Annotated in this window: 241 protein-coding genes, 9 tRNA genes, 6 rRNA genes and 1 riboswitch (2 of these 257 running past the window's edge); of the genes, 129 read left to right on the top strand and 127 right to left on the bottom strand. The window is 39.3% G+C overall.

The features are described 5' to 3' along the window. Positions 1-828 carry the 3' portion of an envelope stress sensor histidine kinase CpxA gene (gene cpxA / locus DV428_RS03355; protein WP_114908680.1) on the top strand. Its footprint begins 579 nt before the window's first position, so only the last 828 of its 1,407 coding nucleotides appear in the window; its start codon lies beyond the left edge, outside the window; the stop codon is at positions 826-828. A 39-nt stretch (positions 829-867) separates the two neighbouring features. Here the strand turns inward: cpxA and epmA are convergent, their stop codons facing one another. Then, positions 868-1,839, bottom strand: a complete 972-nt coding sequence (gene epmA / locus DV428_RS03350; protein WP_114908679.1) for an elongation factor P--(R)-beta-lysine ligase — start codon at positions 1,837-1,839, stop codon at positions 868-870. Between the two features lie 215 nt (positions 1,840-2,054). Here epmA and frdA point away from each other — a divergent pair, with 215 nt between their 5' ends. From frdA to frdD, 4 genes are read left to right on the top strand one after another with little or no spacing between them, the layout of a single operon-like run. Continuing rightward, on the top strand, positions 2,055-3,854 hold the full coding sequence (gene frdA, locus DV428_RS03345; protein WP_046939079.1) for a fumarate reductase (quinol) flavoprotein subunit: 1,800 nt from the start codon (positions 2,055-2,057) through the stop codon (positions 3,852-3,854). Further along, entirely contained in the window at positions 3,847-4,617 is a 771-nt protein-coding gene (locus DV428_RS03340) for a succinate dehydrogenase/fumarate reductase iron-sulfur subunit (RefSeq protein ID WP_005639269.1), read from the top strand. The genes frdA and DV428_RS03340 overlap by 8 nt, the downstream gene beginning before the upstream one ends. A gap of 10 nt (positions 4,618-4,627) precedes the next feature. Continuing rightward, positions 4,628-5,038 carry a fumarate reductase subunit FrdC gene (frdC, locus tag DV428_RS03335; protein ID WP_005631314.1) on the top strand — a complete coding sequence of 137 codons (411 nt, stop codon included), beginning with the start codon at positions 4,628-4,630 and terminating at the stop codon, positions 5,036-5,038. Between the two features lie 12 nt (positions 5,039-5,050). Next, the gene (gene frdD, locus DV428_RS03330) at positions 5,051-5,395 is read left to right on the top strand and encodes a fumarate reductase subunit FrdD (protein ID WP_005631316.1); all 345 of its coding nucleotides are present in this window, start codon (positions 5,051-5,053) and stop codon (positions 5,393-5,395) included. Between the two features lie 106 nt (positions 5,396-5,501). Here frdD and mtgA read toward each other — a convergent pair whose 3' ends face one another. From mtgA to DV428_RS03275, 11 genes are all read right to left on the bottom strand, one after another. Next, entirely contained in the window at positions 5,502-6,242 is a 741-nt protein-coding gene (gene mtgA / locus DV428_RS03325) for a monofunctional biosynthetic peptidoglycan transglycosylase (RefSeq protein ID WP_114908678.1), read from the bottom strand. After that, a complete protein-coding gene (gene trpR, locus DV428_RS03320; protein WP_114908677.1) occupies positions 6,229-6,534 on the bottom strand; it encodes a trp operon repressor in 306 nt (101 codons plus the stop codon). Before trpR ends, mtgA begins: the two co-directional genes overlap by 14 nt. 37 nt (positions 6,535-6,571) lie before the next feature. Further along, positions 6,572-8,353, bottom strand: a complete 1,782-nt coding sequence (locus DV428_RS03315; RefSeq protein WP_114908676.1) for a transglycosylase SLT domain-containing protein — start codon at positions 8,351-8,353, stop codon at positions 6,572-6,574. A gap of 15 nt (positions 8,354-8,368) precedes the next feature. After that, entirely contained in the window at positions 8,369-8,665 is a 297-nt protein-coding gene (locus tag DV428_RS03310; protein ID WP_114908675.1) for a YciI family protein, read from the bottom strand. A gap of 12 nt (positions 8,666-8,677) precedes the next feature. Continuing rightward, positions 8,678-9,157 (bottom strand): acyl-CoA thioester hydrolase YciA, encoded by a 480-nt coding sequence (yciA, locus tag DV428_RS03305; RefSeq protein WP_114908674.1) that lies wholly within the window; start codon positions 9,155-9,157, stop codon positions 8,678-8,680. Then, positions 9,157-9,714, bottom strand: coding sequence for a septation protein A (locus DV428_RS03300; protein ID WP_005636812.1), 558 nt, complete (start codon positions 9,712-9,714; stop codon positions 9,157-9,159). Before DV428_RS03300 ends, yciA begins: the two co-directional genes overlap by 1 nt. A gap of 5 nt (positions 9,715-9,719) precedes the next feature. After that, the gene (locus DV428_RS03295; RefSeq protein WP_114908673.1) at positions 9,720-10,454 is read right to left on the bottom strand and encodes a hypothetical protein; all 735 of its coding nucleotides are present in this window, start codon (positions 10,452-10,454) and stop codon (positions 9,720-9,722) included. Between the two features lie 160 nt (positions 10,455-10,614). Further along, positions 10,615-11,625, bottom strand: coding sequence for a galactose/methyl galactoside ABC transporter permease MglC (gene mglC / locus DV428_RS03290; RefSeq protein ID WP_053465209.1), 1,011 nt, complete (start codon positions 11,623-11,625; stop codon positions 10,615-10,617). A gap of 16 nt (positions 11,626-11,641) precedes the next feature. Beyond that, positions 11,642-13,162, bottom strand: a complete 1,521-nt coding sequence (gene mglA / locus DV428_RS03285) for a galactose/methyl galactoside ABC transporter ATP-binding protein MglA (protein ID WP_114908672.1) — start codon at positions 13,160-13,162, stop codon at positions 11,642-11,644. Between the two features lie 65 nt (positions 13,163-13,227). After that, a complete protein-coding gene (gene mglB, locus DV428_RS03280) occupies positions 13,228-14,223 on the bottom strand; it encodes a galactose/glucose ABC transporter substrate-binding protein MglB (protein WP_005628316.1) in 996 nt (331 codons plus the stop codon). A 186-nt stretch (positions 14,224-14,409) separates the two neighbouring features. Continuing rightward, positions 14,410-15,408: a substrate-binding domain-containing protein gene (locus tag DV428_RS03275; RefSeq protein WP_114908671.1), complete on the bottom strand. Its 999-nt coding sequence runs from the start codon at positions 15,406-15,408 to the stop codon at positions 14,410-14,412. A 211-nt stretch (positions 15,409-15,619) separates the two neighbouring features. Between DV428_RS03275 and galT the strand changes: the two genes are divergently transcribed. From galT to pnuC, 16 genes are all read left to right on the top strand, one after another. Further along, the gene (gene galT, locus DV428_RS03270; protein ID WP_114908670.1) at positions 15,620-16,663 is read left to right on the top strand and encodes a galactose-1-phosphate uridylyltransferase; all 1,044 of its coding nucleotides are present in this window, start codon (positions 15,620-15,622) and stop codon (positions 16,661-16,663) included. Positions 16,664-16,806: 143 nt separating this feature from the next. Further along, positions 16,807-17,961 carry a galactokinase gene (gene galK / locus DV428_RS03265; protein WP_114908669.1) on the top strand — a complete coding sequence of 385 codons (1,155 nt, stop codon included), beginning with the start codon at positions 16,807-16,809 and terminating at the stop codon, positions 17,959-17,961. Between the two features lie 9 nt (positions 17,962-17,970). Continuing rightward, positions 17,971-18,993: a galactose-1-epimerase gene (gene galM / locus DV428_RS03260; RefSeq protein ID WP_114908668.1), complete on the top strand. Its 1,023-nt coding sequence runs from the start codon at positions 17,971-17,973 to the stop codon at positions 18,991-18,993. 127 nt (positions 18,994-19,120) lie between these two features. Further along, positions 19,121-20,020: a CNNM family magnesium/cobalt transport protein CorC gene (gene corC, locus DV428_RS03255; protein ID WP_114908667.1), complete on the top strand. Its 900-nt coding sequence runs from the start codon at positions 19,121-19,123 to the stop codon at positions 20,018-20,020. 122 nt (positions 20,021-20,142) lie between these two features. Beyond that, positions 20,143-21,681, top strand: a complete 1,539-nt coding sequence (lnt, locus tag DV428_RS03250) for an apolipoprotein N-acyltransferase (protein ID WP_114908666.1) — start codon at positions 20,143-20,145, stop codon at positions 21,679-21,681. A gap of 39 nt (positions 21,682-21,720) precedes the next feature. After that, positions 21,721-22,515: a phospholipid ABC transporter ATP-binding protein MlaF gene (gene mlaF, locus DV428_RS03245; protein ID WP_114908665.1), complete on the top strand. Its 795-nt coding sequence runs from the start codon at positions 21,721-21,723 to the stop codon at positions 22,513-22,515. Then, the gene (gene mlaE, locus DV428_RS03240) at positions 22,512-23,297 is read left to right on the top strand and encodes a lipid asymmetry maintenance ABC transporter permease subunit MlaE (RefSeq protein WP_005628334.1); all 786 of its coding nucleotides are present in this window, start codon (positions 22,512-22,514) and stop codon (positions 23,295-23,297) included. Before mlaF ends, mlaE begins: the two co-directional genes overlap by 4 nt. Positions 23,298-23,306: 9 nt before the next feature. After that, positions 23,307-23,813 carry an outer membrane lipid asymmetry maintenance protein MlaD gene (gene mlaD / locus DV428_RS03235; RefSeq protein ID WP_005636837.1) on the top strand — a complete coding sequence of 169 codons (507 nt, stop codon included), beginning with the start codon at positions 23,307-23,309 and terminating at the stop codon, positions 23,811-23,813. 28 nt (positions 23,814-23,841) lie between these two features. Further along, positions 23,842-24,486 carry a phospholipid-binding protein MlaC gene (gene mlaC / locus DV428_RS03230; RefSeq protein ID WP_192882116.1) on the top strand — a complete coding sequence of 215 codons (645 nt, stop codon included), beginning with the start codon at positions 23,842-23,844 and terminating at the stop codon, positions 24,484-24,486. Between the two features lie 9 nt (positions 24,487-24,495). Beyond that, positions 24,496-24,822, top strand: a complete 327-nt coding sequence (locus DV428_RS03225; protein WP_032826558.1) for an STAS domain-containing protein — start codon at positions 24,496-24,498, stop codon at positions 24,820-24,822. An 11-nt stretch (positions 24,823-24,833) separates the two neighbouring features. Further along, positions 24,834-25,091 (top strand): BolA family protein, encoded by a 258-nt coding sequence (locus DV428_RS03220; RefSeq protein ID WP_005628347.1) that lies wholly within the window; start codon positions 24,834-24,836, stop codon positions 25,089-25,091. A gap of 10 nt (positions 25,092-25,101) precedes the next feature. Next, positions 25,102-26,376 carry a UDP-N-acetylglucosamine 1-carboxyvinyltransferase gene (murA, locus tag DV428_RS03215; RefSeq protein ID WP_114908663.1) on the top strand — a complete coding sequence of 425 codons (1,275 nt, stop codon included), beginning with the start codon at positions 25,102-25,104 and terminating at the stop codon, positions 26,374-26,376. Positions 26,377-26,678: 302 nt separating this feature from the next. Then, complete coding sequence (locus tag DV428_RS03210) at positions 26,679-27,452, top strand: amino acid ABC transporter substrate-binding protein (RefSeq protein ID WP_114908662.1); 774 nt, start codon at positions 26,679-26,681, stop codon at positions 27,450-27,452. Then, the gene (locus DV428_RS03205) at positions 27,436-28,152 is read left to right on the top strand and encodes an amino acid ABC transporter permease (RefSeq protein WP_046953354.1); all 717 of its coding nucleotides are present in this window, start codon (positions 27,436-27,438) and stop codon (positions 28,150-28,152) included. Before DV428_RS03210 ends, DV428_RS03205 begins: the two co-directional genes overlap by 17 nt. Before the next feature lie 9 nt (positions 28,153-28,161). Beyond that, entirely contained in the window at positions 28,162-28,929 is a 768-nt protein-coding gene (locus DV428_RS03200; RefSeq protein ID WP_114908661.1) for an amino acid ABC transporter ATP-binding protein, read from the top strand. A gap of 165 nt (positions 28,930-29,094) precedes the next feature. Continuing rightward, positions 29,095-29,772: a nicotinamide riboside transporter PnuC gene (pnuC, locus tag DV428_RS03195; protein ID WP_114908660.1), complete on the top strand. Its 678-nt coding sequence runs from the start codon at positions 29,095-29,097 to the stop codon at positions 29,770-29,772. A 166-nt stretch (positions 29,773-29,938) separates the two neighbouring features. Here the strand turns inward: pnuC and pssA are convergent, their stop codons facing one another. Then, a complete protein-coding gene (gene pssA, locus DV428_RS03190; RefSeq protein ID WP_114908659.1) occupies positions 29,939-31,306 on the bottom strand; it encodes a CDP-diacylglycerol--serine O-phosphatidyltransferase in 1,368 nt (455 codons plus the stop codon). Positions 31,307-31,452: 146 nt separating this feature from the next. Here pssA and DV428_RS03185 point away from each other — a divergent pair, with 146 nt between their 5' ends. Next, on the top strand, positions 31,453-32,508 hold the full coding sequence (locus tag DV428_RS03185; RefSeq protein ID WP_114908658.1) for a tRNA/rRNA methyltransferase: 1,056 nt from the start codon (positions 31,453-31,455) through the stop codon (positions 32,506-32,508). 108 nt (positions 32,509-32,616) lie between these two features. Further along, positions 32,617-35,715, top strand: a complete 3,099-nt coding sequence (locus DV428_RS03180; RefSeq protein WP_114908657.1) for a YadA-like family protein — start codon at positions 32,617-32,619, stop codon at positions 35,713-35,715. A gap of 42 nt (positions 35,716-35,757) precedes the next feature. Here the strand turns inward: DV428_RS03180 and DV428_RS03175 are convergent, their stop codons facing one another. Next, on the bottom strand, positions 35,758-36,456 hold the full coding sequence (locus DV428_RS03175; protein WP_162790766.1) for a tRNA1(Val) (adenine(37)-N6)-methyltransferase: 699 nt from the start codon (positions 36,454-36,456) through the stop codon (positions 35,758-35,760). An 80-nt stretch (positions 36,457-36,536) separates the two neighbouring features. On the opposite strand from DV428_RS03175, the gene srmB reads away from it, so the two are divergent. Beyond that, entirely contained in the window at positions 36,537-37,862 is a 1,326-nt protein-coding gene (srmB, locus tag DV428_RS03170; protein ID WP_114908655.1) for an ATP-dependent RNA helicase SrmB, read from the top strand. A gap of 118 nt (positions 37,863-37,980) precedes the next feature. Here the strand turns inward: srmB and rdgC are convergent, their stop codons facing one another. Further along, the gene (gene rdgC / locus DV428_RS03165) at positions 37,981-38,889 is read right to left on the bottom strand and encodes a recombination-associated protein RdgC (RefSeq protein WP_114908654.1); all 909 of its coding nucleotides are present in this window, start codon (positions 38,887-38,889) and stop codon (positions 37,981-37,983) included. Positions 38,890-38,954: 65 nt separating this feature from the next. On the opposite strand from rdgC, the gene proC reads away from it, so the two are divergent. From proC to DV428_RS03105, 12 genes are all read left to right on the top strand, one after another. Beyond that, positions 38,955-39,770, top strand: a complete 816-nt coding sequence (proC, locus tag DV428_RS03160) for a pyrroline-5-carboxylate reductase (protein ID WP_114908653.1) — start codon at positions 38,955-38,957, stop codon at positions 39,768-39,770. Continuing rightward, the gene (locus DV428_RS03155) at positions 39,770-40,936 is read left to right on the top strand and encodes a 3-phenylpropionate MFS transporter (protein ID WP_114908652.1); all 1,167 of its coding nucleotides are present in this window, start codon (positions 39,770-39,772) and stop codon (positions 40,934-40,936) included. The genes proC and DV428_RS03155 overlap by 1 nt, the downstream gene beginning before the upstream one ends. A gap of 30 nt (positions 40,937-40,966) precedes the next feature. After that, positions 40,967-41,860, top strand: coding sequence for a site-specific tyrosine recombinase XerD (xerD, locus tag DV428_RS03150; protein ID WP_114908651.1), 894 nt, complete (start codon positions 40,967-40,969; stop codon positions 41,858-41,860). 184 nt (positions 41,861-42,044) lie between these two features. Next, positions 42,045-43,682: a glutamine hydrolyzing CTP synthase gene (gene pyrG, locus DV428_RS03145; RefSeq protein ID WP_114908650.1), complete on the top strand. Its 1,638-nt coding sequence runs from the start codon at positions 42,045-42,047 to the stop codon at positions 43,680-43,682. 190 nt (positions 43,683-43,872) lie between these two features. After that, positions 43,873-45,183, top strand: coding sequence for a phosphopyruvate hydratase (gene eno, locus DV428_RS03140; protein ID WP_114908649.1), 1,311 nt, complete (start codon positions 43,873-43,875; stop codon positions 45,181-45,183). A gap of 83 nt (positions 45,184-45,266) precedes the next feature. Continuing rightward, positions 45,267-45,686 carry a DUF2251 domain-containing protein gene (locus tag DV428_RS03135; protein WP_005636440.1) on the top strand — a complete coding sequence of 140 codons (420 nt, stop codon included), beginning with the start codon at positions 45,267-45,269 and terminating at the stop codon, positions 45,684-45,686. A 12-nt stretch (positions 45,687-45,698) separates the two neighbouring features. Then, positions 45,699-46,280, top strand: a complete 582-nt coding sequence (locus DV428_RS03130; RefSeq protein WP_053465237.1) for a DUF1190 domain-containing protein — start codon at positions 45,699-45,701, stop codon at positions 46,278-46,280. After that, on the top strand, positions 46,281-47,462 hold the full coding sequence (locus DV428_RS03125; RefSeq protein WP_114908648.1) for a glutathionylspermidine synthase family protein: 1,182 nt from the start codon (positions 46,281-46,283) through the stop codon (positions 47,460-47,462). It abuts the gene before it with no gap. Positions 47,463-47,748: 286 nt separating this feature from the next. Next, positions 47,749-48,603, top strand: a complete 855-nt coding sequence (gene focA, locus DV428_RS03120; RefSeq protein WP_053465239.1) for a formate transporter FocA — start codon at positions 47,749-47,751, stop codon at positions 48,601-48,603. A 37-nt stretch (positions 48,604-48,640) separates the two neighbouring features. Further along, positions 48,641-50,953: a formate C-acetyltransferase gene (gene pflB, locus DV428_RS03115; RefSeq protein WP_162790765.1), complete on the top strand. Its 2,313-nt coding sequence runs from the start codon at positions 48,641-48,643 to the stop codon at positions 50,951-50,953. Between the two features lie 130 nt (positions 50,954-51,083). Next, positions 51,084-51,824, top strand: coding sequence for a pyruvate formate lyase 1-activating protein (pflA, locus tag DV428_RS03110; RefSeq protein WP_005647113.1), 741 nt, complete (start codon positions 51,084-51,086; stop codon positions 51,822-51,824). A 31-nt stretch (positions 51,825-51,855) separates the two neighbouring features. Beyond that, on the top strand, positions 51,856-52,338 hold the full coding sequence (locus tag DV428_RS03105) for a surface-adhesin E family protein (protein ID WP_114908646.1): 483 nt from the start codon (positions 51,856-51,858) through the stop codon (positions 52,336-52,338). Between the two features lie 47 nt (positions 52,339-52,385). Here DV428_RS03105 and dsbB read toward each other — a convergent pair whose 3' ends face one another. Together dsbB and nhaB are read right to left on the bottom strand one after the other, a co-directional pair. Next, positions 52,386-52,919, bottom strand: a complete 534-nt coding sequence (gene dsbB, locus DV428_RS03100; RefSeq protein ID WP_114908645.1) for a disulfide bond formation protein DsbB — start codon at positions 52,917-52,919, stop codon at positions 52,386-52,388. Positions 52,920-52,928: 9 nt separating this feature from the next. Beyond that, a complete protein-coding gene (gene nhaB, locus DV428_RS03095; RefSeq protein ID WP_114908644.1) occupies positions 52,929-54,473 on the bottom strand; it encodes a Na(+)/H(+) antiporter NhaB in 1,545 nt (514 codons plus the stop codon). 124 nt (positions 54,474-54,597) lie between these two features. Here nhaB and fadR point away from each other — a divergent pair, with 124 nt between their 5' ends. From fadR to ruvX, 4 genes are all read left to right on the top strand, one after another. Then, positions 54,598-55,323, top strand: coding sequence for a fatty acid metabolism transcriptional regulator FadR (gene fadR, locus DV428_RS03090; RefSeq protein WP_114908643.1), 726 nt, complete (start codon positions 54,598-54,600; stop codon positions 55,321-55,323). 61 nt (positions 55,324-55,384) lie between these two features. Further along, complete coding sequence (rsmE, locus tag DV428_RS03085) at positions 55,385-56,122, top strand: 16S rRNA (uracil(1498)-N(3))-methyltransferase (protein WP_114908642.1); 738 nt, start codon at positions 55,385-55,387, stop codon at positions 56,120-56,122. Next, positions 56,119-56,679: a YqgE/AlgH family protein gene (locus tag DV428_RS03080; RefSeq protein ID WP_005627726.1), complete on the top strand. Its 561-nt coding sequence runs from the start codon at positions 56,119-56,121 to the stop codon at positions 56,677-56,679. Before rsmE ends, DV428_RS03080 begins: the two co-directional genes overlap by 4 nt. Continuing rightward, the gene (ruvX, locus tag DV428_RS03075; protein ID WP_114908641.1) at positions 56,679-57,104 is read left to right on the top strand and encodes a Holliday junction resolvase RuvX; all 426 of its coding nucleotides are present in this window, start codon (positions 56,679-56,681) and stop codon (positions 57,102-57,104) included. The genes DV428_RS03080 and ruvX overlap by 1 nt, the downstream gene beginning before the upstream one ends. Positions 57,105-57,244: 140 nt before the next feature. Here ruvX and trhP read toward each other — a convergent pair whose 3' ends face one another. Further along, positions 57,245-58,624 (bottom strand): prephenate-dependent tRNA uridine(34) hydroxylase TrhP, encoded by a 1,380-nt coding sequence (gene trhP / locus DV428_RS03070; protein WP_114908640.1) that lies wholly within the window; start codon positions 58,622-58,624, stop codon positions 57,245-57,247. 141 nt (positions 58,625-58,765) lie between these two features. On the opposite strand from trhP, the gene DV428_RS03065 reads away from it, so the two are divergent. Beyond that, a complete protein-coding gene (locus DV428_RS03065) occupies positions 58,766-59,140 on the top strand; it encodes a transposase (RefSeq protein ID WP_114908639.1) in 375 nt (124 codons plus the stop codon). Next, positions 59,125-59,943: an IS3 family transposase gene (locus DV428_RS03060; RefSeq protein WP_338141953.1), complete on the top strand. Its 819-nt coding sequence runs from the start codon at positions 59,125-59,127 to the stop codon at positions 59,941-59,943. The genes DV428_RS03065 and DV428_RS03060 overlap by 16 nt, the downstream gene beginning before the upstream one ends. A 57-nt stretch (positions 59,944-60,000) precedes the next feature. On the opposite strand, the gene DV428_RS03055 is transcribed toward DV428_RS03060, so the two are convergent. Both DV428_RS03055 and efp read right to left on the bottom strand, forming a co-directional pair. Continuing rightward, complete coding sequence (locus DV428_RS03055) at positions 60,001-60,774, bottom strand: opacity family porin (RefSeq protein ID WP_114908637.1); 774 nt, start codon at positions 60,772-60,774, stop codon at positions 60,001-60,003. A 298-nt stretch (positions 60,775-61,072) separates the two neighbouring features. Continuing rightward, on the bottom strand, positions 61,073-61,639 hold the full coding sequence (efp, locus tag DV428_RS03050) for an elongation factor P (protein WP_005544066.1): 567 nt from the start codon (positions 61,637-61,639) through the stop codon (positions 61,073-61,075). A 37-nt stretch (positions 61,640-61,676) separates the two neighbouring features. Here efp and epmB point away from each other — a divergent pair, with 37 nt between their 5' ends. The 4 genes from epmB to recO all read left to right on the top strand — a co-directional run bounded on the left by epmB (position 61,677) and on the right by recO (position 65,297). Next, positions 61,677-62,693, top strand: a complete 1,017-nt coding sequence (gene epmB / locus DV428_RS03045) for an EF-P beta-lysylation protein EpmB (RefSeq protein ID WP_114908636.1) — start codon at positions 61,677-61,679, stop codon at positions 62,691-62,693. A gap of 98 nt (positions 62,694-62,791) precedes the next feature. Beyond that, a complete protein-coding gene (gene oapA, locus DV428_RS03040; protein ID WP_114908635.1) occupies positions 62,792-64,132 on the top strand; it encodes an opacity-associated protein OapA in 1,341 nt (446 codons plus the stop codon). A 47-nt stretch (positions 64,133-64,179) separates the two neighbouring features. Then, positions 64,180-64,584 (top strand): Opacity-associated protein OapB, encoded by a 405-nt coding sequence (locus DV428_RS03035; protein ID WP_114908634.1) that lies wholly within the window; start codon positions 64,180-64,182, stop codon positions 64,582-64,584. Positions 64,585-64,586: 2 nt separating this feature from the next. Beyond that, positions 64,587-65,297, top strand: coding sequence for a DNA repair protein RecO (gene recO / locus DV428_RS03030; protein ID WP_114908633.1), 711 nt, complete (start codon positions 64,587-64,589; stop codon positions 65,295-65,297). Between the two features lie 54 nt (positions 65,298-65,351). Here recO and DV428_RS03025 read toward each other — a convergent pair whose 3' ends face one another. Together DV428_RS03025 and DV428_RS03020 are read right to left on the bottom strand one after the other, a co-directional pair. Beyond that, positions 65,352-65,645 (bottom strand): hypothetical protein, encoded by a 294-nt coding sequence (locus DV428_RS03025; protein WP_114908632.1) that lies wholly within the window; start codon positions 65,643-65,645, stop codon positions 65,352-65,354. Positions 65,646-65,649: 4 nt separating this feature from the next. After that, positions 65,650-66,015: a hypothetical protein gene (locus tag DV428_RS03020; protein WP_239990458.1), complete on the bottom strand. Its 366-nt coding sequence runs from the start codon at positions 66,013-66,015 to the stop codon at positions 65,650-65,652. Positions 66,016-66,345: 330 nt separating this feature from the next. On the opposite strand from DV428_RS03020, the gene rlmD reads away from it, so the two are divergent. Next, a complete protein-coding gene (rlmD, locus tag DV428_RS03015) occupies positions 66,346-67,659 on the top strand; it encodes a 23S rRNA (uracil(1939)-C(5))-methyltransferase RlmD (RefSeq protein WP_114908631.1) in 1,314 nt (437 codons plus the stop codon). Between the two features lie 441 nt (positions 67,660-68,100). Here rlmD and DV428_RS03010 read toward each other — a convergent pair whose 3' ends face one another. The 4 genes from DV428_RS03010 to serB form a co-directional block, all read right to left on the bottom strand. After that, positions 68,101-68,646 carry a YggT family protein gene (locus DV428_RS03010; RefSeq protein ID WP_032825064.1) on the bottom strand — a complete coding sequence of 182 codons (546 nt, stop codon included), beginning with the start codon at positions 68,644-68,646 and terminating at the stop codon, positions 68,101-68,103. Continuing rightward, a complete protein-coding gene (gene corA / locus DV428_RS03005; protein ID WP_114908630.1) occupies positions 68,646-69,593 on the bottom strand; it encodes a magnesium/cobalt transporter CorA in 948 nt (315 codons plus the stop codon). The genes DV428_RS03010 and corA overlap by 1 nt, the downstream gene beginning before the upstream one ends. A 295-nt stretch (positions 69,594-69,888) precedes the next feature. Continuing rightward, positions 69,889-70,380 carry a YajQ family cyclic di-GMP-binding protein gene (locus tag DV428_RS03000; protein ID WP_005629625.1) on the bottom strand — a complete coding sequence of 164 codons (492 nt, stop codon included), beginning with the start codon at positions 70,378-70,380 and terminating at the stop codon, positions 69,889-69,891. A 17-nt stretch (positions 70,381-70,397) separates the two neighbouring features. Further along, a complete protein-coding gene (gene serB / locus DV428_RS02995) occupies positions 70,398-71,342 on the bottom strand; it encodes a phosphoserine phosphatase (protein ID WP_114908629.1) in 945 nt (314 codons plus the stop codon). Positions 71,343-71,398: 56 nt separating this feature from the next. Here serB and DV428_RS02990 point away from each other — a divergent pair, with 56 nt between their 5' ends. From DV428_RS02990 to DV428_RS02970, 5 genes are all read left to right on the top strand, one after another. Next, positions 71,399-72,037 (top strand): YtjB family periplasmic protein, encoded by a 639-nt coding sequence (locus DV428_RS02990; protein WP_114909569.1) that lies wholly within the window; start codon positions 71,399-71,401, stop codon positions 72,035-72,037. A gap of 111 nt (positions 72,038-72,148) precedes the next feature. After that, on the top strand, positions 72,149-74,146 hold the full coding sequence (gene tkt / locus DV428_RS02985; protein ID WP_114908628.1) for a transketolase: 1,998 nt from the start codon (positions 72,149-72,151) through the stop codon (positions 74,144-74,146). Between the two features lie 62 nt (positions 74,147-74,208). Next, complete coding sequence (locus DV428_RS02980) at positions 74,209-74,877, top strand: CsgG/HfaB family protein (protein ID WP_046939142.1); 669 nt, start codon at positions 74,209-74,211, stop codon at positions 74,875-74,877. Positions 74,878-74,887: 10 nt separating this feature from the next. Beyond that, positions 74,888-75,298 (top strand): DUF4810 domain-containing protein, encoded by a 411-nt coding sequence (locus tag DV428_RS02975; RefSeq protein ID WP_065245643.1) that lies wholly within the window; start codon positions 74,888-74,890, stop codon positions 75,296-75,298. Beyond that, complete coding sequence (locus tag DV428_RS02970) at positions 75,295-75,972, top strand: DUF799 domain-containing protein (protein WP_114908627.1); 678 nt, start codon at positions 75,295-75,297, stop codon at positions 75,970-75,972. The genes DV428_RS02975 and DV428_RS02970 overlap by 4 nt, the downstream gene beginning before the upstream one ends. A gap of 53 nt (positions 75,973-76,025) precedes the next feature. On the opposite strand, the gene bioB is transcribed toward DV428_RS02970, so the two are convergent. The 5 genes from bioB to DV428_RS02945 form a co-directional block, all read right to left on the bottom strand. After that, positions 76,026-77,030, bottom strand: a complete 1,005-nt coding sequence (bioB, locus tag DV428_RS02965; protein WP_114908626.1) for a biotin synthase BioB — start codon at positions 77,028-77,030, stop codon at positions 76,026-76,028. Between the two features lie 118 nt (positions 77,031-77,148). Continuing rightward, positions 77,149-77,796, bottom strand: coding sequence for a thiamine ABC transporter ATP-binding protein (gene thiQ, locus DV428_RS02960; protein ID WP_114908625.1), 648 nt, complete (start codon positions 77,794-77,796; stop codon positions 77,149-77,151). Then, positions 77,780-79,396 carry a thiamine/thiamine pyrophosphate ABC transporter permease gene (thiP, locus tag DV428_RS02955; protein ID WP_114908624.1) on the bottom strand — a complete coding sequence of 539 codons (1,617 nt, stop codon included), beginning with the start codon at positions 79,394-79,396 and terminating at the stop codon, positions 77,780-77,782. The genes thiQ and thiP overlap by 17 nt, the downstream gene beginning before the upstream one ends. A gap of 4 nt (positions 79,397-79,400) precedes the next feature. Then, entirely contained in the window at positions 79,401-80,399 is a 999-nt protein-coding gene (gene thiB / locus DV428_RS02950) for a thiamine ABC transporter substrate binding subunit (RefSeq protein WP_114908623.1), read from the bottom strand. Positions 80,400-80,451: 52 nt separating this feature from the next. Further along, a riboswitch (TPP riboswitch) is annotated at positions 80,452-80,539 on the bottom strand. 38 nt (positions 80,540-80,577) lie between these two features. Next, the gene (locus DV428_RS02945; protein ID WP_239993710.1) at positions 80,578-80,748 is read right to left on the bottom strand and encodes an EAL domain-containing protein; all 171 of its coding nucleotides are present in this window, start codon (positions 80,746-80,748) and stop codon (positions 80,578-80,580) included. A 182-nt stretch (positions 80,749-80,930) separates the two neighbouring features. Between DV428_RS02945 and copM the strand changes: the two genes are divergently transcribed. Further along, positions 80,931-81,308 carry a CopM family metallochaperone gene (copM, locus tag DV428_RS02940; RefSeq protein ID WP_114908621.1) on the top strand — a complete coding sequence of 126 codons (378 nt, stop codon included), beginning with the start codon at positions 80,931-80,933 and terminating at the stop codon, positions 81,306-81,308. Positions 81,309-81,336: 28 nt separating this feature from the next. Here copM and DV428_RS02935 read toward each other — a convergent pair whose 3' ends face one another. From DV428_RS02935 to murJ, 7 genes are all read right to left on the bottom strand, one after another. After that, on the bottom strand, positions 81,337-81,684 hold the full coding sequence (locus DV428_RS02935; protein ID WP_065250343.1) for a ComEA family DNA-binding protein: 348 nt from the start codon (positions 81,682-81,684) through the stop codon (positions 81,337-81,339). 170 nt (positions 81,685-81,854) lie between these two features. Continuing rightward, entirely contained in the window at positions 81,855-82,799 is a 945-nt protein-coding gene (gene ispH / locus DV428_RS02930) for a 4-hydroxy-3-methylbut-2-enyl diphosphate reductase (protein ID WP_005634483.1), read from the bottom strand. Next, positions 82,796-83,311: a signal peptidase II gene (gene lspA, locus DV428_RS02925; protein WP_114908620.1), complete on the bottom strand. Its 516-nt coding sequence runs from the start codon at positions 83,309-83,311 to the stop codon at positions 82,796-82,798. The genes ispH and lspA overlap by 4 nt, the downstream gene beginning before the upstream one ends. A gap of 69 nt (positions 83,312-83,380) precedes the next feature. Continuing rightward, positions 83,381-84,940: a phosphoethanolamine transferase gene (locus DV428_RS02920; RefSeq protein ID WP_114908619.1), complete on the bottom strand. Its 1,560-nt coding sequence runs from the start codon at positions 84,938-84,940 to the stop codon at positions 83,381-83,383. Between the two features lie 76 nt (positions 84,941-85,016). Continuing rightward, on the bottom strand, positions 85,017-87,842 hold the full coding sequence (gene ileS / locus DV428_RS02915) for an isoleucine--tRNA ligase (protein WP_114908618.1): 2,826 nt from the start codon (positions 87,840-87,842) through the stop codon (positions 85,017-85,019). Positions 87,843-87,870: 28 nt separating this feature from the next. Beyond that, positions 87,871-88,797: a bifunctional riboflavin kinase/FAD synthetase gene (ribF, locus tag DV428_RS02910; protein WP_162790764.1), complete on the bottom strand. Its 927-nt coding sequence runs from the start codon at positions 88,795-88,797 to the stop codon at positions 87,871-87,873. A gap of 46 nt (positions 88,798-88,843) precedes the next feature. Beyond that, a complete protein-coding gene (murJ, locus tag DV428_RS02905) occupies positions 88,844-90,418 on the bottom strand; it encodes a murein biosynthesis integral membrane protein MurJ (RefSeq protein WP_114908616.1) in 1,575 nt (524 codons plus the stop codon). 266 nt (positions 90,419-90,684) lie between these two features. On the opposite strand from murJ, the gene rpsT reads away from it, so the two are divergent. Continuing rightward, complete coding sequence (rpsT, locus tag DV428_RS02895; RefSeq protein ID WP_005548279.1) at positions 90,685-90,948, top strand: 30S ribosomal protein S20; 264 nt, start codon at positions 90,685-90,687, stop codon at positions 90,946-90,948. A gap of 71 nt (positions 90,949-91,019) precedes the next feature. Here the strand turns inward: rpsT and DV428_RS02890 are convergent, their stop codons facing one another. Continuing rightward, on the bottom strand, positions 91,020-91,586 hold the full coding sequence (locus tag DV428_RS02890; protein ID WP_114892411.1) for a DUF5358 domain-containing protein: 567 nt from the start codon (positions 91,584-91,586) through the stop codon (positions 91,020-91,022). Positions 91,587-91,731: 145 nt separating this feature from the next. On the opposite strand from DV428_RS02890, the gene menB reads away from it, so the two are divergent. From menB to fis, 13 genes are all read left to right on the top strand, one after another. Then, positions 91,732-92,589, top strand: a complete 858-nt coding sequence (menB, locus tag DV428_RS02880) for a 1,4-dihydroxy-2-naphthoyl-CoA synthase (RefSeq protein WP_114908615.1) — start codon at positions 91,732-91,734, stop codon at positions 92,587-92,589. Positions 92,590-92,657: 68 nt separating this feature from the next. Beyond that, complete coding sequence (gene menC / locus DV428_RS02875) at positions 92,658-93,647, top strand: o-succinylbenzoate synthase (protein WP_162790763.1); 990 nt, start codon at positions 92,658-92,660, stop codon at positions 93,645-93,647. 56 nt (positions 93,648-93,703) lie between these two features. Continuing rightward, the gene (gene aroQ / locus DV428_RS02870) at positions 93,704-94,153 is read left to right on the top strand and encodes a type II 3-dehydroquinate dehydratase (protein ID WP_011272319.1); all 450 of its coding nucleotides are present in this window, start codon (positions 93,704-93,706) and stop codon (positions 94,151-94,153) included. A 156-nt stretch (positions 94,154-94,309) separates the two neighbouring features. After that, the gene (accB, locus tag DV428_RS02865; RefSeq protein WP_114908613.1) at positions 94,310-94,777 is read left to right on the top strand and encodes an acetyl-CoA carboxylase biotin carboxyl carrier protein; all 468 of its coding nucleotides are present in this window, start codon (positions 94,310-94,312) and stop codon (positions 94,775-94,777) included. A gap of 176 nt (positions 94,778-94,953) precedes the next feature. Next, the gene (gene accC, locus DV428_RS02860; protein ID WP_114908612.1) at positions 94,954-96,300 is read left to right on the top strand and encodes an acetyl-CoA carboxylase biotin carboxylase subunit; all 1,347 of its coding nucleotides are present in this window, start codon (positions 94,954-94,956) and stop codon (positions 96,298-96,300) included. A 157-nt stretch (positions 96,301-96,457) separates the two neighbouring features. Further along, positions 96,458-97,279, top strand: coding sequence for a Slam-dependent surface lipoprotein (locus tag DV428_RS02855; protein ID WP_114908611.1), 822 nt, complete (start codon positions 96,458-96,460; stop codon positions 97,277-97,279). 64 nt (positions 97,280-97,343) lie between these two features. Next, positions 97,344-98,789 carry a surface lipoprotein assembly modifier gene (locus DV428_RS02850; RefSeq protein WP_114908610.1) on the top strand — a complete coding sequence of 482 codons (1,446 nt, stop codon included), beginning with the start codon at positions 97,344-97,346 and terminating at the stop codon, positions 98,787-98,789. A gap of 109 nt (positions 98,790-98,898) precedes the next feature. Next, positions 98,899-99,156 (top strand): YhdT family protein, encoded by a 258-nt coding sequence (locus DV428_RS02845; protein ID WP_005634512.1) that lies wholly within the window; start codon positions 98,899-98,901, stop codon positions 99,154-99,156. Beyond that, positions 99,153-100,607 (top strand): sodium/pantothenate symporter, encoded by a 1,455-nt coding sequence (gene panF, locus DV428_RS02840; RefSeq protein ID WP_114908609.1) that lies wholly within the window; start codon positions 99,153-99,155, stop codon positions 100,605-100,607. Before DV428_RS02845 ends, panF begins: the two co-directional genes overlap by 4 nt. A gap of 119 nt (positions 100,608-100,726) precedes the next feature. Further along, positions 100,727-101,599, top strand: a complete 873-nt coding sequence (locus tag DV428_RS02835) for a DMT family transporter (RefSeq protein WP_114908608.1) — start codon at positions 100,727-100,729, stop codon at positions 101,597-101,599. 34 nt (positions 101,600-101,633) lie between these two features. After that, positions 101,634-102,521, top strand: coding sequence for a 50S ribosomal protein L11 methyltransferase (gene prmA / locus DV428_RS02830; protein ID WP_114908607.1), 888 nt, complete (start codon positions 101,634-101,636; stop codon positions 102,519-102,521). A gap of 146 nt (positions 102,522-102,667) precedes the next feature. Continuing rightward, entirely contained in the window at positions 102,668-103,648 is a 981-nt protein-coding gene (gene dusB, locus DV428_RS02825; protein ID WP_114908606.1) for a tRNA dihydrouridine synthase DusB, read from the top strand. Continuing rightward, positions 103,642-103,941: a DNA-binding transcriptional regulator Fis gene (gene fis, locus DV428_RS02820; protein WP_114908605.1), complete on the top strand. Its 300-nt coding sequence runs from the start codon at positions 103,642-103,644 to the stop codon at positions 103,939-103,941. Before dusB ends, fis begins: the two co-directional genes overlap by 7 nt. Before the next feature lie 119 nt (positions 103,942-104,060). Here fis and glmS read toward each other — a convergent pair whose 3' ends face one another. The 12 genes from glmS to DV428_RS02760 all read right to left on the bottom strand — a co-directional run bounded on the left by glmS (position 104,061) and on the right by DV428_RS02760 (position 113,695). Beyond that, positions 104,061-105,893: a glutamine--fructose-6-phosphate transaminase (isomerizing) gene (gene glmS, locus DV428_RS02815; RefSeq protein ID WP_114908604.1), complete on the bottom strand. Its 1,833-nt coding sequence runs from the start codon at positions 105,891-105,893 to the stop codon at positions 104,061-104,063. Positions 105,894-105,948: 55 nt separating this feature from the next. Further along, the gene (locus tag DV428_RS02810; protein ID WP_114908603.1) at positions 105,949-106,722 is read right to left on the bottom strand and encodes a DeoR/GlpR family DNA-binding transcription regulator; all 774 of its coding nucleotides are present in this window, start codon (positions 106,720-106,722) and stop codon (positions 105,949-105,951) included. 127 nt (positions 106,723-106,849) lie between these two features. Beyond that, on the bottom strand, positions 106,850-107,122 hold the full coding sequence (locus tag DV428_RS02805) for an HU family DNA-binding protein (RefSeq protein WP_005634530.1): 273 nt from the start codon (positions 107,120-107,122) through the stop codon (positions 106,850-106,852). Between the two features lie 137 nt (positions 107,123-107,259). Next, positions 107,260-107,850, bottom strand: coding sequence for a YjaG family protein (locus DV428_RS02800; RefSeq protein WP_114908602.1), 591 nt, complete (start codon positions 107,848-107,850; stop codon positions 107,260-107,262). Between the two features lie 32 nt (positions 107,851-107,882). Further along, a complete protein-coding gene (gene nudC, locus DV428_RS02795; protein ID WP_114908601.1) occupies positions 107,883-108,680 on the bottom strand; it encodes an NAD(+) diphosphatase in 798 nt (265 codons plus the stop codon). Positions 108,681-108,747: 67 nt separating this feature from the next. Further along, the gene (gene nfuA / locus DV428_RS02790) at positions 108,748-109,344 is read right to left on the bottom strand and encodes a Fe-S biogenesis protein NfuA (RefSeq protein WP_005634545.1); all 597 of its coding nucleotides are present in this window, start codon (positions 109,342-109,344) and stop codon (positions 108,748-108,750) included. A 76-nt stretch (positions 109,345-109,420) separates the two neighbouring features. Then, the gene (locus DV428_RS02785) at positions 109,421-110,107 is read right to left on the bottom strand and encodes a ComF family protein (RefSeq protein ID WP_162790811.1); all 687 of its coding nucleotides are present in this window, start codon (positions 110,105-110,107) and stop codon (positions 109,421-109,423) included. An 8-nt stretch (positions 110,108-110,115) separates the two neighbouring features. Next, a complete protein-coding gene (locus tag DV428_RS02780) occupies positions 110,116-111,453 on the bottom strand; it encodes a type IV pilus secretin PilQ family protein (RefSeq protein ID WP_114908599.1) in 1,338 nt (445 codons plus the stop codon). 9 nt (positions 111,454-111,462) lie between these two features. Then, positions 111,463-111,876 carry a pilus assembly protein PilP gene (locus tag DV428_RS02775; RefSeq protein ID WP_114908598.1) on the bottom strand — a complete coding sequence of 138 codons (414 nt, stop codon included), beginning with the start codon at positions 111,874-111,876 and terminating at the stop codon, positions 111,463-111,465. Beyond that, entirely contained in the window at positions 111,873-112,394 is a 522-nt protein-coding gene (comC, locus tag DV428_RS02770) for a competence protein ComC (RefSeq protein WP_114908597.1), read from the bottom strand. The genes DV428_RS02775 and comC overlap by 4 nt, the downstream gene beginning before the upstream one ends. Further along, positions 112,391-112,897 carry a competence protein B gene (locus DV428_RS02765; protein WP_114908596.1) on the bottom strand — a complete coding sequence of 169 codons (507 nt, stop codon included), beginning with the start codon at positions 112,895-112,897 and terminating at the stop codon, positions 112,391-112,393. The genes comC and DV428_RS02765 overlap by 4 nt, the downstream gene beginning before the upstream one ends. Continuing rightward, positions 112,898-113,695 (bottom strand): type IV pilus biogenesis protein PilM, encoded by a 798-nt coding sequence (locus DV428_RS02760; protein ID WP_114908595.1) that lies wholly within the window; start codon positions 113,693-113,695, stop codon positions 112,898-112,900. Positions 113,696-113,793: 98 nt separating this feature from the next. Here DV428_RS02760 and DV428_RS02755 point away from each other — a divergent pair, with 98 nt between their 5' ends. From DV428_RS02755 to DV428_RS02725, 7 genes are all read left to right on the top strand, one after another. After that, the gene (locus DV428_RS02755) at positions 113,794-116,388 is read left to right on the top strand and encodes a penicillin-binding protein 1A (RefSeq protein WP_114908594.1); all 2,595 of its coding nucleotides are present in this window, start codon (positions 113,794-113,796) and stop codon (positions 116,386-116,388) included. A gap of 72 nt (positions 116,389-116,460) precedes the next feature. Then, positions 116,461-117,306 carry a 23S rRNA (adenine(2030)-N(6))-methyltransferase RlmJ gene (locus tag DV428_RS02750; protein ID WP_114908593.1) on the top strand — a complete coding sequence of 282 codons (846 nt, stop codon included), beginning with the start codon at positions 116,461-116,463 and terminating at the stop codon, positions 117,304-117,306. A 168-nt stretch (positions 117,307-117,474) separates the two neighbouring features. Next, complete coding sequence (locus DV428_RS02745; RefSeq protein ID WP_114908592.1) at positions 117,475-117,804, top strand: YbaB/EbfC family nucleoid-associated protein; 330 nt, start codon at positions 117,475-117,477, stop codon at positions 117,802-117,804. A gap of 61 nt (positions 117,805-117,865) precedes the next feature. Then, positions 117,866-118,468: a recombination mediator RecR gene (recR, locus tag DV428_RS02740; RefSeq protein ID WP_053465245.1), complete on the top strand. Its 603-nt coding sequence runs from the start codon at positions 117,866-117,868 to the stop codon at positions 118,466-118,468. 15 nt (positions 118,469-118,483) lie between these two features. Continuing rightward, positions 118,484-120,439, top strand: coding sequence for a DNA topoisomerase III (locus DV428_RS02735; protein WP_114908591.1), 1,956 nt, complete (start codon positions 118,484-118,486; stop codon positions 120,437-120,439). A gap of 108 nt (positions 120,440-120,547) precedes the next feature. Next, complete coding sequence (gene secG / locus DV428_RS02730; protein WP_046939867.1) at positions 120,548-120,886, top strand: preprotein translocase subunit SecG; 339 nt, start codon at positions 120,548-120,550, stop codon at positions 120,884-120,886. A gap of 24 nt (positions 120,887-120,910) precedes the next feature. Further along, positions 120,911-120,996 (top strand) — tRNA-Leu (locus DV428_RS02725). Between the two features lie 479 nt (positions 120,997-121,475). Here DV428_RS02725 and DV428_RS02720 read toward each other — a convergent pair. The 5 genes from DV428_RS02720 to mutY form a co-directional block, all read right to left on the bottom strand. After that, positions 121,476-121,551: transfer RNA gene (locus DV428_RS02720), tRNA-Asn, on the bottom strand. A gap of 2 nt (positions 121,552-121,553) precedes the next feature. Further along, positions 121,554-121,629: transfer RNA gene (locus DV428_RS02715), tRNA-Phe, on the bottom strand. A 235-nt stretch (positions 121,630-121,864) separates the two neighbouring features. Next, complete coding sequence (mltC, locus tag DV428_RS02710) at positions 121,865-122,941, bottom strand: membrane-bound lytic murein transglycosylase MltC (RefSeq protein WP_114908590.1); 1,077 nt, start codon at positions 122,939-122,941, stop codon at positions 121,865-121,867. Positions 122,942-122,955: 14 nt separating this feature from the next. Further along, the gene (locus tag DV428_RS02705) at positions 122,956-123,228 is read right to left on the bottom strand and encodes an oxidative damage protection protein (RefSeq protein ID WP_114908589.1); all 273 of its coding nucleotides are present in this window, start codon (positions 123,226-123,228) and stop codon (positions 122,956-122,958) included. Next, positions 123,206-124,342: an A/G-specific adenine glycosylase gene (gene mutY / locus DV428_RS02700; RefSeq protein WP_114908588.1), complete on the bottom strand. Its 1,137-nt coding sequence runs from the start codon at positions 124,340-124,342 to the stop codon at positions 123,206-123,208. Before mutY ends, DV428_RS02705 begins: the two co-directional genes overlap by 23 nt. 174 nt (positions 124,343-124,516) lie before the next feature. On the opposite strand from mutY, the gene rpmE reads away from it, so the two are divergent. Beyond that, positions 124,517-124,729: a 50S ribosomal protein L31 gene (rpmE, locus tag DV428_RS02695; protein WP_005625828.1), complete on the top strand. Its 213-nt coding sequence runs from the start codon at positions 124,517-124,519 to the stop codon at positions 124,727-124,729. Positions 124,730-124,815: 86 nt separating this feature from the next. Here rpmE and DV428_RS02690 read toward each other — a convergent pair whose 3' ends face one another. Continuing rightward, on the bottom strand, positions 124,816-125,418 hold the full coding sequence (locus DV428_RS02690) for a hypothetical protein (RefSeq protein WP_114908587.1): 603 nt from the start codon (positions 125,416-125,418) through the stop codon (positions 124,816-124,818). Between the two features lie 77 nt (positions 125,419-125,495). Continuing rightward, positions 125,496-126,179, bottom strand: a complete 684-nt coding sequence (locus DV428_RS02685) for a 2,3-diphosphoglycerate-dependent phosphoglycerate mutase (protein ID WP_005625827.1) — start codon at positions 126,177-126,179, stop codon at positions 125,496-125,498. A gap of 175 nt (positions 126,180-126,354) precedes the next feature. Between DV428_RS02685 and envC the strand changes: the two genes are divergently transcribed. Both envC and DV428_RS02675 read left to right on the top strand, forming a co-directional pair. Next, on the top strand, positions 126,355-127,587 hold the full coding sequence (gene envC, locus DV428_RS02680; RefSeq protein ID WP_114908586.1) for a murein hydrolase activator EnvC: 1,233 nt from the start codon (positions 126,355-126,357) through the stop codon (positions 127,585-127,587). Next, complete coding sequence (locus DV428_RS02675) at positions 127,587-128,429, top strand: divergent polysaccharide deacetylase family protein (RefSeq protein ID WP_114908585.1); 843 nt, start codon at positions 127,587-127,589, stop codon at positions 128,427-128,429. Before envC ends, DV428_RS02675 begins: the two co-directional genes overlap by 1 nt. Positions 128,430-128,458: 29 nt before the next feature. Here the strand turns inward: DV428_RS02675 and murQ are convergent, their stop codons facing one another. The 4 genes from murQ to DV428_RS02655 all read right to left on the bottom strand — a co-directional run bounded on the left by murQ (position 128,459) and on the right by DV428_RS02655 (position 133,998). Beyond that, the gene (gene murQ, locus DV428_RS02670; RefSeq protein ID WP_114908584.1) at positions 128,459-129,370 is read right to left on the bottom strand and encodes an N-acetylmuramic acid 6-phosphate etherase; all 912 of its coding nucleotides are present in this window, start codon (positions 129,368-129,370) and stop codon (positions 128,459-128,461) included. Between the two features lie 9 nt (positions 129,371-129,379). Then, the gene (locus tag DV428_RS02665) at positions 129,380-130,519 is read right to left on the bottom strand and encodes an anhydro-N-acetylmuramic acid kinase (protein WP_162790762.1); all 1,140 of its coding nucleotides are present in this window, start codon (positions 130,517-130,519) and stop codon (positions 129,380-129,382) included. A 677-nt stretch (positions 130,520-131,196) separates the two neighbouring features. Beyond that, positions 131,197-132,207, bottom strand: a complete 1,011-nt coding sequence (locus tag DV428_RS02660; RefSeq protein ID WP_114908582.1) for a phage portal protein — start codon at positions 132,205-132,207, stop codon at positions 131,197-131,199. 9 nt (positions 132,208-132,216) lie between these two features. Then, positions 132,217-133,998 (bottom strand): terminase large subunit domain-containing protein, encoded by a 1,782-nt coding sequence (locus DV428_RS02655; protein ID WP_114908581.1) that lies wholly within the window; start codon positions 133,996-133,998, stop codon positions 132,217-132,219. Between the two features lie 164 nt (positions 133,999-134,162). Between DV428_RS02655 and DV428_RS02650 the strand changes: the two genes are divergently transcribed. The 12 genes from DV428_RS02650 (at position 134,163) to DV428_RS02595 (ending at position 139,933) form a co-directional block, all read left to right on the top strand. Then, the gene (locus tag DV428_RS02650; RefSeq protein WP_114908580.1) at positions 134,163-134,990 is read left to right on the top strand and encodes a GPO family capsid scaffolding protein; all 828 of its coding nucleotides are present in this window, start codon (positions 134,163-134,165) and stop codon (positions 134,988-134,990) included. Between the two features lie 10 nt (positions 134,991-135,000). Then, the gene (locus DV428_RS02645; protein WP_114908579.1) at positions 135,001-136,032 is read left to right on the top strand and encodes a phage major capsid protein, P2 family; all 1,032 of its coding nucleotides are present in this window, start codon (positions 135,001-135,003) and stop codon (positions 136,030-136,032) included. Next, the gene (locus DV428_RS02640; RefSeq protein ID WP_114908578.1) at positions 136,032-136,694 is read left to right on the top strand and encodes a phage terminase small subunit; all 663 of its coding nucleotides are present in this window, start codon (positions 136,032-136,034) and stop codon (positions 136,692-136,694) included. Before DV428_RS02645 ends, DV428_RS02640 begins: the two co-directional genes overlap by 1 nt. 124 nt (positions 136,695-136,818) lie before the next feature. After that, positions 136,819-137,325, top strand: coding sequence for a head completion/stabilization protein (locus DV428_RS02635; RefSeq protein WP_114908577.1), 507 nt, complete (start codon positions 136,819-136,821; stop codon positions 137,323-137,325). Continuing rightward, positions 137,325-137,534 (top strand): tail protein X, encoded by a 210-nt coding sequence (locus DV428_RS02630; RefSeq protein ID WP_005668467.1) that lies wholly within the window; start codon positions 137,325-137,327, stop codon positions 137,532-137,534. The genes DV428_RS02635 and DV428_RS02630 overlap by 1 nt, the downstream gene beginning before the upstream one ends. A gap of 1 nt (position 137,535) precedes the next feature. Then, complete coding sequence (locus tag DV428_RS02625) at positions 137,536-137,757, top strand: phage holin (protein ID WP_005633803.1); 222 nt, start codon at positions 137,536-137,538, stop codon at positions 137,755-137,757. Then, on the top strand, positions 137,750-138,268 hold the full coding sequence (locus DV428_RS02620) for a lysozyme (RefSeq protein WP_005633800.1): 519 nt from the start codon (positions 137,750-137,752) through the stop codon (positions 138,266-138,268). Before DV428_RS02625 ends, DV428_RS02620 begins: the two co-directional genes overlap by 8 nt. Then, positions 138,253-138,603 (top strand): chemotaxis protein, encoded by a 351-nt coding sequence (locus DV428_RS02615; protein ID WP_114908576.1) that lies wholly within the window; start codon positions 138,253-138,255, stop codon positions 138,601-138,603. The genes DV428_RS02620 and DV428_RS02615 overlap by 16 nt, the downstream gene beginning before the upstream one ends. Further along, positions 138,518-138,781: an Rz1-like lysis system protein LysC gene (gene lysC, locus DV428_RS09705; RefSeq protein WP_005672206.1), complete on the top strand. Its 264-nt coding sequence runs from the start codon at positions 138,518-138,520 to the stop codon at positions 138,779-138,781. Before DV428_RS02615 ends, lysC begins: the two co-directional genes overlap by 86 nt. After that, positions 138,778-138,993, top strand: a complete 216-nt coding sequence (locus tag DV428_RS02605) for a TraR/DksA family transcriptional regulator (protein ID WP_005633796.1) — start codon at positions 138,778-138,780, stop codon at positions 138,991-138,993. Before lysC ends, DV428_RS02605 begins: the two co-directional genes overlap by 4 nt. Continuing rightward, entirely contained in the window at positions 138,990-139,466 is a 477-nt protein-coding gene (locus DV428_RS02600; RefSeq protein ID WP_053465691.1) for a phage tail protein, read from the top strand. Before DV428_RS02605 ends, DV428_RS02600 begins: the two co-directional genes overlap by 4 nt. Next, complete coding sequence (locus DV428_RS02595) at positions 139,463-139,933, top strand: phage virion morphogenesis protein (RefSeq protein WP_114908575.1); 471 nt, start codon at positions 139,463-139,465, stop codon at positions 139,931-139,933. Before DV428_RS02600 ends, DV428_RS02595 begins: the two co-directional genes overlap by 4 nt. Before the next feature lie 10 nt (positions 139,934-139,943). Here the strand turns inward: DV428_RS02595 and DV428_RS02590 are convergent, their stop codons facing one another. Next, complete coding sequence (locus tag DV428_RS02590; RefSeq protein ID WP_114908574.1) at positions 139,944-140,255, bottom strand: hypothetical protein; 312 nt, start codon at positions 140,253-140,255, stop codon at positions 139,944-139,946. A 71-nt stretch (positions 140,256-140,326) separates the two neighbouring features. Here DV428_RS02590 and DV428_RS02585 point away from each other — a divergent pair, with 71 nt between their 5' ends. The 17 genes from DV428_RS02585 (at position 140,327) to DV428_RS02510 (ending at position 153,692) form a co-directional block, all read left to right on the top strand. After that, positions 140,327-143,224, top strand: a complete 2,898-nt coding sequence (locus DV428_RS02585; protein WP_114908573.1) for a phage tail tape measure protein — start codon at positions 140,327-140,329, stop codon at positions 143,222-143,224. Between the two features lie 103 nt (positions 143,225-143,327). Then, positions 143,328-143,927, top strand: coding sequence for a phage baseplate assembly protein V (locus DV428_RS02580; protein WP_114908572.1), 600 nt, complete (start codon positions 143,328-143,330; stop codon positions 143,925-143,927). A 1-nt stretch (position 143,928) separates the two neighbouring features. Beyond that, positions 143,929-144,264 (top strand): GPW/gp25 family protein, encoded by a 336-nt coding sequence (locus tag DV428_RS02575; RefSeq protein ID WP_114908571.1) that lies wholly within the window; start codon positions 143,929-143,931, stop codon positions 144,262-144,264. Beyond that, positions 144,261-145,175, top strand: coding sequence for a baseplate assembly protein (locus DV428_RS02570; RefSeq protein WP_114908570.1), 915 nt, complete (start codon positions 144,261-144,263; stop codon positions 145,173-145,175). The genes DV428_RS02575 and DV428_RS02570 overlap by 4 nt, the downstream gene beginning before the upstream one ends. Next, a complete protein-coding gene (locus tag DV428_RS02565; protein WP_114908569.1) occupies positions 145,168-145,734 on the top strand; it encodes a phage tail protein I in 567 nt (188 codons plus the stop codon). The genes DV428_RS02570 and DV428_RS02565 overlap by 8 nt, the downstream gene beginning before the upstream one ends. Next, a complete protein-coding gene (locus tag DV428_RS02560) occupies positions 145,735-146,637 on the top strand; it encodes a phage tail protein (RefSeq protein WP_114908568.1) in 903 nt (300 codons plus the stop codon). 10 nt (positions 146,638-146,647) lie between these two features. Next, positions 146,648-147,403 (top strand): hypothetical protein, encoded by a 756-nt coding sequence (locus tag DV428_RS02555; protein ID WP_114908567.1) that lies wholly within the window; start codon positions 146,648-146,650, stop codon positions 147,401-147,403. After that, a complete protein-coding gene (locus DV428_RS02550) occupies positions 147,396-147,896 on the top strand; it encodes an enoyl-CoA hydratase (protein ID WP_114908566.1) in 501 nt (166 codons plus the stop codon). The genes DV428_RS02555 and DV428_RS02550 overlap by 8 nt, the downstream gene beginning before the upstream one ends. Next, positions 147,877-148,023 (top strand): hypothetical protein, encoded by a 147-nt coding sequence (locus DV428_RS09625; RefSeq protein ID WP_167403160.1) that lies wholly within the window; start codon positions 147,877-147,879, stop codon positions 148,021-148,023. The genes DV428_RS02550 and DV428_RS09625 overlap by 20 nt, the downstream gene beginning before the upstream one ends. 20 nt (positions 148,024-148,043) lie before the next feature. Continuing rightward, the gene (locus DV428_RS02545; protein WP_114909568.1) at positions 148,044-148,910 is read left to right on the top strand and encodes a hypothetical protein; all 867 of its coding nucleotides are present in this window, start codon (positions 148,044-148,046) and stop codon (positions 148,908-148,910) included. A gap of 420 nt (positions 148,911-149,330) precedes the next feature. After that, positions 149,331-150,515, top strand: a complete 1,185-nt coding sequence (locus DV428_RS02540) for a phage tail sheath subtilisin-like domain-containing protein (protein ID WP_114908565.1) — start codon at positions 149,331-149,333, stop codon at positions 150,513-150,515. A 3-nt stretch (positions 150,516-150,518) separates the two neighbouring features. Beyond that, on the top strand, positions 150,519-151,025 hold the full coding sequence (locus DV428_RS02535) for a phage major tail tube protein (protein ID WP_005633774.1): 507 nt from the start codon (positions 150,519-150,521) through the stop codon (positions 151,023-151,025). An 84-nt stretch (positions 151,026-151,109) separates the two neighbouring features. After that, positions 151,110-151,409 (top strand): phage tail assembly protein, encoded by a 300-nt coding sequence (locus tag DV428_RS02530; RefSeq protein ID WP_114908564.1) that lies wholly within the window; start codon positions 151,110-151,112, stop codon positions 151,407-151,409. Next, on the top strand, positions 151,409-151,555 hold the full coding sequence (locus DV428_RS02525) for a GpE family phage tail protein (RefSeq protein ID WP_005633772.1): 147 nt from the start codon (positions 151,409-151,411) through the stop codon (positions 151,553-151,555). The genes DV428_RS02530 and DV428_RS02525 overlap by 1 nt, the downstream gene beginning before the upstream one ends. A 167-nt stretch (positions 151,556-151,722) precedes the next feature. Continuing rightward, the gene (locus DV428_RS02520; RefSeq protein ID WP_005642263.1) at positions 151,723-152,061 is read left to right on the top strand and encodes a hypothetical protein; all 339 of its coding nucleotides are present in this window, start codon (positions 151,723-151,725) and stop codon (positions 152,059-152,061) included. Beyond that, positions 152,062-152,499 carry a phage tail protein gene (locus tag DV428_RS02515; RefSeq protein WP_114908563.1) on the top strand — a complete coding sequence of 146 codons (438 nt, stop codon included), beginning with the start codon at positions 152,062-152,064 and terminating at the stop codon, positions 152,497-152,499. Next, positions 152,499-153,692, top strand: coding sequence for a phage late control D family protein (locus tag DV428_RS02510; protein ID WP_114908562.1), 1,194 nt, complete (start codon positions 152,499-152,501; stop codon positions 153,690-153,692). Before DV428_RS02515 ends, DV428_RS02510 begins: the two co-directional genes overlap by 1 nt. A 134-nt stretch (positions 153,693-153,826) precedes the next feature. On the opposite strand, the gene DV428_RS02505 is transcribed toward DV428_RS02510, so the two are convergent. Genes DV428_RS02505 through DV428_RS02465 form a run of 9 tightly spaced genes read right to left on the bottom strand, consistent with a single transcriptional unit; the run spans position 153,827 to position 157,456 of the window. Continuing rightward, positions 153,827-154,123: a hypothetical protein gene (locus tag DV428_RS02505; RefSeq protein WP_204628264.1), complete on the bottom strand. Its 297-nt coding sequence runs from the start codon at positions 154,121-154,123 to the stop codon at positions 153,827-153,829. A 3-nt stretch (positions 154,124-154,126) separates the two neighbouring features. After that, positions 154,127-154,492, bottom strand: a complete 366-nt coding sequence (locus tag DV428_RS02500; RefSeq protein WP_114908561.1) for a hypothetical protein — start codon at positions 154,490-154,492, stop codon at positions 154,127-154,129. Next, positions 154,489-154,983 carry a hypothetical protein gene (locus tag DV428_RS02495; protein WP_114908560.1) on the bottom strand — a complete coding sequence of 165 codons (495 nt, stop codon included), beginning with the start codon at positions 154,981-154,983 and terminating at the stop codon, positions 154,489-154,491. Before DV428_RS02495 ends, DV428_RS02500 begins: the two co-directional genes overlap by 4 nt. A gap of 52 nt (positions 154,984-155,035) precedes the next feature. Then, positions 155,036-155,257 (bottom strand): excalibur calcium-binding domain-containing protein, encoded by a 222-nt coding sequence (locus DV428_RS02490; protein WP_114908559.1) that lies wholly within the window; start codon positions 155,255-155,257, stop codon positions 155,036-155,038. Between the two features lie 56 nt (positions 155,258-155,313). Then, the gene (gene yidD / locus DV428_RS02485) at positions 155,314-155,517 is read right to left on the bottom strand and encodes a membrane protein insertion efficiency factor YidD (protein WP_114908558.1); all 204 of its coding nucleotides are present in this window, start codon (positions 155,515-155,517) and stop codon (positions 155,314-155,316) included. Continuing rightward, positions 155,517-155,756 (bottom strand): hypothetical protein, encoded by a 240-nt coding sequence (locus DV428_RS02480; RefSeq protein WP_053465676.1) that lies wholly within the window; start codon positions 155,754-155,756, stop codon positions 155,517-155,519. The genes yidD and DV428_RS02480 overlap by 1 nt, the downstream gene beginning before the upstream one ends. A 49-nt stretch (positions 155,757-155,805) precedes the next feature. Beyond that, a complete protein-coding gene (locus DV428_RS02475) occupies positions 155,806-156,045 on the bottom strand; it encodes an excalibur calcium-binding domain-containing protein (protein ID WP_114908557.1) in 240 nt (79 codons plus the stop codon). Positions 156,046-156,066: 21 nt separating this feature from the next. After that, a complete protein-coding gene (locus DV428_RS02470) occupies positions 156,067-156,747 on the bottom strand; it encodes a DUF7424 family protein (RefSeq protein WP_114908556.1) in 681 nt (226 codons plus the stop codon). Positions 156,748-156,760: 13 nt separating this feature from the next. Then, on the bottom strand, positions 156,761-157,456 hold the full coding sequence (locus DV428_RS02465; RefSeq protein WP_114908555.1) for an XRE family transcriptional regulator: 696 nt from the start codon (positions 157,454-157,456) through the stop codon (positions 156,761-156,763). Between the two features lie 122 nt (positions 157,457-157,578). Here DV428_RS02465 and DV428_RS02460 point away from each other — a divergent pair, with 122 nt between their 5' ends. The 12 genes from DV428_RS02460 to DV428_RS02405 all read left to right on the top strand — a co-directional run bounded on the left by DV428_RS02460 (position 157,579) and on the right by DV428_RS02405 (position 164,525). Next, positions 157,579-157,818 (top strand): YdaS family helix-turn-helix protein, encoded by a 240-nt coding sequence (locus DV428_RS02460; RefSeq protein WP_114908554.1) that lies wholly within the window; start codon positions 157,579-157,581, stop codon positions 157,816-157,818. A gap of 365 nt (positions 157,819-158,183) precedes the next feature. Further along, positions 158,184-158,474 carry a hypothetical protein gene (locus DV428_RS02455; protein WP_005633751.1) on the top strand — a complete coding sequence of 97 codons (291 nt, stop codon included), beginning with the start codon at positions 158,184-158,186 and terminating at the stop codon, positions 158,472-158,474. A 91-nt stretch (positions 158,475-158,565) separates the two neighbouring features. Beyond that, positions 158,566-158,826, top strand: a complete 261-nt coding sequence (locus DV428_RS02450; RefSeq protein WP_114908553.1) for a hypothetical protein — start codon at positions 158,566-158,568, stop codon at positions 158,824-158,826. A gap of 17 nt (positions 158,827-158,843) precedes the next feature. Next, positions 158,844-159,242, top strand: a complete 399-nt coding sequence (locus tag DV428_RS02445) for a hypothetical protein (protein WP_114908552.1) — start codon at positions 158,844-158,846, stop codon at positions 159,240-159,242. Further along, entirely contained in the window at positions 159,235-159,396 is a 162-nt protein-coding gene (locus DV428_RS09610; protein ID WP_157997919.1) for a hypothetical protein, read from the top strand. The genes DV428_RS02445 and DV428_RS09610 overlap by 8 nt, the downstream gene beginning before the upstream one ends. Then, positions 159,393-159,647 (top strand): ANR family transcriptional regulator, encoded by a 255-nt coding sequence (locus tag DV428_RS02440; RefSeq protein WP_114908551.1) that lies wholly within the window; start codon positions 159,393-159,395, stop codon positions 159,645-159,647. Before DV428_RS09610 ends, DV428_RS02440 begins: the two co-directional genes overlap by 4 nt. 115 nt (positions 159,648-159,762) lie before the next feature. Beyond that, positions 159,763-160,071 (top strand): hypothetical protein, encoded by a 309-nt coding sequence (locus DV428_RS02435; RefSeq protein WP_005691706.1) that lies wholly within the window; start codon positions 159,763-159,765, stop codon positions 160,069-160,071. Between the two features lie 9 nt (positions 160,072-160,080). Beyond that, positions 160,081-162,267 (top strand): replication endonuclease, encoded by a 2,187-nt coding sequence (locus DV428_RS02430; RefSeq protein ID WP_114908550.1) that lies wholly within the window; start codon positions 160,081-160,083, stop codon positions 162,265-162,267. A gap of 18 nt (positions 162,268-162,285) precedes the next feature. Beyond that, entirely contained in the window at positions 162,286-162,477 is a 192-nt protein-coding gene (locus tag DV428_RS02425) for a hypothetical protein (protein ID WP_114908549.1), read from the top strand. Between the two features lie 10 nt (positions 162,478-162,487). Next, complete coding sequence (locus DV428_RS02420) at positions 162,488-162,697, top strand: hypothetical protein (protein WP_114908548.1); 210 nt, start codon at positions 162,488-162,490, stop codon at positions 162,695-162,697. Between the two features lie 12 nt (positions 162,698-162,709). Beyond that, complete coding sequence (locus DV428_RS02415) at positions 162,710-163,231, top strand: MazG-like family protein (protein ID WP_114908547.1); 522 nt, start codon at positions 162,710-162,712, stop codon at positions 163,229-163,231. Between the two features lie 238 nt (positions 163,232-163,469). Next, positions 163,470-164,525: a tyrosine-type recombinase/integrase gene (locus tag DV428_RS02405; protein ID WP_114908546.1), complete on the top strand. Its 1,056-nt coding sequence runs from the start codon at positions 163,470-163,472 to the stop codon at positions 164,523-164,525. Positions 164,526-164,543: 18 nt separating this feature from the next. On the opposite strand, the gene DV428_RS02400 is transcribed toward DV428_RS02405, so the two are convergent. The 10 genes from DV428_RS02400 to DV428_RS02355 form a co-directional block, all read right to left on the bottom strand. Continuing rightward, positions 164,544-164,619, bottom strand: a tRNA-Trp gene (locus DV428_RS02400). 16 nt (positions 164,620-164,635) lie between these two features. Continuing rightward, positions 164,636-164,712, bottom strand: a tRNA-Asp gene (locus DV428_RS02395). Between the two features lie 12 nt (positions 164,713-164,724). Continuing rightward, positions 164,725-164,840: ribosomal RNA gene (rrf, locus tag DV428_RS02390) — 5S ribosomal RNA — on the bottom strand. A gap of 47 nt (positions 164,841-164,887) precedes the next feature. Further along, positions 164,888-165,003 (bottom strand): 5S ribosomal RNA (rrf, locus tag DV428_RS02385). A 183-nt stretch (positions 165,004-165,186) separates the two neighbouring features. After that, positions 165,187-168,196 (bottom strand): 23S ribosomal RNA (locus DV428_RS02380). A 306-nt stretch (positions 168,197-168,502) separates the two neighbouring features. Continuing rightward, positions 168,503-168,578, bottom strand: a tRNA-Ala gene (locus DV428_RS02375). A gap of 85 nt (positions 168,579-168,663) precedes the next feature. Then, positions 168,664-168,740 (bottom strand) — tRNA-Ile (locus tag DV428_RS02370). A gap of 79 nt (positions 168,741-168,819) precedes the next feature. After that, positions 168,820-170,359 (bottom strand): 16S ribosomal RNA (locus DV428_RS02365). The 16S, 23S and 5S rRNA genes sit together here with 4 tRNA genes alongside, the layout of an rRNA operon. Positions 170,360-170,712: 353 nt before the next feature. Further along, the gene (locus DV428_RS02360; RefSeq protein WP_114908545.1) at positions 170,713-172,176 is read right to left on the bottom strand and encodes a TrkH family potassium uptake protein; all 1,464 of its coding nucleotides are present in this window, start codon (positions 172,174-172,176) and stop codon (positions 170,713-170,715) included. A gap of 2 nt (positions 172,177-172,178) precedes the next feature. Beyond that, on the bottom strand, positions 172,179-172,799 hold the full coding sequence (locus DV428_RS02355) for a YigZ family protein (RefSeq protein ID WP_114908544.1): 621 nt from the start codon (positions 172,797-172,799) through the stop codon (positions 172,179-172,181). Positions 172,800-172,914: 115 nt separating this feature from the next. Here DV428_RS02355 and tusA point away from each other — a divergent pair, with 115 nt between their 5' ends. Further along, on the top strand, positions 172,915-173,154 hold the full coding sequence (gene tusA / locus DV428_RS02350; RefSeq protein WP_032828119.1) for a sulfurtransferase TusA: 240 nt from the start codon (positions 172,915-172,917) through the stop codon (positions 173,152-173,154). Between the two features lie 42 nt (positions 173,155-173,196). On the opposite strand, the gene htpX is transcribed toward tusA, so the two are convergent. The 9 genes from htpX to DV428_RS02305 all read right to left on the bottom strand — a co-directional run bounded on the left by htpX (position 173,197) and on the right by DV428_RS02305 (position 180,674). Further along, complete coding sequence (htpX, locus tag DV428_RS02345) at positions 173,197-174,051, bottom strand: protease HtpX (protein WP_162837812.1); 855 nt, start codon at positions 174,049-174,051, stop codon at positions 173,197-173,199. Positions 174,052-174,215: 164 nt separating this feature from the next. Beyond that, positions 174,216-174,605, bottom strand: a complete 390-nt coding sequence (locus tag DV428_RS02340; protein WP_005630808.1) for a RidA family protein — start codon at positions 174,603-174,605, stop codon at positions 174,216-174,218. Between the two features lie 56 nt (positions 174,606-174,661). After that, positions 174,662-175,414, bottom strand: coding sequence for an MlaA family lipoprotein (locus DV428_RS02335; protein WP_114908543.1), 753 nt, complete (start codon positions 175,412-175,414; stop codon positions 174,662-174,664). Between the two features lie 127 nt (positions 175,415-175,541). Further along, positions 175,542-176,294 (bottom strand): DeoR/GlpR family transcriptional regulator, encoded by a 753-nt coding sequence (locus DV428_RS02330; protein WP_114908542.1) that lies wholly within the window; start codon positions 176,292-176,294, stop codon positions 175,542-175,544. 29 nt (positions 176,295-176,323) lie between these two features. Next, the gene (locus DV428_RS02325) at positions 176,324-176,902 is read right to left on the bottom strand and encodes a rhomboid family intramembrane serine protease (protein ID WP_114908541.1); all 579 of its coding nucleotides are present in this window, start codon (positions 176,900-176,902) and stop codon (positions 176,324-176,326) included. Positions 176,903-176,928: 26 nt separating this feature from the next. After that, on the bottom strand, positions 176,929-177,588 hold the full coding sequence (gene rluA, locus DV428_RS02320; protein WP_114908540.1) for a bifunctional tRNA pseudouridine(32) synthase/23S rRNA pseudouridine(746) synthase RluA: 660 nt from the start codon (positions 177,586-177,588) through the stop codon (positions 176,929-176,931). 2 nt (positions 177,589-177,590) lie between these two features. Further along, the gene (rapA, locus tag DV428_RS02315; protein WP_114908539.1) at positions 177,591-180,362 is read right to left on the bottom strand and encodes an RNA polymerase-associated protein RapA; all 2,772 of its coding nucleotides are present in this window, start codon (positions 180,360-180,362) and stop codon (positions 177,591-177,593) included. A 110-nt stretch (positions 180,363-180,472) separates the two neighbouring features. Next, a tRNA-Arg gene (locus DV428_RS02310) sits at positions 180,473-180,549 on the bottom strand. Between the two features lie 48 nt (positions 180,550-180,597). Continuing rightward, positions 180,598-180,674, bottom strand: a tRNA-Pro gene (locus DV428_RS02305). 178 nt (positions 180,675-180,852) lie between these two features. Here DV428_RS02305 and folD point away from each other — a divergent pair. Further along, positions 180,853-181,701, top strand: a complete 849-nt coding sequence (gene folD, locus DV428_RS02300) for a bifunctional methylenetetrahydrofolate dehydrogenase/methenyltetrahydrofolate cyclohydrolase FolD (RefSeq protein ID WP_114908538.1) — start codon at positions 180,853-180,855, stop codon at positions 181,699-181,701. 105 nt (positions 181,702-181,806) lie between these two features. Here the strand turns inward: folD and DV428_RS02295 are convergent, their stop codons facing one another. The 3 genes from DV428_RS02295 to menA form a co-directional block, all read right to left on the bottom strand. After that, positions 181,807-183,192, bottom strand: a complete 1,386-nt coding sequence (locus DV428_RS02295) for a DASS family sodium-coupled anion symporter (protein ID WP_114908537.1) — start codon at positions 183,190-183,192, stop codon at positions 181,807-181,809. A 154-nt stretch (positions 183,193-183,346) separates the two neighbouring features. Further along, positions 183,347-183,844: a ribonuclease E activity regulator RraA gene (gene rraA, locus DV428_RS02290; RefSeq protein ID WP_005643947.1), complete on the bottom strand. Its 498-nt coding sequence runs from the start codon at positions 183,842-183,844 to the stop codon at positions 183,347-183,349. 51 nt (positions 183,845-183,895) lie between these two features. Next, a complete protein-coding gene (gene menA, locus DV428_RS02285; RefSeq protein ID WP_114908536.1) occupies positions 183,896-184,807 on the bottom strand; it encodes a 1,4-dihydroxy-2-naphthoate octaprenyltransferase in 912 nt (303 codons plus the stop codon). Positions 184,808-184,868: 61 nt separating this feature from the next. On the opposite strand from menA, the gene tsaA reads away from it, so the two are divergent. Continuing rightward, a complete protein-coding gene (tsaA, locus tag DV428_RS02280) occupies positions 184,869-185,588 on the top strand; it encodes a tRNA (N6-threonylcarbamoyladenosine(37)-N6)-methyltransferase TrmO (RefSeq protein WP_114908535.1) in 720 nt (239 codons plus the stop codon). Positions 185,589-185,640: 52 nt separating this feature from the next. Here the strand turns inward: tsaA and tehA are convergent, their stop codons facing one another. The 13 genes from tehA to DV428_RS02210 form a co-directional block, all read right to left on the bottom strand. Then, entirely contained in the window at positions 185,641-186,585 is a 945-nt protein-coding gene (tehA, locus tag DV428_RS02275; protein WP_162790761.1) for a dicarboxylate transporter/tellurite-resistance protein TehA, read from the bottom strand. Positions 186,586-186,778: 193 nt separating this feature from the next. Next, positions 186,779-191,029, bottom strand: a complete 4,251-nt coding sequence (gene rpoC / locus DV428_RS02270; RefSeq protein WP_114908534.1) for a DNA-directed RNA polymerase subunit beta' — start codon at positions 191,027-191,029, stop codon at positions 186,779-186,781. Positions 191,030-191,154: 125 nt separating this feature from the next. After that, positions 191,155-195,183 carry a DNA-directed RNA polymerase subunit beta gene (gene rpoB, locus DV428_RS02265; protein WP_114908533.1) on the bottom strand — a complete coding sequence of 1,343 codons (4,029 nt, stop codon included), beginning with the start codon at positions 195,181-195,183 and terminating at the stop codon, positions 191,155-191,157. 382 nt (positions 195,184-195,565) lie between these two features. Then, entirely contained in the window at positions 195,566-196,255 is a 690-nt protein-coding gene (gene rplA / locus DV428_RS02255; protein ID WP_005627655.1) for a 50S ribosomal protein L1, read from the bottom strand. Positions 196,256-196,259: 4 nt separating this feature from the next. Then, positions 196,260-196,688: a 50S ribosomal protein L11 gene (gene rplK / locus DV428_RS02250; RefSeq protein WP_005633053.1), complete on the bottom strand. Its 429-nt coding sequence runs from the start codon at positions 196,686-196,688 to the stop codon at positions 196,260-196,262. A 172-nt stretch (positions 196,689-196,860) separates the two neighbouring features. Further along, positions 196,861-197,577, bottom strand: coding sequence for a purine-nucleoside phosphorylase (gene deoD / locus DV428_RS02245; protein WP_114908532.1), 717 nt, complete (start codon positions 197,575-197,577; stop codon positions 196,861-196,863). Between the two features lie 69 nt (positions 197,578-197,646). Then, the gene (locus DV428_RS02240) at positions 197,647-198,900 is read right to left on the bottom strand and encodes a NupC/NupG family nucleoside CNT transporter (protein ID WP_114908531.1); all 1,254 of its coding nucleotides are present in this window, start codon (positions 198,898-198,900) and stop codon (positions 197,647-197,649) included. A gap of 103 nt (positions 198,901-199,003) precedes the next feature. Beyond that, the gene (locus DV428_RS02235) at positions 199,004-199,792 is read right to left on the bottom strand and encodes a 4Fe-4S cluster-binding domain-containing protein (RefSeq protein ID WP_114908530.1); all 789 of its coding nucleotides are present in this window, start codon (positions 199,790-199,792) and stop codon (positions 199,004-199,006) included. Between the two features lie 8 nt (positions 199,793-199,800). Further along, positions 199,801-201,345: a YjjI family glycine radical enzyme gene (locus tag DV428_RS02230; RefSeq protein ID WP_053466122.1), complete on the bottom strand. Its 1,545-nt coding sequence runs from the start codon at positions 201,343-201,345 to the stop codon at positions 199,801-199,803. Between the two features lie 213 nt (positions 201,346-201,558). Further along, positions 201,559-202,599, bottom strand: a complete 1,041-nt coding sequence (locus DV428_RS02225; protein WP_114908529.1) for a glycosyltransferase family 9 protein — start codon at positions 202,597-202,599, stop codon at positions 201,559-201,561. A 67-nt stretch (positions 202,600-202,666) separates the two neighbouring features. Beyond that, positions 202,667-203,746, bottom strand: a complete 1,080-nt coding sequence (fbaA, locus tag DV428_RS02220) for a class II fructose-bisphosphate aldolase (RefSeq protein ID WP_114908528.1) — start codon at positions 203,744-203,746, stop codon at positions 202,667-202,669. A gap of 120 nt (positions 203,747-203,866) precedes the next feature. Next, positions 203,867-205,027: a phosphoglycerate kinase gene (gene pgk, locus DV428_RS02215; protein ID WP_114908527.1), complete on the bottom strand. Its 1,161-nt coding sequence runs from the start codon at positions 205,025-205,027 to the stop codon at positions 203,867-203,869. Between the two features lie 95 nt (positions 205,028-205,122). After that, the gene (locus DV428_RS02210) at positions 205,123-205,905 is read right to left on the bottom strand and encodes a ribonuclease T2 family protein (RefSeq protein WP_114908526.1); all 783 of its coding nucleotides are present in this window, start codon (positions 205,903-205,905) and stop codon (positions 205,123-205,125) included. Between the two features lie 77 nt (positions 205,906-205,982). On the opposite strand from DV428_RS02210, the gene DV428_RS02205 reads away from it, so the two are divergent. Then, the gene (locus DV428_RS02205) at positions 205,983-206,243 is read left to right on the top strand and encodes a YfhL family 4Fe-4S dicluster ferredoxin (protein WP_005627640.1); all 261 of its coding nucleotides are present in this window, start codon (positions 205,983-205,985) and stop codon (positions 206,241-206,243) included. Between the two features lie 145 nt (positions 206,244-206,388). Here DV428_RS02205 and DV428_RS02200 read toward each other — a convergent pair whose 3' ends face one another. From DV428_RS02200 to tsaD, 3 genes are read right to left on the bottom strand one after another with little or no spacing between them, the layout of a single operon-like run. Continuing rightward, positions 206,389-207,609: an aromatic amino acid transport family protein gene (locus tag DV428_RS02200; RefSeq protein ID WP_114908525.1), complete on the bottom strand. Its 1,221-nt coding sequence runs from the start codon at positions 207,607-207,609 to the stop codon at positions 206,389-206,391. 36 nt (positions 207,610-207,645) lie between these two features. Beyond that, positions 207,646-208,227: a thymidine kinase gene (locus DV428_RS02195; protein ID WP_114908524.1), complete on the bottom strand. Its 582-nt coding sequence runs from the start codon at positions 208,225-208,227 to the stop codon at positions 207,646-207,648. Positions 208,228-208,235: 8 nt separating this feature from the next. Beyond that, positions 208,236-209,264, bottom strand: a complete 1,029-nt coding sequence (gene tsaD / locus DV428_RS02190; RefSeq protein WP_114908523.1) for a tRNA (adenosine(37)-N6)-threonylcarbamoyltransferase complex transferase subunit TsaD — start codon at positions 209,262-209,264, stop codon at positions 208,236-208,238. 231 nt (positions 209,265-209,495) lie between these two features. Here tsaD and rpsU point away from each other — a divergent pair, with 231 nt between their 5' ends. The 3 genes from rpsU to rpoD all read left to right on the top strand — a co-directional run bounded on the left by rpsU (position 209,496) and on the right by rpoD (position 213,581). After that, positions 209,496-209,711, top strand: a complete 216-nt coding sequence (rpsU, locus tag DV428_RS02185; RefSeq protein ID WP_005627632.1) for a 30S ribosomal protein S21 — start codon at positions 209,496-209,498, stop codon at positions 209,709-209,711. Positions 209,712-209,844: 133 nt separating this feature from the next. Continuing rightward, positions 209,845-211,626 (top strand): DNA primase, encoded by a 1,782-nt coding sequence (dnaG, locus tag DV428_RS02180; RefSeq protein WP_114908522.1) that lies wholly within the window; start codon positions 209,845-209,847, stop codon positions 211,624-211,626. 71 nt (positions 211,627-211,697) lie between these two features. Continuing rightward, positions 211,698-213,581, top strand: a complete 1,884-nt coding sequence (gene rpoD, locus DV428_RS02175) for an RNA polymerase sigma factor RpoD (protein ID WP_114908521.1) — start codon at positions 211,698-211,700, stop codon at positions 213,579-213,581. Positions 213,582-213,682: 101 nt separating this feature from the next. Here the strand turns inward: rpoD and rplI are convergent, their stop codons facing one another. The 5 genes from rplI to infA form a co-directional block, all read right to left on the bottom strand. Next, positions 213,683-214,132 carry a 50S ribosomal protein L9 gene (rplI, locus tag DV428_RS02170; RefSeq protein ID WP_005627626.1) on the bottom strand — a complete coding sequence of 150 codons (450 nt, stop codon included), beginning with the start codon at positions 214,130-214,132 and terminating at the stop codon, positions 213,683-213,685. Between the two features lie 16 nt (positions 214,133-214,148). Next, positions 214,149-214,376, bottom strand: a complete 228-nt coding sequence (gene rpsR, locus DV428_RS02165; protein ID WP_005598105.1) for a 30S ribosomal protein S18 — start codon at positions 214,374-214,376, stop codon at positions 214,149-214,151. A gap of 12 nt (positions 214,377-214,388) precedes the next feature. Beyond that, positions 214,389-214,715, bottom strand: a complete 327-nt coding sequence (gene priB / locus DV428_RS02160; RefSeq protein WP_005630861.1) for a primosomal replication protein N — start codon at positions 214,713-214,715, stop codon at positions 214,389-214,391. Further along, complete coding sequence (gene rpsF / locus DV428_RS02155) at positions 214,702-215,079, bottom strand: 30S ribosomal protein S6 (protein WP_005627620.1); 378 nt, start codon at positions 215,077-215,079, stop codon at positions 214,702-214,704. Before rpsF ends, priB begins: the two co-directional genes overlap by 14 nt. Before the next feature lie 198 nt (positions 215,080-215,277). Continuing rightward, positions 215,278-215,496, bottom strand: coding sequence for a translation initiation factor IF-1 (gene infA, locus DV428_RS02150; RefSeq protein ID WP_005627617.1), 219 nt, complete (start codon positions 215,494-215,496; stop codon positions 215,278-215,280). Positions 215,497-215,701: 205 nt separating this feature from the next. On the opposite strand from infA, the gene rsmA reads away from it, so the two are divergent. The 4 genes from rsmA to DV428_RS02125 all read left to right on the top strand — a co-directional run bounded on the left by rsmA (position 215,702) and on the right by DV428_RS02125 (position 219,478). Beyond that, on the top strand, positions 215,702-216,565 hold the full coding sequence (gene rsmA / locus DV428_RS02140; RefSeq protein WP_114908520.1) for a 16S rRNA (adenine(1518)-N(6)/adenine(1519)-N(6))-dimethyltransferase RsmA: 864 nt from the start codon (positions 215,702-215,704) through the stop codon (positions 216,563-216,565). A gap of 15 nt (positions 216,566-216,580) precedes the next feature. Next, positions 216,581-217,408, top strand: coding sequence for a bis(5'-nucleosyl)-tetraphosphatase (symmetrical) ApaH (gene apaH / locus DV428_RS02135; RefSeq protein WP_114908519.1), 828 nt, complete (start codon positions 216,581-216,583; stop codon positions 217,406-217,408). A gap of 9 nt (positions 217,409-217,417) precedes the next feature. After that, complete coding sequence (locus tag DV428_RS02130) at positions 217,418-218,041, top strand: glucose-6-phosphate 1-dehydrogenase family protein (RefSeq protein WP_114908518.1); 624 nt, start codon at positions 217,418-217,420, stop codon at positions 218,039-218,041. A gap of 102 nt (positions 218,042-218,143) precedes the next feature. Further along, positions 218,144-219,478: an NAD(P)/FAD-dependent oxidoreductase gene (locus tag DV428_RS02125; RefSeq protein WP_114908517.1), complete on the top strand. Its 1,335-nt coding sequence runs from the start codon at positions 218,144-218,146 to the stop codon at positions 219,476-219,478. A gap of 40 nt (positions 219,479-219,518) precedes the next feature. On the opposite strand, the gene rseB is transcribed toward DV428_RS02125, so the two are convergent. The 12 genes from rseB to DV428_RS02065 form a co-directional block, all read right to left on the bottom strand. Then, complete coding sequence (rseB, locus tag DV428_RS02120; protein ID WP_114908516.1) at positions 219,519-220,466, bottom strand: sigma-E factor regulatory protein RseB; 948 nt, start codon at positions 220,464-220,466, stop codon at positions 219,519-219,521. Positions 220,467-220,551: 85 nt separating this feature from the next. Continuing rightward, complete coding sequence (locus DV428_RS02115) at positions 220,552-221,139, bottom strand: sigma-E factor negative regulatory protein (RefSeq protein ID WP_114908515.1); 588 nt, start codon at positions 221,137-221,139, stop codon at positions 220,552-220,554. A gap of 17 nt (positions 221,140-221,156) precedes the next feature. Next, the gene (gene rpoE / locus DV428_RS02110; RefSeq protein WP_114908514.1) at positions 221,157-221,735 is read right to left on the bottom strand and encodes an RNA polymerase sigma factor RpoE; all 579 of its coding nucleotides are present in this window, start codon (positions 221,733-221,735) and stop codon (positions 221,157-221,159) included. A 108-nt stretch (positions 221,736-221,843) separates the two neighbouring features. Beyond that, positions 221,844-222,101 carry an FAD assembly factor SdhE gene (locus DV428_RS02105; RefSeq protein ID WP_005643996.1) on the bottom strand — a complete coding sequence of 86 codons (258 nt, stop codon included), beginning with the start codon at positions 222,099-222,101 and terminating at the stop codon, positions 221,844-221,846. Between the two features lie 94 nt (positions 222,102-222,195). After that, positions 222,196-222,582, bottom strand: coding sequence for a large-conductance mechanosensitive channel protein MscL (gene mscL, locus DV428_RS02100; protein WP_005630888.1), 387 nt, complete (start codon positions 222,580-222,582; stop codon positions 222,196-222,198). 74 nt (positions 222,583-222,656) lie between these two features. After that, positions 222,657-224,033 carry a Trk system potassium transporter TrkA gene (gene trkA, locus DV428_RS02095; protein ID WP_065246768.1) on the bottom strand — a complete coding sequence of 459 codons (1,377 nt, stop codon included), beginning with the start codon at positions 224,031-224,033 and terminating at the stop codon, positions 222,657-222,659. 3 nt (positions 224,034-224,036) lie between these two features. After that, entirely contained in the window at positions 224,037-224,840 is an 804-nt protein-coding gene (locus tag DV428_RS02090) for a glycosyltransferase family A protein (RefSeq protein WP_114908513.1), read from the bottom strand. 8 nt (positions 224,841-224,848) lie between these two features. Next, the gene (gene rsmB, locus DV428_RS02085; RefSeq protein WP_114908512.1) at positions 224,849-226,201 is read right to left on the bottom strand and encodes a 16S rRNA (cytosine(967)-C(5))-methyltransferase RsmB; all 1,353 of its coding nucleotides are present in this window, start codon (positions 226,199-226,201) and stop codon (positions 224,849-224,851) included. Then, the gene (fmt, locus tag DV428_RS02080) at positions 226,201-227,157 is read right to left on the bottom strand and encodes a methionyl-tRNA formyltransferase (protein ID WP_114908511.1); all 957 of its coding nucleotides are present in this window, start codon (positions 227,155-227,157) and stop codon (positions 226,201-226,203) included. Before fmt ends, rsmB begins: the two co-directional genes overlap by 1 nt. Before the next feature lie 75 nt (positions 227,158-227,232). After that, positions 227,233-227,742, bottom strand: coding sequence for a peptide deformylase (gene def, locus DV428_RS02075; protein ID WP_114908510.1), 510 nt, complete (start codon positions 227,740-227,742; stop codon positions 227,233-227,235). Positions 227,743-227,961: 219 nt separating this feature from the next. Continuing rightward, positions 227,962-228,077 (bottom strand): 5S ribosomal RNA (rrf, locus tag DV428_RS02070). 148 nt (positions 228,078-228,225) lie between these two features. Beyond that, a 23S ribosomal RNA gene (locus tag DV428_RS02065) occupies positions 228,226-230,686 on the bottom strand; it runs 549 nt beyond the window's last position.

The raw sequence follows: 230,686 nt of genomic DNA, 5'->3' as shown, positions 1-230,686 counted from the left end.
TCTCGCTTGCAAGAAGCGGCGAATTCAGTGGCATTAGGCAATTTCAAAATTGATAAGAGCTTAGTGGCTAATGGTCCATTAGAGCTACGCCAAGTCGGTCAAAGTTTTAATCGAATGGCATCTTCTATTGATCATTTAATCTCTAATCAACAAACACTACTTTCATCGATTTCACATGAATTAAAAACGCCACTCACTCGTTTGCAGTTAGCTACAGCGCTTGTTCGTCATGAATGTGGTGAAACAGATAGTGTAAAACGCATTGAAAGAGAAATAGGGCGAATGGATAAAATGATTAGTGAGCTACTTCTACTTTCACGCCATCAAATGAATAGTCAAGTTGAACGGGATATTTTTTATGCCAATACGCTTTGGACTGATATTATCAACGATGCCAAATTTGAGGCAGAGCAACGAGGTATAACGTTTCTCACAAATATTCGTTTACCCAAAAATGAATTACAACTTAACGGCAATTTTAGATTGCTGGAAAGTGCGGTTGAAAATATCGTGACAAATGCACTCAAATACACCAAGGATAAGATCGAACTTCATATTTTTATCCAAGAAGAAGAAGAAGAAGAAGAATTTCTCAGGATCCGTATAGATGACAACGGATCTGGAGTCCATCCAGATGAATTTGAAAAAATCTTCAAACCGTTTTATCGAGTGGATGAAACGCGAACTAGAACGACTGGCGGAACAGGACTTGGATTGGCGATTGTGTCTAATGTTATTCAGGAGCATCAAGGAAAGGTCTGGGCTGAAAAAAGCCCACTAGGAGGACTTGCCGTTACTATACGATTGCCATTATGGATCAGTAAATAAAAATCAAAAGTGCGGTAAATTTTTCACCGCACTTTTCGTCTAGGCATTATCCACAGCAAAAGAAATCACTTCATTAATTTTCTCACAACCTAGGGCAACCATAATCAGACGATCAACTCCTAGTGCAACGCCAGAAGAATTTGGTAAGCCTGCTTCTAATGCAGCCAGAAAACGTTCGTCAATATCTCGAGTTGGTAATCCATGTTTCTTTCTTTGCTGATTATCTAATTCAAAACGATGTCTTTGTTCTCGTGCATCGGTCAATTCATGGAAACCATTTGCCAGTTCTAACCCTTTGTAATAAAACTCAAAGCGTTCTGCAACTCGCTGATCTTCTGGGCTCACTTGTGCCAGAGCTGCTTGCGTTGAAGGGAAATGATAAACCGCAACAGGTCGTTCTTTTCCTATTTGAGGTTCAACGACTTCACTAAATAAGAATTGCAATAAAGTATCACGTTCTTCATCATCTTCAGCTATAAAGTTATGTTTACGCGCTGCTTCGATTAATTCTGAACGTTCTGCAGATAAGGGATCTAAACCTACATATTCTTGGAAAACAAATTGGTAGCTTAAACTTTCTGCTGGTGGGCAATCTAAAATTTGTTGGAGTAAATCATCTACCTCATTAATTAAACGATGCATACTAAAGTGCGGTCGATACCATTCCAGCATAGTAAATTCTGGATTGTGGCGATTACCAGCTTCTTCATTACGGAACACTTTACTGATTTGGAATATCGGTCCACTGCCTGCAGCAAGCAAGCGTTTCATATGATATTCAGGGCTTGTAAAAAGCCAAAGTGTTTTGGATTGTTCACCAAAAGGCGCGAGAAATTCTGTGCTAAATGTGGAAAGGTGTAAATCAGTAACGCCAAATTCACTTAGAACAGGCGTCTCAACTTCAAGCAAGCCTCGCTCTGTAAAAAATTGACGAATTTCAGCAATAATTTTTGCACGTTTAAGCAGATTTTTTATATCAGCAGAAGGTTGCCAATGAGTAAGTGCGGTCATTTTTATTCCCATTTTTAAATTTGCATCATTGTAAACGAGAGCTCTTCTCAACTCAATCTAAGCTTTTTTGAGGTAGATCACAAAATCATCCTTTTCCCCTTTCCCTACATAAAAAACGTTATTAATTTGTAACAAAAAATGGCAGAATGACTTCACTAGATTACCCTTTTAGGGTGATTTCTATTTTTTACTTTCTACATTTATTGGAGGATATCGTGCAAACAGTTAATGTCGATATTGCGATTGTTGGCGCTGGTGGCGGCGGTTTACGTGCAGCGATTGCAGCAGCAGAAGCAAATCCTAACTTAAAAATTGCATTAGTTTCAAAAGTGTACCCAATGCGTAGCCATACTGTGGCAGCAGAAGGTGGTGCAGCGGCAGTTATCAAAGAGGAAGATTCTTACGATAAACACTTCCAAGATACTGTTGCGGGTGGTGACTGGCTTTGCGAACAGGATGTTGTGGAATATTTCGTACAACATTCACCAGTGGAAATGACTCAATTAGAACGTTGGGGATGCCCTTGGAGCCGTAAAGCTGATGGCGATGTAAACGTACGTCGTTTCGGTGGAATGAAAATTGAGCGTACTTGGTTCGCTGCTGATAAAACAGGTTTCCACTTATTACACACGCTTTTCCAAACTTCTATTCAATATCCACAAATCCAACGTTTTGATGAACACTTCGTATTAGATATTCTTGTTGATGATGGCCATGCTCGTGGTATGGTTGCAATGAACATGATGGAAGGTTCGCTTGTTCAAATTAATGCCAATGCGGTTGTTATTGCAACTGGAGGTGGTTGTCGTGCATTTAAATTCAATACCAATGGCGGTATTGTAACAGGTGACGGCTTATCTATGGCGTATCGTCATGGTGTACCACTTCGTGATATGGAGTTTGTTCAATATCACCCAACAGGTTTACCGAATACCGGCATCTTAATGACTGAAGGTTGTCGTGGTGAAGGTGGTATTTTGGTTAATAAAGATGGCTACCGTTATCTTCAAGATTACGGGCTAGGACCAGAAACACCAATTGGTAAACCTCAAAATAAATATATGGAACTTGGTCCTCGCGATAAAGTTTCTCAAGCATTCTGGCAAGAATGGAAAAAAGGTAATACCTTAAAAACTGCGAAAGGCGTAGATGTGGTGCATTTAGATTTACGTCATCTTGGTGAAAAATATTTACATGAGCGTCTGCCATTTATTTGTGAACTAGCAAGTGCTTATGAAGGTGTAAATCCAGTGAATGAGCCAATCCCTGTTCGTCCAGTTGTTCACTACACCATGGGCGGTATTGAGGTTGATTTTAACAGCGAAACTCGTATCAAAGGTTTATTTGCTGTAGGTGAGTGTGCATCTTCAGGTTTACATGGCGCAAACCGCTTAGGCTCTAACTCTTTAGCTGAACTTGTTGTGTTAGGTCGTGTTGCAGGGGAATATGCGGCACAACGTGCAGTTGAATCTCAATCTGTAAACCAAAGTGCGGTTGATGCTCAAGCAAAAGATGTTGTTGCTCGCTTAGAAGCTCTTCATAAACAAGAAGGTAATGAATCTTGGTCTGAGATCCGCGATGAAATGGGTTCTGTAATGGAAGAAGGTTGTGGTATTTACCGTGACCAAGCAAGTATGCAAAAAGCAGTAGATAAAATTGCAGAATTAAAAGAACGTTATAAACGTATTCGTGTTGCAGATAACTCAAGTGTGTTCAATACAGATGTACTTTACACAGTTGAGTTGGGCTACATTCTAGATGTTGCACAATCTATTGCTAATTCAGCGATTGAACGTAAAGAATCTCGTGGGGCTCACCAGCGCTTAGATTACACAGAACGTGACGATGTAAATTATTTAAAACACACACTTGCTTTCTACAATGAGAATGGTGCACCGCGTATTGAATACAGTCCGGTGAAAATTACTAAATCTCAACCTGCAAAACGTGTTTACGGTGCGGAAGCAGAAGCTCAAGAAGCCGCTGCGAAAGCTAAGGAGCAAGCAAATGGCTAATTCACCAGTAATGAATGTTGAAGTATTACGCTACAATCCTGAAATCGATCAAGAGCCGCATCTAAGTACTTATCAAGTACCTTATGATAATCAAACCTCCTTGCTTGATGCGTTAGGTTATATTAAGGATAAACTTGAACCATCTCTTTCTTATCGCTGGTCTTGCCGTATGGCGATCTGCGGTTCCTGTGGGATGATGGTGAATAACAAACCGAAATTGGCTTGTAAAACGTTCTTACGTGATTACAGCGGTCATATGCGTATTGAGCCGTTAGCAAACTTCCCAATTGAACGCGACTTAGTGGTTGATTTAAGCCACTTTATTGAAAGTTTAGAGGCAATTAAACCTTATATTATTGGTAACGAAGCACCTGCATTAGATGGTAAACCACATCCATCGAAAGAATTGCAAGTAAGCCGTACTAAACAAACGCCAGCACAGCTTGAGAAATATCGTCAATTCTCAATGTGTATCAACTGTGGTTTATGCTATGCCGCTTGCCCTCAATTTGGTTTAAATCCTGAATTCTTAGGCCCTGCAGCGATTACAATGGCTCATCGTTATAATCTTGATAACCGTGACCATGGTAAAGCAAAACGTATGTCATTGTTAAATGGTAAAAACGGGGTTTGGAGTTGTACTTTCGTTGGCTATTGCTCAGAAGTTTGTCCAAAACATGTGGATCCTGCTTCTGCAATTAACCAAGGAAAAGTGGAAAGTGCCAAAGATTATGTTATCTCTATGCTCAAACCAAAAGGCTAAGGGGGAAAGAATGTCAGTAACAGTGAGTAAACGTAAAAAATATGTTCGTCCAATGACAGCGACTTGGTGGCAAAAATTGGACTTCTATAAAGCTTATATGCTACGTGAAGCGACTTCAATCTTTGCTGTATGGTTTTGTATCGTGTTGCTTTATGGTGTTCTTTGCCTCGCAAGCAATCCAATGCCAGGCTTAGGCATCTTGAGCTTTATTGAGTTTTTAAGAAATCCAATTGTGGTGTTCTTAAATATTATTACGCTTATTGCAACGCTTTATCATACGGTGACATATTTCTTAATGACACCAAAAGTGATGAATATTATTGTGAAAAATGAACGCTTACCCCACACTGTTGTAAGAAATGCACTTTGGGCGGTAACTGCATTAGTTAGCGTGATTGCTTTAGTTTTAGTTTATATTTAAGGGAGAGAAAAAATGGTTGATCAAAATCCAAAACGCTCCGGCGAACCGCCAGTATGGTTAATGTTCGGTGCAGGCGGCACAGTGAGTGCAATTTTCTTCCCTGTCGTTATTTTAATTATCGGTTTGTTATTACCATTTGGTTTAGTCGATGCGCATAATTTAATTACTTTTGCTTATTCTTGGATTGGTAAATTAGTTATTTTAGTGCTTACTATTTTCCCAATGTGGTGTGGTTTACACCGTATTCACCATGGTATGCACGATCTTAAAGTGCATGTGCCAGCTGGTGGATTTATCTTTTATGGTTTAGCCACAATTTATACTGTTTGGGTGTTATTTGCGGTAATAAACCTGTAATAAAAATGCTATAAATAAAAAAACGAGTCTAAGACTCGTTTTTTTATTTTATGTATTAAGTAAATATTTTTTAGTTTGTTTTACTTTAGAAATTCGATTGGATTTTTTATAAATGGCTCAAGTATTCAGTACCTAAATTTCCCATTTGTCTCAAAATCCAAGTTTGTTTTTTACGAACTAATAAGCTTGGCTTATTTACTTTATAAATGATTGGATTGGGCAACACAGCAGCTAAAAGTGCGGCTTCATTTTGAGATAAATTTTTAGCTGATTTTTTAAAGTAATAGCGACTTGCCGCTTCCACACCAAAAATGCCATTCCCAAATTCTGCAATATTTAAATACACCTCTAAAATACGTTTTTTTGACCAAGTCAGCTCGAGCAACATAGTTGCTGGAACTTCCAAACCTTTTCGTAGCCAATTTTGTCCATGCCAAAGCATTAAGTTTTTAGCGGTTTGCTGGGAAATGGTTGATGCTCCTCGGATTCCTTTTTTAGATTTTTCGTTATACCGAATCGCTCGTTGGATAGCCTCAAAATCAAATCCGAAATGTTCAGGAAAACGCTGATCTTCTGATGAAATCACAGCTAATTGAATGTTTGGAGAAATATTTTCTAGGCTGACCCAGTTATATTGGATTTGATATCGAAAATCGCCCTGTAAAAGATTAGCGATTTTTTGTTGTACCATATAAGCGGAAAATGGAATAGGTACAAAGCGAAAAATCAGCAACAAAGCAAAAACGGCGAAAAAAAAACGAAAGACAACTCGCTGCCAGTTTTTTTTCCACCATTTAAGACTAAATAAGTGAGAAAGTGCGGTAAAAATTCGCTTAGTTTTTTTCAATGAGATCAAGATGTTGTTTCATCCATTGCATAAAATCAGGATCCATCGTTTTAATCATATTGGAACCTCGAGTGATTGTGGCGGCACTTGTATTAAGATTTTGTTGAATTTCACGCTGAGGCATATTTTTATCAATCAGCTGAGAGACAATCTGCAAACGCAATCCTACTGCATCCCGTTCGTCTGCAGTTAATAATAAGGTTAGAAACTCCTGTGCTTTGTTTTCTTCAAAGGCGATTTTTAGCATTTCAAGAAATGCATTCCATTGTTCTAAATTACGGCTGATATACATAATTACGCTCCCATTCCACACTATTAAACTAGTGCATTTAGTATAGCCGATTCAATTCTTCTTGGCTAAAGATTTGTGGGGTTTCTTTATTTTGTAAAATTTGATAGTAAAAGTCATAAGTGACTACATTTTGCACATAACCACGAGTTTCGTAAAACGGAATAGATGCGACAAATTCGTCTAATGCTAATTTTCCATTCGCGCGACTTAACCATTTTTCTACTCGATTTGCCCCTGCATTGTAAGCTGCTGCAATCAATATTCGATTATTAGGATATTTTCCATTGAGTTCATTCAGATGTGCGGTACCTAGCAAAATATTATTCAATGGTTTGAATAAATCTTGTTCGCCTTGATAAGGCAGCTGATTATTCTCTGCGGTCAATTTTGCCGTGCTTGGCAGAAGTTGCATTAAGCCTCGCGCATTTGCAGAAGATTGTGCCATTGGATTCCAAGCACTCTCTTGACGGGCGATTGCCATAGCAAAAGTTTTGCTGATATTTAAATTATGTAATGTTGCATTGAAGTATTCAGGATAAGCATTTGGCAGACGAAGGGACAGATAATCCCACGCTTTTGCAACAATAGAAGCATCAACAGCTAATTCAAACCATTGTTGGTTTTCAGCATATTCTGCAAGTTTTAGCTGAGTTGTGAAATCAGCATTATCAAGTAAAATTCGCCAACGTTGTTTTGCTAAACCATTTCGTCCAAGTTCTCTCAGTTCTCGAATCATGGCGAAAACTTGCTCGAAAGGAAGTTGTTCTGCTACAGTAAAACTTGGTGCTATTGGATAATCGACTTTATATGCTTGCTTTAATTGTGCAGAAGCTAACATTGGATAGAACCCCCGCTCTTTTGAAAGTGCGGTTAGTTTTTCTATATTTTTTGATATATCTTGTTTAGCTTCCCAATAACGCCATTCTTGTTTTGCTTTTCCTTCAGTAGTAAGTGAATTAAGCCACGGAGAAAGGTCGGTCTTCTGCCAAATTGCCATTCGTAAACGGCGTTCGGTTAGATTATCTGTTTTTAATTGTTGGATTTGTTCATCACGCCATTTTTGAAAATCAGCGTTTTCATTATCAAAAAAATGATTTAAAAAGGCTATTTTCCACTGTTTGATTTCATCTTCTGAGAGCTGCCAAGTATTTGCCCATTTTTGATAGGATTCAAAACTTGGGTTATTCATTTGTTCAGGTAGCGTTTTAAGATAACGTGGGAAAGCATCAATTAATACGGTTTTATCTAAAGTGTTAGGATCACTTTTTCTTACAATTTCAGCAAGTTGTTTAGGATTTTCTACTTGATTTTGTTCTTTTTGAACCCTGTTATTTTCTTTAGTATTATCTGAAGTTGCTGATGTTTGTTGTTCGTTTGAAGTGGATAGTTTTTGTAATAAGACTTGAAATACTAGCGTCACAAAAGGGTAATTTTGTTGAGCTAATGCGTTCAGTTCATCAAGTGCTTGTTGCTTGCCTTGGATATCATCATTCTGCAAAAAGGCGATTTTGCTTTCCCAAAAGCGTGCTAGTAAATCGTATTGCAAAGGATAGCCTTGCAGTGAATCTATTAAGGTTTTTGTGATATTTTGAGTCGCTTCAGAAAATTGCTGTTTTTTTACCGCACTTTTTAGCAAACCTTCAACCTGTAAAAAGGTTTCACGTTGTTTTAAACGTTTTAAGTAGTCTTGATGCTGTATTGACGCCCAGTTTTGTTTTTCTTGCTCAAGATTGATGGATGCTGTTGCCGTGTTAGGTGTATCGGCAAAAGCAGAAAGTGCGGTCAAAATACAGAGAGAAATTAAAGCGACTTTTTTCATATTGCGTTATTAGAATTAAAATACTTTTTTAAACGGCTTTACAACGACATCTGCATATACACCAGCTTCGACATAAGGATCTTGTGCAGCCCAGTCTTTTGCCGCTTGTAGATTTTCAAATTGAGCAATGACGGTTGAGCCAGTAAAACCAGCTTCCCCCGGATTTTCATCATCAATTGCAGGATTTGGTCCTGCCGTCAGTAATCGGTTTTCTGCTTTAAGCTGTTTTAAACGAGCTAAATGTTGTTCGCGTACTGCAAGGCGTTTTTCTAACGTATTGGGAATATCTTGGGCAAAAATAACATAGTACATAATTATTTCCTTTTATTTACAAGGGTGTTCTGTTTCTAATTCGGAAATTAGGGCTAATGCTTTTTCCAACTCTTGGTTGTTTTCACGGGGAATCGTGCGAGAGCGACCATTATTATCAACTGCAACAAAAGTAAATACCGCATCTGTGACGCAATAACGTTCACCAATTGGTTCACTCGCCACTTTTTTCACCCATACTTCCACTTTAATTTTAATGGAAGAACGCCCAACTTTGAGGCATTGTCCGTAGCAACAGACGACATCCCCCACAGAGATTGGTTTGATAAAATTCATACTTTCAACGGCAACGGTAACCACGCGCCCGTGTGCGATTTCTTTTGCTAAAATCGCACCACCCATATCCATTTGAGACATGATCCAACCGCCGAAAATATCTCCGTTGGCATTAGTGTCAGAAGGCATCGCCAAAGTTCGTAGTAATAGAATCCCTTTGGAATGGCGGCCATTTTTATCAGTAAAATTGGAAGACATTATTTTTCTCCATCTTTTGAATTTGAATCATCTTTAGGTAAATAGCGATAGATATAAGCACCTGAAATAATCGTTGCAATCACCGTCATACCAATAATTCCGAAAGATTTGAAATCAACCCAAGCTTCTTCCGACATATTATGGCTGATATAAATATTCACCAACATGCAAATAATAAAGAATACAGCCCAACCGAGGTTAAGTGTATTCCAAGCCTTTTCGGGCAGTTGTAGCTCTTTGCCAAGTAATTTTTTAATTAATGGAGTTTTAAATTGAAATTGTGCGACGAGCAAAACAATGGCAAACAAGGCATTGATAATCGTCACTTTCCATTGCAAATAGCGGATTTCATTAAAGTAAGCGGTTAAAAGTCCAAAAAAAACGACCGCACTTGCCATGATTTTTTGTTGTTTTTCAACGGTTCCATATTTCCATTTTAAAATCACGATCTGCAAAATTGTTGCCACTACTAATACGATGGCTGCTTCACGTACACCACCGAGTTTGTAAGTGACAAAAAATAAAATTAAAGGGATAAAGTCAAGGAGTTGTTTCATATTGATTAATCCTTCATAAATAAGCTGTAGAAACGATAAGTCACTACTAGCATAAAAATATTAAGTAATGCGGTGAAAATGCCTATCACCATATCAAACACAGCATTATTGGAAAATGCGCTTAATTGGAAAATGAGGACTGGCACGAGAAAATAAACCAGTAGGGTGTAAATAAACAATACGCCTTTTCGAGTATTTCCTCGCTTCCAAATTTTTCGGATAGTTTGCGAAAGTGTATCTTGAGTAGAAAGATAATGTACTGCCGTCAAATTTAAACGGACGAAGAACCAAACGCCAACAATCATCGCGATAAGTGACATGATAGAGGGCGATTTTTTTGTGAGTAATGCAGCAAAGGCTTCACCAAGACCAAGTAACATTGGTGCAACCATTAATAGATCTAACAGAATTACACCTGAAAAACGACGCAAGGTAAGTGAGAAGGTTTCACCCAAAGTGCGGTAATTTTGTAAGCTAATTTTATGGATTGAGGTTAATCCCCAAGCGGAGATAAAACTCGTTAAAATCTGAGTGATTGCAACTGAAAAGATAAAACTTGTGATATCTGTATTTGCGAGATTTAATACATCATTTTTATTTTCATCATTAACTGGAAAACTTAAAAGTGCACTTGCGCTTTGCACAATAAATAAAATTGCGACAAATTGCAGCATGATTTTTTGTTGATTACGGAAAAAGTTCCAACTGTCTTGCAATACTTGTGTAAAGTTAATTTGCATGATTATCTCTCTATAAAAATGGTGGCGCAATTATACAGGGTTTGCTGATTATTGCATAAATATCGTTACTGAGGTTATAAATTCACGTTGAATTGAGTATATAAAACAAAAGTGGGCAAGCATGCCCACTTTTTTGTTATTTTTAGAGAGGTTATTCGTATTATTTTTTCTTCGCGTATTTTAATGAGTCAATGGCTACCGCTAGAATAATAATGCTACCTTTGATGATGTATTGCCAGTAAGGGTTTACACCGATGTAAGTTAAACCGTAGTTGATAACTGTAAAGATGATAACCCCAGTGATTACACCAATTACGGTACCTACACCACCAGCGAAAGATACGCCACCGACCACGCAAGCGGCGATAGCATCTAATTCATACATGAAACCTAAGTTGTTAGTTGCAGAACCGATACGACCGGCTTCGAGCATACCACCAAAGGCATAGAACATACCTGCAATCATGTAGATGACAACTAAGTTACGTGCAACGTTTACACCAGATACTTTCGCTGCTTCTGGGTTACCACCGATAGCAAATACGTTTTTACCGAAACGAGTTTTGTTCCACATCACCCAAACTAAGAATGAGGCAATGGCTGCATAGATTGTGATGTAAGAGAGTTTAAAACTGCCGATTCGGAAGAATCCTTGAGCAAATGTTGAGAAATTTTCGCTAAAACCTGCGATTGGCGAACCACCCACAGCATCATAATAGAGTGAGTTAAAACCGTATACGATAATCATCGTACCCATTGTTGCAATGAATGGGGTAACATTTAAATAAGCGATAACTAATCCATTAATCAAGCCGATTAACGCACCCACAGCACATACTGCAAGAATTACCACAGGAATTGGAATTTCACCCATTTCAGGGAATACACGGTTCATATTTTCCATTGACTGCAACATGGTTGCAGAGATAACTGCCGCTAAACCAACTTGGCGACCTGCAGATAAGTCAGTTCCTTGTGTAATCAACAATCCAGCAACCCCGAGTGCAATAATTAAGCGCACAGAAGATTGGGTTAAGATGTTACTGAAGTTGATTAAATTTAAAAAGGTTGGATCTTGCGCAATAATAATGCCAAGCAAAATCAGCAAGACAAAATAAATCGCATTTTGTTTTAATAAATCAAAGGATTTGTTTTTTTCTAAGGCACTCATAATTCATTCCTTATATTTATAAATATTTCGCAGCGAGTTGCAAGATTTCTTCTTGTGAAGTTTTTGCAGTTTCTACAATACCCGCCAATTTACCGTTACTCATCACTAAAATACGGTCAGTTACACCTAGTAATTCAGGCATTTCTGATGAAATCATAATAATGCCTTTATCTTTTTTAGCGAGTTCTTGAATAAGTTGGTAAATTTCAAATTTTGCCCCGATGTCGATACCACGAGTCGGCTCATCAAGCATCAGAATTTCAGGTTGAGTTAAAAGCCAACGACCGATAATGACCTTTTGTTGGTTACCGCCAGAAAGAGAACCAATTGTTGTTCTATGTGATGGTGTTTTAACATTCATTGAATCAATTACCCACTGGGTATCACTTTTCATTTTCTTCGTGCTAAGTAATTTCCATGGTGTGAGATAAGATTTCATATTTGAAATCAATGAGTTAAATTCAATGCTTAAATTAGAGTAAATACCTGTTGAACGACGCTCTTCAGTTACCAATGCAAAGCCATTATTAATCGCTTCAAGTGCGGTATGATTTTTCACGGTTTTTCCGTGTAACTTGATAGTTCCTTCGGTTAATTCACGTACGCCAAAAATAGCTTCAACGATATCGGTACGTTTAGCCCCCACAAGGCCTGCAATACCCAGAATTTCACCTTTTCGTAATTCAAAAGATATGTCTTGAATGGATGGTTGATTTTTAGCGGTAAGATTTTCCACCTGTAAAATTACTTCTTTTGGCGTGTTTGTTTTTTCAGGGAAACGCTGTGTTAATTCACGACCTACCATCATTCCGACAATTTGTTCCATGCTGGATTCTTTCACGTTTACCGTATTGATCCATTTACCGTCGCGTAAAATAGTAATTTCATCACAGATTTTGAAGATTTCATCCATTTTGTGAGAAATATAAATAATTCCGCAACCGCGTTGTTTTAATTTGTCGATAATTTTAAACAGATGCTCAACTTCTTTTTCAGAAAGCGAGGATGTTGGTTCATCCATGATTACGATTTTAGCGTTATACGAGAACGCCTTCGCAATTTCGATCATCTGCATTTGAGAAACTGAAAGTTTGGCGACTTTTTCTTTAGGATCTACATCAATATCCAATTCATCAAAAATCGCTTTAGTATCACGGTACATTTTCGCGTGATCGACAAAAGGTCCTTTAAGTGGATAGCGTCCAAGCCACAAGTTATCCATTACGCTAGTTTGGCGCACGAGGTTGAGTTCTTGGTGCACCATTGAAATACCATTCTCAAGGGCTTCTTTAGATGTTTTAAAATTGACGGGTTGGCCTAAGAAAAGGATTTCGCCTTCATCTTTGGCATAAATGCCGAATAAGCATTTTAGTAATGTAGATTTGCCCGCGCCGTTCTCACCCATTAAAGCATGAACAGAATGTGAACGAACCGTTAGGTTTGCATTATCTAAGGCTTTTACGCCTGGAAAGGACTTGCAGACATTGGTCATTGTGAGCAGCACTTGGCTGTCTTGACTTTGAGTTTGAGATGTCATATCCAACCTCGTTAAAAAGGGGAAGGGCAACTTCCCCTTGGATTACAACAAAAATTGATGAGAAATTATTTTAAGAAGTCGCCTAAGTTGTCTTTATCTACACCAACATAAGGGATACGTACAACACGATCTTTTAATTCCCATTTTGTGCCTTCAGTTGCTGCTTTGCCTTGTGCTAAGTTGTTAGATAATTGAACAACCGCTTTACCTTGGTTCACACCATCGTTTAACACAGTACCAGCAAGTTCACCTTTTTTGATGAGTTGTAATGCTTCTGGTAACGCATCCACACCGAAGATAGGGAGTTTTTTACCATGTGCTTTGGTTGCTTCTAATGCGCCTAATGCCATACCATCGTTGTTAGAAATAATTACTTCAATGTCGTTAGCTTTAGAGCTAGATAACCAAGCATCTACTTTATCTTTCGCCATTGCAGCATCCCACATACCGGTATCAATAAATAATTGTTCAGTTTGGATACCTTTCGCATTAAGTTCTTCAACTACGAATTTTGTACGAGCTTCAGCATCTGGGTGACCTGGTTCACCTTTTAATAACACGAATTGGATTTTGCCATCTTTATTTAAGTCTAGAGCAGGATTCGCTTTCCATTGTTTTGCAATTAAATCCCCTTGAATTAAGCCAGATTCTTTTGGATCAGTACCTACATAGTAAGCGTGTTCATAAGAACCGATAGCTTTTGCACCTGGGTCTTTATTAAAGAATACAACTGGAATGTTGTCTGGTTTTGCTTTGCTAATAATGGTTGGTGCTGCAGCAGGGTCAACTAAGTTAATTGCAAGAGCTTTCACACCTTTGGAAAGTAATACATCAACTTGGTCATTTTGAATTGATTGTGCATTTTGGGAGTCATTCATTAATAAGTTAATGCCACCAAGTGCTTTAGCTTCTTTGTCGATTTCTTTACGCATTAAAGACATGAAGTTGTCATCGTATTTGTAAATGGTTACACCAATTTTGTTACTTGCTGCGAAGCTAGAAGATGCTGCACCTAAACCGATAGCCAAAGCAACTGCACTTAATACTGCTGTTTTTTTCATAATAACGCTCCTATTTTGGAATGTTGATGTTAGAGATAAATATTGCATTACATTCTGCAATTGATGCCATATTAGCGAATAATCTGCTTGGAATCTGTGATCAAACTCACATAAATGAAAACGATTACATTAAAAACTCGGATTTGTGATCGCTATCACATTTTATGAGTGCGTTTATCTTCAAATTTAGATAGATTCCACAGAAAAACGACGTACTAATGTTGGGTTAAATTGAATTGTTGATGGCGTTCTCACCTCATTATCGACAAGGCTTAACGCAAGGTTGGCTGCATAAGTTGCCATTAAATCAATAGGATAGCGAATGGTCGTCAATTTAGGAATTAAATAACGAGCAATTGGCATATCGTCAAAACCAATGATTGAAAATTGGCTTGGTACACTAATATTGTTTTCATTGAGAACTGAAATGGCTCCCGCCGCCATTGAATCGTTATAAGCGACCACAGCAGTAAGATCTTTGTTATAACTAAGCAAATCAATCATTGCTTTTTCACCACCTTCGAAGTCTGGTGAATTGTGCGTTATGGCATGCTCAATAATTGGATAATTGTGATCTTTTAATGCAGTAAGATAACCATCTCGACGCTCAATTTCATCGAAAATTGCATGGTTAGATCCAATATATGCGATATGTTTATGACCACAGCGGATAAGCATTTCTGTTGCTAAGTAGGTTCCCTTTTTATTATCTAAACTTACGCAACGATTTTCATAGCCTTGAATCACTCGGTTGATAATGACCATTCCTGGTACTGTTTTCAAATAATGGCTAAGTTCATCGTCGGATAACGCTTTGGAATGCACAACTAAACAACTACAACGCTTGCGAAGTAAAGTATCAATAGCTTCACGTTCCTTCTCTGCATGGTGATAGCCAATGCCAATCAAGATTGTTTTACGGTGTGCTTCTGCAACTTTATCTACGGCTTTTACTAAAATAGCAAAAAACGAGTCTGTTACATCGGTAACAACCACACCAATAGTATCCGTGTTTTGTATTGCAAGGGCTTTAGCATTTGCATTAGGCTGATAATTAAGTTGTTCAATTGCTTGTTTTACGGCAAGGCGGGTATCTTCACTCACTGAGGGATGTTGATTTATAACACGAGAAACAGTAGCAATAGATACATGGGCTAATTCGGCTACATCATGAATGGTGCTCATAGAATACTTTCCATAATGGAATTACGTTTCTTAATTATGTTCTTTCTAAATAAAATTGAAAGCGATTACTTTCTGATTTGTAACTGAGATCACAAAAAACTTTCAGAGATTTTCATATTATGTGATACGGATCACGGTTTATTTTTGTGAATTTGCTATCTTATGCGCAGCATTTTGTGTAATCGTTTACAATTTAGAAAGGGAGCCAATTATGAGTGATATTTTTGAACCAACCGAGCATCCACATCGTCGCTATAATCCGTTAATTGATCAATGGGTTTTGGTATCACCACATCGTGCTAAGCGTCCATGGCAAGGGCAACAAGAAAAAGTGAATGAAGAACAAAAACCAAGTTATGATCCAACTTGTTATCTTTGCCCGAGTAATAAGCGTATTACAGGTGAATTAAATCCAGATTATCGTAAACCTTATGTGTTTAAAAATGATTTTTCCGCACTTTTAGAAGATACGCCAGCCCCTGAAAAATCCTCCGATCCACTTTTCCAGAGTTCTCAAGCTCGTGGTGAAAGTCGAGTTATTTGTTTCTCTCCAGATCATAGTAAAACATTGCCATTATTGACCGCACTTGAGATTGAAGAAGTGATTAAAGTATGGCAAGAGCAACTTCGAGAGCTTGGTGCAAAATACCAATGGGTGCAAATTTTTGAAAACAAAGGGGCGGCAATGGGCTGTTCGAACCCACATCCACATGGTCAAATTTGGGCGAATAATTTCTTGCCAAATGAAGTTGCTCGTGAAGATCGCACACAACGCGATTATTTATTAAAACATGGTTCAGTAATGTTAGTTGATTATGTGAAACGAGAACTGGAGTTAAAAGAACGTATTGTCGTTGAAACTGAACATTGGGTAGCTTTAGTGCCTTATTGGGCTGTTTGGCCATTTGAAACATTGCTTTTACCAAAAACGCATGTAAAACGTTTAACTGAATTAAGTGACAAACAATCAGAAGATCTTGCGGTTATTTTGAAAAAATTGACGACCAAATACGATAATCTCTTTGAAACCTCTTTTCCATATTCAATGGGATTTCATGCGGCACCATTTAATGGCGAAGATAACGAACATTGGCAGTTACATGCTCATTTTTACCCTCCTCTTTTACGCTCAGCAACCGTGCGTAAATTTATGGTGGGATATGAAATGTTAGGCGAAAGTCAACGCGATTTAACGGCAGAACAGGCAGCAGAGCGATTACGTGCTTTGAGTGAAGTTCATTATAAAGAAAGATAAGCCTGTTAGCGTGGGTAAGTATACCCACGGTTACTAAAAGTGGTTTCCCTTTGGGAAACTTACTATTAAACAAATAATTTACCCCAAAGGGGTAGCATTTCAGCTAGCCTAGGGTAGGTTACCCTAAGCAAAAGGAAGTTAATATGAATCCAATTAAGAACGCCCAACAACTCTTTACACAAAAACACCAAAAACAACCAGATCTTACCGTCTATGCCCCTGGTCGCGTAAATATCATCGGCGAACATACTGACTACAACGACGGCTTTGTTATGCCTTGTGCGATTAATTTTGGTACGGCCGTTTCTGGTACAAAACGAGATGATCATATTTGGAATGTTTATGCGGCGGATCTTGATGAAACTGATGAATTTTCTCTCAATGTTGAAATTCCGAAGAGTGAACACAAATGGGCTAATTATGTGCGTGGGGTTGTAAAATTTATCCAAGAACGTTACCCGCACTTTCAACAAGGTGCAAATTTAGTGATTTCTGGAAATGTGCCGCTTTCTTCTGGATTAAGTTCATCTGCAGCGTTAGAAGTTGCGGTGGGTAAATTCTGCCAACAACTTGGCGATTTACCGCTTTCTCATACAGATATTGCATTGAATGGGCAAAAAGCGGAGAACCAATTTGTTGGCGCAAATTGTGGCAATATGGATCAGTTAATTTCTGCGCTTGGGCAGGAAAATCACTTACTGATGATCGATTGTCGTAGTCTTGAAACCACTCCAACACCCGTGCCACAAGATGTCGCCGTTATTATTGTGAATTCAAACGTACCGCACGATTTGGTAACGGGTGAATACAATACTCGCCGTCAGCAATGTGAAGAGGCGGCAAAATTTTTTGGAGTAAAAGCGTTGCGTGATGTTTCAGTTGAACAATTCCGAAAAAGAGAAGCGGAATTGACCGCACTTTCTCCGTTAGCAGCAAAACGTGCTCGTCATGTCGTAACAGAAAATCAACGAGTACTCGATGCAGTGGAAGCCTTGAAGAAAAATGATTTGACTCGTTTAGGTGAGTTAATGGGAGAATCTCATGATTCAATGCGTGATGATTTTGAAATCACCGTGCCACAAATTGATTATTTAGTTGAATTGGCTCAACTTGTTATTGGTAAAAGTGGCGGTGCACGTATGACAGGCGGCGGTTTTGGTGGTTGTATTGTCGCACTTGCGCCGCATGATAAAGTCGATGCAGTTCGTAAAATTATTGCGGATAATTACGAAAAAACGACTGGTTTAAAAGAAACTTTTTATGTGTGCACTGCATCACAAGGTGTTCGAGTGATTTAAGAGAAAATGATGTTAGAACAAACTACTTTTAGTGCGCCTGATGGTGCACCTTATCAGCTTATAACTCTGCAAAATGAAAATGGAATGCGTGTTCAATTTATGGATTGGGGTGCAACTTGGCTTTCTTGTAAAGTGCCAGTAAATGGCACTTTACGCGAGGTTTTATTGGGTTGTAAGGTAGAAGATTATCCCACTCATCAAAGCTATTTAGGCGCAAGCGTAGGGCGTTATGCAAATCGTATTGCAAATGCACAATTTGAATTAAATGGTGAACTCATTCAGTTGAAAAGTAATCAAGGTAAACATCAGCTTCATGGTGGAGAGGGCTTTGATAAACGCCGTTGGAAAATTCAAGAGTGCGGTGAGAATTTTGTGTGTTTTTCATTACAGTCAGAGGATGGCGATCAGGGTTTTCCTGGGAATGTGGATGTGTCTGTAACCTATACGCTAACAGATGATAATAGCGTAAAAATTGAATATGCCGGGATGTGTGATAAGGATACCGCATTGAACCTAACGAATCATGCCTATTTTAATTTAGAAAATGCAGAGCAAGGTAGTGATGTGCGTGAACATACATTACGTTTAAATGCTGATTTTTATCTGCCTGTAGATAATGAGGGGATTCCTAATTCTCCATTAAAGCACGTAGTGAATACAAGTTTTGACTTCCGTATTGCTAAACCCATCAAACAAGATTTTTTACAAGGGGATCAGCAAGCAACAAAAGGTTACGATCATTCCTTTATTGTCAATAAAGCTTGGCAAAAGCCCTGTGTGTTACTGACTTCTCCAACTGGTGATTTAAGTTTGGAAGTAAGAACCTCGCAAGCCGCATTGCAGGTTTATACGGGTAATTATCTTGCAGGCACACCAACGAGAAATAGCGGATTATATGCCGATTTTTCTGGCGTAGCACTAGAAACCCAATGTTTACCCGACACACCAAATCATCCTGAATGGCAAAATTACGGCGGGATTCAAAAAGCAGGCGAGCGATATTATCAATGGACGGAGTTTAAGTTCTTATAGAATTGAAGTGCGGTAGAAAATAAAGAGATATTTCACCGCACTTTTCTTTTCCCTTGCTTTATCTTTGCGAAGATGCTCAAAATATGATACTTTTTCGCCGTCAATAAGACATCAACTACAAGCCAATATGAACGACGAACAGCAAAATTCAAACCAATCTGAAAATACGAAAAAACCTTTTTTCCAATCTTTATTTGGTCGCTTTTTTCAAGGTGAACTAAAAAATCGTGAAGAACTTGTTGAAGTGATTCGCGATTCAGAACAAAACGATTTAATTGATCAAAATACTCGCGAAATGATTGAAGGCGTGATGGAAATCGCGGAGCTTCGTGTTCGCGATATTATGATTCCTCGTTCACAAATTATTTTTATTGAAGATCAACAAGATTTAAATACTTGTTTAAACACAATTATTGAATCCGCTCATTCTCGTTTTCCTGTGATTGCCGATGCGGATGATCGCGATAATATCGTGGGTATTTTGCATGCGAAAGATTTATTGAAATTTTTACGAGAAGATGCGGAAGAGTTTGATTTATCTTCATTATTGCGCCCCGTCGTGATTGTGCCAGAAAGTAAAAGAGTGGATCGTATGTTGAAAGATTTCCGCTCAGAGCGTTTCCATATGGCTATTGTGGTAGATGAATTTGGTGCGGTATCAGGTCTTGTCACCATTGAAGATATTTTGGAACAAATTGTTGGCGATATTGAAGATGAGTTTGATGAAGAAGAAGTCGCGGATATTCGTCAGCTTTCTCGTCATACTTATGCTGTGCGTGCGCTCACCGATATTGATGATTTCAATGCGCAATTTAATACGGATTTTGATGATGAAGAAGTCGATACCATTGGCGGGCTGATTATGCAAACTTTTGGTTATTTACCAAAACGCGGTGAAGAAATTACGTTGAAAAATCTTCAATTTAAAGTTACTTCGGCAGATAGTCGCCGATTGATTCAACTTCGAGTGACTGTGCCAGATGAACATTTGGCAGAAATGGATGATGTGGAAGAAAAAGCCGAATAGCATTTTATCATCCTCAATGATGGCGCGCGTTTTCTAACGCGTGCTTTTTATTTACTTGGAATGGAATTTCAAATTTCAACATAAAAGACGCTCGTAAGGGCGTTCAAAATATAATTAAATTTATGAATAAATATTTTACTTATCTTATTGCGCTTATATCTGGTTTAGTCGGTGTGTTTGCCTTTTCGCCATTTGATTATTGGCCTTTAGCCTATGTTTCTTTACTCGGTTTACTTTATGTCGCTAAAAATCCTAAAAAATCTACCGCACTTTTAGCGACTTTTTTGTGGTCGATGGGATTTTTCTGCTTTGGGGTAAGTTGGCTTAATGTCAGTATTCACCAATTTGGTGGCGCGTCTTTAGGTGTGAGTTATTTCCTTGTCGGTTTACTTGCGGCTTATCTTGCACTATACCCAATGCTCTTTACCTATTTGGTTCAGCGTTTCCAAGTTCAAAGTGCGGTAATTTTTGCCGTAATTTGGACATTTACAGAATTTTTACGAGGTTGGATTTTTACCGGTTTTCCTTGGCTTCAATTTGGTTATACACAAATTGACAGCCCATTTTATGGCATCGCCCCGATTTTTGGGGTAACAGGATTGACGTTCTTTACCGTTTGGGCAAGTACGGTGATGTTTAATTTTGCTTTATCTTTATTTAAAACGAAAAATCTTAAATTAGTCTTGGCGAACGTTTTGTTATTAATCATCGTGGGGGAGTTAAGTGTTTATTCATCCCGAATTCACTTTGTAAAAGCTGTTGAAGATAAGGCAATTTCAGTCACGCTTGCTCAAGGCAATATTGAACAAAATCTCAAATGGGATCCGGATTATTTCTATTCTACTTTGGAGATTTATAAAAAATTAATCGCAGAAAATCTTGGTAAAACCGATTTAATTATTTTGCCTGAATCAGCATTGCCAACTCTTGAAAATGCGATTACCCCATTTTTTGAAGGATTAGATCGAGCTGCTAAAGAAACGAAAACGGAGATAATGGTTGGAACCGTATTCCAAGATACGAAATCTGGTAAATTGCTTAATTCTATTATGACTGCTGGAAACCCAGATTTTCCTTATCAGCCCGATACATCAAATCGTTATAGTAAGCATCATCTCGTGCCGTTCGGTGAATATGTTCCACTAGAAAGTATTCTGCGACCACTTAATTCAGTGTTTAATTTGCCGATGTCTGCATTTCAAAGCGGGGATGCGATTCAGCCATCTTTAATGGCAAAAAAACGCGCTTTTTCGCCAGCAATTTGCTACGAGATTATTTTCGGTGAACAAGTGCGGCAAAATTTGAAACAAGATACAGATTATTTGCTCACGATTTCTAATGATGCTTGGTTTGGTGATTCGATTGGGCCTTGGCAACATTTACAGATGGCAAGAATGCGCGCTTTAGAATTGGGAAAACCGCTTATTCGTGCAACCAATACAGGCATTTCAGTTTTTGTTGATGCACAAGGTAAAGTGTTAGCGCAGGCACCGCAGTTTATTGAAACAACGTTGACGCATAAAATTGCACCAGCGGAAGGTAAAACCCCTTATTCTGCGTTGGGAAATATGCCTTTATATGCTTTATCATTGTTGTTTTTAGTATTACACGGCATGATGGCGTTTGTTCGTCGTAAGATGAACCTTTCACAAAAACGCTAGTCAAAACGACCGCACTTTTTATTTATAAACGAGATTTTAATGAATCAAAATCTAATTGAAGTTAAGAATCTCACCTTTAAACGCGGTGATCGCGTGATTTACGATAACCTGAATTTGCAAGTAAAAAAGGGAAAAATCACTGCGATCATGGGGCCGTCGGGGATTGGTAAAACCACCTTACTTAAATTGATCGGTGGGCAACTAATGCCAGAACAAGGTGAAATTTTGTTTGATGGGCAAGATATTTGTCGTCTATCTAATAGTGAACTGTATGAAGTACGCAAGCGGATGGGGATGTTATTCCAATCAGGTGCACTTTTTACGGATATTTCTACTTTTGATAATGTCGCCTTTCCAATTCGGGAACATACGCATTTGCCTGAAAGTTTAATTCGTCAAATCGTATTGATGAAATTGGAGGCGGTTGGGTTGCGAGGCGCTGCCGCATTGATGCCTTCAGAACTTTCTGGTGGTATGGCTCGTCGAGCTGCATTAGCGCGAGCTATTGCACTTGACCCTGATTTAATTATGTTTGATGAGCCATTTACTGGGCAAGATCCAATCAGTATGGGCGTGATTTTAAGCCTGATTAAACGATTAAATGAAGCGTTAAATTTGACTTCTATCGTGGTGTCACATGATGTGGAGGAAGTATTGAGTATTGCAGATTATGCCTATATTATTGCAGACCAAAAAGTCATCGCAGAAGGAACATCTGATCAGCTTTTACAAAGCCAAGATCCGCGAGTGGTGCAATTCTTAAAAGGTGAATCTGATGGTCCTGTGCGCTTTAAGTACCCAGCGCAAGATTATGTGAAGGAATTGTTTGAATGATCGTCAATTTTATTTCTGCTCTGGGAAAACAGGTGATTGATTTTTTCCGTGCATTAGGGCGAGCAGGCTTTATGTTATTTGGCGCATTGATCGGCAAGCCACAAATTCGCAAGCATTTTCCTTTGCTTGTGAAGCAAATGCATGTTTTAGGTGTCCAATCGTTACTCATTATTTTGTTGTCCGGTTTATTTATTGGAATGGTATTAGGACTACAAGGTTATGTCGTGTTAGTCGATTTTTCTGCTGAAACAAGTTTGGGGCAGCTTGTAGCACTTTCTCTTTTACGAGAATTAGGGCCTGTTGTTACCGCACTTTTATTTGCTGGTCGAGCAGGTTCTGCATTGACGGCTGAAATAGGCTTAATGAAAGCCACTGAACAACTTTCTAGTCTTGAAATGATGGCGGTTGATCCTTTACGTCGAGTGATTGCACCTCGTTTTTGGGCAGGGGTTATTTCCATGCCAATTTTGTCAATCTTGTTTATTGCGATTGGTATTTGGGGTGGTTCCTTAGTCGGTGTGGATTGGAAAGGTGTTGATTCAGGCAGCTTTTGGTCTGTGATGCAAAATTCCGTGAGTTGGAGCTATGATATTTTAAATGGCTTTATTAAAGCGGTTTTCTTTGCGGTTGCCGTAACTTGGATTGCTCTGTTCAATGGTTATGATTGTATGCCAACATCAGAAGGTATCAGCCAAGCTACAACACGAACGGTTGTGCATGCATCGCTTGTTGTTCTAGGATTAGATTTTATTTTGACTGCTATTATGTTTGGAGCAGGTTAAGGATTTTTTATGAGACAAACAATTAAATATGAATTTTGGGTCGGGTTATTTTTATTACTTGGTATTGGCGCCTTAGTTTTTTTAGGTTTACGCGTAGCCAACGTACAAGGTTTTGGTGAGACGAAATCTTATACTGTGACGGCAACTTTTGATAATATTGGTGGACTAAAAGTGCGTGCACCATTAAAAGTTGGCGGAGTGGTTATTGGGCGTGTGAGCGGTATTACGCTTGATGAAAAAAGCTATTTACCAAAAGTCAGTATTGCAATTAACCAGGAATATAATGAAATCCCAGAAAACAGTTCTTTATCAATTAAGACATCTGGCTTATTAGGTGAGCAATATATTGCATTGACAATGGGATTTGATGATGGTGAATCGGCTATGCTTAAAGAGGGTAGCCAAATTCAAGATACAAAATCTGCTATGGTGTTGGAGGATTTAATCGGCCAATTCCTTTACGGCGATAAAAAATCTGATGGTAACAGTGAAAAGACTGAGCCTACAGTACAATAACAACTAACATTTATTTAGGAGATTTATGATGAAATTTTTCCAAGTGAAAAAATGGTTTGCAATTTTAACCTTAGTATTTACCGCACTTTTTACTGCTGGTACTGCTATGGCTGAAACAAGCCCTTATGTATTGATGCAACAAGCGTCAGATAAATTGTTTTCTGATATTCAGGCAAATCAAAGCCAGATTAAAAAGAATCCAAATTATCTACGTACTATCGTTCGTAATGATTTGCTACCTTATGTTCAAGTCAATTATGCAGGTTCTTTAGTGCTAGGTTCTCATTTCAAATCGACTACACCTGAACAACGTGAAAAATTCTTTAAAGCTTTTGGTAATTTTATTGAACAAGCTTATGCACAAGTATTAACGGCATATTCAAATCAACAAATTCAAATCGAGCCAGAAAAAGCATTAGGCGACAAAAACTTAGTAAATATTCGTGTGAATATCATTCAAGTTAACGGAGCTGCACCAATTAAATTAGATTTTAAATGGCGTAAAAATAGTAAAACTGGCGAATGGCAAGCTTATGACATGGTTGCTGAGGGGGTGAGCATGGTTGTAACAAAACAACAAGAATGGAGTGGTATCTTACGTCAACATGGCATTGATGCATTAACTGCACAAGTACAAAAATCAGCAGCCCAACCTGTAACATTAAGCAAATAATCTTGTGCCATGTTAAATTGGGATTTAAAGAAAAATGATGATAAGATAGCGCTCCTTTTGTCAGGGGAGCTATCTCGCAACACGTTGTTGCCTATGTGGCAGCAACGTGACGTTTTTTTATCAGCGAATGCGCTTGATAAAACGGTTGTTGAATGGGATTTGTCTGGTATTCAACATATTGATTCAGCCGGTTTTGCAGCTCTTTGTGATTTTTTACGAGAGTGTCAAAACCTTAACAAAACAGTGCGATTAGTTTATCCACCAAAACAATTATTAACCCTTGCAGATCTTGTTGGTTTGTCTGATTGGATCGCAAATTTTACAGATCTTAATTAAACGGAAATCTGATGGAACTTCAAGAAATTGAACGAATTTTAAAAGAAGCGCTAAACGTAGAAGAGGTTTATGCTCAAGGTGAAAATGCGCATTTTGGCGTGATTGTCGTGAGTGATGAAATTGCCGCACTTTCTCGCGTAAAACAACAACAAACAATTTATGCTCCGTTAATGGCTTATTTTACTACTGGCGAAATTCACGCGTTAACAATTAAAACTTATACCACTGAAAAGTGGAAACGTGATCGTGCATTAAACCAACTTAATTAAGGATTCAAAAATGGAAAAATTTCGTGTTTATGGGCAATCTCGTTTAAGTGGAACCGTGAATATTTCAGGTGCAAAAAATGCCGCACTTCCAATTCTTTTTGCAGCTATTTTAGCAACAGAATCCGTTAAACTCACGAACGTGCCTGCGCTTAAAGATATTGAAACCACTTTGAAAATTTTACGTAAATTAGGCGTGGTGGTAGATCGTGATGAAACTGGCGCAGTTTTATTAGATGCATCGAATATCGATCATTTCACTGCCCCTTATGAATTGGTTAAAACCATGCGTGCTTCAATTTGGGCATTGGCGCCTTTGGTTGCTCGTTTTCATCAAGGCCAAGTATCGTTACCTGGTGGTTGCTCTATCGGTGCTCGTCCAGTTGATCTCCATATTAGCGGTTTAGAAAAATTAGGCGCGAACATCGTTCTTGAAGAAGGATATGTAAAAGCACAAGTATTAGATCGTCTAGTGGGAACTCGCATTGTAATGGAAAAAGTAAGCGTAGGTGCAACTTTATCTATTATGATGGCAGCGACACTTGCGAAAGGCACCACCGTGATTGAAAACGCGGCTCGTGAGCCTGAAATTGTAGATACCGCTGACTTCCTGAATAAAATGGGTGCGAAAATATCTGGTGCAGGTTCTGATCACATTACGATTGAAGGTGTTGAATATTTAACTGGTTGTGAGCATAGTGTCGTGCCAGATCGTATTGAGACAGGTACATTCTTAATTGCCGCAGCAATTTCGGGCGGTCGTGTTGTTTGTCAAAATACTAAAGCTGATACTTTAGATGCAGTGATCGATAAACTTCGTGAAGCTGGCGCTCAAGTTGATGTTACTGAGAATAGTATCACTTTAGATATGCTTGGAAATCGCCCTAAAGCGGTGAATATTCGTACTGCGCCACATCCAGGTTTCCCTACTGATATGCAGGCTCAATTCACCTTATTAAATATGGTGGCAGAGGGCACAAGTATTATTACTGAAACGATTTTTGAAAATCGTTTTATGCATATTCCTGAATTAATTCGCATGGGCGGTAAAGCTGAAATTGAAGGGAATACTGCGGTATGTCACGGTGTTGAACAGTTATCTGGTGCAGAAGTGATGGCGACAGATTTACGCGCATCAATCAGTTTGGTTCTTGCAGGTTGTATCGCAACAGGTGAAACCATTGTAGATCGTATTTATCATATCGATCGTGGTTACGAACATATCGAAGATAAATTACGTGGTCTAGGTGCGAAAATTGAACGTTTTTCTGGAAGTGATGAAGCGTAATTAGGTACGCTACTTTTCTATTAGAAATTACAACTTTATTTATAATCTTAAATTTCTACTAATGCCTTTCTTTAGAAAGGCATTTTTTTATCAAAATGTTATAAGAGTAGATTGATTACATTGTTTAGAAACCTGTTTTTCTACAAGAAAGTGCGGTAGATTATTTTATTGTTTTGATAGTAATTGGTCATATCTCGCTTTGTTATAACTAAAATTCATAAAATATAAATAAATAATCTTGTTTTTTCATAAGTTTGATTTTTATAATCACGCTTAGACAAACACAACACAAGGAATAAAAAATGAAAAAATTATTTTTTACAACCGCACTTTTAAGTGCTGGTATTGCTTTCTCTGCATTTTCTCACGCTGGTGAAATTGCTGACCGCGTTGAAAAAACTAAAACTTTATTAGTGGGAACTGAGGGAACTTATGCGCCATTTACTTTTCATGGTAAAGACGGCAAGTTGACAGGTTTTGATGTAGAAATCATTGAGAAAGTGGCAGAAAAATTAGGTTTGAAAATTGAGTTTAAAGAAACCGCTTGGGATGGAATGTATGCAGGCTTGAATGCAAAACGATTTGATGTTATTGCAAACCAAACGAATCCAAGTCCAGAGCGCTTAAAAAAATATGATTATTCTGCGCCTTATAATTATTCTGCTGGGGTTATTGTGACGAAAGAAAATAATAACAGCATTAAGACTTTCTCTGATTTAAAAGGTAAAAAATCAGCTCAATCAGCAACGAGTAACTGGAGCAAAGATGCTCGTGATAATGGTGCGATTATTGTGACCGTGGATAGCCTTGCGCAAAATCTTGAAGCAGTCAAACAAGAACGCGTTGATGCAACAGTGAATGATAAATTAGCGGTGCTTGATTATTTCAAAAAACAACCAAATGCAGGTTTAAAAATTGCCGTTGAGAGCGATAAGAAAATTCCGACAGGTTTCGCATTTTTGAAAGGCGAGGAAGCACTTATTGCAAAAGTGAATAAAGCATTAGAAGAATTACGCCAAGACGGTACATTAAAACAACTTTCAATTAAATGGTTTGGTGATGACATTACTCAATAATTTGTTAGCGAGTCTTCCATTTATGAGTGCAGAACGAGCTGATTATGTAATCAGCTCGTTTTGGCCTATGTTGGAAGGCGCAATTTTATATACGATTCCCTTAGCCGTTATTTCCTTTTTTTGTGGTTTATTTATTGCGGTAATTGTTGCCGTAATTTGTACGCTTCCTCATCCAAATTTTATGACTAAACTTTTGCAAAGTATTTGTCGCGCTTATATTTCTATTATTCGTGGTACGCCAATGCTTGTGCAGATTTTTATTATTTTCTATGGATTGCCTGAAGTCGGTATTAAACTCGAGCCTTTCCCAACTGCAATCATTGCCTTCTCAGTCAATATCGGTGCTTATGCTGCAGAAACGGTGCGTGCATCCATTACTGCGATTCCAAAAGGGCAGTGGGAGGCTTCTTATGCTATTGGAATGAATTATCAACAGGCATTTATTCGCACGATTATGCCACAGGCATTACGCATTTCCGTGCCATCGCTTTCTAACACTTTTATTAGTACGGTGAAAGATACCTCTTTGGCTTCTTTAGTATGGATTGCAGAACTGTTTCGTGTCGCACAAAATATTACAGCTGAGAATTATGAGTTTATTTTGATTTATAGTGAGGCTGCATTAATTTATTGGGTTTTCTGCCTTGTGTTATCTATTGGTCAAATGCGTTTAGAAAAACGTCTTTCTCGTCACTTGTAAGGATTGTCTATGTTAAAAGTAAGTAATATTCAGAAAAACTTTAATGGCAATCATGTGTTAAAAGGTATTGATTTTGAAATTAATAAAGGTGAAGTGGTCGCAATTTTAGGGCCTTCTGGTTCTGGAAAAACTACCTTTTTACGTTGCTTAAATTTGCTTGAAAGACCAGAGCAAGGCATTTTGGAATTTACTGATGGTAGTCTAAAAATTGATTTTAGCCAGAAAATTAGTAAAGCAGATGAATTGAAGTTGCGCCGACGTTCATCAATGGTATTTCAACAATATAATTTATTTCCTCATCGTTCCGCCCTTGAAAATATCATGGAAGGAATGGTTGTTGTGCAAAAACAAGATAAGAGTCAGGCGAGAGAAAAGGCTCTTAGCTTGTTAGAGAAGGTAGGGCTAAAAAATAAAGCGGATTTATTTCCATCCCAACTTTCTGGCGGTCAGCAACAGCGAGTCGGAATTGCCCGAGCCCTTGCGGTAAAACCTGATATTATTTTATTAGATGAACCTACATCGGCGTTAGATCCAGAATTGGTTGGCGAAGTTTTACAAACACTAAAAATGCTCGCTCAAGAAGGCTGGACAATGATTATCGTTACTCATGAAATGCAGTTTGCGAAAGATGTTGCAGATCGTGTAATTTTGATGGCGGATGGGCATATTGTAGAACAAAATACAGCAGATAAATTCTTCTCTTGCCCACAACACGAGCGGACTAAACAGTTCTTACTACAAGCAAAAATACCACTTGAGCCAGATTATTGTATTTAAAGTGCGGTAAATTTTTAGAGAGTTTTCTGAATAATAAATTACTTAGGATTTGAACGAAATGTGATGAATTTCACAAGTTGAGAATTAAATGTCTCTGAATCTTTACATTATCAACGCACAATGCAAGAATGCTCGCATTCAAATTTAAGTCAACAGGGGTAAATAATGACTTTGGCAGAACGTTTAAAACAAGAATTTGTTTCTGGTTGGAAACCTTTTGAGGTAGTTTGGCTTGCGCTTTTCATCATTGCGCAAATTTGGGCTTATGTACAAACACCTGATTCTTGGCTGGCAATGATTTCTGGTATTTCCGGTATTTTGTGTGTGGTATTGGTAAGTAAAGGTAAAATTAGTAACTATTTCTTCGGATTAATTTTTGCTTACACTTATTTTTATGTTGCTTGGGGATCGAATTTCTTAGGCGAAATGAATACCGTGCTCTATGTATATTTGCCATCTCAATTTATTGGTTACTTTATGTGGAAAGCCAATATGCAAAATAGTGATGGTGGAGAAAGTGTGATTGCAAAAGCTTTAACTGTTAAAGGTTGGGTTACATTAATTGTTACAACTACAGTTGGAACTTTACTTTTTGTTCAGGCATTGCAGGCTGCGGGAGGGAGCTCTACTGGTCTAGATGGTTTAACTACCGTTATTACTATTGCTGCTCAGTTACTAATGATTTTGCGTTATCGTGAACAATGGCTGTTATGGATTGCTTTAAATATCCTTTCTATTTTCTTATGGGCAGAAACACCGGCCATGTACTTAATGTACTCAGCCTACTTACTTAACTCGTTGTACGGTTATTATAACTGGACGAAATTGGTTAAACGTAGTTAAACATACTTAAGCAAAATTAAAAAACCAAAAGAGTAGTAATAATGAAGCTGTCCTCCCAAAAATTAGACGGTTTAATCAAAGTCCAAGCTCTTGATTAAACCGTCTAATTTTTGGGGATAGATCATTTTTACAAGGCTTTGTTATCAGATCTAAATATTATCTAGCACTATAGAATCATTTTCACCAATTTATCTGCTTTAATTCGTGCAAATTTTTTCAAAAGTTTTTGCACTGGTTCTGGGTATTGATTCAATTCTTCTAATTCAGTGTAATGTTTTAATACTTTTGTATGTTGGCGAATTTGGTTTTGCTCTTTTTCCACTTGGGCTAAAAGTTGTTGTTGTGGATCGTAAATTAATAAGCCATTTTCTGCATCCAAACGCCATGCTCGAGGGTTAAGATTATTGCCCGTAAGTAAAATATAACGATCATCTACCCACACACCTTTTAAGTGGTAGGTATTATCGCCATCACGCCACAAACGCACCACAAGCTGACCATTTTCAATTTGAGTCTCAAATTTTTCACAGAAACGTCGAAGATTACTTTCATACAGATAAGGTAACGCCCCCGCCATTTTGAATGGTTGTTCTGGTGGAATATAAAAATCGTTTGCGACTTTATCGCCAACAATAATTTCTACTCGTTTACCATTTTCCAATAACGTTGCTATTTTATGTTGCAATGTGCGTGGGAAATTAAAGTATGGCGTACAAATCACCAATTTTTCTTGTACTTGCAAGAATAAATCTTCAATTACTTGATTTAATTCATTGCCTGATGCGCCTAAGCCAAACAGTGGCGATACGCTTAAAACATTCGGTAATTCCACCGCACTTTTTAATGAATATTCACCATTTTGTGCAAGATCTTTACGATAAGCGCGAATATTGCCACGGATCTCTTTGGTGCGAGGGCGGTTGGTGACATCAAGTGGATAAACTGCACTGAAATCTAACAAGTAATCATTGATGAAATTTACCATCGAATCAGCCAATTCTGCATTAGCGATTTTTTGATAGCGGTCGTAACGATATTTTTCAAATTGATGAAGATAGACATTATTTATGCTTGCACCGCTATAAAGCACCGTATCATCAAATACAAAGCCTTTAACGTGCAATACACCAAAAACTTCGCGCGTATTAATTGGCACGCCAAAGAACATATTCGGATCATCAGGTAACTGATAAGTTTGGCGTTGCTCGCAATACCAATCTGCATTGGTGGCCGATTTTTCCGCCCCTAATAAATTGCGTTGTGCGCGATGCCAATCTATGAGAATTTTTACATCCAAATGTGGATTTTCTTGCTTCACGCGATAAATTTCATCAAGGATTTCCTGCCCCGCTTCATCTTTTTGCCAATAAAGTGCGGTGACATAAATGCGTTTTTTTGCGTTTCTGATTAATTCAATAATTTGAGTTTTAAATTCAGCCGGGCTACCCAAAAATTCAATTTGCTCAGCTTGCAAAGCAAGGAATGGCAAATTATTTAAATTTTGTTCAGCTCGTTTGGTTTTATTGATTAACATAATCCATCTCGTGATTAAAGACTAGTGCGTTAGTTTACAATATTTCATGCGCTTATTAATAGAAAAAAGGCTTTTTTTCGTTATAATGCTCACAAATTTTAGCATTTTTTGGCTAAAAAATAGCCATTTTGATTCAGGGAAATTCTATGAACGACAAACGCAAACCGTCTTTTCAATCCGCCGGAAGAACCTTTCAAGAACGCTCTGTAGGGGAAAAGTATCGAGAAAAACCAAGCCAAAATCGACCGCGCTTTAATGATAAATTTAATGGAAATAGAAACGAAAAATCTCGTTTTTCTCGTGATAAACAAGAAGTGAAAGAAACTAAAATTACGCAACTTTCTTTATCTCGTGCGCCATCAAATAAAAATACAGAACAACCTAAGGTTCAAGTTACGATAAAAAGTACGGGTACGGTTTATAAAACAAAAGAAAAGAAAACTGGTGCTCTTTCTCCTCGTGCGCCTGAAAAAATTAAGAAAAACCGAGCGGAAGAAATGAAAGTTTACGGTGAAAATGCCTGTTTAGCTTTATTTGCAGAACGCCCTGAAAGTATTGTTCGATTGTGGGCAACCGTACAAATGTCACACAAAATTGGCGAGGTATTAAGTTATTTAGCTGAAAACAAGAAAGCTTATCATGTTGTAGATAGCGAAGAGTTAGCTCGCGTGAGCGGAACAGAACATCATGGTGGCATTTGTTTATTGGTGAAGAAACCTCGTGCTTTCACGTTGCAAGGTTATTTGGATATTCCTCGTAAAGAGGATTGTTTAGTGCTATTAGACAACGTGAATAATGCACAAAATATTGGTGGCGTATTGCGTACTTGTGCTTATTTTGGCGTAAAAAATATTGTCGCCGATAATGTGGAAAATCTGTATTCGGCAGCTTCAATGCGCGTAGCAGAAGGCGGTGCAGAATATATTCGAGTGTTAGAAACGGATTATATTGATTCGGCTCTAATGCAATTGCGCAAATCAGGCTATCAAATTATTCACGTATCGCACAATAAACAAGGCGAGCCGTTGGATAAAGTGCGGTTAAAAAATAAAGTGGTTTTTGTGCTAAGTGAAAGTTCTACGGAAAGTTTGGCGACACCAGAAGACACGCAAGTGCGTTTAACGCTCGCAAGCCCAATTAAATCAGGCTTAAACATTGCAGTAAATGCAGGTGTGTTGTTAGCGAAGTGGTATTTTAGATAAGTCTTCATTTTATAGCTTTTTGTTGAGCGTTTAAGTAAAATTCGCGCCTTCTTTTTTATAAGAATCCATGAAATTTTTTAAACAAATATAACAAAAAGGAATTAACTTATGATGTACAATCTACCATCCAGCCATAATTTAGCAAAACACAGCAAAAATCAGCCGCACTTTAGTGCAAAAATTTCTCTTATTTCCCTTTCTCTTTTTTCTGTTTTAAGTGCGCCTGCGTGGGCGGATACTCCCGAAACCACAGAGCAAAAATTGCAAAAAATGCAAGAAACCATTGATAAACTGAATGCTCACATTTCAAAACTAGATACATTAATTAAAGCTAATGGTTATACTCAGGGGGCTGATGCACAAAAAGTATCTGGTCATGCAGCAATGGCAATCGGTCCAAATGCTGAAGCTACAGGTAATCAAGGATTAGCAATAGGTGCTAACGCAAAAGCAAATGATGAAGATGGTGGTGATCCAGATGGAAATATGATAGCTATCGGACTTAACGCAAAAGCGACAAAAACTGATGCAATAGCGATGGGGAGAAACTCTCAGGCCATTGGTATTAATACAACCGCATTAGGTGCATACGCGGAGGCAACTGATCAGTATGGTGTTGCAGTCGGTGCAGATGCTTATTCGGTAGGAGAACGAGCAATTGCGATTGGTGTGCATACTAGTACAGATGAAATGAAGAAATTCTATGATGATCCAAATCAGCTTAGAATGTTCCTTAATTATGAGACAACCATTAAAAATAATATTACTGATGAAGCAACTCTAACATCATTATTGGATGCGAATCAGGGCGAGGCTAATTTAGCCACACTTATTCAAGATAATGCAAAATTAACACAACTTATTCCTGAAGAAGATAAACGTAACAAGTTTATTGATTTTGCCCAAAAATTTGCGAAGGCACGTAATAAACTTAATGAACAAAAAACGTTATATCCAAATAATCCAGAATTAGCTCGTTTCGGGTTAGCCAACCCATTCGGCGCAACTGGTGGACAAGCTGTTGCGATTGGTAATGAATCATTAGCTTCTGGCATATATTCTGTCGCGCTCGGTGCTGAATCAAAAGCAACTAACTATGCAAGCATCGCAACAGGATATAAGGCAAAAGCAACTGGAATGCAAGCATTAGCAAATGGTTTTGCAGCTGAGGCTGGCGGAAATTATAGTCTGGCTATTGGTACCGCAGCTAAGGTTGAGGAAAGTTCTCAAACTGAACAATCTATAGCTATTGGATATGGTGCTCAGTCAAAAGTTGGATTATCCATTGCTATTGGTGCTAAAGCTAAAAATGATTCTATTAAACACGATTCTCAATTATACTCAGCAGCTACTGCTATTGGTTATGATTCCTATACTGGTGGTGTAGGTTCTGTTGCATTAGGTAATCTTGCCAGAGCGAATATGGATTATAAAAACTATGGTGTCGCTTTAGGCACAGCATCTATTGCCAATGGAACAAGATCTGTTTCTATTGGTACTAATGCTGAAACGGTGGATGATTATAGTACTGCTGTTGGTGACCGTGCAAAAACTATAGGAATTTACTCAACTGCATTAGGTGCAACATCAGTGGCTTGGGGGCATTATTCTATTGCGATTGGCACGCAAGTTGATCAGCAGGGGCGTAATACTGCGTATGGTACACGTGGCTTTGGCAGTATGGCTATTGGTTTATATACCTATTCACACGGAATATATAGTATTGCTCAAGGGCAAGAAGCACGAGCAAATTATAATAGCTCTATCGCATTGGGCTATCAAAGTCAAGCTAATGCCGTAAAATCTATTGCTATGGGGGATAATGCTCAAACAACAGGCGTTAATTCTGTCGCACTTGGTCCAAGTGCTATGGCTACATTTGATTCGACAGTAGCTCTAGGAGATAACTCCTTAGCAAATACAAAAAGCGATGTTATTGGTTTTGATCCATTAGGCTATGCATCTACAGCATATAATGCGACTAAACCAGAAATGCTACTAAAAGATATGACTACCGTTCTATCAACTGAGAAATTAGAGGCTTATAACAACTTACGAGCAAAGATTATTGAATTAGACGAGAAGATTTTTTCGTATAATGAAATCTTAAAGGTATCAGAATATGACCGTTTATATGGCAAAACTGAAGATATTCGTAATAAGGCTTCTGAAACAACGGAAAAGATGCGTAAGAATCGTGATAATGCCATTGCAGCTAAAAAATTGGCACTAGCAGAGATTCAAGCCAACTACAATGATGCCAACACTTGGAGAAGTTCTGCCGGTGCAGTATCTGTGGGTAATTCTGATTTAGGCATCACTCGCCAAATCACAAATGTCGCTGCGGGTTCAGAAGATACTGATGCAGTGAATGTGGCACAATTAAAAGCCTTAGCTACTGCTCCAGTGTTATTTTATAACGGTGGAAGTAGTAGTGGTGCCAACTTTAATATTGGCACACAACTCGGTACACCGTTTAATTTAACAAATCTTCGTTTTTCTTTTGGCAATGGCTTAAAAGCATCGCTACAAAAGGATCAAAATAATAATCAGGTTCTATTTATGGAATTCGATAGCGATGCCATTAAAGCTAATCCTGATTTGAAAGGGCAAAATGGTAGAGACGGCAGAGATGGTAAAGATGGACAAAACGGTAGAGACGGCGTAGACGGTAGAGATGGTAATAGCCTTACACTAAATGACATCGTTAATGTTAAAGAAGTCCACACTGGCAATACAGTTATGAATACCAATGGCGTAACCATTAATACAGGCAGCAAAACTGTTTCTATTACTGAAAACGGCTTAAATAATGGCGGAAATAAAGTAGTGAATGTAGCTGCTGGTGAGATTTCTGCAATATCAAAAGAGGCGGTAAATGGCCAACAATTATATGAAACCAATCAATCTGTGGCACATAATACACGTTCAATTAATCAATTAAACAATAGAATGGATGAAGTTGATCGTCGAGGACGTCGAGGAGTTGCTATTGCGGGGGCAATGGGTTTGCTGCCTCAGCCACATACTTCAGGTAGATCATCTATAAGTACTGCCACCACGTATTATCGCGGAGAACAAGCCTTAGCAGTTGGATATTCTCGCTTGACAGATAATGGTAAACATATTGTTAAATTCAGTGGAGCATCCAATATGTCAGGTAAGAAAGATGTTATGGTTGGGGCTGCTTATGGTTATGAATGGTAATTAAGCGTTTTTTATCAGTTCAAGGGGAGAATTTTCTCCCCTTTAAAATTTCAAATAAAAGTCTTTAGTCAATTCAATAAACGTTTCAGTATATTGATTATCCTCATTATAAATCACCAATTGATCTTGCATTAAAACTTGGGGCTGTTTGGCAAAGGTAAGTAGCATTCTTTGGGGCGTTTTTCCCACTTTAGTAATGATATTCGTCTGTTTAATGCAAAAAAGTGCTGTGGATTTTATGAGCGTTTCCCCCGCATCATAAGGCAAAACAAAACTTATTCTCCCATTTTCCGATAAGCGCGTGGCAGCCCATTCTAACCAATTTAAGTGGCTTTGCTTGGTATAACGAGCCAATTCTCTTTCCTCATTTTTGCAAGCAATACCTTGTTCAAAATAAGGTGGATTTGCTACAATTAAATCAAAGGTTTGTTCAGTGGTTTGTAAAAAATGTTGTATATCCGTTTGAATAAGTTGGATGCGATTTTTCCACATTGAATCATTGATGTTTTCTTGTGCTTGTTTTGCTGTAATGGGATCCAGCTCAACTGCTTGAATTTGGCAGTTTTCTTTTGTTCGTTGTGCCAACATTAAAGCCAATAATCCAGTGCCACTGCCCATATCTAAAATATTTTTACAATGTTTTACATCAGCCCAAGCACCTAACAAAATGCCATCAGTGCCGACTTTCATTGCACAAGAATCTTGATTGATATGGAATTGTTTAAAGGTAAATCCGCTCATAAATTTTTCGTAAATTGGCCGCACTTTTAGGTGCTTTTCGGGTATAATTCGCGCCAATTTTAACAAAGAACCGCACAATAATGAATTTATCCCAATTTGAACAATTCGATCTTTCTCCTGAGCTTTTAAAGGCGCTTGAGAAAAAAGGTTATTCCCGCCCAACAGCTATTCAAATGGAAGCCATTCCTGCCGCAATGGAAGAGCGTGATGTACTAGGCTCTGCACCAACGGGAACAGGGAAAACGGCTGCTTTTTTATTACCTGCGCTACAACATTTATTGGATTATCCTCGTCGTAAACCAGGCTCACCGCGTATTTTGGTATTAACGCCAACCCGTGAATTGGCAATGCAAGTGGCTGAACAAGCGGAAGAATTAGCGCAGTTCACCCATTTAAATATTGCGACAATTACAGGCGGTGTGGCGTATCAAAATCACGGTGATGTGTTCAACACTAATCAAGATTTGGTGGTGGCAACGCCTGGTCGTTTGTTGCAATACATTAAGGAAGAAAATTTTGATTGCCGTTCCGTTGAAATACTGATTTTTGATGAAGCCGATAGAATGTTACAAATGGGATTTGGACAAGATGCGGAAAAAATTGCAGCTGAAACCCGTTGGCGAAAACAAACCCTGTTGTTTTCTGCGACATTGGAAGGGGAGTTGTTGGTCGATTTCGCGGAGCGTTTGTTGAATGATCCTGTGAAAGTAGATGCAGAACCAAGCCGTCGAGAAAGAAAAAAAATCAATCAATGGTATTATCATGCAGACAGCAATGAACACAAAATCAAATTGCTCGCGCGTTTTATTGAAACTGAAGAAGTGACCCGTGGAATTGTGTTTGTTCGTCGTCGTGAAGATGCGCGTGAGCTTTCTGAAACATTGCGTAAACGAGGCATTCGTTCCGCGTATTTAGAAGGTGAAATGGCACAAACTCAACGTAATAATGCGATTGATAAATTGAAATCAGGTATTGTGACGGTATTGGTTGCAACCGATGTGGCTGCGCGTGGTATTGATATTGACGATGTAAGCCATGTTATGAATTTTGATTTGCCGTATAGTGCGGATACTTATTTGCATCGAATTGGACGTACCGCGCGAGCAGGTAAAAAAGGCACGGCGGTCTCTTTTGTCGAAGCCCATGATTACAAGTTACTAGGTAAAATCAAACGCTATACCGAGGAAATTTTAAAGGCGCGCGTTTTAGAAGGTTTAGAACCTCGCACTAAGCCACCAAAAGATGGTGAAGTGAAATCTGTAAGCAAAAAACAAAAGGCTCGTATTAAAGAAAAACGCGAAGAAAAGAAAAAAACAGAGGCGAAGAAAAAAGTGAAATTGCGTCATAAGGATACGAAAAATATCGGAAAACGACGTAAGCCAAGTAACTCAAATATTGAACAATAATTTAACGATAAAAGAGCCTTTCCTCATATTTTGGGAAAGGCTCTTGTTTATGCTTGATTTAATCTCTGTCTAGGCAAACATTGTTCAAGCAAAAGTGCGGTAAATTTGCAATATGATTTTACAGTCTAGTTTTTTCGCCACCAAATTCATCTAATAAATTTTCGGTGAGTTTAGCCAAAATACCTGTCATCAGTACAAAATCTGCATCGAAACGATGTGCAAAATCTTCTTTCAGAATATCATCATTTTTTTCGCGTACACTATCTGCAAATTTTAAACGTTTGAGGGTGCAATCCTCGTTAAAAACGAAGGTTAAGGTATCCTCCCATTCTAAGGCTAATTTACTTACTACTTTTTTGCCATCTTGCAGAAGGGCGAGAATTTCTTCATTTTCTAAGGGTTGTTTTTTACAACGAATAATGCTGTCTTCCTGGCTGCCACGAAGCTCGGCTTCTTCTAATGCAAGTAACCAATGGGGTAAGCTATCTTGAACTATCCAATTCGTTAAAATCGTGCTGGGTTCATTAGCAAATGCTAAAGGCACGACAGGGAGCGATCCTAAGGATTTACGCAGTAATGCGAGCGCATCTTCCGCGCGTTTACTCGATGCGGCATCAACATGAACAAGATTATTTTCCGTATCAATCCATAGCGCTGTATGCTGATTTTTACTAAACGCACGAGGTAATAAATTCATCACGACATCATCTTTTAATGTCTGTTTTTCTACCTTTTTAAGTTTGCGATTTTCTTTTTGTTCGAGGCTTTCAATGCGGTCATCTAATTCACGTTTGACTACATTTGCCGGCAAGATTTTTTCTTCTTTTTTGGCGATTAATAGAATTTGTTTTCCTACAGAAAAATAGAGTAAATCAGAACCTCTTAATGGAGCAGACCAGCCAAATTTACTTTGATCTTGAGCGCCGCAAGGATGAAATTGACAATCTTCTAGTTGAGTTTGTAGTTGTGTAAGATCCCAATCTAGCGGTTTAGTCAGCCTATAAGTCATTAAATTTTTGAACCACATCGTAACACTTCCTTCAATATAGGGTAGAATGTGTTGCATTATAGCCCATAAAAGTAGGAAAAACGATGCAACACAAATTGATTGCCTTTATTGGCGGCGGCAATATGGCGCAGGCTATTATTCTTGGCTTGTTGAAACAAGGTTATCCTGCCGAGCAAATTATTGTGAATGATCCGAATGAGGAAAAAAGAGCATTTTTTGCTAATCTTGGCGTGGCAACTTCAGAAAATAATGTGGAAAGTGCAACCAAAGCGGAAGTTGTGTTGCTTGCGGTAAAACCTCAAATGATGGCTGATGTTTGTTCGCCACTAAGTGCGGTGGATTTTTCCGACAAATTGTTAATTTCCATTGCCGCCGGTATTTCAACTGAACGCTTGAACGCATTAATTCCAAGTATAAAATCGATAGTGCGCGTCATGCCAAATACGCCCGCATTGGTGGGGGAAGGTATGGCGGGGTTATTTGCACCGAAAAATACGAGTGAAAATCACCGCACTTTTGCACAAGATTTATTGGGATCTGTGGGAAGAACGGTTTGGGTGGATGATGAAAGTCAAATGCACGCAGTAACTGCCGCGTCAGGAAGTAGCCCCGCTTATTTCTTTTTAATGCTGGAAGCGATGCAGCAAGCCTTAATCAAAATGAATATTGATGAGAAAACTGCGCGTGAATTAGTGCAGCAATCTATGTTTGGTGCAGCAAAAATGGTGGCTGAAAATCCGCAAATTGCGCTTTCAACTTTACGTGAAAATGTTACCTCGAAAGGTGGTACCACTGCGGCGGCGTTAGCAGTATTTGATGCTCAACATTTTAATCAAACAATAGAGCAAGCCATGCAAGCTTGTTTGTCTCGTTCACAAGAAATGGAAACTTTATTCTGATGCAAGTTCGTCCTTTTTATTGGCTCGCACTGAGCTTTCTAGGTTACTACTGCGCTTATGGCGTATTTTTGCCGTTTTTCCCCGCATGGTTGAAATCTCAACAATATGGTGAAGAAATGATTGGTTTGGTGATCGGGAGTGCTTATATTTTCCGATTTGCGGGCGGATTATTTTTTTCATCGCTGATTAAAAAAGCCAATCATATTATTAGTTCCTTACGTCTATTGGCGTTAGCATCGGCCATTATTATGGCGGCTATGAGTTTAGTTGCTCATAATTTTTGGTTGTTGTTTATTGCTATTGGTTTGTATGCTTCTGTGAATTCAGCGGGAATGCCAATTGGGGATTCGTTGGCATCCACTTGGCAACGCCAAATCGGCTTAGATTACGGCAAAGTACGTTTGATTGGCTCTTCTGCCTTTATTCTTGGCGTAGTGGTGTTTGGTGGCATGATTGGCTGGGTCGGCGAGCAAAATATCGTGTGGATTTTAACCGCACTTTTATCTTTCTATACCATCATTCAGCTTTTAAAACCGACCATTCCCCCAAAAGATGAAATACCTGAAGATGGCGTTCAAAATGATGTTGGTTTTATTGCTTTACTGAAAAATCCGATGACATTACGAGTCATGATAGCAGTAGGGCTGATTCAAGGCTCTCATGCGGCTTATTATGTTTATAGTACAATTTATTGGAGAAGCATTGGGATCTCCGTTTCTCAAACTAGCTTACTTTGGGGCATTGGCGTATTAGCAGAAATTGTATTATTTTTCTTTTCTCGTCGCTTATTTCAAAATATTTCTATCAGTGTGCTACTGTATATTTCTGCGTTTGCCTGCGTTGGACGCTGGGCTGTAATGGGATATATTGAAGATTTTTGGTTGATATTCTTATTGCAACTTATGCACAGTTTAACCTATGCCGTTTGCCATTATGCAATTGTTCGCTATATCACCACCCAGCCGCAAAGCCATATTGCGAAGTTACAAGGTTTGTATAATGGTTTATCCAATGGTGTGCTCATTGCCATTTTCACTGCGATTGCTGGCATGATTTATCCAACTTCTCCAACGATGACATTTGTATTTATGAGTATCATCGCTTCAGCAGCATTTTTTGTGATTCCACGCAAGTTAAATGCCTTTTTGATTGTTCAGCATAAATAGGACGCATCGCTTTCCTTGTAGAAAAGTAATATGAAAAATCTTGCGCTTATTGATTTGTTTCTTAATGAATATTGGATTGAAAAAGGGCTTTCAGAAAATACCGTTCAATCTTATCGTTTGGATTTAACCGCACTTTGTGATTGGTTGGATAAAAACGACTTGTCTTTGGAAACTTTAGATGCTGTTGATTTGCAAGGTTTTCTAGGAGAACGTTTGGAGAAAGGTTACAAAGCCACGAGCACCGCGCGAATGTTAAGTGCGATGCGTAAACTTTTCCAATATTTATATCGGGAAAAATATCGAGTAGATGATCCAAGTGCGGTGCTAAGCTCGCCTAGATTACCCAGTCGCCTGCCAAAATATTTAACTGAGCAACAAGTGTCTGATTTGCTCAATACGCCAGATGTGGACGTACCTTTGGAGTTACGCGATAAAGCAATGTTAGAGTTGCTTTATGCAACTGGGCTTCGTGTAACGGAGTTAGTTTCGCTTACGATTGAAAACATGAGCGTGCAACAAGGCGTGGTGCGAGTGATTGGTAAAGGGAACAAGGAACGTATTGTACCAATGGGGGAAGAAGCTGCCTATTGGGTTCGTCAATTTATGCTTTATGGCCGTCCTGTTCTCTTAAATGGGCAGAGTTCTGATGTTGTGTTTCCAAGTCAGCGCGCACAGCAAATGACTCGTCAAACTTTCTGGTATCGTGTAAAACATTATGCCATTCTCGCGGATATTGATGCGGATGCACTTTCCCCTCACGTTCTTCGCCATGCTTTTGCCACCCATTTAGTAAATCACGGTGCGGATTTACGCGTGGTGCAAATGTTGCTAGGGCATACAGATTTATCCACAACACAGATTTATACTCACGTGGCAAAAGAGAGATTGAAACGATTGCATGAAAGATTTCATCCTAGAGGATAGAAGTCTAACAAGGCTTTACATGCTAATTGTGGTTTTCTAATTGAGTTCATTGACCAAATCAGGTAAACTACCGTCCCGTCTTTGATAGCTAGTTATCTTCGATTTTTGACCGCACTTTTGGTTGATTTTGTCTGTAAGATGATTAGCTATAATCATTTATATCCCAATACAGATTAGGTTCCCTATGGCTACAAATTATATTTTCGTCACTGGCGGTGTTGTTTCATCGTTAGGTAAAGGCATTGCGGCAGCATCATTGGCGGCAATTTTAGAAGCTCGTGGTTTAAACGTAACTATTATGAAATTAGATCCATATATTAATGTGGATCCAGGTACGATGAGCCCAACCCAACATGGGGAAGTTTTCGTCACTCAAGATGGCGCTGAAACAGATTTAGACTTAGGTCACTATGAGCGTTTTATCCGTACTAAAATGACTAAACGTAATAACTTCACCACAGGCAAAATTTATTCTGAAGTATTACGTAAAGAGCGTCGCGGCGATTATCTTGGTGCAACAATTCAAGTGATTCCACATATTACCAATGAAATTAAAGAGCGCGTTATTGCGGGGGCTCAAGGTCACGATGTTGTGATTGTTGAAGTGGGTGGTACCGTTGGTGATATTGAATCACTCCCATTCTTAGAAGCATTACGTCAATTAGCCGTTCAAGTTGGTCGTGAACATACGTTATTTATGCACTTAACTTTAGTGCCTTATATTCCAACGGCGGGTGAAGTAAAAACTAAACCAACTCAACATTCTGTAAAAGAATTGCTTTCAATTGGTATTCAACCTGATGTGTTGATTTGTCGTTCAGATCGCATGATTCCGCCAAATGAACGTGCGAAAATTGCTTTATTCTGTAATGTTCCAGAACGCGCAGTCATTTCATTAAAAGATGTAAATTCGATTTATCAAATCCCAGCATTATTAAAATCTCAAGGTTTAGATGATTTCGTCTGTGAACGTTTTCGTTTAACTTGCCCTGAAGCGGATCTGTCTGAATGGGAGCAAGTGCTTTACAAACAAGCCAATCCAGTGGGTGAAGTGACCATTGGAATGGTGGGTAAATATATTGAGTTACCAGATGCCTATAAATCTGTAAATGAAGCATTGAAACATGCAGGTTTAACGAATCGTTTAAGCGTTAACATTAAATATATTGATTCCCAAGATGTTGAAACCAAAGGTGTTGAAGTATTAAAAGGTATTGATGGCATTCTTGTTCCTGGCGGATTCGGTTATCGTGGTGTGGAAGGTAAGATTCGTACCGCACAATATGCACGTGAAAACAAAATTCCTTACTTGGGCATTTGCTTGGGTATGCAGATCGCGTTGATTGAATATGCACGTAATGTAGCGGGTTTAACTAAAGCCAACTCGTCTGAGTTTGATAAAGATTGTGAACAACCTGTGGTTGCATTAATCACGGAATGGCAAGATGCAGATGGTAATACAGAAGTGCGTACCGATGAATCTGATCTTGGCGGAACAATGCGTTTAGGCGCACAACAATGTCATTTGGTGTCAGGCAGTCGCGCTCGTGAGCTTTATGGCAAAGAAACCATTGAAGAGCGTCACCGTCATCGCTATGAAGTGAACAATACCTTGCTTCCACAAATTGAAAAAGCAGGATTGAAAGTAACGGGATTATCTGCAGATAAAAAATTGGTAGAAATTATCGAAGTGCCAAATCATCCTTGGTTTGTCGCTTGCCAATTCCATCCAGAATTTACTTCTACGCCTCGTGATGGTCATCCGTTGTTTGCAGGCTTTGTAAAAGCAGCTTATGAAAATCATAAACAATCTGTGAAGTAATGGATTAAATTAGAGTAAAAAGAGCGGTGAGAAATGACAAATTTTTTCACCGCTCTTTTATTTTGTAAAAATAGATAAAGATCAAAGCATACGCATTTTTTACAAGACAAAATCTCAAAATAGCTTTATCATATTGCCTGTTTTAGGCTCGCCTAACCCGTTTTAATTAACTTAATTGAGGAAAATAAAAATGGCAAAAATCGTTAAAGTGATTGGTCGCGAAATCATCGACTCACGCGGTAATCCAACTGTTGAAGCTGAAGTTCATCTTGAAGGTGGTTTTGTTGGTTTAGCCGCAGCTCCATCTGGTGCATCAACTGGTTCTCGTGAAGCATTAGAATTACGCGATGGTGACAAATCTCGTTTCTTAGGTAAAGGCGTATTAAAAGCTGTTTCCGCAGTAAACGGCCCAATTGCTGAAGCAATTCTTGGTAAAGATGCGTCTAACCAAGCTGAAATCGACCAAATCATGATCGATTTAGACGGAACCGAAAACAAATCTAACTTTGGTGCAAATGCAATCTTAGCAGTATCTTTAGCAAACGCAAAAGCAGCGGCTGCATCTAAAGGTTTACCACTTTACGCTTACATCGCTGAACTTAACGGCACACCAGGCGTTTACTCTATGCCATTACCAATGATGAACATCATCAACGGTGGTGAACACGCAGACAACAACGTTGATATCCAAGAATTCATGATTCAACCGGTGGGTGCGAAAACATTACGTGAAGCACTTCGTATCGGTGCTGAAGTATTCCATAACCTTGCTAAAGTATTAAAATCTAAAGGCATGAGTACTGCAGTTGGTGACGAAGGTGGTTTCGCACCTAACCTAGCCTCTAACGCTGACGCTTTAGCATGTATCAAAGAAGCAGTAGAAAAAGCAGGTTACGTATTAGGTAAAGATGTAACTTTAGCGATGGACTGCGCATCTTCTGAGTTCTATAACAAAGAAACTGGCAAATATGAAATGAAAGGCGAAGGCCGTTCATTCACTTCTCAAGAATTCACACACTATCTTGAAGAATTAACCAAACAATACCCAATCGTGTCTATCGAAGACGGTCAAGACGAATCTGACTGGGAAGGTTTTGCATACCAAACTAAAGTGTTAGGCGACCGCGTTCAATTAGTGGGCGACGACTTATTCGTAACTAACACCAAAATCTTAAAAGAAGGTATCGAAAAAGGTATCGCAAACTCTATCTTAATCAAATTCAACCAAATCGGTTCTTTAACTGAAACTTTAGCCGCAATCAAAATGGCTAAAGATGCAGGTTACACCGCAGTTATCTCTCACCGTTCAGGTGAAACCGAAGATGCGACTATCGCTGATTTAGCGGTGGGTACAGCAGCAGGTCAAATCAAAACTGGTTCTATGAGCCGTTCTGACCGTATTGCAAAATACAACCAATTAATCCGTATCGAAGAAGCATTAGAACGCGCAGGTACTCCAGCAGCATTCCCAGGCTTAAAAGCGGTTAAAGGACAAGCGTAATTCACGCTGAATTTACTGTAAAATCTCACCGCACTTTGTATAAAAGTGCGGTGTTTTTATATCTAATATTTAAAGGAAAGGGAATGTTACATTTAACTTTAGAGGACGAACTCTTTTTAGGAACGCCAAAGCAAGTAGGAACGCATTCTACAGTATTTGAGCATTTTGCTGTAATGTTTGAAGATGACGGCGAAACAGGCTATTTTTATGCACTTGATATGCGTCAAAATGCTCAACCGATAGTTGATATGTTGCACGTGTATAATGTTGATTCAACCTCTAATCATCATGAGGCTCGTAAACTTGAAATTTGTTGGGATGAGAGTGGTTATTTAGCCTTGTTGCTTATTAATGGCTATCCTCATGCTGTATTTGATTTTGCCCGTTTAGTCGGCTATAACAGCAATAAATATCCACAACCAGATTTAATGAGCATGTGGACTCGTGAAGAAATTACTAATAAACAGGCCGAGCAATGGCTAGGTGTTAAAACCATTCGATAAAAATTGAGAACAATGAAAAAGAAAAATCAGATTTTAGTTAGTTTATCTATTGTGGCCTTATTAGGAGGCTGTTCAGAAGAACAAGTACAACGCGATGTATATCAGTCTTTAGACGATTGTTTAGCGGATTGGAAAAAAATTGAGCTTTGTGAGGCAGATAAAAATACCGAGAGTACTCAAAAAACTGAAACTACACCACAGCAGGGGCTTGGTTTAAATATTCGTGATAACGGTAATGCAGAAAGTGCGGTAAAAAATCCAGCTGAAAATAGTGCACAAGCTAATCAAAGCGAGAATAATGCGGAATCAACTGCAAAAGCTGAAAGTACCGATCCTTCTTTAGGGGCTGCGATTGCTGGTGGCGTTATGGGGTATATGGCAGCTCGTGCAATTAGTAGCTTCCTTGGCCCAAGCTATCACCCTGGAAATCGAGCTGTCACCACGCCAACAGGACAAGTTGTGCAACCTCAAACGAATCGTTCTGTTGGAAAACCAATGCTTGTGAAAGGAAATGCAGGAAGCATGAATAGCAAACCTGTATCTCGTGGTGGTTTTAGTAGCCCAAATAATACTAATCGTAGCAGTGGGGGCTAAATGAAACGTGTAACAGGGTTTCCTACTCGACCAGATATGGTGCAACAGCTACTTAATGTTGGATTTGATTATTATAACTTGCCTTCCAGTGATGGATCTCATTATTGGTCTGATAATGTCGCCTATGAATTTACCTTAGCGGAAATTGATCGCATTGAGGATACAACTAATGAATTGCATTCAATGTGTTTAAATTTTGCGGCGGATGAAATTAAAAAAGGCGATTATGAAAATTATCGTTTTACGGAGTTGCAAAAACAGCTTATTGAAAGCTCTTGGCGTAATCAAGATCCTTATTTGTATGGACGCTTTGATTTTGGCTATGATGGCGACAACCTAAAAATGTTTGAATATAACGCCGATACGCCAACATCTTTGTTGGAGGCGGCGGTTGTTCAATGGCAGTGGTTGGAGCAAATTGAGGGCTTGAAACATCGTGATCAATTTAATTGGATTCATGAAGAATTAATAAAACATTTCCAATTTTTGAAACAACAAAGTGGCAAAACAGATTTCCATTTGAGTGCTATGCAAGATGCTGGCCGTGAAGATTGGGGCAATGTGGATTATTTAGCTGATGTGGCTTATAACGCAGGTTGGAATATTCATCAATTAGCGGTGGAAGATATTGGCTATAACAGTGAAACAAAAAAATTTGTAGATTTAAATGATCAACCTATTGAAATGTTATTTAAATTGTATCCGCTGGAATGGCTAAGCCACGCTGAGTTTGCTCGCCATATTACAACGGCTGAAACACGATTTATTGAACCAGCGTGGAAAATGCTATTAAGTAATAAAGCACTATTGGCAAAACTTTGGGCGCGTTATCCTAATCATCCGAATTTATTGCCTGCTTATTTTACGCCTTTCGAACTACCAAAAGATTTATCGATGTGGGTGAAAAAACCATTGTTAGGTCGAGAAGGTGCCAATGTCTTCTATTATGAGAAAAACAATGGCGTAGAATTTGCAGCGAAAGGAAGCGAACACTCTACGTTTTATGGTAATTCAGGTTATGTTTATCAACAAAAATTTGAATTACCGAGTTTTGATGGAATGTATCCAATTATCGGCTCTTGGGTTGTGGGTGATGTGGCTTGCGGTATGGGATTACGCGAAGATTTTACGGCAGTGACGGGGAATGATAGTCATTTTATACCTCATTATTTTGTGCCTTAATGTGTCCTGAGTATTACTAAAATAACCAGAAAACTAACCGCACTTTTGTCTTTTTTGATAAAAGTGCGGTTTATTTTTTGTGGATTTTATCTAACCTGAAATGTGTATAGCGTATTTTCTTTAACAAATCTTGTAAAAAATCAAATTTTGTTGAAATAAATAGTAGTTTTCTTTGCAATACTAGGGGAGGAGAGTAAAATGGTGGCGGTTGTAGAAGTATTTGAAGTTGTAAACCTATTAGAAGTATTAAATTTTCATTCACTTTTTCAATATTTGGAGTTTGATTATGGCATCAGAAAATCAAAAACTGTCTTCTGTTGCGCTCACACCTGTTGAAGCAACGGATTATGCAGAAAATACAGCGACTTATAAAGCAAATAAACGTCCATTTTTATCGTTTATGTCCGGTATTAGTGCCGGTGCTTGTATTGCGTTAGCCTTTGTATTTTACACGACAACACAAACTGCTAGTGCAGGTGCACCTTGGGGATTAACTAAGTTAGTCGGTGGATTAGTCTTCTCCTTGGGCGTAATTATGGTGGTGATTTTAGGATCTGAATTATTCACCTCTTCTACTTTAACCTTAGTTGCCCGCGTAGGCGGAAAAATAACGACAACCCAAATGATTCGAAACTGGATCGTAGTATATTTGGGCAACTTCGTTGGCGGTTTATTTATTGCAGCTGTTATTTGGTTTGGGGGACAAACCATGGCAGCAAATGGTCAATGGGGTTTAACAATTCTTGCAACTGCCCAACATAAAATTCATCACACTTGGTTTGAAGCGTTTAACCTAGGTATTTTATGTAACATTATGGTGTGTGTGGCGGTTTGGATGTCTTATTCCGGTAAGACTGTTACAGACAAAGCATTTATTATGATTATGCCGATTGGTTTATTTGTGGCATCAGGTTTTGAACACTGTGTGGCTAATATGTTTATGATTCCGATGGGAATTATTACCGCACATTTTAGTACTCCTGAATTTTGGCAACAAATCGGCGTTGATCCGATGAAATACGCAGATTTAGATTTGTATCATTTCATTGTGAAGAATTTAATCCCTGTAACGTTGGGAAATATTGTCGGCGGGGCAATTTGTATTGGTGTATTCCAACGTTATTTAACCAAAACTCATTAAAGATTTACTTATTTATTAATTAACAAAGGAAATGACTATGTCAGAACTTAATGAAGCGCAAAAATTGGCGTGGGCTGGTTTTGCTGGTGGCGATTGGCAAGACAATGTCAATGTACGTGACTTTATCCAAAAAAACTATACCCCGTATGAAGGCGATGACTCTTTCTTAGTAGGTCCAACTGAAGCAACCACTAAGCTTTGGGAATCTGTGATGGAAGGAATTAAAATTGAAAACCGTACTCACGCACCATTAGATTTTGATGAACATACGCCATCTACCATTATCTCTCACGCACCAGGTTACATTAACAAAGACTTAGAAAAAATCGTTGGTCTTCAAACTGATGAACCTTTAAAACGTGCCATTATGCCATTCGGTGGTATCAAAATGGTGGAAGGCTCATGCAAAATTTACGGTCGTGAATTAGATCCTGAAGTGAAAAAAATCTTCACTGAATATCGTAAAACCCACAACCAAGGTGTATTCGATGTTTATACGCCAGATATTTTACGTTGCCGTAAATCTGGCGTATTAACTGGTCTTCCAGATGCTTATGGTCGCGGCCGTATTATCGGTGACTACCGTCGTGTAGCACTTTACGGTGTAGATTTCTTAATGAAAGATAAATACGCACAATTCTCTTCTTTACAAAAAGATTTAGAAGATGGCGTAAATCTTGAAGCAACAATTCGTTTACGTGAAGAAATCGCAGAACAACACCGTGCATTAGGCCAATTAAAACAAATGGCTGCAAGCTATGGTTATGATATTTCTAACCCTGCAACTAATGCTCAAGAAGCAATTCAATGGATGTATTTTGCTTATCTAGCTGCAATCAAATCACAAAATGGTGCTGCTATGTCATTCGGTCGTACAGCAACCTTTATTGATGTGTACATCGAACGTGATTTAAAAGCTGGAAAAATTACTGAAACTGAAGCGCAAGAATTAGTTGACCACTTAGTAATGAAACTCCGTATGGTTCGTTTCTTACGTACGCCTGAATACGATCAATTATTCTCTGGCGACCCAATGTGGGCAACTGAAACCATCGCAGGTATGGGGTTAGACGGTCGTACATTAGTAACCAAAAATACATTCCGTATTTTACATACCCTTTACAACATGGGTACCTCTCCAGAACCAAACTTAACGATTCTTTGGTCTGAACAATTACCTGAAAACTTCAAACGTTTCTGTGCAAAAGTATCGATTGATACCTCATCAGTTCAATACGAAAACGATGATTTAATGCGTCCAGACTTCAACAATGATGACTACGCAATCGCATGTTGTGTATCACCAATGGTTGTTGGTAAACAAATGCAATTCTTCGGTGCGCGTGCAAACTTAGCGAAAACATTGTTATACGCAATCAACGGCGGTATCGATGAAAAATTAGGTATGCAAGTAGGTCCGAAAACTGCACCAATCACTGATGAAGTGTTAGATTTCGACACTGTAATGACTCGTATGGACAGCTTTATGGATTGGTTAGCAAAACAATATGTGACAGCCTTAAACATCATCCACTACATGCACGATAAATATTCATACGAAGCAGCATTAATGGCATTACATGATCGTGATGTATACCGTACCATGGCTTGTGGTATCGCAGGTCTTTCTGTTGCGGCTGACTCACTTTCAGCAATTAAATATGCGAAAGTTAAACCAGTTCGTGGCGACATCAAAGATAAAGATGGCAATGTTGTAGCAAGCAACGTAGCAATCGACTTCGAAATCGAAGGCGAATATCCACAATATGGTAACAACGACAACCGTGTTGATGACATCGCTTGTGACTTAGTTGAACGTTTCATGAAGAAAATTCAAAAACTTAAAACTTACCGCAATGCAGTGCCTACACAATCTGTATTAACCATTACTTCTAACGTGGTTTATGGTAAGAAAACTGGTAACACCCCTGATGGTCGTCGTGCTGGTGCACCATTCGGACCAGGTGCGAACCCAATGCACGGTCGTGACCAAAAAGGTGCGGTAGCATCATTAACTTCTGTAGCTAAACTACCGTTTGCTTATGCGAAAGATGGTATTTCTTATACCTTCTCAATCGTACCAAATGCGTTAGGTAAAGATGCAGAAGCACAACGTCGCAACCTTGCTGGCTTAATGGATGGTTACTTCCACCACGAAGCAACGGTTGAAGGTGGCCAACACTTAAATGTGAACGTGTTAAACCGTGAAATGTTGTTAGATGCAATGGAAAATCCGGATAAATATCCACAATTGACTATCCGTGTATCTGGCTACGCAGTACGTTTCAACTCTTTAACTAAAGAGCAACAACAAGACGTAATTACTAGAACTTTCACAGAGTCAATGTAAAAACATTTTTATTTTTGACCGCACTTTGGCGGGAACATAATGTGTATGAGCCTGATTTCAATCAGGCTCATTTTTTATAGACTAAATATTTGGTAAAATTTAGCTATATCTAATTTTAGGAAATTTATGTATGTCAGTTCTTGGAAGAATTCACTCTTTTGAATCCTGTGGCACTGTAGATGGGCCAGGTATTCGTTTTATTTTATTTATGCAAGGCTGCTTGATGCGCTGCAAATATTGCCACAATCGTGATACTTGGGACCTTGAAGGGGGTAAAGAAATCAGTGTCGAAGATTTAATGAAAGAAGTCGTGACTTATCGCCATTTTATGAATGCTACAGGCGGTGGCGTTACGGCATCTGGCGGTGAGGCTGTGCTACAAGCTGAGTTCGTGCGTGATTGGTTCCGTGCTTGTAAAGCGGAAGGGATTAATACTTGCTTAGATACAAATGGTTTTGTGCGTCATTATGATCATATTATTGATGAATTATTAGATGTAACAGATCTTGTTTTACTCGATTTAAAAGAACTTAATGATCAAGTTCATCAAAATCTTATTGGGGTGCCAAATAAACGTACCCTTGAATTTGCAAAATATTTGCAAAAACGTCATCAACGTACATGGATTCGTTATGTTGTGGTTCCTGGTTATACTGATAGCGATCACGATGTACATTTATTAGGTCAATTTATTGAAGGTATGACCAATATTGAAAAAGTTGAACTTCTTCCTTATCATCGATTAGGTGCGCATAAATGGAAAACCCTTGGGTTAGATTATGAGCTTGAAGATGTATTACCGCCAACCAAAGAATCGTTAGAGCACATTAAAACAATCCTAGAAGGTTATGGGCACACTGTAAAATTCTAGAATAAATGTCAGCTAACATAAGGAGTAAATAATGAAAAAAATTATTTTAACATTATCACTTGGGGTACTTACCGCCTGTTCTGCTCAAACTCAAAAGGCTGAACAAAATGATGTGAAACTGACACCGCCGACCGATGTGCGAAGCGGATATATACGTTTGGTGAAGAATGTGAATTATTACATCGATAGTGAATCGATCTGGGTGGATAACCAAGAGCCGCAAATTGTACATTTTGATGCAGTAGTGAATTTAGATAAGGGATTGTATGTTTATCCTGAGCCTAAACGTTATGCACGTTCTGTTCGTCAGTACAAGATTTTGAATTGTGCAAATTATCATTTAACTCAAGTGCGAACTGATTTCTATGATGAGTTTTGGGGACAGGGTTTGCGTGCTGCGCCTAAAAAGCAAAAGAAACATACATTAAGTTTAACACCTGATACAACGCTTTATAATGCTGCTCAGATTATTTGTGTGAATTATGGCAGAGCACAACCTTCAGATAAAAAATAACAAAATCTAGCGAATAAAAAAATACGGTGAAATTTCACCGTATTTTTTTAATTAAATATTCTTCTTTGTTTTCGTGTTTTGACTACTTGCACTATTAATAATAAAGCAAGAATTATCACATATACTGCAAAAATAAATACTAGCCATTGCACCATCGTCACACCGAATAATGACCATTGACTTTCATTACAAGAGCCAGTCGGGCTAAACATAAATGGAAACCATTGGTGAAACGGTAAAGTTTCAGGAAAGTTTGGAATAAATTCACATTGTTTCCAAGGGGCTGGATTCATTTGTAAATCAAGATGACGGAATGAAACCAATAATCCCTTAATGCCACTGAATAAGCCTAATGCCAAAGCGATTAATCGAATGATTAAAGTGCGAGGTTGAAGTAAACCTATAATGCCCGCAATAAATAACCCAATTATTGCTAAACGTTCATACACGCAAAGTACACAAGGTTGTAATCCCATTCCATATTGGAAGTAAAGTGCGGTAGATTCTAGTGTTAAACTTGAAAATGCCAGCAGAAACCATGCAGAACGTTTTTCAGAAAATTGTTTTAAAAGTGCGAGCATTTTTTCTCCTTAAATTGGAAAAATTAAACCTAAGTTTGCTAGCCAAATAGTAGCAGCTGGTAAGATAAATTCAATAGCCAGTAATCCAATGATCGAAAGTACAATCGTGTAAGGTAAAGCCATATAAACCATTCTTCCGTAAGAAAGACGAATTAATGGTGCTAGCGATGAAGTCAATAAGAACAAGAATGCGGCTTGTCCGTTTGGTGTCGCTACTGATGGTAAGTTTGTCCCTGTATTGATTGCAACAGAGAGCAATTCAAATTGGTGCGGTGCAATTACGCCATTCGTTAACGCCGCTTTCGCTTCATTGATATAAACCGTTGCGACGAATACGTTATCAGAGATAGAAGAAAGCAAGCCGTTAAATACGTAGAATAAGGCAAGCTGTGTATTTTCTTCTGAAGAAAGAACGAAGTGAATGATTGGCGCAAAAAGTTTTTGATCGATAATTACGGCAACCACTGAGAAGAATACCACGAGCAATGCAGTGAAAGGTAAGGATTCTTGGAATGATTTACCGATAGTGTGTTCATCAGTCACACCAGTGAATGCAGTTGCAAAAATAATGATACTTAAACCAATCAAGCCCACTGCCGCAAGATGGAACGCCAATCCAAGAATTAACCAAATCGCGATTAATGCTTGCACACCTAATTTAATTTTGTCTTGTTTAGACATTTTCTCTGAATTAGTGCGGTCTAAATCCGACAAGATTTTCCATACATCTTCAGGTAATTTTTCACCATAACCGAATAATTTGAATTTTTCTACTAAGAAACAAGTCAGTAGTCCGCAGATAAATACTGGAACCGTAACTGGTGCCATGCGGAAGAAAAATTCGATAAAGTTCCATTTTGCTTGTTCTGCAATGATTAAGTTTTGTGGTTCACCCACCATTGTCATTACGCCACCAAGTGCGGTTCCGACGCCAGCATGCATCATCAAGCTACGTAAGAATGAACGGAATTTTTCTAAGGTCTCGTGGTGTTGTGTTGTAATTTTTCCATCATCGGCAATATCAACGGCATCAATTAAATTATTGCCTGATGCGACTTTGTGGTAAACGCCATAGAATCCCATTGCTACGCTGATAATTACGGCAACAACCGTTAATGCATCAAGGAAGGCTGATAGGAAGGCTGCGCTAAAACAGAAAGCTAAAGAAAGCGCAATTTTTGAACGAATCTTGACAAGTAATTTCGTGAATACGTAAAGAAGCAGTTGTTTCATGAAGAAAATACCTGCCACCATAAACATCAGTAACAGGATTACTTCAAAGTTTGCCATAATTTCCGTTTTTACGTGCCCTACATTTGTCATCCCAATAATAATTGCTTCAATCGCTAGTAAGCCACCTGGTTGCAAAGGATAGCATTTTAATGCCATTGCTAGCGTAAAAATAAATTCTGCAACGAGTAACCAACCCGCAATAAAAGGGCTGACTAAAAAGAAAATAATAGGATTAATAATAAGAAAAACCACAATGGCGAGCTTATACCATTCTGGACTTGCCCCAAGAAAGTTTTTCATAAAAGCTTGTGTGTTTGTCATAGAGAACTCCATTATTTTTATCACGTGAACATTGTAATATATCCCCCTTTAAAGGATAATAAAAACTGAGTAATTTTTTTATAAAATTGCGTTTTTTTTGATTTTTATCTGATTTTTAATTGTAATGCAAAACGATAACGATATTTTAAAAGCCCAAAGTCCAGCAGCCTTAGCAGAAGAATATATTGTCAAAAGCATTTGGCAAGATGTTTTTCCCGCAGGCAGTAATTTACCATCAGAACGTGATTTAGCCGATAAGATCGGAGTGACTCGCACCACTTTGCGTGAAGTTTTACAACGTTTAGCGCGTGATGGTTGGCTGACTATTCAGCACGGCAAACCAACAAAAGTAAATAATATCTGGGATACGGCAGGGCCGAATATTATTGAAACACTAATCGGTTTAGATATGCAGTCAGCGCCTTTGATTATTGACAATATGTTGTCTTTACGCAGTAAAATGTCTGAATCTTATATTTATGAGGCAGTAAAAAATTCTCCTCAACAATCTGCCGCACTTTTTGCTGAATTAGATCAATTACAAAATACGGCGCAAGATTACACAGAATTTGATTACAAATTATTTCGTCAATTTACCGTAGTGGCTAATAAGCCCTTTTATCGTTTAATTTTTAATAGTTTGAAAGGGGTTTACCAACGAATTGGTTTTTTATTTTTTAAAGAAGAAAAACACCGAGAACTTACAAAAACATTCTATTTAGAAATGCAACAAATTTGCCTTGCCGGAAATGCGGATGCGGTGGTGGATTGTATTCGTAAACACAATTTACGTTCTTCAACTTATTGGAAAGCTATTCTAGAGCGATTGCCGCAGAATCTTTCGGATTAATTTCAACATCAAAAGTGCGGTGAATTTTAACCGCACTTTTTCATTAATATAGATAAACATTATGCGCATACCAAGAATTTATCATCCTGAATCCCTTGAAAATCAAACTCAATGTCAGCTTTCCGAAGACGCGGCAAACCATGTAGGGCGCGTGTTAAGAATGACAGAAGGTGAGCAAATTGAACTCTTTGATGGTTCTAATCATATTTATCCAGCCAAAATTATTGAGTCGAATAAAAAAGCGGTAAAGGTGGCGATTTTTGAGCGTGAGCTTGCGGATAAAGAATCCAATTTAAAAATTCATTTGGGGCAAGTGATTTCTCGCGGAGAGCGAATGGAATTTACCATTCAAAAATCGGTGGAATTGGGTGTGAATGTGATTACACCATTATGGTCTGAACGCTGTGGCGTAAAGCTTGATGGCGAACGCATGGATAAAAAAATCCAACAATGGCAAAAAATTGCGATTGCTGCTTGTGAACAGTGTGGCCGTAATATTGTGCCGGAGATTCGTCCACTGATGAAATTACAAGATTGGTGTGCAGAAAATGACGGAGCGCTAAAATTGAATTTGCATCCACGCGCGCAATATTCGATTAAAACGTTACCGAATATTCCCGTTGAAGGTGTTCGCTTATTAATTGGCTCAGAAGGTGGATTATCTGCACAAGAAATTGCACAAACTGAACAGCAAGGATTTACTGAAATTTTATTAGGAAAGCGTGTTCTGCGTACTGAAACTGCATCGCTTGCGGCGATTAGTGCACTACAAATTTGTTTTGGAGATTTAGGTGAATGATGGAGTTACAAGGAAAATTTTTGATCGCGATGCCACACTTAGACGATTATTTTAATCGTACTGTGGTGTTTATGTGTGAGCATAATGAGCAAGGTTCGATGGGATTAGTGATTAATCAGCCTACAGATTTAAGCATTGCGGAACTTTATTCAAAACTCAATTTTATGATGAAAAATGACCGCACTTTTAGCAATGAAATGGTGGTAGCCGGTGGTCCTATGCATAGCGAAAGAGGTTTTATTCTACATAAGAATACACCTAATGAATTCCAGCATACTTATAAAATTACGGATGATCTTTCAATGACAACCTCTGCTGATGTAATAGAGACGCTAGGTTCTGAACTTGCGCCAGAAAAATATCTTATCGCTCTTGGGTGCTCTAGCTGGGAGGCTGGGCAGTTGGAAAAAGAAATCACTGATAATGCTTGGTTAGTCGCTACTGCGAACGATCAGATTTTATTTGATATGCCTTATGATGAGCGCTATGTTGCGGCGAATCAATTGCTTGGTATTCACCCACATAATTTTGTGTTTGCACAAGTGGGGCATAGCTAATGGGAATTACTGCACTTGCTTTTGATTTTGGTACCAAAAGTATTGGCTGTGCTGTAGGACAAAGTATTACTGGAACCGCACAAGCCTTGCCTGCTTTTAAGGCGCAAGATGGTATCCCAAACTGGGATGCAATCGAAAAATGCTTGAAAGAATGGAAACCAGATGTTGTCGTAGTTGGTTTGCCTTTAAATATGGATGGAACAGAGCAAGATCTCACTTTGCGTGCTCGTAAATTTGCAAATCGTTTACAAGGTCGTTTTGGTGTTAATGTTCAGCTACAAGATGAACGTTTAACAACAACAGAGGCACGCAGTGAAATTTTTGACAGAGGCGGTTTTCGTGCCTTAAAAAAAGGCAAAGTAGATGGGATCTCTGCTTGTTTGATTCTAGAAAGTTGGTTTGAGGTCGAGGAATATTCCGAATAAAAAAAGCCCTTTCAAAAGCTGAAAGGGCAAAAATATTTGGAGTCATACTATGAGTTGTTGAATTAACAAATCAGGTATGTGGCGTATTATAATAATAAAATACAAAAATGCAACATTTTTTTAACAAATTTTTTTGTCATTTAATTATGTGGATTTCTTGTATTGCTATTGACTAAATTACGCATTAATAAGGCGTAGTCTAAGTTGATATCTTGTGGTACGTCTAAGAACACAAAATGCCCATCACCTAGTGCTGCATCAACCGCTTCATTTCTACGATTTAGCATTTTTTCAATTTTGAAATTGATATTACCCTGAGGGGTCATCATTTCTACATCATCACCAAGCAAGAATTTATTCTTTACCGCCACTTCAGCCATACCTTGTTCGTTACGTTTACCCGTAAATTCACCAACAAATTGCTGACGATCAGAAATAGAATAACCGTATTCGTAGTTTTGGTATTCATCATGCGTATGACGGCGTAAGAAACCTTCGGTATAACCACGATGCGCAAGGGATTCCAACGTATCCATTAAGCTTTCATCAAATGGTTTGCCTGCTGCCGCATCATCAATGGCTTTGCGGTAAACTTGCGCCGTTCTTGCACAATAATAAAATGATTTAGTACGACCTTCGATTTTTAAAGAATGCACGCCAAGTGCGGTCAATTTTTCTACGTGTTGTACTGCACGCAGATCTTTTGAATTCATAAAGTAGGTGCCGTGCTCATCTTCAAAAGCCGTCATTTGCTCGTCTGGCTTTTGTGATTCGGTATAAAGGAAAACCTTGTCCGTTACCGCGCCTTCACCCAAGGTTGGTGCCACATTTTTCACTTCGATTTGTTGAGCAGGATCGATTTTTGGCACGATGTTGCCCACTTCATCCGTAGTGCCCTCTTCCATTTTGTATTCCCAACGGCAAGCATTGGTGCAAGTGCCTTGGTTTGGATCGCGTTTGTTGATATAGCCAGAAAGCAAGCAGCGACCAGAATACGCCATACATAATGCACCGTGTACGAAAATTTCAAGTTCAATGTCTGGTACATGTTGGCGAATTTCAGCGATTTCTTCAATGGATAATTCGCGCGATAAAATCACACGAGTTAACTCCATTTGTTTCCAGAATTTTACCGTTGCCCAGTTTACCGCATTCGCTTGTACAGAAAGGTGAATATCAATATCAGGGAAGTTTTCACGCACCAACATGATTAAGCCCGGATCAGACATAATTAAGGCATCTGGTTTCATATCGATCACTGGCTGTAAATCTTTAATAAAAGTTTTGAGTTTGGAATTATGCGGTGCAATGTTCACCACTACATAGAATTTTTTGCCAAGTGCATGGGCTTCATCGATCCCGATTTTTAAATTGACGTGATTAAATTCATTGTTACGTACGCGCAAGCTATAACGTGGTTGGCCAGCATAAACGGCATCAGCGCCATAAGCAAAGGCGTAGCGCATATTTTTAAGGGAGCCAGCAGGGGAAAGTAATTCTGGTTTGAATTGGGTTGTCATAATATTCTCTTTTGTCTGATTTCAGGTCAGGGATTTGCGCTAGGCAAATCATTAGGTGGGGTATTGTAGAGAAAATATTTGATTTGTAAAGGAAAGTGATCTGCACCCCAAAACCTGGACACCTAATTTGAGGTGCAGATTATGTCCTACTCTTATCAATTTCGTTTGAAAATTATCAAACTCGTCACTGACCAGGATTATGGTATCCGTGAGGTGGCTAAACTTCATCAAATTTCCCATGCTCTCGTCATTTATTGGCTAAAAGCATTTCGGGAAAGAGGGCTTGATGGCGTAAAATCGCCTTATACAAACCTTCAAACACCGAAAATAGCGAAGCCAAAGATGATAAAGAAAGACATTGAAATTCCAGAAACCACAGACTTTTCACCTAAAGCGTTTAAAAAGTTACAACGAGAGCTCGCCTTGGCTCGAGCGGAGATTGCTTATCTAAAGGAGTTGGAGGCGCTCGACCGTCAAAAACAGCGACAGAAAAAAGAAAAATTATTGAAAGATTGAAGCCAAACCACGCGTTAAATGATTTACTTCATGTGGCTAAAATGCCTCGCTCAAGCTTTTACTATAAAGAGGTTAAGCGAAATTATCACGAGGTAAAAGAGGCTATCTTATCGCTGTACAAAAAGAACAGAAAACGAGATGGTTATCGCCCCATGACGTTTAAATTACGCCAAATGGGTTTTAATTTGAATCATAAAACGGTATTAAAGCTGATGAACGAGTTAGGTATTCATTCCATTTTACGTAAGAAAAGACATGGAAAACGAGGAAAAACATCGCATATTGCCCCGAATTTGCTGAATCGTGATTTTACAGCAACGGCACTCAATCAAAAATGGGTAACGGATGTAACGGAATTTCATGTTGGGCAAGAAAAGCTTTATTTTTCACCGTTGATGGACTTGGCTAACCGAGAAATTATTACCTATAACTTTGCGACACGCCCGAAGTTTTCATTGGTAAAAAAGATGTTAGAACAAGGGCTTAGTCGGCTTAAACCGACAAAATGCCCGATTATTCATAGTGATCAAGGTGTATTGTATGGCACGGAGGAATGGGTAAAGATGTTGGAAGGTAAAGCGGTGCAAAGTATGAGTCGCCGAGGAAATTGCTACGATAATGCGGTGATTGAAAGCTTTTTTGCAATATTAAAATCAGAGTGCTTTTACTCTCGAACTTATCATTCAATTGCTGAATTGCAGGCTGAAATTGAAGAATATTTAGTGTATTACAACCAAAAACGAATTAAACTTGGTTTAAAAGGATTGAGCCCAGTGCAATACCGAGCTCAATATTTAAGTTAACTAACCTGTCCAACTTTTTGGGGGGCAGATCATAAATAGAAAACTAAATTTGTTTAATTAAAAACGGTAACGTACACCGAAAGAGGCTTCGTGAGTTTTAAAACGCACGTTTTCTAAATGTCCCCAATCATTATAACGATAACCTAAGTCTAAGGTAATATTCGGTGTAATGTCATAGCCAATACCACCAATAAAACCAAAGCCAATGCGTTTTATGGTTCTGGAATATGATGTTTCCTCATACGCCTTCACATCTCCTCCCATTGGCATATTGTTAGCCTTAAATGTAAGTTTTGTTGTAAATTCATCTTTTGTATAACCGCTGGCAGCAACATGCCCAACTCCAATTCTTGCACCAACATAAGGTTTAATTTTATATTCAGTATCAAAATCATAAATTACAGAAATACCATAAGAATTCTTGGCTTGGAAACTACCTGCATCTTTGTGATCAATTACTGTGCTAGATTTAACTAGATTCATCGGATGAGTCGATCCAACAGGATCTTTTTCGATAGGTTCACTAATAAGATGTTTGCCGTGACTCCATTTACGATAATGAGCATAATCTACTGCAATTCGCCAATTGCCAAAATCATAACCAATAGAAAAACGAGGATGGTTGGAATGAGTTTTGATGTATGAATAGTCTTGTAATATTTCAGGTTGATTTGGAGCGTGTGTCTCTATTTTTTCACGTGCGTGCACCCAATCGGCTTGCACATAAACCCCTTTTCCATTATCTTCCGCTTGTACAGCAGAAGAGAAGAGAAGAGAAGAGAAGAGAAGAGAAGAGAAGAGAAGAGAAGACTTCTCAATTCGAATATTCATTAGGGTTCCTCCAAAGGATTTTTGTTTAAAATAAAATTTTTATAGTCGATTTTTGAAAACCGTGCTTCATTTTACTCTATTCTATACTATAAGTAAAAATGTTTTAATTAAAGCATAAAATAACAGAAAAATTTGACTGATTGGTTTTTTATGCTTTCTATCAAACTATATTATTTATAAAAAAATGCCTTTCCTATTTATGAACGGAAAGGCATTTTTATCGCATGAATAGTAGTGCTTTTTATTACTGCGACATAATATATCGCAGAAATTAACCGCACTTTTGTCATCTAAGCAATTATTTTACGCGAGATACGTATTCGCCAGAGCGGGTATCAACTCTGATAACTTCACCGATTTGAACGAAAAGAGGTACTTTTACTACTGCGCCAGTGCTTAATGTTGCTGGTTTACCGCCAGTACCTGCTGTATCGCCTTTAAGACCAGGGTCTGTATCGACGATTTCTAATTCAACAAAGTTTGGTGGCGTAACAGTAATTGGCGCACCATTCCATAAAGTCACGATACAATCTGCTTGGTCTAATAACCATTTTTCTGCATCGCCTACAGCTTTTGCATCAGCAGAGTATTGTTCAAATGTTTCTGGGTGCATGAAATACCAGAATGCATCGTCTTTGTATGAATAAGTTAAGTTAAGATCCATAACATCAGCAGCTTCGACCGAAGTACCAGATTTGAAGTTTACGTCTAATACTTTGCCTGAAATTAATTTACGAATACGAGTACGGGTGAAAGCTTGACCTTTACCTGGTTTTACGAATTCATTTTCAACGATTACGCAAGGTTCACCGTCTTGCATAAATTTTAGACCTGGTTTGAAATCACTGGTAGTATATGTAGCCATATTTTTAATATCCTAAAAATTAGAGATGGTTTGAAAAGTGCGTATTTTAACCCAAGAACCCGTCATTAGAGAAGAACAAAATTGGCTCACAATTCTAAAAAATGCGATTTCAGATCCTAAATTATTGCTAAAAGCCTTAAATTTACCAGAAGATGATTTTGAGCAATCTATTGCTGCGCGGAAACTTTTTTCGCTTCGCGTACCACAACCTTTTATTGATAAAATAGAAAAAGGTAATCCGCAAGATCCCCTTTTCTTGCAAGTGATGTGTTCTGATCTAGAGTTTGTACAAGCCGAAGGATTTAGTACAGATCCCTTAGAAGAAAAAAATGCCAATGCCGTGCCGAATATTCTTCATAAATATAGAAATCGCTTGCTCTTTATGGCAAAAGGCGGTTGTGCAGTAAATTGTCGTTATTGTTTTCGCCGACATTTTCCTTACGATGAAAACCCAGGAAATAAAAAAAGCTGGCAACTGGCGTTAGATTACATTGCGGCGCATTCTGAAATAGAAGAAGTGATTTTTTCAGGTGGCGATCCTTTAATGGCGAAAGATCATGAGTTAGCGTGGTTAATAAAACATTTGGAAAATATACCGCACTTACAGCGTTTGCGTATTCACACCCGTTTGCCTGTTGTGATTCCGCAACGGATTACTGATGAATTTTGTACCTTATTAGCAGAAAGTCGTTTGCAAACTGTTATGGTGACACACATTAATCACCCAAATGAAATTGATCAAATTTTTGCTCATGCGATGCAAAAATTAAAAGCCGTGAATGTCACGCTTTTGAATCAATCCGTTTTGCTAAAAGGCGTGAATGATGATGCGCAAATTCTGAAAATATTGAGTGATAAACTTTTTCAAACAGGCATTTTGCCTTATTACTTGCATTTGCTAGATAAAGTGCAAGGGGCGAGCCATTTTTTGATTAGCGATATTGAAGCTATGCAAATCTATAAAACCTTGCAATCTCTGACATCTGGCTATCTTGTTCCTAAACTTGCACGAGAAATTGCGGGCGAACCAAATAAGACTTTATACGCGGAATAAGATCCGATAAAATACGCCTAATTTTCTCGCCGCACTTTTGGGCTTCTCAATTTTGTGGCTAATTAATATGAATAAGAACAAGCATCAGGGGCAATCCAGTGAATTCTATGGATAAAAATGAACAATCATCTCAAAATGAATTAGATTTAGGGCTTAATCAAGAGCCGATTACACCAAAGAAAACAATTCAGCCAAGTTCGTCAATTTTAGGTAAAGCAAAAGGGTTATTTGCCAAAAAAAATCACGTGCAAACTAACTTTCAGCAACGTAAAGAACCTACTTTTGGCGATTCATCAACGCAAGAAAATGATCCTTTAATTCCGAGTGAAAATTTGAAAACAGCACAAGAGCCAGTTCTTCAAACTTCTTCCACAGAAGAAAATATTTCTACTGTTGATGAAGAAATCAGTGCTGAAAATAACGCGGATGAAACCGTCGAAAAGGCTGAAAAACCTATTTTAGCCCAACCAGAAAAATGGAAAGTATTACAAGTATTACCAGCAAAACATCGCCGTTTATTTATGGCTATTTTGGCGTTGGTCATTTTATTAATTATTTTCTTTGCATTAAAACCAAGTTCTGACACCGTTGAGTCTTTCACTCAATCTAACAGCAATGAAATCCCAGTTCAGTTCCAATCTTTAGATCAAAATCAACCAGTTGAAACCACGATTTTAGATAATCCACCTGCACAAAATCAGATGGCGGCAGAGCAAGCTAACCAACCTGAAAATGCACCAAAAGCAGATGAATCGGCTAATAGTGCGACTGCTCAAAATCAACCTACAGAAAACATGGCTGCGCCGCAAAACATGGCTCAAGCTCCAGTTCAACCCTCAAATACAATGGATTCAGCTTCAGCTAAACCTATGCAAGCAGCTCAACCTGAGCAATCACAAACTCAAGCTCAACAAGCTCAAGTGGAACAACCAAAAGCACCAACTGTTGTAACACCAGTTCAACCGGTGAAAAAAGTAGTAGAACAACAAGTTGCGCATAAAGATATCGCGAAAAAAGAAGTAAAGGTTGCTGAAAAAACACATGTACCAGCAAAAGCAACTGAACAAACCGTCGCTAAAACAGCAGGAAAACCACCTATTGTTGAAGCAAAACCGATTCAAGTTAAAAAAGAAGCTAAAGTTCAAATTGTTGATGCAAAACCTGCAACGAAAGCAGCAGCACCAACTGCATCAGCGAAAACATTAACTGTGCCTAAAGGCGTTTCTCTTATGCAAGTATTCCGTGACAATCAACTTAATATTTCGGATGTTAATGCAATGAGTAAAGCAGCGGGTGCGGGCAATGTGTTAAGTAGCTTTAAACCGGGTGATAAAGTTGCAGTATCTGTGAACAGTCAAGGGCGAGTAAATGAAATGCGTTTATCTAACGGTACGCGATTTGTCCGTCAGTCTGATGGTTCTTATGAATATAAAAAATAATTTTTAGGGCGAGCAATCGCCCATTTTTCTTTTGCAAGTAGGATTCTATGTTAAAAAAAACGTTTCTAATTTTAACCGCACTTTGCTTGATCGGTTGTGCTCAAAATGGTTTACCAAAGAAGCCAGAGCCGCAAAAGATGCAGGTGGAAAAAGTAGATAAAGCTTTGCAAAAAGGTGAGGCTAAAGTTTATTTGTGTAAAGATGATAAGCAAGTTCGTGTGGTTCATTCCACTCAAAAAAAACGTAAAAAATTATTGCATCACATTACGGTGACTTTTAATTCTATGTCAGAAAAATTGACATTAATGATTTCTGAGCGCGGTAAAAATTACGGCAATATTCGTTGGGCGTGGCAAGAGCGTGATGATTTCAGTGTGCTAAAAACTAATTTAGGTGAAATTTTAGCAGAACAATGTGTATTACAACCCGTAGAGCGTTTATCCGGTAATTAATTGTGCAAACCGAACTCCAACGAGGCTTTATTCTTCATCGTCGCCCTTATAGTGAAACGAGTCTTTTAGTGGATTTGTTTACTGAAGAAAGTGGTCGTCTAACAGTGATTGCTAAGGGCGCTCGAGCAAAGCGTTCATCTTGGAAGTCGGTCTTGCAACCTTTCACACCTTTATTGTTGCGTTGGACGGGAAAAAGTTCATTGAAAACCCTTACTAAAGCTGAACCCGCCGCAATTACACTTCCTTTACAACAAACCGCACTTTATAGCGGTTTTTATGTGAATGAGTTACTGACTCGTGTCATTGAGCCTGAAACGCCGAATCCTTCGCTGTTTCAACATTATTTAAAATGCTTAACAGGCTTGGCAACTGAAACCAACGTTGAGCCAACGTTGCGTCTTTTTGAATTTCAACTTTTACAAATTCTCGGTTACGGCGTGGATTTTCTTCATTGTGCGGGTTCTGGCGAGCCAGTCGATTTTTCAATGACATATCGTTATCGTGAGGAAAAAGGTTTCATCGCTTCTTTAGTGAAAGATAATCTCACTTTTTACGGAAGAGATTTGTTAGCCTTTGAAGCCCTAGATTTTTCTGATGATGCGGTACGTCAAGCGGCAAAACGTTTTACTCGTATTGCGCTGAAACCTTATCTTGGCGATAAACCATTAAAAAGCCGAGAATTATTCTCACAGCACATTCTCTTGTTAAAATGATTTTTTTAAAAATGTAAAGCAAAAATAAAGGCAAACAATGTTTGCCTATGATGTTTATTTTAAACCCTTTTCACTTATTCCCGCTTTTGTGCTAAAAAATAATCCAGCAAAGCCGAAAACAAAGAAACTTATTGCAGAGTAATATGCTAACTGAATGTAATTTAAGATAGGCATATTTTCATTATTAAATGTAAGAACATCGCCTAAGGTAAAAGCATATCCAACACTTAATGACAAAAGCACGATAATTTTTCCAATTGTTCTTTCTATATTCATTACTTTTAATCCCAATAATGCAATTAAAGGTAAAGCTATAAGAATTACAGAACTAATAAATAGATCATTCATTTTACTATCTCTTAATTTTTTCTAACATGCTGCAACTACTAGAAAAGCCATTTTTACAAGATTTTTGAAACCATAATATTGCTTTCTTTTTGTTCTTCTTAGCTAAATAACTATAGCCGAGGATAAATTGAGAATTTGAAATAATCTCTTGGTTGAATTCGGTAATAGGTGCGTTTGCTACAGGTTCAGCATATTCTATAGCTTTAGAATAATTACCTTTTTGCAGTTCATTCGATGCCTGCAGGGTGCGTTCCGCCCTTGCTGCTTCTATTTCTACTTGTGCAGCAGTCACTACATTAGCGTAAGTAGATACACTCATTAATGATAAACCGAGTAATGTTGTAGTAACAGTTATTTTAAACTTGTTCATTTTTCATTCCTTATTATAGAAAATTTCTTAGCAAGATGTTTTGTGTTATCTCTGTAAAGAGATAACACTAGTAAGTATACTTACTAGCAAATTGGCTATAAAAAGCGTATAAAAAACAGCGATCACTCGCTTATATAAAGATGGAAATATCATAGATGGCACAGTAAATGCGGTTGCCATTTACACCTTTTCTTATCAGTGATTTACTCTAAATAAAAATTATGCCAATATTTGTGGGGTCAAAGTGTATTGATTCCATCAAATGGAATATCAATGAATAACTATTCTGCAATGTGTATACTTAATTAATTTGGCGTAATTCTTCAAACAATGGTTCTTCTTTATACCCCAAAGCAAAAAACAAAAAATGTTCAAACCATTACCGCTGATATTCTTGATTTAGATTATCAAGGTTTAGGCGTCGCGAAAATTAATGGTAAAACTTGGTTTATTGAAAATGCACTTCCGCACGAAAAAGTGGAATGTCGTATTCTGGAAGATAAACGCCAATATGGGCATGCTACGGCAAAAAAATGGTTAGTAAAAAGTTCTGAACGTTTAGAACCTAAATGTGCTCATTTTATGCGTTGTGGTGGTTGCCAAGGGCAACATATTCCGATTGAAATGCAGAGGAAAACTAAAGAATCCGCATTGTTTAAGCGATTAAGTAAATTACAGTCAGAACCGATTTCATTTCAACCTATGATTTGTGGCGATGCTTGGGCGTATCGTCGTCGTGTGCGTTTGAGTTTGTGGTTTAATCCAAACACAAAACAAGTCGAAATGGGCTTTCGTCAGAAAAATACCAATGATTTAATTACCGTCCAATCTTGCGAAGTGGCAGAACCTGTAATTAATTATTTACTGCCTAAATTAGCCGCACTTTTAGAACAATTTTCTGCGCCGAAACAGCTTGGGCATATTGAATTAGTGGCGACCGATAATGGCGTTGCAATGTTGTTACGTTACACCAAAAAACTTGCGGAAATTGACCGCACTTTATTGCTCAAATTTGCTGAACAAGAAAAGTTAATGCTGTTTTTACAAAGTGATGAAGGCATTGAACAAATTTATGGTAATGCACCTTATTATCAATTTTCTGATGGCATAAAATTACATTTTGATATTCGTGATTTCATCCAAGTAAATCGTGCATTAAATGAACGTATGGTCAATACTGCGTTGGATTGGCTTGAATTGAGCCAACAGGATTGTGTATTGGATTTATTTTGCGGCATGGGAAATTTTACGCTTCCTCTCGCCAAACGCGTGAAAAGTGCGGTAGGAATTGAAGGTGTTTTTGAAATGGTACAAAAAGCGGAGCAAAATGCCGCAAGAAACCAAATCAAGAATATTGAATTTTTCCAAGCTGATCTTGACCAATCCTTTGTTGAACAACCTTGGGCTCATCAGTCGTTCAATAAAATTTTGCTTGATCCTCCACGTAGTGGTGCAGCTTTCGCGTTAAATGCTTTGTGCGAGCTGAAAGCAAAGAAAATTTTATATGTATCTTGTAATCCTGCAACATTAGTGCGTGATGCGGAAATTTTACGTGATTTTGGCTACAAGATTGAAAAAACTGCGGTGATAGATATGTTCCCTCATACGGGGCATTTGGAATCGATAACGTTGTTTGGAAAATAACGTAGAGTGGGCTTTCTAATCCACCGAAACATCATTAATTTCAATGGTAGGTAGGAAGTCCCCTAAATTCCTATCCCTTGCTATTAATTTCTTCTGTCTGCTGAATTAATTCGCTTACAGAACACTTTAATCAATTCGCTAATTTAAAAATTGTTGTTAAAGACGGTTGTTATTGACCAAGCTCTAATTTACTCATATAAATACGTTAAATATCCGCTTCAAATTCAAGTTGTTCTTGCGTTAAACTCTGCTCTTTTATGAGCTTGCGGATGGCTTTACCAAAAGAAAAAATAACGTTGCCCCAAATTGCTCACTTAATTCAATTCCTGCTATTGTAAGAATTTCACCAGTAAGCTAGACTTTAACCTACATATAACTATATTAATTTAAGGGGCTGACGTAGATTAGCCCCTAAATTATTATTCAATAACCTATTGGTCTCTAACCAGCAATCATCCAAAGTCCACCTAACATATCAAGCATTAGGTTATTTAAGAACAATAAGATAAATACGATGACCATAGGAGAAAAATCAATCATACCTAATGTTGGTAGGAATCGACGGATAGGTCTTAAAAGTGGTTCTGAGAGTTGATAAAACGCATAAATCACAGGACTATTTCCACGATTAAACCAACTTAAAACAGCCCCAATAAAAAGCACATAAAAAATGGCTAAACCAATGCTTTTCAATATAGTTAACACACCCAATACTAAGAGTACATTTACTGATAAACCAAAATAAATAATACCTTTCAACATACCGATAATAAATACTAACAGTAAAGCAGAAGTATCAATATTTTTTACAGTAGGCGCAATTTTACGCAGAGGTTTTAATACTGGATCAGTCATTTTGACTGCAAATGTCGAAACAGGGTTGTAATAATCCACTCGAGCAAACTGTAACCAAGCTCGTAAGATCAATACAAGTGCGTAAAGATTAATAATTGACCCGATAAATAATGCGGTTTGGGATAATTCCATCATAACCATCCTTTTCTTCTAAAATAAATATATGGTGTCAATGCTGCGGCGATCATTAACCCAATTGCCATTGGATAACCATATTTAAAATGTAATTCAGGCATAAAATCAAAGTTCATACCATAAGTGGATGCAACTAATGTTGCAGGAAGGAACATCACAGAAACAACTGAGAAGAATTTCATAATTTTGTTCTGTTCAATATTGATGTAACCCATTGCAGCTTGCATTAAAAAGTTCACTTTTTGGAACAATGATTCATTATGCGGTTGCAAAGATTCAATATCTCGTAAGATTTCTCGTGCTTGTTCTAACTGGTTTGTTGGTAAGCGCGTTTTGCGAACCAAGAAACCTAGTGCACGTTGGGTATCCATCAAACACAAACGAACTTTTGAGCTCGTATCTTCTTGTTCCGTGAGCGTATTTAATGCCTCATCAAAGGCTTCATCTTGTTTTCCGTTTAAAATAACGCGACTCAACTCTTCCAAATCTGCATAAACATTTTCAATTACATCCGCTAATTGCTCAATTTTTGTTTCAAATAAATCCAGTAAAACTTCATAGGAATTACATTCTAACAAGCGCTGGCTACGTGAACGCATACGATATAAACGGAATGCTGGTAGCTCGCGATCACGCAACGTAAATAAACGGCCATCACGAATAGTAAAAGCGACGCTCGCTAAATCAGCATAATTGTCTTCATCTTCGCAATAAAAAAATGAGTGAAGGTGTAGACCATCTTCGTCTTCAAAGAAACGGGCGGAAGCTTCAATATCTTCCAATTCTAGAAAAGATGCTAAGCTCTGGCCTAAGCCTTCTTGTAGCATTTCACGCTCTTCGCCTGTCGGCTCAAGTAAATCAAGCCAAATGGCAGCATTGAGATCGGTTTGGTCTTCGTCAATGCGAACCAAGCGGGAATCATTGATAGCAAACGCGTTGATCATTTCATACTCCTTATAGGATTATGAACAGCTAACAGTGAACAAATTAAAGAAGAAACGAAAGTGCGGGGAAAAATCGCAAAGTTTTCGTTAAGAGATGCCGAAACAACGGTAAATTTACCGGCGAACGCGCGCCGATAATAAAAAGGCGGGCGTCTAGAGCGATATTCGGTATCGACTATGACTGTCCAAAGTGTGTGTCCTTCTCGTTAAAAAATCGGGCGAATGTTACGCTTGAAAGCGGTGTTCGTCAAGTTTTATCAAAAAACTATGGCAACATTTCGCCCTTATTTGAAAACTAATCTCTAAAATTATTAAATTGGAATGGTTGGCCTAATTCAGCGCCTTTAACAAGTTGAATGACTGCCTGTAAGTCATCGCGTGACTTACCTGTCACACGCACTTGTTCACCTTGAATTTGAGTTTGAACTTTGATTTTAGAATCTTTTACTAATTTAGTAATTTTCTTCGCCATCTCTGTTTCAATACCCTGTTTAAGTTTGATTTCTTTACTGTAAAGTTTACCGTGGTGTTCGCTTTCTGCAGGAATATCTAAAGAACTGTGCTCAATACCACGTTTAATACAAGATCCAATTAAAATCTCAATTAATTGCTCAAGTTGGAAATCAGATTCTGTGGTAATTTTAATCGTTTCATTTTTTTCATTTAATTCAATTACCGCTTCCACGCCACGGAAATCATAACGCGTGCTAAGCACACGGTTGGCATTTTCCACCGCATTACGGACTTCGTGTAAAGTAATTTCAGAAACAATATCAAAAGATGGCATAGTCTTCTCCCATTTTATTAAATTCTATCATTGGCACTTAAAAGGCATAAAAGTGCGGTTAAGTCGGCGAAGTTTACCACAATTTGCGCTTGTTGTTGCACTTTAGGTTTAGCATGGAACGCAACACCTAGCCCCGCCACATTCATCATTGCCAAGTCATTTGCCCCGTCACCAATAGCAATAGAATATTGTGAATCAATACCGTATTTCTCTAACAAATGTTGCAATGTTTTAGCTTTGTATTGGGCATCAACTACATCGCCTTTAACTAAGCCAGTGAGTTTTCCGTCTTCAATATCAAATTGATTTGATGCAGCAAAATCAAGCTGTAATAAGGTTTTCAAATAATCCGCAAAATAAGTAAATCCACCTGAAGCAATCGCTGTTTTCCAGCCATATTTCTGTAAGATTTGGATCGTTTCAACTAATCCAGGCATTAACGGTAAATTCTCTCTAACTTGCTGTAAGATACTTTCTGGCGCACCTTTTAATGTACCCACTCGACGACGCAAACTTTGTTCGAAATCTAATTCACCTCTCATTGCACTTTCCGTAATCGCAGAAACAAGTTCGCCAACACCCGCTAATTTCGCAATTTCATCAATACACTCAATTTGAATAGCGGTAGAATCCATATCCATCACCAACAATCCAGCTTGAGACAATTTAGGGATAAAATCTAATTTAGCAATATCCACTTCAACATCATGAGCAAATTTAATGAAGTCAGCAAACCATTGACCTTTCAATAAAACGACAATATTTTGCTCTACCATCCAAACATCAAAAATCTGAAAATTTTGACCGCACTTTTGTTGAAATTTTTCTAGCGTAGCCATGTCCAACTTAGTGCCGTATAAAATGAAAGAGTCCTGCTCCTGTGTTAGTGCTTCATTGGCTAAAAGTGCGGTAGGGAATTGTGGGTATTTTTGTGTAATACTCTGGAAACGTTGAATTTGCATAAAAATCCTGTAAATTGTGACGAATGAAAAGATTTTAACCGATGTGGGTTGAAAAAGTGCAAATAATTAAAGAAAAACTAATCAAATCAACCATGCTTGCAACGATTATTGTGCTAAGTCTAACTGCACTTGGCGTTATCTTATTTGGTGTGAAGCAATTTAAGCTGAGTTCACAATTTGCTAGCGTAAACCAAGTGGTGAACATCTCACATATTTTGGTTCGTCAGCAAGCCAATTTATTTTCAGTTTTACTTACAAACAATGCAAAAACAGAGCAATTAACGGATAATCTTGATCAAATAGTCAAAGAAGACTTTATTTTAGATGCGAGCTTATATGATGGCGAAGGAAAATTACTGGCTCAAAGTCGCGAAATGCGCAATTCACCCGATGCAAACAATCAACAAATTGTAGAGCCACTTTACGCCCAAAGCGGCATTAAAGGATTTTTACGTGTCACCATTGATGCTCAATATACGCAATCTAACCAATCAAAAATTAATCAAATTTTTCACCAATTATATGGTGAGCTTATTATTGTATTTTTACTTGGCGCGGTGATGGCAAGCTCTATTCATTATTTTTTAAGTCACTATCGACGGACTTACCGCAAATCCAAAGAGAAAAAAAGTGCGGTAAATTTGAAAGTAAAATCGAGTAGCACGCGTTTTCACCAGCGTCGCCGTAGAATTTGATTATTGTCACAAACTATTAAATTGAGTGCGGATTTTTGCTAAATTTCCTTCAGAAATAAGGTAGAATGCGCAAGATTATTTTTTCAAAGCGAATTATAACAGGAGAACAAAATGGCAACTCGTAGACAATTAGCCAATGCAATTCGTTTCTTATCAATGGATGCTGTGCAAAAAGCTAAATCTGGTCACCCTGGTGCACCAATGGGGATGGCGGATATTGCTGAAGTATTATGGCGCGACTTTTTAAAACACAATCCGACTAATCCTAAATGGGCTGACCGAGATCGTTTTGTACTTTCTAACGGCCATGGTTCTATGTTGATTTATAGTCTTTTACATTTAACTGGCTATGATCTTTCTATCGAAGATTTAAAACAATTTCGTCAATTACATTCTAAAACTCCAGGCCACCCAGAATATGGTTATGCACCAGGTGTTGAAACCACGACAGGTCCATTAGGTCAAGGTATCACTAATGCAGTAGGGATGGCGATTGCTGAGAAAACCTTAGCGGGCCAATTTAACCGTGAAGGTCATGAAATTGTCGATCACCACACTTATGTGTTCTTAGGCGATGGCTGTTTAATGGAAGGGATTTCTCACGAGGCTTGCTCTTTAGCAGGCACATTAGGCCTAGGTAAATTAATTGCATTCTACGATGACAACAACATTTCGATTGATGGTCATGTTGATGGTTGGTTCAGTGATGATACCGCTGCACGCTTTGAAGCTTATGGCTGGCAAGTGATTCGTAATGTGGATGGTCACGATGCAGAACAAATTCGTGCCGCAACCATTCTTGCTCAAGCAGAAAAAGAAAAACCAACTTTAATTATTTGTAAAACGATCATTGGTTTTGGCTCACCAAATAAATCTGCATCACATGATTGTCACGGAGCACCATTAGGCGATGAAGAAATCGCGTTAACTCGTAAAGCGCTTGACTGGGAATATGCTCCATTTGAAATTCCAGCTGAGTACTATGCTGAATGGTCAGCGAAAGAAAAAGGCGCTGAAGCAGAAAAATCTTGGGAAGAAAAATTTGCCGCTTATGCAAAAGCATATCCAGAACTGGCTGCAGAATTTACACGTCGTGTAAACGGTGAATTACCAGCGAATTGGGCGGCTGAATCCAAAGCGTTCATTGAAAAATTACAAGCAAATCCTGCAAGCATTGCAAGCCGTAAAGCATCACAAAATGCTATTGAAGCTTATGCACACGTGTTACCTGAATTCTTAGGTGGCTCTGCAGACTTAGCAAGCTCTAACTTAACGTTATGGAGTGGTTCAAAACCAATTCGTGCACACGAAAACGTAGGTGGTAACTACCTTAACTATGGTGTGCGTGAGTTCGGTATGTCAGCGATTATGAATGGTATTGCTTTACACGGCGGGTTCATTCCTTACGGCGCAACCTTCTTAATGTTCTACGAATATGCACACAACGCGGTGCGTATGGCTGCATTAATGAAACAACGCTCATTATTTGTTTACACGCACGACTCTATCGGCTTAGGCGAAGACGGCCCAACCCACCAACCGGTTGAACAAACCGCGTCTTTACGCTTAATTCCAAATCTTGAAACATGGCGTCCGTGTGACCAAGTGGAATCAGCCATTGCATGGCAACAAGCAGTTGAACGTCAAGATGGCCCAAGTGCGTTGATCTTTACCCGTCAAAACTTAGCACAAATGGACCGCACTTCTGCACAATTAGATGCAGTTAAACGTGGTGCTTATGTATTAAAAGACTGCGAAGGTACACCAGAATTAATTTTCATCGCGACAGGTTCCGAAGTGGAATTAGCGGTGAAAGCGGCTGAAACATTAAGTGCTGAAGGTAAAAAAGTGCGCGTTGTTTCAATGCCAAGTACTAACCGTTTCGATAAACAAGATGAAGCATACCGTGAAAGCGTATTACCAGCAGCAGTTACCAAACGCGTTGCAATTGAAGCGGGGATTTCTGACTTCTGGTATAAATACGTTGGATTCAACGGTCGTGTTGTTGGTATGAATAGCTTCGGTGAGTCTGCACCGGCTGATCAATTATTCAAATTGTTCGGCTTTACTGTTGAAAATATAGTCGCAAAAGCGAAAGAAATTCTTTAAAATGGAAGCTCCTTGGTAACTCAAGGAGCTTTTTTATCACTTTATATTATAAGGATTCTATAATGAAAAAACTCTATCCAATCTTATTATCTGTCAGCGTTTTAGCTTTATCTGGTTGTGCAACCGAGGGTTCTCGTACTGTTGAAGTTCAAAAAGTAACGAGCTATAACACCGCGTATAACGGTGTAAAAGCCCCTATTTCTGTGGGTAAATTTGATAATCGTTCAAGCTATAACAATGGCGTATTCTCTGACGGCGTGGATCAATTAGGTAATCAAGCCAAAACCATTTTAGTGTCTCACTTACAACAATCAGGTCGTTTTAGTGTGTTGGATCGCACCAATATGTCAGAATCGGCGACAGAAGCAAAAATCAAAGGTCAAAAACAAAAATTAAAAGGTGCGAATTATGTGGTGACTGGCGATGTGACTGAATTTGGTCGTAAAACAGTAGGCGATCAGCAATTATTTGGTATTTTAGGTCGCGGCAAACAACAAGTGGCTTATGCAAAAGTAACATTGAATGTGGTGAATACTCAAACTTCAGAAGTGGTTTATTCTGTTCAAGGTGCTGGTGAATATAATCTTTCAAACCGTGAAGTGTTAGGTTTTGGTGGCACCGCAGGTTATGATTCAACTCTTAATGGTAAAGTATTAGATTTAGCCATTCGTGAAGCCGTAAATAACCTTGTTTCTGGTGTTGAATCAGGTCAATGGAAGCCTTCAAATTAAGGATTTTATTATGAATAAACTAAAACTTTTTATTTGTTTATCAGCTGTTGCTGTGGTGACTGCCTGTTCATCAGGCAGTAAACCAAATACATTGTATACTTGGAATGGAGATAGCTATCCAGCTTCCGTATACCAATATCTAACTCAAGACGGCGATCCACAAGAACAGCTTCAGAAATTAGAAGAAATCGCTCAGCTTGATAGCGGTAAAAAAGTACCGCCTGGTCTGTATGCGCAGATTGGTCTTTTATATGGTCAATTAGGCAATGCTGGCAAAATGGCAGAAGCCTATCAGAAAGAAATGACTTTATTTCCTGAATCAACTCAATATATTAACTTCTTGTTAAATAAAGGAAAAAAAGTGGATACGAATACAGAAAGCACTGGAAGTAAAAAAGTGAAAAAAGGAGCGAAAAAATGAAAAAAATCTCTCTCTATTTAGTAATGGCTTGTACACTTTTGCTTTCTGCTTGTTCAACAATGAAGCCAACGCCTTATGACTATACGAACTATCAAGAAAGTAAACCGCGTTCTATCTTGGTATTACTTCCTACGGATACAACGAATGATGTTAAAGGTTCTCCCGCTGTATTGGCACATACAATTTCTCCATTGGCGGAAGATGGGTATTATGTTTTCCCTCCTGCGCTTGTGTATGAAACTTTTAAACACAATGGTTTAACACAGGCTCAAGAAATCCATAATGTAAATCCACAAAAATTACGTGATATTTTTGGTGCTGATGCAGTTCTTTACATTAATGTAGATGATTACGGTGTGAATTACCAAGTATTTGATAGTGTTACTAAAGTAAGAGTAAGTGGTAAACTTGTTGATTTACGTAGTGGTAAAATCTTATGGGAAGGTACAGGCTACGCAGACGATGCAGATCGCAATAACAACGGTAATGCCATCGCAATGCTAATTACTGCTGTAGTAAAACAAATTGCGAACAATGTATCCGATAAAGGGTACAAAGTTGCTGCGTGGGCGACAGGAAATATGCTTAATGGACCTTGCAATGGTTGTTTGCTTTATGGTCCGAGACATCCATTGTATGGACAAGATCCACAATTACAGCCTCAACAAAAATAAAAAAGTTAGGGGCTAATCTACGCCAGCCCCTTAAATAATTAGCTTCTTGATATTCAAGAAGCTTTTTTATTTTCCGCATTTTCTGGCTCTAAATCTAATTTTGCCATCAATAACTGATCGCCATCTTCTTCTGGATTGCCAGTGACAAGTAATTTATCACCATAGAAAATAGAATTTGCACCCGCCATAAAACACATCGCTTGCATTTCTTCACTCATACCACTACGGCCTGCAGAAAGGCGAACATAACTTTTTGGCATAGTAATACGCGCGACAGCAATAGTGCGCACAAACTCTGTCCAATCTAATTCTTCCGCATCGGCTAACGGTGTACCTTCAACCTTAACGAGTTGATTAATCGGCACTGACTCAGGTTGCGGATCAAGATTTGCAAGGCTCGCGATTAATCCAGCGCGTTCTTTGCGGGTTTCATTCATCCCCACAATGCCGCCACAACACACTTTTAATCCAGCTTTGCGCACTTTTCCTAACGTACTAAGGCGATCATCGAAACGACGAGTACCAATCACTTCTGCATAATGTTCTGGCGCGGTATCAAGATTATGATTGTAATAATCTAATCCCGCTTCTTTTAAATCTTCTGCCATACCGTCTTGCAATAAACCAAAAGTACCGCAAGTTTCTAAACCGAGCGATTTCACTGCTTTAATAATTTCTGTGACTTTCTCAATATCTTTTGGCTTAGGACCTCGCCAAGCTGCGCCCATACAAAAACGCCCTGCTCCACGCGCTTTCGCAATTTTTGCTTTCGCGACGATCTCATCAACATCTAATAACTGCTGATTTTTTACGCCAGTATGATAACGGGCTGATTGAGGGCAATAACCACAATCTTCTGGGCATCCTCCCGTTTTGATAGACATTAACGTGGATAACTGAATCGCTCGAGGATTAAAATGCTTGCGATGAACTTGCGCAGCGCGGTAAACCAATTCCAAAAATGGCGTTTCAAATAACGCCTCAACTTTGCAAACAGACCAATATTCAACGCTTGGATGTGGTGTAATGGAGTTAATTTGTAGTTTTTCAGTTAACATATTTTTCCTTTGAAAGTGCGGTGAATAATAACCGCATTTTTGTATCTTAATTCATTCAGTTTATAGGCTAGTATCTATAGCCATAAATAGATTCATCGGTTATAAAGTCTATGCAATTTTACGTCTCTTTTTGCAATTGACTTATCTGACCATTCTCCACCAGCAATACTCGATCTATCGTACCAACTAATTCCGATGGTTGGTGAGTAACAAGTAACAACGTCAGATATTTCTTATCACAAAGTTTAGCGATTAAAGCAAGCATTTCTACACGAAGTTTCTGATCTAATGCGGAAAAAGGCTCATCTAATAACAAGATGGGTTTATCTCGCAACAAACAACGCGCCAATGCCACTCGTTGTTTTTGACCACCAGAAAGAGAATTCGGTAAACGTTGCAAATAATCGCCCAATCCTACAGAACAAGCGACCTGTTCAATTTTTTCTTGCTCAAGTGCGGTTAATTTTAAAGAGGGTTTTAAACCCAACGCAAGATTTTGCTGTACGGTTAAATGAGGAAATAAATTATTTTCTTGAAATAGCATGGAAACAGGACGCTCGTAAGGCGCACTACGCGTATGATTTTTATCGTTTAACCAAATTTCTCCTTGAGCAGGAAATTCAAACCCAGCAATTAAATTCAATAAGGTACTTTTCCCTGCGCCACTTTCGCCAATAATTGCAACACGTTCGCCAGCCTTAACGTTCAAATTAAAGCACATCGGCAAGGTTTTATCATTCAAAATCACATTATTTAGATAAATCATCAGCATCCCTATGTGTGTGAATAAAGGCAAACAATATGCCACAAAGCAATAATAAAATCCCTGCGGTTACAGCTGCATCTTGATTACGATAATTACCTAACTGCTGATATAACAAATGCGGTAAAGAAGTAAACTCTTGATTGCCAAATAACGCAATCGCCGTAAAATCGCCCAGAGATAACGCTAAACCTAAAGCAAAAGCATAACGCAGCGGTGCGCGCAAGGTTTTCCACTCAATCAGATAAAAACGTTGCCAACCTACAATTCCCAGACTATTACACAGATTTTCGTAATAACGCATATTGTTATGAAAAGATGCGCTTAAAATACGTAAAACAAAAGGCATTGCACTTAACGCATTGCAAAATACAACGATAATAAACAAATCAATATTTGAAAAATCACGCTCTTGTAATAATAAAAATAACCCCATTGCGAGCACTAAAATCGGGATTGCCAAAATTACCATTCCTGCATTAATAATAAATTGAGCGATTTTCTGATAATGTAACCATTCTAAACGGCGTGATAAAAGTAGCAAGGCAATCGCCATCGTTAATGCAAGTAATGCGGACAAGGGCGCAATAGAAAGAGAATAGCCTAACGCACGCCAGAGCTGAGAATTATGCCAAACTGTGAGCAAACTTGGTGAACTCAATGCGCTGATAAGAATGTTCAATATTGGCGAAAAAAGAAAAAATACGAAAACAAGCAAGACAAAAACATAGAAAATTCTGACCGCACTTTTAGGCTTCTCAAACCAAGGATTACGATTACTCAAGCCATTTTGATTAGAAGGTGAAAAACGCGATGTTAAGCTGAATAAAACTAAGCAAAATACAAATTGCAGCATGGCAAAAAGTGCTGCTTTTGGCAGATCAAATTCAAATAAAATCGCTTGGTAGATTGCTGTTTCTAATGTTGTATATTGAGGCCCACCGCCTAGTGTAAGAACAACGGTAAAACTGGTGAAGCAAAGCATAAAAATTAAGCTGAATGTGGGCAAACATTGCTGACGAAAAACAGGCCACTCCACTAATTTCACGAATTGCCAACCTTGCAAATTAAGCTGGGCTGCAAGCTGACGTTGCTGATAAGGGATACTTTGCAAACTTTGTAAGAAAAGTTGCGCAGCCAGTGGAATATTGAAAAAAAGATGGGCAATTAAAATACCTGAGAGCCCGTAAATATGTCCCTGCCATGTCATTCCCAAAAGGTTAGCAAACCAAGCTAACCAACCACTAGAACCATAAATGCCGATCAAACCAAAAATTGCAACTAAAACAGGTAAAACAAAGGTTAGCGACATTAATTTTAATAGCCACTTTTTTCCTGAGAATGGTTGATAAAACAATGCTCGAGCGAGGAGCAGACCAAAAAAAATAGATAAAATGGTAGAAAGTAAGGCTTGCCCAAAACTGAAAAAAATCAGATGCTGTAGGTAATCATCCGTGAACCAAGTTTTCCATTGTAATTCATCGCCCAATGCAAAGATCGAACTTAAGGCGCTACCATAAAAAAGAGTAATGAAACTAATGACAACAACACCGCCCACATAATGACGAGGGCGGAGTTGTGGATGATGAAATAACGGCAACATCAAACTATTTTGTTAATGTGGTTTGCCAAGTGCTAATCCAATTTTTTAATTGTTCGGCATTCACCATTGGATTGATTGGAGTTTGAGTTTTTTGTTGAGCTTTAAGCGCATCAAAGTGCGGCTCAATTTCACCTTGAATGACTGGCAACATAATATTGGCTGTCACAATATGTTTTTGTGCCGTAGGTGAAATTAAAAATGCCATAAAATCATCCGCACATTGATTTGGATGGTTGGCGACTCGAGCCGCTAATTCCACTTGAGTGATATGCCCTTCCGCAAAATCTGTCGCTGCATAATTATCTTTTTTCTCAAAAAGTTGGTGATAAAGTGGCGATGTACTGTAACTTAATACTAAATCAGCTTCTCCTTTTAAGAATGCACCGTAAGTATCTGACCAGCCTTTACCTACTGTTACCGTATGCTTATCCAACTCTTTCCAAGCAGATTGAATTTTGTCCGCAGGATAAATTGCATTCATCCAAACCAATAAACCACGACCCACACTGCTGGTGCGAGGATCTTGATAAATTATACGGATATCTTGGCGTTCAACCAATTCTTTCAAACTTTCCGGCGGGTTTTGTAATTTAGTTTTGTCATACACAAAAGCATAGTTACCGAAATCGAAAGGTAAGAAGGTTTTGTTCGTCCATTTAGTTGGTAGATCAAGTTGAGTTAAATCTACTTTATTTGGCGTGAAAATATCTGTTTTTTCAGCTTGTTCTAAAACAAAGTTATCTAAACCTAATACAATATCCGCTTTTGTTTTCTTCCCTTCTAAACGAACACGGTTAAGCAACACACCACCACTTTCAAAAGGCGTAAAATTAATAGCGCATTGTGGGTGCGCTTTTTCAAAATCTTGTTTTACTTTTGGACCAGCTCCCCACTCAGAAGTGAAAGAATCATAGCTATATATATTCACACTTTGTTGTGATTGGGCTAATGCTGCGGTGGAAAAAAGTGCGGTAGAAATTAAGGTTAATTTAAGAAGTTTCATTATTACATCCTTATTTATATCAAAAAGGCAGCAACAATGACGGGAAGGAGATAAGGTTGTATTCCTAGTTTCCTACGTCAGTATTAACTGTTTCAGGTTCACGGGTATGATCTCAGCATATTGCACCCCGACTAGGCTTTTTAGTGTATTAAAATTTACTAAGATTGCCAACGGATTTTTAAAAAGAAATAAACTTTCTACATTTTCTTTCTGAAAAAATAAAAAAGCCCTGTAAAACAGGGCATCCATAAGAGGTTTTAAAATTAAAAAGTGATTCGATTGGGCTTTCAATGCCTAAATCTGTCTGAGCAATGACTTCAAAACCAAAATCAGCTAATACATCTGCCATTTCTTTTACTTTTTCTTTATTGCCCGTGGTAAGTACAAATTTTTGCTTCGTAATTCTGTCCTTCATATCAAACATTGTCTTATTTTAATATCTCACCAAAAATTTTCGGAATAAATATTGACTTTAACCTTAGGTCAAGGTTTATGATTCGTGCTCATTCAGTTATCACATAGGAGAAAAACATGAAAAAACTTATGACTTTTATCACACTTAGCGCTGCTGCAGTTTCAATTTGTGCCCAAGCTAATGAACAACCGCATAAAGCACACATGAATATGCCAATGTCGGCAAGTTCTGCAATGCAACAAGAATTAATGCAAGGTATGACTCAAATGCATCAGAACATGATGGCTGCTATGCAATATCAAGATCCTGATGTTGCTTTTGCAGCAGGTATGTTGCCACACCATATTGGCGCAGTAAAAATGGCGGAAGTTGAATTAAAATACGGAAAAGATCCAGAGATGCGTAAGCTTGCTGAGAATATTATTAACGCACAACAAGCGGAAATTGAACAAATGCAAAAATGGCTTAAAGTGCACAATAAAAAAGCCCTGTAAAACAGGGCATCCATAAGAGGTTTTAAAATTAAAAAGTGATTCGATCACGGTTTCTTTCAAGTGTTGCTTTACCAATTCCTTGCACTTCTAATAACTGTTCAGCACTCGTAAAATTACCGTGTTTTTCACGATATTGCACTATCGCTTCTGCTTTTTTAGCACCGATTCCTGTTAAGGCTTTTTGAATTTCACTAACGGTTGCCGTATTGATATTCAATTTATCACTCACAGTAGCCGGTGCAACTTGAGCCTCAGTTTGAGTAGCCACAACAGGTTGAACAGCCTGCTCTGCAGTTTTTTCCTCAGCAAAAGCCGAAGAGGCAACCAGCGCGCCACACAATACAACTGAAGTAAATAATGTTTTCATTAATTTCATATAGGTTTCCTTTTAATATGAACATGTTGATGAGCATATCAACAGAGCCATTTTTTATGCTTTCAAGAAAACGCTCAAGATTCTTACCGCACTTCTGCGATTCAGATCGCAAAAATTCTTAATTTGAATGAAAAAACAAAGGGCTTATCATTTACAACAAGCCCTTAAGATTAGTTAACTTCTTTTATTCTCAGCTCTTTTGGAACCTCAAAGAACATATTTTCTTCTAAACCTTGTAGTTCTTCTATGGTATTCGCACCAAACTCTTTTAAGCGAGAAATAATCGATTGGACTAATTCTTCTGGCGCAGACGCGCCAGCTGTAATCCCAATGGTTTTCACATCATTAAACCAATCAGCTTGAATATCGGAAGGATCATCAAGAAGCTGTGATTTAACCCCCATACGAGAAGCCAATTCAGCTAAACGATTTGAATTTGATGAGTTTTTAGACCCCACAACCAACACTAAATCTGATAATTTTGCCAATTCTCGCACCGCTTCTTGACGATTGGTTGTCGCATAACAAATATCGTTTTTATGTGGCCCTTGAATAGCGGGATATTTTTCCTTTAATGCAGCAATGGTTTCAGCCGTATCATCTAGCGACAACGTCGTTTGCGTCATAAAGGTTAAATCATCATTTTCTTGCATTGGCAAGCGCGCAATATCTTCTACTTTTTCAATCAGGAAAATCCCGCCATCTTCGTTGCTATACTGCCCCATTGTGCCTTCAACTTCAGGATGCCCTTTATGCCCAATCAGAATCGCTTTTGTTCCTTTTCGACTTGCGCGCGCAACTTGCATATGCACTTTAGTCACCAAAGGACAGGTTGCGTCAAATACTTTGAGATTGCGATCTTTCGCTTCTTGTCGAACCGCTTGAGATACACCATGCGCAGAAAAAATAACGATAGCACCATCAGGCACCTCGCTTAATTCTTCCACAAAAATCGCGCCACGATCACGCAATCCGTTTACAACAAATCGGTTATGTACCACTTCGTGACGAACATAAATCGGTGCGCCATGAATTTCTAAGGCTAGTTCAACAATACTAATGGCACGATCTACACCGGCACAAAATCCTCGTGGATTAGCTAAAATTATCTTCATTTCTGACCGCACTTTTCTGCTTGTTTATCTTGTACTTTTTTCTTTTCGCTCTTAAAAGCATCCAATGCTAATAACCCTGCGCCAATACAAATGGCGATATCGGCGATATTAAACACTGGATAATGGTAAATATCCCAATAGAAATCAAAGAAATCCACGACGAAACCATTGTAAGCACGATCCACCATATTAGCTAACGCCCCACCAATAATGAATGCATAAGCAGAATTTTGGATTTTTTGTTGAGCATTATTTTTTGCTAAAAAATAAACCAACATGCCAGAAATAGCTAATGCTAACAAAATAAAGAAATATTGTTGCCAGCCACTATGATCCGCTAAGAAACTAAATGCAGCGCCATAATTGCGAACATAAGTAAGATTGAAAACAGGCAACACATTAACACTTTCATACAAATCAAATTTTTGTACCACAATGTATTTAGTGAGCAAATCAACCACGAAAGCGACCGCACTTAACCATAAAAACGAAAGCCCTGATTTTTTGGACATACTATTTCCCTTTTAAAAAAATTCCGCTAATTCTAGCATAAGCCGATAAATGATAAAGCACGATCTCATTTACTGAACGGCTTCTGGTAATTTTGCTGGATCATCAGCCAACTCTTTAACATTCACCACTTTCTTCCAATCGAATACCTTAATTTCCTGTTTTTCAGGATGGAAGAAATCCTCGCCTTGTAAATGTTTTTCCTTAATTCCCATCCAATCAGCAAAACCATAAACAAAATTAAATGCAGATTGTGGCGTTTTTATTTTTTCTACCTTTTGGCTATCACTCGAAAACATAACGAAAGGAATTTCATAATCTTGTTTATAAAGATTATTTGGATGCAATGATAAGCCTTTAGAATCCTCATAATGAGCAAGCCCGTGATCAGAAAAGTAAATCACCGAATAGGATTCATTTTGCGCCACCAATTGTGAATTTAATTTTTCTAAAAACTGATCCGTATATTTAATTGATTCTAAATAACAAGACATAGATTGATTAATAAAATAATTTTTAACCTCGTATGGAAGACGCTCACAAAAGGCAGGATGTGAGCCCATTAAATGAATCACAATTAATTTTGGATTCGTAATATTTTCTTTTAAAGCTTTGTCTAATACAGGCAACATTTCGTCGTCATAAACTTTTTTAGAGTTATAACCTAACGGCTTCATAAAAATTGTTTCATCCGCACTTTGACCAATACGAGAGGCCATCGTATCAAATTCCCCAATTTTGCCTTGGTTAGAAATCCAATAGGTTTTCACACCCGCTTTTTTGGCTAAAGAAATAATATTATCCGTATAAACCGTTTCCCCTTTATCTGCTCGATATAAGGTGCGTTGTAAAGACGGTTGCGTATTCGGTGCTGCAGAATAATAATTTTCAAAAACTGTGCCTTTCACACGCTCTAAAAATGGTGTGGTTTTCAATGGAAAGCCATATAACGACATATAATCTTTTCGCATGCTTTCACCGATAATCAAAATATAATTTTTATATTTTGGCGTAAAAGATTGAATATCCCATTGAGAAGGCGCATTAACGGATTGATTTAGAAAATCTCGTTGTTCTAAATACAGATCATTCATACGATCAAATTCTGAGTAGAAAAGAACGGGATAAAAACGGAATTTATACGCATAGTTCCAATCAGAAAATTGATTGTAAGAAAAAACTAATAATAGGCTGATAACAACACTATTTAGCCATTTAAATGCTTGTTGTTTAGCATGAAAGCTTAATTTCATTAAAATAACAAACAAAATTATATAACTAGCTTGAAATAAAAATATCCCAAAAGGAATGGTTGTGTAATATTCCAAGGTTTCATTAATATTCGTTTCATAAACAGAAGCGATAATACCCAAAGATGGAATACCATAGAAAAAACCAGCAGAGCAATAAAATAGCGCGCTGAGGAATAATACAGTGATTAATATTCGCCCAACCCAAGGGGTGAAATAAAAAGAAATCGCCGTGATAACAAATAAAATCGCGTAATCTGAAACGGGAATATTCTCACTTAATACATTACCCAACCCCATATTGGTAAAAATGGAGAAAACAAGCAATAAGAGATAAAACCATATTGTTTTAGAACGAATCATTTCTTTCCCTAACATCATTTCTACTTCCTTTTGTACTAAAGTAAAAAAGTGCGGTTAAAATCAACCGCACTTTTCTGTTTTACAACGAATTTAATTATGCAAAATGGCGCACTTCACCATTACCCGCCACATTTTCTACACAACGTGGACAAAGTGTTGGATGTTCAGGATTTACACCAATTTTGTCAGAATAATGCCAGCAACGCGGACATTTTTCACCGTTAGAACGAACTACAGTCACGGCAATACCTTCTAACTCACCCGCAGCCACATCTGCAGGTTTGTCTGCTAATGCTTTCACTTCAGCTTTTGAGGTGATTAACACGAAACGTAATTCATTGCCTAATTGTTCCAACAATGCACGATATTCGTCATTCGCATAAACTGTCACTTCTGCTTCTAAACCACCACCAATCACTTTATCGTTACGCGCGATTTCTAATACACGGTTCACCTCAGAACGAACTTTAATCAGTTGTTGCCAGTAGGCATCGTCTAATTTTTCATTCTCGCCTAAACCAAATAAGCCTTGATAAAATTCTTCAGTAAATACGAATTCTGCACGAGCACTTTCGGTTTGTGGCAAGTGTTGCCAAATTTCATCGGCCGTGAAAGATAAGATCGGCGCCATCCAGCGAACTAATGCTTCAGCAATATGCCATAACGCAGTTTGACAACTACGACGCGCAAGGCTATCCGCTTTAGTTGTATATTGACGGTCTTTGATAATATCAAGGTAGAACGAACCCATTTCTACCGAACAGAAACGCATTAAACGTTGTACCACTGTGTGGAATTGATAGTTATCGTACGCATCTTTGATTTCTTTTTGTGCATCTAACGCACAAGCTACCGCCCAACGATCTAGGCTAATCATGTCTTCTGGTTTGACTAAATCACGTTTTGGATCAAAACCATTCAAGTTTGCGAATAAGAAACGAGCGGTATTACGAATACGACGATAGCTGTCTGCTGCACGTTTCAAGATTTCATCAGATACGGTCATTTCACCTGTGTAATCTGTTGAAGCAACACATAAACGTAAAATGTCGCCGCCGAATTTATCTATGACTTCTTGTGGTGTCACGATGTTACCGATAGATTTTGACATCTTACGGCCTTGACCATCCACGGTGAAACCATGGGTTAATACTTGTTTGTATGGTGCTTTGCTGTCTGTTGCGGTAGAAAGCATTAAAGAAGACATAAACCAACCACGGTGTTGGTCAGAACCTTCTAAATACATATCAATATCTTGACCGTTAAATTCCGGACGATTCGCCACAACAGAAGAATAGGTTGATCCTGAGTCAAACCATACGTCAAGGGTATCAGGCACTTTGCGATAGGTTTCTGCGTCCGCACCTAATAATTCTTTTTCGTCTAAATCCCACCATGCTTGAATACCGGCTTTCTCTACACGTTTCGCCACTTCTTCAAGTAACTCTAAAGTACGCGGATGAAGTTCTTCGGTTTCTTTGTGCACGAATAGGGTCATCGGCACACCCCAAGTACGTTGACGGGAAATACACCAGTCAGGGCGGTTTTCAACCATTTTCTCGATACGTGCTTGACCCCAATCAGGAATCCAGCGAACTTGTTTGATCTCGCCTAATGCTTGTTGGCGTAACCCCTGTGTTTCCATGCCGATAAACCATTGCGGAGTCGCGCGGAAAATAATCGGAGTTTTGTGGCGCCAGCAGTGTGGATAGCTGTGTTTAATTTTCTCAACTTTTAATAAGTTGCCCACTTCTTGCAATTTTTCAACAACCAATGGATTCGCTTCAAATACACCTTTGCCTGCAAAGAATTCAGTCGTTGAAATAAATTTACCGTCATTAGATACAAGACCCGCCATCGGTAAATCATATTGTTTACCCACGACAAAGTCGTCTAAACCATGATCTGGTGCTGTATGTACTAAACCCGTACCGCCATCAGTGGTCACGTGATCACCTAAAATTACTGGTACAGTAAAATCATAGAATGGATGGTTAAAGCGTACTAACTCAAGTGCTTTACCTTTTACTGAACCTAAAATTTCAACTTGTTCTACACCCACGGCTTTCGCTACGGATTCAACTAATTCAGCGGCTAAAATTACACGCTCATCGCCTAGTTGTACTAAGTTATATTCTAATTCTGCATTTACTGCGATTGCGCGGTTTGATGGCATTGTCCAAGGTGTGGTAGTCCAAATCACCGCAGATAATTTGCCATGGCCTTTGCCTACTGCGTTAAATTTCTCTTCAATTTCAACCGCACTTACCGCAGGGAAACGTACGTAGATAGACGGAGAAACTTTGTCTTCGTATTCCACTTCTGCTTCAGCCAAAGAAGAACCGCAGTCTAAACACCAGTGAACTGGTTTTGAGCCTTTATATAAATGGCCGTTTTCAATCACTTTACCTAAAGTGCGGATAATATTCGCCTCGGTATCGAAATTCATCGTGAGATATGGATTATCCCAATCACCCAACACACCTAAACGGATAAAGTCTTTTTTCTGACCTTCTACTTGTTCTGCGGCATATTCACGGCATTTTTGACGAAATTCAGCTGCCGTAATTTTCTCATTTGGTTTGCCCACTAAACCTTCTACTTTTAATTCAATTGGCAAACCATGACAGTCCCAGCCCGGGATATAAGGCGAATCAAAACCTAATGCCGTTTTGGATTTAATAATAATATCTTTCAGAATTTTGTTTACTGCGTGACCAATATGGATGTTACCGTTCGCATACGGAGGACCATCATGCAGAATAAAAGATTTTTTGCCTTTGCTCGCTTCACGAATTTTTTGGTAAAGATTTTTCTCGTACCAATTTTTCAACATATCAGGTTCCCGCTTGGCTAAATCACCGCGCATTGGAAAGCTGGTTTCCGGTAGGTTAAGAGTGTTTTTGTAATCGACTGTCATTTTATTTTCCAATTTTTACATTTTAAAATTAACTGTTAAAAAACGCTTTCGCAGTTTCTACGTCTTTCTCAATTTGCATTTTCAAATCATCAAAAGACGGAAATTTAATCTCGTTTCTAATCTTGTGGCAGAATTCGACTTCCACCATTTGGCCATAAATATTCTGAGAAAAATCAAATAAATGAACCTCTAATAATTGCATTAATCCATTTATAGTTGGGCGTTTTCCCATATTTGCCACGCCGTTAAAAATCTCACCCGATTTTAACCGCACTTTCACCGCATAAACCCCTTTTACTGGGTTCACTTGGCGATGTAAGCGAACATTCGCGGTAGGAAAACCAATGGTTCGCCCTAATTTATTGCCATGTATCACTCGTCCAAAAATACGATAAGGCTTGCCGAGTAAATTTTCTGCAAGTTGTAAATCATCATTCGCTAACGCTTCGCGAATTGCCGTACTACTAATTCGCTGTTCATCTAGACAAAAACTACGGTTATCTTCAACAATAAAACCGAAACACTTACCTGCTGCTTGCAACATTGCAAAATTGCCTTGGCGTTTTGAGCCGAACTTGAAATCATCGCCAATGCTTAAAAATTTCACATGTAGATGATTAACAAGCGTTTGTTCAATAAAAACATCAGCTGGTTGTTCAGCAAAAGTGCGGTCAAATTTCGCTACAATTACGACATCAACCTTAGCCTTTTCTAGATAATAGATTTTGTCACGCAAACGCATTAAGCGCGCTGGTGCATTTTTCCCCATAAAATATTCACGCGGCTGTGATTCAAATAACAATACCGCCATGGGTAAATTTAATTCGTCAGCTTTTTGGCGCAAATGGCGGAGGACTGCTTGATGCCCTAAATGCACACCATCAAAATTGCCGATCGTTAGCGCACAACCTTGTAAAACACGATTTGCATTATGAAGCCCACGAATTAATTGCATGTCCTTATCCATGAAAATAAGAGAATTTCGGCATTATAGCGAGAAGTTAGTTTTTTGTCAGCAAATGGTGCTTTCGAACGCCTAATAAAATCAACGTTGCGCCATAAACTATTGCGGCTAATACAATCAACCAAACAAGCCAATAAACACGCATCAAGAAATCCATTTTCGCCCATTGGTTGATTTCAGGGACGTAATACCAAACTGCTGCACCCATTGCGATTGCTGCCAATAAAACTTTTCCAAAAAAGACCGCACTTTTACGTGAAAAATGATAGACATCCGCTTTGGCTAATCCGCGATAGAGCAAATAGGCATTAAGAGTTGCCGACATAGCTGAAGCAATGGCTAAACCCACATAACTGAAAGGAATTGCCAATAGGTTAAAACCCATATTACTCACCATGGCAATAATGCCGATTTTCACTGGTGTTTTGGTATCTTGGCGGGCGTAATAGCCATTGGCGAGAATTTTAATCAACATAAAGCTAAGCAAACCCGCGTTAAAGGCCCATAAAGAATAAGAGGCGGCATAAACATCATTTAGCATGAAATTTCCACGCATAAAGAGCGTAAGTAACATCGGTTGAGCCAATACAGCAATACCAATGGCTGCGGGAACGCCAAGTAATAAAATCATTCGTACGCCCCAATCCATTGTATTACGAAAATCAACCGCACTTTTATCTGAATCGCCTTCACGATTGACGTGGTGGCGAGCAAGCGTTGGTAAAATTACGGTAGAAATCGCAATGCCAAATAAACCGAGAGGAAATTCCAGTAAACGGTCGGAGTAATACAGCCAGCTAATTGAACCTGTCATTAAGAAGCTTGCAATCACTGTATCCAGCAAAAGATTAATTTGACTTACCGATACACCAAATAACGCAGGGATCATTAATTTGCGAATTTTAGTTACGCCTTCATCCCGCCAAGCCCATTTGGGTTTCACCAGTAAACCGGCTTGTTTCATAAATGGAATTTGGAATAAGAACTGTAATAATCCGCCAAGAAAAATCCCGATAGCCAGAGCAAGATCTGGGTTATCCATTTGTGGTGCAAGGAAAAGTGCGGTCGCAATCATCGCTATATTTAATAACACTGGTGAAAAGGACATTACGCCGAATTTCCCAATCGTGTTAAGCACCGCGCCAGAAAGTGCCACAAAAGTAACAAACCATAAATAAGGAAAAGTTATTTTAAGTAAAAGGGAAGCTTGTTCAAATTTATGTGCGTCAGGGCCATCATTCATCCAATCGGTAAACCAGCCCATCCCAAATAAAGCGGCAACGACAGGTGAACCAACCATCGCGAGGATCGTAACAATACTCACCAATCCCCCAAGAGTACCAGAAACTTTTCCAATAAATTCGCGGATTTTATTCATATCGCCAGATTTCTGATATTCTGCGAGAACAGGGACAAAAGCCTGTGAAAAAGCCCCTTCAGCGAATAAACGACGAAGAAAATTTGGGATACGATTAGCAAATAAAAAAACGTCCGCCGCCGCGCCTGCCCCAATGAGATGAGCGATAACCACATCGCGCACAAGACCTAACACTCTTGATAATAAAGTCATAGAACTAACAACAATGCTAGATTTTAAAAGTCGTTTACTCAAAATATTCTTCTCTACCCTAAAATTTTTGCCTAATTGTATAGAAATTTTGTTTTTACGCTATATTCCGTGAAAAAAAACTGATAAAATCCGCCGCACATCGTTTGTGTGAGCCCATATTGAAAGAGCTTGTAAAAATAACGATACTTACTTTCGGTTGTGTCTCACCGAAATCAACACAAATTTTCCATTGACAAAAGTATAAAAAATCGGCATATTGACGCCCTTTATTTTGTCTATCAATCAACAGAAATTTTAGGAGTTTGACCTTGGCTAATATCAAGTCAGCAAAAAAACGCGCGGTTCAATCTGAAAAACGCCGCCAACACAACGCAAGCCAACGCTCTATGATGCGTACTTACATCAAAAAAGTATATGCTCAAGTAGCAGCAGGTGAAAAAGCAGCAGCTGAAGCAGCATTCGTTGAAATGCAAAAAGTTGTTGACCGTATGGCTTCTAAAGGCTTAATCCACGCTAACAAAGCAGCAAACCACAAATCTAAATTAGCTGCACAAATCAAAAAATTAGCGTAATTTTTAGCTAGAAAGAACAAAAAATAAAACCGCACTTTAAAGTGCGGTTTTTTATTCCATTGAATTTTAGGCTAAAGCAACAACATCGATCCCCATTTGATAATATCAAAGAAGAATTTATTTTCATTCGTCGCGATACCATCAGGATTTTTCGGTGTGCCATCTTCATTTTTCTGCACTTCCACCATGCCATTTTTATATTGACCTTTCACGACAGCCAAATCATCGCGCGCTTCATTACGTAATTTTAAACACGCCTGTTCAGTTAAAGGCTCAACATTACCTACTTCGGTACGGAATTTTTTAAACTGATAGCTTGCGTAATTCATCGATTTTTCATCACCTTGAATAATCTTTACATATTGCTCGCCAATAATTTTTTCCAATGGATAGAAAAAGACATATTGTGAGTGAATATAGCTATCTTCTTTAGAAAAATGCTGTTGTAAAATCCGAGTTAAATTTGGGTAAACGCATTGTTCTGCTTGCTTACTTGCAATCGCCCATTGTTTTGCATCTTGATCGGAAAGTTGGTAATCCGCCCCTGCAAATTCACCTGGGATCGCGGATTGAGAGCTACCAAACATTGAGCAGCCAGACAGCAATGCTGCCACACCTAAGGTTGCAATTAATTTCACATTTGATCCTTATAAAAGTGAGAATGCGCAAAATTCTAGCAATATCTTCACAACAGATAAAGCAGCAAATGAATTTAGTTTTCCTGATCCGAAAAACTTCCGCTATAATGACCGCACTTTTTTACGTTAATTAAAAGGAATTCTCATGCAAAATCCAAAAGATGATGTGTTATATGCGCCTATTGAATGGGTCGATCACAGTGAAGGCTATAGCGACATTCGCTATCATAAATCCACTGATGGTATTGCTAAAATCACGATTAACCGCCCTGAAGTTCGTAATGCGTTCCGTCCACAAACAGTGAAAGAAATGATCACTGCATTTTCTGATGCACGTTTCGATGAAAACATTGGTGTCATCGTATTAACCGGCGAAGGCGAAAAAGCATTCTGTTCTGGTGGTGACCAAAAAGTGCGAGGCAATTACGGCGGTTACAAAGATGACAGCGGCGTACATCACTTAAATGTATTGGATTTCCAACGCGATATTCGTTCTTGTCCAAAACCAGTTGTGGCAATGGTGGCAGGCTATGCAATTGGTGGTGGCCATGTATTACATATGCTTTGTGACTTAACGATTGCTGCTGAAAATGCTATTTTCGGTCAAACTGGGCCAAAAGTTGGTTCATTCGATGGTGGTTGGGGCGCAAGCTATATGGCTCGTTTAGTGGGTCAGAAAAAAGCGCGTGAAATTTGGTTCTTATGCCGTCAATATAATGCACAAGAAGCATTAGACATGGGCTTAGTCAATACCGTTGTGTCTTACGCTGATCTTGAAAAAGAAACCGTACGCTGGTGTCGTGAAATGTTACGCAATAGCCCTATCGCAATTCGTTGTTTGAAAGCGGCATTAAATGCTGACTGTGATGGCCAAGCTGGTCTTCAAGAATTAGCGGGTAACGCGACAATGTTGTTTTACATGACTGAAGAAGGTCAAGAAGGTCGCAATGCGTTTAATGAAAAACGCGCTCCAGACTTCAGTAAATTCAGACGTAACCCTTAATTTATCGTTCTAAAGTGCGGTTAAAAATCTTCGTGAATTTTGACCGCACTTTTGTATTGGGAGCAAGCATGGCTGAAAAATCATTTAATCTTTACCGTTATTCCATCCCCGTTGATAGCCAACTTATTCTGCGTGATCGTTTTCTAAAACGCCGTGAAGGCTTAATCGTAAGAGTAAGTTGCAGCCGAGACGGTTGGGGAGAAATCGCCCCGCTACCTGGTTTTAGCGAAGAAACCTTAGACCAAGCTCAAGAACAAGCAATGGAATGGCTAACGACATGGTGCAATGCAAGCTGTGATGCACATCGCGTACCATTAGATGGCACCTATCCCTCCGTTGCTTTTGGTATCAGTTGCGCAATGGATGAAATGAAAGGTTATTTACAAACTGAAGGTAATTACCATACAGCACCACTTTGTTATGGCGATCCAGATGAGTTGTACGCCAAACTTGCGAGCATGAAAGGCGAAAAAGTGGCAAAGATGAAAGTGGGCATATACGAAGCCAATCGCGATGGATTAATTGCCGATATGTTTTTAGAAGCGATTCCCGATTTACAATTACGACTAGATGCAAACCGCCATTGGTCGTTAGAAAAAGCGTTACAATTTGCCGCTAAAGTCAAACCGCAACATAGAAAACGTATTCAATTTTTAGAAGAACCTTGTAAAACACAAGAACTCAGCCATGAATTTGCTGCTCAAACCGACATTGCGATTGCATGGGATGAATCCGTGCGAGAGCCTAATTTTTGCTTGGAAAAAGAACCGCACTTATCGGCTGTCGTCATCAAACCCACTTTAATTGGTTCAATTCAACGTTGTACTGAACTCATTAACCAAGCACATTCGTTAGGTTTAAAAGCAGTTATTAGTTCAAGTATCGAAAGCAGTTTAGGGCTCTCTCAGCTCGCGCGAATCGCACAACAATACACCCCGAATGTGACTCCAGGCTTAGACACGTTAGATTTGATGGAATATCAAGTGCTACGCGCTTGGCCTGGTTCTGATTTACCTATTGTGGATTTAGAATCTGAATTTATCACTAAAATTATCTGATTCGACCACCAAAAATCGAAAAACCAGTATAATGCGTCACACAAAAAGGATTAAAAATGTCGCAAACACACAGAATTTTGCTGTTAAATGGCCCGAACTTAAATATGTTAGGGGCTCGTGAGCCAAAACATTATGGCAGTATTTCTCTTGCATCCATTGAAGAGAAAATACAAACTTTAGCCACTCAGCACAATGTAAAAGTGGAATGTTTTCAAGCCAATAGTGAAGAAAAATTAATTAATAAGATCCACGAAAGTTTTCAACAAGTCGATTTTATTTTAATTAATCCTGCAGCTTACACCCATACCAGTGTAGCATTGCGCGATGCACTTTTAGCTGTTTCAATTCCTTTTGTGGAGATCCATTTATCCAACGTACATAAACGTGAACCATTTCGTCATCATTCTTATTTTAGCGATGTGGCTGAAGGCGTTATTTGCGGTTTGGGCGCAAAAGGTTACGAATTTGCCTTTTTATTTGCCATCGATTACCTTGCTAAAAAATAAGAAAATCGAGCATTTTTGGCGAAATTCACAGAATTTTATCGCAAATTTGCAAAATTTAAGGTAATCTTTGCAACACAAAAATAAGTTTATTCATAACCGCACTTTTTCGTTTATTTAAAAGTGCGGTTAAAATTTCAATCTTTTTAGGAAGAACGTATGGACATTCGTAAAATCAAAAAATTAATCGAATTAGTAGAAGAATCTGGCATTACTGAATTAGAAGTGCAGGAAGAAGAAGGTACAGTACGTATTAGCCGTGCAGCGCCAGCAATTGCTCCTGCAGCCGTTCAATATGCTGCAGCACCAGTAGTAGCACCAATTCCAGCTGCTGCGCCAGCTCAAGCTCAAGCGGCAGCGACACCAGCACCAGCTGCATCTGATGAATTATCAGGCCATCTTGTACGTTCACCAATGGTAGGAACGTTCTATCGCAGTCCAAGCCCAGAAGCAAAAGCATTCGTTGAAGTGGGTCAATCTGTGAAAGTTGGCGACGCGCTTTGTATCGTTGAAGCAATGAAAATGATGAACCGTATTGAAGCGGACAAAGCTGGCGTAGTAAAAGCAATTCTTATCAACGACGGTGACGCTGTTGAATTCGACGAACCATTAATCGTTGTTGAATAATTTCCAATATTTTCGTCGGGCGGACTTTAGTCCGCCTATTTCATATACAAACAATTAGAGAGAATTTATCGTAGGCAATATAAATTGAAATCTGTTTACACCAAATTTTATAGGGAGAACAATATTTCAAGAACCTACATAAAAATTCACGTCTATCTGACTAAACGGACTCTTTTATGTTAGAAAAAGTTGTGATTGCTAACCGCGGTGAAATTGCACTACGCATTTTACGTGCTTGTAAAGAATTAGGTATTAAAACAGTGGCGGTTCACTCCACCGCCGATCGTGATTTAAAACACGTTTTACTCGCAGATGAAACCGTTTGTATCGGTCCAGCACCTTCCGCAAAAAGTTATTTAAATATTCCAGCTATCATTGCTGCCGCCGAAGTAACAGGCGCAGATGCAATTCATCCAGGATACGGTTTTTTATCTGAAAATGCTGATTTTGCTGAACAAGTTGAACGTTCAGGTTTCACTTTCATCGGCCCAACAGCAGATGTCATCCGTTTAATGGGCGATAAAGTTTCAGCTATTAAAGCGATGAAAAAAGCAGGCGTGCCTTGTGTACCGGGTTCTGATGGGCCTGTAGGTAACGATATTAGTAAAAATAAAGAAATCGCCAAACGTATTGGCTATCCAATCATCATCAAAGCATCTGGCGGTGGTGGCGGTCGAGGAATGCGTGTTGTACGTAGCGAAGACACATTAGAAGAATCTATCGCGATGACCAAAGCAGAAGCGAAAGCTGCATTCAATAATGATATGGTCTATATGGAAAAATACTTAGAAAATCCACGTCACGTGGAAATTCAAGTATTAGCAGACACGCATGGCAATGCAGTTTATTTGGCTGAACGTGACTGCTCAATGCAACGTCGTCACCAAAAAGTTGTGGAAGAAGCACCTGCGCCAGGTATCACTGAAGAAGTTCGTCGCGATATCAGCTCACGCTGTGCAAAAGCTTGTGTAGAAATCGGCTATCGTGGAGCAGGTACATTTGAATTCTTATATGAAAACGGCGAATTCTATTTCATTGAAATGAATACGCGTATTCAAGTAGAACACCCAGTAACTGAAATGATTACAGGTGTAGATTTAGTGAAAGAGCAATTACGCATCGCAGCAGGCTTGCCGATTTCCTTTAAACAAGAAGACATCAAAGTTAAAGGTCATGCAATGGAATGCCGTATTAACGCAGAAGATCCAAAAACATTCTTACCGTCTCCAGGTAAAGTAAATCACTTACATTCACCGGGCGGTTTGGGCGTTCGTTGGGATTCTCATGTTTATGGCGGCTATACTGTGCCTCCACATTACGACTCTATGATCGCAAAACTTATCACTTATGGCGATACGCGTGAAGTTGCAATCCGTCGTATGCAAAATGCATTATCTGAAACAATTATTGATGGTATCAAGACCAACATCCCACTTCATGAATTAATTCTTGAAGATGAAAATTTCCAAAAAGGCGGAACAAACATCCACTATTTGGAGAAAAAATTAGGGATGCATGAATAATTTATAAGTTATTAAGGTAAAGGCAGACATTGTTTTTACCTTATTTTTTATAGGTTTATACATAATGATATTAATTTTATGGTAAGATGAAAGTCTACATAAATTTATTTTATGTATTTATATTAAATGTGTTTAATAAAGAACTTAGAGGTAAACGATGAAGAATGCGATTTTAAAGTTTAGTTTAACAGCTTTAGCTACATTAACTTTAGCTGCTTGTGGAAGTAGTGGCGGCAGTGATAATTCGGCTCCTGATAATGGGCAAAATCAAATTAATTCGACAGCAGTAGGTAACAATAATCCAGTCCAAGTCTCTTCCAATGAAACTGGAGCAGCATTAGTAGCTACAGGTGAAGATGACAATGCTAATATTAAACGTGCAAATTTGACGGATTATAATTTAGAAACATTATCTATTGATGGTAAAACTGTTCGTATTGCACCTCCATCTAATGGTGGTAATATTTTTTCTGGTAGTTGGGCGGAATATGGTGCAGGTTCAACATTTAATAGCTATAAATTCCCTAATAACGTTTCCGTGTGCTGTGGAAAATATACAAATGTTCGTATTGGCACTATTGGCAATGTTGAAGCAGGTCAAGAAGATATTTTCTTTTATAATGGAAACCCTACAAAATCAATGCCATCATCAGGTGTAGTGACCTATAGAGGGGATAGCGTTATTTCAGCAGATACAGATAAATTACCAGATGAAGATTATATAAAAGGTTCTTCAACTTTCACTGCTGATTTTGGTAATAAAAAATTAACAGGGACGATTAGCGCTGGTAATGTTGATGTTGTGACAGTTGATACAAAGATTTCAGGAAATAGTTTTGCAGGAACAGCTAAGTCTGATCTTTTAAATTCTCAAGGTACAGCTGAAGGGAAATTCTATGGCGAAAATGCAAAAGAATTAGGCGGCTTAGTGAAAGCAAATGATAATTCTTGGGCTGGTGCATTCGCGGCAAAAAAATAGCCTTTTATTCTATTAAATTAAAGCAAGCTTAGGCTTGCTTTATTCTTTCCCAATAAGGATAAAAATGAATATACAAACTAAATTTAGTTTATCTCTCACCGTAGCATTATTTTTAGCATCAAATTCTATTGCTGTAGAAAAATCGCCTCAGCCACATGATGGGCGTTTAGATGAACAGCTACATTTGGCTAAACCAAATTTACCACAAAAACCAACCGCACTTTTAGCCAATAACAAGCCATCGAAGTTATCAATTACAAAAGAAGAATTATCGAAACATCCTGACTTGATTATTCGCGGTCTTATTCCTGCCGTATTGCAAAATAATGGTGAGGCAGTACAACTTTTATTACCGCTATATCAGCCTTTACCTAAAAAAGATCCATTTTTGTTAGAATGGGCTGAAGCGATTGACTTACGAGAAAAAGGATATTTTTCTGATTCCGTTAAAGCCTACCGACACTTATTTTCACAGAAAACTGATCTTTTACCTTTACGCTATCAATTAGCTCAAGCCTTGTTTCTGAATAATGATAACGAGGCGGCAAAAGATCAATTTCAAAAGTTAAGAGCAGAGCAAGTTTCCCCCGATTCTGTAAAAATAATTGAACAATATCTTTCAGCCTTAAATCAACGAGAACAATGGAAAATCCAAGGTGGATTTAGTTTTTTAAATGAAAGTAATATCAATAATGCGCCAAAAGCAGGCACCAAAATTGGCAACTGGACAGCTTGGGAAAAAGAAAGTGCCAGAGGATTTTCGTATTTTGGGAATGCTGAAAAGAAATGGTCATTACCTCACAACTACTTTACAAAATTATCCTTGGAAGGTAGTGGGAAATATTATTGGGATAACAAGAAATATAATGAATTTAACGTGAGAACTGGTGTGGGTCTTGGATACCAAACTGCACGATTTGAACTATCATTAATGCCATTTACAGAGAAGCGCTGGTATGCAGGCGGCTCATCTGGTGGAAATGCGATGAAACAATACTCTAAAAATTCAGGTGCTAGATTGGATTTATCCAATTGGCTAAATGAAAAATGGCAAATTTCAACCGCACTTGAATATGGTGAACAACGCTATGAAACTCGTAAACATCTAAATGGAAATAACTATCTAGCTTCCTCTACGCTACTTTACCTAGCGAAAAATGGACAGTATTGGTTTGGTGGCGTTGATTATAATCGCGAAAATACTCGAGATTTAGATAACGCTTATCAACGAAAAAATGTCCGATTAGGATGGGGGAAAGAATGGAAAGCTGGAATATCAACTCGTTTAATCCTGAATTATGCACAACGTGCCTATAAAGAAAAAGATCTTATTGGTATTCGCCAGAAAAATAAGGAATATGCATCAGTATTTACTATCTGGCATAGAAACTTTCATATCTGGGGAATCACACCGAAATTATCTTGGTCGTATCAAAAGGTAACCAGTAATCATCCTTTTTATGAATATGATAAAAATCGAATTTACTTAGAAATCAGCAAAACATTTTGAATTATTCAAAAAAGTTGTAAGATTAGCAAACACAAGGGGCGTATGAAATATACGCCCCTTATACCATTCAAAAATATACTTTCACTTATAAAAATTTTAAGGAAGAAACATGACATTAAAACAACGTTATCAACAAGCGGCCAAGGAAGCTAGTTGGGCATTAGGTCTATCTATTTTATATGTGATAGGTTGGTGCTTATGTGCTTATTTGCCTAAAGAAACTCAAGGGCCGATTGGTTTCCCCCTCTGGTTCGAACTCTCTTGTATTTATTTGCCTATTCTGTTTATTGTAATTGGCCATTGGATTATCAAAATTATTTATCAAGATATCTCTCTTGAAATCAAGGATGAGGAGAATCAAAAATGAATTTAGGTATTATTCTCCCTTTAATTATTTATCTTGCATTTATATTTGGTGCTGCGATTTTCGCTTATGTAAAACGAACCAAAGGCGATTTCCTAACGGAATATTATGTAGGTAATCGTTCGATGACGGGTTTTGTTCTTGCAATGACAACCGCGTCAACTTATGCCAGTGCAAGTTCTTTTGTAGGCGGCCCTGGAGCAGCTTATAAATACGGATTAGGCTGGGTATTACTTGCGATGATTCAAGTCCCTGCTGTGTGGCTTGCATTAGGCGCATTAGGTAAAAAATTCGCACTATTATCAAGAGAAACCAATGCGTTAACGATTAACGATCTTTTCCTTTATCGTTATAAAAACAAATATTTAGTCTGGCTATCAAGCCTTGCCCTTCTTCTCGCATTTTTTGCGGCCATGACCGTGCAATTTATTGGCGGTGCGCGTTTACTAGAAACAACCATTGGCATTTCTTATACTCAAGCATTGCTCTTATTTGCTTTAACGGTAGGTATCTATACATTTATCGGGGGATTCCGTGCTGTCGTACTCACGGATACTATTCAAGGTACCGTCATGATTTTAGGTACTATTATTCTCCTTGTAGGAACCATTTATGCGCTCGGTGGTGTAGAAAGTGCGGTTAATAAATTAACAGAAATCGATCCTGCGTTAGTCACACCTTACGGGCCAAATGGAATGTTAGATTTTCAATTTATGGCTTCCTTCTGGGTGCTCGTCTGTTTCGGGGTCGTCGGTCTTCCACATACAGCTGTTCGATGTATGGCATTTAAAGATAGCAAAGCCTTACATAGAGGCATGCTGATAGGAACAATTGTACTTTCCATCATTATGTTCGGGATGCACTTAGCTGGTGCACTTGGTCGTGCAGTTATTCCAAATTTAACGGTATCAGATCAAGTGATTCCAACTTTAATGCTAAAAGTATTACCACCTATTATTGCCGGTATTTTCTTAGCCGCACCGATGTCAGCAATTATGTCCACAATTGATGCGCAACTTATTCAATCTTCTTCTATTTTTGTAAAAGATTTATACCTTTCTACAAAACCAGAAGCTGCCAAAAATGAGAAAAAAGTGAGTTATTTTTCATCAATTATTACGCTGATTTTGACCGCACTTCTAATCGTTGCCGCCCTCAATCCACCAGATATGATTATTTGGTTAAACCTATTTGCCTTTGGTGGACTGGAAGCCGCATTTTTATGGGTGATTGTGCTAGGGATTTACTGGGATAAAGCAAATGCTTATGGTGCGTTAAGCTCAATGATTATCGGCTTGGGGAGTTATATCTTGCTCACTCAACTTGGCATAAAATTATTTAATTTCCATCAAATCGTACCGTCATTAGTATTTGGATTAATTGCCTTTTTAGTGGGTAATAAATTGGGTGAACGTCGTATTGAAAAAACTCAATTAAAAGTTACCGCACTTTAAGCATTAATTAATATGCTGTCACCTTCTTCTAAATGAGAGGAAGGTGATATTTAATTTTCTCACTTTCAGCAATTTCTACGCTAAAACATAGAATTGAAACAATTCACAGGGATACATCAATGCTCTATCAAATTCTTGCGCTACTTATTTGGAGCAGTTCATTAATCGTCGGTAAGCTCACTTATTCGATGATGGATCCTGTGCTTGTTGTGCAAGTGCGGTTAATTATTGCAATGATTATTGTCATGCCACTCTTTTTACGTCGTTGGAAAAAAATTGATAAACCCATGCGTAAACAGCTTTGGTGGTTGGCATTCTTTAACTACACCGCCGTATTTTTATTGCAATTCATCGGGCTAAAATATACCTCTGCGTCCAGTGCAGTCACCATGATTGGGCTAGAACCGCTGCTCGTTGTATTTGTTGGGCATTTCTTCTTTAAAGACAAAGCAAAATGGTTTCACTGGCTATTCGGCGCAATGGCATTTATTGGCGTGGCGATTTTAATCAATGGTGGAAAAAATAATGAAGGCATTGATAACATCAGTTTATTTGGCTGTTTATTAGTACTAAGTGCTGGGATCATTTTTGCTGCTGTGCTGCGTTGGACACAGCGAGTTGTAGCCAAAGTCTCAACGCAAGCCTATACCTCCGTCAGCATTGTACTTGGGACCCTCACAACATTGCCATTTACGCTATTACTCACAGAAAACTGGCAAATATCATTAAATTCTACGGGTATTGCAGGTTTATTATATCTTGCCATTGGCTGTAGCTGGCTTGCCTATTGGTTATGGAATAAAGGCCTTAATAGTGTGGATGCCAATATCTCCGGTATTTTAGTCGCACTTGAGCCGTTATTCGGCATCTTATTTGCCGTATCATTACTTGGTGAAACACTGTCATTTTCAGCTGCACTTGGTATAACAATCATCATGCTTGCCACTCTTGGCTCGACTTTACTGCCGAAACTTTTGAAAAAATCGGTATAATACGTCCCATTTTATGAAATAAAGGAAAAAACAAATGGCTTGGATTCAAATTCGCCTAAATAGCACCAATGAAAAAGCAGAACAAATAAGTGATTTTTTAGAAGAAATCGGCTCCGTTTCTGTGACTTTTATGGATAGTCAAGACACCCCGATTTTTGAGCCTTTGCCTGGTGAAACTCGTTTATGGGGTAACACCGATGTTATTGCGTTATTTGATGCAGAAACAGATATGGCAGAAATAGTCCGCTTATTAAAAGAAGCGAAACACTTAGATAGCAATACGGCATACAAAATTGAACAAATAGAAGATAAAGACTGGGAGCGCGAGTGGATGGATAACTTCCACCCAATGCAATTTGGTAAACGTTTATGGATTTGTCCAAGTTGGCGTGATGTGCCTGATGAAAATGCCGTCAATGTGATGCTCGACCCAGGTTTAGCGTTTGGTACAGGCACGCATCCTACAACCGCACTATGTTTAGAATGGCTAGATGGCCTAGATTTAAAAGATAAAACTGTCATTGATTTTGGTTGTGGTTCAGGCATTTTAGCTATTGCCGCATTAAAACTTGGTGCGAAAAGTGCGGTGGGAATTGATATCGATCCACAAGCGATTCTAGCCAGTCGCAATAATGCCGAACAAAATGGCGTTGCAGATCGCCTACAGCTGTTCTTATCTGATGAAAAACCCTCTGATTTAAAAGCTGATGTCGTGGTGGCAAATATTCTTGCTGGCCCTCTCAAAGAACTTTACCCAATCATTAGCCAACTTGTTAAACCGAATGGCGATCTCGGTTTATCGGGCATTTTAGAAACTCAAGCTCAATCGGTATCCGATGCCTATACGCAAACATTTGCGTTAGAGCCAGTTGCGGTGAGAGAAGAATGGTGCCGAATTACGGGTAAGCTAAAAACGCTTTAATTTCTTTTTGTCAATCAAAAAAAGTGTATTTTTTAAACAAATTTCACTTTGCAAAGTAAGGCAAAATGCGTATTATAGCCAGCCTTGTCGGTCGTCGACCAGTTCGACACTAATTAGATTTAGACTTACTAGGAAGGTAACGTAAAATGCGAATCGGTTCATACCAATTAAAAAATCGTGTTTTACTTGCACCAATGGCGGGTATTACCGACCAGCCTTTCCGTCGTCTTTGTGCATATTATGGTGCTGGACTCACATTTTCAGAAATGATGTCCACAAATCCGCAAGTTTGGCATACCGAAAAATCCAAATTGCGTTTGGCACATAGTGAAGATTTAGGTCTCAATACCGTGCAAATTGCAGGCAGTGATCCACTCGAGATGGCACAAGCTGCGGCTATCAACGTGGAATATGGCGCACAAATCATTGACATTAATATGGGGTGTCCCGCCAAAAAAGTAAATCGCAAACTCGCAGGCTCTGCGTTGTTGCAATTTCCAGATTTGGTGGAAAAAATCTTACGAGAAGTAGTGGCAGCCGTCAATGTGCCAGTGACCTTAAAAATTCGTACAGGCTGGGATAAATCTAATCGAAACTGCGTTCAAATCGGCAAAATTGCAGAACAATGTGGCATACAAGCATTAACAGTGCATGGTCGTACACGAGCTTGTCTTTTTGAAGGCGAAGCGGAATATGACAACATCAAAGCTGTTAAACAAGCAATTGCCATACCGGTTATAGCCAATGGTGATATTGATTCTGCTCGGAAAGCAAAATTCGTTCTCGATTATACTGGAGCGGATGCCATTATGATCGGTCGTGCTGCGCTAGGTAACCCTTGGCTATTTCAAGCTGTGGAAAATCTAATTGAGCATGACTCGATAAGCCAAATGCCAAGTTTAAACGAAAAGTGCGGTCAAATTTTGCGTCATATTCAAGAATTACATCAATTCTATGGCGAACAAAAAGGCTATCGCATTGCGCGTAAACATGTGGCTTGGTATTTACAGGGAATTCAACCTGATTCCGTTTTTAAACAGACTTTTAATACAATTAGTGATCCGAAAGAGCAACTCATTGTATTGGAAGATTTTTTCAATTTAATTTTGGATAAAGAAAAATGTTAGAACAACAACGTAATCCTGCTGAAGCCTTAACGGTATCAGTATTAAATGCGCAATCACAAGTGACCAACAAACCATTACGCGATTCAGTAAAACAAGCATTGCGTAATTATTTAACACAATTAGATGGTCAAGATGTGAATGATCTTTACGAATTAGTATTAGCGGAAGTTGAACACCCGATGTTAGATATGATTATGCAATATACTCGTGGTAATCAAACCCGTGCAGCAAATATGCTTGGTATCAACCGTGGTACATTACGTAAAAAACTAAAAAAATACGGTATGGGCTAAGTTATACGTTTTTTTAGATAGCAAAGGGCGAACATTTTAATGTTCGCCCTTTTCATTCAATCATGATAAAGCACAAGCTATAACCTGTGCTTTAAATTTATCTTAAAATCAACCGCACTTTATTCTACGGTAACAGACTTCGCTAAGTTACGAGGTTGATCTACGTCAGTACCTTTAATTAAGGCCACATGATAAGAAAGCAACTGCATTGGGATGGTATAAAAAATCGGTGCAACGATATCATTGACTTTTGGCATCGTGATAATTTTCATTCCTTCACTTGGTGTAAAGCCCGCTTCTTTATCGGCAAATACGTATAATTGACCGCCACGAGCACGAACTTCTTCAATATTCGATTTTACTTTCTCTAATAATTCATTATTTGGCGCCACAACAATTACTGGCATATCGGCATCAATCAACGCTAATGGACCATGCTTCAATTCTCCAGCCGCATATGCTTCAGCGTGAATATAAGAAATCTCTTTCAATTTCAAAGAGGCCTCTACGGCAATTGGGTAAAATGCACCACGACCTAAGAAAAGCGCATGATGTTTTTCAGCAAAATCCTCAGCCAATGCCTCAATTTCTGTATCAAAAGCTAACGCTTTTTCAATTTCAGCAGGTAAAGATTGCATTGCTTTGATAATCTCTTGCTCTTTTTCTGCAGAAATATGACCTTTAACTTTACCAAGTGCCGTCACCAACATTAATAACGCAGCGAGCTGTGTCGTAAATGCTTTTGTTGATGCCACCCCAACTTCAACACCAGCACGCGTCATAAATGCAAGATCTGATTCGCGTACTAGCGAAGAGCCTGGCACATTACAAATTGTTAATGCCGCCATGTAGCCCTTTTCTTTCGCTAAACGAAGTGCAGCTAAAGTATCGGCTGTTTCGCCAGATTGAGAAAGTGTAATCAATAAGCTATTTGGACGTGTAACAAACTTGCGATAACGAAACTCTGAGGCAATTTCAACATCACAGCTCACTCCAGCCAAAGATTCAAACCAATAACGCGCCACCATACCTGCATTATAGGATGTACCACAAGCAACAATTTGAATATGCTCAACTTTTTCTAAAATGCCTTTTGCACCATTACCGATTGAATCGACGATCACATTTTCATGATTGATACGTCCTTCCATTGTATTGATAAGTGCGGTTGGCTGTTCGTAAATTTCTTTCTGCATAAAATGGCGGAATTTACCTTTCTCTGCCGCGTCATTTTCAAGATTAGATTCGTGAATTTCGCGCTCAACTTTATTGCCGTAAGTATCATAAATATCAACTGTACGACGTGTAATTTCTGCAATATCCCCTTCTTCTAAAAAGATAAAACGGCGGGTAACACTTAAAAGTGCAAGTTGATCTGAAGCTAAGAAATTTTCACCGATACCTAAACCAATCACTAGCGGACTGCCAGAACGAGCTGCGACTAAATGCTCAGGATGACGACTATCCATTACCACCATACCATATGCGCCCGTGAGTTGTTTTACTGCTTTTTTCACAGCGTCTAAAAGTGAATCCGTGCTACGCATTTCCCACTCAACGAGGTGAGCAATCACTTCAGTATCTGTTTGCGATAAAAATACATAACCACGAGATCTTAATAATTCTCGAAGTTCTTCATGATTTTCAATGATACCGTTATGTACTACGGCAAAAGTGCCTGACGCATGTGGATGAGCATTGGTTTCTGATGGTTCACCATGCGTTGCCCAACGCGTATGCGCAATGCCTGTACCACCAATCAATGGTTTCTCCGATACCGCCTCATCTAATGCTTTAACTTTACCTAAACAGCGCACTCGTTGTAATTCATGATGTTCATTTACCACTGCAACGCCTGCAGAATCATAACCACGATATTCCAAACGATGTAAACCATTAATTAAAATTTCCGCTACATCACGTTGCGCTACCGCGCCGACAATACCACACATAAGCTTTCCTTATTGTTAATTAAATAAAAAATACGTCTACTTTTTTAACCGCACTTTATACGCAAATTACTTCTACGCCACGAGCCAAAATGACTTGTTTGTCTTGTTCTGATAATCCTGTATCAGTAATAAGCACATCAATTTGTTGCCAAGTTAATTCTAAATTTGGCATTTTTCGACCAATTTTCTGAGATTCCACCATGACAACAACTTCACGAGAAACTTCTGCCATCACCTGGCTTAATCCTACAAGTTCATTAAAAGTCGTAGAACCTCGCGTTAGATCAATGCCATCGGCACCAATAAAAAGTTGATCAAAATCGTAAGAACGTAGCACCTGTTCAGCTACTTTTCCTTGAAACGATTCCGAACGAGTATCCCAAGTTCCCCCTGTCATCAGTAACGTTGGCTCATTTTCCAATGCTCTCAATTCTGTTGCTACCGAAAGCGAGTTCGTCATGACCACTAAGCCTTGTTTTAAATTAAGTTGTTTAATCAAAGCCGCCGTAGTACTACCGCTATCTACGATAATACGATTATGATCACGAATACGTTCGGCGGCAGCTCTCGCTATGACAAACTTTCGTTTCGTAAGTTCATCATTTTCGTTTTCATCAATAATTTCTTTTGGCATTAAAATTGCGCCGCCATATTTACGCAATAAAAAACCATTTGTTTCTAGCGCACTTAAGTCTTTACGAATAGTCACTTCAGATATATCAAAAAGCTGTACTAGCTGCTCTACACTCACCTCACCTTGTTCTTGCAAAAGTTGCATAATTGTATGGCGACGTTGTTTAGTATTACGAGGCTGGCTACTTTTTTTCATAAAGCTATCCTTAAATGCAATAAATTTCGGTTCGAAAGTTTATGTAAACAATATTGTTTTGTAAAGTAAATTTTAGGCAACAAAAAACCCTGCTCATTGGCAGGGTTTAAAATCATTCAAATATTAATTATTTGATTGCATCTTTTAATGCTTTACCAGATACAAACGCTGGCACTTTAGATGCTGCGATTTTAATTTCAGCACCAGTTTGTGGGTTACGACCAGTACGTGCAGCACGTGCATTTACTTTGAATGTACCGAAACCAATTAATTGTACAGGTTCACCTTTTTTGAGGCTTGCAGTAATAGCTTCTAAAGTAGCTTCTAACGCCGCTTTAGCTTGTTTTTTGTTTAATTCTGCAGCACTTGCAATTGCGTCAATTAAATCTGTTTTGTTCATAAATTTGTACCTTCTGTTAAATAAAAATTTGACTCTTCAAAATATGCCTGCGGGCTAACCACAAAAGCTGTGCAAAGGATAATCTAACTTACGATGAATTAAAAGCAAGATTTTTAAAAATTGTGACAAATCTCACGTTATTGATGAAATTCTATACCAATATTAGAGATTCCCTCGGCTCGGATCTCATTTTTTAAATCTAAAATTAATTCAATATCACGTTTTTCACATTCTTTAAGCAAACGATAAACTTGCCATTGCACATCAAGTTCTGCTTGAATATCTTTACTTTCTTTTAGCTCACTTTCCGACCAATCTCGCCCCGTTTCAGTTTCCAATAAACTCGTTACCGTACCTAAAGAAATTAAACTCATTTCCACCGCTCTTTCTAATGTTTCACCAGCGATAATAGCATGTAAAATTTCAGCTAAAGCCTGACAGGCATCTAATGCAGGTACAACACCAAAACTCTCATAATCATTCACATCAGGAATAATCGTTTCCAATTTCTCCAACTGATTTTCAAAGTTGATCTTGGCATCTTTAACCGTTAAATATTCCCACACCAAATTGAGAATATTTTGATACGTTTTGGCTTCAGCGCTAAGCTCGTTCATTTGACAGAACAATTTAAAATTTGGTGCCATACGTTCACATAAAGCAGCCATAAAAGTAAGATGTTGCCAACTTTCTAAGTTTTCTAAACGTTTATGAATCGGGTTTCGCATCTTATTTCCTTAATTCGTAAGAGTTGGAATATTTATGAATCGCATTTATGTTCCGCTTTACAGAGTTCAAGCGTCACATGAATTAATTTGCGAGCGATAGTACCTGTTGGCGGTAATTCTGGCAAGGGTTGATCATAAGAAAACCACTGCGCATCATGAATTTCACTTTCCTGCAACGTAATTTCACCACTCTCATAATCAGCAAGAAAACCGACCATTTGAGAATTTGGAAATGCCCAAGGTTGGCTACCAAAATAACGAATATTTTTTATCAAAATCCCTGTTTCCTCAAAAACCTCTCTCCGTACCGCTTGTTCAAATGTTTCACCGACCTCTACAAAACCAGCAAGAGTGGTATACATTCCTCCGTTCGGGTGATAATGACGCTTGTGATTAGCAAGCAATATTTCTTTGCCACGTCGAACCGCAACAATAATCGATGGACAAATTACAGGATAAGTGCGATACCCGCAGTGAGTGCATTGAACAGCGAGTTCTTCTTGGGTTTGTTGTGTTTTATGACCGCACTTTCCACAGAATTTATGGGTTTTCAGAAAATGATTAATTTCCACACCACGACTTAATATATGGAATTCATCCTCTGGCAGAGAAAGTAATCCACGCAAACTTACATATTCTCGTTCATCACTTTGTTGCTCAGCCACAAGCCACAACGGATGATTTTTCCATTCACCGATTTGCATTGCCTGCAATCCTTCCATTCCAAGGGTTTTAGCCGTACCACAAGGCAACTCATTATTCAGCAAATAAAGGTTCGCCCCCTGAGTAAGCAACCAATAACCAAAATCATCTGGATGAAGTGTTTTCATTTTTTACTCCATAAAAATAACCGCACTTTGAAAGTGCGGTTATTATAAATCTTCTTTTTACAACTCACTAATAATAAGAGTGTTCTCCACGCTGATGTTCGGTTACATCTTTTGCACCTTTTAATTCATTCGGGAATAAGCTAATAAGTTGTTTTTCTACGCCATCTTTTAATGTAACGTCCACCATTGAACAACCGTTACAGCCACCACCAAATTGTAAAATTGCGTAACCATCTTCAGTAATTTCAATTAAAGTGATACGTCCACCATGACTTGCAAGCTGTGGATTAATTTGAGTTTGAATCACATATTCAACACGTTCAATTAATGGCGCATCATCAGCCACCTTACGCATTTTGGCATTTGGCGCTTTTAAGGTAAGCTGCGCACCAAGTTCTTCGGTAACATAATCAATTTCTGCTTCTTCTAAGAAAGGCAAACTCACTTCATCAATAAATGCAGAAAAAGTGTCGTATTTCATTTCAAAATCACTTTCTTCCACGGCATTCGGTGGACAATACGATACGCCACATTCCGCGTTAGGGGTGCCAGGATTAACTACGAAAATACGAATATTCGTTCCTTCTTCTTGTGTGTCTAAAAGTTTTCGAAAATGCGCTTGTGCGGCATCAGAAATAGCGATTTGCTGGGTTGCTTGTTCCATAATTATGTTCCTAAATACTTGAGAGAAAGTATCAGGAATAATACGCTCATCGCGCTTTTTTTTCCAGTGCTTTATATTAAGCTCGCGCCAGTCCCCACACTTGGATCTCCTCCACGCCCAATTTTCGCAACAATTTTGAGATTTCATTGAGCGTAGAACCAGTAGTAATCACATCATCCACCAACGCGACACGACGATAAGGAAATTCATTTTTCGAAACAGCAAGAGAAAAGGCATTTTTTAAATTCTGACGACGATCTTTTGCACTCAAACCACGTTGAGTATGAGTGTGTCTCACGCGTTTTACGATATTGTTCAAATTAGGAATCTCCAGCCAACGACTTAATTGCCGAGATAATAAATCAGCCTGATTATAACCCCGTCGCCACTGACGAAAATGATATAACGGCACGGGAATAATTGCTTCTGGCAATTTAAGTTGATGCGTTCGTTTAGCATCACGCACCGCAAGATATAAAAGCCGAGCCAAAGTGCGGTCAATCCAAAATTGATTTTGAAATTTAAAACGGTGAATCAATACAGAAAGTGGTTCAATATAATGCCCGATAATGACTATCTTATCCCAACTAGGTTCTTGTTTAAGACAATTACCACAATGCTGCGCATAATATTGCAATTCCGCACCACAATGACCGCAATAAGGAAAAGATTTAATTTGTTTTTGGCAACATGAACATAGCCCATTTTTTTCGATATGAAGATTGCTACGACAGTGGATACAGCGAAAATTAAAAAAACTCATCATCTAAGTTATTTTTTACCCACACTTTTTTGTTTCAACGCCTCTAACGTTTCCCCAGCTTTTAAAATATGCGGCGTCACAAAAATCACTAACTCACGTTTTTGATGTCTTTCACTTTCTTTACTAAACAATCGTTTAATGCCAGGTATATCGCCAAGTACTGGCACTTTATCTTCGCTTTTTGTGATCGTATCGTGGAACACGCCGCCAAGCACAATGGTTTCCCCATCTTTGGCAAAAACCTGAGTATTAATTTCTTGCTTATCAATAGAAACCACCTCGTTTTGTCCATAAGCGACACGAGAACCTGGTGAGTTTTGACTCACCAATAAATCAAGCAAAATATTGTTATCTTTAGAAATATGTGGCGTCACTTCCAAACCAAGTACTGCCTCACGAAATTCCACAGATTGTGTATCGTTACGAGTATTGCTCACAACATAAGGAATTTCTGTCCCCTGTTTAATGCTCGCACTTTTCTTATTGGTAGTGAGTAAGCGAGGACTTGCGATAATTTCTACATTATTTTCACGCTCCAAAGCGCTTAATTCTAAATCAAGCAATCGACCATTAATTTTCGCGACTTGTAATGCTATCGAACCAGCAGGTGTCGTCGTTGTTGCAAAATTCACATTAAGATTATCCGTAATATTTTCAAAGCCATTTCCGGCTAAGCTGCCCGCTACACGCGTCGCATTTTCCGTTGGATTAAAAATCCCCCACCGAACACCAAGTTCTTTCAAACTCTCATCCGTAATTGTCACAATACGCGCTTCAATAGCGATCTGCTCAATAGGTTTATCCATTTCAGAAATTAGTTTTTTGATATTTTGCACAGAACGAGGTTCATCCTGAATAACCAGTAAATTACTGCGATCATCAAAGGTAATGCTCCCAGCAGGAGAAAGCAAAGAGCCACTTCCTGTCGTTAAGGATTTCATTAATTCAGAAGCTTTAGCAAAATGGAGTTTAACAGTGTGACTCACTAAATGCGGTTCATTTGTAGTAAGATTTCCTGCAACTTGACCTTTACCTAATTGCCCTCCATTCAGATAATAAATGCCCTCATCTTTGTTCAAAGTAAGCTTCTTACTTTTAGCGATTATTTGTAGCAAACGTGGCATATCAATATTATCTAATTTCAAAGAAATATTGCCTTCTAGCGTCTCATCTATCACTAAATTGACATCATGTTGAAAAGCTAATTGCTCCAGTGTTTGGGCTAAAGGCGCTTGTGATAAACGAATAAAAAAACGTTCGTTATCTGTTTTAGGATTAGCAAAAACGATTAATGGCAAACAAAAACACACTAAAAAACAACCGAACTTTAAAAGATATTTCTTCATAATCTTCCTTTAAAAACTTAATTTTTTCCATTCACTACTATCACATTGCTCCCCTAGCTTGCGCATAAATTGAACATTGTTTTGGTTGATTTTTTCTACAATATAGCCCTCTTGAGCCACATCAACGCCCTCTAAAACGCTGTAAACTTGCAAAGCCTGATCTTGCAATAAGGCAAAGGCTTTATCTTTAGAAATCACTACGCCCACTAATTTTAAAGCGTTCAAAGGAATTTCAGCCGCTTGGCGATTTTCATCTGCTCCACATAGATTATTAGGTACATCTGAGGAAATTATTTCTGTCTGCTCCATCGCTGTTTGTGCGTTATCAAACTGAGAATGGATACGCTGTGTTTTATCGAAAGGATCTTGTCCCCAACTGCAATTCATAAAAAATAATGCAACTAGGAAAAACCAATACTTCATTTTGCCTCCTTATCTAGCTGAAAAATGATCTCGGTTTGCAATGGGCCGTCTTCGGGTTTCATAAATTGCAGCCGACTTACAGAAAGCTGTGACGTATTAGCTAAAAGTGCGGTTAAAAATGTCTTCGTTTTTTCAAAATGCCCAGTAAGCTGTAAATGCAAAATAGGCTGTTGCCCCATTTCCCAACGTAAATGCTGAGATAAACCGTTACGTGCAGCTAAACGTTGAATTTGTTTATTCAACGGCATAATTTGCGCAGCCAGTTCTGGAGAAACTTTTCGACTTTCCGATTGCTGCTGTAAAGAGGTTAAAATTTTTTGTTGATGCAACAATTCTGATCGTTTCTCTGCCAACTCATTTTCGATTTCATGGAAACGTGAGCTCCCCTTGATATAATCTAAAATGGGGCGAAAAATCACCGCACTTAATAACAATAAAAAAGTTAAACCGTGCACATAAAAAGACTGACTTAGCCATTTGCCAAAAGGATTAAAAGGATCGTTAAAAAAGGCTTTCACTTTTTTTCTCCTTGTTCTACATCAAAGCGAAAATACAATGACTGTTGTTCAGGCTGAAACTGGCCCAATTTCACATTGGGAAAATGTTTCTTTAAAAATTGATGAATTAGTTCAAATTCCCTTTGATCTTGCGCATTACCTTCTAAGCTCAAGTTATTCGCATCTTGTTTAAATTTATTCAGTTCTCCTTGTTGAAAAGGTAATTCACTTAGCTGTTGTAAACTCTTTTTTACTTGCTCGTTGGGAATAGATGTCAAAATTTCGCCAACCTGCACTGCACTACGCAACTGTTCAATTTGCTTGGTTGTTTTATGAAGTTGCTGATTAAGTTTTTCAAAAGATGTTTGCTGCGCTTGCAGATCTTGTTTTTGTTGTTCAATTAGATTACTAAAAGCCAAGGTTAAATTAATAGCAAGCAAGATAAATAAAGCGATATAAAAAGCTAAACGACGTAAACGCTTTTGATGTTGATAAGTACGCCAAGGCAATAAATTCATCGACATTTAGCTACTCACTTTTTGTTGATATAAATCTTTTTGCCATAGTGCGTTGCCGAGCGCGATAAAGGGTAAATCCGTTTCTACTCGCTGCCAGTTTTCTGGTAATGGTGTATGACTTGAGGGAATTTGATACACAAAAACTTGTTCAAGTTGCCCTTCAAAACGTTCGGTAAATTGTTCATAAAGTGCGGTCAAATTTTCGTGAGATTGTAAAATTTGCGATTGCTGCGATCTTTCACAAATCGCCAAACAATAGTCATCTTCTTGAAATAAAAATAAGGTATTTTCTGACCGCACTTGTTCATTCAACAAATACTGAAATGCACGCAAAATAGCATTTGACGCAACATCCAATACATTAATTTTAAATGGCTGAAAATCTTGCAAATAAGTTTGAGCAGTATTTTTACGAATTGCAGTAACGTCTAATTGAAAACCTTGCTTTAACGGGGTAGAACGATAATCAAACCATAATTCATCTAAAGAAATAGGCAGCTCTTTTTCAATCACAAATTTACATTGTTGATGACATTCTTGCGCATTTAACACTTGTGGCAACATTAATACTTTCGACCAAGTTAAGTGAGCGGGAATGCTTGCCACAAACTGTAAAGGAAAGGTTTTCCCTTGATATTGTGTTTTTAGCTGTTGTAAAAAACGATTTTTAAAATCACGATCATTAACAAAGATTTGATAACTTTGTGGCTGTTCAAGATCATCAAACCACACGAAATCAAAATAACCCTGCTTACGATGAATGCCGATTTGTAAAGTGCGGTGATTTTTCAGGGGGAATTGCATATTCTTTCCTATTCTTTAAAGGCTGAATCTTTTATACTTAACAACCAAATCATAGGTCTCTTGACAAGAATATTCATTAACGAAGCGAGAATTTTACGATGCGGATCGCAAAATTAATATTAAGCACCCTATTAACTTTATGTATTTTAGGTTTAGTGGCTGGCGGAATGCTGTATTTTCACCTAAAATCTGAATTGCCCTCAGTAGAAACATTAAGAACCGTTGAATTACAACAACCAATGCAGATTTATACGTCTGACGGTAAATTAATTGGCGAAGTGGGCGAGCAACGCCGTATTCCAGTGAAATTAGCAGATGTGCCACAACGCTTAATTGATGCATTTTTAGCGACAGAAGATAGCCGCTTTTACGATCATCACGGATTAGACCCTATCGGCATTGCTCGTGCATTATTTGTCGCAGTGAGTAATGGCGGTGCATCACAAGGTGCAAGTACGATTACTCAACAATTAGCGCGTAACTTTTTTTTAACCCCAGAAAAAACTATTATTCGTAAAGCTCGCGAAGCGGTGCTTGCAGTAGAAATCGAAAATACCCTCAGCAAACAAGAAATCTTAGAGCTTTATTTAAACAAAATCTTTTTAGGCTATCGTTCTTATGGAGTTGCGGCTGCTGCACAAACCTATTTCGGTAAATCATTAAATGAATTGACCTTATCTGAAATGGCGATTATTGCAGGTTTACCTAAAGCACCTTCAACAATGAATCCGCTTTATTCGCTAAAACGTTCAGAAGAACGCCGTAATGTGGTGCTAAGCCGTATGTTAGATGAAAAATACATCAGCAAAGAAGAATATGATGCTGCATTGAAAGAGCCGATTGTGGCGAGCTATCACGGCGCAAAATTTGAATTTCGTGCTGATTATGTCACTGAAATGGTGCGTCAAGAAATGGTGCGTCGTTTTGGCGAAGAAAATGCTTACACCAGTGGTTATAAAGTATTTACCACTGTACTTTCAAAAGACCAAGATGAAGCACAAAAAGCTGTGCGTAATAACTTGATTGATTATGATATGCGTCACGGTTATCGCGGTGGCGCGCCATTATGGCAAAAAAATGAAACCGCTTGGGACAATGATCACATTGTCGGTTTTCTACGCAAACTACCTGATTCAGAGCCATTTATTCCTGCGGCAGTGATTGGAATAGTGAAAGGCGGTGCTGATATATTGCTTGCCTCTGGAGAAAAAATGACCTTATCAACCAATGCAATGCGTTGGACAGGCAGAAGTAATCCTGTGAAAGTCGGCGAGCAAATTTGGATTCGTCAGCGTGCTAATGGGGAATGGCAGTTAGGACAAATTCCCGCAGCAAATTCAGCATTAGTTTCTCTTAATTCAGATAATGGCGCGATTGAAGCAGTGGTGGGTGGCTTTAGTTATGAACAAAGCAAATTCAATCGAGCCACACAGTCTTTAGTTCAAGTGGGTTCCTCTATCAAACCATTTATTTACGCGGCGGCATTAGAAAAAGGCTTAACGCTTTCTAGTGTATTACAAGACAGCCCAATTTCTATTCAAAAGCCGGGACAAAAACTGTGGCAACCGAAAAACACTCCAGATCGTTATGATGGCCCGATGCGTTTGCGCGTAGGATTAGGTCAATCCAAAAATATGATTGCTATTCGTGCGATCCAAACGGCAGGTATTGATTTCACTGCAGAGTTTTTACAACGTTTTGGCTTTAAACGTGATCAATATTTTGCTAGCGAAGCCTTAGCACTTGGTGCAGCCTCTTTCACGCCATTAGAAATGGCGCGAGCTTATGCGGTGTTTGATAATGGCGGTTTCCTCATTGAACCTTATATTATTGAAAAAATTCAAGATAACACAGGAAAAGAATTATTTGTCGCAAACCCTAAAATTGCTTGTATTGAGTGTAATGATATCCCTGTGGTTTATGGTGAAACGAAAGATAAAATCAACGGATTTGCAAATATTCCTTTAGGCGAAAATGCCTTAAAACCAACAGATGACAGCACCAATGGCGAAGAATTAGATCAACAACCTGAAACTGTGCCTGAACTGCCAGAATTACAGTCAAATATGACCGCACTTAAAGAAGATGCGATTGATTTAATGGCAGCAGCAAAAAATGCCTCGTCGAAAATTGAATATGCGCCACGTGTCATTAGTGGCGAACTTGCCTTTCTCATTCGTAGTGCCTTAAATACGGCAATTTATGGCGAACAAGGTTTAGACTGGAAAGGCACAAGTTGGCGCATTGCACAAAGCATTAAACGTAGCGATATAGGCGGTAAAACAGGTACCACCAACAGTTCAAAAGTAGCTTGGTATGCGGGATTTGGTGCAAACTTAGTAACCACAACTTATGTCGGGTTTGATGATAACAAACGTGTACTTGGGCGCGGAGAAGCGGGTACGAAAACAGCCATGCCAGCTTGGATCACTTATATGAAAACGGCTTTGAGTGATAAGCCAGAACGTAAATTGCCACTGCCGCCAAAAATTATGGAAAAAAGTATTGATACGATGACTGGATTGCTTTCTCCAAACGGTGGGCGCAAAGAATATTTTATTGTAGGTACTGAACCAACTAGAACCTATCTTTCGGAAATGCAAGAGCGTGGTTATTACGTTCCTACAGAGTTACAGCAACGCTTAAATAATGAAGGCAATACGCCAGCGACGCAACCACAAGAACTCTTCTAAAAATGACCGCACTTTAGTGTGTAATCGGGCGAGTCAATTGGCTCGCTTTCGTTATAAAACAAAGGATATATTATGCTGAGTTATCGTCACTCATTCCATGCAGGCAATCATGCTGATGTCTTAAAACATATCGTCTTAATGCTTATTTTGGAAAACCTTAAACTCAAAGAAAAAGGCTTTTTTTATTTGGATACGCACTCTGGTGTAGGTCGTTATCGTTTATCCTCAAACGAATCAGAAAAAACGGGGGAATATAAAGAAGGTATTGGACGCTTGTGGGATCAAACAGACTTACCCGAAGATGTTGCTCGTTATGTAAAAATGATCAAAAAACTCAATTATGGTGGCAAAGAACTACGTTATTACGCTGGCTCACCGTTAATTGCCGCGGAATTGTTGCGCCCACAAGATCGTGCACTATTGACCGAGCTTCATCCTAGCGATTATCCAATCCTTCGCAATAATTTTAGCGACTACAAAAATGTCACCGTAAAATGTGACAATGGCTTTCAACAAGTCAAAGCAACGCTACCTCCCAAAGAACGTCGTGGCTTAGTGCTAATCGATCCGCCTTATGAATTAAAAGAAGATTATGATCTTGTCGTCAAAGCTATTGAAGAAGGTTATAAGCGTTTTGCCACTGGTACCTACGCGATTTGGTATCCCGTTGTATTACGCCAACAAACCAAACGTATTTTTAAGGGCTTAGAAGCAACAGGGATTAGAAAAATTCTAAAAATTGAACTCGCTGTTCGCCCTGATAGCGATCAACGAGGTATGACGGCAAGCGGTATGGTGGTAATTAATCCACCTTGGACATTAGAAACCCAAATGAAAGAAATTTTGTCTTATCTCACAAAAACATTAGTTCCAGAAGGTACAGGAAGCTGGACTGTCGAATGGATTACACCTGAATAACCGTCTCTTCCCATTCTAAACCGCACTAAATTTCACCGCACTTTACTTCAAAAGTGCGGTGAAATTTTCTGAGATTTTAAATACCCCAAATCATTAACCCCACTGTTCCCAAAAGCCCATTTTTTCGCTAGAATGCACGCAATTTTTGACTTAATAAAGGATAACATTATGTTTGGAAAAGGCGGTTTAGGCGGCTTAATCAAACAAGCCCAACAAATGCAAGAAAAAATGCAAAAAATGCAGGAAGAAATCGCGCAACTAGAAGTAACGGGTGAATCTGGTGCAGGTTTAGTGAAAATCACAATTAATGGTGCACATAACTGCCGTCGCATTAACATTGATCCGTCTTTAATGGAAGACGATAAAGAAATGTTAGAAGATTTAATCGCAGCTGCTTTTAACGATGCGGTGCGTCGTGCAGAAGAATTACAAAAAGAAAAAATGGCATCGGTTACTGCTGGAATGCCATTACCACCAGGAATGAAGTTTCCGTTTTAATTATTAGGCGCGTGAAGATAAGATTCACGCGTCATCTCTCAGTTTCCTCTCATTAATCACTATGCAAAGCAGTCCACTTTTAGAACACCTTATTGAAAACTTACGTTGTCTTCCAGGCGTGGGGCCTAAATCTGCGCAACGTATGGCTTATCATCTTTTACAGCGTAATCGTAGCGGTGGGATGAATTTGGCTCGAGCACTCACAGAAGCCATGTCTAGAATTGGTCATTGTTCACAGTGTCGGGATTTTACTGAGGAGGAAATTTGCAATATTTGCAATAATCCTCGCCGTCAAAATTCAGGTTTGCTTTGTGTCGTTGAAATGCCTGCAGATATTCAAGCTATTGAGCAAACAGGGCAATTTTCAGGACGTTATTTTGTCTTAATGGGACACTTATCACCACTTGATGGTATTGGACCTCGTGAAATTGGTTTAGATTTACTGCAAAAACGTTTAGTTGAAGAATCTTTCCACGAAGTGATTCTTGCAACAAACCCAACTGTGGAAGGCGATGCAACAGCAAATTACATCGCTGAAATGTGCCGCCAACATAATATCAAAGTGAGTCGTATCGCTCATGGCATTCCTGTCGGTGGTGAACTGGAAACTGTGGACGGCACTACGCTTACTCACTCTTTTCTTGGTCGTCGTCAAATCGACTAATCTTCTCATACCATTATGCGTTTATTTATCGCCGAAAAACCAAGCTTAGCTCGTGCTATTGCAGATGTGCTACCCAAACCCCATCAACGTGGGGATGGTTTTATTAAATGTGGCGATAATGATGTGGTAACTTGGTGTGTAGGGCATTTGCTCGAGCAAGCAGAACCCGATGCCTATGATCCTAAATTCAAACAATGGCGTTTAGAACATCTCCCAATCATTCCCGAAAAATGGCAACTTTTACCGAGAAAAGAAGTGAAAAAACAACTTTCTGTGGTGGAAAAACTGATCCATCAAGCGGATACACTTGTTAATGCAGGAGACCCGGATAGAGAAGGACAATTACTGGTAGATGAAGTGTTCAGTTATGCTAATTTATCTGCCGAAAAACGCGATAAAATTTTACGCTGCTTAATTAGCGACCTGAATCCAAGTGCGGTAGAAAAAGCGGTTAAAAAATTACAACCCAACCGTAACTTTATTCCTCTTGCCACCTCTGCACTCGCACGAGCCCGCGCCGATTGGCTTTATGGTATTAATATGACCAGAGCTTATACCATTCGAGGTAGACAAACTGGCTATGATGGCGTGCTTTCTGTGGGGCGAGTACAAACCCCAGTGTTAGGCTTAATTGTACGCCGAGATTTAGAAATTGAGCATTTCCAACCCAAAGACTTTTTTGAAGTGCTCGCTTGGGTTAATCCAGAGAACAAAGAAGAAAAAACTCCAGAAAAATCAACCGCACTTTTCAGTGCCTTGTGGCAACCAAGCAAAGCTTGTGAAGATTACCAAGATGATGACGGTAGGGTGCTCTCTAAAGGATTAGCAGAAAACGTTGTAAAACGTATTACAAATCAACCAGCAGAAGTAACTGAATATAAAGACGTACGCGAGAAAGAAACGGCGCCTTTGCCTTATTCCCTTTCTGCGTTACAAATTGATGCGGCAAAGCGATTCGGTATGTCCGCTCAAGCCGTATTAGATACGTGCCAACGCCTATATGAAACTCATCGTTTAATTACTTATCCGCGTTCTGATTGTCGCTATTTACCCGAAGAACATTTTGCTGAACGACACAATGTATTAAATGCAATTTCAACCCATTGTGAAGCTTATCAACGCTTACCAAATGTCATTTCAACTGAACAGAGAAATCGCTGTTGGAATGATAAAAAAGTAGAAGCTCACCATGCAATCATTCCGACTGCCAAAAATCGCCCAGTAAATCTAACACAAGAAGAACGTAATATTTACAGCCTTATCGCTCGCCAATATTTAATGCAATTTTGTCCTGACGCAGAATATCGTAAAAGCAAAATCACATTAAATATCGCCGGAGGTACTTTTATAGCTCAAGCGCGAAATTTACAAACGGCGGGGTGGAAAGAATTGTTAGGCAAAGAAGACGACACAGAAAATCAAGAACCCTTATTACCAATAGTAAAGAAAGGACAAATTTTGCATTGTGAACGCGGAGAAGTGATCAGTAAAAAAACTCAACCGCCAAAACCTTTCACGGATGCAACCTTGCTTTCTGCAATGACTGGGATTGCTCGATTTGTACAGAATAAAGAACTCAAAAAAATCCTGCGAGAAACCGATGGATTGGGTACAGAGGCTACTCGCGCAGGCATCATTGAATTACTTTTTAAACGCGGTTTTTTAACGAAAAAAGGGCGAAATATTCACAGTACAGAAACAGGAAGAATTTTAATTCAGGCATTACCAGATATTGCCACCCAACCAGATATGACGGCCCATTGGGAATCGCAACTCACAGACATTAGTCAAAAACAAGCAACCTATCAACAATTTATGCATAACTTAAATCAAATGTTGCCTGATTTAGTCCGTTTTGTAGATCTTAATGCATTAAGACAATTAAGTCGCATTAAAATGATTAAATCCGATAGAGCGAAACTTAAAAGTACGGTAAAAAAATTGAGTAAATCAAACGGTGAAACTGATTAAAGTTAAACCAATTAATATTTTTTTTATGCAAAGCACTTGCGAGAAAATTGAATTTTCTATAACATTCACGACCAGTTTTCTTGCAAAATTGCAAATTAGAGAGAAAAAATGTATCAAGTTCTTTTATTTATTTATGTTGTTGTCGCGATTGCCTTGATCGGGTTTATTCTCGTTCAACAAGGTAAAGGAGCGAACGCTGGCGCATCTTTTGGTGGTGGCGCATCAGGTACAATGTTTGGCTCTGCCGGTGCAGGTAACTTTTTAACACGTACTAGCGCGATTTTAGCAACCGCATTTTTTGTTATTGCTCTTGTTTTAGGTAACATGAATTCACATAAAGGCAATATTCAAAAAGGTGCTTTTGACGATTTATCTCAAGCTGCAGAGCAAGTTCAACAACAAGCAGCTCCAGCGAAAGACAATAAAAATAGCGACATCCCACAATAAAATAGGATTAGCATAAAAATTAACGCTCTGGTGGTGGAATTGGTAGACACGCTATCTTGAGGGGGTAGTGACCGCAGGTCGTGCGAGTTCAAGTCTCGCCCAGAGCACCATTTGACTAAACAAAGCCTCGCGAAACTAATCGCGGGGTTTTGTTTTATCTACTATTATTGAATTCATCTTATTTCCAGTCTCATATTCCATCACAATACGATCCCAGTATTCAATATCAAAAACAGCAAACAATAGAAGATAAGACCTGATTATTAGATATGGTAAAGAGTTTTCCTTGAATGCCCTATAAAGGCTTTATTTCATTATTACAAGCTGTACAACATATCAAAGAAATTATCCCTGCTATAACAAGATCTAATCCTTATAAATGTACACAAGGTCCATATGAACGTTTTTCTTTATTAATTTAAATCATCAATGTAAATACAAAAGAAAGAAGATAAAAAAACAAAGGGATGGGAAGAAAGAGAATTAATTCTAATGCTTAATAACTTCTGTTTTAAAAGGGAAATGATTTATGTGCAGGAATAAGAGATGGCAAAAAGCCGCTAAATTTATTTAGCGGCTTTTCTAAATTTGGCTCCTCCTGCGGGACTCGAACCTGCGACATATGGATTAACAGTCCACCGTTCTACCGACTGAACTAAGGAGGAAATGGTGCCTCGAGGCGGAATCGAACCACCGACACGGGGATTTTCAATCCCCTGCTCTACCGACTGAGCTATCGAGGCGTTATCGTTATTGGCTACTGCCTGACAACGGAGCGTATTAAACTATTTTTTCGGGATTCGGTCAACACCTAAATTTAAAAAAACACAAAAAAACATTGCGTTTGAATAGTTAATCATCAATATGTTTATTAAAACAACGAAATAATAAAATTATTTTAAAACAAACCGCACTTATTATAAAAAAATGCTCGATGGCATTTCCCAACGAGCATTTTTAATTATCTGAAAAATTCAATTATCGTCTGACACGGAATTTTTTCTGTGCCTTATCAACTTTCAACAAATAATTGCGAGCTTGTGATGATGGGTGAGCCGTCGTTAGAATGCGATAAACTTGCTCTGGATACATTTGGTTAATTTTGTAAATCGCCATATCCTTATCATTATCAAAAACACGCAATACAGCGCCAGCACCGCTATTATAAGCAGAAATCATTGCAAAACGTTTTGAGGTTGGATTCGTAATTCCATCTAAATATTGATTTTGTAAAATCCACAAATAAGATACGCCAGCATCAATATTATTCGCAGGATCATATAAATAACGCGTTGATGGTTGACCGCCCTTTCCTTTCATTGCAAACACATCTCGACCTGCTGTATGAGGCACAACTTGCATTAATCCAATTGCATTTGCATAGCTAATCGCATATGGGTTAAAACTAGATTCTGTTTGCATAATACCCAAGATCAAACTTTCATCAATGCCATAACGTTCAGCCGCTTTACGAACCAATGGTAGATATTTCTGTGCGCGCACTTCTACGTGATTTGCAATCATTGGAATCGCAACAAATTGCACAGTATGCCCGTTTTGTAATCGACGAGTTTGTAATTTATTTTGAATCAAGTAAGTGGCGAAATTACTTGCAATAACTTGATTAGCAATTTGTTGCCCTTGATGATCCACAACCTGTCCTAAAAGGAATGGGCGAGAGCTAATCGGCACATCTCCAGATGCAAATAAATCAATACCTTTTGCATCAGCCCCCATTAACAAGGTATGGACAATAGCATTATGTAAACGATTTAGATCTTGCTGGGTTTCAATAACGATATTACCTTCATCAAAACTCACGTGGCTACGCGTATAAAAAGAATCTGTATATTTCACGTAATCTTTTCGACTAGCCACTAACAATTCATTGACGCCCCAAATGCGGTCAATATTATGCGAGAATTGCCCTGTGAGGATATCTAAGCCTTGCGTGTCTTTTGCAAAGGACTCATCATAATTAATGCCCCCACGATTCAACGAATCGCTACAAGCATACAAAAGCGGTAATAACGCTAATACTAAATACTTTTTCATTGTATAACAGCCAATTAATTTGATGGAGGAACATAACCTTCAATATGAACATCTTTACCCTCAAACAAAAAATTTACCATTTCTTGTTCTAACAATTTACGGTGTTCCGCATTCATCATATTGAGTTTTTTCTCATTCACTAGCATTGTCTGTTTCTTAATCCATTCGCCCCAAGCTTGCTTACTCACCGAATCAAAAATTCGTTTACCTAGTTCACCAGGATAAAGTTGGAAATCTAAACCTTCCGCTTCTTGTTTGAGATACTCACAAAATACCATTCTTGCCATAATAGTTCCTTTCAAATTGTATTAAAAGATTCTTCACAGGCTGAGCCAGCCCGATCTGTTCAGGATTTTTCGGATCATACCAATATTTGACCGCACTTGATAGATTTGATTGATATTCTTTTGGACTTTCCACAACTTTGCGCCAATCTAAATTAGCTTGCTCAATATTAATTCCACCGTCCATTTCTGCATAAATAGGATAGATATCTAAATAGAAATGGCTAAAGGTATGACGAAAAGCTGGCCATTCTTGATAATAGCTGACTTTTTCTTGCACTAAAAAATGAAGCAACGAAGCTTTATCTTCAAATTGAGGAAAACAAAACAATCCGCCCCATAATCCCGAGTTTTCTCGCTGCTCCAAGCACACTTTGCCATTTTTAGATAAAATCAAAAAATAAGTCTCTTTTTCTGGCATATTTCTTTTAGGCTTTTTGGTAGGAAACTTTTCCCAACTATGATTTTGATAAACTAAACACTCCAAATTTAATGGGCAAAGCTCACATTTTGGTTTAGTTCGCGTACATACCATCGCGCCAATATCCATCATAGCTTGATTAAAATCCGCCACACGATCTATGGGTGTAACCTGTTCCGTCAACGTCCACAACTGATTTTCTATTTTTTTCTCACCAGGCCACCCCTCAACGGCAAAATAGCGAGCTAACACTCGTTTTATATTACCGTCTAAAATCGGATAAGGCTGATTTAATACAGAAGATAAAATAGCGCCAGCTGTCGATCGCCCCACGCCTGGTAACGCCCAAACATGCATAAAATCTGCCGGAAAATTGCCATTAAATTCATCCCGCACTTTTTGGGCCGCTTTATGCAAATTACGCGCCCGAGCGTAATAGCCTAAACCAGACCATAAATGCAAAACTTCGTCTTGCGAAGCATTGGCAAGTGCGGTGATATTTGGAAATGTTTTAATAAATCGCTCAAAATAAGGAATCACTGTCGCAACTTGTGTTTGTTGTAACATCACCTCAGAAAGCCACACACCATAAAGCGTTTTATCTTGTTGCCACGGCAAATGTTTGCGGCCAAATTTGTCATACCATTTCAGCACAGATTGTGCAAAAGGTGCGTTACTTGAAGATTTTGCTAACATAAAAGAAAAGTGTGGTTAAAAATCCTAACGATTTTACACGAAAATAAGGCTTGTTTATCTGTATTTTTTCAGTATAATCCGCGATCTATTTGGTGCCAATTATGGCGTATTATTAACTCACGCGGTGTGGGGAGAAAGTTCCTATAGCGGCGTGGCTTCATTTTGAGGTTTTCTATGAAACAAGGTATTCATCCTGAATATAAAGAAATCACAGCAACCTGTTCTTGTGGTAATGTGATCAAAACTCGTTCAACTTTAGGTAAAGACATCAATCTTGATGTGTGTGGTAACTGCCACCCATTCTATACTGGTAAACAACGTGTTGTTGATACTGGTGGTCGTGTTGAGCGTTTCAACAGCCGTTTCAAAATTCCAAGCACAAAATAATTTTGACTTGTTTAAAAAACCCCGCCAATTTGCGGGGTTTTGTTTTATCAATAAGATAAAATTGTTGCTCATTTCAACAAACTAGTTTACAAACTCATCGCATTCTCAACCTGAACGAAAAATCCTTTATCATTCAAAATAATGCTGTAATCTGTTTGATAACTTTTTCCATCCGTCACTACTAAAGCATGGCAGCTTCGAATGCCTTTTTGTGGATAAAATTGCGTTTCTCTTGCTTGAAGAATTTGTTTCACCATCATGCTGGTTTTGGTTGAATCTCCTTGCTGCTTAAATGCATCAGATAGCACTTTTGACACAGAAAAATCATTACACTGTGGTACGATCACGGGCTTATAAACTGATTTCTCCTTTATAGTTTTTTTATGTTTTGCTGAAACAACTGTTGTCGGTTTTTTCTCAATAGATGTCTTACGTTTCGAACTAATTTCCTTTACCAAAGCTTTAGGCTTTTTGTCTGTCAATTTCACAGCTTGTTTTTTATTTTTAGTACTCATTTTCTTGGTTAGAACTAATTTAGTTTCTTTCGTTTTTTTAGTTTGTTGTTTTTTATCTAAAGATTTGATTACTACAATTTTTTTATTTATTTGATTTTTATGTACTGGTGCTGCAGTAACTGATGTTGTAAAAAATGGCAACAACACCAAAATGAATGTTATCAATTTTCTCATTCATGTCTCCTTAAACATAAAGTGCGGTTAAAATTAACCGCACTTTGAATGTTAAATTAAAAAAGTAAAGCGATAAATTAAAGGTAATAGTGTTCTACGTAATTTAATTTATCATCAAGTTTTAATACTAAAGGTTGGCCTGTTGGAATTTCAAAATCCATAATTTCAGCATCAGAAATACCAATAATATGTTTTGCCAATGCACGGAGTGAGTTACCGTGAGCAACAACTAAAACGCGTTTACCAGAAAGCATTGCTGGTGCAATTTGGTCTTCCCAGAATGGAAGTGCACGCTCTAAAGTAATTTTTAAATTTTCTGCATTCGGCACTACGTCAGATGGAATATTTGCGTAACGACGGTCATTGTGTGCAGAGTTTGGATCTTGTGGATCTAGATCTGGTGGAGAAATGTCATAAGAACGACGCCAAATATGAACTTGTTCGTCACCGTATTGTTCCGCTGTCGCTTTTTTATCTAAACCTTGTAAAGCACCATAATGACGTTCATTTAAACGCCAGTTTTTCACTTGAGGAATCCATAATTGATGGGATTCTTCTAACACGATGTTACAAGTTTTGATTGCACGAGTTAGCACAGATGTAAATGCGATATCAAACTCATAGCCAGCATCTAATAATTTTTTGCCCGCTGCTTTTGCTTCTTCTACGCCGCGCTCTGTTAAATTTACATCACGCCAGCCAGTGAACAAGTTTTTCGCATTCCATTCACTAAAACCGTGACGGATAAATACTAATTCCATAAGAATCTCCTAAAATTTAAGTAAAAGATAACTCGCACTTTATAGCAAAAATTGAGTATGTTTAAAAGCAAAAAGGCGAGTTTTCCTGATCTTTAGCAAAAAATAGAGGCTAAACTTTTTCGCCTTTTAACAAATATGATAAGATTTGTGCGATTTTAAGAATTTGGGAAAAATTATGCTGTATTCAGGATTAAACAAAAAAATATCACCATTTTTCACCGCACTTTTTAGCTGCGGTTTGTTGATTTTTTCCCCAATAAGCCATGCTTCCGATCTTAACCAGATTCAAAAGCAAATTAAGCAACAAGAATCTAAAATTGCTGAACAAAAACGCGAGCAAGCTAAGCTACAAGCTAATTTGAAAAACCATGAAAGTAAAATTAATGCTGTCGTGGGTGAGTTACATGAAACAGAAATGAGCTTGAAAGAAATTCGTAAGCAAATTTCTGATTCAGATAAACAACTCAAACAATTAGAAAAACAAGAGTCTGAACAAAAATCACGCTTAGCAAAACAAATGGATATGATTTATCGCTCCGGTTTAAATCCTTCTGTCATTGAAAGAATGTTTTCTAAAAATGCGGAAAAAGCAGAACGCATGAAAGTGTACTATCAACACTTAAACCAAGTTCGAATAGAAATAATTGATAGTTTAAAAGCAACACAAGCTCAAATTGTATCTCAAAAAGAATCAATTTTAGGTCAGCAAAAAAATCATCGAGATCAACTTTTAACGCAAAAAAAACAGCAACAAGAATTACAAAAATCACAACAAGAACGTCAATCTACGCTAAATGAACTTAATAAAAATTTGGCGAGAGATCAAAATAAATTGGATAACCTAAAGGCTAATGAACAAGCGCTCCGTCAAGAAATTCAACGTGCCGAAAAAGCGGCCTTAGAACAAGAAAAAAGAGAGCGAGAAGCACTTTCACAACGACAACAAGCTGAAGAAAAACGGACTTCAAAACCTTATCAACCTACAGCACAAGAACGTCAATTGCTTAACAGTACAAGTGGTTTAGGGATTGCCAAAAAACAATATTCAGCACCAGTTTCAGGGCCAACTTTACATAATTTTGGAACGATTCAGGCAGGTGAAGTTCGTTGGAAAGGTATGGTTATTGGTGCCTCAGCTGGAACTGCAGTCAAAGCCATTGCGGCTGGACGTGTCATTTTAGCGGGGTATTTGAATGGCTACGGTTATATGGTCATCGTCAAACATGGTGAAACCGACTTAAGTTTGTATGGTTTCAATCAAGCCGTATTGGTAAAAGTTGGTCAACTTGTTTCTGCTGGACAAACTATTGCTCAAGTGGGCAATACTGGTGAAATTTCGCGTTCCGCACTCTATTTTGGAATTAGCCGAAAAGGCACACCTGTGAATCCAACTGGATGGATTCGTTAATGAAACTTCTCATAAAAAGTGCGGTGAAAAATTTCATCATTTTTTCTACCGCACTTTATACTTCCATCTCCCTTGCGCAAAATAAACTTGCTATTGTTATTGATGATGTCGGCTATCATCTCAAAGAAGATGCGGCTATTTTTGCAATGCCGCGTGAAATTTCCGTCGCAATTATTCCTGCTGCACCTCATGCTCGAGCACGTAATCAAGAAGCAAAATCTCAAGGCCGAGACATTTTAATTCATATGCCGATGCAACCGGTGAGTGCGCTGAAAATAGAAGATGGAGGGCTGCATTTAGGAATGTCTTCAGCACAAGTCAATAATCGGGTAAATACAGCCAAAAATATCGTGAATGATGCAATTGGTATGAATAATCACATGGGCAGCGCGGCTACGGCCGATCCCCAATTAATGGCTTATTTAATGACGGCACTTCAAGAAAAACATTTGTTCTTTTTAGATAGTCGAACAATAGGAAAATCTGTAGCAGGAAAAATAGCAAAAGAACAAGGAGTTCGTTCATTAGATCGCCACATATTTTTAGATGACAGTAACGAACTAGCTGACATTCAACATCAATTTCAAGCTGCAATTCAATATGCAAGGAAACATGGTACAGCGATTGCGATAGGACATCCTCGTCCAAATACCATTGCGGTGTTACAAGCAGGAATTAACAATTTACCTGAAGATATCCAACTTGTCGGAATGGGTAACTTATGGCGCAATGAAAAAGTAATTCCACCTAAACCATTTATTCTATTATTTACAGAAATGCCTGCGCCAACCTCAATGGAACCTTTTGAACCCGTAGGATTACTACGCGGAATTCCAAAATGAAAACCTGATTTTACAATCAGGTTTTTGTCTTATTTAGAAAGTGCATTTCTTAATTTACCTTGATGTGTTTCTAATAATGCCTTCGCCTCTAATTTCGATAAATTACTCAAAATCATCATAATTGCAAGTTTGGCATTTTGATCTGCTTCAATCAATGTCTGCTCAGCGAGCACTTTATCACAATCCGTTGCTTGCATCACAATACGCACAGCGCGTGCTTTAAGTTTTTCATTACTGGCTTGTACATCGACCATCAAATTTTCGTAACATTTACCCAATAAAATCATACTTGCCGTAGTCAGCATATTCAGTACCATTTTTTGTGCTGTGCCAGATTTTAAGCGGCTAGACCCCGTCAATATTTCAGGACCAACAATCGTCTCTATCGCAATATCGGCTATCTCAGCCATCGCAGATTTTGGATTACTTGCAATAGAAATTGTCAATGCCCCAAGAGATTTAGCGTATTTAAGACCTGCAATAACATAAGGTGTGCGACCACTTGCAGCGATTCCTACTAATACATCATTTTTTGAAAAATTTATGCTTTGTAGATCTTCAAGTACAGCTTTCGTATTGTCTTCAGCCCCTTCTACGGGATGACGGATAGCATGTCCGCCTCCCGCAATAATACCTTTGACCATTTCCGAAGACACACCAAATGTTGGGGGGCATTCTGACGCATCCAATACGCCGATACGACCGCTCGTCCCAGCCCCAATATATACTAGACGCCCACCCTGTTGAAAAGCATGAACGATTTTATCTACCGCTAACGAAATCTCAGGCAAACACGCTTCAATAGCTAAAGGAACTTGTTTATCTTCCTTATTCATTAATCGAACAATATCTAAAGCACTTTGATGATCAATATCAAGTGAATTCGGATTTCGTTGTTCAGTAATTAACGTAGATAAACTTTTTAATATAATATCATTCATATTTTGACCTTAGTTTTTAGGGAAAATAGCCCCCAAACTAACCGCTCTTTTTGCGCCAGTTACGCTAGGCAGGTTTGCTGGTAAATTGTTGATTCGACAATAAGCCAACCAAGCAAAAGCAGCGGCTTCTACATAATCAATATCAAAACCTTGCTCTGTCGTTGTACCAACCTGCCAATCGAGTAAATCATCATGCAATCCACGCATAATTAAGCTATTCTTTGCACCGCCGCCACATACTAGTAAACGTTTTGGTAAATCTATTTGGAGCTGATTTAGTGCATTGACAATGCTTGTTACCGTCAATTCAACAAGCGTCGCTTGCACATCTTCTGGGGATAATGTGATTTTGGAGCAAAGCGCGGTAAGTTTTTCAGATGCTTTTTCTACTTTGCCAATTAACCAATCAAGATTAAATAACTCTCTCCCTGTACTTTTTGGAGCGGGTAAAGAGAAAAAAGGTTCATTTAATAATTCCTCAAGCAGAACTTGATTCACGTTGCCTTTTGAAGCCCACTCACCATTTTTGTCATAGCGAAGGCCTTGGTGTTTTTCTATCCATTGATCTAATAATGTATTACCTGGCCCTGTATCAAACCCAATTACAGGTTGATTAGGAAACAATATAGAAACATTACTAATCCCACCAATATTTAAAACAACTGTAGCAAAATTAGCATTTGAGAATACAGCTTTATGGAAAGCGGGTACAAGAGGAGCGCCTTGTCCGCCTAATGCCATATCTTTACGACGAAAATCACCAATAACAGATATTCCCGTTTTCGCTACCAATAAATTCATATCGCCTAGTTGCATCGTGAAAGGAAATGCTGAAGCAGGAGAGTGCCATACAGTCTGCCCATGACAACCAATAGCTTCAATTTGGCTTGGAAGAAGATTATATTTTTGTAGAAAAGTATTTACACAATCGCAATACAATAAAGCAAGCTCATGATCGAGTTCGCCTAAATTTTGTAGAGTTGTTTCACCTGATTGAATGAGTTTGGTTAATTCCTGACGTAAATTTTCTGGCATAGGAAAAAAATCAGATAAGATAAGTCGAGGCTCTAGAGAAAAATCAACGAGAGCGACATCCACTCCATCTAGACTAGTGCCTGACATCATGCCAAGATAATATTGAGGTTTCATACTAATTATTTTTATATTTTGAACTCAATAATTATATATCTAATTCAAAAAGAAAAATAAAAAGAATTATTAAATAATATGAAAAAGGTATGAATATAAAGATATTTTATGATCACTTGAAAAGAATATTTTAATGGCAGGGGCGGAGAGGCTCGAACTCCCAACACCCGGTTTTGGAGTTATGTAAACTGTGAATAGTTGGTAGCCATTAAGAAAATAAATAACAAATAATTCAATCAGTTATCCAATCAATCAAAACTGCAACACTTTTAATATACCATAAAAAAAATCGCACTCCACGCCACACTGACGACACATCTAGACACATAACTTTTTTGCTTACCAAAAGATCTGATTTTTCACTTTTCTGCGTTTGTTTGCGTTAAAAGATCTGAAATGCAGGATCTGAAAGGCGCTATTACTGAAAAGGCTTTGCAAAGGATCTAAAATTGCGTTGAAATCGACATCTTTAGTGTGCGGGCGTGGCGAGGGTTTGACTGCGATTTTTCATGCGTACAATTGGGCGAAAAATCGGGCTGAAATAAGGATTTAAGGTTTGTCATATTGATTGATTTGATATAATATACCGGGGCAGTGCTAATACTATACAGGACAAAAACAGCTCTTTTAGCAATAAAAAACCCGCATTTCTGCGGGCTGTGTATTTTTGAAAAGATCTAATTTAGCAATTTGTAATCGGAGAATGTGATCACTTCTTCCCCTACCCAACTATTAATCTCTTTCAATCGTTCTTGCAATGGGATTATCTCATTAATAAAAAACACTCGCGTTGCCTTTTCAACGTCACCAAAACCACCTGTATTATTAGGCACAATTCCCATTAGTTGCGGTGGCACGCGGTGCGCAGCTAACACATCATCACGACTTGCGTTCTTAATGTTTAGGAAATCATCTTTGGCGATAGCATCAGACAATGGAATAACTTGCATCCCATCTTTCTTTCCGTTTGGAATATACACAAACAAATTCTTAAAGTTGCCAGTGCCCTTGGTTTGTCTGATTTGCGTTTTGATTGCTTCAATATCGTCTTGGTTCTGTGTTGGATCGGTCATGTAAATAATCGAACCCGCATGCGCGCCATTCAGATAATATTTACGACGGAACAATGTGGCACTTTCATTTAAAAAAGCAGATTGAAGTGCGGCCAAATATTCCGGCACGCCGTAAATCTCTTGGTTAATGTCAGGATTGATAAGTTGCAGCACGGAACCTTTTTTAAATTCATATTCTTCATAGCCAGTCACGATTTGGAAGAATTGACCTTCATCAACACCAACACGCATATATTTTGCTAAAGGCGATCTAAGTGCAATCACATCACCGAATGCATTTTTCACGACTTCAATGAACGCATTGCCAAATACCAAATAATCCTGAACCAGTTTTTCAAGTTGTGTTCTGGGTAAAAGAGCGGTCGTTTTACAGGTAGAAAGTAAGATATTTTTCTTCACTGTGATTGCACTTTGATGGTGTGGGGATGCGCCGAGGGCTCTGGCTAAATAGCCTAAATTAATCGGCGGATTGTAATATTTTTCATACATCAACACGCTTTCAAAATAATTCAGTACTTCTGCACGGTCAAGCACTGGAATAGGTTCACCAAAGCTAAATGCCTGTGCTTGATTTCCAGTAGAAAGTGCGGTGGATTTTTTTGTGTTTTTGCTCATTGGGTTATCCTATTCAAAGGTAAATATTGTTGATTTGTTGCTTGATACATCGCCGCCTAAACCATAAGGCACATTTAAAATGCAGTTCATAATCGCCCATGATAAATCGCCGTGGCTTGCATCTTCCGAACGATCCGATACATAAGTAATTTTCCCTGTGCCAGTAATGCGTTTTTTCACCGTCATAAAACTACTCACGATGTCATTGTCCCCACTATCAAATTTCAGGCGACGTTTCTGAATTAAGTTTTGTGTTTTTAACACCATTTCATTTTTAAGATCGGCGTTATACTCTAGGCCCTGTGCCATTGGATAAAATTTTCTCACTTCCTGATAAACGCCCGATCCCATCCCCGTTTTATCAATCACGATACGAGTGACATTGTAATCATCACAAAACTGCTTAATGCGGCTTGCTTGTGTTTCGTAATCCATACCGTGAAAAGTTTGTTTATGTAAAACGCGATAATCGCCCCCCTCCACTTTCGGCGGTGCAACAATCACTAAGGCTGCACGGTCGCCAGTAAAAGCAGGGTCATAACCTAACCACACTTCACGATTGCCGAATGGGCGTTGATAAAATGGCTTGTAATCGTGCCATTCTTCCAAACTATCCACCTGGCAAAGTTGCAAGTCGGAAAACTTGAAAGCAGAACTGTTATCATCAGCAAATTGACACAAAAACAACTGTTCAAATTCTTCTTTGCTGTTTTCTGCGATTAGGTCATCAATGTTAAATAGATTGCACCCACCTTCCATTGCATCATAAATACTCACAATCTGCTTCCATTGGCGGTCGGCACAAAGTTTTCCGCTTTTTAAATTCTCGTGCGAAATGTCAATTTCAACTTTGTCCGCCTTGGCCCGATTTTTATTAAACGCCTTGCCCGAAAAGAACGCATAAGCAGGGTGTGCAATTGTGGTCGGCGTTGAAAAATAAGTTTGGCGATACATTTTTTGCGCAGCCATACCTGATGCTACTTTTCGCATCACATCAAATTTAGGCACCCAAAACACTTCATCAAAATATAAATTGCCGTGGTAGGATTGAGCCGTAGCGGAGTTCGTGCCAAGGAAAATCAATTCAGCCCCATTTGGCAGTTTGATGGTTTCGCCTTTTAAATCTACATCTGCCGTTTGCTTGGCGTAGTTCACAATGTACGAGCGAAACTGCAAAGCTTGTTTTTTACTGGCAGATAAGAAAATTTGATTGTGCCCCGTCGTCAAGGCATCAATAAAGGCTTCGTGGGCAAAATAGTAAGTCGCCCCGATTTGTCGACTTTTTAAGATATTTCTGATTCGATGTTCTTTCGCCTTGTGCCAAATGCGTTGATAATTAAACATCCCATCAAGAAAGCCATTAATCAGTAATTCCTCTTGTTCCTGATCAATGGCATTGGGTTCGGCTTTCTTCCGTTCGCCCTTGTTGCGGTTCGCCAGTTTCGGATTTAAATCTACTTCATTGCCGTCACCAAAAGTATACTTTTTCACTCTCGCCATTCTTTCCATTTGGCGACCGAGCAAATCAATTTCTTTGTAATCTGAACCGCTCTTTTCTTCTTTTGCAATCAGCAAATTCAATCTTGTCTCAAGTGCCAATTCAACCCGACCAACAGGCGCAATATCGTCCCACTTTTCTCTGTCTTTCCAACTAGCAATCGTTGATGCAGGAATATCAAGCTGGCGAGATATTTCAGCGATTTTATAACCACTGAAATACATCTGCTGTGCTTTACGTTTGATTTCCGCCGTCACTTCGGGGGAAGGTTGATTAATAACTTGTTCGTCCATTCCTAATCCTTTCTATTTACAACCGCATAATAGAAAGGGGGCGAATGTTAGTCTTTCCGCTTGCTCTGTGAATCGGCATACAACAAAAGCAACTCATAGACCACCAAAATTAAACCTTTCAGAATAATGGCAATCTTTGAATCAAACCAAACAAAGGATAAGCAATGGCAAAAACTTCAAAATGGTTTGTAGTCGCAACGGAAGGGGCAACTACAGACGGTCGCACAATCAATCGCACTTGGATTGAACAAATGGCGGCAAATTATGACCCGAAAAAATACGGTGCTCGCGTTAATCTTGAACACATTAAATGGCGTTATATGTGGAATGATGATCCGCACTCAAAATGCTATGGTGATGTGGTTGGTTTAAAAACGGAAGAAAATGCTGAAGGTAAATTGCAGTTACTGGCTCAAATCGACCCAACGGACGATTTAATCAAACTCAATAAAGACCGTCAAAAAATCTACACCTCTATTGAGTGCGATCCGAATTTTGCCGACACAGGTGAAGCCTATTTAGTCGGTTTGGCTGTAACGGACAATCCTGCAAGTCTTGGCACAGAAATGTTGGTATTTTCTGCCGGTGCAAGCGCAAATCCTCTCAACAACCGCAAAGAAAAAGCCGAAAACCTTTTCACTGCCGCAATTGAAACCAAATTAGAGTTTGAAGAAGTGAAAGAAAAAGGGCTGTCTGTTTTTGCCAAAATCCGCGCATTATTTGCCGACAAAGAAAAAACCGACGATGAACGCTTTGCCGACCAAACGCAAGCTATTGAGCTTTTAGCGGAACAAACCAAAGATACATTGGAAAAATTGACCGCACTTTCTGCCGATTTAGCAAAACAGCAAACCGAATTAACGGAAGTGAAAGCCACCAATGAAAGCATTCAAGCCAAATTCACCACGCTTGAAAAAGCACCGTCCGCCGACTTCGGCAAACGTCCAATCGTTGCCGGTGAAGGTAAATCCGAATTTTTAACCGATTGCTAAAGGAACAACCATGCGCAACGAAACTAAACAGAAATTTAATGCCTATGTGGCACGTGTCGCCGAATTAAACGGTGTAACAAGTAATGATGTAGCAGAAACATTTACCGTAACCCCAAGCGTAGAACAAAAACTGATTGAAAAAGTGATGTTAAGTTCGAACTTCTTACAATGGATTAATGTTGTTCGTGATCCGTTAATGGAAGCGGAATTGGTCGGTCTTGAAGTGGCTTCCGCGATTGCAAGCACAACAGACACCAACACCAAAGAGCGCGAAACCAAAGACGTTTCTAAAATGACTGGTCGCAAATATAAATGTGAACAAGTCAATTTCGACACGCATATTCCATGGGCAAAACTCGACCAATGGGCGAAACACCCTGACTTCCAGAAAAAATTGGCAAATTTAACGCAAAAAACCATCGCCTTAAACCTCATTATGATGGGGCTAAACGGCACAAGTCGCAGTGAAACCTCCGATTTGTCTTCAAATCCGAAACTGCAAGACGTGAAAAAAGGTTGGCTACAACAATTACGTGACGATATGCCAACACATGTAATGAACGGTGCAAATACTGAGAACAAAATCAAAGTGGGTAAAGGTCAAGCCAAAAACCACGGCTATGAAAACATTGATGCCTTAGTGCTTGATGCCGTCAACACCTTAATTGATGAAGTTTACGCCGATGACACCGAATTGGTGGTTATCTGCGGTCGTGAAATCTTAAACGATAAATACTTCAACATCGTTAACACGGATTTAAAACCGACGGATGACCTTGCAAGCCAAGTGATCATCTCACAAAAACAAATTGGTGGTTTAAAAGCGATTCGCGTCCCGTTCTTCCCGAAAAACTCAATCCTGATCACCCGATTGGATAATTTATCCATCTACATTCAGGAAGGGTCAATGCGCCGTTTCATTAAGAACAATCCAAAACGCAACCGCGTAGAAGATTACTTGTCGCAAAACATCGACTACAAAGTCGAAGAATACGGTTGCGCGGCATTAATCGAAAACATCACATTCGAAGATAAAGAATAATGACTGAACGTCTATCACCCGCACAAATCCATCTTCGCACCGTCTCCGCTGCAGTGGCTCATGCAGCGGAAACCGAAGACCTAAGCGATTTCACTGAATATGAAAAAATGTGCCGCTTGCTTGCGCGTCACCGCAAGGATTTAAAACAAATCCAATCGACGGAACGCAAAGCTGCATATAAAAAACAAATTTTGGTGGATTACTTGCCATGGATTGAAGGGGCGTTATCGGTCGGAAGTGGTAAACAAGATAACGTCTTGATGACATGGTGCGTGTGGGCGATTGACTGTGGCGAATATCACCTTGCGTTACAAATTGCCGATTATGCCGTATTTCATGATTTACGCTTGCCAGAGCCATTTACCCGAACACTTGGCACTTTGTTGGCAGAAGAATTTGCCGACCAAGCCAAAGCCGCACAAGCCGCCAATAAACCGTTTGAAGTGGCTTACTTAGAGCAAGTCCAACGCATCACCGCTGATTGCGATATGCCTGATGAAAGCCGTGCGCGATTATTGCGTGAATTGGGCTTGTTATTGGTTGAAAAGCACCCTGAACAAGCACTGGCATATTTAGAACGTGCTTTGGGTTTAGATCAGAAAATTGGCGTGAAAGGCGATATTAAAAAATTACGTAAGCAATTAAACAAAGCCGATGAATAATCGGTTTTGGTAAAGAGCAAACCACGCAGCCGTCGGGCGGATTAAAAGTGCGGTCAAATTCTGACGGATTTATTGGCCGTACTTAATTTAATCCTCACCCGACTTTTTTTATAAGGGTAAATCAATGAGCGACGGCGCAATATCAGTCAAACTTGCCCCCGATTATGAAATGGGCAAAGTACAGCAACAGTTAAATGATTACGATACCTTAGATGACATTATCAGTAATGATGGTTTCTTCCCCGATATGTCACTTGCTCAATTTCGTAATCAATACCGTGCAGACGGCACCATTACCACACAACGTTTACAAGATGCCTTGATTGAGGGCATGGCAAGCGTCAATGCGGAACTCTCCACGTTTAAAACGCAAAGCAAACGCGACAGTTTAGAACAGATCTCTGCCCCCTATATCAATGGCGAAAGCGTGCTGATTTATCGCTATAAACGTGCGGTAAGTTGCTTGGCACTGGCAAACCTTTATGAACGCTATGCAAGCTACGACAGCACTAACGATGGCGAAAAGAAAATGGCGCAACTCAAAGACAGCATTGATGAATTACGCCGTGATGCTCGCTTTGCGATTAGCGACATATTGGGCAGAAAACGCGTCGATGCGGAGTTAATCTAATGCAAGTTTACGCACAACAAAATGACAATTTAGACGCCATTCTTTATCGACATTTTGGACGAAGTGAAGGCTTGCTCGAAATAACATGCGAACTCAATCCGCATTTAATGGATAAGCCCATTATTCCCATTGGTACCCCAGTCATATTGCCAGATGCCGATACAGAAAAAATCAGTGTAGCAAATGACACAATTCAACTTTGGAGCTGATATGCACGACACACCATCAAAAGCATCTTACATATCAGGAATATTCGCCTTTTTGATTGGACGCATTGCCGATATGTTCTCAAATGTAAATTGGGCTGATGTCGCATCGGTTACAGGTATTGTGATTGGTGTCGCCACCTTTCTTGTGAATTGGTATTACAAGAAAAAAGATTTTGAATTAAAAGAAAAAGAACTCGAACAACGGATCCATCATCATGATTAAACGTTCCGCCAAATACATCTGCGCCATATCTGCCGTTGTTGGACTGGTGATTGCCACTCATGGGAATGAAATTCGAACATCCGAAAAAGGCTTGTTACTGATTGGCAATGCAGAAGGTTGCATGAAAAAGCCCTATCAATGCCCTGCCGATGTTTTAACTGTCGGCATAGGCATAACCGATGCTGTTGAAAAAATCGACCGCAATAAAATTTACACCTTGCAAGAAATTGCCGAATTATACGTAAAAGGCATTAAACAATCAGAAAAATGCGTGAATCAATATGCCAACGGTCAAACCATGCCACAAGGTGCATTTGATGCCTTAGTGTCTATCACCTTTAACGTAGGATGTGGCAAATTAAAAAATAGCTCACTTTTTAAAATGGCACGCCAAGGCTACAGCAAGGCCATGTGCAGTCAATTTGAGCGTTGGATTTACGCTGCAGGAAAACCGCTAAAAGGATTAATTGAACGCCGTCAAAAGGAGAAAAACCTATGTTTAATTTCTTAACCGAAAAAGAACGAGGCATTTTACTTATCGGGCCAATTCTGCTTGTACTCCTCATTATTTTTCTGGGATTTGAGGCGAATTATTGGCGAAAAGAAATGCTTAAAGAAGAACAGCTAAAACTGAAATGGCAAAACTCTTACATTGAGTTAAATCATAGCGTTCAAAATTTTGCCGAACAGCAAGCACAGCTTATTCAAGCCGTAAACAACCTCAAAGCAAATCAAAATCAACAAACACAGGATTTAAAAAATGTACTTAAATCAAACCAAGATTGGGCTGACCGCCCTTTGCCTGATGATGTTAAACGCGTGCTCAACTCAACAGGAAGTCATTAAATCACCGATTCTTTGTCCGCAAACAACGGAGTGCAGTGCCTATTCGCCACAAATTCGCACCAACGGCGAATTAGCCGAAGCCTATTTACAGACACAGCACCACCTTGATTTATGCATCATTGAAAACTCAAGTTTAAAAAAATGCATGGATGAATTTAATAAAAAGGAACAGCCATGACAGATCAATTCGACCGAGCACAACAGCTCGAAGAAATGCAACGTGAAATTGCCCTCAAAAAACACCGCACTTTTAAAGCAGTAAGTCGCCTTTATTGTGAAGATTGTGATGCCCCCATCCCCGAAAAGCGCAGACAAATGATTCAGGGCGTAACACGTTGCGTGACTTGCCAACAAAGATTTGAAATGCAACAACGGAATTTTCGAAAATGAAAAAGCCCAACCAACTGCGCAAAATCCTTGAACAAAGTCACCCCGATTTTGTAAAAAATCCCGACCATCTACAACTTTATGTGGACGGTGGGCAAATCGTCGCAACGGGTGCCGCATCATTTAGTTTTGAATATCGTTATACACTCAATGTTGTAGTGACTGATTATGCAGGCGATATTGCCACCTTGATTGTGCCAATGATGGCTTATCTCCGCACAAATCAACCTGAAATATTAGAAAATCCACAAATTCGAGAGAACGCATTTAAATTCCAGGTGGATTACAACAATAACAACACCGCAGATATTAGTTTCGAAATCCAACTTACTGAACGTGTTGTGTCGAAAAAAGATGGGAATAACGTGCAGATCCATTACGCAAAAGAACCAGTATGGGATGAACCAACCCGAGTAAAAGTCTATTTGGAAAACTGGGAATCCTTAATTTTTGAGGGTGATATACAGAAAATATGAGTGATGATGTTCAGCAAATTAAAGTCGCTTTGGCTGCCTTATTAAATAATATCAGTAAACCTCGCAGACGATTACTTTATCAACAAATAGGTCGAGAACTTGCAAGAAATCAACGCCGAAGAATCAAAGCCCAACAAAATCCTGACGGTTCACCTTATGAACCTCGTAAACCAAGAAAACAATTTGGCAAAAAGAAAGGGCGAATTAAACGCCAATTAATGTTTAGAAAATTGGTCACGCCAGCTCACATGAAATTACGTTACCAAGAAGAAGGAATTTCACTCGGTTTTTATGGTGGAGATGCTGCCATTGCTGCAGTGCATCAATACGGCTTACATTCTAGCCCATCTAAATATAAAGATTTCAAGGTGCTATATGCCCAGCGTGAATTACTGGGCTTTACAGAAGAAGATATTGAAATGATTGAAAGATTTGTGCTTAGAGCTATAGCGGGTAAAGAATTTTAATTGGGTTAATTTACAATTTATGCTCTTTAGCAATACGTTTACGTTCAATTTCTGCTTTGATTTGTTCGGTATCGCCACCAAAAAACCAAGCAACAGTAAAGAAAATAACGATTGCAGCCAAAATCCAAAATAACCAACTATTTAAATAAATAAGAGGTGCAAGCAAAACAAGCATTACTGCTAACGTGATATACCAGAAATTAATCGCTAAAGATAATGCGCCAACAAAAATATAACTAAATGCGGCTAATACTGCAGTACCAAATGCAATAAGTAAACCAACAATAATTGGCAAACCAATGAGCAAAACAAAAATTTCCATCGCTCTCTCCCTGTTAAGTTTGTTCATTATTTGTTCCTCATTCCTAAAATGTCAAGAAAAAGTGGGTAAAAATGAAAAATTTAGAGCTTAAAGTAATTCTAGGTGCAGTTGATAAACTCACAGCCCCTTTAAAAGGTGTGCAAAAACAAATGGATAATTTGCAATCTAAAGTAAAAGGTGCGACCAATGAACTCAATAAACTAAAACAACAAAATAAAACCGCTGATTCATTTAAAAATTTGCAAAACTCACTGCAGCAAAATAATCAGAAATTAGTTGAAGCACGAGAAAAAGCAAAAAAATTAGCCGAACAACTACGCAATACTGCCGCACCGACAGCCGCATTTAAACGCCAAGTCACAGAAGCACATAAAGCAGCGCATAAAATGGCACAAGTGCAAGAAAATCAGCGTAAACAATTAAATAAACTCCGCCAAGAATTAAAACTAGGCGGTTTCAACACATCAAAATTTAAGGAAAGTCAGGAAAAACTTAAACAACAGCTTAGTCAATCCACAGCCGCCATTGAAAAACAAAATGCAGCCATGAAAAAATTGCAACAGCGACAAGCAAGAAACCTAGCTTATCGAAATAGCGTAGATAATTTAAAAACGAAAAGTGAGCAATTAAAGGGATTTGGACAATCTGCCATGATCGCAGGAACAGCAGGCAATGCGCTCACTGGTATAATGCTTAAACCTGCATTAGATTTTGAACAAGATTTTTCTAAGGTGCAAGCTTTAACTGGGTTAAATAAAACTGATCCAAAACAAGCGGAACAACTTGCACGGCTGCGCCAACAAGGGATTCATCTCGGTGCAACAACATCCTTTACATCAGGAGAAGTCGCACAAGGTCAAGGCTATTTAGCAATGGCAGGATTCAATGCAGACCAAATCGAAAAATCAATGCCTGCTATTTTAGCAATGACAAAAGCCGCAGGTATTGAAATGGGGCGAGTTTCGGATATTTCATCAGATATTTCTTCTGGCTTTAAAATCCCTGCTGACGAAATGGGGCGTGTAGCAGATGTGCTTACTGCAACATTTAGTGGATCCAACACAACTTTAGAAGGTTTGGGCGACACAATGAAATATTTAGGTCCAATTGCCACGGCAACAGGTCAAGATTTCGAAACGATGTCAGCGATGGTTGGATTATTAGGTAATGTTGGGATAAAAGGCACGCAAGCCGGTACATCGTTGCGTTCTGCTATGCTCAGACTTTCCGCTCCACCTAAAGCGGCAGCAAAAGCATTGAAAAAATTAGGCGTATCCGCAAAAGATAGTCGTGGCAATATGCGTGCGCTTACCGACATTTTAGTTGATGTAGAAAAGAAAACTGCCAAAATGGGATCTGGCGACAAAATGGCTTATTACAAGGACATTTTCGGTACAGAAGCTGCGACAGCTATGGTCGAATTAGTTGGACAGGCGGGCATCCATGGCATTCAAGAAATGACGGAAAAATTAAAAAATTCCGCAGGTCGTGCAGAGCAAGTAGCGCAAGTTATGGCGGATAACTTAATGGGGGATATAAAAAATCTAGAGTCTGCGCGTGAAGCCGTAGGCATTGCGATCTATGATACTATTTCAGATGATATTCGAAGCGCAATACAGTCGGTAACCGAAATAGTGCGAAAAGTGAATGAATGGATAAAAGCGAATCCTGAACTTACTCGACAAATTGTTAAATGGAGTGCATCAATTGCAGGAGGTATTACAGCATTAGGTGCATTAAGTATGGCATTTAGTTTTCTGTTTTATCCTGTTGCACGCATTTTATTAGGTGTAGGGCGTTTTACAGGCATTAATCATTTATTAAGTCAATCATTAAAAAAAGTCTCTGTTGAAAGTTTAAAGGCAAATAAACATTTATTTTCTTATAAAACCACCCTCAATTCAGCTAAAACAGGAACTGTCATGTTTTATGGCGGATTGAAAAAAATGCCGAGTGTCTTTGTTAAACTCATTAAAAATATGAAACACCTCTCATTTTGGCTAAATGGACTAAAAACAATACTTCGTATTGCTTTTGCACCTATTAGAATGATCTTTATGGGATTAACGTCAATCATCGGTTTTCTCCTTTCTCCAATAGGTTTACTCGCTGCTACATTTGTCGCGGCAGGCGTGATGATTTATCGATATTGGGATAAAGTACGGGCGTTTTTCGGTGGATTTTGGGAAGGATTAAAATCAGGTCTCGCCCCCGTCCTTGAAAAATTCCAACCGCTTGGCACCGCATTTAGTATTGTCGTTGGCTGGATTGAAAAAGCGGTGAAATGGTTTACTGATTTCTTGTTTCCAGTACAAAGCACCAAAGAAGATTTAGATGCAGCAGCCAGTGCAGGTAAAAAATTTGGCGAATGGATAGCAGCAGGTATTGATTTTGCGCTCAAACCATTACAGCTACTCATGGATGGCATTAAATGGGTAATCGATAATATGCCAGGTATTCAAGCGGGGGCAAAAATTGTTGAAAATGCCAAACAATCAAGAAATGAAGAAACAAATAAGGTTATCAAATCAGGAAGTATAACTGAAAGAACACTCGATGCACTTTCTGATTCAAATATGTATTCTTCAGGCGGCTACACCGGTAATGGCGGAAAATATGAACCCATGGGCATTGTCCACGGTGGCGAATATGTGATGACCAAAGAAGCCACATCTCGACTTGGCATAAATACACTCAACGCCCTTAATTACGGCAAACAAGCACTTATTGCGGGCGGATTGGGGATCAGCGTTGCAACTGCCGCCCCTGTGCAAGTTGATACTCGTGCGCCCATTTCTGCTCGTCCAGTGATGACTCAATCCAGCCAACCAATGAGCGTAAATATCACCATCAATGCCGCACAAGGCATGGACGAACGAGCCATTGCACAACAAGTGGCAAAAGAAATACAACGCATCGAAAACCAACGCCAAGCAAGAGCAAGAAGTTCAATGTGGGATAGATCATAATAAAAGGGCGCAAGCCCTTTTTTGTTACCTACTATTCCACACGCCCCCACACTCGCCACATCACACAATATTGCCAACAATAAGGCATATTCTTTAACTGTGAATGCCTATGTCTGCCGAATTACAACGAAAACTAGACAACATTATCCGCTTTGGGGTGATCGCTGAAGTGAATCACGCCACCGCACGCGCTCGCGTAAAGAGCGGTGACATTCTCACAGAGTTTTTACCATTTATTACATTTCGAGCGGGTACAACCAAAACCTGGTCGCCACCTACGGAGGGCGAACAATGTGTGATGTTATCCGTTAGTGGCGAATTTACCACTGCCTGCATATTAGTTGGGCTTTATACACAAAACAGCCCTAGCCATTCAGCCGACGAACACGTTATTGAATTTGCTGACGGAGCCAAAATCACTTACAACCAATCAAGTGGCGCATTGGTTGTCACAGGCATCAAAACCGCCAGTATTACTGCTGCTAATCAAATTGATATTGACTGCCCTACTATCAATATCAAAGGCAATGTGAATATTGACGGCTCTTTATCAACCACAGGCACAAGCACCACAAAAGGCAATATCAGCACACAAGGCAGTGTGACCGCAAGCGGTGATATTAAAGGTGGCTCAATTAGTTTACAAAACCACGTTCACGTTGAACAAGGCGATGGCCAACGAACCTCTAACGCAAAGGCATAGTATGAATCGATACACTGGCGAAACATTAAAAAACGAAAGCGACCACATTAAACAATCCATTGCCGATATTTTGCTAACCCCTGTTGGTTCACGTATTCAGCGGCGTGAATATGGCAGTTTAATTCCTCTGCTAATAGACCGCCCAATTAGCCACACATTGTTATTACAACTGGCGGCTTGCGCTGTTACAGCGATTAATCGTTGGGAACCACGAGTACAAATCACACAATTTAAACCTGAATTGGTTGAAGGTGGCATTGTGGCAAGTTATGTCGCACGCGGGCAATATCAGCAACATATCAAAGAAAACCATCTTTTATTAGGTCATAAATCATGAACAATATTATTGACTTGAACAATTTGCCTGTACCAAAAGTTGTGCAAGAACTCAGTTATGAAACTTTACTTGCTCAACGAAAAGCTAAATTCCTGTCATTACAAGAAAATGACGATATGCGCCAATATTGGCAGGCTCGATTACAATTAGAAAGCGAACCTGTGGTTAAATTGCTAGAAGAAAATGCTTATTTAGAATTATTACTTAGAACGCATATTAATGAATCTGCTAAAGCCGTGATGCTTGCTTATGCCACAGGATCAGATTTAGACCAATTAGGGGCATTATTCGGCATTAAGAGATTAATCATTCAGGCGGGAGATTTAAACGCTCACCCGACTATCCCCACCCAATATGAAGATGATGAACGTTTTCGCACACGTATTCAAATGTCATTAGAAGGTTTAACTACGGCTGGTAGCCGCGCAAGCTATGAATTTCATGCGCTCTCTACCTCTGCAAAAATAAAAGACGTTGATGTAACAAGCCCAACTGCAGGCACGGTGAAAGTGGCCATATTATCCACGGAGGGACAAGGAACAGCCGACAGTGATTTAATTAATGCGGTAAAAGAAAAGCTGAATGCCGAGCATATTCGCCCCCTGACTGATACAGTATTGGTCGAAAGTGCGGTGATTTTACCTTATGAAATTCGAGCGACCCTCACACTTTATCCCTCAGTACTAGAAAGTGTTGTCATGGCAAATGTTAATCAAGCCATCACCCATTATACAAATAAGCAACACTTGCTTGGCATTGATATTACGCTTTCAGGTATTTATTCAGCCTTGCACCAAGAAGGCGTGCAGAACGTGAAACTGACACAACCGCTTGCAGATTTAATCGTACAACCTCACCAAGCAGCATATTGCACACAAATTCAAATCAACGTAGGTGGCCGAGATGAATAGCTATCTCTTGCCCATAGGGTCGAGCAAGCTAGAGAAACAATTATCGAATACGTTTTCTACAATTGCGGAAATTCCTGTGCCCATTCGCCTCTTATGGAGTGCTGAAAATTGCCCTATAAACCTCTTGCCATGGCTTGCTTGGTCGCTTTCCGTGGACGAATGGGATGACGAATGGAGCGAGGAAAGCAAACGACAAGCCATTTTAAATAGCACCCACATCCACAAGCACAAAGGGACAATTTCGGCGATTCGCCGTGTCATGAAATCGGTAGGTTATGGCGAAGTCGATATTATTGAAAACCAATCACTTAAAACATGGAATGGCGAACTAAATTTTGATGGTTCGGAAACCTTTGAGCATGAAGAAATGCACTGGGCAGAATACAAAATTGTGCTACATCAGCCCATTACTATTGATGAATCAAAACAAGTGCGGCGAATTTTAAATGAAAATGCCCCCGCACGTTGTCATTTGGTTGCATTCAATTTTACACGGGCAGGCCATCGATGGAATGGCGAGATCAATTTCGACGGAAACTTTACTTTTGGAGAAGTATAAATGGGAAAAATTACTGAGCAACAACAATGGGAAGAAGATATTTATCTCATTGAAAAACAAGATAAGGTGCTAGGCGGAGAGCTTGGCGTAATTAACATCCAAGCAAAACAGCTAGCCAATCGAACGAAATATTTAAAAGACCAAGTGGACGGTATCAACCGAGACCGCACTGGCTACGCCCCCAAAGCAAGCCCGGCGTTCACTGGCGTTCCCACCGCTCCTACTGCCAACCAAAACTCCAACAACACCCAAATTGCGACGACAGCATTTGTGAAAACAGCGGTAGCAAATTTGGTCGGGTCAGCCCCAGCAGCATTGGACACACTGGAAGAATTAGCCCGTGCGTTGGCAGGCGATGCAAACTTAAAAGCGACATTGCTTGCTGAAATCGGGAAAAAAGCCAACGCCACTGATTTTAATGCCTTACATGATTTATTTGTTGGTATCCCAATCCCTTATCCGCTCTCTATTATCCCAACAGGTTGCTTAGCGATGAACGGACAGCGGTTTGATACTCGTCGTTATCCAAAATTGGCACAGAAATATCCGTCAGGGCAACTACCAGACATGCGCAGTGAATTTATCCGTGGTTGGGATAATGGGCGTGGGGTTGATGTGGGACGTGAGATGTTATCGTCGCAGGGAGATGCGATGAGAAACTTTAGGGCTCAATTCACCACAGTAGATATGGCAGATGACCAAGCTAATATCGTCAGCGGAGTAGCTATATCCAAGACCAGATGGGAAAGCGGTTGGTTCGCAAAAAATGATGTGGGACGTGGGATATATAATTACAAAATTGCTGAACATTTGATTGGTATAGATGCTGCGCGTTCAGTCCCCACAGCCGACGAAAACCGCCCACGCAACATCGCCTATCACTACATCTGCCTAGCCGAATAAGGAGTACAACATGACCGTAACATTTAATCAAGACGGCTTTGCCGAAACTAGTGGTGAAATCATCGTGTATTGCACAGACAACCAAGGTATTTACAGCCACAGCACCACTGAATATGTGAGCGAAGGTGGCAGCCTTGCGGCAGGAAGTTATTTAGATGAGCCGCCACAACCGAAACAAGGCTTTGTCGTTGTGCGAGCAGATAACAGTTGGCAATACCAAGCTGACCATCGGGGAACCTATTACAGCAAGGAAACAGGCGAAAAAGTAGAACATACCGCACTGGGGGAATTGCCAGAAAATTTAACCGCACTTGCCCCACTTGCTGAACCGTGCAAATGGAACGGTACAGCATGGGTAAAAGATGAAGCGAAAATTGCTGATAATTTTACAAAAACCCAAACTCGCCTTATCGCCAATATCGATGAGCAAGCGGCAAAAATCTACAGCACATGGACACGTTTTGAAAGCGAGTATCGTGAGCGACAAGCGGCGGCAGAAGCCTTTAAAGCCGCAAATTATGAAGGCGAGTGCAGTCGATATATCTCAGACTTTGCACAACGAGCAAGACTGGATAACAAGACCGCCACAAACCTGATTTTGACGCAGGCGGCAGGCTTGGAAAAACTACAAATGGAGCTTGCCAACCAACGTATGCGCAAGTATGAGCTCAAGGCGCCTAATCTCACGCTTGAGCAACTACAATCAATCCATGATGACATTATCAAGCAAATGGATAACTTGATGGAGGCATATCAAAATGGCTAATGTTTATTTGGCGATGTACAAACACAAACGCGACTGGCGCAAAGAGCCAGTTAAAGCAATCGCCGACCGCATTACTCGATTTTTTACCAAGGGCCAATACTCGCACTGCGAGATTGCTATTGAGCACATTGAGTTTGGCAATGGGCATCATTATGAGCATGCGACAGTATATGACTGCTACTCATCATCGGTACAAGACGGTGGGGTGCGTTGCAAACAGATTGATGTATCCGATAACACCAAATGGGATTTAATCCCACTCAACGATGTCACCGAAGCACAAATCAAAGCTTATTTTGACCGCACTTCTGGCAAAAAATATGACTGGTGGGGTGCGGTCGGGATTGTTCTTGGGATTAAACAAAAACGCAGTAAGTTTTTCTGCAGTGAGTGGTGCTTTAATGCAATTCACGGTGGCGAGAGTGGCTGGCGATTTAGCCCAAATCAGTTGGCCACTATATTTGGAGCACAGCATGCAAGATATTATCTTTAACTGGGTTCGCGGTGATGACGAAGCAGAAACCTTCGTGTTTACCGAAGATAACGGCGAACCTTTAGATTTTACAGGCAGTCGGTTTGATTGCGATATCGTGCCTTTAGGCAGTGCAAGGAGAATTTAATGTTTGAAAGAGTAAATAAAATGCAGACAATCTCGGTAAGCAAGCAAAGTGTAGTACAATTTAAACAAGCCCCGCTACCTTTTGTGGGGCAAAAACGGATATTTTTGAAACATTTTGAGACTATTCTCAATGAAAACATCGAAGACGATGGTGAAGGATGGACGATTATTGATACCTTTGGTGGTTCAGGTTTATTAAGCCACGCAGCCAAAGCGATTAAGCCAAAAGCTCGTGTCATCTACAATGATTTCGACGGCTATGCGGAACGATTAGCACATCTTGATGACATCAACGCCTTGCGTTTACAATTATTTGCGGCAGTTGGCAACGCTACGCCCCCAAAAAAACGAATGCCAAAGGAATTAAAGGCAGAATGCGTCAAAATCATCCAGGCGTTTGACGGTTACAAAGATTTGAATTGCTTGGCGAGTTGGTTGCTGTTTAGCGGGCAGCAAGTAACGACCATTGATGAGCTATTCCAAAATGATTTCTGGCATTGTATTCGCCAGTCAGATTATCCAAAGGCGGATGGTTATTTGGATGGTGTAGAAATTGTGCGGGAGTCATTCCATACGTTGCTACCGAAATTTGCGGATAATCCCAAAGCGTTGTTTGTGTTAGATCCGCCTTATCTCTTCACCAAACAAGAAAGTTACAAGCAAGCTACGTATTTTGACTTGATTGGATTTTTTCGACTGGTCAATATCACCCGACCACCTTATATTTTCTTTAGCTCAACAAAATCCGAGTTTGTGCGGTTTATTGAGTACATGCAGGAGGATAAGGTCGATAACTGGCAAACCTTTGATAATGCGAAACGAATTGTAGTCAATGCCTCAGCAAGCCATTCAGGTAAGTATGAGGATAATATGGTTTACAAGTTCTAAACTGTAAAATTTAAACGCCCTTTAATGATGATTTAAAGGGAGTTTTTGTTTGGTTTAAATTTGAGGTTTATTTTGCATAATAGTTTAATTGTTTATGCAAAATAAATTTCGATTTTATGCAAAAAGATTCGCGAACTTATATTATCATGTAGATCCAAAAGTAAAAGGTAATGATGCAATACCTGACATTGGCCCAAAAAACTTAAGACCGCCAGCGATGATGTGACAACATCCGACCCTTGGACTTGGCCAGATAGGGTTTAAGACAAACGGCGGGTAATTCCGCCGTTTTCATCCGTCCTACTCTTACCTAAGCCATTTGTTAGTTTAAATACCACAACGCCAACCGCTCGCACTACGCCATCCTCTCGATCACAATAAAGACATTATTTAACCAATAGAAACCATAGGGCTTAAATTATGTCTGATGAATATCTCCATGGGGTCAAGGTAACGGAAATTTCCGAAGCCTTGCGAACACTCACCACATCATCCACTGCAGTTATCGGTTTAGTGGCAACCGCACCAGATGCAGATGCATCGGTTTTCCCACTCAACAAACCCACCCTTTTAACTGGCATTACTGCTGAAATGCAAGCCAAAGCAGGTAAACAAGGCACGCTATCTCGTACGCTAGATGGCATTGCGGACATTGTGAATTGTAAAGTTGTCGTCATTCGCGTGGAAGAAAACGAAGATGAAAGTACCATGAAAGCCAACGTAATCGGCTCAGTCGATAATGAAGGCAATTACACTGGCTTAAAAGCGTTCCTCGTGTCTGCTGCAGTTTGTGGCGTTAAACCTCGTATTTTCTGTATCCCGAAATATGACAGCCAAGATGTGACCACTGAATTGTTAAGCGTAGCGAAAAAGCTCAATGGCTTTGTGTATGCCTCTTGTGGCGCAGCAAAAACCAAAGAAGAAGCGGTGACATATGGTCGCAATTTCTCACAACGTGAATTAATGCTGATTTTCGGTGATTTCTTATCATTTAACCCAAACACCAAACAAACCGAAGTGGATTATGCCGTTGTTCGAGCTGCCGCAATGCGTGCATATCAAGATAAAGAATACGGCTGGCACACATCCATTTCAAACAAAGGTTTAACTGGCGTGACGGGTGTCACTAAACCGCTTTCTTTCGATATTAACGACAGTGCAACCGACGTGAACTATCTCAACGAACAAGGCATTACTTGTTGTGTAAACCACAATGGCTTTAAGTTCTGGGGATTACGCACGCGTTCGGCAGATAAATTATTTATCTACGAAAACTACACTCGCACGGCACAAGTGTTGAAAGACACCATTGCACAATCCTTTGACTGGGCAATGGATAAAGACATTTCCGTGAATCTTGTGAAAGAAATCGTAGAAGCGATCAATGCAAAATGGCGTGAATATGTGGCGCAAGGTTATTTAATCGGTGGGAAAGCATTTATCAATGCCAACCTCAATACTGCCGCAACCTTAAAAGATGCAAAATTACTTGTGTCTTATGATTACTGCCCTGTTCCACCGTTAGAACAACTTGGTTTCAACCAATACATCAGCGATGAATACCTTGTGGAATTTGCCGCAAACATTGCAAAAGTAGGAGCGTAAAAAATGGCATTACCTCGTAAACTCAAATTAATGAATTTTTTGGCTGACGGTAATTCTTACCGTGGCCAAGTCACCGAAATCACCCAACCTAAATTAGCCATGAAACTGGAAGAATACCGCGCAGGCGGCATGTTTGGTCCAGTAAAAGTGAATTTAGGCGTGGAAGGCTTGGAAGCGCAATTCAAGATGGGCGGTTATATGACCGAACTTATCAAAGAATTTGGCGGAAAAATTGACGGCACAGCATTACGTTTTGCGGGCGCCTATCAACAAGATGACACCGAAGAAGTGGTTTCAATCGAACTGGTAATGCGCGGTCGTTTTGGAGAGATTGACAACGGCACAAGTAAATCAGGCGATGACACCGAACAAAGCTACACCGTGCCATTAACCTACTACAAAATCATCGAAAACGGCAAAGACCTCGTGGAAATTGACTTAATCAATTCCGTTTTCATTGTCGGTGGCGTTGATCGTCTCGCAGAGCATCGCGCAGCAATCGGCATTTAATTCACACACCTTGCCCCGAAAGGGGCTTTTATTAAATCCCCCTCCCCTCTTTACAAAAAAGAGGGATTTTAAAGGAAACATAAAATGAAAACAGAAAACACCAAAATCATCACCTTAACCAACCCTATTACTCGTGGCGAAAACCAAATCACGGAAATCACTGTCAATAAACCAACGGTGCCCGCATTAAAAGGCTTAAAAATGTTTGATGTGTTGCAAATGGATGTAGACGCATTACAAGTGTTATTGCCACGCGTGACATCGCCAGTACTGCACAAAGCAGACTTTGCCACAATGGAAGTCGCAGATTTCACCGAGCTTGCTGCGGCGGCTGTCGGTTTTTTAGGGAAGAACTCGGAAGTGGAAACCGAAGCGACCGAGTAATGATTGCCGCAACAGTGGAAGATGCTATGGCAGATATTGCCATCATCTTCCACTGGCAACCACAAGCCTTTGAGCAAATGACATTTTCCGAATTAATGCAATGGCGAGAAAAAGCAAGGGAACGAAATGAAACAGAAACTGATTGATTATTTATTAAATATACCACGGCATATTGTATGGCGTGGAATCTTTATTCTTTCCATCACCTTTTGGTTGCTTGTGATTTTCGGCATTGCATTTCTCTTTCGCTAATTCATCAAGTGCGGTCAGAAATCACGGGATTTTTTGACCGCACTTTTCACAGGATTTTATTATGCTTAAATCATTACATTTTTTAGATTTTATTCGCGAATTTATTCTTTTTTCTGTTGTTCTTGCCGTGTTTATTATCGGCAGTTCAAGCGCTCAAATCACCTTAATTTGGATAATTACCATTTTATCCATTCTGGCTTGGATTGGTACGGCGGTAAACTATCAAAAGAAGAAGATCAGATATACAAAAGCAAAAACTACATTTGAGATGTATACGTTAATTTTATTAAGCACGATTTTTGTTTATTTTGATCATTGGATTATTGGTACTTTTATATTGTTTTCAAACTTTATTTTTATTATCAGTTGCACGGAAGACAATGCCAAAAAGGAAGAATAAATGTTCCAAAACTTCGCACTTGCCACATTGGGCATGTTTGTGTTCACTCGGCAAACCGTGCCTTTTCAAAGTTTAGACCGCACATCAAATTGGCGACATCCAACCAATGCCATTGTCGGGGCAATGCCAAAATCACAGTTCACTGGCAAAGAAAGCGAAACCGTCACGATAAGTGGCAGATTAATTCCAGAAATCACAGGCGGTAGATTTTCCATTAAAGCCCTGGAATTAATGGCAGACAGTGGCGGTGCATTTCCACTTATTGACGGCGCAACCTTTGAAATTATTGGTTTTTTTGTGATCGAAAGCGTACAAGAAACCCGAACAGAGTTTTTTGGCGATGGTGCACCTCGTGCGATTGATTTCAGCATGAGCTTAAAACGCACTGATGACCCAATGTTAATCGCCATTGCAGAGAGTTTAATGAGTAGCCTTTAATGTTTGATTTCAATCTTAACGACAATCACCGCACGCCCGCTTTTAAAGTGCAGATCACCACGAAAGACAAAAAACAGCAAGACATCACACAAGTGATTTCGAGCCGTTTAATTAGTTTATCTTTAACAGATAATCGAGGCTTAGAAGCGGACACACTCGACTTAGAATTATCCGACCATGATGGCAAACTCGCCTTACCGCCACGCAATGCCACAATCCAAGTTGCGCTAGGTTGGAAAGGCAAACCGCTCATCGACAAAGGGCAATATTCAGTGGATGAAGTGCAATTTTCAGGCGGCGCAGGATCGGCAGACCGATTAACTATCAGAGCAAGAGCGGCTGATTTAAAAGGCTCATTTTCCGAACAAAAAGAGCGGTCATTTGATAAAAAAACGTTGGGCGATATTATTGATACTATCGCCAAAGAAAACCAACTCAAAAGCCAGTGCGAGAAAAAACTGGCTAACACCTTTATTGCGCACATCGACCAAACCAACGAAAGCGACATTAATCTATTAAGCCGACTGGCAGAAGAGCACGGGGCAATGTGCACTGTTAAAAATGGCACGCTATTATTTATGCCATTAGGACAAGGCAAAACCGCCACAGGCAAGCCGATTCCACTGCGAAAAATCACCCGCAAAAATGGCGACAACTACAATTTCTCTATTGCAGAAAGCGAAAACTACAAAGCCGTTCGGGCATATTGGCACGATACGGACACAGGCAAACGTGGCGAAATTATCGTAGATAAAAATACTAGAATTGTGAAAAAACAGCGCATGACGAAAGGTAGAACGCTAGCAGATGGTACAGTAAAGGGCAGACGATTAACTAAAACAAAATATAACACCATTGAACAAAAAGCCCCTGTGGAAAGCGACAACGATAAAATTAAAAACCTTCGTGTTACTTATCCTTCAGAAGCGAGAGCTATCACTGCCGCCAAATCCGCCTTTGACAAACTCAAACGAGGTGTAGCAACATTTAGCCTAAATCTTGCCTTTGGCGATCCCGATTTAATCCCCGAAACGCCCATTGAGCTTTCAGGCTTTAAAGCCGAAATTGACGCAACCAACTGGCTAATCACCAAAGTGACACACAATCTTTCAGATGGTGGTTTTACCAGTCAAATTGAGTGCGAATTGAAAGTGGAAGAAGATGAAGTGGAAGTGAAAAAAGAGAAAAAATAGGGTTAATTCATGCGCATACATTAAAATGTATAATTAATTAAGAATATGTAAAGATTTAAATTTCTTAGCTTTTATTAAATTTTCCTTACAAAAAAGCCCACGAGTTCACGCAGGCAGTTTTATTTTTTTACACATTATACAATCAACCATTTCAAAATTGCTGACATTGCTCCAATACCTAACACCAATGCACCTATAATCGTACCTGCAATCCATTTTGTTTGTAGGGAGATTGCATCTGATACATCTGATTTTGTCGCATAATTAGATTTGATAATTTCAAGATCGGTGTAAATTTTCAAATATTGCTCTTCTAACTTCTCAACGCGTTTTTCTAAATGAGACATAGGCGGCTCTCCTCCGTTAAACCCTGTAGGGGTAACTTGTGCTGTATCATCATCAACGATATAAAGATGACTTTTATTTGCCATATTCTACTCCTTTTGGCTCGCTTCTTCACGTTTTAATAGGCTATATTCCATTTTGACAAACGCCGCATCAAATGCACGCACAAAGCCACAATTTTCACAACGAAACAAAAAGACCCCATATGCACCATCACGAATACCCGTAAGCAAACCGTTTGCATCAATCACGGTATAAGGAAGACCTAACCCAACATTGTCATTTTCATCAGAAGACGGCACTATTTTGCCATTCTCAATCACATTTGCTCGAAATTCCATTCCCCTTGCCACATAATTTTCCAGGTTCTGATTACAACAAGGACAAATATTGCTGATTTTCTTAATGTTTAGATAATCACTGAACATTTCTGTTGTAAATAAGTTATCTGTCATTTTTTCTCCTTGTGAGCTACTTGAGCTTTCTTATACATATTCCAAAACAATCCAAGTACAGGTAAAGAAGGTAAGATGGTATACCCGAACAATATTAAATAGGATATATATTCAGGCGTTTTATCTACAAAGAAGTTCAATATATAAGAACTCATATAATCATTTTGTATTTCATTTACAGTTTTAATTGCGATCATATGTGTATAACTAAAAATATAAAAACAAGCCGAAAAACATAGAATACACGTTAATACTTTTCCACCTTTTAAAATAAATATACATTTAGCCAATACATAGGCTATAAGCAAAGGAATTAAAGGTATTAATGCTGAAAATGCCTCACAAAAGGTCTTCCCTTTTAAAAAATCAGGTAAAAACGAATAGATTATTGACACAAGGTAAAACTCTGGGTGCTCATTTAAAAATCTTAAATACCCTTTAAAACGATTAAAGATAGATTGCTTATAATTAGAACTAATCATATTTTTCATTTTTTATCTCCTCTACAAATCCCTCGGGTTAATCGCTACCACTTCTTCATCTTCATCGGCACACATTCTCACAAGGCACACCATCCCCATCCCGATCTAAACGGCTTTCGCCGCATTCGTTCAAGTGATATTTAGCTTCAGCGCAAGAACGCATTTCTTTGCAATATTTAGTGTCCTCACAACTAAACTGCGCTGCATCTGCTTTTTTACTTTTGGCAAGGGTTGGGGAAGAAATCAAACAAAGTGCGGTTAAAATTAAGATGATTTTTTTCATTTTCTTAGGTTGTCCAAATTTTATAGTGATACTGAAAAACGAACAGTGGATACACGTTAAGGGTAATCATCACCACCATTCGGATATTTGCACCGCTTCAGCCGATTGAAAGCCATCTTCCAACCACGAAGAAAACCATATTTCCGCAAGGCTAAAATCGCATAGTTTGAACAGCTCGGTTCAAACCGACAGGCATCACGAATTTTTTGCGGTGCAAGATATTGATAAAGCAAGATAAGTTGAATACTAAGCCAAGCCATCAATCATTTTTTTCACGTCTAAAAGTGATAACTTTATGAACTTTAGATGTTGTTTTCCCACCTGAAAAGCACCCTGCTGCTTCTTCAGTAGAAAAATCATCTATTCTGAAAAACTCCCAGCCTAATCTAGCCTGTTCATTCACCAGTTCTTGTAAATAGTCTGCTGCGGCAGTTTGAATGTTCTTTCTTTGCGCAATAATATGTGGCGCAGCTTGAATCATTTTATATTCGTATAACATAATAAATTTTCCTTAGGTTTGTTTAAAATAAATCACCACTTCTTCATCTTCACTGACAAATACTCTCACAAGGCACGCCATCGTGGTCGCGATCAAGCTTTTTCATACCACATTGTTTAAGATGAAACATTGCATCATCGCAACTTTCCATATCTCCACATACTCGCTTTCCATCATTACAACTGAATTGCTGTTCTGATTCAGAATTCGATTTTTTATGCGCCTTAGCAAATACTGCAGGTGATACAGCAAGGGAAAGTGCGGTTAAAATTAAGATAATTTTTTTCATAAAAACTCCTTATTAAGTTCATTATTTTGTTATTTCATCTACTTTGAATGGCGTTGTTAGAACTGTTGTGTAATTCAACTTTTGATTTTCATTTTTCCATAACATATCCGCAGCCACATTAGATAAGCGAATATTGAATTTATCTCCTGGTTTGTAAGAAATACTAGGAAAATAAGAAAGAGGGAGACCATCAAGATAAGATGACAACACAGCAAAAGATTGCTCTTGTTCGGTATCATTTACTATATTTAACGAAACAATCATTTCTAAATCAGAAATATGTTCAGACTTCACAAAATCACGAATTCTTTTTGCTAAATTTTGATCGGTTCTTACATTTAGTTTTCTATTACCAACGCTATAAATATTAATTTCATTTTCAAAATTTGGTTTTTCAAGGACAGCACCTACACCAATAGGAATTTCAAAACTAGCGAAAGAATCAAATTTTTTCTTAAAACATTCTTTATATTTAGCTTTAGTAAATACTGAAGGGATTGTTTGTTGGATTCTGATTAGACTATCAGAGGGATTTCGGCTATCTTCGTGGGAGCTACAGGCAGGAATCTCAATATTCAATAATGCAGTTTCTGTTTTTATTGGCTCATTAAGTAAATTTTTTAATGACACATCTTTTTCAATTTCGGTTTTACACCCCACCACAGCCATTGCACATAATGTTAAAGCGAATAGTTTTTTCATTGCGGTATCTCCCCTATAAATCCCTCGGATTAATCGGTAGCACTTTAATAAATTTACCGATAATTACAGCGGTATCAAATAACTCATCTGATATATCAAAATCAGGATAAACACTGTTATCGGATATGGCTCGGTAAACCCCAGTGGGTAATTTCATCAAACGTTTAATGTAAGCACCGCCGTTGAGCAAAAAGAAATACACGCCCTCGCCAGTGTAATAATTGACTTTGGTATCAACAAAAACAATGTCGCCTTTGTTGATGGTTGGCACCATACTATCAGTCGGCACATTAATAAGGCTGATACCATCATTGGTACTTTTACCCACGATTTCTAATAATCCTTCCTTGGAAAAATAAATGGACTGAATCACTTCAGGATAGTCTGCATTTTCAATCCCAGAATGACCCGCTGCCGCTTGCACATCAAGATAATCAACACGAAAACGATGATGTTCGTCGCTATCTGTACTTACTAAAGAAGAAATAATCGAACCTTGAGCGATTGGCTCCCCTTCTCCAGTTTTTAACCAATTCACATCCACACCAAGTGCGGTCGCAATCTCAACGATATTTTTTGGGTTTAAAGTTTGCCCACTAACAATTTTAAAAACAGAAGGTTGTTTAAGCCCAGTCATTCTAGCTAATTCAGCTTGAGACAAGCCTTTTTCGGACATGATTGAGGTAAGGCGTTCAGCTAAAGTTGTCATAATATTTCTCCTTGTTATTAAGTATATAACTTAAGTTATAAAAATAAACAAACTATTAGCTATTGACAACTATAACTTTAGCTATTATTATTTTTATAGTTTCAATAACAAAAGGTATGGATGTGAATAAAGGGATAAAAACTGCAGTAAAGATTTGTGGTAGCCAAGCAGTTGTTGCGAAAGCTTGCAATGTAAGCCAACCGACAGTTTTTAAATGGCTAAATGGCACAAATATGGACGTTACGCATATTTCTCACATCATCCACGCCACAAATTTTGAAGTAAACCCAACCGAACTAAGACCCGATGTAGATTGGCCAACCATTTACGAAAGTCTGAAACAGGTGTTTGAAGGGAATTAAAGATTTTTAAACCAACGAACGAAACGAATGATTTCTTGTTTTATGCAGTGGCGTTCTTTGTAAGTGAATAAACCCATTAACAACGCATTTAAAAAACACAGTTGGCGTGGGTTAAAGGTGTAATCAAGCAGGGTAAGAGTGGGATTGTTACTTAATAAGATGACATTAAGCCAAACAATTCCAGCAACAATAGACCAGTTAAGGATAAATATGAGAAATCGTAAAAATCGAGTCAGCATGGCATACCTCGTGGCGTTATTTTCAATGGTGTCGTGCTTTATGGTGTTGATTATCTTTTAATTTTAATAACCGTGCAATCCATATTGGGGAATGTGGAGAGTATAGGACAGAAGAAGGTGTGTGATATGGCAGCAAAAGTCGATGCATTATGTCCAGGATGTGGTAGCGATCAGATTGGGACGAGAACCTCTAGAAAGGCAGAAAATACCATTGTTTCTGAATGCTATTGCAAAAGCTGTGGTCGAGTTCATTTCGAACTCTGGACAGAAATTCGCAATATTAGTATCGGTACATTTACACCGGCATTAATTCAGAATTTCAAAACAGCCGAACAGTGGGCAAAAGAACGTCAAATGCGTAAGCAAGGCAAGTTACCAGCAATAGACGAACGGCAAATCGAAATCCCTACGGATTAATTCTTAATTTTCCAACCGTAATTTAAACATGGTCGTTTGAAGAAATTCATGCGACAGGATTTTTGCAACCAAAATTTAGGAGTTTGAGCAAATGGCAAGCAGTAATTATGTGTATGACAACGGTAAAAAACGCCATAACCGTGTGAATGTGTGGCAGTTAAACAAAACCGTGCAAGAACAGGCTCGCAACATTCAACTGTTGCAACGAGCAATTTCTCACCAAGCAAACGTGAATGCCCAGCAAGTATTGCTGAATGAATCGCTAAGTGATCGCATTGCGTTACTTGAAGAAGATCAGTGGGCACGTGAACAAAGCATTTTCCAACGCGTTGCACGGTGGTTCCGTAAATAAATGAATGGGGGTGAGTGATGGTCTTAATGCCTTATTGCTTTGACGATGAAACGGAATCTGCCGCTGAAAAATGGTGCCGTGTAAATCAAGTAAAGGTGCCTGAAATCCGAAGTTTTGATGATGTGCTGCACTCGTTAAGTAAAAGCCAATTCCGTGTAGAACGAGAGTTTGACAGTTTACAACAAGGCTTTCGAGAAATGCTGTTGGAATTAGCCGATTTAGATTTTTCAGATTTACGTGCAGGGCATTTAACAGGCACTAAGCTCCATCACTACACAGAACAAGGACAACGCAAAATAGCCCGTGCACTACGTAAAGTGCGGCTACTTTCGGGAATGTTTTCACAAGGCGTAACAGAGCGGGAATTTACTCAAATTGATACTCAGGAGGATAAAAATGGAAACCCAAATGAATAAATCCGCACAGAAATGGTATCGCAAATATCGTCGTTTTTTAGCTTTGTGGGGACATTTAAAACAACAAGGGAAAGATGACATCGCCGCGCTTGTTTATTCAAAAATCATCGAATCCGCCAATATGACGGTTTACTTAGCGAGAAATGCAAAATGAAAAAATTAGCGATTAAAACTTATTTAGACCATGCGCAACACGCAAAAGAAAGTGAGCAACAAGGCAATTATGGGTTAGCCGCAAAACAATGGCGTTCAGCGTGGATAGCTGCACCAACCGAAACTCAAACAAACTGGAGCTTTGCACGCGCTGAATATTGTTTCAAAAAAGCGATTGAGGAAGGGCAAATCAGACTAGAAAAGACCCGCCAATATGACTTTAAACAATTTATGGGGAAACGTGATGAGTGAGCTTTTTATGATGTTTTTCGTGGCGGTATTTGCTGTGCTTGGTGCAACTATCACCGTAATGGGATTAATTGAGTTTATTGTCGATTCGTTAGATAGACGCTGGTAAGGAGGAATGATGGAAAACAATATTTGTATCGCTCTAGATTGTGGCGCAACGCTAGAAATTTTACCCATAGGCACCCGCTTTCAAGTGGTTGAAGTGATTGGTGATCAAGATAGTTGGTATGGCAAACAAAAAACAAGAACCGTGGGCAATTTACACAACACAATTTGGGGCGCAATCGAAGAAGTACGCCGTTATGACTTAGCCCAATATGAAATGTTGAGTTTGGAAGAATTACTCAGTGCAGTGAGTTCGACCAACAACAAAATCAAAGAATATTTTGAATATCACAGTGAATATTTAGCCAATACGGCAATGTAAGGATGCTTGATGATGAACTGGGAACTTGAGTGCAATGCCAACCTTGCCAAACGTGAGCAAGCGATGGCAGATGCACGTGCAGTGATGATGCAAAGTGCGGTGAATGTTGACCGCACTTTAGATGCTGCTCAAGCGACATCGGCGCAAATGGAATTGTTTTCTGTTGCGCCGCACCAGTTCGATTATGTTGAAAAACTGCTTTCTGCGCTCCCTCGCAAACGCCAACGTGAGCATTTTCGCCATGTGTGGTTGCGTGCGTTCAACGGTGTGAAAGATGATGGTTCTATCGGGTTTAAATTTGGTAATAAACAGGCAGCGTATGCCAATACCTATTTGCGTGAAATCCTCACTAATCGCTTGAAAGCCGTTTTTCAACATTATCAGGTTAGCCTTGATTGGTTGATTGACCGTGATACGCATTCACAAACGGTCGCACTTTCCAAAGGCAAAAAGGCGGCTAACTTTCCGTTTTATTTATTAGGTGAACATCAGCTAAAAGAAATGGCAGACAAATTAGCCATGTTGTTTACGAAATTACAGTCTGATTTTGTCACCGAACAAGCCGAGCGGAAAGAACGTGGGGAAATATCTCTTGATGATTTCACCGCACTTTCTCGTGACCTTTATCGCTTAGTGGGCGAAGTGTGTGCAGATATTGGTTTTCCGTTAAAACACTGGTTCGCTTATCAAGATAACCGTTTCTTAGATGTAAATGACATTGAGGTTGATCTGAATAAATCAGTTTGCCCAAAACATTGGAAACGTCAACTTACTACGGCACAAAAACGATTGAAAGAACATGTGGAGATTGGCTGTGGTGCAGTTTCTGCCAAAGTGAGTCCTTATGTGTCGCAAACCGCATTTAATGATTACCGTGCGCAACGTGCAGATAACCTCGAATATCTGCAACAAATGGTGTTGGAAAATCTAGACGATAGCACCGAACAAATGCCGTTGATTGAAATGTGGAAAAAATCTGTGGCAAATCCTGCTATCCGTTTTCAGGAAACCATGAACCGCTTGCGTGGTATTGATGAATGGGCGATAGAAAATTCATTTGTGTCACTCTTTCTTACGCTGACTGCCCCATCCTCTTTTCACGCGACGCATGAAACAGGCAAAAACAATAAAAAATGGCAAGGCGCAAGCCCTCGTGACACGCAACGTTACTTAAATAAAGTGTGGGCACAGTTACGTGCACAGTTTGCCAAACGTAGGATCGGTTTTTTTGGCTTTCGTGGCGTTGAACCGCATCACGATGGCACACCGCATTGGCACTTGCTGATGTATGTAAAACCTGAACATAAAGATGATGTTATTCATCTATTCCGCAAGAAAGCATTGGAATTAGATGGCGATGAATTTGGGGCGAAAAAATACCGTTTCAAAGTAGAAGAAATTGACCCAACCAAAGGTTCTGCCATTGGCTATGTGGCGAAATACATCGCCAAGAATATCTATGCAGGTAAGCAAGGCAAAGAAATGTCCGATGAAGTAGAAAATCTGACATTACTTGAAAACGTACAACGTGTCAGTGCGTGGGCAAATCTTTGGGGCATTCGTCAATTCCAGTTTTACGGCACACCGTCAATTTCGACTTGGCGTGAACTTCGCAAAATTGATGATGCCATGGCAGCCGTTGCGGACGATGAAGTATTGGATATTGGTCGCACGGTGGCTGATGTGAGTTGTTTTGGTAGTTATTTAAAAGTGCAAGGTGGCGCAATGACAAAACGTTGTGATCAACCAATTTGTATTGAGTATGAAGAATGCGAGCCGAATAAATACGGGGAGATTCGTAAGAAAATTGTGGGAGTAAAAAACAGATTCACAGAAAAGAAAATCATCACCAAGTTAAAAAACTGGGTGATTAAATCAGCGAAAAGTGCGTTGGGTTCCACCGCACTTCATTCGGAGTCCACCGAAACAAACAAGGCGCATCGCGCCGCTTGGACTTGTGTCAATAACTGTAACCGTTCAAAAATTGAACAACAAGCAAGTATATTGATGTTGCCTATTGGTTCGCCATTAAAACCGTCACAAATTGACCTTTTAATGCGCCATGGACGGTTACGGCTTAATGACTATCGGTGGATTTGTTGTGAAAACGATGAAGTTTTCATAAAAGAAGAAAAAATTCCGTTGGCTCAAGCCTTTGGTTGGGGCGAGAGCTTGGGGGATTTTAGGTTAAATTAATTAAAAGTGAGGTTAAAAATGAGAAAAATTGTTCAAATTGCTGTGTCTGAATCTATGGGTTATGACAAAGAATGCGATGATTTACAACTATCAGAAACAATTTTTGCTCTGTGCAATGACGGAACATTATGGCGTAGATGGTTAAATGCTGTTGGTTCTCGTAGAAATGAACCTAAATGGGTAAAGATTGAAAATGTTCCGCAGGATTAAGGAAAATACCATGATCAATATTCAGTTAATTGATGGTAAGCGATATGTGGTGCTGGAGTGTGAATTTGCTAGAGAATGGCGAGTTGGGAGGGGAAGCCGAACAACCGTGACTTATAGTGAAGCCGAAGAAATCGCAGACCATTACAGAAAATATTTAAAAATTCCACCGGAGCGAATCCTAATTGTGGAAGTACCTAATGTGATTAAAGATAGAGATTGAAAGGAAAGAAAAATGGCAGAATTACAACATCTTATAAAAAACATTGAACAATGGGCGGAAGATCGCAATTTGATTGGGGGTTCTACCCCACAAAAACAATTCATTAAATTAATGGAAGAATTTGGCGAGCTTTGTGCAGGTATCGCACGAAACGATAAAGAGAAAATCAAAGATAGCATTGGTGATTGTTTTGTGGTGATGGTGATTTTGGCTAAGCAAAATCATATTGATAGCGTCTTAGAAACAATTAGTAATCTAGATTCATTTCAACCTGTTTTTGAATTAGACGTTGAAGAAATTATCGCAGAAACAGTCGTTAGCCTTGGTATGCTCGCAAGTGAATTAATGGGTCAAAACCTAGAAATGCCGACAAAAATTGATGCTATATTCGGGTGTCCTTGCTTATCACTTAAATTAATTAGCAGAAAATATAATTTAATGCTAACAGATTGTGTGCAAGCCGCTTGGGATGAAATCAAAGACCGCAAAGGACGTATGATTGATGGTGTGTTTGTGAAAGAGGGGGATTTGTGATTACGGAGGAAAACACAACAAAATCCGAGCGCACGTTAACGATAAAGGAGGTGGCCAACCTCCTTAATTTGAGTTACAGCACTGTTTTCGCTCACCGTTTTAAATGGGGCTTTTTTCAAATGGAAGGTTCGAAAGCGTGGCGAGTTTTTAGGGAAGATCTTGACCGTTGTAGAAAAAGAAAAAATAATGTCATCCGATTGGTTGGATTGACTGATATAAAAAATGGAGGAAAAAATAAATGTCAATCTACAAGAGAGGAAGTACATATTGGCTCGATATTACAACACCGAGTGGCGAACGAATTAGACGAAGCACTGGGACTGAAGTAAAGAAAAAGGCACAAGAATTACACGATAAGATCAAAGCAGAATTATGGGATATGGCGCACCTTAATCAGAAACCACCTAAACTCTTTGAAGAAGCATTGTTATTATTTGTGGAAGATGCCAAGTTGAAAAAGGATTTTGATACTAACCGCAGACACGCCATTTATTGGCGTTCTGTTTTTGGCGGTTGGAAATTGAGTGATATTACAGGCGAAGATATTATGACTAATTTGCCGACATACTCAACCACTCATAAAAAACCATTGTCGCCTTCGACAAAAAACCGCTATCGCACGTCTATTTTGCGGGTGCTTTCACTGGCTTATAAAAATGGTTGGATTGATAGAATCCCTTATGTGAAAAAATTCGTTGAGCCAAAAGTCCGCGTGCGTTGGATTACAAAAGAGCAAGCCACAACACTGATTTCAAATTTAAATTTAGCGTGGATGAAAAATGTTTGTTCTTTTGCTTTATTCACTGGAGCACGTATGACAGAGATTTTATCAATGACATGGGATAAAGTGGATTTTGAACGTAGCATCGCAATTGTTTCAAATGATGTAGCGAAATCAGGTAAAGCAAGAGCATTACCGTTGAATAACACTGCTTTGGATTTATTGCAAAAATTATACCAAACTCGCCGCAGTGAATTTGTTTTTCATCGTGGTACTAATAAACAAATTGGGCGTATTGATTGGCATGATTTCCATCAAGCATTAGAAAAAAGCAATATTCATAATTTTCGCTTTCATGATTTACGCCATACTTGGGCAAGTTGGCATGTTCAAGCAGGTACACCGCTTTATACGTTAAAAGAAATGGGTGGTTGGGAAACATTAGAAATGGTAAAGAAATATGCACATTTAAATGCAGATCACATGATAGAGTTTGCGAACAATGTCACATTTACGCCACACGAATACGATGATTTCTCACAAGAAAATTTTTACAATGTAGTAAATTATTGAAAATGAAAGGTTTTTTAATGGCAGGGGCGGAGAGGCTCGAACTCCCAACACCCGGTTTTGGAGACCGGTGCTCTACCAATTGAACTACGCCCCTATTGGTATGAATAAATTGGCGGAATGGACGGGACTCGAACCCGCGACCCCCTGCGTGACAGGCAGGTATTCTAACCAGCTGAACTACCACTCCGCTAAACGTGGTAATTGGCAGTGCCTTACTCTCACATGAGGATACCCCACACTACCATCAGCGTTATAACATTTCACTTCTGAGTTCGGTATGGTATCAGGTGGATCTATTGCACTATCTCTGCCAAAAATTTTTTATTTTTTTAATTTACTCAATGAATAAACTAAAAAAATAAACCTGGCGGTGCCCTACTCTCACATGGGGATGCCCCACACTACCATCGGCATTACAGCGTTTCACTTCTGAGTTCGGTATGGTGTCAGGTGGTTCCACCGCACTATCGCCGCCAGGATAATTCTTTGATAACTTGTCTTTTCTCTTCTATCTCTCGCTACTCAGTCAGCTCTTACTCGACCTTTCACTCGTTCTTATTGGCTACAAGCTAAGCTCGATTTTCGTTCTATTGAGTCTTCTTATTTGATTTGTTTGTCTAGTCTTCTCTTACGCTCTTTTCCAAAAACACTTGAGCGTTGTATAGTTAAGCCTCTCGGGCAATTAGTACAGGTTAGCTCAATGACTCACATCACTTACACACCCTGCCTATCTACGTCTTAGTCTTAAACAACCCTTACACACTTGATGTGTGGGAGAACTCATCTCTTGGCAAGTTTCGTGCTTAGATGCTTTCAGCACTTATCTCTTCCGCACTTAGCTACCCGGCAATGCGTCTGGCGACACAACCGGAACACCAGTGGTGCGTCCACTCCGGTCCTCTCGTACTAGGAGCAGCCCCAACCAATTCTCCAACGCCCACGGCAGATAGGGACCGAACTGTCTCACGACGTTCTAAACCCAGCTCGCGTACCACTTTAAATGGCGAACAGCCATACCCTTGGGACCTACTTCAGCCCCAGGATGTGATGAGCCGACATCGAGGTGCCAAACACCGCCGTCGATATGAACTCTTGGGCGGTATCAGCCTGTTATCCCCGGAGTACCTTTTATCCGTTGAGCGATGGCCCTTCCATTCAGAACCACCGGATCACTATGACCTACTTTCGTACCTGCTCGACTTGTCTGTCTCGCAGTTAAGCTTGCTTATACCATTGCACTAACCTCACGATGTCCGACCGTGATTAGCAAACCTTCGTGCTCCTCCGTTACGCTTTGGGAGGAGACCGCCCCAGTCAAACTACCCACCAGACACTGTCCGAGACCGCGTTCCGCAATCTTCGTTAGAACATCAAACGTTAAAGGGTGGTATTTCAAGGACGACTCCATAATCACTGGCGTGACTACTTCTAAGTCTCCCACCTATCCTACACATCAAAATTCAATGTTCAGTGTCAAGCTATAGTAAAGGTTCACGGGGTCTTTCCGTCTAGCCGCGGGTACACCGCATCTTCACGGCGATTTCAATTTCACTGAGTCTCGGGTGGAGACAGCCTGGCCATCATTATGCCATTCGTGCAGGTCGGAACTTACCCGACAAGGAATTTCGCTACCTTAGGACCGTTATAGTTACGGCCGCCGTTTACTGGGGCTTCGATCAGGAGCTTCTCTTTCGATTACACCATCAATTAACCTTCCAGCACCGGGCAGGCATCACACCCTATACGTCCACTTTCGTGTTTGCAGAGTGCTGTGTTTTTAATAAACAGTTGCAGCCAGCTGGTATCTTCGACCGGTTCAACCTTCAGGGGCTAGCCCTTACAATCTACGCCGGCGCACCTTCTCCCGAAGTTACGGTGCTATTTTGCCTAGTTCCTTCACCCGAGTTCTCTCAAGCGCCTGAGTATTCTCTACCTGACCACCTGTGTCGGTTTTCAGTACGGTTTAGTAAAGCCTTTCGCTTAGTGGCTTTTCCTGGAAGTGTGGTATCAGTTACTTCAGCTCCGTAGAGCCTCGTCATCATCTCTCAGTGTTAAGGAAGTCCGGATTTGCCTAAACTTCCCACCTACCAACTTAAACGCACATATCCAACAGTGCGATAACCTAACCTACTCCGTCCCCACATCGCAGCTTTACCAAGTACAGGAATATTAACCTGTTTCCCATCGACTACGCTCTTCAGCCTCGCCTTAGGGGCCGACTCACCCTGCCCCGATTAACGTTGGACAGGAACCCTTGGTCTTCCGGCGAACGGGTTTTTCACCCGTTTTATCGTTACTTATGTCAGCATTCGCACTTGTGATACGTCCAGCCAACCTCTCGATTAACCTTCATCCGCTTACACAACGCTCCCCTACCCAACAGACGTATCACTAATAATCCTCACTCAAAGATGCCCGACTCAACGTTCGGGTTGCTTGAACAACATTTCATGTCGCTTCGCGTCATTCCATGTTGTTAATCGTAAGGCGTATTAGTGATACGCCTGATGCCGCAGCTTCGGTGCTATATTTCAGCCCCGTTACATCTTCCGCGCAGGCCGACTCGACTAGTGAGCTATTACGCTTTCTTTAAATGATGGCTGCTTCTAAGCCAACATCCTAGCTGTCTAAGCCTTCCCACTTCGTTTCCCACTTAATATAGACTTGGGGACCTTAGCTGGCGGTCTGGGTTGTTTCCCTCTCCACGACGGACGTTAGCACCCGCCGTGTGTCTCCTGAGTATCACTCTTTGGTATTCGTAGTTTGCATCGGGTTGGTAATCCGGGATGGACCCCTAGCCGAAACAGTGCTCTACCCCCAAAGGTGTCCGCTCAAGGCTCTACCTAAATAGATTTCGGGGAGAACCAGCTATCTCCCGGTTTGATTGGCCTTTCACCCCCAGCCACAAGTCATCCGCTAATTTTTCAACATTAGTCGGTTCGGTCCTCCAGTTAGTGTTACCCAACCTTCAACCTGCCCATGGCTAGATCACCGGGTTTCGGGTCTATACCTTGCAACTATTCGCCCAGTTAAGACTCGGTTTCCCTTCGGCTCCCCTATTCGGTTAACCTCGCTACAAAATATAAGTCGCTGACCCATTATACAAAAGGTACGCAGTCACCCTTTCAGGCTCCCACTGCTTGTACGTACAAGGTTTCAGGTTCTATTTCACTCCCCTCACCGGGGTTCTTTTCGCCTTTCCTTCACAGTACTGGTTCACTATCGGTCAATCAGGAGTATTTAGCCTTGGAGGATGGTCCCCCCATCTTCAAACAGGATATCACGTGTCCCGCCCTACTTATCGTTAGCTTAGTACCATGACCTGGACTTCGAGTACGGGGCTATCACCCTGTGTCGCTAAGCTTCCCAGCTTGTTCCTCTGTCTCTGTCATTATCACTAACAGGCTCCTTCGCGTTCGCTCGCCGCTACTAACGAAATCTCGGTTGATTTCTTTTCCTCGGGGTACTTAGATGTTTCAGTTCTCCCGGTTTGCCTCAACAAACTATGTATTCACTTGTTGATAGTAGATTCTTCATCTACTGGGTTTCCCCATTCGGATATCTTGGATTAAACGCCTCTTATCGACTCATCCAAGCTTTTCGCAGATTAGCACGTCCTTCTTCGCCTCTGATTGCCAAGGCATCCACCTTGTACGCTTAGTCACTTAACTATACAACCTCAAATGTTTTCAATCACTTTACGTTTTCACTTCAAAGTACGGTCAATTTGATGCGTATGTTCATTCAACTAAACACTTGATTGCTTTTGTTCAATCAAGATTTTATGCAAAACAGGTTTGCTTTCAGAGTTTCCTTCTCAGTTCCCTCTTTCACTTTCCTGCCTTGCCTACTCAGACTTTCTCTCGAAAATCTCTTGTTTTCAGCTTGTTTCCAATTTTTTAAAGAACAGTTGATAAAACTTTTCAGTTATCATCGTTAAATAAACTAAATGAATAAATTTACTTAACGATGATAAGTGGTGGAGATAAGCGGGATCGAACCGCTGACCTCCTGCGTGCAAGGCAGGCGCTCTCCCAGCTGAGCTATATCCCCATTTCATCATAATTTAATAACTAATCATTTATGTTTTAGTTATTATTTATTTACACTACACCTTTCGCTTCACTCACTCTCAGAGTGGTGGGTCTGAGTGGACTTGAACCACCGACCTCACCCTTATCAGGGGTGCGCTCTAACCACCTGAGCTACAGACCCAAGGGTAATGCTTTCTTCTGCTCATTTGTCTACAACTATCAGGCAATCTGTGTGAGCACTCGCTGTCTCTCGTCTTTGGTAAGGAGGTGATCCAACCGCAGGTTCCCCTACGGTTACCTTGTTACGACTTCACCCCAGTCATGAATCATACCGTGGTAAACGCCCTCCAAAAGGTTAAGCTATCTACTTCTGGTACAACCCACTCCCATGGTGTGACGGGCGGTGTGTACAAGGCCCGGGAACGTATTCACCGCGACATTCTGATTCGCGATTACTAGCGATTCCGACTTCATGGAGTCGAGTTGCAGACTCCAATCCGGACTTAGACGTACTTTCTGAGATTCGCTCCACCTCGCAGTTTCGCCACCCTCTGTATACGCCATTGTAGCACGTGTGTAGCCCTACTCGTAAGGGCCATGATGACTTGACGTCATCCCCACCTTCCTCCAGTTTATCACTGGCAGTCTCCTTTGAGTTCCCGACCGTATCGCTGGCAACAAAGGATAAGGGTTGCGCTCGTTGCGGGACTTAACCCAACATTTCACAACACGAGCTGACGACAGCCATGCAGCACCTGTCTCATGGTTCCCGAAGGCACTCCCGTATCTCTACAGGATTCCATGGATGTCAAGAGTAGGTAAGGTTCTTCGCGTTGCATCGAATTAAACCACATGCTCCACCGCTTGTGCGGGCCCCCGTCAATTCATTTGAGTTTTAACCTTGCGGCCGTACTCCCCAGGCGGTCGATTTATCACGTTAGCTACGGGCACCAAGCTCAAAGCCCAATCCCCAAATCGACAGCGTTTACAGCGTGGACTACCAGGGTATCTAATCCTGTTTGCTCCCCACGCTTTCGCACATGAGCGTCAGTACATTCCCAAGGGGCTGCCTTCGCCTTCGGTATTCCTCCACATCTCTACGCATTTCACCGCTACACGTGGAATTCTACCCCTCCCTAAAGTACTCTAGTTACCCAGTCTGAAATGCAATTCCCAGGTTAAGCCCGGGGCTTTCACACCTCACTTAAATAACCGCCTGCGTGCCCTTTACGCCCAGTTATTCCGATTAACGCTCGCACCCTCCGTATTACCGCGGCTGCTGGCACGGAGTTAGCCGGTGCTTCTTCTGTATTTAACGTCAATGATGTGTACTATTAGCACACATCCCTTCCTCAATACCGAAAGAACTTTACAACCCGAAGGCCTTCTTCATTCACGCGGCATGGCTGCGTCAGGGTTCCCCCCATTGCGCAATATTCCCCACTGCTGCCTCCCGTAGGAGTCTGGACCGTGTCTCAGTTCCAGTGTGGCTGGCCATCCTCTCAGACCAGCTAGAGATCGCAGGCTTGGTAGGCCTTTACCCCACCAACTACCTAATCCCACTTGGGCTCATCTCATGGCATGCGGCCTTGCGGTCCCGCACTTTCATCTTCCGATACTACGCGGTATTAGCTACAGTTTCCCGTAGTTATCCCCCTCCATAAGCCAGATTCCCAAGCATTACTCACCCGTCCGCCACTCGTCAGCAAGAAAGCAAGCTTTCTCCTGCTACCGTTCGACTTGCATGTGTTAAGCCTGCCGCCAGCGTTCAATCTGAGCCATGATCAAACTCTTCAATTCAAGTTCAATCGCTCAATAAACTGCTTAGCTATAAATAAAACACTACTTAAAAAGTAATTATGAATTTTCAGTTAAGCACCTATTAAGACTTCAAAATTAAAAATAGTTTAAAACAAGTCAATCAACAAGTGCCCACACAGATTGTCTGATATATTGTTAAAGAGCAAAAAACAACGACGCACGTGGAAACTTAAATATTTCACAACAGTGCGTCGTTGTGTGCGGTGCATTATAGGGATTTTTAAAACCCTTGCAAGTACTTTTTGTAAAAATATTTAAAAAAATGATCTTTTGATGGAAATATAAACATTTCATTAAAAAGTGCGGTCAAAAATACAATAATTTTCCAATTATTATTTTTTCCAATAGCTTGGAATAAACAGCACGATTAATGAAAACATTTCTAAACGTCCACAGATCATAGCAAAACTAAAGACTAATTTAGCACTTTCTGGAACATCAATAAAACTTTCGTGAATAAAACCAAGTCCCGGTCCTGCATTCGTTAATGTGGCGAATACGGCTCCCATCGCATCAAAAGCATTCATTCCACAAAGAATAACAGCAAAAACACACCCCCAATAAACCAGTATAAAAATAATGAAAAATGCCCAAATACTTTCTATCATTCTTGGTGCTAGACGATTTTTACCTATTCGAATTGGTTGTACTAAATTTGGATGAATTAAACTATGCAGTTCTCGATCGATTTGTTTCCACAATATAAGTGTCCGTATCGCTTTTAATCCCCCAGTTGTTGAACCACCACAACCACCAATTACCGCAGAAATTACCAGTAAAAGCCCAATAAAAGGCGGAAGATTATCAATATCAAAAATCGTATAACCAGCAGTCATTGACATTGATGTTAATTGTAATGCACCTTTTGTTACTGCCTCGTTCATATCTGAAACTAAACCATAACCATATAAAGATAGAGATACAATACCAATAAAAATAATTTGCATCGTTAGAAAAAAACGAAATTCGGGATCTTTCCAATAATTTCGCCAAATATTTCTTTTACCTAGTGCAAGAAAAGCGGAAATATGTAAACTAAAATTAACACCCCCAATCAGCATAAAAATTGTTGTAACCCAATAAATGGAAGCTTGATTAAAATAGCCAATACTTGCATCATGTGTTGAAAACCCCCCATTAGAAATCGTCGAAAAACTATGCCCAATGGCATCAAAAAGATTCATTCCTGATAGCCAATATGCAATGGCACAAAGAACAGTTAATGAAGCATAAATAATCCATAGAGCTTTCGCCACTTCTGAAATTTTAGGCAAAGATTTTTGATCTTTAAGAGGGCCTGAAGATTCTGCTCGATATAATTGTGTCCCACCAATTCCCAACAGCGGAATTATCGCCACAGCCAATACGATAATCCCCATACCACCTAACCATTGTAAAAACTGACGATAAAACAAAATAGATTTAGGTAAATTATCCAGCCCCGTCATTACCGTTGCACCAGTAGTAGTTAAGCCAGAAAATGCTTCAAATACGGCTGAAGCAATAGTTAAATGTGGTGAATCGAATAATAAAAGAGGCAATGTTGCCAAGCTTCCTAAAACTAACCAAAAAGCCACAACGATCAAAAAACCATCACGGGATCGTAATTCTTGTTTATAGTGATGGCATGGCCACCAAAGCAATGTGCCCGCCGTCAAACTCAACATAAAAGCCTGCATAAATGCCTTACCGCCACCATCGCCATAAATAAGTGCGACAAATGCTGGAATCAGCATCGTGCCAGAAAAACACATCACAAGAATACCAATAATTCGGATAATCGATAAAATATGCACTATTATTCGCCTGTTTCTAAAAGTTGGATAAGTAATCTGCCCGCAGACTTTTCCGTTAATTCTGAAGAAAAAACATCGACTGTTTTTTCACTAATACCTAAAATCAAATGAATATTTACCTGAAAATCTTGAGATAAAATCTCAACCTGATATTTTTCACAAAGTTGTAGCACCAAACTTAGCTGACCATAGTCACAATCAAGTTTGAAAGGGGTTCGTTCAACTTTAATTTCGCTTTCAATCAACTTTAACGCTTGTTGAACGCCATTGCCATAAGCACGAACTAATCCACCTGTTCCGAGCAAAATACCGCCATAATAGCGAACCACCACCGCACTGATTTCACCGAATTGACTACCTTGCAATGCACTCAACATTGGCTTTCCTGCCGTTCCAGCAGGTTCGCCATCATCAGAAAAACCAAGTTGTAGAGAATCTGTTGGCTTGCCTGCTACGGCAGCCCAACAATGATGCCGAGCATTTGGATGTTCTTGTTTAATCTTTGCCCAAAAAGCTCTTGCGTCTTCTAAACCTTCGGTGTGCTGCAAATAAGTAATAAAACGGCTTTTCTTAATTTCTTCTTCAAAAATAACCGCACTTTTAGGAACGAGGTATTCCGCCATTTATTTTTTCAAGGTAATTTCAATGGCACTAGTCTATCACTGATGACTGGGATTTGTCGAAATTTTGCCGTAAGTGCGGTATGATATGGCTCTGTTTTTCAAAAGAAAAAAGAATATGTCTGAAATTTCCATCACACAAACCCTAGATACTTTAGGATTACGTTGTCCAGAACCTGTCATGCTTGTTCGTAAAAATATTCGTCATCTTAACGATGGCGAAATACTTTTGATTATTGCTGACGATCCTGCAACAACAAGAGATATTCCAAGTTTCTGTCAATTTATGGATCACACATTACTGCAAAGTGAAGTGGAAAAACCACCGTTCAAATATTGGGTGAAAAAAGGAAAATAAAAAATCGGCCTCATTAAAGTGCGGCCGATTTTTTTGTAATTATTAAAGATTGCGTAAGGCTTCAATACGCTTTTCGAGTGGCGGATGACTCATAAAAAGTTCACTTCGTTTTCCATTAATCATAAAGGCATTTAAAGAACCTTCAAGATTTTGGGGTTCGTGAAGTTGTTGCAAACGTTGCAATGCCATGATCATTTTTTCTTTGCCTACTAAACTTGCGGAACCAGCATCTGCACGGAATTCGCGGTAACGAGAGAACCACATTGCGATAATACTCGCAAGCACACCAAAGAGCATTTCCAATACCATCGAAACCAAGAAATAAATGCCTGAACTGCGCGTTTCTTCTCCATTATTGTTACGCGAACTTGCCACTGCCGTTGCAATAACGCGCGATAAGAAAATCACGAAAGTATTCAATACGCCTTGTAATAACGCCATAGTCACCATATCCCCATTGGAAATATGGGAAATTTCGTGCGCTAAAACAGCTTCAGCTTCAGCCTCAGTCATGTTGTTTAATAATCCCGTACTAACCGCAACTAAAGAATTGCTCTTCGTCGCACCTGTAGCAAAAGCATTCACATCAGGTGAATGATAAATCGCCACGTCTGGCATCGGAATCCCCGCTTTCTGCGCTTGGCGACTAACGGTATCAATTAACCAACGTTCAGTTTGATTACGAGGTTGAGTAATCACCTCTCCATCTACAGAACGTAATGCCATCGTTTTAGACAGGAATAAGGAAATTAATGAGCCAGCAAAACCAAATAGCAAAGCCATAATTAAAATGCCGCCGGTGCTATTTCCTGCAATACCAGTCACACTTAAAATAATACCTAATACCAGCATTACAGCCATATTGGTTGCCAAGAAAAGAAGAATACGCATCATAATGTGTTCTCTCAAAGTTAGGGTTAAGTATTTCCTTAGTTGGGAAAATTCACAAAAAATTCAAGGTGTAATATAAAATTTTTGTTATCAGCATACAAACAAAAAGTGCGGTCAAAAACATGCGAGTTTATGACCGCACTTTTAAGCAGAAATTACCAAACAGAAAATTATTTTCTTACAGCAATCGCTTCAATTTCTAATCCCACATCTTTTGGTAAACGTGCAACTTCCACGCAAGAACGAGCAGGGAAGTTAGGATGATTATTTTCTTTAAAGAAACGTTCGTATTCTGCATTAACCGCTGCAAAATCATTAAGATCTTTCACAAAAACCGTTGTTTTTACAATATCTGCGGCGGTTAAACCCGCTTTCTCGATAATCGCTTTCACATTTTCTAAAGATTGGCGTGCTTGTGCAACGATGTCTGCAGGCACTTCGCCTGTTGCAGGATTCACGGGAATTTGCCCTGAGGTTAAAACTAAATTGCCAAGATCAACCGCTTGAACATAAGGGCCAATAGCTGCCGGTGCTTTTTCAGTATGAATAATTTGAGTCATCATTTTCTCCTTGGTTGATAAAAGTGCGGTTATTTTTTACAGCACTTTTTCGTTTATTAATCAATTTCTTTTAGCACGTCATCAGAAAGCGATTCTTTATTTTCTGTTGATTTGCCATCACTCACTTTAAATTGTAAATTTTGGTAATACGCTTCTCTAAAGGTTACATATGGATCTTGGGCTTGGCGTAACAACTCCGCGTTATCGATATTTTTCGCACGAACATCCACTGCTTGCACACCATATTTCACTAACGACCACGGCCCCCCCACCCATTCCCAGAATGGATACATATAAGCCGCATCAACCACCGCGCCCGTTAATTGGCGTGGCGTTGTTGCATTATAAATCGGTAGCACAATATAAGTCCCAGCATCTACGCCGTAGCTACCTAAAGTTTCCCCAAATCCACGTTGATTATCTACGCGTAGTTCTTTGCTTGCGCTCGCAAAATCAATAAAGCCACCTAGACCAAATACAGTGTTAATCCAAAAGCGATTAAAGTGAACAAATGCTTTTTTCGGTTCACCTTCAATTAATCGGTTTATAAAACTTACTGGCTCATCAAGATTATTTGCTATGCCAGCAAGACCAGAGGAAATCGGCTTAGGCACATAGTTATTCCAACCTTTTGCAGCGGGTTCCAACACATAGCGATCCATAACGTTATAGTTAAATTTCCACATGGTTCGATTGAACCCCTCAAGGGTATCATTACGCTCACTTACTTGTTTCGTATCGTTCTTATTTGCACAACCAGTCAGCACAATAACGCCGAAAAGTGCGGTCAAAATCGTCTTTATTTTCATTTTGAATCCTTATATAAATGTGGGCTTATTCTACCTAATTTGCCATGTAACAACAAAATAAATATTTCCCATAAAACATATAAAAAGTGCGGTAAAAACACCTTATTTTTACCGCACTTTCTCATTCCTAACATAAAACTAATTTCGTTTTCTGACCTTTCAGATAATTAACAATTCCTTCAGGAACATCATCCGTAAACAAATATTCCACATCACTTAATTCGCCCAATCGAACAATCGCTTGGCGAGTAAATTTAGAGTGATCGGTCACTAATAAGGTCTGACGTGAACTTTCAATAATCGCTCGCTTTACTTGTACTTCATGGTAATCATAATCCAATAATGAACCATCAGCATCGATCGCGCTAATCCCTAAAATCCCGAAATCTAGGCGAAATTGAGAAATAAAATTCACTGTAGCTTCGCCAATAATTCCACCATCCATTCGCAATGATCCGCCAGCCATGACAATATCAAAACTTTCATTTTGGCGTAAAAGATGAGCGGCATTCAGATTATTCGTCACAATTCGGAGTTTTTCGTGGCCAAGCAATGCATTGGCGACGGACTCAGGCGTCGTACCAATATCAATAAACAACGATGCACCGTTAGGAATCAACTTCGCAACTTCCTGTGCAATATTATTTTTTTGTAATGAAAAGAATTGTTTACGATCCACGTAATCAGAATTTTCTGCAGAAGATGGCGATGCCGCCCCACCGTGATGACGACGGATTAAATCTAACTCCGCCAAAATATTCAAATCACGGCGAATCGTTTGGGGGCTAACATCTAAGGCAGCGACCAGTTCTTCCGTGCTTAAATAGCCAGCTTGCTCCACTAGTTTAATAATTTTTTGATGGCGTAACGATTGTTTCATAGCGAATCCTTTATCCAAATAAAACAGGCTTACTCTAGCGAATTTTTGCGCAATTTGCTATCAATAAATCCCCAAATCAAGCCGACAATCAAGCCTGAAATATGCGCTGCATTTCCCATTTCAACACCAAATAAGGGGCTAACAAAACCTAATGCGATCCCCACTAATAACATTGTGAAAAAACCTTCTGGCAGATCAAATAAATGATGATTCAATTTATCGCATATAAATACATACCCCAACACAGCATATACAACACCAGAAAGCCCAAAGAAAGCGGGGCCAGACACATAATTTTGCACATAGCCTGTTATGGCGGAGGCCACAACGTACAACATCAATAATTTGACCGAACCAAAAGCGCGCTCAATCATTCCACCGAAAATAAAAAACCAAGACAGATTAAACAAAATATGCAAATTAGATAAATGTACCAATGTATGTGAGATATAGCGCCACGCTTCGCTATCTTGCTCTTCGTAAGCGGGGTAGTGCATCAAATACATAATATCGTCTTCAAAACCAAGCTGTTGAGCAATATAAATAAGCGCACAAAGTGCGGTGAGAATTAGCGTAATTTTTCCTTGTTGAGCTAAAAAGTTTTTCATTCATGATCTCAAGTTTCTGCGCAAATTTAAAAATCTGACTTCGCATTAAAGGTCATTATTTCCCCTGTAATAGGGTGGGTAATGGTCAATTCTTCTGCGTGCAAACATAATCTTGGCGACATAGCTTTAGCCTGGGGATGAGAGTAAAATTTATCGCCTAAAATTGGATGTCCCAATGCTAACATATGCAAGCGTAATTGATGAGATCTGCCTGTCACGGGCGTCAGTTTCACGCGAGTACTATTATTGGACAAACGTGCTAAAACTTCGAATTTTGTGACCGCTCTTTTTCCTAAAACGAAATCCAAACGTTGGCGAGGTCGATTTTCCCAATCACAAATCATCGGCAAATTTACCTCGCCATAATCTTTCTCCAAATGCCCCCAAACAATCGCTTGATAATGTTTTTTCGGTTCACGTTCGCGAAATTGACGTTTTAATTCACGATCCGCGGCCTTACTTAAAGCAAACACAATAATACCGCTCGTTGCCATATCCAAACGATGAGCCGGTTCACAAAAGCCGAATTTTTCTTTCACTCGACTCATTGCGCTATCGTAATATTGTGGTTGATTGCCTGGCACAGAAAGCAAACCGCTAGGTTTGTTCACCACGCACAAATGATTATCTTGATAAATAATATCCAAATAAGGTTCAAGAGGCGGATTGTATTCAATCAATGCCATTTTTATTCCTTGTTCGTCACAATGACACGCAAGCAATCCAAACGCCAATTTGCTTTAGAAAGCTCATCCAGTGATTGTGTTCGTTGTTGTTCTAAAATATCAATTTCGCTCTGGCGAATATTTTTATTCACTGCTCGCAAAGCCTGCAAGCGGTTAATTTCTGCGCTTAATTGTTGATCTGCTTGATTTTTAGCTTCGGTAATAATCGGTTCAGCTAAAGATTTTACGAGCCGATCGCCGCGCGTAATCAAGGCTTCAATATTGGCACGTGCCATTTTCACCATTTGATTGGCAATATTTTTACCAAGCGGTTTCAATTTGCTATGCAATGCTTCAAAGGCAACTTGCTCACCAATGTTATTCCCTTTGTTATCAAGCAGCAGACGAATAGGCGTTGGTGGCAAGAAACGACTGAGCTGTAATCCTTTTGGCGATTGGCTTTCCACCACGTAAATCAATTCAATTAATAAGGTTCCAGCTGGCAGTTGTTTATTTACAAGCAATGCCATTGCGGCTTTGCCAATATCCCCCGACGCAACAAGATCAATACCTTGACGAATCATAGGATGATCCCAAGTCAAGAATTCCATTTCTTCGCGAGCAAGGGCAAGTTCGCGATCAAAGGTAACCGTCACACCTTCTTCTTTTAAACCTGGAAAATCGGGCACAAGCATTGTCCCGGTCGGGCTAATCACAATACTATTTGCCCCAAGATCCTCTTGTTCTACGCCAATAATATCAAACAATTTTAAGGCAAAATTTACAAGCTCAGGCGAATTATCTTCATCAGCAATTTGATCCGCTAACGCTTGTGCTTGCTCACCGCCATGAGAATTTAGCTCTAATAAACGATCGCGACCTTTTTCTAACTCAATCTTGAGTTTTTCCCCTGCAGTTTTAGTTTGTTTTAATAATTCAGAAAATTCATTCTCTGAAAGTGCGGTAGAATTTGACCGCACTTTTTCCAACTCATCGGCAAACTGAGAAAATAATGCCATTCCCATTGGACAAGTTTGTTCAAAAGCATTCAGCCCCTCATTGTACCAACGCGCTAAACGACTTTGAGGTGAATCTTTCGCACAAGGCACATAAATTTGTACATCACGTTTTTGTCCAATACGATCTAATCGGCCAATACATTGTTCCAATAAATCTGGATTTGTCGGTAAATCAAATAACACTAAATTTGCTGCAAATTGGAAGTTACGCCCTTCCGAGCCAATACTCGAGCTCAGTAAAACCTGTGCGCCAGTTTCTAAATCCGCAAAATAAGCGGCTGCTCTATCTCGTTCAATAATCGACATTTTTTCGTGGAACACCGCTGCACGAATCCCCTCACGTTCACGCAAAATTTGTTCTAACTGAATCGCTGTTGCCGCTGTCTGACAAATCACAAAAATTTTTTCATCGCGATGGAGTTTGAGGAAATCAATCAGCCAATCAATTTTATCATTCTCTTCAGAGAGTGTAATTTGATGGTAAACACGGTGCGGAAAACCTTTCACGCCTTGACGTGTATTGCGGAATAACATTCTCCCCGTGCCGTGACGATCAATTAATGCTTGAATCAGTTCCTGGCGGGCTCGATGCTGTTCTTCATCATTATTTGATGCAATTGCTTTAAAAAGTGGCTCGACATCTTGTTCAAGTAACAAATCAGAAATATGATTTTTTTCTACCGCACTTAATGTCTTATTTGCCAGCAAAGATTCAACAGCATTAACCACAGGTTGGTAGCGCTCCTGCTCTTTCACAAAGGTTTGATAATCAAAGAAACGTTCTGGATCCAGTAAGCGCAAACGAGCAAAATGACTTTCTTGCCCAAGTTGTTCTGGGGTTGCAGTGAGTAACAAGACGGATGGAATGATACGAGCAAGCTGTTCAACTAATAAATAAGCCGCACTTGGTGAAGATTCGGACCACACGAGATGATGCGCCTCATCCACAATTAAACAGTCAAATTGAGCATTGAGCGCCTGCTCTACTCGGTTTGGATGAGTTTCTAACCAATTCAGCGAACAGATAATTAAACTTTCAGTCGTGAATGGATTAACCGCATCAAGATCAAAATCGTTGCAACGCTCTTCATCAAAAAGTGAAAAATGCAAATTAAAACGACGAAGCATTTCCACTAGCCACTGATGTTGCAACGTTTCTGGCACAATAATAAGAACACGTTGCACTTTCTCAGCAAAAAGTTGATTCTGCAAAATCATTCCTGCTTCAATGGTTTTCCCTAAACCAACCTCATCCGCCAATAACACGCGAGGATTAACTCGATTACCGACTTCAGCTGCAATATGAAGCTGATGAGGAATTAAACCCGCACGCGTTCCGCGTAAACCACGCAATGGCGATTTAAATTGTGCTTGCTGATGACAAAGCGTGCGATAACGCAATGCAAAATGACTGCTGCGATCAATTTGCGCTGAAAAGAGGCGATCTTTCGCTTGGCTAAAAGAAATAATCGATGAAATATCACGTTCTTGCACAATGACATCTTCACCTTGTGGATTTTTAACTAAATAAAATAGCAAACCGTTCATATTTTGAACGTCTAAAATCTCACCTTGCCAGCCTGCTTGATGGGATAATGTTTCACCTTTGCTAAATACAATTCGGCTTAAAGGCGCTTGTGCAGCAGCATATATACGCGTTTCATCCGCAGCAGGGAAATAAATCGTGACGGTTCGTGGATCTAATGCGGTAATGATACCTAATCCTAAAGCGTTTTCACTTTCACTCAACCAGCGCTGACCAATAGCAAAGGGCATAATAATTCTCTTTCTGATTTATATTGATAAAATTTGGGGGCGTATTGTAGCTTGCTTAAATAGCAAAAGAAATTAATAAAAGAGAATAAAAAATAGATTGAAGAAATAAATGGCACGCCCTAAAGGATTCGAACCTTTGACCCACGCCTTAGAAGGGCGTTGCTCTATCCAGCTGAGCTAAGGGCGCATTCAAAGGATTTCTTTTGTACGGAATTTCAAGACAATATAAAAGAAGTGGTCGGCGAGATAGGATTTGAACCTACGACCCACTGGTCCCAAACCAGTTGCGCTACCAAGCTGCGCTACTCGCCGACGAGTGCGGTCAATTATAGGTTTGTTTTTATCTCAGTCAATTAATTTTTTGATTTTTTAATTTAATTGTTCAAAATTATTCCAGTTTAGGAAAAACATCCCCTTTTTCGTTGTAAAAAAATCATTGTCCGCTAAAATAGCAAACGCTTTCTTTCCCATCATTCAAAAGGACAGCCCAATGACCGCACAAATCATCTCTGGTACCGTACTTTCAAAAAAAATTAAAGCCGATGTGGCAGATAAAATCACCCATTACGTTAAGCAAGGAAAACGCGCACCTGGGCTTGCAGTCATTCTCGTGGGTGCCGATCCTGCTTCGCAAATCTATGTCGGTAATAAACGTAAAAGTTGTGAAGAAATTGGTATTCTCTCTAAATCTTATGATCTGCCAGATACCACCACACAAGAGGAATTATTAGCGGTTATTGACCAGCTTAATGCTGATAAAAATATTGATGGTATTTTGGTGCAGCTACCATTACCCAAACAAATTAATACCGAAGCAATAATTGAAAGAATCGACCCAAAAAAAGATGTAGATGGTTTCCATCCTTACAATGTTGGGCTTTTATGCCAACGCATTCCAACTTTACGTGCCTGCACCCCTTATGGCGTAATGAAGCTATTAGAAACAACGGGGATTGACCTACATGGCAAACACGCAGTAATTGTAGGCGCATCCAATATTGTCGGCCGCCCAATGTCTTTAGAATTACTATTAGCAGGTGCAACTGTCACAGTAACTCATCGATTCACTAAAGATTTAGAAAGCCATATTCGCCAAGCAGATATACTTGTCGTCGCGGTAGGTAAGCCGAATTTGATCCCCGGAGATTGGATCAAAGAAAGTGCGGTAGTCATTGATGTCGGAATTAACCGTGTAGATGGAAAATTAGTAGGCGATGTAGAGTTTGATAAAGCAGCAGAAAAAGCCGCATATATTACCCCCGTTCCTGGCGGTGTTGGGCCAATGACCGTTGCAATGTTAATGAGCAATACGCTTTACGCTTATGAACACAACAAATAGCTTTGTATAAAAGAATCTTATCACAAGAAAAATGGGTTAAAGCCTTATTTGCTTTAACCCATTTATTTTAATCACTAAAGAATTTTGTAAATAATCAAATCTAAATTAGTTCAACCAGAACATATAGCCGACAGTTGCAATCACGACGATACACACTAAATTCAATACGAAACCAGCTTTTATCATTTCACTTTGTTTTACTTGACCTGAGCCAAATACAATCGCATTTGGTGGTGTCGCTACTGGTAGCATAAAGGCACAGGATGCACCAATACCAATAATTAATGCTAAACCAATTTCAGGCATACCCAATGATTGGGCGATAGAAATAAAGATTGGGACGAGTAGTGCCGCACTTGCTGTGTTAGAAGTAAATTCAGTTAAGAAAATAATGAACGCCGCAACTAATAAACCAATAAGATAGAAATGTTGTCCATCAATCATAAAAACAATACTATCCGCTAAAATTTTACTTGCACCAGAATCCTTCAAGACCGCACTTAATGTTAATCCACCACCGAAAAGCATTAATACGCCCCAGTCAGTACTTTCTTGAATTTGTTTCCAGCTTGCAATGCCCGTAGAGCAAATCACAATAGCTGCTAATAAAGCGACGACACTATCGAAGCTCGCAATATTTTTCTGCAAACCAAGTAAGCCTGAAATCAGCGGATTAATTTGCCCACTAAATACCCAAGTTAAAGCAATTACAACAAAAATAACAAGTGTTAATACACGCACTGAATTCATTTCAATGCTTTCAAAAGATTGCTCAAAATTAATATGAAGTTTTGGCTTAAAAATAATGTAAAGTGTACCAATCATCAGTGGTAGCAAAATGATCATTATTGGTAAACCGTACCATAACCAATCTGCAAAAGTTAAATGCAGGTTACTTGCTACAATCGCATTCGGTGGACTGCCCACAAGGGTTCCCATACCACCAATTGATGCACTATAAGCAATCCCTAACAAGACAAACACATAAGTATTATGTTCTTTCTCACGATCAAGTTGGCTTAAAATTCCCATTGCGAGGGGTAACATCATGGCTGCAGTTGCCGTGTTACTCATCCACATAGAAAGGAAGGCTGTAATCAAAAAGAGATAAATAATGGCAATAAATAAATTACCGCGTGCTAACGCCATAATCTTATTAGCAATCATTTTATCAAGTTTTTGAATATGTAAGGCTGTAGCCAAAGAAAAGCCACCAAAGAATAAAAAGATTGTAGGATCAGCAAAAGCCACTAAAGCTTGCTTAGTACTCACTAAATCCAGCGCAATCGCCAATAATGGCACCAATAATGCGGTAACCGTAACATGTAATGCCTCAGTTAACCAAAGCACTGCGACAAAAGCCAATAAAGCTAAACCAGCACTAGCCTTTGGCTCATAAGGTAGCACGTTTAATAACACAAAAAACAGCACTATATCTAAAATAAAAATAATGCCATTTTTGTGATTTTTGAAAGATTTCATCTCAGTCATAAAGCTCCTCCGTTAGTGTTCTAACTCGAACGGACTACAATGTTAAATGAATGTTAATAAGTTGCAATGCTCAATTTTCAGAAATGTGATCTAGTGCAATAAATTTTGATAAAAAAAGTGCGGTTATTTTTCACCGCACTTTTGCTCTTTCGTATTATTCGTCCGAATCATCTAAATCTAAGGGCTCTTGCGAAAGTATAATTCCTGTCAGATCTGCGTAAATATAATCTTCTGGGAAAAAGGTTACGCCACCAAAGTTTACCGGAACATCACTCTCACCAGCTGTGCTTTCATCTGCACTGACTGGAATTGGCGCAAGGGCATGAATACCAATATCGAGGTTTTCTAATTGCTGAATTTGGCGTACTGCACCATATACAATAATGCCTTCCCAACCATTATCAACAGCAAGTTGAGCCAATTCTGCATCAATCAAACCACGGCGTACCGCACCACCGCCATCAATGACAAGCACTCGACCTTCGCCATTTTCTTCTAATACTTCAGCAATTAATCCATTACTTTCAAAGCATTTTACCGTAGTGACCTTACCGTAAAAATTACTTACGCCACCAAAACTTGAAAAAATTGGCTCCACTACATCCACTTGTTCTGCATAAAGATCGCAAAGTTCTGAAGTATCAATAAACATAACTTTCCCCTATCGATTGTTGAAATTTTGTTTGCTTTAGTATATGCCGATTTAGCCGATAAGCAAGCCTAAACTAAACAAGATATTGATTAATAACGAAATCATAGACATTTGAGCCAACATTGGACGCAATTCACTTGGCTGCTGACTGCGATAAACAAAGATCGCATGTTTAGCTAACAGCGGCATTGCTAATACAAATAAATAATTTGTCCAAGAAGTGGCCGTTGCCACCGCAAATGCTAAATAACATAAGGCCGCCACACTTAATAAAATACAATGATAAACACGCCCTTTATATGCACCTAAACGAACGGCTAGGGTATTTTTGCCAGCTTTCGCATCCTGTTCAATATCGCGTAAATTATTGATATTTAATACCGCACTTGCCAATAAGCCAGAACCAATAGCAGGCAAAATAATGTGGCTATCAATACTGTGAGTTTGCAAATAATAAGTGCCGCCAACGCCAAGCAAACCAAAAAATACCAATACAGAAATATCGCCAAATCCCATATAGCCATAAGGTTTTGCCCCAACCGTGTAAGTAATGGCAGCAACAATAGCTAAAATGCCAAGCCCAGCGAAAGCGAATAAATCGGAGAGATTTTCATAAGCGATTCCAATCAAGAAACTTCCTGAAAGAAAACTGGCCACCACCATTAGAATTAATCCCCATTTCAGTTCTTTTGCTGAAATGGCGCCTTTTTGAATGCCACGTAATGGTCCAATACGTTCTTCAGTATCTGAACCTTTTTGATGATCCCCATAATCATTGGCAAAATTAGAAAGCACCTGCAATAAAATTGTCGTAAGTAAACAAAGCGCCATTACAAGCCCATAAAAACCTTGTGGATTCGCCCAATAACCTAATGCCGAGCCCGTGAAAATCGATGCCAACGCTAAGGGCAAAGTTTTCGGTCGAGCCGTTTCCCACCACATTTTCAATTTTTCATTTGTCATTTTTTTTGACCGCACTTTTGATTACAATAAGTCGCGTATTCTACACTAAGACACCCAATTTATGAATGATTTAACCTTATCGCCTATCGCCATTATCCACACGCCTTATAAAGAAAAATTCTCCGTACCACGCCAACCTAATTTAGTTGAAGATGGAGTAGGCATTGTAGAACTCTTACCGCCGTATAATTCGCCTGAAGCTGTGAGAGGACTGGAACAATTCAGTCACCTTTGGTTAATTTTTCAGTTCGACCAAATCCAACAAGGAAAATGGCAACCCACCGTACGCCCTCCGCGGTTAGGCGGTAATCAACGAATTGGCGTGTTTGCTTCACGCGCAACGCACCGCCCAAATCCTCTTGGTTTATCCAAAGTCGAATTACGTCAAGTAGAATGTATCAACGGTAACGTTTTTCTCCATTTAGGTGCGGTGGATTTAGTGGATGGCACGCCGATTTTCGATATCAAACCCTATATTGCCTATGCGGATAGTGAGCCAAATGCGCAATCGAGCTTTGCCCAAGAAAAACCACCAGCAAAATTGACGGTTGAATTTACCGAGCAAGCCCAAAGTGCGGTAAAAAAACGAGAAGAAAAACGACCGCACTTAAGTCGTTTTATTCGCCAAGTGCTAGAGCAAGATCCGCGCCCCGCCTACCAACAAGGTAAACCGAGTGATCGTATTTATGGAATGAGTTTGTACGAATTTAATGTGAAATGGCGAATTAAAGCGGGTACGGTAAATTGTGTAGAAGTGATTGAAATAGAAAAAGACAAATAAATGACACATATAAATAAGGCAGGGAATCCCTGCCTTAGTCGATTTAAATACCTTATTTTAGGAAAAACTGCCCTTTAGCTAATTTAATAACTGTCATTAGAACTAATAAGCCAATCATGAAATTCGAGAAAATAAAGGCAAAAATAGACACGCCTTGTAAAACATTGCCATGATAGAAAGCGATAGCACTGTTTGCCATAGACGCTAATCCGAATGAGAATCCCCATAAGCCAATGTTAAGTCCTTTTTCCACAATCCAAGGGAATAATCGCAATAAGAAAAATAATTGCAAGAATCCATATCCCCAAAGGATTTTAACTAAAGTATCCACTTCACCATGATTTAGTGACAAATAAGCGGATGCGCCCACAAATGCAGGCGCCAGAATAATGCCCATTGTGGCTCTAAATGGCGGCTCAAGAGATGAAATTCGCAAATGTTGTAATAATACTGGCTCAAAAATAATCCATGCAACCATTCCTGCGCCGAAGAACAAATAACCTAAATCATGGTAACCCAGTAATGCCAATGAACTTGCACTTGTGAAATTTGCAGCAACCGCAGGCAAATAAAACGGAGGACGAGTAGATTTTTGTTCAAATACACCACCTTGCCATAGTTCACTGATACGCAATGATGAGAAAAGTAACTGTCCTACAGTACCAATCCAAATCATCACTTCAGCAATTAAAGGATTCCAACGATAAATAATATCGCCCACCAACATGGTTGTAATAGGAATCAACGCAATAAAGGAAAAACGAACTGGGCAATGATACTCTGCTCGAACGTCCTCAAAGTAATAACGAAGTTTATACGCATACATTAAAATAAATAAAATCCAGACCGCACTTGCTACTATGCCAAGAATATCACTTACTGTTCGCACAGCTGGAAATAAGTTTTCTAGATGAAACCAAGCCAAAGATAAAGCGGCCAAACCAAGAGGAATACCGAAATATCCTGTTGGAAGAGGAAAAGGTTTTGTTGTACTCATAATGTTATCCTTATTTTGAAAAATTTGAGCGAAGTGTAGCACAGCCATCAGCAACGGACTTTTCTAAAAATCTCAAATTCTTGTGAAATTTCTATAAAGAAACAAACTTATTGTTATGAATAAAACGTCTACTAATTTTCATACAAATAAAAAACCCGAACTTTCATTCGGGTTTTCTCATATAGGAAATTAATTATTCCGCATCATCTGCCATATTAAGCATTTCAGCTAAGTTTGCACTTGCATCATCTGCAGTCATGACAAACTCATCAGCGATAGCAGCTTCATCTTCTTCAGATAGTTTAGCTACTACATCATCAACTAAACGATGTTTGTGACGATTTTGATGATACGCAAAACCTGTACCCGCAGGAATTAATCGACCTACAATTACGTTCTCTTTCAAGCCACGTAATTCATCACGTTTACCTGCCACTGCTGCTTCGGTAAGAACACGAGTAGTTTCTTGGAACGATGCGGCAGAGATGAAGGATTCAGTCGCAAGAGACGCTTTGGTGATACCCAATAATTCGCGCTCAAACTCAACTGGTGGTTTGCCTTCTGCTTCACGTTGACGGTTAACGATTTTCACGCGAGCGACTTCGACTTGTTCCCCTTCTAGGAATTCTGAGTCGTAAGCTTTAGTAATTACCGCTTTACGTAACATTTGACGAACGATAACTTCGATATGTTTATCGTTGATTTTTACCCCTTGTAAGCGGTAAACATCTTGTACTTCGTTCACAATGTATTCAGTTACTGCACGCACGCCACGTAAACGTAAAATATCATGTGGTGTTTCAGCACCATCAGAAATTACGTCACCACGTTGTACCATTTCACCTTCAAATACGTTGAGCTGACGCCATTTTGGAATCATTTCTTCATAAGTTTCGCCTTCCGCAGGAGTAATTAATAAACGGCGTTTACCTTTGGTTTCTTTACCGAAAGACACGATACCAGAAATTTCAGCCAAGATAGCTGGTTCTTTTGGTTTACGTGCTTCAAATAAATCTGCAACGCGCGGTAGACCACCGGTAATATCTTTCGTACCCACAGATTCTTGCGGAATACGTGCTAATGGTTCACCCACTTTCACTGCTGCGCCATCGTCTAAACTTACGATTGCTTTACCCGGTAAGAAGTACTGTGCAAGAACATCAGTTTCAGGTAAGAAAATGTCGTTACCATTTGCATCAACTAATTTAATGGTTGGACGTAAATCTTTACCAGCAGTAGCACGTTCACCCACATCTTGAACCACGATTGATGATAAACCTGTTAATTCATCAGTTTGACGCGTTACAGTTAAGCCATCAATAATATCAACGAATTTCACAAAACCAGATACTTCAGAGACAACTGGCATGGTATGTGGATCCCAATTTGCGATAGTTTCGCCTGCTGTTACATCTTGACCGTCACCTTTGCTTAACACCGCACCGTAAGGCACTTTATAGTGTTCTTTAGTACGACCAAATGCATCGGTAATAGTTAATTCAGTATTACGAGACGTTAATACTAATTTACCTTCATCGTTAGTAACGAATTTTGCATTCATTAAGTGTAATGTACCAGTGTTTTTAACTTGAACACTAGATTCTTTCGCTGCCGCAGATGCCGCACCACCGATATGGAACGTACGCATGGTTAACTGTGTACCAGGCTCACCGATAGATTGAGCAGCAATAACACCCACTGCTTCACCTTGGTTAATTAAATGACCACGCGCAAGATCACGACCATAACATTTCGCACATACGCCAAAGTCAGTATCACAAGTTACAACAGAACGTACTTTTACGCTATCTACAGAGTTTGCATCCAACACATCACAGAGTTTTTCATCTAATAACGTGTTACGAGGAATTAATACTTCTTCTGTACCTGGTTTTAAAATATCTTCTGCAGCTACACGACCTAACACTAATTCACGAAGTGGAACTTTTTCATCTCCACCTTCGATTAATGGGGTCATAACTAAGCCTTCGTGCGTACCACAGTCATCTTCTACGATCACTAAGTCTTGTGCTACATCAACTAAACGACGAGTTAAGTAACCTGAGTTTGCTGTTTTTAATGCGGTATCCGCCAAACCTTTACGCGCACCGTGGGTTGAAATAAAGTACTGTAATACGTTCAAACCTTCACGGAAGTTTGCTGTAATTGGGGTTTCAATGATCGAACCATCTGGACGAGCCATCAAACCACGCATACCTGCTAACTGACGAATCTGTGCTGCAGAACCACGCGCGCCAGAGTCAGCCATCATAAAGATACTGTTAAAGGACGCTTGTTTTTCAGGATTACCTTCGCGGTTGATGACTTCTTCTTGAGATAAGTTTTCCATCATCGCTTTCGCTACGCGCTCATTCGCTGCGGCCCAAATATCGATAACTTTATTATAGCGTTCGCCTGCAGTCACAAGACCTGATTGGAATTGTTCTTGGATCTCTGCTACTTCTTCTTCCGCTGCAGAAATAATTTCGTATTTCTTCGCTGGAATTTCCATATCATCAATACCAACTGATGAACCAGAACGTGCCGCATAAGCAAAACCGGTATACATAATTTGGTCAGCAAACATTACCGCTTCTTTTAAACCTAAACGACGATAAGCTTCGTTAATCAGTTTAGAAATGGCTTTTTTACCTAATGTTTGGTTGAACAATGAATAAGGCATGCCTTTCGGCGCGATCATCCATAAGATTGCACGACCGATAGTGGTATCGGTTAATGTAGTTTTCGCATCAAATTCGCCAGCTTCATTCTTCACATATTCAGTAATACGTACTTTCACACGAGAATGTAATTCTGCTTCACCAGTACGATATGCTTTTTCAGCTTCGCGAGGATCTTGCAATAACATGCCTTCGCCTTTACCGTTCACTTTTTCACGGGTCATATAGTAAAGACCTAATACCACGTCTTGTGATGGAACGATAATAGGATCACCGTTTGCTGGTGAAAGCACGTTGTTGGTTGACATCATTAACGCACGAGCTTCTAATTGAGCTTCAAGCGTTAATGGAACGTGTACCGCCATTTGGTCACCATCGAAGTCCGCGTTGAACGCCGCACAAACGAGTGGGTGTAATTGAATCGCTTTACCTTCGATTAAGATCGGTTCAAACGCTTGGATACCCAAACGGTGAAGTGTTGGCGCACGGTTCAATAGAATTGGGTGTTCACGAATAACTTCTGCAAGAATATCCCAAACGATCGCATCTTCACGCTCAACCATTTTCTTAGCTGCTTTGATTGTCGTAGCATAACCACGGCTTTCTAATTTAGCGTAGATAAACGGACGGAATAATTCCAATGCCATTTTCTTAGGTAAACCACATTGGTGTAAGTGCAAGTATGGACCTACAGTGATTACTGAACGACCTGAATAGTCAACACGTTTACCTAATAAGTTTTGACGGAAACGACCTTGTTTACCTTTGATCATATCCGCTAATGATTTTAATGGACGACGGTTAGAACCCGTAATTGCACGACCGCGACGACCATTATCTAATAATGCATCAACAGATTCTTGTAACATACGTTTTTCGTTGCGCACAATAATATCTGGCGCAATTAAATCTAATAAACGTTTTAAACGGTTGTTACGGTTGATCACACGACGATATAAATCGTTCAGATCTGAAGTCGCAAAACGACCACCATCAAGCGGCACTAATGGACGTAAATCTGGTGGAAGAACTGGTAATACAGTCATTACCATCCATTCTGGTTTATTACCAGATTGAACAAATGCTTCTAATAATTTTAAACGTTTAGTGATTTTTTTACGTTTAGTTTCAGAGTTAGTTTCTTGTAATTCTTCACGTAATTTTTCACATTCAACTTCAAGATCCATACCTTTTAAAAGATCTTGAATTGCTTCAGCACCCATTTTCGCTTCGAATTCATCTTGCCAACGATCTTCAGCATCAAGGTATTGTTCTTCAGTTAATAATTGACCGCGCTCTAAGTCCGTCATACCTGGTTCGGTCACGATGTACATTTCAAAATAAAGTACACGTTCGATATCGCGCAATGGCATATCTAAAAGTAAACCGATACGAGACGGTAATGATTTTAAGAACCAAATATGCGCAACTGGCGATGCAAGTTCAATGTGGCCCATACGTTCACGACGAACTTTAGTTTGAGTGACTTCAACACCACATTTTTCACAAATCACACCACGGTGTTTTAAACGTTTATATTTACCACATAAACATTCGTAATCTTTTACAGGCCCGAAGATACGCGCACAGAAAAGACCATCACGTTCAGGTTTGAACGTACGGTAGTTAATGGTTTCAGGTTTCTTCACTTCACCAAATGACCAAGAACGGATCATATCTGGGGAAGCTAACCCAATTTTAATCACATCAAAATCTTCACTGGTTTTTGACTGTGCTTTTAAAAACTTAACTAAGTCTTTCACAAATGTTCTCCTGTCGGAGTTAAAGGTTTAAAGTGCGGTTAAAAATTTCGATATTTTTCCAACGCACTTCGGCGATTTTTCTTTCGTAAGGCGAGTGAATCATAAATTCTTCACTCCCCTACTGATTACTCTTCGTCTAACTCGATATTTAAACCAAGTGAGCGGATTTCTTTCATAATTACATTGAAAGATTCCGGTGTGCCTGGGTCCATGTGCTGGTTACCACTTACGATGTTTTTATACATCTTCGTACGACCATTCACATCATCCGATTTCACCGTTAACATTTCTTGTAAGGTGTAAGCTGCACCGTATGCTTCAAGTGCCCATACCTCCATCTCACCGAAACGTTGGCCACCGAATTGAGCTTTACCACCCAATGGTTGTTGTGTAACAAGGCTATAAGAACCAGTTGAACGAGCATGCATTTTGTCATCAACTAAGTGGTTCAATTTGAGCATGTACATATAACCTACTGTTACTGGACGCTCGAATTTCTCACCTGTACGGCCATCATATAAAGTGATTTGACCTGAAGTTGGTAATCCACCAAGTTTTAATAACTCTTTGATTTCCGCTTCGTCTGCACCATCGAACACTGGCGTTGCAACTGGTAAGCCCTTACGTAAATTTCCCGCTAAACGCAATACTTCTTCATCTGTGAAGGTACTTAAATCCACTTTTTGTGAGCCATTACCTAAGTCATACGCTTTTTGGATATAACCACGTAATTTTTCCACTTCTCGTTTTTGTTTAAGCATTGCATTGATTTGATCACCAATACCTTTAGCAGCTAAACCTAAGTGGGTTTCAAGGATCTGACCGATGTTCATACGAGATGGTACGCCCAATGGGTTTAATACGATCTCAACCGGTTGGCCATTCTCATCGTATGGCATATCTTCAACTGGGTTAATTTTCGAGATAACACCTTTGTTACCATGACGACCCGCCATTTTATCACCCGGTTGGATTTGACGTTTCACCGCGAGGTAAACTTTAACCACTTTTAACACGCCCGGTGCAAGATCATCACCTTTGATGATTTTCTTACGTTTCACTTCAAGTTTATGTTCGAACTCTTTACGAAGTTCTTCGTATTGCTCTGCAAGCTGTTCTAATTGATTTTGTTTTTCTTCATCTGCAATGGTTTGTTCTAACCATTTAGTGCGATCTAATTTATCTAATTGTGCTGCATCAGCACCACTAGAAATAAGAAGATTACGAACACGAGCAAATAAGCCAGCTTCTAAAATCTCTAACTCTTCAGTTAAATCTTTTTTCGCTTCACGAAGTTGCATTTCTTCGATTTCTAATGCACGTTTATCTTTTTCTACGCCATCACGAGTGAAGACTTGAACATCAATAACCGTACCTGATGTACCGTTTGGCACACGTAATGAAGAATCTTTAACATCAGAAGCTTTTTCACCAAAGATTGCGCGTAAAAGTTTTTCTTCTGGGGTTAATTGAGTTTCACCTTTAGGCGTTACTTTACCTACTAAGATGTCACCACCTTTAACCTCTGCACCAACATAAACAATACCAGATTCATCAAGTTTGCTTAACGCTGACTCACCTACGTTTGGAATATCTGCAGTAATTTCTTCTGCACCTAACTTGGTATCACGCGCAACACAAGATAATTCTTGAATATGGATGGTCGTGAAACGGTCTTGTTGAACGACACGTTCAGAAACTAACATTGAGTCTTCGAAGTTATAGCCGTTCCAAGGCATGAACGCCACGCGAATATTTTGACCTAATGCAAGCTCACCTAAGTCAGTAGAAGGACCGTCTGCTAATACTTCACCACGATTGATTGGATCGCCTAAATTCACACAAGGAATTTGGTTAATACAAGTATTTTGGTTAGAACGGGTATATTTGATTAAATTATAAATATCAATACCAGCTTCACCTGCAATGGTTTCATCTTCATTTACTTTAATAACGATACGAGAAGCATCGACGTACTGAACGGTACCACCACGTTTTGCAACAACCGCAACACCTGAGTCAAGTGCGATTGGTTTTTCCATACCTGTACCAACTAATGGTTTGTCAGCACGTAATGTTGGAACTGCTTGACGTTGCATGTTCGCACCCATCAACGCACGGTTCGCATCGTCATGCTCAAGGAATGGAATTAATGCAGCCGCAACAGATACCACTTGTTGTGTCGAAACGTCCATATAGTGAATATCTTCAGGTTTATATAAACCAGATTCACCACGTTCACCACGAGCAGTAACAAAAGCATCAGTAAAACGGTTATTTTCGTCTAAGTTTGAGTTTGCCTGTGCAATGATATAGTTTGCTTCATCAATTGCAGATAAGTATTCGATTTCTTCGGTTACTTGACCATCAACCACTTTACGATATGGGGTTTCTAAGAAACCGTAATCATTCGTACGCGCGAACGCAGAAAGGGAGTTAATCAAACCGATGTTTGGACCTTCAGGGGTTTCAATCGGACATAAACGACCATAGTGGGTATTATGTACGTCACGCACTTCAAAGCCTGCGCGCTCACGCGTTAAACCGCCTGGACCTAATGCAGAAATACGACGTTTGTGCGTGACTTCTGATAATGGGTTGTTTTGGTCCATAAATTGCGAAAGTTGTGAAGAACCAAAGAATTCTTTCACCGCTGCAGAAATTGGTTTTGGATTAATTAAGTCTTGCGGGGTGATTGCATCTAAATCACCTAAAGATAAGCGTTCTTTCACCGCTCTTTCTACACGCACTAAACCAATACGGAATTGGTTTTCCGCCATCTCACCTACACTACGGATACGACGGTTACCCAAGTGGTCAATATCATCCACTTCGCCGCGACCATTACGGATGTCGATCAATTTACGCATTACCGCAATAATATCTTCATTGCTTAAAGTGCCAGCGCCTTCACCTTCTGTGATCGCTAAAGAACGATTGAATTTCATACGACCGACAGCAGATAAATCATAACGCTCTGCAGAGAAGAATAAATTATTGAATAACGCTTCTGAAGATTCTGGTGTTGGTGGCTCACCCGGACGCATCATACGATAAATTTCGTAAAGCGCACTGGTTTTGTCATAAGTTGGATCTACACGTAGCGTTTCAGAAATATATGGACCGTAATCTAAATCATTAGTAAATAAAGTTTCGATCGTGGTGTAACCTGCTTGTGCTAATCTTGCAAGAGTCTCTAAAGAAATCTCACCATTTGCAGGGCAAATAATTTCGCCAGACTCTAAATCAACATAATCTTTCGATGCAACTTTACCTAAAATATATTCAGAAGGTACAACGACTTGTGAAATTTTATCTTTTTCTAATGCTTTGATATGACGTGCGGTAATACGACGACCACGTTCAACATACACTTTGCCATTTGCTTCAATATCAAAAGAAGCTGTTTCACCGCGTAAACGCTCTGGCACTAAGGTCATGAGCAATTTATCGCCATCGATTTCAAAGGTAATTTTATCAAAGAATAGATTTAAGATTTCTTCAGTGGTGTAGCCTAATGCACGAAGAATGATTGTTGCCGGTAATTTACGACGACGGTCAATACGCGCAAATAAGTTATCTTTTGGATCGAATTCAAAATCTAACCAAGAACCACGGTAAGGAATAATACGTGCGTTATAAAGCACTTTACCTGAAGAATGGGTTTTACCTTTGTCAGAATCAAAGAATACGCCTGGACTACGGTGTAATTGTGAAACGATAACACGCTCGGTACCATTGATTACGAAAGTACCGTTATCTGTCATTAATGGGATTTCACCCATATAAACTTCATTTTCTTTAATATCTTTGACTGCGCGTGAAGAAGATTCTTTATCGTAGCTCACTAAACGTAATTTTACACGTAAGCCTGCTGCATAAGTTGATCCACGAATTTGGCACTCACGTACATCAAATTCAGGTTCTTCTAAACGATAATCTACATATTGTAATTCTGTATAGCCATTATTGCTTACAATAGGGAATACAGAACGGAATGCCGCTTCTAAGCCTTGTTGACCTTCAGGATCTTTTTGAATGAATTTATCAAAAGAATCTAATTGAATGGTTAATAAATAAGGAACATTTAAAACTTGCGGGCGTTTACCGAAGTCTTTACGAATTCGTTTTTTCTCAGAATAGGAGTAACCCATTGGTTTTCCTCTGCTAACTGTTCAGTGACCTAGCCACAAACTAACTGTGACGTGAATGACCGTTAAAATGACCGCACTCTGAACCTTACTTCTGTAGTGGGGTGACAACTCAAATTACATAGGACGACAACTTGAGCAAAACAACGACAAATAACGGTGAATTTGCCATTGTATGGATGTGCTTTCTATCAAAAACACGGTTAAATTAAACAATAAAAGGTCAAAATTGATTAAAAATCAATCTAAATCTTTGCTAATTTTAAGGCGGTAAATTTTAAATGAATGCAGCTTTCTCGTCAAGTTTAAAACTTATATAGAAATTTTATAAAACAAAAAACCGCACTTTAAAAAAGTGCGGTTTAAAATCTATCAATTCTTTAAATTATAAAGAAGTTTGATCAACAGCAACACCTGCACCCATAGTGGTAGAGATGCTTACTTTCTTGATGAAGATACCTTTAGCAGTAGTTGGTTTTGCTTTGTTTAAAGCAGCCAATAATGCTTGAAGGTTTTCTTTCAATTGTACTTCAGAGAAGTTTGCTTTACCGATAGTGGTGTGGATGATACCGTTTTTATCGTTACGATAACGGATCTGACCAGATTTAGCATTTTTTACTGCTTCAGCAACGTTTGGTGTTACAGTACCCACTTTCGGGTTTGGCATTAAACCACGTGGGCCTAATACTTGACCTAATTGACCAACAACACGCATTGCATCAGGAGAAGCGATAACAACATCAAAGTTCATTTCGCCTTTTTTGATTTGCTCTGCTAAATCTTCCATACCCACTAAATCAGCGCCAGCTTCTTTAGCTGCATCTGCGTTAGCACCTTGAGTGAACACAGCTACGCGTACTTCACGACCAGTACCGTGTGGTAATACAGTTGCACCACGAACGTTTTGATCAGATTTACGAGGATCGATACCTAAGTTTACTGCAACGTCAACACTTTCAACGAATTTAGCCGTTGCGAATTGTTTTAATACCGCGATCGCTTCGTTGATTTCGTATGCTTTAGTAGAATCTACGCCAGCTTTGATTGCTTTCATTTTTTTAGTCAATTTAGCCATCGTATTATTCCTCCACCACTAAGCCCATAGAGCGAGCAGTACCAGCAATTGATTTCATTTTGGTTTCGATAGACGCGCCAGTCATATCTGCTGCTTTAGTTTCAGCGATTTGACGAACTTGATCTAAAGTTACTTTACCCACTTTCTCTTTGTTCGGTTTACCAGAACCTGATTTGATACCCGCAGCTTTTTTCAATAATACTGCTGCCGGTGGAGTTTTAGTTACGAAAGTAAATGAACGGTCTGCATATACAGTGATAACAACCGGAATTGGTAAACCTTTTTCTAAACTCTCAGTACGAGCGTTGAATGCTTTACAGAATTCCATGATGTTCACACCTTGTTGACCTAATGCAGGACCAACTGGTGGTGATGGGTTTGCCATACCAGCTGCAACTTGCAACTTAACGTAGGCTTGGACTTTTTTTGCCATTTTAGTTTTCCTCTAATTGGGTAATAACGCTATTAAATAGCTCCCCGATAATTTTCAGTGCAACATTCATTGCACCACACAAAAATATGAGCCGCGAACGGCTCATAATGGGCGCGGATTATATAAAAAGTGCGGTTGTTTTTCAAGCACTTATTAAATCCACTATAAGAAATTATTGTGCTTCACCAATTAATACTGAATCCAATGCAATTTCAATCATATCATTGAATGTTAATTGGCGTTCTTCTGCCGTGGTTTGTTCGTGAGTACGAATATGGTCAGACACAGTACAAATTGTTAATGCTTTCGCACCATATTCTGCAGCCACACCATAAATTCCAGCCGCTTCCATTTCCACGCCTAAGATTCCGTATTTTTCCATTACATCGAACATTTCTACATCAGGTGTATAGAATAAATCCGCAGAGAATAAATTACCTACACGAACTGCTTTGCCTTTTGCTTTTGCAGCTTGAACAGCGGCCTGTGCCATATCGAAGTCAGCAATAGCTGCAAAGTCGTTATCTTTGAAACGAATACGGTTTACCTTTGAATCAGTACATGCACCTAAACCGATAATTACATCGCGCACTTTTACGTCCATACGAACAGCACCACAAGAACCTACACGGATAATTTTTTTCACACCATATTCAGTGATTAATTCTTTCGCGTAAATAGAGCAAGATGGAATCCCCATACCATGGCCCATAATAGAAATCTTACGACCTTTATAAGTCCCAGTAAAACCAAGCATATTACGAACATTTGTTACTTCTACTGCATCTTGTAAAAACGTTTCTGCAATGTATTTTGCACGAAGTGGATCGCCAGGCATTAAAACAACATCAGCAAATACGCCTTCAGGAGCGTTAATATGTGGAGTCATAATTTTCCTTCCTTTTTTCAAATGTAAAAATAAAAAGTGCGGTCATTTTTCACCGCACTTATCCGAGAATTAAAGCGCTGCAGCACCAAGTCCGATGAACAAGCCAGCAATCGTTGCACTCATTAAGTTTGCTAAAGTACCCGCGATTACTGCTTTTAAGCCTAAACGAGCAACATCACTACGACGGTTTGGTGCCATTCCACCTAGACCACCGATTAAGATTGCAATTGAGCTAAAGTTAGCAAAACCACAAAGTGCAAAGGTAATAATCGCTTTAGTTTTTTCAGTTAATACAATCGCAGAATCCGGTTGTAAGTATTTTGCAAATTCAAGATAACCCACAAATTCATTTACAGCAAGTTTCATCCCGATCATTTGACCTGCAATACCCGCTTCAGTGCCATCAGTTACACCGATTAAGTATGCTAATGGTTTGAAAATTAAACCAAAGATAGACTGTAAAGTTAAGTCGCCATAGCCGAACCAGCCACCAACACCACTTAAAATACCGTTAATTAATGCAATTAAACCAACGAATGCGATTAACATTGCACCTACGTTTAACGCAAGTTGCATACCTGCACTCGCACCGCCTGCCATTGCTTCAAGTACGTTAGTTGGTTTTTCTGAATCATTGTCTTCTGGTTGTTTATCAGAGAATTGTTCTGTTTGTGGGAACATTAATTTCGCAAATAATAAACCTGCTGGTGCCGCCATAAATGATGCCGCGATCAAGTATGTCAATGGCACGCCCATTCCAGCATAACCTGCCATTACTGAACCCGCGATAGACGCTGTCCCCCCCACCATAATGGCAAATAATTCAGATTGGGTCATATTTTTAATGTAAGGGCGAACAACTAATGGTGCTTCAGTTTGACCGACGAAGATATTCGCAGCCGCTGACATTGATTCAGCTTTTGACGTACCCAATGCTTTTTGTAATGCGCCGCCTAATACTTTAATCACGACTTGCATAATGCCGAGATAGTAAAGCACAGAAATTAAGCCAGAGAAGAACACGATAATCGGTAATACTTTCACTGCAAAAATGAAACCTGATGGTTTACTTGGATCTGCTAATCCGCCGAAAACGAAATTAATCCCGTCGTTACCATAGGCAATAACGTTAGATACCATATCCGCAGCGGCACCCAATGCTTGTTTACCTGCAGGCACATATAAAATAAGGGCGGCAAATCCTACTTGGATTGCTAACGCCCCCACGACAGTTCGAATACTAATCGCTTTACGATTATTGGAAAGTAACACGGCAATAGCGATTAATACGACCATTCCCAAAATGCTGCTTAACACACTCATTTGATTCCCCTTAGTTGGTGAAGTTGATAAAAATAAAACGGCACTATTTTACTTGTTTTTGATGAAAAAGTCGGTGAAATTTCACCGCACTTAACACAAACGATTACAAAATAGTCAGGACTTTTTCAATCCCATATTGATAAGCCAGCTTCGCCAGCTCATTTGTTTCCTCCGCACTTGGGATATGTGCGGATAACCCTGCTTCATCACGTGCACCTTTGCTATGCACACGGATAATTTTTAATGCCACGTCAGGATAATTTCGTAATAGTTGCGCAACCTTGCTCACTAAATGTTCCGCATCAAAAAAATGCTTTAAAAAAACTAACCGCACTTCTTCCACTTTATTTAACGGCAACAAGGCAGATAGATTTTGTAAATTTCGCTCAAGCTTATCGTTTTTTATATGTAAACGTTCTGGTATCACTTTCTGTGGCACGATTCCTGTTTGATTTTGTCGGTCAAAACAGAGCGTTTGTAAACCAGCGCCCTCTCCTTTCAGATCGAATAAAAATTTATCAGTGACATCGATTAACGAACGAATACGATCAAATTCAAAAAAACCACTACTATCCAAATAACAGGTTAATCCTTGCGAACGTAAAGCCTCAAATAGCGGGACGAGTTTTTTATGATGGATAGTCGGTTCACCGCCTGAAATTGTTACGCCGCGAATAAATGGAACCGCCTCCATAACCTGTTCATACAAATACTGCAAACTAACCAATTTCGCATTTTCCGTATAACGAGGAATAGTTTCTGGATTATGGCAATACAAGCAATTTAACTTACAACCTTGCAGAAAAATACTCGAACGATTGCCTTGCCCCTCTACATTTGAAAAAGGAATAATCCGATGCAACGGCACAAAAATCTCAGAAAGTGCGGTCATTTTTCCAATTATTTTTCAGCAGTGACATCTTTTTCATCGCGTAACTGGCGATCAAACACGTTGGCACATTCATCCGTACCCGAGCCATACCAGGTTGTATCGCGTAATGCGACTTCGCCTTTACGGTATTTTTCAACTTCGCTTTTCTTCACTAGATAACCTGTAACACGAATTAAATCTGTATTTTTCAAATAGGTAGTAATGTAGCGATAGCCTAAAGAGAATGCACCATCAATAATATCCACCACCGCATCGCAGTGATCTACATAAGTTTGATCAAAGGCGAATAAATCCCCTGTACCAGATGGGAAATATTTATGGAACGGTGCAGACTGTTTCAAATGTGTAAGTAACGTTGGTTCTTCGCCTACACGAATACGGTGAGCCGGTGCGTTACGTTTGTCTTCTTCGTGGTTACTTGCACCGACTTGCGCATGTAATAAATAACGATTGCCTGTGCGTTCTGCATAAACCCCTTCATGTGCATCGGTGATTTCTTTAAGTTTATCCATAATTGCTGTCGCAATTTCATCACCACGAGCACTCTTACCAAAGGTTTCATTTAAGCCTTCACATTGCAATAAGTGGTTTGCTGCATCTGCCAAGCCCACAATTGCGAACATCCCCGTAAAATTAGTGCGTTTGATAAAGCCTTCTTTTTCAAGGAATGAACTGTTAAAGAAATTACTTTCTTCCACTACAAACTTATGGCGTTTATCCATGGTTGAAAGAGCACATTTCGCCACACGTGGTAATAATTCGTTCACCATTTCATCCGCACTTTTACACGCGCGCGCAATCGTCCCTAGACGTAAACGTGTTAATGTGTAAGCGCCGCCACATTCGGGAAGTGCGTTATAGCAACTTGCTACGCCATATTCTTCACCTAGATCAGAAATATAGTAAGCATCGTTCGCAAAAGATGGTTTAGAAACTAATAAACAGGCTTTTGCTGCAAGTTCAGCAAACTCACGGCTCGTTTTGGATTTATCATAACGAATGGTCATATTCGGTGTTGGCGCTTCAAGCTCAATCACCGCGCGTAAAATCAAGCGACCCGCTTTCGTATCATAAGGCCCAATATTGGCATGACAGAATGAATCAGGCACAGTTTTGTCGATATGATTTAAGAAACGTTTAATTTTGATGTAGTCTTTTTCTTCATCAGTAATGAAAGGTTCGAGCAACACATCAAGACGGCCAACATAAACAGGATAAGTTGTAATAGATGGCACGTGAGAGTAAAGAATCAATAATCCGTCAAGTGCTTCATCTAGATCTTTTGGTGGCGGCAATTCTAAAAATTCGCAGCCTTTTTGGATATACACATTGTAATCAGGCAGGATATAACGAGGGCGATAAATCGCGTAACCTTCACATAAATCACAGATCATCTGATTCTGTAAAAAGCCCCATTCTTCATCGGTATAGCCAAGCAAATCACGAGGATCAAATAAACGCTCGGCAATATTGCCTAATGTCATTAATTTTTGATGATAAGTCAGATTATTGGCTTTAACCGTATCGAGAATATCTTGAAGTGAAGCTAACATAATGTCCCCCTTTTAAAATGGTTTTGTATTGTACGCAATGGTAACAAAATAGACAATTTTGAAAATGTGAGCGAGATCACATTTTCAGAAATAAAAACTGAAGCAAACGATTAACCATTAAAATAAGAAATATAGAATTTAGATGGTAGAGAGAAAAGGATTTTGACTGGCGGAGTAATGAAGATCCGCCAGTTTTAATTTGATTGGTAAATTTTAAATGTTATCACTTGAATAACACATTTTCTTAACAAAAGGGATTATCTCTTGTAATGCTTGTTGAATAGAAATTAGCCCTAGATTCATTTGAGTCTCTTTTCCCGAGGGTGGGCAAAATGCAAGATGCTTATCTGCATCATTAATCGGTTTCCAGCGTCTCGGCTGAGAAGAACGGCTATTTGGATAAAACCCGATAGTCGGAATATTAAACGCACTGCTCAAATGCAATGGCCCTGTAGATCCCGCAATAAATAAATCCGCACAAGCTAAAGAATGAGCAAAATCCACTAAACCTTTATTCTTATCGTAAATGGCTACACGTGAATCATTCACCATATTTGCCAATTCATGAGCTTTTTCACTTTCGCCAGGTCCTGCTGTCAGCACAACATTGCAATCAAACTCATCCAATAATCCTTTAATTAAATCTGCATATTGCGCTAAAGAAAGATTCGTAGCTGAACCACCAGAACCGCTATGCACAAAGATCCATTTTTTATTTGCGGAAAGTCCTAAACTCTCTTGCAAGAAAATTCGTTGATTTTCCACCGCACTTTTCTCAAAGGTTAAATAAGGCGGTTTAGGTTCAACAACTGGCATATTATGCTTGTGCAAAAAAGCGCGGACTAAATCTTGATTATATTCCGCTTCTGATTTTTCAGAACGAGAACGGCGTTGTATTAGACGGTGATTATAGAGAATTTGAACCCATTTAGTCGCAGGTGCAAGACGATATTTAATCCCGCTTTTCCAAGCGAGTTTTCCATTATGGGTATTGGAAAAGAAACTAATCATTCCATCAAACTGCTGCGTTTTGATTTCCTGCACAAGACGATTGAAATCCGTTTTATCATTTTTTTTGCTATCAATAATAACATGATCAATAAACGGACAAACTTCCGCTAAAGGCGCCGTGTAACTCGGAACAAGTGCGGTTAATTTTAAAGAAGGATTTGATAACTTCAACATAGCAAAAGCGGGCCATGCTTGCATAAAATCGCCTAATTTATCGTTACGAATAACTAAGATCTTTTCCATAATTTCTCCGCTAAAATAAAAAAACCGCACTCGAAAGTGCGGTCGTATTTTATGTTATTTTTGTGGATTATAAAACATCAACACAATTTAAGTCTTCAAAAGATTGCTCTAAGCGTTTAGACATAGATTCTTCCATTTTACGTAACCAAACACGTGGATCGTAGTATTTTTTATTTGGCGCATCTGGACCTTCAGGGTTACCTAATTGACCTTGAAGATAAGCTTCATTTGCTTTATAAAAGTTCAAAATACCATTCCAAGATGCCCATTGAGTATCGGTATCAATGTTCATTTTAATTGCACCGTAGCTAATTGCTTCGCGGATTTCTTCGCGACTAGAACCAGAACCACCATGGAAGACGAAGTTAATTGGTTTCTCTGGAAGATTACGTTCTTTCGCAACGAACTCTTGTGATGTACCTAAAATAGATGGTTTTAATTTTACGTTACCTGGTTTGTAAACACCATGTACGTTACCGAATGCCGCTGCAACAGTAAAGTTAGGACTTACTGGGTTTAATTGGTCGTAAACATAAAGCACGTCAGATGGTTGAGTATATAAACGAGATTCATCAACACCAGAATTATCTACGCCATCTTCTTCACCACCAGTAATACCGATTTCGATTTCAAGGGTCATCCCCATTTTATCCATACGAGCAAGGTATTCACGGCAGATTGCCATATTTTCTTCCATTGGCTCTTCAGAAAGGTCAAGCATGTGAGAAGAGAATAATGGATGGCCAGTTTCTGCGAAGTGTTTTTCACCCGCTTCAAGTAAGCCATCGATCCATGGAAGTAATTTTTTCGCTGCGTGGTCAGTGTGAAGAATAACAGGAACGCCATATTCTTTAGCTAAAGTATGAACGTGTTTCGCTCCAGCAATCGCACCAAGTACATCAGGGCGAGCACCACTTGCAGGTTTAATACCTTTACCCGCATAGAACGCCGCACCACCGTTAGAAAATTGAATAATAACTGGCGCTTTTACGCGTGCAGCAGTTTCTAACACGGCATTAACTGAGTCAGAACCTACGCAGTTTACCGCAGGGATAGCAAAGTTATGCTCTTTTGCATAAGCAAAGATTTTTTGCACATCTTCACCTGTTACGACACCAGGTTTCACGATATCTAATAATTTAGCCATACTTGTGTTTCCTTTTTATGTTTAGCGGGACAAACCCACAATTGGAGAATTTTTTTGACCTTTTATTGATGGCGACATTTTTAATGATCGCCATCGATATGTCACATAGGAAAAGTGCGGTTAGTTTTTCGCACGTTTTTCAAGAATTTCTACTGCTGGTAATACTTTGCCTTCTACGAATTCTAAGAACGCGCCGCCACCCGTTGAAATGTAAGAGATCTTGTCTGCAATACCAAATAAATCGATAGCCGCTAATGTATCACCGCCCCCTGCGATAGAGAATGCATCGCTATTTGCAATTGCGTGAGAAATAATTTCAGTCCCTTTACGGAAATTAGGGAATTCGAACACGCCAACTGGGCCATTCCATAAAACGGTTTTTGCATTTTTGATGATTTCAGCCAATTGTTCCGCAGATTTATCACCAATATCGAAGATAGATTCGTCATCTTTCACTTCAGTCACTGATTTTTCTGTTGCTGCTGCAGTTTCAGTGAACTCCAAACCAACACGTACATCAACTGGCACAGGAATATCTGTGCTTGCTGCTAATTCTTTCGCGACTGGGATTAAATCAGCTTCATGTAAAGATTTACCTACATTGTGGCCAGCTGCCGCAATGAAAGTATTTGCAATACCACCGCCCACAATAATTTGGTCAGCGATTTTTGAAAGAGAATTTAACACTTCTAATTTAGTTGAAACTTTAGAACCACCAACAATGGCCACCATTGGACGAGCTGGCTCTTTTAAGGCTTTACCTAATGCATCTAACTCAGCGGCTAATAATGGACCTGCACAAGCGATTGGTGCAAATTCTGCAACACCGTAAGTTGATGCTTGCGCACGGTGAGCTGTACCGAATGCATCCATCACGAATACATCACAAAGTGCGGCATATTTTTTACCTAATTCAGGATCGTTTTTCTTCTCACCTTTGTTCACGCGTACGTTTTCTAAAACAACAATTTCGCCTTCTTTAACATCTACGCCGTTTAAATAGTCTTGTTCTAAACGAACATTAAAGCCTACGTCTTTTAAGTAATCAACAACTGGTTGTAAAGAATCTTCTGGTTTGAATTCACCTTCAGTTGGACGACCTAAGTGAGAAGTCACCATCACTTTTGCGCCTTTTTCTAAGGCTAATTTTAAAGTAGGAATGGTCGCACGAATACGCGCATCTGAGGTCACTTTGCCATCTTTTACTGGCACATTAAGATCTGCACGGATAAATACACGTTTACCGGCTAAATCTAAATCGGTCATTTTGATTACTGACATAATCTATCCTCTTGTTAAGTTAAAATTAAAATTGAAAATTTTTCGTATTATACCTACTTCGCGCTAGGTTGTAACGATTTAGATCAAAGAAATTCTTATTTGCTTTGGCAATTCATTACCTGCCATTTTTTATCATAACAAATGAATAATTCGTTTCGACTTGCACCTAAATAAGCATTTTTTAATTGTGGATTATGTTGTTTCATCCAACGAAAAAGTTCATTACGGCTTAAATTTTGATTCGGTAATTTTAATGAGCTAAATAATTCCTGCTCCTTAGCAAAATATTGCTGGGCAGAATCAAACGCACAGCTGCCGTGTTTTTCCCATTCTCCTTGCAATAATTGTTCACCTGGTGAAATAGCCAAATATCGTGCTAATAAATCTTTTGGCAATGCGGGTAAATCGCCCTTGCAAAAACGTGGATGATCCGTCACTGAAAGTGCATTCGCATTTTGAGGCCATAGTCCATGAACGACCCAACCTAAAGTGCGGTTACTTCCACATTGATATTGAGAGGAGGAAGGCAACTGATTACCATATTTTTCACGCTGAATATCACAAAATCCAGGCGACCAAGATAATGCCAACATATAATAATCGACAGGCGCCTTTGCATTTTGCCCAATAGGGTCATCGCGCATAATCACATCATAATTGGCAAAAACATTCGGATTTTTCACCGCTCTTTTTTCAATATCCGTCCGCTTTGTCTCAAATTGAGGCTGTAATTTAGGTTCAGGTGCTTTTATTTGCTTAGCCTGTTCGATTACGGGAGAAGATGATTGATGTTTAATTTTGGTTGGATCGGTAAAATACTGCCAAATTGCTAATACAACGAGGACAATAAGAGAAAGGGAGGAAGTGAATTTTTTCATAAATTTTGTTTAGTTTTTGTCAATCAAGTTTTTGTCGGCTATAATTCGCGCCTTTCAACTTTCTATTAAGGATCACAATGGCATTACTCATCACTAGCAAATGTACCAACTGCGATATGTGCTTACCAGAATGTCCGAACGAAGCTATTTCCATTGGCGATGAGATTTATGTGATCGATCCTGTACTTTGCACAGAATGTGTCGGCCATTACGACACGCCAACCTGCCAAAAAGTTTGCCCAATCACTAACTGTATTAAGCCCGATCCTGAACATCAAGAAACCGAAGAACAGCTTTGGGAGCGCTTTGTGATGATTCATCATTCAGATAAATTGTAATTTTTAAAGCAACTGAAAATATGACTTATTATTTTCTAAAATAGTGCGGTTAATTTTGAGCTTATTTTTATTATCAAAAAAACTGAAATTTTTCACCGCACTTTTTATCTATAAAAAGAACTACATTGAGTTACTTTTCTTCACATTATCCCGCGACGGCCGGTAAATATCCCCATTGAATTAAAAATGGAATGACCATAATCACGACGCCAATTAATAACGCAAACACCAAAGCAAAATTACCGCCAGCAACACGATATGGCAATGTTGGATTTTCAATACGTGTACGCCATGCCAAACCAATTGGTAAAATTAAGCAATAGAACGCACACAACAAACCTGCGTAACTTAATGCAGTAATAAATCCTTCAGGATAAAACAATGCAAACACAAGTGGTGGTAAAAATGCGGCAATGGTTAATACAACGCGATTATTTGGCAAATGATAGCGTTTGAATAAATCACCTAAGCCTTCAAATACACCAAGCATTACGCCTAAGAATGAAGTAATTAAAGCAAGTGATGAGAACACGCGTACCACTTCTCCCATAAAATGAGAACCTGTGATTTCACGCGTTGCATTCACTAAGCCATTTAGCGTTGGGTCGGCTTGTAAAATACGCACAAATTCACTTTGACTTAATACGCCGTGGGTCGCTAACTGCCATACAAGATAAGCAGCTAATGGAATCGCGGTACCAATCAAAATGGCACTACGGAATTTTTCTACACTTCCACCTAAGTAGCTATTTACACTCGCCATAATAACGTGGAAACCGAAAGAGGTGAAAAATATCGGGGCAGCAGAAACCACAAAAGCATAATCCAAAGGCAATGCCATTAAATTATCTGTTGCCACTTTTGGAAGCATCATAAATAGCACAAAAGCAAAAGCGAATAACTTACCAATAAATAACACGCGAGTTAAACCATCCACACCTTTCGTTCCTACAACCACGAAAGAACCCAGTACAACAGTGAAGATAACAATCGCAGTTTTAAGCGACATCGCTTCCATTCCAAAAGCAGTTGGCAAGCCTGAAAGTAAAGATCCCCCACCAGTAATATAAGCGGCTGAAAGTGCATAAAGTAAAATTAATAAACTCAACGTTGCTAAAATTCGTCCAGGAACCCCAAAATATTTTTCAGCGAGCGTGGCGACACCATCATCCAACTGAGCCGCTGTTTGATACACTTCTACAAACAACAATCCACTGTAAACCAACAAAGCCCACAAGCCAACGAGCAATAACACGGTATAACCAAAGCCCATGCCCGCTGATGTAAGCGGCATAGCAAGCATACCTGCTCCAATGGTTGTGCCTGCAATAATCAGCGCACTCCCAAATGTTTTATTCTGTAACATAAAATTATCCTTATAGTGTTGTGTTTGAAAACTAATTTAAAGTTGACCGCACTTTTCTTTATAGTGTAAACGGCAAACAGAAAGGTAAGAGTCATTACCCCCAATTTGAATTTGAGCGCCTTCTTTAATGACTTCACCTTGAGCATTTAAGCGCAAAACAAAGTTGGCCTTGCGGCCACAATAACAAATTGTTTTTAATTCTTCGAGTTGATCCGCCCAAGCCAGTAAATATTTACTTCCTTCAAAAAGCTCTGCTTGGAAATCTGTACGCAAGCCATAACAAAGCACAGGGATTTTGAGTTTATCGACGACATTGCTCAACTGGTAAACTTGTTGCTTGCTAAGAAATTGAGCTTCATCCACCAACACGCAATGCACTTTTTCTTTTTTTAAGTGCTCATTGATTTCATCAAACAAATTGGTTTCCGAGCGAAATAAAAAGGCTTCTTGCGAAATACCAATACGAGATGTGACTTTTCCCACACCAAAACGATCATCAATCGCAGCCGTATAAACTAATGTGTTCATATCGCGCTCGCGATAGTTATAGGAAGATTGTAGCAACGTCGTTGATTTTCCAGCGTTCATTGTGGAGTAATAGAAGTAGAGTTTCGCCATTTTTTCTCCTAAATTGCCGGTAATTCCGTCATTGCCCAACGAGGCTTAACATCAATAGCCAGATCGCTATGCTGACCTTGTTTTAAACGTAAAAAACCTGTGTAAGCAATCATTGCACCATTATCTGTACAAAATTGAGGTTGAGGGTAAAACACTTCACCACCTAAATTTTTCATTAACTGTGCAAGCATTTCTCGGAGTTTTTTATTTGCACTCACTCCACCCGCAATCACTAAACGTTTATAACCAGTTTCTTTTAATGCGCGCTTACATTTAATGGCAAGTGTATCCACCACCGCATCTTGGAAAGCATAAGCAATATCCGATTTAGTTTGTTCTGTTAGTTCACCCTCGTTTTTAATCGCTTGATTAATCGTATTCGCAGCAAACGTTTTTAAACCTGAAAAGCTAAAATCAAGACCTGCACGATCTGTCATTGGACGTGGAAATGTGAAACGATTTGGTGTGCCTTTTTCCGCTAAACGAGAAAGTGCCGCGCCACCTGGATAATCTAATCCAAGTAATTTTGCTGTTTTATCAAAGGCTTCACCTGCAGCATCATCAATGGATTCGCCAATCACTTCATATTTTCCTACACCATCTACACGTACCAATTGAGTATGTCCACCCGATACCAACAAAGCAACAAAAGGAAAGTGCGGTGAGTTTTCATCAAGCATTGGGGCAAGTAAATGCCCTTCCATATGATGAACACCAATCGCAGGAACATTCCACGCATAAGCCAAAGAACGCGCAATCGTAGCGCCGACAAGCAATGCGCCAACAAGCCCTGGGCCACTCGTATAAGCAATACCATCAATATCGCTCGCCGTTAACTTAGCTTCTTCTAACGCAGCTTTAATGAGAGGAGCTGTTTTACGAATATGATCGCGCGATGCCAATTCAGGAACCACACCACCATAATCTGCATGCAGGGCAATTTGAGTATAAAGTTGATTAGCAATTAACCCTTTTTCTTCATCATAAATCGCCACCCCCGTTTCATCACAGGAGGTTTCAATGCCTAAGATTTTCATTGATTTTCTTAATTTATTACCTAAAATGTTGCGCGATTTTACCCTGTTTAAGCGGTTTTAACCAGTTGAAACCACAAATATTAAGGTGAATTGGCATTCTTTCCTTTACTTTTTCCCTAAAAGTAGATTAGAATTGCGTCCTTTATTAAATTTACCATTCGCACACTGGTGCTTTGGTGAAAATAAAATTTTAAATTGCAATTAAATTAAACTCATTGAGGTGATTGGCTTATGCCTGTAATTAAAGTACGTGAAAACGAATCATTTGACGTAGCTTTACGTCGTTTCAAACGCTCTTGCGAAAAAGCGGGAATCTTAGCTGAAGTACGCGCTCGCGAATTTTACGAAAAACCAACTACAATTCGTAAACGTGAAAATGCAACACTTGCAAAACGTCACGCAAAACGCAACGCTCGCGAAAACGCGCGCAATACCCGTTTATACTAATTTATAGTATTTTCTGACTCGAGTTAAGACAAACCGTGAATCCTTTGGACTCACGGTTTTGTCACTTTAAGCACAACAAAAATCTACGCCAAAAACGACCGCACTTTCACACCACGATCACGGAGGCTCGACGATGAAAGGTTCAATTCCACGCCCCTTTATTGATGATTTGCTGACAAAGTCCGATATTGTCGATGTGATTAACACACGCGTAAAACTAAAAAAAGCTGGCCGCGATTATCAAGCCTGCTGCCCTTTCCATCACGAAAAAACACCATCCTTCACGGTTAGTCAAAAAAAACAGTTTTATCATTGCTTTGGTTGTGGCGCGCATGGTAATGCGATTTCCTTTTTAATGGATTATGACAAGCTTGAATTTGTAGAGGCTATTGAAGAACTTGCAGCGATGGCAGGGCTTGAAGTACCTTACGAAAAACGAGCTAATAACAGCGGGAAACCTCAAGCTAATTATCAAACCAAACGAAATCTCTATGAATTAATGCAAGAGATTGCCAAGTTCTATCAAAGCCAATTACCATTAAATGCGCAGGCGCAAGGATATTTACAACAACGCGGGCTTTCGGCTGAAATTATTGAGCGTTTTCAAATTGGGTTTGTGCCGAATGCAATGGATACTGTACTGCGTAAATTTGGTATCAATCGCGAAGAACAACAAAAACTCATTGAATTAGGCATGCTTTCTCGAAATGATCGTGGCAATATTTACGATAAATTCCGAAATCGCATTATGTTTCCTATTCGCGATAAACGTGGACGTACAGTGGCTTTTGGAGGTCGGGTATTAACAGATGAGAAACCGAAATATCTGAATTCGCCAGAAACCATTACTTATCATAAAGGTAACGAGCTTTATGGTTTGTACGAAGCCTTACAAACCAACGATGAACCAAAACAATTACTTGTTGTTGAAGGTTATATGGATGTGGTGGCATTAGCACAATTTGGCGTGGATTATGCTGTCGCTTCTTTAGGGACATCTACGACATCAGAACAAATTCAACTTATTTTTCGTTCGACCGAGCAAGTTATTTGTTGTTACGATGGTGACCGTGCAGGGCGTGATGCAGCGTGGCGCGCATTAGAAAATGCATTGCCTTATTTAGAAGATGGCAGACAACTCAAATTTATTTTCTTGCCAGAGGGAGAAGATCCTGATACTTACATTCGCCAATATGGCAAAGAAAAATTTGAAGAATATATCGAAAGTGCACAATCTTTAAGTGAGTTTATGTTTACTCACTTAAGCCCACAAGTTGATTTTTCTAGCAAAGAAGGGCGCGGAAAATTAGTTGCTCTGGCTGCACCGTTAATTCGTCAAATTCCTGGAGAAATGCTACGCTTGTCGCTACGTAATATGCTTGCTCAAAAACTTGGGATTTTTGATCAAACTCAGCTGGAAAATCTTATTCCAAAACAATTAGAACAAGCCAATACACAACAAAAAGCCGCTAATAATAAGATCAAGAAGACACCAATGCGAATGGTTATTTCATTACTTCTGCAAAACCCTGAATTAGTGAAAAGAATATCTGAAAGTGGCGTGCAAGCATTACGTGCAGAAGCTGGTTTTGAAATTCTGGAAAAATTGACCGCACTTTGTCGCCAACGAGAAGGTATTACGACAGGGCAGATTTTAGAGCACTTCCGTGATACGCCTTACAGCAATCCCCTTGAAATACTGGCAACTTGGGATCATTTATTGGACGAAGCAGAAATGATCAATGCATTTTCACAAAACTATCGTCGCTTAAATATTCAAGCCATTGAGCGAGACATTGAAATGCTTATTGCTAAAGAACGAGCTGAAGGGCTTACTGACGAGGAAAAAACAGTGCTCGTTCATCTTTTAGCCGGTAAAGAACAGCAAAAAAAACAGTTAGTTAATCCGCAATAACAATGATAAAATTTTGAGTTTGTAACAAGAATCATATTGCTATCCTCACATCAAGCAAAACGGACATAAAAATGGAAAAAAACCAACAATCTACAGCTGAACAATATTCAGAACAAATTGAACAACTGATGGAATTAGGTCGCACTCAAGGTTATTTAACCTATGCAGAAATTAATGACTTATTACCAGAAGATGTCATCGACCCTGAATATTACGATAAGTTGCTACAAACACTGCAAAATGATGCAGGAATTCCGGTCTTGGATGAAGCCCCAGAAAGCGATGAGATGATGTTGAATGACACCATTCCAGATGAAGATGCGGTGGAAGAGGCAACCCAAATTCTTTCAAATGTAGAATCTGAAATTGGTCGAACAACCGATCCTGTCCGTATGTATATGCGTGAAATGGGAACAGTTGATCTTCTTACTCGTGAAGATGAAATCAGTATTGCAAAACGTATTGAAGAAGGAATTGATGAAGTTCAAACATCCATTGCTGCATACCCTGAAGCCTTAAACGGATTACTAAAAAATTATGATGATGTGGAAAAAGGAAACTTCCGTTTAGCTGACTTAATTACCGGTTTTGTCGATCCAAATGCAGAAATAGAAGAACATAATGTCATTGATGAAAACTTTTCTGAAGACGGAGAGGAATCAGAAAGTGCAGATGTTGAAGACAATGAAGATGAAGACGAAAGCGAAGCAGAATCTACATCAGATTCAACCGAATCTGATAATAGTATCGATCCAGAAGTCGCGAGAGAAAAATTCCAACAGTTAAAAGACCAGCACACAAAAACGCTTGCTGTTATTGAAAAACATGGTCGTTCAGGAAAACGCGCTCAAGATCAAATTGCACTACTTGGTGACATTTTTAAACAATTCCGCTTAGTGCCAAAACAATTTGATTTACTCGTTTTATCAATGAAAGAAATGATGAAACGTGTGCGCTATGAAGAACGCCAATTACAAAAAATATTAGTGGATATTGCTGGAATGCCAAAAGATGATTTTGAAAAATTCATCACAACCAATGGTAGCAATACTGAATGGGTACAAAAAGCCTTAAAATCTAGCAAACCATGGGCAAAACGCTTACCAAAATATGAAGAACGTATTCTTGAGGCATTAAACAACTTAGCTAACATTGAAGAAAATACGAAACTTACCATTACCCAAATGCGTGATATTTGTGATGCAGTAGCCAGAGGTGAACAAAAAGCTCGTCGTGCTAAAAAAGAAATGGTAGAAGCTAACTTACGTTTAGTAATTTCCATCGCGAAAAAATATACGAACCGCGGTTTACAATTCCTTGACTTAATTCAAGAAGGGAATATTGGTTTAATGAAAGCAGTAGATAAATTTGAGTATCGCCGTGGTTATAAATTCTCTACATATGCGACTTGGTGGATTCGCCAAGCCATTACACGCTCTATTGCGGATCAAGCTCGTACAATCCGTATTCCGGTACATATGATTGAAACAATCAATAAACTTAACCGCATTTCTCGCCAGTTATTACAAGAAATGGGACGTGAAGCAACGCCAGAAGAATTAGCTGAACGTATGGGAATGCCTGAAGATAAAATCCGTAAAGTATTGAAAATTGCAAAAGAGCCAATTTCTATGGAAACGCCTATCGGTGATGACGATGACTCACATTTAGGTGATTTTATTGAAGATTCAACCTTAGAACTTCCTTTAGATTCTGCAACAGCACAAAGTTTAAGAGTCGCGACCCATGAAGTTCTTGAAGGCCTAACACCACGAGAAGCAAAAGTATTGCGCATGCGTTTTGGTATAGATATGAATACCGACCATACGCTTGAAGAAGTGGGTAAACAATTCGATGTCACACGTGAACGTATTCGTCAAATTGAAGCAAAAGCGCTACGTAAATTACGTCATCCTAGCCGCTCAGAAACATTAAGAAGTTTCCTTGATGACTAAAAGTTACAAATAAAAAGGAGCTATAGCTCCTTTTTTATTACGTTAAACTAATAATAAAAAACCCGATCTAAGACCGGGTTTTATTTTGCCTATCTAACAAATTATTCTGCAACAACGATTACATCTAATGTTGCAAATACTTCACCGTGAAGTTGGAAACGAACATCGTGGTCACCAAGAGTACGGATTGGACCGTTTGGTAAACGAACTTCACTTTTCGCAATTTTAACGCCTGCTGCAGTTACTGCTTCTGCCACATCACGAGTAGTGATTGCGCCGAATAAACGACCTTCATCACCTGCTTTAGATGCGATAGTCACAGAACCTAATGCAGTAACTTCTGCTGCACGAGCTTGAGCCGCTGCAAGATTTGCTGCCGCTGCTGCTTCTAATTCTGCACGACGTGCTTCAAAGTGTTCAATGTTAGCTTTAGTTGCCATAACTGCTTTACCTTGTGGTATTAAGAAGTTACGTGCAAAACCTGATTTAACATTTACTTGATCGCCCACTTGACCTAAGTGAACAATTTTATCTAAAAGAATTACTTGCATTACCGTATCTCCTTAATTACTGATGATTGTCAGTGTATGGAAGTAACGCTAAATAGCGAGCGCGTTTGATTGCACGAGCTAGTTGACGTTGGTACTTCGCACGAGTACCGGTAATACGGCTAGGTACAATTTTGCCGCTTTCTGAAATATAGTTCTTTAATGTAGCGATATCTTTATAATCGATTTCAACAACATTTTCCGCTGTGAAACGGCAGAACTTACGACGACGGAAATAACGTGCCATTTGGCTAGTCTCCTAATCTATAAATTCGATTTGCTCGGCATGTAAAACTAATTGGCATAACCCACTTTGGGTTTTATGTGATGTAATAAATCCCACCACCAAAATTTTACTACCGACCGTAATGCTTTGAGTTTTTTCTATCAATTGATTACCACTAATTTGAACTGGCATCTTTAACCAAGCTTGACGTGTGAAACCACCTTCAATCTGATCAGAACGATGTTCTAACAAAAACTTGCAATGCTCAATTCCACTAGGGCTCTTTAATCGCTTTGGCAACTGAGAAACGACTCCCATAACCGAAAAACGATTATCAATTTTTAAATTACTCTTCAGCATCCTCAAAATCGTTGTTTTCAACTTCAGCTAAAGGTTTACGTTCTTCTTTAGCCGCTTTCATTGGGGACGCTTCTGTTACGGCGTGCTTAGTATGGATAACAAGACTGCGTAATACAGCATCGTTATAACGGAAAGTCGTTTCTAGCTCGTCGATGACTTGTTGAGGCGCTTCTACATTCATAAGCACATAATGTGCTTTGTGTAATTTATTAATTGGGTACGCTAATTGGCGACGACCCCAATCTTCTAGGCGATGAACTTGACCACCAGCTTCTTTTACAGAACCGGTGTAACGTTCGATCATACCTGGTACTTGCTCGCTTTGGTCCGGATGAACCATAAACACGATTTCGTAGTGACGCATTACTGCTCCTTACGGGTTAATCAGCCTTTGACGTAGATCAGCCACCAATCTGCAAAGGCAAGGAACGAAAAATTCAATGTGGCTAAGAGCTGGGGATTATACCGATTTTTTTACGTTCCGCAACCCGTTTGAGTTCTTTTTAAGCAAAAAAGAAGGCCGATATTGTAACAATATCGGCCTATCTCAAGTCTTCTTCGATTAACGACTGCGGAAAATAATACGACCTTTACTTAAATCATAAGGAGTCATTTCTACAGTCACTTTATCCCCAGTCAAAATACGGATATAGTTTTTACGCATTTTTCCAGAAATATGCGCAGTAACCACATGACCGTTTTCCAACTCCACGCGGAACATAGTATTCGGTAAAGTCTCTAAAATTGTGCCTTGCATTTCAATGCAATCTTCTTTCGCCATTGTATCCTCTAAAAATAATCGATTTTTTATCCGCACTTTAGGCGGAAAAGTTAAGAAAAACGGGCAGATTATAGCCGTTTTTAGCTTTCTACGAAAGAAAAAATAATATTGTTCATAAAAAACTCAAATTAGCATAAGTTAACAATGATTTACAAAGCCAAAACAAGCCCTATAATAACCGCACTTTTATAAAAGAAGATAGTATATGAATTCAAAAAAACACTTAGGCCATACGGCGCGTAAACGCTTTGGTCAAAACTTTTTACATGATACTTCTGTAATTCAAGGTATCGTGGCGGCGATTTACCCACAACCCAATCAATTCTTAGTGGAAATTGGTCCGGGACTTGGCGCATTAACAGAGCCAGTTGGTGAACTTGTCGATCATCTGACTGTGGTAGAGCTTGACCGAGACCTTGCAGAACGTTTACGTCACCATCCATTTTTACATCAAAAACTCACCGTTATTGAAACGGATGCGATGCAATTTAATTTTGGTGAGCTTTATACAAAAGAAAATTTGGCAGAAAAAGGTCATAAATTACGTGTGTTTGGTAACTTGCCATACAACATTTCTACGCCATTAATGTTCCATTTATTTAAGTATCATGATGTGATTCAAGATATGCACTTCATGCTGCAAAAAGAAGTGGTAAAACGCTTATGCGCAGGGCCAAATAACAAAGCTTACGGTCGTTTAACCATTATGGCGCAATATTTCTGCCAAGTGATGCCTGTGCTTGAAGTACCACCTTCGGCATTCAAACCTGCACCGAAAGTAGATTCAGCCGTTGTGCGTTTAATTCCGCATAAGGAATTGCCACACCCTGTAAAAGATTTATATTGGTTGAACCGTGTTTGCTCCCAATCGTTCAATCAACGTCGAAAAACATTACGCAATGCACTCTCAACACTATTTTCACCTGAAAATCTGACCGCACTTGGTATTGATTTAAATGCACGTGCAGAAAATTTGGCTATCGCAGATTATGCACGTTTAGCGAACTGGTTGGCGGATAATCCACCAGCCGATATCAATAAAGATGAAATCTTAGATTCAGAAGAGTAAAAAGAGCGGTCAAAAATGGCAACCTATTTCGTCGGTGATTTGCAAGGCTGTTATGATGAATTACAGCTTTTATTAGAACGTGTAGATTTCAATCCTACGCAAGATAAACTTTATCTTGTTGGGGATCTTGTCGCGCGTGGGGATAAATCACTTGAATGTCTTCGTTTCGTAAAATCACTTGGTAATGCAGCACAAACCGTACTAGGGAATCACGATTTACATTTAATTGCGACCGCACTGGGTATTAAAAAAGTAAAATCGCGTGATCGTGTCGATGCCATTTTTAATGCGCCCGATTTTAATGAGCTGATTCATTGGTTACGCCACCAACCATTACTTGTACATAATGAAGAATTAAACTTCCTGATGGCACACGCAGGTATTTCGCCTGATTGGGATTTGGAAACGGCGAAATCTTGTGCGGCTGAAGTTGAACAGATTTTACAGCACGGCGATTTTCATTATCTCATTGAAAATATGTATTCTGAACAGCCTGATCACTGGTCGCCAGATTTACAGGGCTTAGCGCGTCATCGTTACATTATTAATGCTTTCACTCGAATGCGTTTTTGCTATTTCGATCATCGCTTGGATTTTTCCTGTAAATCCCCTTTAAAAGATGCACCAGCGGAGCTCACGCCTTGGTTTAATTTAGATAATCCACTTTATAAACAAATTCCAATTGTCTTTGGGCATTGGGCAAGTTTAGTGGATGAACCGACTCCACAAGGTATTTATGCCCTGGATACTGGTTGTGTGTGGAATAATAGAATGACCATGTTGCGTTGGGAAGACAAACAGTTCTTCACACAAAGTGCGGTCAAAAATTACAGTGATTTTTAAGGAAACACTATGCTCTCGCTTACCGCCGAATCTTGCCAACTGTTCAATATTCCTTTCTACCAATTCGCCCAAATGAAAAAATTCTGCCCAGAAGATATTCCGGCGATTAAAGCCGATTACAAATTACATTGGGATAATTGGAAAGCGATAATTCAATCTGTTTCAGCACAACTCGGTACGCCTTTTGCGAAACCACATATTGAAAGTTGGACCAATGGCTGGCAAGTGCGAGCACATTTCTTCGCTTATTTCAAATATGAATTTAATCAAAATTCTGCCGCTATCTTTTCTGTGCTATTAAATCGTCGTCGATTAAGAGTGTGTTTAGATTGGCATTGCTATCGTGCAGATCGCTCACAAATTAATGTGCAACAATATAATCAGTGGCTTGATCAATTTGATGATAAACAATTTGCTGATTTTGATATTTGGCGAGAAGATGAAAGCGAATATGATGATTTTCGCCAAGTAAAACAAATGACTAAAAACGATCTCATTTTACGCTCAGAAGAAGATTTTTGGTGCATAGGAAAAAGCATTGAAAAATCAGAGATCAGTCAAATAAATCCCGTATCTTTTATCACTCAAACTATTCAAGCATTACAACCAATCTACGAATATTGCCATCAATAAAAGTGCGGTTATTTTCATGAAAGTTTTTCGCCCTGTTTAGTTGTTATGTTATCATTACATTAATTTAACATTTTTAACAATTTAAACTTTTAGGAGAGCTTTATGAAAAACGTCGTGATCGTCGGCGGGGGCGCTGGCGGCATTGAATTAGCGACATTCTTAGGTGATAAATTAGGTCAAAAAAAACAAGCTAAAGTGACACTAGTGGATCGCAATGCCACTCATCTATGGAAACCCTTATTACATGAAATTGCAACGGGTGTAATGGATGATGGCGTAGATTCTCTCAGCTACCGCGCACATGGTAAAAATCACCATTTCAGTTTTGAACAGGGTTCAATCACTCGTATTAATCGTGAACAAAAATATGTTGAACTCGCCCCTGTTTATGGACAAGAAGGCGATATGCTCGTCGTTGCGCGCCGAATTCCTTACGATTATTTAGTGGTTGCAATTGGTAGCAAATCAAATGATTTCAACACAAAAGGTGTAACTGATAACTGTATTTTCTTAGACAGTTCAGATCAAGCGTTGCGCTTTCAGCAAAAAATGTTGGAATTATTCCTTAAATTCTCTGAAAACCGTGCTTTAGATGATATTGGTGAAGAAGAATTTAAACAGAAATTAGTCGATGAAAGCAAAGTAAATATTGCGATTGTTGGCGGTGGCGCCACCGGCGTGGAATTAACAGCTGAGCTTTATCATGCCACGGAAGATTTATCTTCTTACGGCTATGGCAAAATTGATAACTCATGTTTACAAGTCACTCTCGTTGAAGCGGGACCTCGCTTACTGCCAGCACTACCCGAAGATTTATCTGCTGCAGTATTAGACGAGTTACAAGAAATGGGCGCGAACGTGAAATTAAATACAATGATCACCGAAGCTCAACCAAATACCCTTATCACCAAAGATGGAGAAGAAATTAAGGCAGATCTCATTGTTTGGGCTGCAGGCGTTCGCACTTCAACAGTGACACAACAATTTGATGGATTAGAACTCAATCTAATCAATCAATTAGTGGTAAAAGACACGCTTCAAACAACCGTTGATGACAGTATTTTTGCCATTGGCGACTGTGCAGCATTAACGCAACCAAACGGTAAATTAGTCCCGCCTAGAGCTCAAGCCGCACATCAAATGGCAAAAGCTTGTGCAAAAAATATCTTTGCACTTTTTGAGAAAAAACCATTAAAAGCATTTAAATATAACGATAAAGGTACCTTGGTTTCTCTTTCGAGCTTCACTGCATTAGGCAGTATTTCGAATAAATTTGGAAAAAATCCACTTACCGTTCAAGGTAAATTTGCACAATTTGCCTATGTATCCTTATATAGGATGCACCAACATGCTTTACATGGTTGCATTAAAATTGGATTGATTATTTTGGTTGATAAACTTAATCGTTATTTAAAACCAAGATTAAAATTACACTAATCGTTAAAGACAAAAGTGCGGTGAAAAATCACCGCACTTCTTATCGAAATTTAACTTCTTGTGCAATACGCTTAGCTGCAGCTATGGGCAATTGCCCGATAAGCGTAATTTCTTTTCCGCTACGCACTTCACTATAAATCGTATAGGCCCCTTGTTTCCAAGTATTTTCAGGTAATACATTAGAACCGACATTAGAAACAAATAGCGTAAAAGTGAACAAACCATCGCTATATAGCGCACTATCTATCACTTCATTTTCTAATGTTTCTTGAGTATATCGAATTAAAGAAAAACTTTGTGGCACCCAACCTGCAGACCAAGTTATATCTGAGTTTTGTTCATTTTTACTTTCTTTCAACAAAGGAGGCATTGAGACTTTGTTAATATACTCCGTCAACCCTCTTAGTCTATCGTCGATATAAAGCGTTACAACTCTAAACTGATCAAGTAATTTACCTTCACTATCAAGCATATCGCCGCGTAATAATAAACCATTTTCTTCATCGACAAACACTAAATACTGATATCGGAAATCATCTTTAGGGACGATACGAATCGTATCAGCAAAACGCCCAGCCACTCGATCTTTGCCTATTTTTATAAAATCATAAACTGTAGAAAGTTTATCAAAATCAGCACGAACAACGGCCGGCATTGCATCGACGATATTGCTACTATTAAGCGTAAATGCTTGAGTATTTGGCTGAAAATAACTGACTAAATTATCACGTTGAATAATTTCTTGTTGACGCCCATCAAGCGTCACTAATTGCGCATAAGTTTTATTATCTTTCTTAATATGACGATAGCGAAAGGAATCCATATTTGATGGCGTTGTTTGAACAAAGGCAATTTCATAATTGAGATTATCCAATGCTTGTGTCATTTTATCTAAAGACTGCTTTGCAGAAAGATCTTCAGCAGAAGCAATGCTACTTAGTAGTAAAGAAAGAGAAAGTGCGGTGAATTTTAACGCGATTTTTTTCATAAAAATAAATTTAAAGGATAAAAATTCACCACGCTAAATAACATATTAGGTGGTGAATTAACATAAACTAACTGAACTAATCGTATTATTTCTGACTATTACTACTTACATTTAATGCATCGGCATGCATACGACGTTGTAATTCATAGTTCTGTAACATCGCACCAATACGGCGACTTTTTTGTTCAAGCTGATCTGATGTCAATGTATCTTTACTCGGCGCATTATAGCTAACCTCTTGAACCGAGTTATTAAATGGCAAGGTTTGCAATACTGGAGTCTCAGGTAAATTAGACGCATCGTTTTTATTATTGAAAGATTGAACACCAAGTACCGCCACTAAACATACACCAGCAGCAACAGCAACTTGCGTCATTGGCGCAAAGAACGCTTTTAATTTTTGCATAAATGCAGAATTATGTGCATCTTCTGGTTCAGGTTGAGACACTGCAATGACATCGACTTTCTTCACTTCTTCAGATTCAATTAAACCAGCCATTTTAGCGGTAAAATCAGCCCCTAGAAACAAAGCACTTTCTTTACGCATCACTGCACGTACAGCATGGAATGCCTGCCAAGATTCTTGTAATTCTTCGTCTTTCAATAAAGCATCTGTCAAGCCAGCCTCGACTTGTTCGCCATCCATATAGGCTGAAAGTTGCTCTTTTTGCATAGTAAACTCCGACTTTTTTATTCGCGTTGCATCAGTGGCTGAATTTTATTCTCAATAATTTCCCTTGCGCGGAAAATACGAGAACGAACAGTACCAACAGGGCAATCCATAATTTCTGCAATCTCTTCATAGCTTAAGCCTTCTAGCTCTCGCAAAGTGATTGCTGTTTTTAAATCTTCTGGCAAACTGTGAATCGTACTAAACACGATTCGTTCAAGTTCACTAGATAACATTTCATTTTCGGGTGTATCTACATCCCGCAAGTGCGTACCCACATCATAATTTTCAGCATCCTCAGATAAAATATCTTCATTAGGTGGGCGACGCCCTTGAGCCGTTAAATAATTTTTTGCCGTATTGACGGCAATTCGATAAAGCCATGTATAGAAAGCACTTTCGCCGCGAAAAGATTCAATTGAGCGATAAGCCTTTATAAAGGATTCTTGCACCACATCAGGAATATCGTTACGTGATACATAGCGAGTCAAAAGCCCCGCCACTTTATTCTGATAACGAGAAACCAACAAATTGAAGGCTTTCTTATCCCCTTGCTGCACTCTTTCTACCAAAGCCTGATCTGTTAGCTGTTCAGCCATATTTCTCCTATGCCAATATCTAACACGCCTTAATATTCAAGACAGCAAGCTCTTGTTGCAATCTCAGACACAAGTGTGTGAAAAAAGTTCATACGTATCTTAATAATTTTAATTAGTTGTGATTTTTTGTACGTTTTGGATATATTCCACCATAGATTGAATTTCTGAATCTGATGATTGACCACGATTAAAAAACCAAGAAAATAGCTGCAGATCTGTACTTGCTAATAAACGAATAAATATATCTTTTTTGTCATCTGTTAATTCATCAAAATGCTTCAAATAAAAAGGCATAATGATTTTATCCAACTCCAACATTCCTCGGCGGCAATCCCATTCAATACGGAGTTTATTATATTTTTCCATTTTTAATTCCTTAAATTTTAGGGGGCGATTATAGCCTAAAAAATAACAATAAAAAAAGGTTGGCATATTTACCAACCTTTATTTTTCAATTTCATTATTTATTCTTTAATAAGTCACGAATTTCTGTGAGCAAATCTTCCGATGTAGGACCTGCTTTTTTCTCTTCTGGTTTTCTCACTTTATTAAGTGCCTTAATCATCATAAAGATTGCAAAAGCAATAATAATGAAATCGATCACATTCTGAATAAACACACCGTAGTTTAAAGTAACAGCTGGAACATCGCCTTGTGCTTGAGCTAATACAAATTTCATATCTTTGAAATCAATGCCACCCGTTAAAATACCAAGCACAGGCATAAAAATATCACTAACAAGTGAACTTACGATCTTACCAAACGCACCGCCGATAATCACACCGACAGCCATATCTACAACATTACCGCGCATTGCAAATTCGCGAAATTCTTTAATGAAACTCATAATAATTTTTCCTTTAGAGATTGAATAAAAAGAGCGACGATTATAATGAGTCGCTCTTAAAAGTAAATAAATCGTTAAATGAAGAATGCACTTGGCTGGAACAATTTTTCAATTTCAGGCACATTCTTCTTATCACTCAAATAAATCACCACATGATCGCCTTCTTCAATCACAACTTGGCGTCGTGCAACAATTACATCATTTCCACGCAATAAAGCACCAATAATGGTCCCCATAGGCAAACGCAGCTCACTAATTTTACGCCCGACCACATTGGAGGTACTTTCATCACCATGCGCGACAATTTCAATAGCCTCAGCAATACCATGTCGTAATGTAGCCACATTTTTCACATCCCCTTTACGAACATGGCCAAGCAAAGCAGAAATTGTCGCTTGCTGTGGTGAAACTACAATATCAATACTTCCACCTTGAATCAGGTTTATATAAGCAATTCGTTGAATCAGCACCATTGCTTTCTTGGCGCCCAAACGTTTTGCCAATAAAGCGGACATAATATTCGCTTCATCATCACTACTCAATGAAAGGAACACATCGACATTTTCAATATGCTCTTCAAACAATAAATTTTGATCAGACGCATCGCCATAAAAAACCAAGGTTTTTGAAAGTTTTTCAGCTAACAAATTAGCGCGCTCTTCATCACGCTCAATTAATTTTACGGTACAAATATTTTCCAAACATTTCGCTACGCCAGCGGCAACATTTCCGCCCCCAACAATCATTACACGTTTATAAGGTTTTTCTAAGCGTTGAAGTTCGCTCATTACTGCTTTTATGTGCTCAGTTGCGCAAATAAAAGTAATTTCATCACCGGCCTCAACAATAGTAGAACCCTGCGGACGAATCGGTTTGCCGTTACGCAAAATAGACATAATACGACAATCAATATGTGGCATATGTTCACGAAATGCGGAAAGCGCATATCCAACCAAAGGACCACCATAATAAGCTCTTACCACAACCATACTAATACGATTATTAGCAAAATGGGCAACTTGTAATGCCCCTGGGTAAGCAATTAAGCGTGTAATTTCATCTGTCACAAGATTTTCAGGCGAAATCAAATGATCAATAGGTACATTCTCATCATTGAATAACTTATCTTTTTCACGCAAATATTCTGAATTACGAATACGGGCAATACGAGTTGGTGTATTAAATAATGTATAGCCCATTTGGCAGGCTACCATATTGATTTCATCAGAGGCTGTTACGGCAACCATTAAATCGGCATCGGCCGCACCTGCATCACGAAGCACTTTTGGTGATGATGGCGAGCCCTGCACCACACGTAAATCATGCTTTTCTTGTAAGGCTTGTAACTGTGGGGACTCGTTATCAACGAGTGTGATATCGTTATCTTCACTAACCAAATTTTCGGCAAGCGTAGTTCCTACCTGACCTGCGCCCAAAATAATAATTTTCATCGCTTACTCCGTTCGTTCTAATATAAGAGGACGAATGCCTATTTCTGATGAATTTAGACCGCACTTTAATGCGTTAATTTGACGACAAATTTCATCTGTCACGCCATTAGCCTGCGCCATTTGTTCTTCAGTAATCTCCTCTGGCGCTTTTTGGAATAAAATCGCATCCAATAGCCGTTCTGCATGCATTCCATCTCTGCAGTAATGAAGTACACCAACATCATTAAATAGCGTTGCAACTTTAGCGATCTTAGTTGTCGCAATACCAAGTGCACCATCTTCACCACCTAATTGACAAAATAATTCATCTTGTGGAAAACCGCCACATGCCAAGAAAAAAGCTCGACGAAAAACCACGCTCCCACCACAGGTCATTCGCATATGCTGCCATGCAAACTCAAAATTAGGATGTTCAGCGTAACGCGCGGGCAAATCAATCGGTTTTAATGCTAAACGTACCACTGAGGTATCTGGTTGAAAATGAAAAGTCGCCGCTGCAACTTCTAATGCCCCCTGTTCATAAGCATCATCAGCGTCTAAAAAAGCAATAAATTCATTACTTGATTGCAAAGCGCCCCAATTTCGCGCTTTAGCCACACCACTATTTTTCGGCATAGATTCGACAACTATCTTTTTTGGATATTGCGCAGCCCATTCTTGCGCCAAAGCTAACGTGTTATCTTTAGAGCCATCATCAATCAACCAAATTTTCCCCAAATAAGTTTGAGACAATGCGGACTGCACTGCGCGTAATAGCGTTTGTTCTGCATTATAGCAAGGAATAATGACATCAATATTGGCAAACATTTTAGTCTCTAAGCACATTTACGTAACTTCGCATAATAGAACCCATCACCACTATTTGGTTGCGGAATGAATTGAAAACCCACCGCACTGTTATCATCGCTAAAGGGTAACGGCAATAACTCCGCATCTGAGTGAGCATTTAAAAATGCTTGGATTTGTTCGCAATTTTCTTCTGGCAATACAGAACAAGTCGCATAAAGCAAAACACCGTTTGGCTTAAGTTTTTCCCAAAGTGCACTCAGAATTTTCTTCTGTAGTTCAACAAGCTGAGCGATATCGGTTTCTTTGCGTAACCATTTTATATCAGGGTGGCGTCGAATCACCCCTGTAGCAGAACAAGGTGCATCAAGTAAAATTCGGTCAAATTTCACCGCACTTTTACCGATTTCAGCTAACCATTCGTCAGGTTGACTCGCATCACCACACACCACTATCGCTTGCTGATTTAAACGTGCAAGATTTTCTTCTACTCGTTTTAAGCGATGAGATTCTACATCTAATGCAATCACATTAGCTTGAGGTGCCAGTTCCAAAATATGAGTTGTCTTACCACCCGGTGCCGCACAAGCATCAAGGATCCACTCTTCATTTTTTGGCTCAAGCAAAGTTGCCGCCCATTGAGCACTCAAATCTTGCACCGTAACCGCCCCTTCTTCAAAGTGCGGTAATTTTTGCACCGCAATCGGTATATCTAAACATATCGCATTAGGATGGTGACTTGTTTTTGCAGAAACACCTTGTTCTTCAAGTAAAGTGCGGTAAGTTTCAAGGGCGTTTTTTTGTGAATTCACACGTAGCCACATTGGTGGTTTATGATTGTTCGCCTCAATGATCTCACGCCAATTCGGATAGGCTTTTTTTAATTTACTCACGAACCATTCAGGGTGAAGCGTTTGCCAATTTTTATCGATAATTGCCAAAATTTCATCTTGCTCACGTAAAAATCTACGCAAAACCGCATTCACTAATCCTCTAAAACTATCAGATTTTAATGATTTTGTTGCGTTCACAACTTCATCAACTGCCGCATGAGCAGGCACTCGCATGTAAAGCAATTGGTATAACCCTATAAGTAACAAGCAATGAACAATGCGAGTTTTACCTTTAAGCGGTTTATCCACAAGACGTTTGATTATTTTCTCTAAACGAGGCAATACGCGACACACGCCAAAACAAATTTCTTGTAACAAGGGAAAATCTTGGGCTTTTACAGAAGGTTGCACTTCAGGGATTAACGCCGACAAGGATTTTCCCTCATCCAATACTTGCAAAATTAAGTTTGCTGCAATAGCTCTGGTCGAAAGTGCGGTCATTTTTACTGAATTTTTTACGTTGATAGTTTTAGAAGAAAATTTTTTCATTATGCAAGCACCTTACCAATAGTAAACCATTCTGCACGGCCATTTAATAAATCTTGTACAGACATAGGCTTTTTACCTGCGGGTTGTAATTGCAATAAGTTTAAGACGCCATTAACAGTCGCAATTTGAACACCATTTTTATCCGCACTTAAAATAGTTCCCGCAGGTTTATCTTGATGAGGCAATACTTCTGCTTGATATACTTTTAACGTTTGAGCTTTGCCATCCTTATCTTCTGTTGAAAAATAAGCAATCGGCCAAGGATTAAAGGCACGGATATTACGCTCAAGTTGTATTGCCGGAAACGACCAATCCAATTGAGCCTCTTCTTTGGAAAGTTTTTCTGCATAATTGCTTTGGTTGTCATCTTGTTTTTCGGCTATAAATTTACCGTTTTCAAGATTATCTAAAACATCGATTAATGCTGATGGAGCAAGCTCAGCCAGTTTGTTATAAAGACTTGTTGAAGTTTCAGTCGGTAAAATATCACAATAGACTTTGTGTAACATATCACCTGTATCTAAACCCTCATCCATTTGCATAATGGTTACACCCGTTTGTACATCACCAGCCCAAATTGAGCGCTGAATTGGTGCCGCTCCTCGCCAACGAGGAAGAATAGAACCATGCACATTCAAACAACCTAAACGAGGGGCATCTAATACAGCTTTCGGTAAAATTAACCCATAAGCGACAACAACCATTACATCCGCATTTAACGCTTTTAGTTCAGATTGCGCCTCTTCTTTGCGTAAGGATTTAGGTTGATAAACGGGAATGTTATTTTGCTCAGCAAGTTGCTTGACAGGACTTGCTTGCAATTTTTTACCGCGACCAGCTGGTTTATCAGGTTGAGTATAAACAGCGATCACGTTATGTTGAGAATTTAGAATGGCTTGTAAATGCTGTACAGCAAAATCTGGCGTACCAGCAAAAATAATATTAAGTGATTTCATAATGTTCTACGTTATGGTGATTGATAGGAAAAAGTGCAGTTAAAATCAACCGCACTTTAATTAAGAATAAGAAACTTATTGTTTCGCAATTTGTTTTTTATATTTCAGCAATTTTTCTTTAATACGTTGTCGTTTAAGTGGAGAAAGATAATCAACAAATAAAATTCCATTTAAATGATCAATTTCGTGTTGAATACATATCGCAAGCAAACCATCAGCATCTAAAGTAAATTCTTTACCATCACGATCTAACGCTCTCACTTTCACTTTTTCTTTACGAGGAACCAACGCACGGAACCCTGGAATGGATAAACACCCCTCTTCAATTCCAGTTTCGCCTTCAGAAGCCAAAATTTCAGGATTAATCAAGACAAGCTGATTTTTTTTATCACCTTCAACATCAATAGTAATAATACGTTGCAAAATGTCTACTTGAGGTGCTGCTAAACCAATACCTTCCTCTTGATACATCGTGTCAAACATATCATCAACAATTTTACGAATTGCATCATTAACTTCAGTAACAGGCTCACAGACAACCTTTAAGTGATCATCAGGATAAATTAATACATTAAGTGCGGTCATAATTTCTCTTGTTTTTAAGGGTTGAATTTCAGCACGATTGTAGCACAGCTAATAAAACATTTACAGGAAGTGGCTTCATATGAGTTGAAAAATTACTTACTTATTGAAAATTAAAATTAGAGTCTTATTTAACATCATGAATAGATTATAAAAAACAAAAACCCCAGTCCTTCAACTGGGGTTCTTATGTTTTTATCTAATCTAGATATGTATTTAGTAACCTGGCGGTGCCCTACTCTCACATGGGGAAGCCCCACACTACCATCGGCATTACAGCGTTTCACTTCTGAGTTCGGTATGGTGTCAGGTGGTTCCACCGCACTATCGCCGCCAGGATAATTCTTTGATAACGTTTATTTTATATTCTATCTATGTTCTTATTGGCTACAAGCTAAGCTCGATTTTCTTTCTATTAAGTCTTCTTATTTAATTTGTTTGTCTAGTCTTCTCTTTCGCTCTTTCCCAAAAACACTTGAGCGTTGTATAGTTAAGCCTCTCGGGCAATTAGTATACGTTAGCTCAATGACTCACATCACTTACACACCGCACCTATCTACGTCTTAGTCTTAAACAACCCTTACACACTTGATGTGTGGGAGAACTCATCTCTTGGCAAGTTTCGTGCTTAGATGCTTTCAGCACTTATCTCTTCCGCACTTAGCTACCCGGCAATGCGTCTGGCGACACAACCGGAACACCAGTGGTGCGTCCACTCCGGTCCTCTCGTACTAGGAGCAGCCCCAACCAATTCTCCAACGCCCACGGCAGATAGGGACCGAACTGTCTCACGACGTTCTAAACCCAGCTCGCGTACCACTTTAAATGGCGAACAGCCATACCCTTGGGACCTACTTCAGCCCCAGGATGTGATGAGCCGACATCGAGGTGCCAAACACCGCCGTCGATATGAACTCTTGGGCGGTATCAGCCTGTTATCCCCGGAGTACCTTTTATCCGTTGAGCGATGGCCCTTCCATTCAGAACCACCGGATCACTATGACCTACTTTCGTACCTGCTCGACTTGTCTGTCTCGCAGTTAAGCTTGCTTATACCATTGCACTAACCTCACGATGTCCGACCGTGATTAGCAAACCTTCGTGCTCCTCCGTTACGCTTTGGGAGGAGACCGCCCCAGTCAAACTACCCACCAGACACTGTCCGAGACCGCGTTCCGCAATCTTCGTTAGAACATCAAACGTTAAAGGGTGGTATTTCAAGGACGACTCCATAATCACTGGCGTGACTACTTCTAAGTCTCCCACCTATCCTACACATCAAAATTCAATGTTCAGTGTCAAGCTATAGTAAAGGTTCACGGGGTCTTTCCGTCTAGCCGCGGGTACACCGCATCTTCACGGCGATTTCAATTTCACTGAGTCTCGGGTGGAGACAGCCTGGCCATCATTATGCCATTCGTGCAGGTCGGAACTTACCCGACAAGGAATTTCGCTACCTTAGGACCGTTATAGTTACGGCCGCCGTTTACTGGGGCTTCGATCAGGAGCTTCTCTTTCGATTACACCATCAATTAACCTTCCAGCACCGGGCAGGCATCACACCCTATACGTCCACTTTCGTGTTTGCAGAGTGCTGTGTTTTTAATAAACAGTTGCAGCCAGCTGGTATCTTCGACCGGTTCAACCTTCAGGGGCTAGCCCTTACAATCTACGCCGGCGCACCTTCTCCCGAAGTTACGGTGCTATTTTGCCTAGTTCCTTCACCCGAGTTCTCTCAAGCGCCTGAGTATTCTCTACCTGACCACCTGTGTCGGTTTTCAGTACGGTTTAGTAAAGCCTTTCGCTTAGTGGCTTTTCCTGGAAGTGTGGTATCAGTTACTTCAGCTCCGTAGAGCCTCGTCATCATCTCTCAGTGTTAAGGAAGTCCGGATTTGCCTAAACTTCCCACCTACCAACTTAAACGCACATATCCAACAGTGCGATAACCTAACCTACTCCGTCCCCACATCGCAGCTTTACCAAGTACAGGAATATTAACCTGTTTCCCATCGACTACGCTCTTCAGCCTCGCCTTAGGGGCCGACTCACCCTGCCCCGATTAACGTTGGACAGGAACCCTTGGTCTTCCGGCGAACGGGTTTTTCACCCGTTTTATCGTTACTTATGTCAGCATTCGCACTTGTGATACGTCCAGCCAACCTCTCGATTAACCTTCATCCGCTTACACAACGCTCCCCTACCCAACAGACGTATCACTAATAATCCTCACTCAAAGATGCCCGACTCAACGTTCGGGTTGCTTGAACAACATTTCATGTCGCTTCGCGTCATTCCATGTTGTTAATCGTAAGGCGTATTAGTGATACGCCTGATGCCGCAGCTTCGGTGCTATATTTCAGCCCCGTTACATCTTCCGCGCAGGCCGACTCGACTAGTGAGCTATTACGCTTTCTTTAAATGATGGCTGCTTCTAAGCCAACATCCTAGCTGTCTAAGCCTTCCCACTTCGTTTCCCACTTAATATAGACTTGGGGACCTTAGCTGGCGGTCTGGGTTGTTTCCCTCTCCACGACGGACGTTAGCACCCGCCGTGTGTCTCCTGAGTATCACTCTTTGGTATTCGTAGTTTGCATCGGGTTGGTAATCCGGGATGGACCCCTAGCCGAAACAGTGCTCTACCCCCAAAGGTGTCCGCTCAAGGCTCTACCTAAATAGATTTCGGGGAGAACCAGCTATCTCCCGGTTTGATTGGCCTTTCACCCCCAGCCACAAGTCATCCGCTAATTTTTCAACATTAGTCGGTTCGGTCCTCCAGTTAGTGTTACCCAACCTTCAACCTGCCCATGGCTAGATCACCGGGTTTCGGGTCTATACCTTGCAACTATTCGCCCAGTTAAGACTCGGTTTCCCTTCGGCTCCCCTATTCGGTTAACCTCGCTACAAAATATAAGTCGCTGACCCATTATACAAAAGGTACGCAGTCACC

This window comes from Haemophilus haemolyticus, assembly GCF_003352385.1.
In the GTDB taxonomy this organism is placed as follows: Bacteria; Pseudomonadota; Gammaproteobacteria; order Enterobacterales; family Pasteurellaceae; genus Haemophilus; species Haemophilus haemolyticus_I.
This window is presented reverse-complemented; position numbering and strand designations above follow the sequence as displayed.

Excerpts from the sequence above, each read along its gene's own strand:
- epmA (WP_114908679.1), bottom strand. The coding sequence starts at position 1,839 with ATGACCGCACTTACTCATTGGCAACCTTCTGCTGATATAAAAAATCTG.
- DV428_RS03340 (WP_005639269.1), top strand. The coding sequence starts at position 3,847 with ATGGCTAATTCACCAGTAATGAATGTTGAAGTATTACGCTACAATCCT.
- frdC (WP_005631314.1), top strand. The coding sequence starts at position 4,628 with ATGTCAGTAACAGTGAGTAAACGTAAAAAATATGTTCGTCCAATGACA.
- frdD (WP_005631316.1), top strand. The coding sequence starts at position 5,051 with ATGGTTGATCAAAATCCAAAACGCTCCGGCGAACCGCCAGTATGGTTA.
- trpR (WP_114908677.1), bottom strand. The coding sequence starts at position 6,534 with ATGTATATCAGCCGTAATTTAGAACAATGGAATGCATTTCTTGAAATG.
- DV428_RS03315 (WP_114908676.1), bottom strand. The coding sequence starts at position 8,353 with ATGAAAAAAGTCGCTTTAATTTCTCTCTGTATTTTGACCGCACTTTCT.
- DV428_RS03310 (WP_114908675.1), bottom strand. The coding sequence starts at position 8,665 with ATGTACTATGTTATTTTTGCCCAAGATATTCCCAATACGTTAGAAAAA.
- yciA (WP_114908674.1), bottom strand. The coding sequence starts at position 9,157 with ATGTCTTCCAATTTTACTGATAAAAATGGCCGCCATTCCAAAGGGATT.
- DV428_RS03300 (WP_005636812.1), bottom strand. The coding sequence starts at position 9,714 with ATGAAACAACTCCTTGACTTTATCCCTTTAATTTTATTTTTTGTCACT.
- DV428_RS03295 (WP_114908673.1), bottom strand. The coding sequence starts at position 10,454 with ATGCAAATTAACTTTACACAAGTATTGCAAGACAGTTGGAACTTTTTC.
- mglC (WP_053465209.1), bottom strand. The coding sequence starts at position 11,625 with ATGAGTGCCTTAGAAAAAAACAAATCCTTTGATTTATTAAAACAAAAT.
- mglA (WP_114908672.1), bottom strand. The coding sequence starts at position 13,162 with ATGACATCTCAAACTCAAAGTCAAGACAGCCAAGTGCTGCTCACAATG.
- mglB (WP_005628316.1), bottom strand. The coding sequence starts at position 14,223 with ATGAAAAAAACAGCAGTATTAAGTGCAGTTGCTTTGGCTATCGGTTTA.
- DV428_RS03275 (WP_114908671.1), bottom strand. The coding sequence starts at position 15,408 with ATGAGCACCATTCATGATGTAGCCGAATTAGCCCATGTATCTATTGCT.
- galT (WP_114908670.1), top strand. The coding sequence starts at position 15,620 with ATGAGTGATATTTTTGAACCAACCGAGCATCCACATCGTCGCTATAAT.
- galK (WP_114908669.1), top strand. The coding sequence starts at position 16,807 with ATGAATCCAATTAAGAACGCCCAACAACTCTTTACACAAAAACACCAA.
- galM (WP_114908668.1), top strand. The coding sequence starts at position 17,971 with ATGTTAGAACAAACTACTTTTAGTGCGCCTGATGGTGCACCTTATCAG.
- corC (WP_114908667.1), top strand. The coding sequence starts at position 19,121 with ATGAACGACGAACAGCAAAATTCAAACCAATCTGAAAATACGAAAAAA.
- lnt (WP_114908666.1), top strand. The coding sequence starts at position 20,143 with ATGAATAAATATTTTACTTATCTTATTGCGCTTATATCTGGTTTAGTC.
- mlaF (WP_114908665.1), top strand. The coding sequence starts at position 21,721 with ATGAATCAAAATCTAATTGAAGTTAAGAATCTCACCTTTAAACGCGGT.
- mlaE (WP_005628334.1), top strand. The coding sequence starts at position 22,512 with ATGATCGTCAATTTTATTTCTGCTCTGGGAAAACAGGTGATTGATTTT.
- mlaD (WP_005636837.1), top strand. The coding sequence starts at position 23,307 with ATGAGACAAACAATTAAATATGAATTTTGGGTCGGGTTATTTTTATTA.
- mlaC (WP_192882116.1), top strand. The coding sequence starts at position 23,842 with ATGAAATTTTTCCAAGTGAAAAAATGGTTTGCAATTTTAACCTTAGTA.
- DV428_RS03225 (WP_032826558.1), top strand. The coding sequence starts at position 24,496 with ATGTTAAATTGGGATTTAAAGAAAAATGATGATAAGATAGCGCTCCTT.
- DV428_RS03220 (WP_005628347.1), top strand. The coding sequence starts at position 24,834 with ATGGAACTTCAAGAAATTGAACGAATTTTAAAAGAAGCGCTAAACGTA.
- murA (WP_114908663.1), top strand. The coding sequence starts at position 25,102 with ATGGAAAAATTTCGTGTTTATGGGCAATCTCGTTTAAGTGGAACCGTG.
- DV428_RS03210 (WP_114908662.1), top strand. The coding sequence starts at position 26,679 with ATGAAAAAATTATTTTTTACAACCGCACTTTTAAGTGCTGGTATTGCT.
- DV428_RS03205 (WP_046953354.1), top strand. The coding sequence starts at position 27,436 with ATGACATTACTCAATAATTTGTTAGCGAGTCTTCCATTTATGAGTGCA.
- DV428_RS03200 (WP_114908661.1), top strand. The coding sequence starts at position 28,162 with ATGTTAAAAGTAAGTAATATTCAGAAAAACTTTAATGGCAATCATGTG.
- pnuC (WP_114908660.1), top strand. The coding sequence starts at position 29,095 with ATGACTTTGGCAGAACGTTTAAAACAAGAATTTGTTTCTGGTTGGAAA.
- pssA (WP_114908659.1), bottom strand. The coding sequence starts at position 31,306 with ATGTTAATCAATAAAACCAAACGAGCTGAACAAAATTTAAATAATTTG.
- DV428_RS03185 (WP_114908658.1), top strand. The coding sequence starts at position 31,453 with ATGAACGACAAACGCAAACCGTCTTTTCAATCCGCCGGAAGAACCTTT.
- DV428_RS03180 (WP_114908657.1), top strand. The coding sequence starts at position 32,617 with ATGATGTACAATCTACCATCCAGCCATAATTTAGCAAAACACAGCAAA.
- DV428_RS03175 (WP_162790766.1), bottom strand. The coding sequence starts at position 36,456 with ATGAGCGGATTTACCTTTAAACAATTCCATATCAATCAAGATTCTTGT.
- srmB (WP_114908655.1), top strand. The coding sequence starts at position 36,537 with ATGAATTTATCCCAATTTGAACAATTCGATCTTTCTCCTGAGCTTTTA.
- rdgC (WP_114908654.1), bottom strand. The coding sequence starts at position 38,889 with ATGTGGTTCAAAAATTTAATGACTTATAGGCTGACTAAACCGCTAGAT.
- proC (WP_114908653.1), top strand. The coding sequence starts at position 38,955 with ATGCAACACAAATTGATTGCCTTTATTGGCGGCGGCAATATGGCGCAG.
- DV428_RS03155 (WP_114908652.1), top strand. The coding sequence starts at position 39,770 with ATGCAAGTTCGTCCTTTTTATTGGCTCGCACTGAGCTTTCTAGGTTAC.
- xerD (WP_114908651.1), top strand. The coding sequence starts at position 40,967 with ATGAAAAATCTTGCGCTTATTGATTTGTTTCTTAATGAATATTGGATT.
- pyrG (WP_114908650.1), top strand. The coding sequence starts at position 42,045 with ATGGCTACAAATTATATTTTCGTCACTGGCGGTGTTGTTTCATCGTTA.
- eno (WP_114908649.1), top strand. The coding sequence starts at position 43,873 with ATGGCAAAAATCGTTAAAGTGATTGGTCGCGAAATCATCGACTCACGC.
- DV428_RS03135 (WP_005636440.1), top strand. The coding sequence starts at position 45,267 with ATGTTACATTTAACTTTAGAGGACGAACTCTTTTTAGGAACGCCAAAG.
- DV428_RS03130 (WP_053465237.1), top strand. The coding sequence starts at position 45,699 with ATGAAAAAGAAAAATCAGATTTTAGTTAGTTTATCTATTGTGGCCTTA.
- DV428_RS03125 (WP_114908648.1), top strand. The coding sequence starts at position 46,281 with ATGAAACGTGTAACAGGGTTTCCTACTCGACCAGATATGGTGCAACAG.
- focA (WP_053465239.1), top strand. The coding sequence starts at position 47,749 with ATGGCATCAGAAAATCAAAAACTGTCTTCTGTTGCGCTCACACCTGTT.
- pflB (WP_162790765.1), top strand. The coding sequence starts at position 48,641 with ATGTCAGAACTTAATGAAGCGCAAAAATTGGCGTGGGCTGGTTTTGCT.
- pflA (WP_005647113.1), top strand. The coding sequence starts at position 51,084 with ATGTCAGTTCTTGGAAGAATTCACTCTTTTGAATCCTGTGGCACTGTA.
- DV428_RS03105 (WP_114908646.1), top strand. The coding sequence starts at position 51,856 with ATGAAAAAAATTATTTTAACATTATCACTTGGGGTACTTACCGCCTGT.
- dsbB (WP_114908645.1), bottom strand. The coding sequence starts at position 52,919 with ATGCTCGCACTTTTAAAACAATTTTCTGAAAAACGTTCTGCATGGTTT.
- nhaB (WP_114908644.1), bottom strand. The coding sequence starts at position 54,473 with ATGACAAACACACAAGCTTTTATGAAAAACTTTCTTGGGGCAAGTCCA.
- fadR (WP_114908643.1), top strand. The coding sequence starts at position 54,598 with ATGCAAAACGATAACGATATTTTAAAAGCCCAAAGTCCAGCAGCCTTA.
- rsmE (WP_114908642.1), top strand. The coding sequence starts at position 55,385 with ATGCGCATACCAAGAATTTATCATCCTGAATCCCTTGAAAATCAAACT.
- DV428_RS03080 (WP_005627726.1), top strand. The coding sequence starts at position 56,119 with ATGATGGAGTTACAAGGAAAATTTTTGATCGCGATGCCACACTTAGAC.
- ruvX (WP_114908641.1), top strand. The coding sequence starts at position 56,679 with ATGGGAATTACTGCACTTGCTTTTGATTTTGGTACCAAAAGTATTGGC.
- trhP (WP_114908640.1), bottom strand. The coding sequence starts at position 58,624 with ATGACAACCCAATTCAAACCAGAATTACTTTCCCCTGCTGGCTCCCTT.
- DV428_RS03065 (WP_114908639.1), top strand. The coding sequence starts at position 58,766 with ATGTCCTACTCTTATCAATTTCGTTTGAAAATTATCAAACTCGTCACT.
- DV428_RS03055 (WP_114908637.1), bottom strand. The coding sequence starts at position 60,774 with ATGAATATTCGAATTGAGAAGTCTTCTCTTCTCTTCTCTTCTCTTCTC.
- efp (WP_005544066.1), bottom strand. The coding sequence starts at position 61,639 with ATGGCTACATATACTACCAGTGATTTCAAACCAGGTCTAAAATTTATG.
- DV428_RS03035 (WP_114908634.1), top strand. The coding sequence starts at position 64,180 with ATGTTAAAAAAAACGTTTCTAATTTTAACCGCACTTTGCTTGATCGGT.
- DV428_RS03025 (WP_114908632.1), bottom strand. The coding sequence starts at position 65,645 with ATGAATGATCTATTTATTAGTTCTGTAATTCTTATAGCTTTACCTTTA.
- DV428_RS03020 (WP_239990458.1), bottom strand. The coding sequence starts at position 66,015 with ATGAACAAGTTTAAAATAACTGTTACTACAACATTACTCGGTTTATCA.
- rlmD (WP_114908631.1), top strand. The coding sequence starts at position 66,346 with ATGGTTCTTCTTTATACCCCAAAGCAAAAAACAAAAAATGTTCAAACC.
- DV428_RS03010 (WP_032825064.1), bottom strand. The coding sequence starts at position 68,646 with ATGGAATTATCCCAAACCGCATTATTTATCGGGTCAATTATTAATCTT.
- corA (WP_114908630.1), bottom strand. The coding sequence starts at position 69,593 with ATGATCAACGCGTTTGCTATCAATGATTCCCGCTTGGTTCGCATTGAC.
- DV428_RS03000 (WP_005629625.1), bottom strand. The coding sequence starts at position 70,380 with ATGCCATCTTTTGATATTGTTTCTGAAATTACTTTACACGAAGTCCGT.
- serB (WP_114908629.1), bottom strand. The coding sequence starts at position 71,342 with ATGCAAATTCAACGTTTCCAGAGTATTACACAAAAATACCCACAATTC.
- tkt (WP_114908628.1), top strand. The coding sequence starts at position 72,149 with ATGGCAACTCGTAGACAATTAGCCAATGCAATTCGTTTCTTATCAATG.
- DV428_RS02980 (WP_046939142.1), top strand. The coding sequence starts at position 74,209 with ATGAAAAAACTCTATCCAATCTTATTATCTGTCAGCGTTTTAGCTTTA.
- DV428_RS02975 (WP_065245643.1), top strand. The coding sequence starts at position 74,888 with ATGAATAAACTAAAACTTTTTATTTGTTTATCAGCTGTTGCTGTGGTG.
- DV428_RS02970 (WP_114908627.1), top strand. The coding sequence starts at position 75,295 with ATGAAAAAAATCTCTCTCTATTTAGTAATGGCTTGTACACTTTTGCTT.
- bioB (WP_114908626.1), bottom strand. The coding sequence starts at position 77,030 with ATGTTAACTGAAAAACTACAAATTAACTCCATTACACCACATCCAAGC.
- thiQ (WP_114908625.1), bottom strand. The coding sequence starts at position 77,796 with ATGATTTATCTAAATAATGTGATTTTGAATGATAAAACCTTGCCGATG.
- thiP (WP_114908624.1), bottom strand. The coding sequence starts at position 79,396 with ATGTTGCCGTTATTTCATCATCCACAACTCCGCCCTCGTCATTATGTG.
- thiB (WP_114908623.1), bottom strand. The coding sequence starts at position 80,399 with ATGAAACTTCTTAAATTAACCTTAATTTCTACCGCACTTTTTTCCACC.
- DV428_RS02945 (WP_239993710.1), bottom strand. The coding sequence starts at position 80,748 with ATGGCAGATGTATTAGCTGATTTTGGTTTTGAAGTCATTGCTCAGACA.
- copM (WP_114908621.1), top strand. The coding sequence starts at position 80,931 with ATGAAAAAACTTATGACTTTTATCACACTTAGCGCTGCTGCAGTTTCA.
- DV428_RS02935 (WP_065250343.1), bottom strand. The coding sequence starts at position 81,684 with ATGAAATTAATGAAAACATTATTTACTTCAGTTGTATTGTGTGGCGCG.
- ispH (WP_005634483.1), bottom strand. The coding sequence starts at position 82,799 with ATGAAGATAATTTTAGCTAATCCACGAGGATTTTGTGCCGGTGTAGAT.
- lspA (WP_114908620.1), bottom strand. The coding sequence starts at position 83,311 with ATGTCCAAAAAATCAGGGCTTTCGTTTTTATGGTTAAGTGCGGTCGCT.
- DV428_RS02920 (WP_114908619.1), bottom strand. The coding sequence starts at position 84,940 with ATGATGTTAGGGAAAGAAATGATTCGTTCTAAAACAATATGGTTTTAT.
- ileS (WP_114908618.1), bottom strand. The coding sequence starts at position 87,842 with ATGACAGTCGATTACAAAAACACTCTTAACCTACCGGAAACCAGCTTT.
- ribF (WP_162790764.1), bottom strand. The coding sequence starts at position 88,797 with ATGCAATTAATTCGTGGGCTTCATAATGCAAATCGTGTTTTACAAGGT.
- menB (WP_114908615.1), top strand. The coding sequence starts at position 91,732 with ATGCAAAATCCAAAAGATGATGTGTTATATGCGCCTATTGAATGGGTC.
- menC (WP_162790763.1), top strand. The coding sequence starts at position 92,658 with ATGGCTGAAAAATCATTTAATCTTTACCGTTATTCCATCCCCGTTGAT.
- aroQ (WP_011272319.1), top strand. The coding sequence starts at position 93,704 with ATGTCGCAAACACACAGAATTTTGCTGTTAAATGGCCCGAACTTAAAT.
- accB (WP_114908613.1), top strand. The coding sequence starts at position 94,310 with ATGGACATTCGTAAAATCAAAAAATTAATCGAATTAGTAGAAGAATCT.
- accC (WP_114908612.1), top strand. The coding sequence starts at position 94,954 with ATGTTAGAAAAAGTTGTGATTGCTAACCGCGGTGAAATTGCACTACGC.
- DV428_RS02855 (WP_114908611.1), top strand. The coding sequence starts at position 96,458 with ATGAAGAATGCGATTTTAAAGTTTAGTTTAACAGCTTTAGCTACATTA.
- DV428_RS02850 (WP_114908610.1), top strand. The coding sequence starts at position 97,344 with ATGAATATACAAACTAAATTTAGTTTATCTCTCACCGTAGCATTATTT.
- DV428_RS02845 (WP_005634512.1), top strand. The coding sequence starts at position 98,899 with ATGACATTAAAACAACGTTATCAACAAGCGGCCAAGGAAGCTAGTTGG.
- panF (WP_114908609.1), top strand. The coding sequence starts at position 99,153 with ATGAATTTAGGTATTATTCTCCCTTTAATTATTTATCTTGCATTTATA.
- DV428_RS02835 (WP_114908608.1), top strand. The coding sequence starts at position 100,727 with ATGCTCTATCAAATTCTTGCGCTACTTATTTGGAGCAGTTCATTAATC.
- prmA (WP_114908607.1), top strand. The coding sequence starts at position 101,634 with ATGGCTTGGATTCAAATTCGCCTAAATAGCACCAATGAAAAAGCAGAA.
- dusB (WP_114908606.1), top strand. The coding sequence starts at position 102,668 with ATGCGAATCGGTTCATACCAATTAAAAAATCGTGTTTTACTTGCACCA.
- fis (WP_114908605.1), top strand. The coding sequence starts at position 103,642 with ATGTTAGAACAACAACGTAATCCTGCTGAAGCCTTAACGGTATCAGTA.
- glmS (WP_114908604.1), bottom strand. The coding sequence starts at position 105,893 with ATGTGTGGTATTGTCGGCGCGGTAGCGCAACGTGATGTAGCGGAAATT.
- DV428_RS02810 (WP_114908603.1), bottom strand. The coding sequence starts at position 106,722 with ATGAAAAAAAGTAGCCAGCCTCGTAATACTAAACAACGTCGCCATACA.
- DV428_RS02805 (WP_005634530.1), bottom strand. The coding sequence starts at position 107,122 with ATGAACAAAACAGATTTAATTGACGCAATTGCAAGTGCTGCAGAATTA.
- DV428_RS02800 (WP_114908602.1), bottom strand. The coding sequence starts at position 107,850 with ATGCGAAACCCGATTCATAAACGTTTAGAAAACTTAGAAAGTTGGCAA.
- nudC (WP_114908601.1), bottom strand. The coding sequence starts at position 108,680 with ATGAAAACACTTCATCCAGATGATTTTGGTTATTGGTTGCTTACTCAG.
- nfuA (WP_005634545.1), bottom strand. The coding sequence starts at position 109,344 with ATGGAACAAGCAACCCAGCAAATCGCTATTTCTGATGCCGCACAAGCG.
- DV428_RS02785 (WP_162790811.1), bottom strand. The coding sequence starts at position 110,107 with ATGAGTTTTTTTAATTTTCGCTGTATCCACTGTCGTAGCAATCTTCAT.
- DV428_RS02780 (WP_114908599.1), bottom strand. The coding sequence starts at position 111,453 with ATGAAGAAATATCTTTTAAAGTTCGGTTGTTTTTTAGTGTGTTTTTGT.
- DV428_RS02775 (WP_114908598.1), bottom strand. The coding sequence starts at position 111,876 with ATGAAGTATTGGTTTTTCCTAGTTGCATTATTTTTTATGAATTGCAGT.
- DV428_RS02765 (WP_114908596.1), bottom strand. The coding sequence starts at position 112,897 with ATGTCGATGAATTTATTGCCTTGGCGTACTTATCAACATCAAAAGCGT.
- DV428_RS02760 (WP_114908595.1), bottom strand. The coding sequence starts at position 113,695 with ATGCAATTCCCCCTGAAAAATCACCGCACTTTACAAATCGGCATTCAT.
- DV428_RS02755 (WP_114908594.1), top strand. The coding sequence starts at position 113,794 with ATGCGGATCGCAAAATTAATATTAAGCACCCTATTAACTTTATGTATT.
- DV428_RS02750 (WP_114908593.1), top strand. The coding sequence starts at position 116,461 with ATGCTGAGTTATCGTCACTCATTCCATGCAGGCAATCATGCTGATGTC.
- DV428_RS02745 (WP_114908592.1), top strand. The coding sequence starts at position 117,475 with ATGTTTGGAAAAGGCGGTTTAGGCGGCTTAATCAAACAAGCCCAACAA.
- recR (WP_053465245.1), top strand. The coding sequence starts at position 117,866 with ATGCAAAGCAGTCCACTTTTAGAACACCTTATTGAAAACTTACGTTGT.
- DV428_RS02735 (WP_114908591.1), top strand. The coding sequence starts at position 118,484 with ATGCGTTTATTTATCGCCGAAAAACCAAGCTTAGCTCGTGCTATTGCA.
- secG (WP_046939867.1), top strand. The coding sequence starts at position 120,548 with ATGTATCAAGTTCTTTTATTTATTTATGTTGTTGTCGCGATTGCCTTG.
- mltC (WP_114908590.1), bottom strand. The coding sequence starts at position 122,941 with ATGAAAAAGTATTTAGTATTAGCGTTATTACCGCTTTTGTATGCTTGT.
- DV428_RS02705 (WP_114908589.1), bottom strand. The coding sequence starts at position 123,228 with ATGGCAAGAATGGTATTTTGTGAGTATCTCAAACAAGAAGCGGAAGGT.
- mutY (WP_114908588.1), bottom strand. The coding sequence starts at position 124,342 with ATGTTAGCAAAATCTTCAAGTAACGCACCTTTTGCACAATCTGTGCTG.
- rpmE (WP_005625828.1), top strand. The coding sequence starts at position 124,517 with ATGAAACAAGGTATTCATCCTGAATATAAAGAAATCACAGCAACCTGT.
- DV428_RS02690 (WP_114908587.1), bottom strand. The coding sequence starts at position 125,418 with ATGAGAAAATTGATAACATTCATTTTGGTGTTGTTGCCATTTTTTACA.
- DV428_RS02685 (WP_005625827.1), bottom strand. The coding sequence starts at position 126,179 with ATGGAATTAGTATTTATCCGTCACGGTTTTAGTGAATGGAATGCGAAA.
- envC (WP_114908586.1), top strand. The coding sequence starts at position 126,355 with ATGCTGTATTCAGGATTAAACAAAAAAATATCACCATTTTTCACCGCA.
- DV428_RS02675 (WP_114908585.1), top strand. The coding sequence starts at position 127,587 with ATGAAACTTCTCATAAAAAGTGCGGTGAAAAATTTCATCATTTTTTCT.
- murQ (WP_114908584.1), bottom strand. The coding sequence starts at position 129,370 with ATGAATGATATTATATTAAAAAGTTTATCTACGTTAATTACTGAACAA.
- DV428_RS02665 (WP_162790762.1), bottom strand. The coding sequence starts at position 130,519 with ATGAAACCTCAATATTATCTTGGCATGATGTCAGGCACTAGTCTAGAT.
- DV428_RS02660 (WP_114908582.1), bottom strand. The coding sequence starts at position 132,207 with ATGAGCAAAAACACAAAAAAATCCACCGCACTTTCTACTGGAAATCAA.
- DV428_RS02655 (WP_114908581.1), bottom strand. The coding sequence starts at position 133,998 with ATGGACGAACAAGTTATTAATCAACCTTCCCCCGAAGTGACGGCGGAA.
- DV428_RS02650 (WP_114908580.1), top strand. The coding sequence starts at position 134,163 with ATGGCAAAAACTTCAAAATGGTTTGTAGTCGCAACGGAAGGGGCAACT.
- DV428_RS02645 (WP_114908579.1), top strand. The coding sequence starts at position 135,001 with ATGCGCAACGAAACTAAACAGAAATTTAATGCCTATGTGGCACGTGTC.
- DV428_RS02640 (WP_114908578.1), top strand. The coding sequence starts at position 136,032 with ATGACTGAACGTCTATCACCCGCACAAATCCATCTTCGCACCGTCTCC.
- DV428_RS02635 (WP_114908577.1), top strand. The coding sequence starts at position 136,819 with ATGAGCGACGGCGCAATATCAGTCAAACTTGCCCCCGATTATGAAATG.
- DV428_RS02630 (WP_005668467.1), top strand. The coding sequence starts at position 137,325 with ATGCAAGTTTACGCACAACAAAATGACAATTTAGACGCCATTCTTTAT.
- DV428_RS02625 (WP_005633803.1), top strand. The coding sequence starts at position 137,536 with ATGCACGACACACCATCAAAAGCATCTTACATATCAGGAATATTCGCC.
- DV428_RS02620 (WP_005633800.1), top strand. The coding sequence starts at position 137,750 with ATGATTAAACGTTCCGCCAAATACATCTGCGCCATATCTGCCGTTGTT.
- DV428_RS02615 (WP_114908576.1), top strand. The coding sequence starts at position 138,253 with ATGTTTAATTTCTTAACCGAAAAAGAACGAGGCATTTTACTTATCGGG.
- lysC (WP_005672206.1), top strand. The coding sequence starts at position 138,518 with ATGTACTTAAATCAAACCAAGATTGGGCTGACCGCCCTTTGCCTGATG.
- DV428_RS02605 (WP_005633796.1), top strand. The coding sequence starts at position 138,778 with ATGACAGATCAATTCGACCGAGCACAACAGCTCGAAGAAATGCAACGT.
- DV428_RS02600 (WP_053465691.1), top strand. The coding sequence starts at position 138,990 with ATGAAAAAGCCCAACCAACTGCGCAAAATCCTTGAACAAAGTCACCCC.
- DV428_RS02595 (WP_114908575.1), top strand. The coding sequence starts at position 139,463 with ATGAGTGATGATGTTCAGCAAATTAAAGTCGCTTTGGCTGCCTTATTA.
- DV428_RS02590 (WP_114908574.1), bottom strand. The coding sequence starts at position 140,255 with ATGGAAATTTTTGTTTTGCTCATTGGTTTGCCAATTATTGTTGGTTTA.
- DV428_RS02585 (WP_114908573.1), top strand. The coding sequence starts at position 140,327 with ATGAAAAATTTAGAGCTTAAAGTAATTCTAGGTGCAGTTGATAAACTC.
- DV428_RS02580 (WP_114908572.1), top strand. The coding sequence starts at position 143,328 with ATGCCTATGTCTGCCGAATTACAACGAAAACTAGACAACATTATCCGC.
- DV428_RS02575 (WP_114908571.1), top strand. The coding sequence starts at position 143,929 with ATGAATCGATACACTGGCGAAACATTAAAAAACGAAAGCGACCACATT.
- DV428_RS02570 (WP_114908570.1), top strand. The coding sequence starts at position 144,261 with ATGAACAATATTATTGACTTGAACAATTTGCCTGTACCAAAAGTTGTG.
- DV428_RS02565 (WP_114908569.1), top strand. The coding sequence starts at position 145,168 with ATGAATAGCTATCTCTTGCCCATAGGGTCGAGCAAGCTAGAGAAACAA.
- DV428_RS02560 (WP_114908568.1), top strand. The coding sequence starts at position 145,735 with ATGGGAAAAATTACTGAGCAACAACAATGGGAAGAAGATATTTATCTC.
- DV428_RS02555 (WP_114908567.1), top strand. The coding sequence starts at position 146,648 with ATGACCGTAACATTTAATCAAGACGGCTTTGCCGAAACTAGTGGTGAA.
- DV428_RS02550 (WP_114908566.1), top strand. The coding sequence starts at position 147,396 with ATGGCTAATGTTTATTTGGCGATGTACAAACACAAACGCGACTGGCGC.
- DV428_RS09625 (WP_167403160.1), top strand. The coding sequence starts at position 147,877 with ATGCAAGATATTATCTTTAACTGGGTTCGCGGTGATGACGAAGCAGAA.
- DV428_RS02545 (WP_114909568.1), top strand. The coding sequence starts at position 148,044 with ATGCAGACAATCTCGGTAAGCAAGCAAAGTGTAGTACAATTTAAACAA.
- DV428_RS02540 (WP_114908565.1), top strand. The coding sequence starts at position 149,331 with ATGTCTGATGAATATCTCCATGGGGTCAAGGTAACGGAAATTTCCGAA.
- DV428_RS02535 (WP_005633774.1), top strand. The coding sequence starts at position 150,519 with ATGGCATTACCTCGTAAACTCAAATTAATGAATTTTTTGGCTGACGGT.
- DV428_RS02530 (WP_114908564.1), top strand. The coding sequence starts at position 151,110 with ATGAAAACAGAAAACACCAAAATCATCACCTTAACCAACCCTATTACT.
- DV428_RS02525 (WP_005633772.1), top strand. The coding sequence starts at position 151,409 with ATGATTGCCGCAACAGTGGAAGATGCTATGGCAGATATTGCCATCATC.
- DV428_RS02520 (WP_005642263.1), top strand. The coding sequence starts at position 151,723 with ATGCTTAAATCATTACATTTTTTAGATTTTATTCGCGAATTTATTCTT.
- DV428_RS02515 (WP_114908563.1), top strand. The coding sequence starts at position 152,062 with ATGTTCCAAAACTTCGCACTTGCCACATTGGGCATGTTTGTGTTCACT.
- DV428_RS02510 (WP_114908562.1), top strand. The coding sequence starts at position 152,499 with ATGTTTGATTTCAATCTTAACGACAATCACCGCACGCCCGCTTTTAAA.
- DV428_RS02505 (WP_204628264.1), bottom strand. The coding sequence starts at position 154,123 with ATGGCAAATAAAAGTCATCTTTATATCGTTGATGATGATACAGCACAA.
- DV428_RS02500 (WP_114908561.1), bottom strand. The coding sequence starts at position 154,492 with ATGACAGATAACTTATTTACAACAGAAATGTTCAGTGATTATCTAAAC.
- DV428_RS02495 (WP_114908560.1), bottom strand. The coding sequence starts at position 154,983 with ATGAAAAATATGATTAGTTCTAATTATAAGCAATCTATCTTTAATCGT.
- DV428_RS02490 (WP_114908559.1), bottom strand. The coding sequence starts at position 155,257 with ATGAAAAAAATCATCTTAATTTTAACCGCACTTTGTTTGATTTCTTCC.
- yidD (WP_114908558.1), bottom strand. The coding sequence starts at position 155,517 with ATGGCTTGGCTTAGTATTCAACTTATCTTGCTTTATCAATATCTTGCA.
- DV428_RS02480 (WP_053465676.1), bottom strand. The coding sequence starts at position 155,756 with ATGTTATACGAATATAAAATGATTCAAGCTGCGCCACATATTATTGCG.
- DV428_RS02475 (WP_114908557.1), bottom strand. The coding sequence starts at position 156,045 with ATGAAAAAAATTATCTTAATTTTAACCGCACTTTCCCTTGCTGTATCA.
- DV428_RS02470 (WP_114908556.1), bottom strand. The coding sequence starts at position 156,747 with ATGAAAAAACTATTCGCTTTAACATTATGTGCAATGGCTGTGGTGGGG.
- DV428_RS02465 (WP_114908555.1), bottom strand. The coding sequence starts at position 157,456 with ATGACAACTTTAGCTGAACGCCTTACCTCAATCATGTCCGAAAAAGGC.
- DV428_RS02455 (WP_005633751.1), top strand. The coding sequence starts at position 158,184 with ATGGCAGCAAAAGTCGATGCATTATGTCCAGGATGTGGTAGCGATCAG.
- DV428_RS02450 (WP_114908553.1), top strand. The coding sequence starts at position 158,566 with ATGGCAAGCAGTAATTATGTGTATGACAACGGTAAAAAACGCCATAAC.
- DV428_RS02445 (WP_114908552.1), top strand. The coding sequence starts at position 158,844 with ATGGTCTTAATGCCTTATTGCTTTGACGATGAAACGGAATCTGCCGCT.
- DV428_RS09610 (WP_157997919.1), top strand. The coding sequence starts at position 159,235 with ATGAATAAATCCGCACAGAAATGGTATCGCAAATATCGTCGTTTTTTA.
- DV428_RS02440 (WP_114908551.1), top strand. The coding sequence starts at position 159,393 with ATGAAAAAATTAGCGATTAAAACTTATTTAGACCATGCGCAACACGCA.
- DV428_RS02435 (WP_005691706.1), top strand. The coding sequence starts at position 159,763 with ATGGAAAACAATATTTGTATCGCTCTAGATTGTGGCGCAACGCTAGAA.
- DV428_RS02430 (WP_114908550.1), top strand. The coding sequence starts at position 160,081 with ATGATGAACTGGGAACTTGAGTGCAATGCCAACCTTGCCAAACGTGAG.
- DV428_RS02425 (WP_114908549.1), top strand. The coding sequence starts at position 162,286 with ATGAGAAAAATTGTTCAAATTGCTGTGTCTGAATCTATGGGTTATGAC.
- DV428_RS02420 (WP_114908548.1), top strand. The coding sequence starts at position 162,488 with ATGATCAATATTCAGTTAATTGATGGTAAGCGATATGTGGTGCTGGAG.
- DV428_RS02415 (WP_114908547.1), top strand. The coding sequence starts at position 162,710 with ATGGCAGAATTACAACATCTTATAAAAAACATTGAACAATGGGCGGAA.
- DV428_RS02405 (WP_114908546.1), top strand. The coding sequence starts at position 163,470 with ATGTCAATCTACAAGAGAGGAAGTACATATTGGCTCGATATTACAACA.
- DV428_RS02355 (WP_114908544.1), bottom strand. The coding sequence starts at position 172,799 with ATGGCGGAATACCTCGTTCCTAAAAGTGCGGTTATTTTTGAAGAAGAA.
- tusA (WP_032828119.1), top strand. The coding sequence starts at position 172,915 with ATGTCTGAAATTTCCATCACACAAACCCTAGATACTTTAGGATTACGT.
- DV428_RS02340 (WP_005630808.1), bottom strand. The coding sequence starts at position 174,605 with ATGACTCAAATTATTCATACTGAAAAAGCACCGGCAGCTATTGGCCCT.
- DV428_RS02335 (WP_114908543.1), bottom strand. The coding sequence starts at position 175,414 with ATGAAAATAAAGACGATTTTGACCGCACTTTTCGGCGTTATTGTGCTG.
- DV428_RS02330 (WP_114908542.1), bottom strand. The coding sequence starts at position 176,294 with ATGAAACAATCGTTACGCCATCAAAAAATTATTAAACTAGTGGAGCAA.
- DV428_RS02325 (WP_114908541.1), bottom strand. The coding sequence starts at position 176,902 with ATGAAAAACTTTTTAGCTCAACAAGGAAAAATTACGCTAATTCTCACC.
- rluA (WP_114908540.1), bottom strand. The coding sequence starts at position 177,588 with ATGGCATTGATTGAATACAATCCGCCTCTTGAACCTTATTTGGATATT.
- rapA (WP_114908539.1), bottom strand. The coding sequence starts at position 180,362 with ATGCCCTTTGCTATTGGTCAGCGCTGGTTGAGTGAAAGTGAAAACGCT.
- folD (WP_114908538.1), top strand. The coding sequence starts at position 180,853 with ATGACCGCACAAATCATCTCTGGTACCGTACTTTCAAAAAAAATTAAA.
- DV428_RS02295 (WP_114908537.1), bottom strand. The coding sequence starts at position 183,192 with ATGACTGAGATGAAATCTTTCAAAAATCACAAAAATGGCATTATTTTT.
- rraA (WP_005643947.1), bottom strand. The coding sequence starts at position 183,844 with ATGTTTATTGATACTTCAGAACTTTGCGATCTTTATGCAGAACAAGTG.
- menA (WP_114908536.1), bottom strand. The coding sequence starts at position 184,807 with ATGACAAATGAAAAATTGAAAATGTGGTGGGAAACGGCTCGACCGAAA.
- tsaA (WP_114908535.1), top strand. The coding sequence starts at position 184,869 with ATGAATGATTTAACCTTATCGCCTATCGCCATTATCCACACGCCTTAT.
- tehA (WP_162790761.1), bottom strand. The coding sequence starts at position 186,585 with ATGAGTACAACAAAACCTTTTCCTCTTCCAACAGGATATTTCGGTATT.
- rpoB (WP_114908533.1), bottom strand. The coding sequence starts at position 195,183 with ATGGGTTACTCCTATTCTGAGAAAAAACGAATTCGTAAAGACTTCGGT.
- rplA (WP_005627655.1), bottom strand. The coding sequence starts at position 196,255 with ATGGCTAAATTGACTAAAAAAATGAAAGCAATCAAAGCTGGCGTAGAT.
- rplK (WP_005633053.1), bottom strand. The coding sequence starts at position 196,688 with ATGGCAAAAAAAGTCCAAGCCTACGTTAAGTTGCAAGTTGCAGCTGGT.
- deoD (WP_114908532.1), bottom strand. The coding sequence starts at position 197,577 with ATGACTCCACATATTAACGCTCCTGAAGGCGTATTTGCTGATGTTGTT.
- DV428_RS02240 (WP_114908531.1), bottom strand. The coding sequence starts at position 198,900 with ATGAGTGTGTTAAGCAGCATTTTGGGAATGGTCGTATTAATCGCTATT.
- DV428_RS02235 (WP_114908530.1), bottom strand. The coding sequence starts at position 199,792 with ATGACCGCACTTTCTGAGATTTTTGTGCCGTTGCATCGGATTATTCCT.
- DV428_RS02230 (WP_053466122.1), bottom strand. The coding sequence starts at position 201,345 with ATGTTAGCTTCACTTCAAGATATTCTCGATACGGTTAAAGCCAATAAT.
- DV428_RS02225 (WP_114908529.1), bottom strand. The coding sequence starts at position 202,599 with ATGGAAAAGATCTTAGTTATTCGTAACGATAAATTAGGCGATTTTATG.
- fbaA (WP_114908528.1), bottom strand. The coding sequence starts at position 203,746 with ATGGCTAAATTATTAGATATCGTGAAACCTGGTGTCGTAACAGGTGAA.
- pgk (WP_114908527.1), bottom strand. The coding sequence starts at position 205,027 with ATGTCAGTAATCAAAATGACCGATTTAGATTTAGCCGGTAAACGTGTA.
- DV428_RS02210 (WP_114908526.1), bottom strand. The coding sequence starts at position 205,905 with ATGAAAAAATTCACTTCCTCCCTTTCTCTTATTGTCCTCGTTGTATTA.
- DV428_RS02205 (WP_005627640.1), top strand. The coding sequence starts at position 205,983 with ATGGCATTACTCATCACTAGCAAATGTACCAACTGCGATATGTGCTTA.
- DV428_RS02200 (WP_114908525.1), bottom strand. The coding sequence starts at position 207,609 with ATGTTACAGAATAAAACATTTGGGAGTGCGCTGATTATTGCAGGCACA.
- DV428_RS02195 (WP_114908524.1), bottom strand. The coding sequence starts at position 208,227 with ATGGCGAAACTCTACTTCTATTACTCCACAATGAACGCTGGAAAATCA.
- tsaD (WP_114908523.1), bottom strand. The coding sequence starts at position 209,264 with ATGAAAATCTTAGGCATTGAAACCTCCTGTGATGAAACGGGGGTGGCG.
- rpsU (WP_005627632.1), top strand. The coding sequence starts at position 209,496 with ATGCCTGTAATTAAAGTACGTGAAAACGAATCATTTGACGTAGCTTTA.
- dnaG (WP_114908522.1), top strand. The coding sequence starts at position 209,845 with ATGAAAGGTTCAATTCCACGCCCCTTTATTGATGATTTGCTGACAAAG.
- rpoD (WP_114908521.1), top strand. The coding sequence starts at position 211,698 with ATGGAAAAAAACCAACAATCTACAGCTGAACAATATTCAGAACAAATT.
- rplI (WP_005627626.1), bottom strand. The coding sequence starts at position 214,132 with ATGCAAGTAATTCTTTTAGATAAAATTGTTCACTTAGGTCAAGTGGGC.
- rpsR (WP_005598105.1), bottom strand. The coding sequence starts at position 214,376 with ATGGCACGTTATTTCCGTCGTCGTAAGTTCTGCCGTTTCACAGCGGAA.
- priB (WP_005630861.1), bottom strand. The coding sequence starts at position 214,715 with ATGCTGAAGAGTAATTTAAAAATTGATAATCGTTTTTCGGTTATGGGA.
- rpsF (WP_005627620.1), bottom strand. The coding sequence starts at position 215,079 with ATGCGTCACTACGAAATCGTGTTTATGGTTCATCCGGACCAAAGCGAG.
- infA (WP_005627617.1), bottom strand. The coding sequence starts at position 215,496 with ATGGCGAAAGAAGATTGCATTGAAATGCAAGGCACAATTTTAGAGACT.
- rsmA (WP_114908520.1), top strand. The coding sequence starts at position 215,702 with ATGAATTCAAAAAAACACTTAGGCCATACGGCGCGTAAACGCTTTGGT.
- apaH (WP_114908519.1), top strand. The coding sequence starts at position 216,581 with ATGGCAACCTATTTCGTCGGTGATTTGCAAGGCTGTTATGATGAATTA.
- DV428_RS02130 (WP_114908518.1), top strand. The coding sequence starts at position 217,418 with ATGCTCTCGCTTACCGCCGAATCTTGCCAACTGTTCAATATTCCTTTC.
- DV428_RS02125 (WP_114908517.1), top strand. The coding sequence starts at position 218,144 with ATGAAAAACGTCGTGATCGTCGGCGGGGGCGCTGGCGGCATTGAATTA.
- rseB (WP_114908516.1), bottom strand. The coding sequence starts at position 220,466 with ATGAAAAAAATCGCGTTAAAATTCACCGCACTTTCTCTTTCTTTACTA.
- DV428_RS02115 (WP_114908515.1), bottom strand. The coding sequence starts at position 221,139 with ATGCAAAAAGAGCAACTTTCAGCCTATATGGATGGCGAACAAGTCGAG.
- rpoE (WP_114908514.1), bottom strand. The coding sequence starts at position 221,735 with ATGGCTGAACAGCTAACAGATCAGGCTTTGGTAGAAAGAGTGCAGCAA.
- DV428_RS02105 (WP_005643996.1), bottom strand. The coding sequence starts at position 222,101 with ATGGAAAAATATAATAAACTCCGTATTGAATGGGATTGCCGCCGAGGA.
- mscL (WP_005630888.1), bottom strand. The coding sequence starts at position 222,582 with ATGAGTTTCATTAAAGAATTTCGCGAATTTGCAATGCGCGGTAATGTT.
- trkA (WP_065246768.1), bottom strand. The coding sequence starts at position 224,033 with ATGAAAATTATTATTTTGGGCGCAGGTCAGGTAGGAACTACGCTTGCC.
- DV428_RS02090 (WP_114908513.1), bottom strand. The coding sequence starts at position 224,840 with ATGTTTGCCAATATTGATGTCATTATTCCTTGCTATAATGCAGAACAA.
- rsmB (WP_114908512.1), bottom strand. The coding sequence starts at position 226,201 with ATGAAAAAATTTTCTTCTAAAACTATCAACGTAAAAAATTCAGTAAAA.
- fmt (WP_114908511.1), bottom strand. The coding sequence starts at position 227,157 with ATGAAATCACTTAATATTATTTTTGCTGGTACGCCAGATTTTGCTGTA.
- def (WP_114908510.1), bottom strand. The coding sequence starts at position 227,742 with ATGACCGCACTTAATGTATTAATTTATCCTGATGATCACTTAAAGGTT.